At 66.4% G+C, this 226,085-nt stretch carries 211 protein-coding genes, 1 tRNA gene, 2 other RNA genes and 1 pseudogene (1 of these 215 running past the window's edge); 81 read left to right on the top strand and 134 right to left on the bottom strand.

Going from position 1 to position 226,085, the window contains the following annotated elements:
* The 4 genes from ST3T6A_RS0111220 to ffh all read right to left on the bottom strand — a co-directional run.
* Positions 1-194 carry the 5' portion of a hypothetical protein gene (locus tag ST3T6A_RS0111220; protein ID WP_019833020.1) on the bottom strand. The gene continues 121 nt to the left of window position 1, outside the view, so 194 of the gene's 315 nt are visible here — the first part of the coding sequence; its start codon is at positions 192-194; the stop codon falls past the left edge of the window.
* On the bottom strand, positions 194-673 hold the full coding sequence (rimM, locus tag ST3T6A_RS0111215; RefSeq protein WP_019833019.1) for a ribosome maturation factor RimM: 480 nt from the start codon (positions 671-673) through the stop codon (positions 194-196). Before rimM ends, ST3T6A_RS0111220 begins: the two co-directional genes overlap by 1 nt.
* 103 nt (positions 674-776) lie before the next feature.
* Positions 777-1,211, bottom strand: coding sequence for a 30S ribosomal protein S16 (gene rpsP / locus ST3T6A_RS0111210; RefSeq protein WP_019833018.1), 435 nt, complete (start codon positions 1,209-1,211; stop codon positions 777-779).
* Between the two features lie 48 nt (positions 1,212-1,259).
* Positions 1,260-2,753: a signal recognition particle protein gene (ffh, locus tag ST3T6A_RS0111205; RefSeq protein WP_019833017.1), complete on the bottom strand. Its 1,494-nt coding sequence runs from the start codon at positions 2,751-2,753 to the stop codon at positions 1,260-1,262.
* Positions 2,754-3,053: 300 nt separating this feature from the next.
* On the opposite strand from ffh, the gene ST3T6A_RS0111200 reads away from it, so the two are divergent.
* Positions 3,054-4,661, top strand: coding sequence for a putative bifunctional diguanylate cyclase/phosphodiesterase (locus ST3T6A_RS0111200; protein WP_235785781.1), 1,608 nt, complete (start codon positions 3,054-3,056; stop codon positions 4,659-4,661).
* Here ST3T6A_RS0111200 and ST3T6A_RS0111195 read toward each other — a convergent pair.
* Positions 4,636-5,205, bottom strand: a complete 570-nt coding sequence (locus tag ST3T6A_RS0111195; protein WP_051103450.1) for a DUF924 family protein — start codon at positions 5,203-5,205, stop codon at positions 4,636-4,638. The two genes, ST3T6A_RS0111200 and ST3T6A_RS0111195, sit on opposite strands and share 26 nt — an antisense overlap.
* On the opposite strand from ST3T6A_RS0111195, the gene dapF reads away from it, so the two are divergent.
* The 4 genes from dapF (at position 5,204) to ST3T6A_RS0111175 (ending at position 8,980) form a co-directional block, all read left to right on the top strand.
* A complete protein-coding gene (gene dapF / locus ST3T6A_RS0111190; protein ID WP_019833014.1) occupies positions 5,204-6,022 on the top strand; it encodes a diaminopimelate epimerase in 819 nt (272 codons plus the stop codon). The genes ST3T6A_RS0111195 and dapF overlap by 2 nt on opposite strands.
* Positions 6,019-7,290, top strand: coding sequence for a tRNA (N(6)-L-threonylcarbamoyladenosine(37)-C(2))-methylthiotransferase MtaB (gene mtaB / locus ST3T6A_RS0111185; protein WP_019833013.1), 1,272 nt, complete (start codon positions 6,019-6,021; stop codon positions 7,288-7,290). The genes dapF and mtaB overlap by 4 nt, the downstream gene beginning before the upstream one ends.
* On the top strand, positions 7,287-8,228 hold the full coding sequence (ftsY, locus tag ST3T6A_RS0111180; RefSeq protein ID WP_019833012.1) for a signal recognition particle-docking protein FtsY: 942 nt from the start codon (positions 7,287-7,289) through the stop codon (positions 8,226-8,228). Before mtaB ends, ftsY begins: the two co-directional genes overlap by 4 nt.
* 128 nt (positions 8,229-8,356) lie before the next feature.
* Positions 8,357-8,980: an inner membrane-spanning protein YciB gene (locus ST3T6A_RS0111175; RefSeq protein ID WP_019833011.1), complete on the top strand. Its 624-nt coding sequence runs from the start codon at positions 8,357-8,359 to the stop codon at positions 8,978-8,980.
* An 82-nt stretch (positions 8,981-9,062) separates the two neighbouring features.
* Here ST3T6A_RS0111175 and ST3T6A_RS0111170 read toward each other — a convergent pair whose 3' ends face one another.
* Together ST3T6A_RS0111170 and pspF are read right to left on the bottom strand one after the other, a co-directional pair.
* Positions 9,063-9,689, bottom strand: coding sequence for a superoxide dismutase (locus ST3T6A_RS0111170; RefSeq protein WP_019833010.1), 627 nt, complete (start codon positions 9,687-9,689; stop codon positions 9,063-9,065).
* 124 nt (positions 9,690-9,813) lie between these two features.
* Positions 9,814-10,842 carry a phage shock protein operon transcriptional activator gene (pspF, locus tag ST3T6A_RS0111165; protein WP_026359631.1) on the bottom strand — a complete coding sequence of 343 codons (1,029 nt, stop codon included), beginning with the start codon at positions 10,840-10,842 and terminating at the stop codon, positions 9,814-9,816.
* A 360-nt stretch (positions 10,843-11,202) separates the two neighbouring features.
* On the opposite strand from pspF, the gene pspA reads away from it, so the two are divergent.
* From pspA to ST3T6A_RS0111115, 9 genes are read left to right on the top strand one after another with little or no spacing between them, the layout of a single operon-like run.
* Positions 11,203-11,883, top strand: coding sequence for a phage shock protein PspA (gene pspA / locus ST3T6A_RS0111155; protein WP_019833007.1), 681 nt, complete (start codon positions 11,203-11,205; stop codon positions 11,881-11,883).
* Positions 11,884-11,887: 4 nt separating this feature from the next.
* The gene (gene pspB, locus ST3T6A_RS0111150) at positions 11,888-12,169 is read left to right on the top strand and encodes an envelope stress response membrane protein PspB (RefSeq protein WP_019833006.1); all 282 of its coding nucleotides are present in this window, start codon (positions 11,888-11,890) and stop codon (positions 12,167-12,169) included.
* A gap of 31 nt (positions 12,170-12,200) precedes the next feature.
* Positions 12,201-12,584 (top strand): envelope stress response membrane protein PspC, encoded by a 384-nt coding sequence (gene pspC / locus ST3T6A_RS0111145; RefSeq protein WP_019833005.1) that lies wholly within the window; start codon positions 12,201-12,203, stop codon positions 12,582-12,584.
* Positions 12,585-12,608: 24 nt separating this feature from the next.
* The gene (locus tag ST3T6A_RS0111140) at positions 12,609-12,938 is read left to right on the top strand and encodes a hypothetical protein (RefSeq protein WP_019833004.1); all 330 of its coding nucleotides are present in this window, start codon (positions 12,609-12,611) and stop codon (positions 12,936-12,938) included.
* A 20-nt stretch (positions 12,939-12,958) separates the two neighbouring features.
* A complete protein-coding gene (locus ST3T6A_RS0111135; RefSeq protein ID WP_019833003.1) occupies positions 12,959-13,216 on the top strand; it encodes a hypothetical protein in 258 nt (85 codons plus the stop codon).
* Between the two features lie 33 nt (positions 13,217-13,249).
* Positions 13,250-13,504: a hypothetical protein gene (locus ST3T6A_RS0111130; RefSeq protein ID WP_019833002.1), complete on the top strand. Its 255-nt coding sequence runs from the start codon at positions 13,250-13,252 to the stop codon at positions 13,502-13,504.
* 30 nt (positions 13,505-13,534) lie between these two features.
* A complete protein-coding gene (locus tag ST3T6A_RS0111125; protein WP_019833001.1) occupies positions 13,535-13,768 on the top strand; it encodes a hypothetical protein in 234 nt (77 codons plus the stop codon).
* A gap of 60 nt (positions 13,769-13,828) precedes the next feature.
* A complete protein-coding gene (locus ST3T6A_RS0111120) occupies positions 13,829-14,242 on the top strand; it encodes a SufE family protein (protein ID WP_019833000.1) in 414 nt (137 codons plus the stop codon).
* A complete protein-coding gene (locus ST3T6A_RS0111115; RefSeq protein WP_051103448.1) occupies positions 14,239-14,661 on the top strand; it encodes a hypothetical protein in 423 nt (140 codons plus the stop codon). The genes ST3T6A_RS0111120 and ST3T6A_RS0111115 overlap by 4 nt, the downstream gene beginning before the upstream one ends.
* Before the next feature lies 1 nt (position 14,662).
* Here the strand turns inward: ST3T6A_RS0111115 and ST3T6A_RS0111110 are convergent, their stop codons facing one another.
* From ST3T6A_RS0111110 to ST3T6A_RS19945, 12 genes are all read right to left on the bottom strand, one after another.
* Entirely contained in the window at positions 14,663-15,037 is a 375-nt protein-coding gene (locus tag ST3T6A_RS0111110) for a hypothetical protein (protein ID WP_019832998.1), read from the bottom strand.
* Positions 15,034-15,567, bottom strand: a complete 534-nt coding sequence (locus ST3T6A_RS0111105; protein ID WP_019832997.1) for a J domain-containing protein — start codon at positions 15,565-15,567, stop codon at positions 15,034-15,036. Before ST3T6A_RS0111105 ends, ST3T6A_RS0111110 begins: the two co-directional genes overlap by 4 nt.
* Before the next feature lie 52 nt (positions 15,568-15,619).
* On the bottom strand, positions 15,620-16,267 hold the full coding sequence (locus tag ST3T6A_RS0111100; protein WP_019832996.1) for a YoaK family protein: 648 nt from the start codon (positions 16,265-16,267) through the stop codon (positions 15,620-15,622).
* 30 nt (positions 16,268-16,297) lie between these two features.
* Positions 16,298-16,666, bottom strand: an RNA gene (gene rnpB / locus ST3T6A_RS20945) — RNase P RNA component class A.
* 43 nt (positions 16,667-16,709) lie between these two features.
* Positions 16,710-17,420, bottom strand: a complete 711-nt coding sequence (locus ST3T6A_RS0111095; protein WP_019832995.1) for an N-acetylmuramoyl-L-alanine amidase — start codon at positions 17,418-17,420, stop codon at positions 16,710-16,712.
* Between the two features lie 40 nt (positions 17,421-17,460).
* Positions 17,461-18,315 (bottom strand): CheR family methyltransferase, encoded by an 855-nt coding sequence (locus tag ST3T6A_RS19950; protein ID WP_157602772.1) that lies wholly within the window; start codon positions 18,313-18,315, stop codon positions 17,461-17,463.
* Entirely contained in the window at positions 18,306-19,373 is a 1,068-nt protein-coding gene (cheB, locus tag ST3T6A_RS0111085; RefSeq protein ID WP_019832993.1) for a chemotaxis-specific protein-glutamate methyltransferase CheB, read from the bottom strand. Before cheB ends, ST3T6A_RS19950 begins: the two co-directional genes overlap by 10 nt.
* A gap of 64 nt (positions 19,374-19,437) precedes the next feature.
* A complete protein-coding gene (locus ST3T6A_RS0111080; protein ID WP_026359628.1) occupies positions 19,438-19,803 on the bottom strand; it encodes a response regulator in 366 nt (121 codons plus the stop codon).
* 72 nt (positions 19,804-19,875) lie between these two features.
* Entirely contained in the window at positions 19,876-20,310 is a 435-nt protein-coding gene (locus ST3T6A_RS0111075; protein ID WP_019832991.1) for a chemotaxis protein CheW, read from the bottom strand.
* 4 nt (positions 20,311-20,314) lie between these two features.
* Complete coding sequence (locus ST3T6A_RS0111070; RefSeq protein ID WP_019832990.1) at positions 20,315-22,663, bottom strand: chemotaxis protein CheA; 2,349 nt, start codon at positions 22,661-22,663, stop codon at positions 20,315-20,317.
* Between the two features lie 57 nt (positions 22,664-22,720).
* The gene (locus ST3T6A_RS0111065; protein ID WP_019832989.1) at positions 22,721-23,368 is read right to left on the bottom strand and encodes a histidine phosphotransferase family protein; all 648 of its coding nucleotides are present in this window, start codon (positions 23,366-23,368) and stop codon (positions 22,721-22,723) included.
* 82 nt (positions 23,369-23,450) lie between these two features.
* The gene (locus tag ST3T6A_RS19945) at positions 23,451-23,855 is read right to left on the bottom strand and encodes a Mov34/MPN/PAD-1 family protein (protein WP_037538368.1); all 405 of its coding nucleotides are present in this window, start codon (positions 23,853-23,855) and stop codon (positions 23,451-23,453) included.
* 18 nt (positions 23,856-23,873) lie between these two features.
* On the opposite strand from ST3T6A_RS19945, the gene ST3T6A_RS0111055 reads away from it, so the two are divergent.
* From ST3T6A_RS0111055 to ST3T6A_RS0111040, 4 genes are all read left to right on the top strand, one after another.
* A complete protein-coding gene (locus ST3T6A_RS0111055) occupies positions 23,874-24,830 on the top strand; it encodes an RluA family pseudouridine synthase (protein ID WP_019832987.1) in 957 nt (318 codons plus the stop codon).
* 59 nt (positions 24,831-24,889) lie between these two features.
* Positions 24,890-25,798: an RNA polymerase sigma factor RpoH gene (gene rpoH / locus ST3T6A_RS0111050; protein ID WP_019832986.1), complete on the top strand. Its 909-nt coding sequence runs from the start codon at positions 24,890-24,892 to the stop codon at positions 25,796-25,798.
* A 110-nt stretch (positions 25,799-25,908) separates the two neighbouring features.
* Positions 25,909-26,616: a monofunctional biosynthetic peptidoglycan transglycosylase gene (gene mtgA / locus ST3T6A_RS0111045; RefSeq protein ID WP_019832985.1), complete on the top strand. Its 708-nt coding sequence runs from the start codon at positions 25,909-25,911 to the stop codon at positions 26,614-26,616.
* A 39-nt stretch (positions 26,617-26,655) separates the two neighbouring features.
* Positions 26,656-27,402 carry a class I SAM-dependent methyltransferase gene (locus ST3T6A_RS0111040; protein ID WP_019832984.1) on the top strand — a complete coding sequence of 249 codons (747 nt, stop codon included), beginning with the start codon at positions 26,656-26,658 and terminating at the stop codon, positions 27,400-27,402.
* Positions 27,403-27,453: 51 nt separating this feature from the next.
* On the opposite strand, the gene ST3T6A_RS0111035 is transcribed toward ST3T6A_RS0111040, so the two are convergent.
* The 3 genes from ST3T6A_RS0111035 to ffs all read right to left on the bottom strand — a co-directional run bounded on the left by ST3T6A_RS0111035 (position 27,454) and on the right by ffs (position 29,615).
* Positions 27,454-27,774 carry a YbaB/EbfC family nucleoid-associated protein gene (locus ST3T6A_RS0111035; RefSeq protein WP_019832983.1) on the bottom strand — a complete coding sequence of 107 codons (321 nt, stop codon included), beginning with the start codon at positions 27,772-27,774 and terminating at the stop codon, positions 27,454-27,456.
* On the bottom strand, positions 27,771-29,393 hold the full coding sequence (locus tag ST3T6A_RS0111030; RefSeq protein WP_019832982.1) for a DNA polymerase III subunit gamma/tau: 1,623 nt from the start codon (positions 29,391-29,393) through the stop codon (positions 27,771-27,773). The genes ST3T6A_RS0111035 and ST3T6A_RS0111030 overlap by 4 nt, the downstream gene beginning before the upstream one ends.
* A gap of 124 nt (positions 29,394-29,517) precedes the next feature.
* Positions 29,518-29,615, bottom strand: an RNA gene (gene ffs, locus ST3T6A_RS21170) — signal recognition particle sRNA small type.
* Positions 29,616-29,678: 63 nt separating this feature from the next.
* On the opposite strand from ffs, the gene ST3T6A_RS0111025 reads away from it, so the two are divergent.
* Positions 29,679-30,077: a GFA family protein gene (locus tag ST3T6A_RS0111025; protein ID WP_019832981.1), complete on the top strand. Its 399-nt coding sequence runs from the start codon at positions 29,679-29,681 to the stop codon at positions 30,075-30,077.
* Here ST3T6A_RS0111025 and ST3T6A_RS0111020 read toward each other — a convergent pair.
* The 3 genes from ST3T6A_RS0111020 to ST3T6A_RS0111010 are packed head-to-tail and all read right to left on the bottom strand — an operon-like array spanning position 30,074 to position 32,588.
* Positions 30,074-30,409: a 2Fe-2S iron-sulfur cluster-binding protein gene (locus tag ST3T6A_RS0111020; RefSeq protein ID WP_019832980.1), complete on the bottom strand. Its 336-nt coding sequence runs from the start codon at positions 30,407-30,409 to the stop codon at positions 30,074-30,076. The two genes, ST3T6A_RS0111025 and ST3T6A_RS0111020, sit on opposite strands and share 4 nt — an antisense overlap.
* The gene (locus tag ST3T6A_RS0111015; protein WP_019832979.1) at positions 30,406-31,524 is read right to left on the bottom strand and encodes a cysteine desulfurase family protein; all 1,119 of its coding nucleotides are present in this window, start codon (positions 31,522-31,524) and stop codon (positions 30,406-30,408) included. The genes ST3T6A_RS0111020 and ST3T6A_RS0111015 overlap by 4 nt, the downstream gene beginning before the upstream one ends.
* A complete protein-coding gene (locus ST3T6A_RS0111010) occupies positions 31,521-32,588 on the bottom strand; it encodes a cysteine desulfurase family protein (protein ID WP_019832978.1) in 1,068 nt (355 codons plus the stop codon). Before ST3T6A_RS0111010 ends, ST3T6A_RS0111015 begins: the two co-directional genes overlap by 4 nt.
* A 111-nt stretch (positions 32,589-32,699) precedes the next feature.
* Here ST3T6A_RS0111010 and ST3T6A_RS0111005 point away from each other — a divergent pair, with 111 nt between their 5' ends.
* The gene (locus tag ST3T6A_RS0111005) at positions 32,700-33,338 is read left to right on the top strand and encodes an alpha/beta hydrolase (protein WP_019832977.1); all 639 of its coding nucleotides are present in this window, start codon (positions 32,700-32,702) and stop codon (positions 33,336-33,338) included.
* 49 nt (positions 33,339-33,387) lie between these two features.
* Here the strand turns inward: ST3T6A_RS0111005 and ST3T6A_RS0111000 are convergent, their stop codons facing one another.
* Positions 33,388-33,576 (bottom strand): hypothetical protein, encoded by a 189-nt coding sequence (locus ST3T6A_RS0111000; RefSeq protein WP_019832976.1) that lies wholly within the window; start codon positions 33,574-33,576, stop codon positions 33,388-33,390.
* Positions 33,573-34,559 carry a pyridoxal-phosphate dependent enzyme gene (locus ST3T6A_RS0110995; protein ID WP_019832975.1) on the bottom strand — a complete coding sequence of 329 codons (987 nt, stop codon included), beginning with the start codon at positions 34,557-34,559 and terminating at the stop codon, positions 33,573-33,575. The genes ST3T6A_RS0111000 and ST3T6A_RS0110995 overlap by 4 nt, the downstream gene beginning before the upstream one ends.
* Positions 34,560-34,695: 136 nt before the next feature.
* Between ST3T6A_RS0110995 and ST3T6A_RS0110990 the strand changes: the two genes are divergently transcribed.
* On the top strand, positions 34,696-35,886 hold the full coding sequence (locus ST3T6A_RS0110990; RefSeq protein WP_019832974.1) for a type III PLP-dependent enzyme: 1,191 nt from the start codon (positions 34,696-34,698) through the stop codon (positions 35,884-35,886).
* An 84-nt stretch (positions 35,887-35,970) separates the two neighbouring features.
* The gene (locus ST3T6A_RS0110985) at positions 35,971-37,032 is read left to right on the top strand and encodes a 1,9-bis(guanidino)-5-aza-nonane synthase (protein WP_019832973.1); all 1,062 of its coding nucleotides are present in this window, start codon (positions 35,971-35,973) and stop codon (positions 37,030-37,032) included.
* Between the two features lie 73 nt (positions 37,033-37,105).
* Here the strand turns inward: ST3T6A_RS0110985 and ST3T6A_RS0110980 are convergent, their stop codons facing one another.
* The 5 genes from ST3T6A_RS0110980 to ST3T6A_RS0110960 are packed head-to-tail and all read right to left on the bottom strand — an operon-like array spanning position 37,106 to position 41,634.
* Entirely contained in the window at positions 37,106-38,299 is a 1,194-nt protein-coding gene (locus ST3T6A_RS0110980) for a class I SAM-dependent RNA methyltransferase (protein ID WP_019832972.1), read from the bottom strand.
* Between the two features lie 42 nt (positions 38,300-38,341).
* On the bottom strand, positions 38,342-39,724 hold the full coding sequence (locus ST3T6A_RS0110975; RefSeq protein WP_019832971.1) for a bifunctional ADP-dependent NAD(P)H-hydrate dehydratase/NAD(P)H-hydrate epimerase: 1,383 nt from the start codon (positions 39,722-39,724) through the stop codon (positions 38,342-38,344).
* Positions 39,721-40,110 (bottom strand): hypothetical protein, encoded by a 390-nt coding sequence (locus ST3T6A_RS0110970; RefSeq protein ID WP_019832970.1) that lies wholly within the window; start codon positions 40,108-40,110, stop codon positions 39,721-39,723. The genes ST3T6A_RS0110975 and ST3T6A_RS0110970 overlap by 4 nt, the downstream gene beginning before the upstream one ends.
* Positions 40,111-40,120: 10 nt before the next feature.
* On the bottom strand, positions 40,121-40,894 hold the full coding sequence (locus tag ST3T6A_RS0110965; RefSeq protein WP_019832969.1) for an N-formylglutamate amidohydrolase: 774 nt from the start codon (positions 40,892-40,894) through the stop codon (positions 40,121-40,123).
* Entirely contained in the window at positions 40,891-41,634 is a 744-nt protein-coding gene (locus ST3T6A_RS0110960; protein WP_162140529.1) for an enoyl-CoA hydratase/isomerase family protein, read from the bottom strand. Before ST3T6A_RS0110960 ends, ST3T6A_RS0110965 begins: the two co-directional genes overlap by 4 nt.
* Positions 41,635-41,725: 91 nt before the next feature.
* Here ST3T6A_RS0110960 and ST3T6A_RS0110955 point away from each other — a divergent pair, with 91 nt between their 5' ends.
* On the top strand, positions 41,726-43,483 hold the full coding sequence (locus tag ST3T6A_RS0110955; protein ID WP_019832967.1) for a DUF885 domain-containing protein: 1,758 nt from the start codon (positions 41,726-41,728) through the stop codon (positions 43,481-43,483).
* Here ST3T6A_RS0110955 and ST3T6A_RS0110950 read toward each other — a convergent pair.
* From ST3T6A_RS0110950 to ST3T6A_RS0110940, 3 genes are all read right to left on the bottom strand, one after another.
* The gene (locus ST3T6A_RS0110950; protein ID WP_019832966.1) at positions 43,480-44,328 is read right to left on the bottom strand and encodes a 4-(cytidine 5'-diphospho)-2-C-methyl-D-erythritol kinase; all 849 of its coding nucleotides are present in this window, start codon (positions 44,326-44,328) and stop codon (positions 43,480-43,482) included. The genes ST3T6A_RS0110955 and ST3T6A_RS0110950 overlap by 4 nt on opposite strands.
* Positions 44,325-45,986 (bottom strand): tetratricopeptide repeat protein, encoded by a 1,662-nt coding sequence (locus ST3T6A_RS22000; RefSeq protein WP_019832965.1) that lies wholly within the window; start codon positions 45,984-45,986, stop codon positions 44,325-44,327. Before ST3T6A_RS22000 ends, ST3T6A_RS0110950 begins: the two co-directional genes overlap by 4 nt.
* 83 nt (positions 45,987-46,069) lie before the next feature.
* On the bottom strand, positions 46,070-47,722 hold the full coding sequence (locus tag ST3T6A_RS0110940; RefSeq protein WP_019832964.1) for an electron transfer flavoprotein-ubiquinone oxidoreductase: 1,653 nt from the start codon (positions 47,720-47,722) through the stop codon (positions 46,070-46,072).
* A 127-nt stretch (positions 47,723-47,849) separates the two neighbouring features.
* Between ST3T6A_RS0110940 and ST3T6A_RS0110935 the strand changes: the two genes are divergently transcribed.
* The 3 genes from ST3T6A_RS0110935 to moaB are packed head-to-tail and all read left to right on the top strand — an operon-like array spanning position 47,850 to position 50,958.
* A complete protein-coding gene (locus ST3T6A_RS0110935) occupies positions 47,850-48,602 on the top strand; it encodes a uracil-DNA glycosylase family protein (protein WP_019832963.1) in 753 nt (250 codons plus the stop codon).
* Positions 48,599-50,431, top strand: a complete 1,833-nt coding sequence (locus ST3T6A_RS0110930) for a lytic transglycosylase domain-containing protein (protein WP_235785780.1) — start codon at positions 48,599-48,601, stop codon at positions 50,429-50,431. Before ST3T6A_RS0110935 ends, ST3T6A_RS0110930 begins: the two co-directional genes overlap by 4 nt.
* Complete coding sequence (moaB, locus tag ST3T6A_RS0110925) at positions 50,431-50,958, top strand: molybdenum cofactor biosynthesis protein B (protein WP_026359622.1); 528 nt, start codon at positions 50,431-50,433, stop codon at positions 50,956-50,958. Before ST3T6A_RS0110930 ends, moaB begins: the two co-directional genes overlap by 1 nt.
* Positions 50,959-51,087: 129 nt before the next feature.
* Here the strand turns inward: moaB and ST3T6A_RS19940 are convergent, their stop codons facing one another.
* Together ST3T6A_RS19940 and ST3T6A_RS0110915 are read right to left on the bottom strand one after the other, a co-directional pair.
* Positions 51,088-51,399 (bottom strand): hypothetical protein, encoded by a 312-nt coding sequence (locus ST3T6A_RS19940; RefSeq protein ID WP_019832960.1) that lies wholly within the window; start codon positions 51,397-51,399, stop codon positions 51,088-51,090.
* A gap of 71 nt (positions 51,400-51,470) precedes the next feature.
* Positions 51,471-51,809, bottom strand: a complete 339-nt coding sequence (locus ST3T6A_RS0110915) for a VOC family protein (protein ID WP_019832959.1) — start codon at positions 51,807-51,809, stop codon at positions 51,471-51,473.
* Positions 51,810-51,862: 53 nt separating this feature from the next.
* Between ST3T6A_RS0110915 and ST3T6A_RS19935 the strand changes: the two genes are divergently transcribed.
* On the top strand, positions 51,863-52,951 hold the full coding sequence (locus tag ST3T6A_RS19935; protein ID WP_019832958.1) for a PA0069 family radical SAM protein: 1,089 nt from the start codon (positions 51,863-51,865) through the stop codon (positions 52,949-52,951).
* Between the two features lie 4 nt (positions 52,952-52,955).
* On the opposite strand, the gene ST3T6A_RS0110900 is transcribed toward ST3T6A_RS19935, so the two are convergent.
* The 13 genes from ST3T6A_RS0110900 to ST3T6A_RS0110840 form a co-directional block, all read right to left on the bottom strand.
* Positions 52,956-53,294 (bottom strand): DUF962 domain-containing protein, encoded by a 339-nt coding sequence (locus tag ST3T6A_RS0110900; protein ID WP_019832957.1) that lies wholly within the window; start codon positions 53,292-53,294, stop codon positions 52,956-52,958.
* Between the two features lie 66 nt (positions 53,295-53,360).
* Positions 53,361-56,909, bottom strand: a complete 3,549-nt coding sequence (gene dnaE / locus ST3T6A_RS0110895; protein WP_019832956.1) for a DNA polymerase III subunit alpha — start codon at positions 56,907-56,909, stop codon at positions 53,361-53,363.
* Between the two features lie 53 nt (positions 56,910-56,962).
* Entirely contained in the window at positions 56,963-57,832 is an 870-nt protein-coding gene (gene phhA / locus ST3T6A_RS0110890; RefSeq protein WP_026359620.1) for a phenylalanine 4-monooxygenase, read from the bottom strand.
* Positions 57,833-57,899: 67 nt separating this feature from the next.
* Complete coding sequence (gene ligA / locus ST3T6A_RS0110885; RefSeq protein ID WP_019832954.1) at positions 57,900-60,014, bottom strand: NAD-dependent DNA ligase LigA; 2,115 nt, start codon at positions 60,012-60,014, stop codon at positions 57,900-57,902.
* 32 nt (positions 60,015-60,046) lie between these two features.
* Positions 60,047-61,078, bottom strand: a complete 1,032-nt coding sequence (queA, locus tag ST3T6A_RS0110880) for a tRNA preQ1(34) S-adenosylmethionine ribosyltransferase-isomerase QueA (RefSeq protein ID WP_019832953.1) — start codon at positions 61,076-61,078, stop codon at positions 60,047-60,049.
* Positions 61,079-61,100: 22 nt separating this feature from the next.
* Positions 61,101-61,817, bottom strand: coding sequence for a peptidylprolyl isomerase (locus tag ST3T6A_RS0110875; protein WP_019832952.1), 717 nt, complete (start codon positions 61,815-61,817; stop codon positions 61,101-61,103).
* A gap of 88 nt (positions 61,818-61,905) precedes the next feature.
* Positions 61,906-62,430 carry a pantetheine-phosphate adenylyltransferase gene (coaD, locus tag ST3T6A_RS0110870; protein ID WP_019832951.1) on the bottom strand — a complete coding sequence of 175 codons (525 nt, stop codon included), beginning with the start codon at positions 62,428-62,430 and terminating at the stop codon, positions 61,906-61,908.
* Positions 62,427-63,344, bottom strand: a complete 918-nt coding sequence (locus ST3T6A_RS0110865; RefSeq protein ID WP_019832950.1) for a polyprenyl synthetase family protein — start codon at positions 63,342-63,344, stop codon at positions 62,427-62,429. The genes coaD and ST3T6A_RS0110865 overlap by 4 nt, the downstream gene beginning before the upstream one ends.
* Positions 63,334-63,582 (bottom strand): exodeoxyribonuclease VII small subunit, encoded by a 249-nt coding sequence (locus ST3T6A_RS0110860; protein ID WP_019832949.1) that lies wholly within the window; start codon positions 63,580-63,582, stop codon positions 63,334-63,336. The genes ST3T6A_RS0110865 and ST3T6A_RS0110860 overlap by 11 nt, the downstream gene beginning before the upstream one ends.
* Before the next feature lie 31 nt (positions 63,583-63,613).
* A complete protein-coding gene (locus tag ST3T6A_RS19930) occupies positions 63,614-65,308 on the bottom strand; it encodes an AMP-binding protein (RefSeq protein WP_083937467.1) in 1,695 nt (564 codons plus the stop codon).
* A gap of 170 nt (positions 65,309-65,478) precedes the next feature.
* Positions 65,479-66,159, bottom strand: coding sequence for a DUF1013 domain-containing protein (locus ST3T6A_RS19925; protein ID WP_019832947.1), 681 nt, complete (start codon positions 66,157-66,159; stop codon positions 65,479-65,481).
* 116 nt (positions 66,160-66,275) lie between these two features.
* Positions 66,276-66,893, bottom strand: a complete 618-nt coding sequence (locus ST3T6A_RS0110845; protein ID WP_019832946.1) for a glutathione S-transferase family protein — start codon at positions 66,891-66,893, stop codon at positions 66,276-66,278.
* A gap of 96 nt (positions 66,894-66,989) precedes the next feature.
* Positions 66,990-68,015 carry an NAD(P)H-quinone oxidoreductase gene (locus tag ST3T6A_RS0110840; protein WP_235785779.1) on the bottom strand — a complete coding sequence of 342 codons (1,026 nt, stop codon included), beginning with the start codon at positions 68,013-68,015 and terminating at the stop codon, positions 66,990-66,992.
* Between the two features lie 48 nt (positions 68,016-68,063).
* On the opposite strand from ST3T6A_RS0110840, the gene ST3T6A_RS21165 reads away from it, so the two are divergent.
* Positions 68,064-68,261 carry a DUF1192 domain-containing protein gene (locus tag ST3T6A_RS21165; protein ID WP_083937528.1) on the top strand — a complete coding sequence of 66 codons (198 nt, stop codon included), beginning with the start codon at positions 68,064-68,066 and terminating at the stop codon, positions 68,259-68,261.
* A gap of 137 nt (positions 68,262-68,398) precedes the next feature.
* A complete protein-coding gene (gene clpA / locus ST3T6A_RS0110835; RefSeq protein ID WP_019832944.1) occupies positions 68,399-70,717 on the top strand; it encodes an ATP-dependent Clp protease ATP-binding subunit ClpA in 2,319 nt (772 codons plus the stop codon).
* A 61-nt stretch (positions 70,718-70,778) separates the two neighbouring features.
* Here clpA and ST3T6A_RS0110830 read toward each other — a convergent pair whose 3' ends face one another.
* The 12 genes from ST3T6A_RS0110830 to ST3T6A_RS0110775 all read right to left on the bottom strand — a co-directional run bounded on the left by ST3T6A_RS0110830 (position 70,779) and on the right by ST3T6A_RS0110775 (position 87,748).
* On the bottom strand, positions 70,779-71,906 hold the full coding sequence (locus ST3T6A_RS0110830; RefSeq protein WP_019832943.1) for an acyl-CoA dehydrogenase family protein: 1,128 nt from the start codon (positions 71,904-71,906) through the stop codon (positions 70,779-70,781).
* Between the two features lie 102 nt (positions 71,907-72,008).
* Complete coding sequence (locus ST3T6A_RS0110825; RefSeq protein WP_019832942.1) at positions 72,009-72,236, bottom strand: hypothetical protein; 228 nt, start codon at positions 72,234-72,236, stop codon at positions 72,009-72,011.
* Positions 72,237-72,289: 53 nt separating this feature from the next.
* Complete coding sequence (locus ST3T6A_RS0110820) at positions 72,290-72,613, bottom strand: hypothetical protein (protein ID WP_019832941.1); 324 nt, start codon at positions 72,611-72,613, stop codon at positions 72,290-72,292.
* Between the two features lie 90 nt (positions 72,614-72,703).
* On the bottom strand, positions 72,704-74,956 hold the full coding sequence (locus tag ST3T6A_RS0110815; RefSeq protein WP_235785778.1) for a hypothetical protein: 2,253 nt from the start codon (positions 74,954-74,956) through the stop codon (positions 72,704-72,706).
* On the bottom strand, positions 74,953-75,687 hold the full coding sequence (locus tag ST3T6A_RS0110810; RefSeq protein WP_235785777.1) for a hypothetical protein: 735 nt from the start codon (positions 75,685-75,687) through the stop codon (positions 74,953-74,955). The genes ST3T6A_RS0110815 and ST3T6A_RS0110810 overlap by 4 nt, the downstream gene beginning before the upstream one ends.
* Positions 75,688-75,775: 88 nt before the next feature.
* The gene (locus ST3T6A_RS0110805; protein WP_019832938.1) at positions 75,776-78,097 is read right to left on the bottom strand and encodes a TonB-dependent receptor domain-containing protein; all 2,322 of its coding nucleotides are present in this window, start codon (positions 78,095-78,097) and stop codon (positions 75,776-75,778) included.
* Positions 78,098-78,215: 118 nt separating this feature from the next.
* Complete coding sequence (locus tag ST3T6A_RS0110800; RefSeq protein ID WP_019832937.1) at positions 78,216-79,718, bottom strand: tryptophan halogenase family protein; 1,503 nt, start codon at positions 79,716-79,718, stop codon at positions 78,216-78,218.
* Positions 79,715-81,760 carry a hypothetical protein gene (locus tag ST3T6A_RS0110795; RefSeq protein ID WP_157602763.1) on the bottom strand — a complete coding sequence of 682 codons (2,046 nt, stop codon included), beginning with the start codon at positions 81,758-81,760 and terminating at the stop codon, positions 79,715-79,717. Before ST3T6A_RS0110795 ends, ST3T6A_RS0110800 begins: the two co-directional genes overlap by 4 nt.
* 61 nt (positions 81,761-81,821) lie before the next feature.
* Positions 81,822-84,665 carry a TonB-dependent receptor domain-containing protein gene (locus ST3T6A_RS0110790; RefSeq protein WP_235785776.1) on the bottom strand — a complete coding sequence of 948 codons (2,844 nt, stop codon included), beginning with the start codon at positions 84,663-84,665 and terminating at the stop codon, positions 81,822-81,824.
* Positions 84,666-84,796: 131 nt separating this feature from the next.
* On the bottom strand, positions 84,797-85,720 hold the full coding sequence (locus ST3T6A_RS0110785) for a FecR family protein (RefSeq protein WP_019832934.1): 924 nt from the start codon (positions 85,718-85,720) through the stop codon (positions 84,797-84,799).
* Complete coding sequence (locus ST3T6A_RS0110780; RefSeq protein ID WP_083937465.1) at positions 85,717-86,310, bottom strand: RNA polymerase sigma factor; 594 nt, start codon at positions 86,308-86,310, stop codon at positions 85,717-85,719. Before ST3T6A_RS0110780 ends, ST3T6A_RS0110785 begins: the two co-directional genes overlap by 4 nt.
* A 70-nt stretch (positions 86,311-86,380) precedes the next feature.
* Entirely contained in the window at positions 86,381-87,748 is a 1,368-nt protein-coding gene (locus ST3T6A_RS0110775) for an NAD-dependent succinate-semialdehyde dehydrogenase (protein WP_019832932.1), read from the bottom strand.
* 144 nt (positions 87,749-87,892) lie between these two features.
* Here ST3T6A_RS0110775 and ST3T6A_RS0110770 point away from each other — a divergent pair, with 144 nt between their 5' ends.
* The gene (locus ST3T6A_RS0110770) at positions 87,893-89,608 is read left to right on the top strand and encodes a hypothetical protein (protein WP_019832931.1); all 1,716 of its coding nucleotides are present in this window, start codon (positions 87,893-87,895) and stop codon (positions 89,606-89,608) included.
* A 36-nt stretch (positions 89,609-89,644) separates the two neighbouring features.
* Here the strand turns inward: ST3T6A_RS0110770 and ST3T6A_RS0110765 are convergent, their stop codons facing one another.
* From ST3T6A_RS0110765 to ST3T6A_RS19920, 9 genes are all read right to left on the bottom strand, one after another.
* On the bottom strand, positions 89,645-90,721 hold the full coding sequence (locus ST3T6A_RS0110765; RefSeq protein WP_019832930.1) for a protein-glutamate methylesterase/protein-glutamine glutaminase: 1,077 nt from the start codon (positions 90,719-90,721) through the stop codon (positions 89,645-89,647).
* Between the two features lies 1 nt (position 90,722).
* A complete protein-coding gene (locus ST3T6A_RS0110760; protein WP_026359615.1) occupies positions 90,723-91,583 on the bottom strand; it encodes a CheR family methyltransferase in 861 nt (286 codons plus the stop codon).
* A gap of 62 nt (positions 91,584-91,645) precedes the next feature.
* Positions 91,646-92,128, bottom strand: coding sequence for a chemotaxis protein CheW (locus ST3T6A_RS0110755; RefSeq protein ID WP_019832928.1), 483 nt, complete (start codon positions 92,126-92,128; stop codon positions 91,646-91,648).
* Positions 92,125-93,819, bottom strand: coding sequence for a methyl-accepting chemotaxis protein (locus ST3T6A_RS0110750; protein WP_019832927.1), 1,695 nt, complete (start codon positions 93,817-93,819; stop codon positions 92,125-92,127). The genes ST3T6A_RS0110755 and ST3T6A_RS0110750 overlap by 4 nt, the downstream gene beginning before the upstream one ends.
* A 17-nt stretch (positions 93,820-93,836) precedes the next feature.
* Entirely contained in the window at positions 93,837-94,355 is a 519-nt protein-coding gene (locus ST3T6A_RS0110745; protein WP_019832926.1) for a chemotaxis protein CheW, read from the bottom strand.
* Positions 94,356-94,359: 4 nt separating this feature from the next.
* The gene (locus ST3T6A_RS0110740; RefSeq protein ID WP_019832925.1) at positions 94,360-96,327 is read right to left on the bottom strand and encodes a chemotaxis protein CheA; all 1,968 of its coding nucleotides are present in this window, start codon (positions 96,325-96,327) and stop codon (positions 94,360-94,362) included.
* On the bottom strand, positions 96,324-96,692 hold the full coding sequence (locus tag ST3T6A_RS0110735) for a response regulator (RefSeq protein ID WP_019832924.1): 369 nt from the start codon (positions 96,690-96,692) through the stop codon (positions 96,324-96,326). The genes ST3T6A_RS0110740 and ST3T6A_RS0110735 overlap by 4 nt, the downstream gene beginning before the upstream one ends.
* Positions 96,689-97,009 (bottom strand): STAS domain-containing protein, encoded by a 321-nt coding sequence (locus tag ST3T6A_RS0110730; RefSeq protein ID WP_051103447.1) that lies wholly within the window; start codon positions 97,007-97,009, stop codon positions 96,689-96,691. The genes ST3T6A_RS0110735 and ST3T6A_RS0110730 overlap by 4 nt, the downstream gene beginning before the upstream one ends.
* A gap of 137 nt (positions 97,010-97,146) precedes the next feature.
* Positions 97,147-98,061, bottom strand: a complete 915-nt coding sequence (locus ST3T6A_RS19920; RefSeq protein WP_019832922.1) for a LysR substrate-binding domain-containing protein — start codon at positions 98,059-98,061, stop codon at positions 97,147-97,149.
* Positions 98,062-98,202: 141 nt separating this feature from the next.
* Between ST3T6A_RS19920 and ST3T6A_RS0110720 the strand changes: the two genes are divergently transcribed.
* The 3 genes from ST3T6A_RS0110720 to ST3T6A_RS19915 all read left to right on the top strand — a co-directional run bounded on the left by ST3T6A_RS0110720 (position 98,203) and on the right by ST3T6A_RS19915 (position 103,538).
* The gene (locus ST3T6A_RS0110720; protein ID WP_019832921.1) at positions 98,203-99,654 is read left to right on the top strand and encodes a catalase; all 1,452 of its coding nucleotides are present in this window, start codon (positions 98,203-98,205) and stop codon (positions 99,652-99,654) included.
* Positions 99,655-99,770: 116 nt separating this feature from the next.
* Positions 99,771-100,277, top strand: a complete 507-nt coding sequence (locus tag ST3T6A_RS21500) for an ankyrin repeat domain-containing protein (protein ID WP_019832920.1) — start codon at positions 99,771-99,773, stop codon at positions 100,275-100,277.
* Positions 100,278-100,610: 333 nt separating this feature from the next.
* On the top strand, positions 100,611-103,538 hold the full coding sequence (locus tag ST3T6A_RS19915) for a TonB-dependent receptor (RefSeq protein WP_019832919.1): 2,928 nt from the start codon (positions 100,611-100,613) through the stop codon (positions 103,536-103,538).
* A gap of 8 nt (positions 103,539-103,546) precedes the next feature.
* Here ST3T6A_RS19915 and ST3T6A_RS0110705 read toward each other — a convergent pair whose 3' ends face one another.
* Positions 103,547-104,026 (bottom strand): AsnC family transcriptional regulator, encoded by a 480-nt coding sequence (locus ST3T6A_RS0110705; RefSeq protein ID WP_019832918.1) that lies wholly within the window; start codon positions 104,024-104,026, stop codon positions 103,547-103,549.
* Between the two features lie 102 nt (positions 104,027-104,128).
* On the opposite strand from ST3T6A_RS0110705, the gene ST3T6A_RS0110700 reads away from it, so the two are divergent.
* Positions 104,129-105,085, top strand: a complete 957-nt coding sequence (locus tag ST3T6A_RS0110700; RefSeq protein WP_019832917.1) for a DMT family transporter — start codon at positions 104,129-104,131, stop codon at positions 105,083-105,085.
* A gap of 2 nt (positions 105,086-105,087) precedes the next feature.
* Here the strand turns inward: ST3T6A_RS0110700 and ST3T6A_RS0110695 are convergent, their stop codons facing one another.
* Together ST3T6A_RS0110695 and ST3T6A_RS0110690 are read right to left on the bottom strand one after the other, a co-directional pair.
* Positions 105,088-105,963 carry a DMT family transporter gene (locus ST3T6A_RS0110695; protein ID WP_235785775.1) on the bottom strand — a complete coding sequence of 292 codons (876 nt, stop codon included), beginning with the start codon at positions 105,961-105,963 and terminating at the stop codon, positions 105,088-105,090.
* Positions 105,964-106,043: 80 nt separating this feature from the next.
* Positions 106,044-107,237: an MFS transporter gene (locus ST3T6A_RS0110690; RefSeq protein ID WP_019832915.1), complete on the bottom strand. Its 1,194-nt coding sequence runs from the start codon at positions 107,235-107,237 to the stop codon at positions 106,044-106,046.
* A 129-nt stretch (positions 107,238-107,366) separates the two neighbouring features.
* Here ST3T6A_RS0110690 and ST3T6A_RS0110685 point away from each other — a divergent pair, with 129 nt between their 5' ends.
* Entirely contained in the window at positions 107,367-108,131 is a 765-nt protein-coding gene (locus tag ST3T6A_RS0110685; RefSeq protein ID WP_019832914.1) for an AraC family transcriptional regulator, read from the top strand.
* Between the two features lie 15 nt (positions 108,132-108,146).
* On the opposite strand, the gene ST3T6A_RS0110680 is transcribed toward ST3T6A_RS0110685, so the two are convergent.
* The gene (locus tag ST3T6A_RS0110680) at positions 108,147-109,061 is read right to left on the bottom strand and encodes a VOC family protein (RefSeq protein WP_019832913.1); all 915 of its coding nucleotides are present in this window, start codon (positions 109,059-109,061) and stop codon (positions 108,147-108,149) included.
* A 139-nt stretch (positions 109,062-109,200) separates the two neighbouring features.
* On the opposite strand from ST3T6A_RS0110680, the gene ST3T6A_RS0110675 reads away from it, so the two are divergent.
* From ST3T6A_RS0110675 to ST3T6A_RS0110650, 6 genes are all read left to right on the top strand, one after another.
* Positions 109,201-109,623: a group III truncated hemoglobin gene (locus ST3T6A_RS0110675; RefSeq protein ID WP_019832912.1), complete on the top strand. Its 423-nt coding sequence runs from the start codon at positions 109,201-109,203 to the stop codon at positions 109,621-109,623.
* A 102-nt stretch (positions 109,624-109,725) separates the two neighbouring features.
* A complete protein-coding gene (locus tag ST3T6A_RS21495; RefSeq protein WP_019832911.1) occupies positions 109,726-109,869 on the top strand; it encodes a hypothetical protein in 144 nt (47 codons plus the stop codon).
* A 65-nt stretch (positions 109,870-109,934) separates the two neighbouring features.
* A complete protein-coding gene (locus ST3T6A_RS0110665) occupies positions 109,935-110,606 on the top strand; it encodes an ABC transporter ATP-binding protein (protein WP_019832910.1) in 672 nt (223 codons plus the stop codon).
* Entirely contained in the window at positions 110,599-113,115 is a 2,517-nt protein-coding gene (locus ST3T6A_RS0110660) for an ABC transporter permease (protein ID WP_019832909.1), read from the top strand. Before ST3T6A_RS0110665 ends, ST3T6A_RS0110660 begins: the two co-directional genes overlap by 8 nt.
* Positions 113,115-114,167 (top strand): lipocalin-like domain-containing protein, encoded by a 1,053-nt coding sequence (locus ST3T6A_RS0110655; RefSeq protein WP_019832908.1) that lies wholly within the window; start codon positions 113,115-113,117, stop codon positions 114,165-114,167. The genes ST3T6A_RS0110660 and ST3T6A_RS0110655 overlap by 1 nt, the downstream gene beginning before the upstream one ends.
* A 230-nt stretch (positions 114,168-114,397) precedes the next feature.
* Positions 114,398-116,434, top strand: a complete 2,037-nt coding sequence (locus ST3T6A_RS0110650) for a phosphocholine-specific phospholipase C (RefSeq protein ID WP_019832906.1) — start codon at positions 114,398-114,400, stop codon at positions 116,432-116,434.
* Positions 116,435-116,441: 7 nt separating this feature from the next.
* On the opposite strand, the gene ST3T6A_RS19910 is transcribed toward ST3T6A_RS0110650, so the two are convergent.
* The 5 genes from ST3T6A_RS19910 to ST3T6A_RS0110625 form a co-directional block, all read right to left on the bottom strand.
* On the bottom strand, positions 116,442-117,869 hold the full coding sequence (locus ST3T6A_RS19910) for a POT-type proton-dependent oligopeptide transporter (RefSeq protein ID WP_162140528.1): 1,428 nt from the start codon (positions 117,867-117,869) through the stop codon (positions 116,442-116,444).
* A gap of 132 nt (positions 117,870-118,001) precedes the next feature.
* A complete protein-coding gene (locus tag ST3T6A_RS0110640) occupies positions 118,002-118,757 on the bottom strand; it encodes a DeoR/GlpR family DNA-binding transcription regulator (RefSeq protein WP_026359611.1) in 756 nt (251 codons plus the stop codon).
* Between the two features lie 135 nt (positions 118,758-118,892).
* A complete protein-coding gene (locus tag ST3T6A_RS0110635; RefSeq protein WP_019832903.1) occupies positions 118,893-121,907 on the bottom strand; it encodes a TonB-dependent receptor in 3,015 nt (1,004 codons plus the stop codon).
* 466 nt (positions 121,908-122,373) lie between these two features.
* Positions 122,374-123,018 carry a DJ-1/PfpI family protein gene (locus ST3T6A_RS0110630; protein ID WP_019832902.1) on the bottom strand — a complete coding sequence of 215 codons (645 nt, stop codon included), beginning with the start codon at positions 123,016-123,018 and terminating at the stop codon, positions 122,374-122,376.
* 79 nt (positions 123,019-123,097) lie between these two features.
* Entirely contained in the window at positions 123,098-124,702 is a 1,605-nt protein-coding gene (locus ST3T6A_RS0110625; protein ID WP_026359610.1) for a tyrosinase family protein, read from the bottom strand.
* 292 nt (positions 124,703-124,994) lie between these two features.
* On the opposite strand from ST3T6A_RS0110625, the gene ST3T6A_RS19905 reads away from it, so the two are divergent.
* The 3 genes from ST3T6A_RS19905 (at position 124,995) to ST3T6A_RS0110610 (ending at position 126,965) form a co-directional block, all read left to right on the top strand.
* Complete coding sequence (locus ST3T6A_RS19905; protein ID WP_019832900.1) at positions 124,995-125,459, top strand: hypothetical protein; 465 nt, start codon at positions 124,995-124,997, stop codon at positions 125,457-125,459.
* Positions 125,456-125,761 (top strand): hypothetical protein, encoded by a 306-nt coding sequence (locus ST3T6A_RS0110615; RefSeq protein WP_019832899.1) that lies wholly within the window; start codon positions 125,456-125,458, stop codon positions 125,759-125,761. Before ST3T6A_RS19905 ends, ST3T6A_RS0110615 begins: the two co-directional genes overlap by 4 nt.
* A 103-nt stretch (positions 125,762-125,864) precedes the next feature.
* Positions 125,865-126,965 (top strand): mechanosensitive ion channel family protein, encoded by a 1,101-nt coding sequence (locus tag ST3T6A_RS0110610; RefSeq protein ID WP_019832898.1) that lies wholly within the window; start codon positions 125,865-125,867, stop codon positions 126,963-126,965.
* Positions 126,966-126,986: 21 nt separating this feature from the next.
* On the opposite strand, the gene ST3T6A_RS0110605 is transcribed toward ST3T6A_RS0110610, so the two are convergent.
* Positions 126,987-127,823, bottom strand: a complete 837-nt coding sequence (locus tag ST3T6A_RS0110605; protein WP_019832897.1) for an oxidoreductase — start codon at positions 127,821-127,823, stop codon at positions 126,987-126,989.
* Positions 127,824-127,945: 122 nt separating this feature from the next.
* Here ST3T6A_RS0110605 and ST3T6A_RS0110600 point away from each other — a divergent pair, with 122 nt between their 5' ends.
* Complete coding sequence (locus ST3T6A_RS0110600) at positions 127,946-128,830, top strand: LysR family transcriptional regulator (RefSeq protein ID WP_019832896.1); 885 nt, start codon at positions 127,946-127,948, stop codon at positions 128,828-128,830.
* Here the strand turns inward: ST3T6A_RS0110600 and ST3T6A_RS19900 are convergent.
* The 6 genes from ST3T6A_RS19900 to ST3T6A_RS0110570 all read right to left on the bottom strand — a co-directional run bounded on the left by ST3T6A_RS19900 (position 128,820) and on the right by ST3T6A_RS0110570 (position 135,183).
* Positions 128,820-129,278: an NUDIX hydrolase gene (locus ST3T6A_RS19900; protein ID WP_019832895.1), complete on the bottom strand. Its 459-nt coding sequence runs from the start codon at positions 129,276-129,278 to the stop codon at positions 128,820-128,822. The two genes, ST3T6A_RS0110600 and ST3T6A_RS19900, sit on opposite strands and share 11 nt — an antisense overlap.
* Positions 129,279-129,331: 53 nt before the next feature.
* Complete coding sequence (locus ST3T6A_RS19895) at positions 129,332-131,044, bottom strand: GGDEF domain-containing protein (RefSeq protein ID WP_162140527.1); 1,713 nt, start codon at positions 131,042-131,044, stop codon at positions 129,332-129,334.
* Between the two features lie 294 nt (positions 131,045-131,338).
* On the bottom strand, positions 131,339-131,875 hold the full coding sequence (locus tag ST3T6A_RS0110585; protein WP_019832893.1) for an RES family NAD+ phosphorylase: 537 nt from the start codon (positions 131,873-131,875) through the stop codon (positions 131,339-131,341).
* 67 nt (positions 131,876-131,942) lie between these two features.
* Entirely contained in the window at positions 131,943-132,296 is a 354-nt protein-coding gene (locus ST3T6A_RS0110580; RefSeq protein ID WP_019832892.1) for an antitoxin Xre/MbcA/ParS toxin-binding domain-containing protein, read from the bottom strand.
* 137 nt (positions 132,297-132,433) lie between these two features.
* The gene (locus tag ST3T6A_RS0110575) at positions 132,434-132,736 is read right to left on the bottom strand and encodes a hypothetical protein (RefSeq protein ID WP_157602754.1); all 303 of its coding nucleotides are present in this window, start codon (positions 132,734-132,736) and stop codon (positions 132,434-132,436) included.
* Positions 132,737-132,960: 224 nt separating this feature from the next.
* A complete protein-coding gene (locus tag ST3T6A_RS0110570) occupies positions 132,961-135,183 on the bottom strand; it encodes a GH92 family glycosyl hydrolase (RefSeq protein ID WP_026359608.1) in 2,223 nt (740 codons plus the stop codon).
* Positions 135,184-135,354: 171 nt separating this feature from the next.
* On the opposite strand from ST3T6A_RS0110570, the gene galA reads away from it, so the two are divergent.
* Complete coding sequence (galA, locus tag ST3T6A_RS0110565; RefSeq protein ID WP_019832889.1) at positions 135,355-137,805, top strand: beta-galactosidase GalA; 2,451 nt, start codon at positions 135,355-135,357, stop codon at positions 137,803-137,805.
* A 61-nt stretch (positions 137,806-137,866) separates the two neighbouring features.
* Here galA and ST3T6A_RS0110560 read toward each other — a convergent pair whose 3' ends face one another.
* On the bottom strand, positions 137,867-138,703 hold the full coding sequence (locus ST3T6A_RS0110560) for an alpha/beta fold hydrolase (RefSeq protein WP_019832888.1): 837 nt from the start codon (positions 138,701-138,703) through the stop codon (positions 137,867-137,869).
* A gap of 64 nt (positions 138,704-138,767) precedes the next feature.
* The gene (locus tag ST3T6A_RS0110555) at positions 138,768-139,478 is read right to left on the bottom strand and encodes a dienelactone hydrolase family protein (protein WP_019832887.1); all 711 of its coding nucleotides are present in this window, start codon (positions 139,476-139,478) and stop codon (positions 138,768-138,770) included.
* A 139-nt stretch (positions 139,479-139,617) separates the two neighbouring features.
* On the opposite strand from ST3T6A_RS0110555, the gene ST3T6A_RS19890 reads away from it, so the two are divergent.
* A complete protein-coding gene (locus tag ST3T6A_RS19890; RefSeq protein WP_019832886.1) occupies positions 139,618-139,947 on the top strand; it encodes a helix-turn-helix domain-containing protein in 330 nt (109 codons plus the stop codon).
* Here ST3T6A_RS19890 and ST3T6A_RS0110545 read toward each other — a convergent pair.
* From ST3T6A_RS0110545 to hmgA, 10 genes are all read right to left on the bottom strand, one after another.
* The gene (locus ST3T6A_RS0110545; protein ID WP_235785806.1) at positions 139,931-141,349 is read right to left on the bottom strand and encodes an alginate export family protein; all 1,419 of its coding nucleotides are present in this window, start codon (positions 141,347-141,349) and stop codon (positions 139,931-139,933) included. The two genes, ST3T6A_RS19890 and ST3T6A_RS0110545, sit on opposite strands and share 17 nt — an antisense overlap.
* An 11-nt stretch (positions 141,350-141,360) precedes the next feature.
* The gene (locus ST3T6A_RS0110540) at positions 141,361-142,050 is read right to left on the bottom strand and encodes a YoaK family protein (protein WP_051103462.1); all 690 of its coding nucleotides are present in this window, start codon (positions 142,048-142,050) and stop codon (positions 141,361-141,363) included.
* Positions 142,051-142,068: 18 nt separating this feature from the next.
* On the bottom strand, positions 142,069-142,515 hold the full coding sequence (locus ST3T6A_RS0110535) for a DoxX family protein (RefSeq protein WP_019832883.1): 447 nt from the start codon (positions 142,513-142,515) through the stop codon (positions 142,069-142,071).
* Positions 142,512-143,429: a hypothetical protein gene (locus ST3T6A_RS0110530; RefSeq protein ID WP_019832882.1), complete on the bottom strand. Its 918-nt coding sequence runs from the start codon at positions 143,427-143,429 to the stop codon at positions 142,512-142,514. Before ST3T6A_RS0110530 ends, ST3T6A_RS0110535 begins: the two co-directional genes overlap by 4 nt.
* A gap of 44 nt (positions 143,430-143,473) precedes the next feature.
* Positions 143,474-145,321: an amidohydrolase gene (locus tag ST3T6A_RS0110525; RefSeq protein WP_019832881.1), complete on the bottom strand. Its 1,848-nt coding sequence runs from the start codon at positions 145,319-145,321 to the stop codon at positions 143,474-143,476.
* A 7-nt stretch (positions 145,322-145,328) separates the two neighbouring features.
* Positions 145,329-145,586, bottom strand: a complete 258-nt coding sequence (locus ST3T6A_RS0110520) for a XapX domain-containing protein (RefSeq protein WP_019832880.1) — start codon at positions 145,584-145,586, stop codon at positions 145,329-145,331.
* Between the two features lie 63 nt (positions 145,587-145,649).
* Positions 145,650-146,309: a hydrolase gene (locus ST3T6A_RS0110515; RefSeq protein ID WP_019832879.1), complete on the bottom strand. Its 660-nt coding sequence runs from the start codon at positions 146,307-146,309 to the stop codon at positions 145,650-145,652.
* A 374-nt stretch (positions 146,310-146,683) separates the two neighbouring features.
* Positions 146,684-147,121, bottom strand: a complete 438-nt coding sequence (locus tag ST3T6A_RS0110510; protein WP_019832878.1) for a MarR family winged helix-turn-helix transcriptional regulator — start codon at positions 147,119-147,121, stop codon at positions 146,684-146,686.
* A gap of 58 nt (positions 147,122-147,179) precedes the next feature.
* Positions 147,180-148,541: a fumarylacetoacetase gene (gene fahA, locus ST3T6A_RS0110505; RefSeq protein WP_019832877.1), complete on the bottom strand. Its 1,362-nt coding sequence runs from the start codon at positions 148,539-148,541 to the stop codon at positions 147,180-147,182.
* Entirely contained in the window at positions 148,538-149,836 is a 1,299-nt protein-coding gene (hmgA, locus tag ST3T6A_RS0110500) for a homogentisate 1,2-dioxygenase (protein WP_443024272.1), read from the bottom strand. Before hmgA ends, fahA begins: the two co-directional genes overlap by 4 nt.
* Positions 149,837-150,024: 188 nt before the next feature.
* On the opposite strand from hmgA, the gene ST3T6A_RS0110495 reads away from it, so the two are divergent.
* On the top strand, positions 150,025-150,789 hold the full coding sequence (locus ST3T6A_RS0110495; protein WP_019832875.1) for an alpha/beta fold hydrolase: 765 nt from the start codon (positions 150,025-150,027) through the stop codon (positions 150,787-150,789).
* 9 nt (positions 150,790-150,798) lie between these two features.
* Here ST3T6A_RS0110495 and ST3T6A_RS0110490 read toward each other — a convergent pair whose 3' ends face one another.
* The 4 genes from ST3T6A_RS0110490 to ST3T6A_RS0110475 all read right to left on the bottom strand — a co-directional run bounded on the left by ST3T6A_RS0110490 (position 150,799) and on the right by ST3T6A_RS0110475 (position 154,407).
* Positions 150,799-151,575 carry a helix-turn-helix domain-containing protein gene (locus ST3T6A_RS0110490; RefSeq protein WP_235785774.1) on the bottom strand — a complete coding sequence of 259 codons (777 nt, stop codon included), beginning with the start codon at positions 151,573-151,575 and terminating at the stop codon, positions 150,799-150,801.
* Between the two features lie 119 nt (positions 151,576-151,694).
* On the bottom strand, positions 151,695-152,093 hold the full coding sequence (locus ST3T6A_RS19885; RefSeq protein WP_235785773.1) for a DoxX family protein: 399 nt from the start codon (positions 152,091-152,093) through the stop codon (positions 151,695-151,697).
* A gap of 16 nt (positions 152,094-152,109) precedes the next feature.
* The gene (locus ST3T6A_RS0110480; protein WP_019832872.1) at positions 152,110-153,618 is read right to left on the bottom strand and encodes an aldehyde dehydrogenase family protein; all 1,509 of its coding nucleotides are present in this window, start codon (positions 153,616-153,618) and stop codon (positions 152,110-152,112) included.
* A gap of 30 nt (positions 153,619-153,648) precedes the next feature.
* Complete coding sequence (locus ST3T6A_RS0110475) at positions 153,649-154,407, bottom strand: class II aldolase/adducin family protein (RefSeq protein WP_026359603.1); 759 nt, start codon at positions 154,405-154,407, stop codon at positions 153,649-153,651.
* A 193-nt stretch (positions 154,408-154,600) separates the two neighbouring features.
* On the opposite strand from ST3T6A_RS0110475, the gene ST3T6A_RS19880 reads away from it, so the two are divergent.
* Together ST3T6A_RS19880 and ST3T6A_RS0110465 are read left to right on the top strand one after the other, a co-directional pair.
* The gene (locus ST3T6A_RS19880; protein ID WP_051103446.1) at positions 154,601-156,007 is read left to right on the top strand and encodes an MFS transporter; all 1,407 of its coding nucleotides are present in this window, start codon (positions 154,601-154,603) and stop codon (positions 156,005-156,007) included.
* Entirely contained in the window at positions 156,004-156,780 is a 777-nt protein-coding gene (locus ST3T6A_RS0110465) for an alpha/beta hydrolase family protein (RefSeq protein ID WP_026359602.1), read from the top strand. Before ST3T6A_RS19880 ends, ST3T6A_RS0110465 begins: the two co-directional genes overlap by 4 nt.
* 4 nt (positions 156,781-156,784) lie before the next feature.
* Here the strand turns inward: ST3T6A_RS0110465 and ST3T6A_RS21155 are convergent, their stop codons facing one another.
* Entirely contained in the window at positions 156,785-157,087 is a 303-nt protein-coding gene (locus ST3T6A_RS21155) for a DUF1330 domain-containing protein (RefSeq protein ID WP_026359601.1), read from the bottom strand.
* A gap of 49 nt (positions 157,088-157,136) precedes the next feature.
* Here ST3T6A_RS21155 and ST3T6A_RS0110455 point away from each other — a divergent pair, with 49 nt between their 5' ends.
* Positions 157,137-158,795 (top strand): thiamine pyrophosphate-dependent enzyme, encoded by a 1,659-nt coding sequence (locus tag ST3T6A_RS0110455; RefSeq protein WP_019832867.1) that lies wholly within the window; start codon positions 157,137-157,139, stop codon positions 158,793-158,795.
* Positions 158,796-158,832: 37 nt separating this feature from the next.
* Here the strand turns inward: ST3T6A_RS0110455 and ST3T6A_RS0110450 are convergent, their stop codons facing one another.
* The 9 genes from ST3T6A_RS0110450 to ST3T6A_RS19860 form a co-directional block, all read right to left on the bottom strand.
* Positions 158,833-159,828 carry a bile acid:sodium symporter family protein gene (locus ST3T6A_RS0110450; RefSeq protein ID WP_019832866.1) on the bottom strand — a complete coding sequence of 332 codons (996 nt, stop codon included), beginning with the start codon at positions 159,826-159,828 and terminating at the stop codon, positions 158,833-158,835.
* Positions 159,818-160,510 carry a GntR family transcriptional regulator gene (locus ST3T6A_RS19875; RefSeq protein ID WP_019832865.1) on the bottom strand — a complete coding sequence of 231 codons (693 nt, stop codon included), beginning with the start codon at positions 160,508-160,510 and terminating at the stop codon, positions 159,818-159,820. The genes ST3T6A_RS0110450 and ST3T6A_RS19875 overlap by 11 nt, the downstream gene beginning before the upstream one ends.
* A gap of 58 nt (positions 160,511-160,568) precedes the next feature.
* Positions 160,569-161,408: a fumarylacetoacetate hydrolase family protein gene (locus tag ST3T6A_RS0110440; protein ID WP_019832864.1), complete on the bottom strand. Its 840-nt coding sequence runs from the start codon at positions 161,406-161,408 to the stop codon at positions 160,569-160,571.
* A gap of 10 nt (positions 161,409-161,418) precedes the next feature.
* Entirely contained in the window at positions 161,419-162,048 is a 630-nt protein-coding gene (maiA, locus tag ST3T6A_RS0110435) for a maleylacetoacetate isomerase (RefSeq protein ID WP_019832863.1), read from the bottom strand.
* Complete coding sequence (locus ST3T6A_RS0110430) at positions 162,045-162,728, bottom strand: fumarylacetoacetate hydrolase family protein (RefSeq protein WP_019832862.1); 684 nt, start codon at positions 162,726-162,728, stop codon at positions 162,045-162,047. Before ST3T6A_RS0110430 ends, maiA begins: the two co-directional genes overlap by 4 nt.
* A gap of 5 nt (positions 162,729-162,733) precedes the next feature.
* On the bottom strand, positions 162,734-163,786 hold the full coding sequence (gene gtdA / locus ST3T6A_RS0110425; RefSeq protein WP_019832861.1) for a gentisate 1,2-dioxygenase: 1,053 nt from the start codon (positions 163,784-163,786) through the stop codon (positions 162,734-162,736).
* Positions 163,783-164,823, bottom strand: a complete 1,041-nt coding sequence (locus ST3T6A_RS19870; protein WP_019832860.1) for an alpha/beta hydrolase family protein — start codon at positions 164,821-164,823, stop codon at positions 163,783-163,785. The genes gtdA and ST3T6A_RS19870 overlap by 4 nt, the downstream gene beginning before the upstream one ends.
* Positions 164,824-164,897: 74 nt before the next feature.
* Positions 164,898-166,433, bottom strand: a complete 1,536-nt coding sequence (locus ST3T6A_RS19865; RefSeq protein WP_202804589.1) for an FAD-dependent monooxygenase — start codon at positions 166,431-166,433, stop codon at positions 164,898-164,900.
* Positions 166,430-169,318 (bottom strand): TonB-dependent receptor domain-containing protein, encoded by a 2,889-nt coding sequence (locus ST3T6A_RS19860; protein WP_019832858.1) that lies wholly within the window; start codon positions 169,316-169,318, stop codon positions 166,430-166,432. The genes ST3T6A_RS19865 and ST3T6A_RS19860 overlap by 4 nt, the downstream gene beginning before the upstream one ends.
* 71 nt (positions 169,319-169,389) lie before the next feature.
* Between ST3T6A_RS19860 and ST3T6A_RS0110405 the strand changes: the two genes are divergently transcribed.
* Positions 169,390-170,508, top strand: coding sequence for an AraC family transcriptional regulator (locus tag ST3T6A_RS0110405; RefSeq protein WP_235785772.1), 1,119 nt, complete (start codon positions 169,390-169,392; stop codon positions 170,506-170,508).
* Here ST3T6A_RS0110405 and ST3T6A_RS0110400 read toward each other — a convergent pair.
* Positions 170,500-171,105 carry a glutathione S-transferase family protein gene (locus ST3T6A_RS0110400; RefSeq protein ID WP_019832856.1) on the bottom strand — a complete coding sequence of 202 codons (606 nt, stop codon included), beginning with the start codon at positions 171,103-171,105 and terminating at the stop codon, positions 170,500-170,502. The genes ST3T6A_RS0110405 and ST3T6A_RS0110400 overlap by 9 nt on opposite strands.
* A 226-nt stretch (positions 171,106-171,331) precedes the next feature.
* Here ST3T6A_RS0110400 and ST3T6A_RS0110395 point away from each other — a divergent pair, with 226 nt between their 5' ends.
* The 10 genes from ST3T6A_RS0110395 to ST3T6A_RS0110350 all read left to right on the top strand — a co-directional run bounded on the left by ST3T6A_RS0110395 (position 171,332) and on the right by ST3T6A_RS0110350 (position 180,915).
* Positions 171,332-172,591, top strand: a complete 1,260-nt coding sequence (locus ST3T6A_RS0110395; RefSeq protein WP_019832855.1) for an acetamidase/formamidase family protein — start codon at positions 171,332-171,334, stop codon at positions 172,589-172,591.
* Positions 172,591-173,811, top strand: a complete 1,221-nt coding sequence (locus ST3T6A_RS0110390; RefSeq protein ID WP_019832854.1) for an MFS transporter — start codon at positions 172,591-172,593, stop codon at positions 173,809-173,811. Before ST3T6A_RS0110395 ends, ST3T6A_RS0110390 begins: the two co-directional genes overlap by 1 nt.
* A gap of 4 nt (positions 173,812-173,815) precedes the next feature.
* Positions 173,816-174,271, top strand: coding sequence for a GlcG/HbpS family heme-binding protein (locus ST3T6A_RS0110385; protein ID WP_019832853.1), 456 nt, complete (start codon positions 173,816-173,818; stop codon positions 174,269-174,271).
* 13 nt (positions 174,272-174,284) lie between these two features.
* Positions 174,285-175,226 (top strand): fumarylacetoacetate hydrolase family protein, encoded by a 942-nt coding sequence (locus tag ST3T6A_RS0110380; RefSeq protein WP_019832852.1) that lies wholly within the window; start codon positions 174,285-174,287, stop codon positions 175,224-175,226.
* Positions 175,227-175,288: 62 nt separating this feature from the next.
* Complete coding sequence (locus tag ST3T6A_RS19855; protein WP_162140526.1) at positions 175,289-175,879, top strand: c-type cytochrome; 591 nt, start codon at positions 175,289-175,291, stop codon at positions 175,877-175,879.
* 134 nt (positions 175,880-176,013) lie between these two features.
* Positions 176,014-177,996 (top strand): hypothetical protein, encoded by a 1,983-nt coding sequence (locus ST3T6A_RS0110370; protein ID WP_019832850.1) that lies wholly within the window; start codon positions 176,014-176,016, stop codon positions 177,994-177,996.
* A gap of 147 nt (positions 177,997-178,143) precedes the next feature.
* Positions 178,144-178,794: a DNA oxidative demethylase AlkB gene (gene alkB, locus ST3T6A_RS0110365; RefSeq protein WP_019832849.1), complete on the top strand. Its 651-nt coding sequence runs from the start codon at positions 178,144-178,146 to the stop codon at positions 178,792-178,794.
* A 125-nt stretch (positions 178,795-178,919) separates the two neighbouring features.
* Complete coding sequence (locus tag ST3T6A_RS0110360) at positions 178,920-179,474, top strand: methylated-DNA--[protein]-cysteine S-methyltransferase (protein ID WP_019832848.1); 555 nt, start codon at positions 178,920-178,922, stop codon at positions 179,472-179,474.
* A complete protein-coding gene (locus ST3T6A_RS0110355; protein ID WP_019832847.1) occupies positions 179,471-180,217 on the top strand; it encodes a 2OG-Fe(II) oxygenase in 747 nt (248 codons plus the stop codon). Before ST3T6A_RS0110360 ends, ST3T6A_RS0110355 begins: the two co-directional genes overlap by 4 nt.
* Positions 180,218-180,372: 155 nt before the next feature.
* Positions 180,373-180,915 (top strand): methylated-DNA--[protein]-cysteine S-methyltransferase, encoded by a 543-nt coding sequence (locus tag ST3T6A_RS0110350; protein ID WP_019832846.1) that lies wholly within the window; start codon positions 180,373-180,375, stop codon positions 180,913-180,915.
* A 109-nt stretch (positions 180,916-181,024) separates the two neighbouring features.
* On the opposite strand, the gene ST3T6A_RS0110345 is transcribed toward ST3T6A_RS0110350, so the two are convergent.
* A tRNA-Val gene (locus ST3T6A_RS0110345) sits at positions 181,025-181,099 on the bottom strand.
* Between the two features lie 77 nt (positions 181,100-181,176).
* Complete coding sequence (gene cpdR / locus ST3T6A_RS0110340; RefSeq protein WP_026359598.1) at positions 181,177-181,554, bottom strand: cell cycle two-component system response regulator CpdR; 378 nt, start codon at positions 181,552-181,554, stop codon at positions 181,177-181,179.
* A gap of 171 nt (positions 181,555-181,725) precedes the next feature.
* Between cpdR and ST3T6A_RS0110335 the strand changes: the two genes are divergently transcribed.
* On the top strand, positions 181,726-182,589 hold the full coding sequence (locus tag ST3T6A_RS0110335; RefSeq protein WP_019832844.1) for an N-formylglutamate amidohydrolase: 864 nt from the start codon (positions 181,726-181,728) through the stop codon (positions 182,587-182,589).
* 213 nt (positions 182,590-182,802) lie between these two features.
* Here ST3T6A_RS0110335 and ST3T6A_RS0110330 read toward each other — a convergent pair whose 3' ends face one another.
* The 3 genes from ST3T6A_RS0110330 to ST3T6A_RS0110320 all read right to left on the bottom strand — a co-directional run bounded on the left by ST3T6A_RS0110330 (position 182,803) and on the right by ST3T6A_RS0110320 (position 185,699).
* Positions 182,803-183,363, bottom strand: coding sequence for a cytochrome b (locus ST3T6A_RS0110330; protein WP_019832843.1), 561 nt, complete (start codon positions 183,361-183,363; stop codon positions 182,803-182,805).
* Positions 183,364-183,398: 35 nt separating this feature from the next.
* Entirely contained in the window at positions 183,399-184,172 is a 774-nt protein-coding gene (locus ST3T6A_RS0110325) for a SapC family protein (RefSeq protein ID WP_019832842.1), read from the bottom strand.
* A gap of 66 nt (positions 184,173-184,238) precedes the next feature.
* Positions 184,239-185,699 carry an FAD-binding oxidoreductase gene (locus ST3T6A_RS0110320; RefSeq protein ID WP_019832841.1) on the bottom strand — a complete coding sequence of 487 codons (1,461 nt, stop codon included), beginning with the start codon at positions 185,697-185,699 and terminating at the stop codon, positions 184,239-184,241.
* Positions 185,700-185,829: 130 nt separating this feature from the next.
* On the opposite strand from ST3T6A_RS0110320, the gene ST3T6A_RS0110315 reads away from it, so the two are divergent.
* The 3 genes from ST3T6A_RS0110315 to ST3T6A_RS0110305 all read left to right on the top strand — a co-directional run bounded on the left by ST3T6A_RS0110315 (position 185,830) and on the right by ST3T6A_RS0110305 (position 188,845).
* Positions 185,830-186,321 carry a hypothetical protein gene (locus ST3T6A_RS0110315; protein ID WP_019832840.1) on the top strand — a complete coding sequence of 164 codons (492 nt, stop codon included), beginning with the start codon at positions 185,830-185,832 and terminating at the stop codon, positions 186,319-186,321.
* 75 nt (positions 186,322-186,396) lie between these two features.
* Complete coding sequence (locus tag ST3T6A_RS0110310; protein ID WP_019832839.1) at positions 186,397-187,719, top strand: DEAD/DEAH box helicase; 1,323 nt, start codon at positions 186,397-186,399, stop codon at positions 187,717-187,719.
* Positions 187,720-187,834: 115 nt separating this feature from the next.
* Entirely contained in the window at positions 187,835-188,845 is a 1,011-nt protein-coding gene (locus ST3T6A_RS0110305) for a GGDEF domain-containing protein (protein WP_162140525.1), read from the top strand.
* Positions 188,846-189,167: 322 nt separating this feature from the next.
* Here ST3T6A_RS0110305 and ST3T6A_RS0110295 read toward each other — a convergent pair whose 3' ends face one another.
* From ST3T6A_RS0110295 to ST3T6A_RS0110285, 3 genes are all read right to left on the bottom strand, one after another.
* Complete coding sequence (locus ST3T6A_RS0110295; protein ID WP_019832836.1) at positions 189,168-189,998, bottom strand: 23S rRNA (adenine(2030)-N(6))-methyltransferase RlmJ; 831 nt, start codon at positions 189,996-189,998, stop codon at positions 189,168-189,170.
* A 238-nt stretch (positions 189,999-190,236) separates the two neighbouring features.
* On the bottom strand, positions 190,237-190,809 hold the full coding sequence (locus tag ST3T6A_RS0110290; RefSeq protein WP_019832835.1) for a pseudouridine synthase: 573 nt from the start codon (positions 190,807-190,809) through the stop codon (positions 190,237-190,239).
* Between the two features lie 389 nt (positions 190,810-191,198).
* A complete protein-coding gene (locus ST3T6A_RS0110285; RefSeq protein WP_157602742.1) occupies positions 191,199-192,095 on the bottom strand; it encodes a LysR family transcriptional regulator in 897 nt (298 codons plus the stop codon).
* On the opposite strand from ST3T6A_RS0110285, the gene ST3T6A_RS0110280 reads away from it, so the two are divergent.
* Positions 192,000-193,625, top strand: a complete 1,626-nt coding sequence (locus ST3T6A_RS0110280; RefSeq protein WP_235785771.1) for an aldehyde dehydrogenase family protein — start codon at positions 192,000-192,002, stop codon at positions 193,623-193,625. The genes ST3T6A_RS0110285 and ST3T6A_RS0110280 overlap by 96 nt on opposite strands.
* A 215-nt stretch (positions 193,626-193,840) precedes the next feature.
* On the opposite strand, the gene ST3T6A_RS0110275 is transcribed toward ST3T6A_RS0110280, so the two are convergent.
* Positions 193,841-194,587, bottom strand: a complete 747-nt coding sequence (locus tag ST3T6A_RS0110275) for a gamma-glutamylcyclotransferase (protein WP_019832832.1) — start codon at positions 194,585-194,587, stop codon at positions 193,841-193,843.
* Positions 194,588-194,837: 250 nt separating this feature from the next.
* Between ST3T6A_RS0110275 and ST3T6A_RS0110270 the strand changes: the two genes are divergently transcribed.
* Positions 194,838-195,755, top strand: coding sequence for a LysR family transcriptional regulator (locus ST3T6A_RS0110270; protein ID WP_019832831.1), 918 nt, complete (start codon positions 194,838-194,840; stop codon positions 195,753-195,755).
* A gap of 223 nt (positions 195,756-195,978) precedes the next feature.
* On the opposite strand, the gene ST3T6A_RS0110265 is transcribed toward ST3T6A_RS0110270, so the two are convergent.
* The gene (locus ST3T6A_RS0110265) at positions 195,979-197,520 is read right to left on the bottom strand and encodes an MFS transporter (RefSeq protein WP_019832830.1); all 1,542 of its coding nucleotides are present in this window, start codon (positions 197,518-197,520) and stop codon (positions 195,979-195,981) included.
* Between the two features lie 308 nt (positions 197,521-197,828).
* Between ST3T6A_RS0110265 and ST3T6A_RS0110260 the strand changes: the two genes are divergently transcribed.
* Complete coding sequence (locus tag ST3T6A_RS0110260; RefSeq protein ID WP_019832829.1) at positions 197,829-198,965, top strand: epoxide hydrolase family protein; 1,137 nt, start codon at positions 197,829-197,831, stop codon at positions 198,963-198,965.
* An 88-nt stretch (positions 198,966-199,053) separates the two neighbouring features.
* Here ST3T6A_RS0110260 and ST3T6A_RS0110255 read toward each other — a convergent pair whose 3' ends face one another.
* The 4 genes from ST3T6A_RS0110255 to ST3T6A_RS0110240 are packed head-to-tail and all read right to left on the bottom strand — an operon-like array spanning position 199,054 to position 205,392.
* On the bottom strand, positions 199,054-199,431 hold the full coding sequence (locus ST3T6A_RS0110255) for a DUF427 domain-containing protein (RefSeq protein ID WP_019832828.1): 378 nt from the start codon (positions 199,429-199,431) through the stop codon (positions 199,054-199,056).
* A gap of 60 nt (positions 199,432-199,491) precedes the next feature.
* Positions 199,492-200,928: an efflux transporter outer membrane subunit gene (locus tag ST3T6A_RS0110250; protein ID WP_019832827.1), complete on the bottom strand. Its 1,437-nt coding sequence runs from the start codon at positions 200,926-200,928 to the stop codon at positions 199,492-199,494.
* Between the two features lie 12 nt (positions 200,929-200,940).
* Positions 200,941-204,120, bottom strand: a complete 3,180-nt coding sequence (locus ST3T6A_RS0110245; RefSeq protein ID WP_019832826.1) for an efflux RND transporter permease subunit — start codon at positions 204,118-204,120, stop codon at positions 200,941-200,943.
* Between the two features lie 27 nt (positions 204,121-204,147).
* Positions 204,148-205,392, bottom strand: coding sequence for an efflux RND transporter periplasmic adaptor subunit (locus ST3T6A_RS0110240; protein WP_026359595.1), 1,245 nt, complete (start codon positions 205,390-205,392; stop codon positions 204,148-204,150).
* A gap of 417 nt (positions 205,393-205,809) precedes the next feature.
* Between ST3T6A_RS0110240 and ST3T6A_RS0110235 the strand changes: the two genes are divergently transcribed.
* From ST3T6A_RS0110235 to ST3T6A_RS0110220, 5 genes are all read left to right on the top strand, one after another.
* Entirely contained in the window at positions 205,810-206,448 is a 639-nt protein-coding gene (locus tag ST3T6A_RS0110235) for a glutathione binding-like protein (RefSeq protein WP_019832824.1), read from the top strand.
* A gap of 410 nt (positions 206,449-206,858) precedes the next feature.
* The gene (locus ST3T6A_RS21490; protein WP_157602736.1) at positions 206,859-207,413 is read left to right on the top strand and encodes a hypothetical protein; all 555 of its coding nucleotides are present in this window, start codon (positions 206,859-206,861) and stop codon (positions 207,411-207,413) included.
* Between the two features lie 522 nt (positions 207,414-207,935).
* Positions 207,936-209,399 carry a hypothetical protein gene (locus tag ST3T6A_RS0110230; protein WP_157602733.1) on the top strand — a complete coding sequence of 488 codons (1,464 nt, stop codon included), beginning with the start codon at positions 207,936-207,938 and terminating at the stop codon, positions 209,397-209,399.
* On the top strand, positions 209,399-210,205 hold the full coding sequence (locus ST3T6A_RS0110225; protein WP_019832822.1) for a trypsin-like serine protease: 807 nt from the start codon (positions 209,399-209,401) through the stop codon (positions 210,203-210,205). Before ST3T6A_RS0110230 ends, ST3T6A_RS0110225 begins: the two co-directional genes overlap by 1 nt.
* Complete coding sequence (locus tag ST3T6A_RS0110220) at positions 210,193-212,310, top strand: S8 family serine peptidase (protein WP_019832821.1); 2,118 nt, start codon at positions 210,193-210,195, stop codon at positions 212,308-212,310. The genes ST3T6A_RS0110225 and ST3T6A_RS0110220 overlap by 13 nt, the downstream gene beginning before the upstream one ends.
* Before the next feature lie 239 nt (positions 212,311-212,549).
* Here ST3T6A_RS0110220 and ST3T6A_RS19850 read toward each other — a convergent pair whose 3' ends face one another.
* A complete protein-coding gene (locus ST3T6A_RS19850) occupies positions 212,550-215,888 on the bottom strand; it encodes a DUF3857 domain-containing protein (protein WP_019832820.1) in 3,339 nt (1,112 codons plus the stop codon).
* Positions 215,889-215,970: 82 nt separating this feature from the next.
* Between ST3T6A_RS19850 and ST3T6A_RS20850 the strand changes: the two genes are divergently transcribed.
* Complete coding sequence (locus ST3T6A_RS20850) at positions 215,971-216,420, top strand: energy transducer TonB (RefSeq protein WP_019832819.1); 450 nt, start codon at positions 215,971-215,973, stop codon at positions 216,418-216,420.
* A gap of 601 nt (positions 216,421-217,021) precedes the next feature.
* Here ST3T6A_RS20850 and ST3T6A_RS22145 read toward each other — a convergent pair.
* Positions 217,022-217,282: a GH36 C-terminal domain-containing protein gene (locus tag ST3T6A_RS22145; protein WP_083937449.1), complete on the bottom strand. Its 261-nt coding sequence runs from the start codon at positions 217,280-217,282 to the stop codon at positions 217,022-217,024.
* A gap of 73 nt (positions 217,283-217,355) precedes the next feature.
* Here ST3T6A_RS22145 and ST3T6A_RS21990 point away from each other — a divergent pair, with 73 nt between their 5' ends.
* Together ST3T6A_RS21990 and ST3T6A_RS0110195 are read left to right on the top strand one after the other, a co-directional pair.
* A complete protein-coding gene (locus ST3T6A_RS21990) occupies positions 217,356-217,934 on the top strand; it encodes a TetR/AcrR family transcriptional regulator (protein WP_019832817.1) in 579 nt (192 codons plus the stop codon).
* 281 nt (positions 217,935-218,215) lie between these two features.
* Positions 218,216-219,790, top strand: a complete 1,575-nt coding sequence (locus ST3T6A_RS0110195; RefSeq protein ID WP_443024274.1) for an alpha/beta hydrolase — start codon at positions 218,216-218,218, stop codon at positions 219,788-219,790.
* A 142-nt stretch (positions 219,791-219,932) separates the two neighbouring features.
* On the opposite strand, the pseudogene ST3T6A_RS21985 reads toward ST3T6A_RS0110195, so the two are convergent.
* From ST3T6A_RS21985 to ST3T6A_RS0110185, 3 genes and pseudogenes are all read right to left on the bottom strand, one after another.
* Positions 219,933-220,181: pseudogene (locus ST3T6A_RS21985) on the bottom strand (LysR substrate-binding domain-containing protein); the annotation flags it as partial.
* A 38-nt stretch (positions 220,182-220,219) separates the two neighbouring features.
* Positions 220,220-220,381 carry a LysR family transcriptional regulator gene (locus ST3T6A_RS21980; protein WP_235785770.1) on the bottom strand — a complete coding sequence of 54 codons (162 nt, stop codon included), beginning with the start codon at positions 220,379-220,381 and terminating at the stop codon, positions 220,220-220,222.
* Positions 220,382-220,668: 287 nt separating this feature from the next.
* Entirely contained in the window at positions 220,669-221,244 is a 576-nt protein-coding gene (locus ST3T6A_RS0110185; protein ID WP_019832814.1) for a GNAT family N-acetyltransferase, read from the bottom strand.
* A gap of 321 nt (positions 221,245-221,565) precedes the next feature.
* Here ST3T6A_RS0110185 and ST3T6A_RS0110180 point away from each other — a divergent pair, with 321 nt between their 5' ends.
* The 3 genes from ST3T6A_RS0110180 (at position 221,566) to ST3T6A_RS0110170 (ending at position 224,182) form a co-directional block, all read left to right on the top strand.
* Entirely contained in the window at positions 221,566-222,156 is a 591-nt protein-coding gene (locus ST3T6A_RS0110180) for a DUF308 domain-containing protein (RefSeq protein ID WP_019832813.1), read from the top strand.
* A gap of 163 nt (positions 222,157-222,319) precedes the next feature.
* Complete coding sequence (locus tag ST3T6A_RS0110175) at positions 222,320-223,474, top strand: alpha/beta hydrolase (protein ID WP_235785769.1); 1,155 nt, start codon at positions 222,320-222,322, stop codon at positions 223,472-223,474.
* 114 nt (positions 223,475-223,588) lie between these two features.
* Positions 223,589-224,182: a biliverdin-producing heme oxygenase gene (locus ST3T6A_RS0110170; RefSeq protein WP_019832811.1), complete on the top strand. Its 594-nt coding sequence runs from the start codon at positions 223,589-223,591 to the stop codon at positions 224,180-224,182.
* Positions 224,183-224,232: 50 nt separating this feature from the next.
* Here the strand turns inward: ST3T6A_RS0110170 and ST3T6A_RS0110165 are convergent, their stop codons facing one another.
* Positions 224,233-224,835 (bottom strand): TetR/AcrR family transcriptional regulator, encoded by a 603-nt coding sequence (locus ST3T6A_RS0110165; RefSeq protein ID WP_026359594.1) that lies wholly within the window; start codon positions 224,833-224,835, stop codon positions 224,233-224,235.
* A 50-nt stretch (positions 224,836-224,885) separates the two neighbouring features.
* Here ST3T6A_RS0110165 and ST3T6A_RS0110160 point away from each other — a divergent pair, with 50 nt between their 5' ends.
* Positions 224,886-225,731 carry an oxidoreductase gene (locus tag ST3T6A_RS0110160; protein WP_019832809.1) on the top strand — a complete coding sequence of 282 codons (846 nt, stop codon included), beginning with the start codon at positions 224,886-224,888 and terminating at the stop codon, positions 225,729-225,731.
* Positions 225,732-226,085: the final 354 nt, after the last annotated feature.

Below are 226,085 nucleotides of genomic sequence, written 5' to 3'. Positions count from 1 at the left end.
CCCATCTCACGGCGCGACTGGAGATAGGCGAGGCTCGCCATGCCCCATAGCAGGATCGGCAGCGCGGCGGGTGCCACCAAGCGATAGAGCTTGAGCCGCGCCGGGAACCGCCGGCCGACGAGCAACACCAGCGCCGCGACGAACACCGCCTGCAACGCCAGCACCACGAAGAAGAAGGCGGCTGCGGGGTTCATCACGCCTCGACGAACTCGACATGGACGCGGATCGGCGGACCCAGCTCTTCCACGCCGGCACTCACCGGCACGAGGAAGCGGCGGCCATTCTCGCGCTCGATCTCGATCAGGTCGCCCGCGCCGAAATTCTCGACGGCGACGATGCGGCCAAGCGGTGTCCCATCGGTGGAAACGGCATCCTGCCCGAGCAGGTCGGCATGATAATATTCGCCCTCGGCGAGCGGCGGCAGCGAGGAGCGCGGCACCGTGAGCTGCGTGCCCCGCAGCGCCTCGGCGGCGTTGCGATCGCTTACTTCGGCGAAGCGGGCCACGGCACCGTTGGGGCCGGGGCGGATGGATTTGAGCGTGTAGCTGCTCGCGCCGGCACTGAGCGTCGGATAGCGCTTCAGATCGTCGGTGAAGAGCTTGAGGCGCACCTCTCCGGTGACGCCATGCGCGCCGATGATGGCGGCGAGGACGACGGGCCGATCTTCGACCAACACAAACCTCCGTTCGGGCTGATCCTGTCGGGGCCCTGTTCTCTTTCCCGCAAACGGGAAAGGAGCCCGCCGCCTCCTGTGAGAGACGGCGGGCGCCGAAGCATTACGCCTCGGTGGTTTCCTCGGCGGCCGGAGCCTCCTCAGCCGGGGTCTCGGCCGGGGCCGGAGCGGCAGCGGCCTCAGCAGCGGCCTCGGCAGCAGCGGCGGCCTTGGCGGCGCGCTCCTCGACGCGCTCCTTGGCCTTCTCGCCCGGCTCGGCCTTCTTCGGGTTGTTGCGCGCCGCGCGCTCACGGATGCCGGCGGCATCCAGGAAGCGGGCAACGCGGTCGGTCGGCTGCGCGCCCACCGAGAGCCAGTGCTTGGCGCGCTCGCCGTCGAGGATCACGCGCTTCTCGTCGTCCTTCGCGAGCATCGGGTTGTAGGTGCCGATCTTCTCGATGAAGGCGCCGTCGCGCGGCGCGGTCGAGTTGGCGACGACGATGCGGTAATACGGACGCTTCTTGGAGCCACCGCGCGAAAGACGGATCGAAACAGCCATTTTAATCTTCCTTCTATCAAATCGAAGCCACCCTTGAGGGTGACGAACTCACTTCTTCTTCAGGAAATTCTGGAAGCCGGGGGGAAGCCCCTGCGCTCCTCCAGGAAGTCCCGGAAGCCCTCCGAGGCCACCGGCCCCGCCGGCACCGGGCGGCATTCCGCCGCCGGCACCACCAAGGCCGCCCAAGCCACCCATGCCGCCGCCACCCTTTCCGAACAGCCCGGCAAGGCCCTTGAGGCCGCCCATTTTCTTGATCTTCTTCATGGCGGTCGCCATTTCCTGATGCATTTTCAGGATCTTGTTGACCTCCTGCACCGTGCGGCCCGAGCCCTTCGCGATGCGGATCTTGCGCTTGGCGTTGATCAGCTCCGGCTTGGCCCGCTCCTTGGGCGTCATCGAGCCGATGATCGCGTCCATGTGGATCAGGATCTTGTCGTCGACATTGCCCGCCGCCATGGCGTTCTTCACCTTGGCGACGCCCGGCAGCATCGAGGCGAGCGCGCCGAGGCCACCCATGCGGCGCATCTGACCAAGCTGGCTGCGCAGGTCGTTGAGGTCGAACTGACCCTTCGATATGCGCTCGGCGAGCTTCTCGGCCTCTTCCTGCTTGATCGTCTCGGCGGCGCGCTCGACGAGCGACACGACGTCGCCCATGCCGAGGATGCGGCCGGCCACACGACCCGGCTGGAAGAGTTCGAGGCCGTCGAGCTTCTCGCCCGTGCCGACGAACTTGATTGGCTTGCCCGTGACGGCGCGCATCGAGAGCGCGGCACCGCCGCGCGCATCGCCGTCCATGCGGGTCAGCACCACGCCCGTCAGCGGCACCTGCTCGGAGAAGGATTTCGCGACGTTGACCGCGTCCTGACCCGTCAGCGAGTCGACGACGAGGAGGATTTCATCCGGCGTCGAGACTTCGGCGACGGCCTTCATCTCGTCCATCAGCGCCTGATCGACGTGGAGACGGCCCGCCGTGTCGAGCATCAGCACGTCGAAGCCCTGGAGCTTCGCGGCGTTGAGCGCGCGGCGGGCGATCTCGACCGGCTGCTGGCCGGCGACGATCGGCAGCGTCGCGACCTCCGCCTGCGTGCCGAGCACGGCGAGCTGCTCCTGCGCGGCCGGACGATTGACGTCCAGCGAGGCCATCATGACCTTCTTCGCGCCCTTCTGCTTCAGGCGGCGGGCGATCTTGGCCGTGCTGGTGGTTTTGCCCGAGCCCTGGAGGCCGACCATCATGATGACCGCCGGCGGGGTCACGTCGAGCTGGAGGTCGGACGCTTCCGAGCCCAGCATCTCGACCAGCGCATCGTTGACGATCTTGACGACCTGCTGGCCGGGCGTGATCGACTTCAGCACCGACTGGCCGACGGCCTGTTCGGTCACCTTGTCGACGAACTCGCGCACCACCGGCAGCGCCACGTCGGCTTCGAGCAGCGCGATGCGGACTTCGCGCATCGCCGCGCGCACGTCGGCTTCGTTGAGCGCACCACGGCCGCGCAGCCGGTCGAAAACGCCGCCCAGCCTTTCGCTCAAACTCTCGAACATGCGCCCAAACTCCTTTGCCGGACGACTCGCGACAGCCCCAACGCACAAAGCGCCGGCGGGCGAAACTCGCCGGCCGGCGTGCACTCAGCCTTCTGACTGCGTGCTTGGAGCCATCACGTTCGCCACGGAACGATGCCGGGCCCGATAGACGAGCCGCGCCGCAAAGGCAAGTCGATGCCCGGCAAAACGCCGTCCGCCTTTACCGCTTCTATACCCTTTGGTCGCATGACGGGCTGCCGGAAAAGGAAAGTGGCCTCAATGTCGGATCAACAGGGCGAATTGCACAGCGCCGACGGGGCCATGACGCGCGCGCGCCGCGATCTGGTGGTGGGCGGCGTTCTGATTGCAGCGCTGGTAGTGCTGGCCCTGAGCGGCTGGCGCTTCATCGGGTTCGCCGAGCGGCTGCTGGGCCATGGCAGCAACGCTCAATTGGCGGCCGGCGATCGGCTGCTGCTGTCGGGCCTGCTGCTCAATCTCGCGCTGATCCTGTTCGGCTGGCGCCGCTATCGCGACCTCGCCGCCGCCACCACCCAGCACGACCTCGCGGCCGCCCGCGCCATGACGCTGGCGCGCATCGACGAGCTGACCGGCTTCCTCAACCGCCGTGCCATGGCATCGGACGGCGAAGCCCTGATCACGCAGGCACGCCGGCAGGGCAAGGCCATCGCACTGCTCATCATCGACCTCGACCATTTCAAGGCCGTGAACGAAGTCCATGGCCACCTTGCCGGCGACACGGTGCTGCGCGCCGCGACGGACATCATCCGCCGCGCGCTCCCCGCCTCCGCCGTGGCCGGACGGCTCGACGGCGACGAGTTCGCCGCCCTCCTGCCCTTCGACCCACGCCATGCGGGCGCCATCGACTCGATCGCCGACTATATCGTGAGCGCGCTCGCCCAGCCGCTGATCGCGCGCGGCGTCACGGCGCATATCGGCGCGTCGATCGGCATTGCCCGCTCCGACGAGGATTGCCAGACGGTCGAGGCGCTGCTCCGCCGCGCCAATATCGCGATGCAGGCCGCCAAGGGCTCGGGCCGCGGCCGCCATGCGTGGTTCGACACCTCGATGGAGCGCGAGCTGATCTCCCGCAACCTGATCGAGGCCGGCCTGCGCGAAGGCATCCCGATCGGCCAGTTCGTCCCCTATTACGAACCGCAGGTCGATCTGGAGACCAATGCGCTCCTCGGCTTCGAGGTGCTGGCGCGCTGGGAGCATCCGACGCGCGGCGTGATCGCGCCGGACAATTTCATTCCCGTCGCCGAGGAATGCGGCCTCATCAGCGAGCTTTCGATCGCCGTCATGCGGCGCGCTTTCGTCGAGGCGCGGGATTGGGCGCCCACCCTCTCGCTCTCGGTCAACATCTCGCCGGCACAGCTCCGCGACCCGTGGCTGGCGCAGAAGATCGTGAAGCTACTGGTCGAGACGGGCTTCCCCGCCAATCGGCTGGAGATCGAGATCACCGAAAGCTCACTGTTCCAGAACCTGCCGCTCGCCCAGTCGATCGTCGGCAGCCTGAAGAACCAGGGCATTCGCCTCGCGCTCGACGATTTCGGGACGGGCTATTCCTCGCTCGCGCACCTGCGCGCGCTGCCTTTCGACCGGATCAAGATCGATCGCAGCTTCGTCACCTCGATCAACAAGGACCCGGAGTCCGCCGCGATCGTCAACGCCATCTCGAAGCTCGGCGAGAGCCTCAACCTGCCGATCACGGCGGAGGGCATCGAGGATGGCGACATCCGCGACCGGCTGCGCGACATGGGCTGCCACAAGGGTCAGGGCTGGCATTTCGGCAAGCCGATGACCGTGACGGCCACCCGCCGGATGCTCGCCGAGCGCGGCCTGCTGCCGAGCGCGCGGGGATCGGCCGCGCCTGTCGATGAGATCAGAAGCGCGCGCCGGACTGGCTGAGGAAGCGTTCTTCTTCCGCCGTCGTCTCGCGGCCCAATGCGACGTTGCGCTGAGGGAAACGGCCGAAGCGCTCGATCTGCTCGGCGTGGCGGATCGCGTAAATCTCGTTCTCGGTGCCGGTGAACAGTTCGATCGAGCGCCGCTGCATCGCCCCGTCCTCGGCGTGCATGAAGGGCATCAGCAGGAATTGCCGGTGGCGCTCGTCGAACCGGTCGGGCCATCCCCTGGCGACCGCCTCCTTGGCCAGCTCCAGCGCCAGCGGATCGGCCTCGAAGGCGCGGGCCTCGCCCCGGAAGATGTTGCGCGAGAACTGGTCGAGCAGGATGGTCGCGGCGAGCATCGTTTCCGGCTCGTCGCGCCAGCCCTCCGCCCGCCCCTCCAGCACCGCGTCGCGGAGCGGGCCGAAGCGGCTGGCGCAGATGGCGTCGAGCCCATGATCCTCCACATACCAGAGGCGGTCAGGCGTCTCCTCGAACCAGAAGCGCAGCACATCCTGCGCTTGGGCGTGGACTTGAGGAGCCGGACTTCCTAGATCGCGCGTCATGCGGCACCGTTTCCACAAGATGCATGGCCTCGGCAACGACTTCGTCGTGTTCGACGCGCGCGAGCAGGCTCTCGCCATGACGCCGACGCGGGCGCGTGCGATCGCGGATCGGCATACCGGTGTCGGCTGCGACCAGCTGATCGTCATCGAACCCTCCGATGCCGCGACCGCCCGGATGCGGATCTTCAACAATGACGGCAGCGAAGTGGAGGCCTGCGGCAATGCGACGCGCTGCGTGGCGAGCCTGCTCGGCGGTCAGCCGACCATCGAGACGCTGGGCGGCATCCTCGTCAGCGAACTCACCGCCGGCGGCGCCAGCGTTGATATGGGCGCGCCCCGTTTCGACTGGAACGCCGTGCCGCTCGCCTATCCGATGGACACCGGCGCGCTGCCGCTGGCGTGGGACGGGCTGGAGCCGATCGCCCCGCCGATGGCGCTGAGCGTCGGCAACCCGCACGTCATCTTCTTCGTCCCCGACACCGACGCGCTCGACCTCGCTACCAGCGGCCCGGTCGTCGAGCATGACCCGGTCTTCCCCGAGCGCATCAACGTCAACGTCGCCACCATCGAGAGCCGCAGCCGCATCCGCCTGCGTGTCTGGGAGCGCGGCGCGGGCCTGACGCTCGCCTGCGGCACGGGCGCCTGCGCAACGGCGGTTGCGGCGATCAAGTCGGGCCGGGTGGACAGCGGCGTCACCGTCGCGCTGCCGGGCGGCGAGCTCGTGATCGACTGGCAGCCCGGCGGCACCTTCCGCATGACCGGCCCCGCCACCCATGTCTTCACGGGCGAACTCGATCTGGAGGCCTTCGCCCCGTGAACGGCCCGGAAATCCTGACGCTGGGCTGCCGGCTCAACGCGACCGAGAGCGAGGCCATGCGCCAGCTCGCGGCCGGTCAGGACGATCTCGTCATCATCAACAGCTGCGCGGTGACGGCCGAGGCGGTGAAGCAGGCCCGGCAGGAAATCCGCCGCGCCCGCCGCCGTCGCCCCGACGCGCGCATCCTCGTCACCGGCTGCGCGGCGCAGGTCGAGCCCGATGCCTTCGCCGCGATGCCCGAGGTGACGGCCGTGATCGGCAACCGCGAGAAGCGCGAGGCCGCGACCTTCCTCACGCCCTCGTCCACGAAGCTCCACGTCTCCGACATCATGGGCGTACGCGAGGCCGCCCCGATCGCCGACCTCGGCGAGCGCAACCGTGCGCGCGCCTTCGTCGAGGTACAGAATGGCTGCGACCATCGCTGCACCTTCTGTATCATCCCTTTCGGCCGCGGCCCGAGCCGTTCCGTCCCTGCCGGCGCGGTGGTCGATCGGATCAGGGCGCTGGTCGACGAGGGCTATAACGAAGTCGTCCTCACCGGCGTCGACACCACCAGCTATGGGCCGGACCTGCCCGGCGATCAGTCGCTGGGGATGCTGGTCGAGCGCGTTCTGAAGCTCGTGCCGGGCCTCAGGCGCCTCCGCCTCTCCTCGCTCGACTCCGTCGAGATCGACGAGCGCCTGTTCGAGCTGGTGACGCAGGAGACGCGCATCCAGCCGCATCTCCACCTCTCGCTCCAGTCGGGCGACGACCTCATCCTCAAGCGCATGAAGCGCCGCCACAGCCGCGCCCAGTCGGTCGCGATGGTCGAGCGCCTCAAGGCCGCCCGCCCCAACATAGCGATCGGCGCGGACCTCATCGCCGGCTTCCCCACCGAAACGGAAGAAATGGCCGGCAACACGCTGAAGCTGCTCGACGATTGCGACATCGTGATGGGGCACATCTTTCCCTTCTCGCCCCGCGCGGGCACACCGGCCGCCAAGATGCCGCAGCTCGACACCGCCACCATCCGCGCCCGCGCGAAGACGCTCCGCGAGGCCGCTGACGCCCGCCGCACGCGCTGGCTGGAGACGCTCATCGGCACCACGCAATCGGTGCTGGTCGAGGGCCTGAGCGGCCGCGGCCATGCCGGAAACTACGCCCCCGCCCGCCTCGCCTCCGGCGCGGCCCGGCGCGGCACGCCCACCAACGGCGTCGTCATCGGCGACGTTGTCACCCTGCACATGACCCATATCGAGGACGGAATGCTGGTCGGAGAGACCCTGTGAGCGACACCCCTAGCGCATGGCACGAGAAGCTGGTCGCCGGCTTCCGCCGCACCTCCGAACGGCTGGGCGACAATCTCCAGAGCCTCTTCACCAAGGAGAAGCTGGACCGCGAGACGCTCGACGAGATCGAGGAGGCCCTGATCGCCTCCGACCTCGGGCCAACGACGGCGGCCCGCGTCCGCGCCCGTCTCGAGGACGAACGCTACGAGAAGGGGCTCGACGAGACGGCCCTGCGCGGCATCGTCGCCGAGGAGGTCGCCAAGATCCTCCGCCCCGTTGCCAAGCCGCTGGAGATCGAGGCGTTCCCGCGCCCGCAGGTGATCCTCGTCATCGGCGTCAACGGCTCGGGCAAGACCACCACCATCGCCAAGCTCGCCCACCTGCTCCAGGAGCAGGACTATCAGGTGATGCTCGTCGCCGGCGACACGTTCCGCGCGGCCGCGATCGGCCAGCTCAAGGTGTGGGCGGAGCGCATCGGCGTGCCGATCATCACCGGCGCAGAGGGTGGCGATGCGGCCAGCCTCGTCTGGGAAGGCGTGAAGCAGGGCACCGCGATCGGCACCGACGTGCTGATCGTCGACACCGCCGGCCGCCTCCAGAACAAGGCGGGTCTGATGGACGAGCTGTCCAAGATCCGCCGCGTTCTCGGCCGCCTGAACCCTGCAGCCCCCCATGACGTCGTGCTGGTGCTCGACGCCACCACCGGCCAGAACGCGCTCAACCAGATCGAGGTGTTCGGCAAGGAAGCCGGCGTCACCGGTCTCGTCATGACCAAGCTCGACGGGACCGCCAAGGGCGGCGTCCTCGTCGCGGCGGCGGAGAAGTTCGGCCTCCCGATCCACGCCATCGGCGTGGGCGAGACGCTGGACGATTTCCGCCCCTTCGATCCCGACGAGGTCGCCAGCCTCATCGCCCGCTCCAAGGATCGGGTGGACTAAGCCACATTTCCCCGCGCGCCATCGCTGGGGACATCCATCCCGCCGAAGCGTTCATCAACCGTCAGGGCGATTTCCGCTATAGTGATGGAATGGCCCGACTGGCACGGGCGAGAGACGAGAGGATCGAGTTGACCACCACCACTGCCGCCGCCGCGAAGCCGGAAGCCGGACCGATGCTGCGCCTCGCGCTCGATCTGGGGCCGCTGGTCGTCTATTTCATCGCCTACTCGCTGACGGCGAAGAATATCTATGCGTCGACCGGCATCTTCATGGCGGCGACGGGGGCGGCGATGCTCATCTCGCTGATGCGCTTTGGCCGCATCTCCCCGATGCAATGGTTCTCGAGCGCCATGGTGCTGATCCTCGGCGGCCTCACCATCTGGCTGCACAAGGACTGGATCATCAAGATCAAGCCCACCCTCTATTATCTGATGGTGTCGGGCATCCTCTTCTTCGGCCTCTTCACCGGCAAGCCGACGCTTCGCCTCGCGCTGGGCAATGCCTATCCCGGATTGAACGAGCGCGGCTGGGTGATCCTGTCGCGGAACTGGGCGCTGTTCTTCGTCCTGATGGCCGTCGCCAACGAGATCGTCTGGCGCAATTTCAGCACCGGCGTGTGGGTGGGCTACAAGCTGTGGGGGGCGATCCCGGCCACCATGCTCTTCGCGCTCGCCAACATCCCGATGCTGATGAAGCATGGCCTCGGCGAAAGCGCCATGGCCGCCATCGCCGACTGCCCGCCCGAGGAATGAAAGAAGCCCGCGCGAACCGCCAAGGCTCGCACAGGCTCCTGTCCGGCCCTCTCCTGACGAGAGGGCCGCATCGCGGACCGGTTTACGCCGGCTGCTGATCGGCGCGGCTGACGCCCTCGCCGTCGAGGTTCTGCGACACGAAGTCCCAGTTCACGACGTTCTTCAGCACCTTCTCGGCGAAGTCCGGGCGGGCGTTGCGATAATCGATGTAATAGGCGTGCTCCCACACATCGAGGGTCAGGAGCGGCTTCATGCCGTCATAGACCACCGGCGTGTCGGCGTCGTGCAGCGACGTCACCTTAAGCGCGCCGCCGTCCAGCACCAGCCACGCCCAGCCGCTCGCGAAGTGGCCGACGGCCTCTTCCTTGAGCTTGGCGATGAGCGCGTCCTGGCCGCCGAAATCGTCGATCAGCTTGGCGAGCTTCTCCGAAGGCTTGGTCGAGCCGGCCGGCGCGAGGCACTGCCAGAAGAAGCTGTGGTTCCAGATCTGGGCCGCGTTGTTGAACAGGCCCTTGTCGCCCTTGTCCTTGGCGAGCTTGGTCACTTCGACGAGCGTCTTGCCCGCGAGGCCCTTTTCGGCCTCCCAGCCATTGACCTTCTGCACATAAGCGTTGTGATGCTTGCCGTGGTGATAATCGAAGGTCTCGGCCGACATGATCGGGTCGAGCGCAGTCTTCTCGAACGGAAGCGGGGGGAGGATGAAGGCCATCAGGCGTCTCCTTGGTTGGGAATCCAGCTTGGCTCCCCTAACGCCTCCGCCCGCCAAAAGTGCAGCGAAAACGCCTGTTGCGAAGCATTCTCATGGAACGGACGCGAAACGGACGAGTCGCCGTTCAGGCGCCGGTGCGATCCAGCAGATTGTGACGCCTCAAAGCGTGGCGAAGCTGGTCGTAGGTGAGCGCGAGCGCCGCCGCCGTGGTTCGCTGGTTGAAGCGGCAGCGCTTGAGCGCGGCCTCCAGCAATTTCTTCTCATAGGCATCGCAAGCGGCGCGGAAATCGTTGACCTCGGGCTCCTCGATCACGGCCACCGTCTGCGCGGGGCGTGGCTCCGCCGTCATGGCCGGCCGCGCCGCCTGTCCTTGCGGACGCCAGGGCGAAGCGAAGGGATCGAACTCGATCGCGTCGACCGGCCTGCCGGGCTCGTCCCAGCGATAGACGGCGCGCTCGATCACGTTGCGCAGCTCGCGGACATTGCCGGGCCAGTCATGCCCGACCAGCGTCGCCAGCGCCTTGGGGGAAAATCCCTTCCAGTCGGTCCAGCCCAGCTCGAACGCCATGCGCTGCCCGAAATAGTCGACCAGCACCGGCACATCCCCGTCGCGATGACGCAACGGCGGCAAGGTCACGACCTCGAAGGAGAGACGATCGAGCAGATCGGCGCGGAATCGCCCTGCATCGACCAGCGAGGGCAGATGCTCGTTGGTGGCCGCGACGATGCGGACGTCCACCCGCACAGGACGCGAGGAGCCGATCCGCGTGACCTCGCCATATTCCACCGCGCGCAGCAGCCTCTCCTGCGCGCCGGACGACAGCGTCGCCAGCTCGTCGAGGAAGAGCGTGCCGCCGTCCGCCTCCTCGAAGCGGCCCGCGCGGGCCTTGGTTGCACCGGTGAAGGCACCGGCTTCATGGCCGAACAGCTCCGCCTCGATCAGCGTCTCGGGCAGGGCTGCGCAATTGAGCGTCACCAGCGGGCCGGACCAGCGCGGCGACAGGTGGTGAAGGCGCTCGGCGATCAGTTCCTTGCCGGTGCCGCGCTCGCCGATCACCAACACGGGACGGTTGAGCCCGGCGGCCCGACTGGCGCGTTCGACCGCATCGAGAAAGGCGGTCGATTCGCCGATGAATTTCACGTCGCGATCCATGGCCACGAAGTTGGTGCAATTCACCAACCTTTGGCAAGCCCTGCGCGGCGTATTATTTTAGCGATACACCAGAAGCGCCCGAAAATGGAGGTTTTTGGAATTGGCACACCTCCTGCATTGATCTTCACGTCACCGCCGAGCGCGGTTCACGAGATCAGGTTGGAGAAGCATCATGGTCCACTTCGACGTTATCATGGGCAGCCGGATCGCCACCGCGCTCGTCTCTCTTTTCGCGACGGCCGCCGCCAGCATCGTCTGTCTGGCCGCCGCGGTCGGTCCGGCTGCTGCCTGACCGATCCGGCCGGGCGGGGGTCCCCTTTCCCGTCCGGCCTTACACACTTTCCACGAGGAGCGATTTCTATGGGCATCTTCTCCCGCACGAGGGACATCATCGCCGCCAACGTCACCGATCTGCTCGATCGGGCGGAGGATCCGGCGAAGATGATCCGCATGATCATCATGGAGATGGAAGAGACGCTGATCGAGGTTCGCGCCTCGGCGGCCCGCACCATCGCCGACCAGAAGGAAATGCGCCGCCACATCGCCAAGCTCGACAAGCTCCAGGAGAGCTGGACCGAGAAGGCGGAGCTGGCGCTCTCCAAGGGCCGCGAGGATCTCGCCAAGGCCGCCCTGCTCGAGAAGCAGAAGGCCGGCGACATGGCCGACCGGCTGCGCGAGGAGATCTCTGCGCTCGACGAGGCGCTTCAGGCGTCCGAAGCGGACATCACCAAGCTCCAGAACAAGCTGCGCGAGGCGCGTGCCCGCCAGAACTCGATCGTCGCCCGTCTGGAGAGCGCGCAGAACCGCGCCCGCCTGCGCGAGATGACCAACGGCCCCAAGGTCGACGAGGCGTTCAGCCGCTTCGAGACGCTGGAGCGCCGCGTGGACTTCGCGGAAGGACGCGCCGAGGCCGCCGGCATGGGCACCGCGCCCAAGTCGCTCGAGGAGGAGATCGCCGATCTCCGTTCATCCGAGAAGGTCGACGCCGAGCTGGAGGCCCTGAAGGCCCGCCTCGGCCGGACCACCAGCCAGGAGGGTTGAGGCCATGGAGGACGTCTTCCTCCCGATCGTGATCGTGGGCATGCTCTTCATCGGGCTGCCGTGGATCATCTTCCACTACGTCACCCAGTGGAAGCGGGCCCGCGGCCTCTCGATCGAGGACGAGAACCTGCTCGACGGCCTGCACGATCTGGCCCGCCGGCTCGACGAGCGGCTCGCCACCATCGAGCGGATCGTCGCTGCCGACAATCCCAACTGGCGCCCCACAGCCGGCGAGCGCGTCGAGCGCCCCTTGCGCGACAGCGACGACTGGCAGGGCCGCGCCTGAGCCGAAATCCTTGATCCGAAAGGGTAAACCCATGTCCGCCCGTCACACGAAATTCTATCTCGACAAGCGGAATGCCAAGTGGCTCGGCGTCTGCTCCGGCATCGCCGACTATACCGGGCTCGACGTCACGCTGGTGCGTGTCGGGCTGGTGATCCTCACCTTCATCGGCGGCTTCCCCTGGACGCTGCTGGCCTACTGGATCACCGCTTGGCTCGCGAGCGACAAGCCGGTCGAGTTCGAGGACATGAGCCGCGAGGACCAGCGCTTCTGGCAGGGCGTGCGCGCCAAGCCGGGCAACTCGGTCCGCGACGTTCGCAGCCGCTTCCGCGACATCGATCGCCGCCTGTCGGACCTCGAGGTCTACTACACCAGCCACAATCGCCGGCTCGCCGACGAGATCGACAGCCTGCGCTGAACGCCTCGGGGAGGAGGGGAAATCATGGCACATGACGCTTTCATGCAGTTGCTCCCTTTCATCCTGCTGGGCGGGCTGATCGTGGCCTTCGCCGGAATTGCCGGATGGGTGTTCACGACATGGCTGCGGATCAGCAACGGCTATCCGCTGGAGAGTAGCTGGGGAAAGGCGATCCATCCCCTTCGCAACACCGAGACGGACGAGCGCGTGAAGCTGCTGACGCAGGAAAACGCCCAGCTCCGCGCCGAGATCGGATCGCTCAAGGATCGGCTCGCCAATGTCGAGCGGATCGTCACCGACGGCGCCTATCGTCTTGATCGCGAGATCGACACGCTGCGCGGCCCGGCCAACTGACGGATCAAAGGACGCGAACGATGTTCTTCAGCCCCTTCATCATCCCCGTCACCGCGATCCTCGTTTTCGGTGTCGGCGGCATCCTCAAGATGTGGATCAGGTTCAAGGAGCGGCAGCTCGAACTGATGTCCACCCAGACCGCTGAGAAGGCCGCGCAATACGCCGCCAAGACCGAGAGGCTGGAGCAGCGGATGGCCGTTCTGGAGCGCATCATCACCGATCGCTCCACCAACCTTGCCGAAGAGATCGAGCGGCTGCGCGATCAGCCCCTCAACTAGACAATCCTGCACTGAAGACAGGGAGAGTAAGAGATGAACCCGTTCGAGATGGTTGTGGCGATCGTCGCCATCGGAGCGATCGCCAGCGTGCTCAGGGCCAAATATGGCGTGGTGCGCCGCTGGAAGGGCGAGGAGATGGTCGCCCGTCCTGGCCCCGATCCCGAGGCTCAGGCGCTCCGCGAGGAAATCCGCCAGCTCAAGGCGCGCGTCGCCACGCTGGAGCGGATCGCCACCGACAGTTCGAGTTCGCTCGATCGCGAGATCGAGTCCCTGCGCGACCGCCCGTAAGCGGCCCGCGCACATCCAAGGACAGTAGCGATGACCGAGACTTTCTCCATCATCACGCTTTCGATCGCGGGCCTGGGCGGCCTGGCCATGCTCACCGCGGCGGCGCTCAGCGGCTGGCGCGGCTGGCTGGACCTCCAGCGCCTCGCCCTCACCAACGACCGCGAGCTGACCACGCCGCCGCCTGCCGGCGCCCGCATCGAGCTGGCCGACCTCAAGGAGCGCATCCGCAAGCTCGAGGCCATTGCCGCCGGGATCGATCTCTGATCCCGGCACCTTTTCCCTCTTGCTCTTTTTCGAGGCGCCCGGGCCTGCTAACCGCCTCCCATGACCGCGACGCTCGATGATGTCCGCGAGGAATATGAGTTCCTCGATGCCGACGACCGCTACCGCCTCCTGATCGACCTGGGCCGCGCGCTGGAACCCATGCCCGACGCGCTCAAGACCGACGCCACGCTGGTGCGGGGCTGCTCGGCCGCGGTGTGGGTCTATCCCACCCAGCCCGAAGGCGGACGGTTGCACTTCCTCGCCGACTCGAATGCGGCGATCACCAAGGGGATCATCGCGCTGGTGCTGCTGACCGTGCAGGACAAGCCGGCCGAGGAGATCGCGGAGATGGACATCGCGGCGGCGCTGGCCCCCTTCGACCTCAAGAATCAGCTGAGTTCGAACCGGACCCAGGGCATCCCCAACATGATCGCGTTGATCCACCAGACCGCCGCGCGCTATGCCAAGGCATGATGATCGTGCGTAAGCGCCTCCTCCTGGCCCTGGGAGCGGCCCTGCTGCTGGCGGGCAGCGCATCGGCCGCGGCCGTCGTGAAGGCCAAGGCCTATCCGACCGGCGTCTTCACCGCCGCCGGCCACCCCATTGCGGCGAAGGACGTGCTCGACGCGCGCGCCATCCCGGACATGGCGGGCAAGCCTTCGCTGATGATCACGCTGACCCCGGCCGCCGCCGCCGCGATCCATGTCGCACAGGGCGCGCGGGTGCCCTGCACGCTCGACGGCAAGCCGCTGGGCGAAAGCCCGTCCGACTCGCTGGGCAGCGAGCATGTGCTCCAGCTTTCGGGCGACTTCGGGGACTATACGGCGACGGCGGCGCTCGCCCGCCGCATCTCGGGGCATGACCCCGTGCCCGACAGCGAGAGCGACGAGTAAATCAGCCCCGGATCGATAAACGGGGAAATCTCCAGCCTCGCTCCGGCTTGTCGCCTTTCTCGGGGATCGCCAGCCCCAGCCGCTCGCCGACTTCCTCGATCGGCGTTCCTTCGCGGATCAGCAGCCACTCGTCAGGCTTCGCACCATCGAGCACCACCACGGCCCGGCCGGGACAGATGCCGAGGCAGCGCGTCTCGACCACGCCATAGGGAGCCTTGCGTATCTTGCCCTTGCCAGCCGCCTTGCGGAGCAGCTTGGCAAGCGACGTCCTGCCCTTCTTGCCGAAACCACCGTCGAGCTTCTTCGAGCATTTGCCGCACACGAGGATCGCGGACGACCACGCGCTCCACACGCTGTCGCGCGGAGGCTTGCTCATGCCTTCTGCCGGCGCTCTTCGGCGACGCGCAGCACGTCCCACGCCGCCTGCGCCTTGCGGAAGCGTTCGGCGGCGGCCGCGTCGCCGGGGTTCACGTCCGGATGGTTGGCCTTGGCGAGGCGGCGCCACGCGGCCTTGATATCCTCGATATCGGCGTCGGTTTCGAGTTCGAGCACTTCCAGCGCGCGCATCTCGTCGCGGCTGCGGCGGCCGTCTCCAGCCCCGCCCCAGCTATGATGCGCGGACTGGGTGTAGCCGTTCGCCGTCCGCCGCTCGTTGCGCTCGCGCTCGGCCGCCTCCTCGGCGGAGAGGCCCTGGAAATAATCCCAGTTGCGGTTGTACTCGGCCGCGTGGTTCTCGCAGAACCACCAGCGCTCCGGGCTGTTGGGGGACTTCGGCGCGGGGCGGTCGCCCGGCTGGTCGCACCCCTCGCGGTCGCACATGCGCACCTGCGTGGCGCCGCGCTCGCTGCCATAGCCGCGCCAGCGTGGAAAGCCCCAGTCGTTCGATCGGATCTGCCGTCGTGCCATGCCATCCATGTAAGGGCAGAGCGCGGTTTTCGCGACCGCGAAGACGGAAATTTTACGCGCGCGGCCGCCGCAGGGCGAAGCCTTCGACCAGCCCTATCAGCACGAGCGCCGCAACCGGCGCGAGCAGCACCGCCCCACCGAACCGGACCCGCCCGATCCCGCCAAGCACCACGCCGCCGACCAGCGCGAGCCACAGCATGATATCGAGCAGAACCGCCCGCCCCCTGCCCGGCGTGCCGAGCGCCGTGAGTCCCGTGCCGATCCGCACCAGCGTGCCGGTCATATAGGTAAGGCCGACGCGGACGCCGCCTTCGCCCAGCAGGAAGGCGTTGGAGAGGCCCATCGCCGGCGGCAGCATCACGGCGCCCATCAGCGGCTTCGGCCCGTCCAGCAGCGTGGCCGCTACCGCCAGTATCAGCGCCTCGACCAGCAGGATCGCGGCCGCCCCCGCCCGGCCCGCATGATCGACGATCAGCGCGCCCGCTGCCGCGCCGCCGACGAACAGCGCAATGAGGCCGAAGGTGAACAGCGCCGGCCGCCACTCGTGCGTGGCGATATGAAGGCCGAGCCGCGTGGAATTGCCGCTCATGAAGGACACGAAATAGCCGCCCAGCTCAGTGAACCCGACCGCGTCGACACAACCCGCAATGATAGCGAGGAAGACGGCGGCGATTAGTCGTTCCAGCGGCAAGGTCTGCATCGTGGCCCTTGCTACGGCCTCGCAAACGAAATCGCCAGAGGGTCTGTAAGCCGGGTTCTGTCCACCGATCGAGATCGGATGGGCGACCATTCCTCTAGGGCCGGGATCGCTCCCGGCCTCCAGCAACCAACCCGGATCGCGAGGCGGAAGCGGCCCCATGTGCGATCCCTATTCGGTCTTGCTCCCGGTGGGGTTTGCCGTGCCGTTCCCATTGCTGGGACCGCGGTGCGCTCTTACCGCACCCTTTCGCCCTTACCGCGCCGAAGCGTGGCGGTATCCTTTCTGTGGCACTTTCCCTGGGGTCACCCCCGCCGGGCGTTACCCGGCACCGTGCTTTCCGTGGAGCCCGGACTTTCCTCGCCCCCGCTAACGCGAGGCCGCGGCCGCCCGACCCTCTGGCGGCGCGCTCGATAGCCCGTCGCGCGCCGTCACGAAAGCGAAATCAATGATGCTCGTTGCGAAGGGCTGCCGCCTTGTCCCCGCCGGTCAGCAGCGAGAGCAGGATGGCGCGGCATTCGCCGTCGATCACGCCGTCGAGATTCTCGGGGCGGAAGCGGCGCTGGAAGGCGCGCACCGCCGCCTCCGGCTCGACGATGTCGTAGCCGAAACGCTCCAGCGCCAGCAGGAAGCCGCTGTCGCTCCAGTGCGGATCGGTGAGGAAGGCACGCGGCCTCGGCAGGGCCAGGCGGAGCTTCGCCAGCCGCTCCCAGTCGAACAACTCGCCCGGATCCTCCTTGCGGGCTGGCGCGATGTCGGAATGGCCGACGATATTGCCCCGCGTGATCCGATACCGCGGCACGATGCCCATCATCAGTGTGACGAGCGCCGCCATCTGCTCCTCCGGGAAGGGCCGATAGCCGAACTCGTGCCCCGGATTGACCAGCTCGATGCCGATGCTCGCCGAGTTGACGTTGGAGATGCCGCGCCAATAGCTCTTGCCCGCGTGCCAGGCGCGCTTGCTCTCCTCGACGAGGCGGACGACCTGTCCGTCCTCGGAGATCATGTAATGGGCGGAAACCTTGGCTTCGGGGTCGGTCAGCCGGCGGAAGGCCGAGGCCGCGTCCCGCATTCCCGTATAATGCAGCACCACCATCGAGATGGGCAGCGTCCGCTCGTCATAATTGGGCGAAGGGCAATCGATGATACCGGCCATGGCGGGAGACCTCGCGCGCCCTCTGTCCGCCGTCAAGGCTTCACCGCGCCGCACACTCCATCGACGTCCGCGACGGCGCGTGGATGCGCTTCCGATAGAGGCCCCGGCATTCGTAATCCGAGACGAAATGGTCGGTATGGCCCATCACCGTCTCGCCCGCGCCCAGCATCAGGACGCCGTCCTCCGGCATCGCGCTGGCGATCCGGCCGAACACCAGCCCGCGCACGTCCGACGAAAAATAGAGCAGCACGTTGCGGCACAGGACGACGTCAAACAGGCCCGGCGGCGGAGGCGCCAGGAGGTTATGGTTTCGAAAGCAGACCATCCCGCGCAGCGCGTCGGAAACCTGCCATTCGCGCTCGATCTGGTCGAAACGGCGGAGCATCTGGACGACGGGCAATCCGCGCTGGATCTCGAACTGGGAATAGCGCCCCTGCCGCGCCCGGGCGATGGCCTTCGCCGAGAGATCGGTGCCGACGATGTCGATCGACCAGCCCTGCCAGCGCTCCGGCTGATCCGCGATCAGCATCGCGATCGTATAGACCTCCTGCCCCGTCGAGCAGCCCGCCGACCAGATGCGCAGCCGCCGGGTCGCCGCGCGCGCCGCGCGGATACGCTCCAGCCCCTGCTCGTCGAGCAGGCGGAAGGAGGCGATGTCACGGAAGAAAAAGGTTTCGTGGTTGAGGAGCGCATCGATCGCCCGATCGGACAGGCGCGGGTCCTCGCCCGAGACGATCCGGCTGACGAGCGCATCCATCGAGGCCGCCTGCAATTCCCCCATCAGCGGGTGCAGTGCCGCCTCGATCCGCCAGCGTCGTCCGTGGGCGAGCTGCTGCCCCGTGCGCGCCTCCAGCAAGGCGGCCAGAATGCGAACCGAACCGTCGCTTATTTCCACGGAGGCCGACGCAGGCTGCGTCCCCCCATGCGCTCGACGATGCGCGTCGCGATGCCGGTCGGCGAGGCGACTGTCGAGGCCAGTCCGGCGCTCGCCACGCTGCCGGGCATGCCCCAGATGACCGAACTGACCTGGTCCTGCGCGGCGATCTCGCCCCCGCTCTCGACGATCCGCCGGGCGCCGATCGAACCGTCCCGCCCCATGCCGCTCAGGATCACGGCGAAGGCGCGTTCCTGGAAATGCTCGGCCACGGCATCCAGCATCGGATCGACCGAAGGCAAACAGCCCGACGGCGCCGGGTCATGATTGAGCAGCACACGCGGCAGGCCCCCGATCGAGCGGAGCGTGAGATGCGCATCGCCCGGTGCGACGAGGATCTGCCCGGGAAGCAGGTTGATGCCATCCCGTGCGACGGCAGCCGGACGACCCGCGATCTCCGTCATCTGCGCGGCGAAATAGGGCATGAAGGATGCCGGCAGATGCTGGGTGATGAGGATCGGCGCATCGCATTCCGGCGGCAGTGCCGCGAACAGCTCGGAGAGCGCATGAAGCCCGCCCGTCGAGGCGCCGATGGCGAGACAGTCGATCCGTCCCGCAACCGGCGGCCGCAACGCGATCGGCACGGGCAGCGGAGCGGCGCGTGCCGGCTCCGGATGATCGTCGCGCTCTGCAAGATGTGTATCCCCGCCGATCCGGCGCAGCTTGTCGATCAGCCCTTCGCGGAAATTGCCGCCGAACGATCCCGCCGATGGCTTCTCCAGCGTATCGGCGGCACCCAGCGTCAGCGCGCGGACGCAGGCATCCGCCCCCGTCCCCGCCGACGCCGAGACGATCAGCACCCGTGCGCCGTCGCCCCGCCGGATGATCTCCGGCAATGCGGTGAAACCATCCATGCCCGGCATGGCGAGATCGAGCAGCACGACGTCCACGGTGGTGGCGTCGAGCTGCGACAGCGCCTGATCGGCCGTGCTCGCCGTCGCGACGATCTGAAATTCGGGATGGGGCGCGAGGATGGTCTGGAAAACGGAGCGGGCGACGATGGAATCGTCGACGATCATCAGCCGGATCGGCCGCGCGCTAGCCTTTCGTCCATAAGGTTGTCGCACCGCCATGCCACGGAGATCAGGCAACGCCGACGAGCTGGAACTTGCTCTCGAGCGTCTCGCGATCGAACGGCTTCATCACATATTCGTCCGCGCCCGCATCGATCGCGGCGCGGATATGGGCAATGCCGTTCTCGGTCGTGCAGAAGATCACCTTGGGGCGCCGGTCGAACGTCTCCTGGCCGAGCGCGCGCAGGAACTCGATCCCGCTCATCACCGGCATGTTCCAGTCGAGCAGCACCACGTCGGGCGAATCGGTGCGGCAGCGATCGAGCGCCTCCTGCCCGTCCCCAGCCTCGGTGACGGTGAACTCCAGGGTCTCGAGGATATGCCGGGCGACCTTCCGGATCACTTTCGAGTCGTCCACAACGAGACAGGTCTTCATCATTACTTCCTCGGACTACACCGTGTGTTTCGACCAATTTAAGTCAGTCAGGTAATTGGCTCGTTAACGCCGTCAGGCTGCCAGCGCCGACGATCCCGCCACGATCCGCGCCGGATCGAGCAGCAGCAACGCATGGTCCTGATGCTCGACGAGGCCGAGCGCCGCATGTGCCCAGCCGCGCGACAGGCCGGCATGGACCGGCTCGGGATCGGTGACGATGGCGGCGACATCCACCACCTCGTCGACCAGCAGGCCGTAGAGATGGTTGTCGATCGTCACCACGATCGCCTGGAGCACGCCCTCGCGCGGCGAGCGGCCGATCTCCAGCGCGGCATAGCTGTCGATGATCGTCAGCACCCGGCTACGCAGCGCCGCGAGGCCCGCGATGTGCGGGGCGGCCAGCGGAACCGGCGTGATCGCCTCGACCTCGACCACCGATTCCACGGTGTCGGCCGAGATGGCCACCTGCTGGTCCGCGATGCGGGCGATGAGCTTCAGCGCTTCCATGTCGTCAACTCCGCCCCTGCGCCGCCGCGAGCGCGGCGATGAGGCCATGGCGGTCATAGCGATAGATGCTACCGGGCGATGACAAGGCCTCGTCCGCCGTCGCGCGGAGGCGCACCACGCAGGCGCCCGGCGCCGGAGGGTGATCGGGCGGACGTTCGGCCGACAGGATCGTCACCGCCGGCTCCGCCTCCCCCGCCTCGCCGTCATAGGCGACGCGATAGCCCGCCTGCTCGACGATCGGCCGCAGCACGTCGCGCATCCAGGGGTCGGACTTGTCGAGCAGGCAGAGCGGTCGCTCACCCGGCCCGGTCAGCACGCCCGCCTGCCCGAACAGCCAGAAGCAATCGATCAGCTCGACCTGGATGCCGTCGACCAGCATCACGCCCGCGACAGGCCCCGGCTCGGCCGCCGGCACCATCTCGGGTGACAGGTCGTGGATGTCGATCACCTCGTTGATCGCATAGGCGATCTCGTTCTCGCCATCGCCCAGCAGCAGCACGCGGATGCGGCCATGCTCGTCGGGCACCACCTCCTCGCAGCCGAACATCGGCAGGATGCGGCCGTCGTGCGAAAGGCGAAGCCGCCCGCCCGCCCGCGCCGCGGAACCCGCCGCGACATCCTCGATCCGCTCGACCAGGCTGAGCCGGATCGCGCGCACCGCGCCGTCGACCGCGCGGAACAGCAGCGTCGGCACTGTCTCGGCGACATCCTCGGCATCGTCGTTGGAGCGCGCGGGCAGCGCCGCGTCGGGTGCGCGGACACCCGCCACATGGGCTACGCCCGCCGGATTGATGAGGAGCATCGGCCGGCCATTGTCGGGCAGCGTCGTGCCCGCATACACGCCCGTCGCCATGATCGCAGGCGCGGCGGGCTTCACGACCAGTTCCTCATGATCCTGCACGCTGTCGACCGCCAGCGCATAGCGCTCGCCGCTCGACGCGCGGACCACGACGAGGATGGCACGGAACCTCTCGGAAGGATCGAGCCCCAGCAGCTTGCCGAGATCGACCACCGGCACGCGCTCGCCCCGGATGCGGGCGACCGGCGCGCTGCCGACCGTCTCCACCTCCACCGAGCCGCCGCGCGAGCGCACGATCTCGTCGATCGCAGCGCGGGGAATAGCGAACAGCTCGGTGCCGACCGAGAAGGTCAGCGCCGGGATGATGGTCAGGGTCATCGGCACGCGCAGCGTCAGGCGGCAGCCCCGGCCGACCTGCGTATCCACCTCGACCGTGCCGCCGATCCGCTCGACATTGGCCCGGACGACATCCATGCCGACGCCGCGCCCGGAAATGGCCGTCACCTCGCGCGCGGTGGAGAGCCCGGCGGCGAACACCAGCTCCAGCCGCTCGTTGCGGGTCATGGCGGCGGCGCGCTCGCGGGTGATGATGCCGGCGGCGATGGCTTTCGCGACCAGCTTCTCGTCGTCGATGCCCCGACCGTCGTCGGCCACCTCGATCAGGATCTGGTTGCCCGACTGGCGCGCGTCGACGCGCAGCGTGCCGGACGCGGGCTTGCCGGCGGACTGGCGCGCGGCGGGCTCCTCGATGCCATGGTCGATCGCGTTGCGGACGATGTGCGTCAGCGGATCGCGGATCATCTCGATCATCTCGCGATCCAGCTCGACGTCGCCGCCGTCGATCACAAGATGGACCTGCTTGGAAAGCTCGGCCGACAGATCGCGCACCATGCGCGGCAGCGCGGAGAACAGGCCGTCGATGCGCTGCATCCGGGTGCGCGTGATCGACTCGCGCATCTCGGCGACGCAGGTGGAGAGGCGCTCGAAAGCGGCGTCCACCATCGCATCGCCGCCCTGCTCGCGCAGGCGGCGGGAGAGTTCGTTGCGGGCCAGCACCATGTCGGAAACGCCCGCCATCATCCGGTCGAGCAGTTCGACCGGCAGGCGGATGCTGCGCGCAGGCGCACGAGGGGTCCGCGCCGGATGCAGCACGGCGGGGGCGGACGGCGCCGCCTCCTCGACCATGTCGACATGGTCGAGCGCGAGGATGAGGCCCTCGTCGCCATCTTCGGGATAGGCTTCGCCGGCGGCCAGCGCCTCGACCAACTCGCCGATGCGGTCGATGATCGCAAGCACGGCGCTCACCAGCGCGCGATCCGGCGTCCGCGATCCGTCGCGGACCTCGGCCAGCGCGTTCTCCGCCGCATGGCTCAGCCGCTCCAGCCGGGGAAGATCGAGAAAGCCGCAGCTCCCCTTCACCGTGTGGACGAAGCGGAAGATCGCATCGAGCCGCGCGCGATCGGCAGGCGCCGCTTCCCACGCGACGATCTCGCCGGCCAGCGGCTCCAGCGTCTCGCGTGTTTCCGCGATGAATTCGGCCAGCAGTTCGTCCATCGGCTCCGGTCCAAGACTGTACCGTGCCGCTATCGAACGCTTCTGGTAAAAAAGCCGTTAGCCGCCCGCAGGAAGCGCCGCGCCCAACATCAGCACGCCATCCTCGGGCTCGGAGATCATGATCGAGCCGCCACGCTCGTTCGCGACATGCCACACCAGCCACGCCGCCGACGCACGCGGGGTCAGCGCCTCCTGCGAGGTGCCGCCGGTGAGCGCGGTGCGAAGCTCCGGATCGAGCACGATGCGCGGGCCTTCGGCGCGGATCACGATCTCGGTCGAGCCGCTGCCATTCTCCACGCCGATATCGAGTCGGCCGCCGCGCACCAGCGCATCGCCCGCGATCAGCGCGAGGTTGAGCAGGATCTTGATCGCGCCCTTGCCCAGCGTCGCGTCGCCGACCATCCAACCCACCTGGATACGACGGTCGCCGCCGAACAGGCCCTCGATCGCGGCGCGCACCTCGCGCGTGTCGACCGAGTCGCCGAAACCGCCCGCAGCGCCGAAGGCAAGACGGAAGAATTTGAGCTTGTTGGCGGACGCCCGCGCGCTCTCCGCCAGCAGATCGAGGCAGCGCGCCCGCATCTCGGGGTCATGCTCGTCGGCGAGCAGTTCGATGCCGTTGTTCAGCGCGCCGACCGGCGAGAGCAGGTCGTGACACAAGCGGGAACAGAGCAGGCTCGCAAATTCGATGCCGTCCGCCGCCATGTCCTGTATCCTTCCTTCCACGCCGATCCACGAAGGCGGCCCTTGTGACGACTGGAATCCCCAAGCGCAACCGCCATTCCCATCAATCGACGACGAGACGGACGGGTTCGAAGGCGCCCTGCACCGGCCCGCCCGGCACAGCCCGCCACACCAACGCCTCACCGCCTCCGAGGATCAACCAGAGCCGCCCGGCGTCGAAGGCCGTCGCCGCATCCTGCGCGGACGGCGCGGCCACGCCGCTCGGATGCGAGTGATAATGGCCGAGCAGCCGGGGCCCGCCCGCTCTTTCCGCCCGAATCGCGGTGAACAGGGCGGCGGGGTCCACCTCGAACCAGCGCGCGGGATCGACGGCGACATTGCGGGCAGGCTCGACCGCCTCGATCCGCTCGTCCGTGCCGAACAGAAGGCCGCAAATCTCGCGCATCGGGGCAAGGGCGGCTTCCGCCATAAGGCAATCGAACAAGGCTCTTGAAATCCGGATCGCCATCCCCACATCCGCTAGCGGATGTCTTCAGGTTTTTCCAACATCGAAGCCCTTGTTCCCCCGGCCTCCGACGGCTGGCGCCTGGATCGCGCGCTGGCGGCTGCCCTGCCGCAGCTTTCGCGCGAGCGGCTGAAGGTGCTCATCTCGGCCGGCTCGGTGATGGCGGAGGGCGGCGTCCTCATCCGCGATCCCGCCACCAAGATCAAGGGCGGCACCCATTACACGGTCTCGATCCCCGATCCGCGCCCCGCACATAACGAGGCGCAGGACATCCCGCTCTCCATCGCCTATGAGGACGAGCATCTGATCGTGGTCGACAAGCCGGCGGGGCTGGTGGTCCATCCGGCCTGCGGCAATCTCGACGGCACGCTGGTGAACGCGCTGCTCCACCATTGCGCGGGGCAGCTCTCGGGCATCGGCGGCGTCGCGCGGCCGGGCATCGTCCACCGCATCGACAAGGACACGTCCGGCCTGCTCGTGGTTGCAAAACACGACCGCGCGCATGAAGGGCTTGCAGTCCAGTTCGCGCGGCATACGATCGACCGGCGCTATAAGGCCATTGTCGGTGGGGTGCCGCTGCGGCTGGCGGGGACGGTGGACGCCCCGCTCGCCCGCTCGCCCCATGATCGCAAGAAAATGGCGATCGTCACGGCCCAACACGCCAAGCGGGCTGTAACCCACTGGCGGCTGGAGACGAAACTGAAGGACGCGGCGCTCGTCGAGTGCCGTCTGGAGACGGGGCGGACCCACCAGGTCCGCGTCCACATGGCCTTGATCGGCCATGCCCTGCTCGGCGATCCGGTTTATGGCCGGGGCCATTCGGGGCACTCCAGGCTGTTGAAGGAGTTGGGTTTTTCAAGGCAGGCGCTGCACGCGGCCCATCTGGGTTTCGTGCACCCCATCACAAGCCAGACTTTGGAACTGGAAAGCACAATTCCGCCCGATATGCACAATCTGTTCAGCCAGCTTCGTGTATAAGGGTTGCAAGTCAGGACTGATTTTCCGAGTCGGTCCTTAGGTTCTGGGAGACAGTAAACATGGCCAGCAACGGCAAAGTCCCCGCGACCATCCCCGCTCTCGGCGGTGAGCAGAGTCTCAACCGCTATCTGTCGGAGATTCGCCGCTTCCCCATCCTGAGCGCCGAGGAAGAGTATATGCTCGCCAAGCGCTTCCAGGAGCATGGCGACACCGAAGCCGCCGGCAAGCTCGTGACCTCGCATCTGCGCCTCGTGGCGAAGATCGCGATGGGTTATCGCGGCTACGGCCTGCCTACGTCCGAACTCATCTCCGAAGGCAATATCGGGTTGATGCAGGGCGTGAAGAAGTTCGAGCCCGAAAGGGGCTTCCGCCTCGCGACCTATGCGATGTGGTGGATCCGCGCCTCGATCCAGGAATATATCCTGCGGTCCTGGAGCCTCGTGAAGATGGGCACCACCGCCGCGCAGAAGAAGCTCTTCTTCAACCTGCGCCGGATGAAGAGCCGCCTCGACGCGTTCGAGGAAGGCGATCTCCACCCCGAGCATCTCGCCAAGATCGCCAAGGATCTCGGCGTGACCGAGGACGAGGTCAACTCCATGAACCGCCGCATGGCGCTGGGCGGCGACTCGTCGCTCAACGCGCCGATGCGCGAGGATGGCGAAGGCCAGTGGCAGGATTGGCTGGTCGACAACGACCCGCTTCAGGACGAGCGTCTCGCCGAAAGCGAGGAAGGCGAGGTCCGCCACGACATGCTCGTCGAGGCGATGGGCGATCTGAACGACCGCGAGAAGCACATCCTCGCCGAGCGCCGCCTCTCGGACGATCCCAAGACGCTGGAGGAACTCTCCCAGGTCTATGGCGTCAGCCGCGAGCGCGTCCGCCAGATCGAGGTGCGCGCGTTCGACAAGCTCCAGAAGGCGATGCTCCGGCTCGCCGGTGGCCGGGGCCTGCTGACCGCCGCCGCCTGAGCCGATCGGGCCTGACATCGAAAGGGGCGTCCGTCTCGCGACGGGCGTCCCTTTTTTCGTATCGCGATCCCGCTTGTCGAGCCTGCCCCGAGCCCGCTAACGCAAGCGCCATGCACGACACCACGTCCCGCTCCTCGCTCTCGCTCGGCCGGATCGTCCGGTGGGTCTTCAAGGCGATCCTGTGGTTCGTCGGCCTGTCGGTGCTGTGGGTGGCGATCTATCGCTTCGTGCCCCCGCCGGTCACCGTCACGATGTTGACCAACGCGCTGGATGGCCGAGGGATTACAAAGGATTGGATGCCGATCTCGAAGATCGATCCGAACATGGCGCGCGCCGCCATCGGGGCGGAGGATTCGGGTTTCTGCCGCCACCATGGCTTCGACTTCACCGCGATCCAGAAGGCGATGGAGCATAACGAGGACAGCAAGCGCATCCGCGGCGGCTCCACGATCAGCCAGCAGACCGCCAAGAACGTCTTCCTCTGGCAGGGCCGCTCCTATGTCCGCAAGGGGCTGGAAGCGTGGTTCACGGTGCTGATCGAGGCGATCTGGGGCAAGCGCCGGATCATGGAGATGTATCTCAACGTCGCCGAGACGGGCATCGGCACCTACGGCGTCAACGCGGGCTCCCAGCGTTACTTCCATCATGACGCGAGCCGCATGACGCCCGTGGAGGCCGCCCGCATCGCCGCCGTCCTGCCGCTGCCCAAGGTCCGCGGCGCAGTGGCGCCAGTGGGCTTCGTCCGCCGCTATGGCAACAGGATCGCGACGCGCATCGCCACGGTGCGTCAGGGAGGCTATGACGCCTGCGTCCATTGAGGCGCCTGAAAACCGTAAGCATATGAGGAGAATGATGCCATGACGTCACGTCCGCTCCTGCTTGCCGCCCTTCTTATTCCCCTGACGCCGGCCATGGCCGTTCCGCCGGGAATCACCGCCGCCATCACCGATCCCGGCCGCCCCGCCGCCGACAAGGATCGCGACACGGATCGCAAGCCGGCCCAGATGCTGGTCTTCGCACAGATCAAGCCCGGCCAGTCCGTGATCGATTATCTTCCGGGCAAGGGATATTTTACGCGGCTGTTCAGCGCGGCCGTCGGCCCGAAGGGCAGCGTCTATGCCGCCCAGCCCGAGGTCTATCTCGAAAAGCTCTCTGAGGCGGGCAAGCCCAAGCCACCCTCGATCGTCGGTGAGGCCGGCCGGGGCAATGTCCATGACGCGATCGCGAACAACGGCTCGCTGGGCGCGCCTGAACAGGTCGACCTCGTCTGGACCTCGCAAAATTATCACGACGTCCACATCTGGGGCGGCGCGAAGGCCACCGCCGCGCTCAACAAGGCCGCGTTCGAGGCGCTGAAGCCCGGCGGCGTCTATGTGATCGAGGACCATGCCGGCCCGGCGGGGCTCGACGATGCCGGCATGTCGAAGCTCCATCGCATCGACGAAGCGCTGGTGAAGAAGGAAGTGCTGGCGGCCGGCTTCAAGCTCGACGGAGAGTCGCCCGTGCTGCACAATCCGGCCGACCCGCACACGGCCAATGTCTTCGATCCCTCGATCCGGGGGAAGACGGACCAGTTCGTCCTGCGCTTCCGCAAACCACGCTGAGAATCGAAAGGGGCGGCCCCGCGATCAGCGAAGCCGCCCTTTCACAAGAGCTTAGAAGGGGAGCTTGAAGCCCGGCGGCAGCGGCAGGCCGGCGGTCATCTTGCTCATCTCCTGCTGGCTGATGGCATCCGCCTTGGTGCGCGCATCGTTGAAGGCGGCGGCGATCAGGTCTTCGAGCATCTGCTTCTCGGAGGGGGCGAGCAGGCTCTCGTCGATGTCGATGCCGACGATGCGGCCCTTGGCGGTCGCCTTCACCTTCACCAGACCGCCGCCGGCCACACCGTCCACCTCGACATGGTCGAGCGTGTCCTGCGCCTTGCTGAGCTGGTCCTGCACATTCTGTGCGGCCTTCATCAATTCTTCGAGGTTCATGCTACACTCCGTTGATCTTCAATGAGTTCTGCGCCCGGGAAGGCCGCCGTCACGGCCGCCACCAGCGGGCTTTCGAGAATGGCGCGACGAGCCGCCTCGGCCGCCGCAAGCTCCTGCTCGCGCAACGTCGGCGCGGCCGCCTGCTCACGCAGAGATACCTGCCAGCCGATCGGGAACACCTCGTCGAGCGCCTTGGCGATGTTGCCGTCGATCGGGCGGCGCGGATGGATGGCCAGTTCCGGCGGCGCATAAGACACGAGGCTCGCATAATCATGGAGCTGCTGCGACAGATGCGCATGGCGGGACGAAATCGCCTCGACCAGATCGGCGAAGCTCTCCGGCGCGACCGGCTTCGGCGGGGCGACAGGCGCCGCCGCCACAGGCTCCATCGATGCAGCAGGCGCGGTGGCTGGGCCGGAGATGGATGGCGCGGCATCCACCACCGGCATCGGCTCGCCCGACTGGAGGCGGCGTAGCAGCTCGCCCGGATCGGGGAGCTGGCTCGCATGGACGACGCGGAGCAGCGCCATCTCCGCGGCTTCCATGGGCATGGCGGTCGTCTCGACCTCGCTCAGCCCCTTGAGCAGGAGCTGCCACAGCCGGTGCAGCGTCGCATGGCCGAGACGGCTGGCCCACTCAGCCATTGCCTCGCGCTCCTCGATCGACTGGGCCGGATCGGGGATGCCGCCCGCCTTGGCGCGCGTGATGCCGTGGACTGCCTCCAGCAGCCCCCGGAACAGCGCCGAGGGCTCGACACCCAGCGCGTGCTGATCCGCCAGCGCCGCAAGCACGGCCGGCGCGTCGCCCGCCAGCAGCAGCGCGAACAGCCGCCGCACTGCGCCGCGATCGGACAGGCCCAGCATCTCGCGCACCTGCGCGGCCGAGACCCCGGTCACATCGGTGCCGGCATGGGCGATCGCCTGATCGAGGATCGACAGGCCGTCGCGCGCCGAACCTTCCGCCGCGCGCGCGATCAGCGCCAGCGCCTCGGGCTCGGCGGAGACGCCTTCGGCATCCACGACATGCTGGAAATGCCCGGCCAGCAACGTCGACGGGATGCGTCGCAGGTCGAAGCGCTGGCAGCGCGACAGCACCGTGATCGGCACCTTGTTCACCTCGGTCGTGGCGAACAGAAACTTAACGTGTGCAGGGGGTTCTTCGAGAGTCTTCAGAAGCGCGTTGAACGCGTTCTTCGACAGCATGTGGACTTCGTCGATGATGTAGATCTTGTAGCGCGCCGAGACGGCCGCATAGCGCACGGCCTCGATGATCTCGCGCACATCGTCGACGCCGGTATGGGATGCGGCGTCCATCTCGACCACGTCGATATGACGGCCTTCCGCGATCGCCTTGCAGGGTTCGCACTCGCCGCACGGATCGATGGTCGGCCCGCCCTGCCCGTCCGGCCCGATGCAGTTCAGCGCCTTGGCGATCAGGCGGGCGGTGGAGGTCTTGCCCACGCCGCGCACGCCGGTCATCAGAAAGGCATGGGCGAGGCGCCCGCGACGGATCGCGTTGCCGAGCGTCTGCACCATGGCATCCTGCCCGATCAGCTCCGAAAAGCGCTGCGGCCGATATTTGCGCGCGAGGACGCGATAGGGGGCGGGAGATTCGCTCATGGCCGGCAGACTACCCGGTGGGGTTCGGCAAAGTCGAGGGCGCGATGGCCTCTCTTCGTTCCAGTGTCGGGAAATGCCGGACCGCGCCCGGTGCCCGCTCTTGCAGGCCTCAGATTTTCAAGAAAACGGTGGGAGCCGGAACGACCCGATACGAAATCGTTGCGGCTGCTTCCTTCCGGACCTGACCGGGTTGGCGACGGCATCGTCCGCCCGACTCCCGCGGCGCATATGGTCGAAGCGGACCGTGCTGGCAAGTGCCTGCGCTCAGGCGTATCGTCCCGCTCCATGACGATCCGAACCGCCGCCTGCCAATGCGGCGCGCTCACCGCCCGGTGCGAGGGCGAGCCGGTGCGCGTCTCCGCCTGCCATTGCCTCGATTGCCAGCGGCGATCGGGAAGCGCCTTCGCAGTGCAGGCGCGCTTCCGCGCCGAGCAGGTCACGACCCACGGCGACGCCCACGAATGGAGCCGCACGGGCGACGACGGCACTACCGCCCACTTCCGCTTCTGCCCAACGTGTGGCTCGACCGTCTTCTACCTGATGGAGGCCGAGCCGGAGATGGTCGCGGTGGCGGTCGGGGCCTTTGGCGATCCCGATTTCCCGGCGCCCGGCCGTTCCGTTTATGAGGGCCGCCGACATCGCTGGACCGGCATCGCCGGAGAGCATGTCGAACGCTGGGACTAGCGCCCCATCATGTTGCGCGAGACGCCGGGCATCCGCACCGTCAGGGTCGGCAGGGCGTCGCTCAGCCAGATCTGGCAGGCGAGCCGCGAGGTGCGGGTCACATGCGCGGCAAGGTCGAGCAGGTCCTCCTCCATCTCCGAGGCCGGGGGCAGCGCCTCGAAATCGGCCGGATCGACGATGACATGGCAGGTGGAGCAGGCCATCTGCCCCTCACACGTCCCCTCCAGAGGCTGACCGGCCGCCTGGGCGACGTCGAGCAGGCGCTCGCCGGCCGCCGCCTGCACTTCGGCAGACACGTCGCCGCGCGGATCGAGGAAGCGGACCAGCGTCATGCCACCATCCGGCGCTGCGCTTCGGCGGCCTGGCGAATCAGGGTCATGGCGCGATCGATCTCCTCGCTCGTCGTGTATCGGCCGAAGCCCAGCCGGATGCTGGAGCGTGCCTCGGCGTCGCTGAGGCCGATCGCCTTCAGCACATGGCTCGGCCGCCCGGAACCGCTCGCACAGGCGGAGCCCGCGGAAAAGGCCACATCGCGAAGCTCGGACATCAGCCGCGCCACGTCCAGCCCCTCGCGGCGGACATTGAGGTTGCCGTGCCAGCGCCGTTCGGTCGAGCCGTTCAACACCCAACCCTCGCCCAACACGGCGCGCGCCTGCGTCCAGAGCGCCTCGATATAAGCGGCATCGGTCTCCCTCCGCTCGAAGGCGAGTTGCGCCGCGACGCCGAAGCCCGCGCAGAGCGCCGGCGCCAGCGTGCCCGAACGGACGCCGCCCTCCTGCCCGCCGCCATGCAGCAGCGGGGTCGGCTCCACGCCATCGCGCAGCCAGAGCGCGCCGATGCCCTTCGGCCCATGGATCTTGTGCGCGGAGATCGCCACCAGATCGCACGCCTCGACCGGCAATGGCACGCGGCCATAGCCCTGCACCGCGTCGCACAGCATGAAGGCTCCAACCGACCGAGCCATTGCGCCCAGCTCGGCGACCGGCTGGATCGTGCCGATCTCGTTGTTGACCAACATCGCCGCCACCAGCGCCGTCCGCCCATCGATCGCCGCCCGCGCCGCATCGAGGTCGGCGATGCCGTCCGTGCCGACGGGAAGACGGATCACCTCGGCTCCACGCCCCTCCAGCCATTCCAGCGTGTCGAGCACGGTTGCATGCTCGATGGCGGTGGTGACGATGCGAGGGCGCTCCGGCCCCGCCCGGTCGGCAATGCCCTTGATCGCCCAGTTGAGCGCCTCGGTCGCCCCGCTGGTGAAGAGCAGCCGCCCGCCGGCCCCGAACGGCGCCGCGATCCGGTCGCGCGCCAGCTCGACGGCGGCGCGGGCAGCGCGGCCCATGCGATGCGGGGAATGGGGATTGCCGAAGCCCTCCTCCAGGAGCGGCAGCATCGCGGCGCGCGCCTCGGGCGCGAGCGGCGTGGTCGCCTGATAATCGAGATAGATCATGACACGCCCCCGACGCCCGCGATCAGGCGCCATTGGTCAGCGAAGCGCCAGACATCCTCGCGCCGCGTGGTGCGGCCGAAGCTGACGCGGATGACCTCGCTCGCGGCCCTCTCGTCCAGCCCCATGGCGGCGAGCACATGGCTCGGGCGCAGGCTGCCCGAGGAGCAGGCGCTCCCCGCCGACACCGCGAAGCCCGCCATATCGAAGCGGATGAGCTGCGCCGCCGCCGCCATGCCCGGCATCCGATAGGAACCGATCGTCGCCAGCCGCTCGGCCCCCCGCGCGATCACCTCGCCGCCGGCCTCCGCGATGACGCTGTCGCAATGCGCGCGCAACTCGACGACGCGCTCCATCCAGCCGGGGCCTTCTTCCAGCGCCGCGACCATGCCGGCGACGGCGGGCCAGTTCTCGGTGCCGCCGCGATAGCCCTGCTCCTGTCCGCCCGTCGGCGAAAGCGTCGCGAGATCGCGGACCAGCAGCGCGCCGACGCCCACCGGCCCACCAAACTTGTGCGCGGAGAAGGCGATGAAGTCCGCGTCCGGCAGCGTCATCTTGCCCACCGCCTGCGTCGCGTCGCAGAGCCACAGCCCGCCCGCCGCGCGCACCGCTTCGCCGACCGTCGCGGCCGGCTGGATCACCCCGGTCTCGCTGTTGACGAGCTGGACGGCGACGAGCGGCCGCTCCCCCGCCTGCTCGAAGGCCAGCGCCAGCGTGACGTCCGTGACCTGTCCGTTCTGATCGACCATTAGCGGCACCGCGCCCTCGCCCCGGCGGCGCACCGCATCATGCTCGACGGTCGAGACGATCCGCCGGCCGGCCCTGGCGCCGGCCATTGCCATCGCGATCCCCTCGCTCGCCCCGCTCGTGAAGAGGATGGTGCCGCGCCAGCCGGTCTGCTCCGCGATCCTGCGGCGCGCCTCCTCCAGGCCTGCGCGGGCGGCACGCCCCTCGCCATGCGGGGAGGAAGGATTCGCCCAACCGTCATAGGCCTCCAGCATCGCAGCGCGCGCCGCCGGTCTCAGCGGCGTCGTCGCGGCATGGTCAAGATAGATGCGAGCGGCCATCGTGTCCGTTCTAGCTCCAAGATTGCACGAAAGGGTCGCCCTTCTATATAGGACGGCGTTCACGCGGCCATAGCCGGCCGATCCCATTCGCTCGTCCGCAGCAGGTGCCAGTTGCCCGAAGTCATCTTTCCCGGCCCCGAGGGGCGCCTTGAAGGCCGTTTCAGCCCCGGTCCGCGCCCGCGCGCGCCCGTCGCGCTGATCCTCCATCCGCACCCGCAGGCCGGCGGCACGATGAACAACCGCATCGTGCAGGCTCTCTACCAGACGTTTGTGCGCCGCGGCTTTGCGACGCTGCGCTTCAACTTCCGCGGCGTCGGCAAGTCGCAGGGCGTGTTCGACAACGGCATCGGCGAGCTTTCCGATGCGGCCTCCGCGCTCGACTGGGTGCAGTCGATCCACCCGGAAGCGACGCAGACCTGGATCGCGGGCTTCTCCTTCGGCGCGTGGATCGGGATGCAGCTCCTGATGCGCCGCCCAGAGGTGCGCGGCTTCATCTCGATCGCGCCGCCGGCGAACCTGTACGACTTCAGCTTCCTCGCGCCCTGCCCCTCGTCGGGCATCATCATCCAGGGCGATGCGGACGAGGTGGCGACGCCGCCCGCGACGCAGAAGCTGGTCGACAAGCTGCGCACGCAGAAGCACATCACCATCCACCACGACACCATCCCGCACGCGAACCACTTCTTCGCGGACGAGATGACCGAGCTGATGCAGTCGGTGGACGGCTATCTGGACATGCGGCTGAAGTAAGGCGCGGCCCACGTCACCCCGAACCGGGTTCGGGGTGACGCAGGATCATTCAGGCGCTCGTCGGCCACACCCAGATGAGCACGTTGAGGATCAGCACCACGCTGACCCCGATCATCAGCAGGCCGCGCTGACGATCCTTCTTCTTCACGATCAGCATCACGCCCGCGATGGCGAGCGCGAACGCCGCCAGCATCGCGAGGCTGAGCGCGAAGCTGAAGAAGCCTCCGCCGAGGATCACGCCGCCAGCTCCCGGAAGCGCGCCGGATCGACATTCCCGCCCGACACCAGCAGCACCGCGCCCTTGAGCGGCACCTTCCCCGCCAGCGCCGCCGCCAGCGCCACCGCACCCCCGGGCTCCGCCACGATCTTCAGCCGCTCGAAGGCGAAGCGCATCGCCGTCGCCACCTCGGCTTCACTCACTGCCACGCCGACGGCACCGCGCCCCTTGAGGATACCGAACGTCAGCGGCGCCACCCGCAGCGTCTGGAGCGCGTCGCAGGCGGTCGCGGGCGGGTTTGCACCAACCGGCACGATCTCGCCCCGGCGCAGCGACTCGCCCATGTCGTCCCAGCCTTCGGGCTCGACCACCATGATCTCCGCATCCGGCGCGCCGAGCGAGATGCCCGACGACAGCCCCCCGCCCCCGCAGCACACCGCAATCCGCTCCACTTCGCGGCCGGTGGCGGCGCGATATTGCTCGACGATCTCCAGCCCCGCCGTGCCCTGCCCCTCGACGATCCACGGATCATCGAAGCTCGGCACCAGCACCGCGCCGCGCTCTTCCGCCAGCTTGGCGGCGATCTGCTCACGGCTTTCGGTCAGCCGATCGTAGAAGACGATCTCCGCCCCGCTCGCGCGCGTGCCCGCGACCTTTGCGGCAGGCGCATCAGCCGGCATCACGATCACCGCCGGCATCCCAAGACGCTGCGCCGCCCAGGCGACGCCTTGCGCATGGTTGCCCGACGAGAACGCCACCACGCCGGCCGCACGCCCCGCCTCCGGAATGGACGAAAGACGCCACCAGGCGCCACGCAGCTTGAAGCTCCCCGTCCGCTGGAGGCATTCGGCCTTGATGAAGACCGTTTCGCCCAGAATTTCGGTTTCGATCAGGGGCGTTTTGACCCCAATTCCAGCCAAAGCGGCCGCCGCTGAACGGATGCCTGACAGCGATGGCGCACGCATCGCCGCATCTTCCTGTGATTCGATCGGGAAAATCACCATTCTCCAAAGGCTTGAGTAGGGCTTTACAGGGGGGTCAGGGATACGTATATCGCGCCCCTCGCTGCCCCATGGGACTTCCAACCGCAAGGCAGCTTTTCGTCAACGTATGCCGTTAGGCACTTGGAGGTCCCTTGAATTGCACAAGCACCATAGCGCGCTGGGGGTAGCTTCGTCCCTCCGTCCGGTTCAGCCGGTCACGCTCGTTCGTCCGCACGCCGCGCAGCGTGCCGCCCGCTTCTTCTCGGAGAAGTTTCCGGGTCGGTCGCTCTATGCGGTGAAGGCGAACCCCTCGCCCGATCTCCTTCTCAATCTCTGGGAAGGCGGAGTCACGCATTACGACGTGGCCTCGATCGCCGAGGTCCGGCTCGTGCACAGCACGCTGCCGGAAGCGACGCTTTGCTTCATGCACCCGGTGAAGGCTGAGGAAGCCATCGCCGAGGCGTATTTCACGCATGGCGTGCGCACCTTCTCGCTCGATAGCCAGGAAGAGCTGGACAAGATCGTCCGCGCCACCAAGGGCGCGACCGACCTGACGCTCTGCGTGCGTCTGCGCGTCTCTTCGGATCACTCGAAGCTCAGCCTCGCGTCGAAGTTCGGTGTGGATCTGGCCGATGCCGCCCCGCTGCTGATGGCGACCCGCCAGGTCGCCGACGCGCTCGGCATCTGCTTCCACGTCGGTTCGCAGGCGATGAGCCCGGCGGCTTATGCCGAGGCGCTGACCCGCGTTCGCGCGGCGATCGTGTCGGCGGCTGTCACCGTGGACGTCATCGACGTCGGCGGCGGCTTCCCGTCGGTCTACCCGGGCATGGAGCCGGTGGCGCTGGAGCAGTATTTCCGCGTCATCCACGAGGGCTTCGAGAGCCTGCCCGTGTCCTACTCGGCCGAGCTGTGGTGCGAGCCGGGCCGTGCGCTGTCGGCGGAATATGCCTCGGTGCTGGTCCGCGTGGAGCGTCGCCGTGGCGACGAGCTGTACATCAACGACGGCGCCTATGGCGCGCTGTTCGACGCGGCGCACATCGGCTGGCGTTTCCCGGTCACGCTCCTGCGCGAGCCGGAGAGCCATGCCAAGACGATGGGCTTCAGCTTCTACGGCCCGACCTGCGACGACATGGATCGCATGGCCGGCCCGTTCGAGCTGCCCGCCGACGTGCAGCCGGGCGACTATATCGAGATCGGCATGCTCGGCGCCTATGGCTCGGCCATGCGTACTGCGTTCAACGGCTTCACCAACGGTGAGACGGTGATCGTGGAAGACGAGCCGATGGCCAGCCTCTACATCGAGCTTGCCGAACCGGCGAAGCTGGCCGGGCGCGTCATCAAGCTGTAAGGGCTTCGGCCAACAACAATCCCCTACCCCGGCGCAGGCTTCGGCCTGCGTCGGGCCGACTCTATGCATTCGCGGAGTGCCCCTATGAACACCGAAAGCCCGATCAACGACACCCGCAAGGCGGAGCTGCTCTCCACCGTTGTCGAGCATGTCGACATCACCAGCTTCGACGCGCGCCCGATCGTCGACGCGATGAAGAAGATGAGCTTCACCTCGCGCGATCTCGGCCGTGCTGCTGACATCTACAACCAGATGCTCGCCGACAAGGATTGCTCGGTGGTGCTGGTGATCGCGGGCTCGACCTCGGCCGGCGGCTGCATGGACCTCTATGCCGAGCTGATCCGCAACAACATGGTCGACGCGGTGGTCGCCACCGGCGCCTCGATCGTCGACATGGATTTCTTCGAAGGCCTCGGCCACAAGCATTATCAGGCCAAGGAAATCCCCGACGACGACACGCTGCGCTCGCTCTACATCGACCGTATCTACGATACGTACATCGACGAAGTGGCGCTGCAGAACGTCGACCACACCATCTTCGAGATCGCCGAGAGCCTGCCGGTCAAGGCGTACAGCTCGCGCGCCTTCATCCGCGAGATGGGCCGTTACCTGACCCAGCACGGCAAGAAGGACAACAGCCTCGTCAAGCTCGCCTTCGAGCATGACGTGCCGATCTTCTGCCCGGCCTTCACCGACTCGTCGGCCGGCTTCGGCCTCGTGAAGCATCAGGTCGACGCGATGAAGGCGGGCAAGCCCTACCTCACCATCGACTCGATCGCGGACTTCCGCGAGCTGACCGACATCAAGATCAAGGCGGGCACCACCGGCCTGCTGATGATCGGCGGCGGCGTGCCGAAGAACTTCGTGCAGGACACCGTGGTGTGCGCCGAGATCCTCGGCCATGACGATGTCGAGGTCCACAAGTACGCCGTGCAGATCACCGTCGCCGACGTGCGCGACGGCGCCTGCTCGTCCTCGACGCTGCAGGAAGCGGCTTCGTGGGGCAAGGTTTCGACCGCGCTCGAGCAGATGGTCTATGCCGAGGCGACCTCGGTGATGCCGCTGCTGGCCTCCGACGCCTACCACCGCGGTCACTGGCGCAACCGCGAGAAGCGCGCGTTCGCCAAGATGTTCGCCGACGACTGATCGGTGGGCCCCTTCGCGGGGTGAAGAAAAGGGCGCCGGCCTCGCGGTCGGCGCCCTTTTTCGTGTCCAAGCCTCAGCGAGTGAAGGCGGACGCCAGCTCCACGTGCGTCGTCCAGCGGAATTGGCCGACCGGACGGACCCACTCCAGCCGCCAGCCGCCGTCCACCAACATCCTCGCGTCGCGCGCGAAGGTGGCGGGGTTGCAGGAGACATAGGCGATGCGCTTCGTCTCCGCCTTCGCCAGTTCCGCCGCCTGCTCCTTGGCCCCCGCGCGCGGGGGATCAAGCACCACAGCATCGAAGCGCGATAGCTCGGCGGCGGTATAGGGCCTGCGGAAGAGGTCGCGATGATCGGCGACCACCTGCCGTCCGGCCCGCGCGGCGCCCGCCTTGAGCGAGAGGATCGCGTCGCGCGCTCCCTCCGCCGCCAGCACCCGCGCAGAGGTGGAGAGCGGCAGCGCGAACGTGCCGAGTCCCGCGAAGAGATCGGCGATGATCTTCGCGTCGCCCACGCCCTCGCGCACGCCGCCAAGCAGCGCCGCCTCGCCGTCCGCCGTCGCCTGGAGGAAGCCCCCCGCCGGCAATCCCACCGCAACGCCACCCAGCGTCACCGTCACCGGCCGCGGCTCCCAGCGTGCCTCGGCGCCATAGCCGCTGTCGATCGAGACGCGGGCGAGGCGGTGGGCCTGCGCGAAGTCGTTGATTGCCTCGATCGCGGCGAGCCCTTCCGCCTCGAAGCCGGAGAGCAGCAGGTCGATCCCCTGATCGGTCAGCGCCAGTTCGACGCCCGCCGTCCGCTTGTCGGCAAGGAACTTCGCGAGCAGACCGCGCAGAGGCTGGATCACCGCGAACAGTTCCGGCGCGAGAATCCAGCACTCGCTCAGATCGACGACCTTGCGGCTCTGCCCCTCGTTGAAGCCGAGCAGAATCTTCTTCCCGAACCGCTCCGCCCGGAGCGACGCCCGGCGTCGGGTGCGCGGCGCGGAGAGATGCGGCGCTCCGATCTCCGCCTTCAACCCCTGCGTCGCCAGTGCGCCGGCCACGCGCTCGATCAGATAGGTCTTGTAGGCCGTGTCATCGACATGCTGGAGCGTGCAGCCGCCGCAGGTCGGGAAATGGCGGCAGGGCGGCGTCTGGTGGTGCGGGCCGGGCGCGATCGAGCCGTCGGCCGATACGCGATCACCGGGGGCCGCGAAGGGGATGGTACGGCCATCGGCGGTCATGCCGTCACCGCGCGCGGCGAGGCGGAGGATGAGATCGTCAGTCATAAGGCGCGCGCGCTTTCCCGCATTTCGCCTCTCCCGGCAAGCTCAGAGGCAGTCCGCCACCACGTTCGGCAGATGCGCGACGAGGTCATCCGCGATCAGCACCGGCCCCGCACGCCGCGCCGCCTCGCTGTGCAGCCACACCGCGCCCTGCGCCGCCTCGAAGGGATCGGCCATCTGCGCGAGCAGCGTGCCGAGGATGCCGGCCAGCACATCCCCCGTCCCCGCGCTCGCCAGCCAGGCCGGCGCAGGCGCTCCGATCGCCGCCCGTCCATCGAGATGCGCGACGACGGTGCAGGCGCCCTTGAGCAGCACCACGGCACCGGACCGCCGCGCACCCTCGCGTGCCTTGTCGAGCGCCGAGCCGGACACATCGCCGTACAACCGCTGAAATTCCCCGGCATGGGGTGTGAGCACCGCCGGGACTCCCACCCGTTCTGCCCCCTGCCGAGCGAGCAGTGTCAGGGCATCGGCGTCCAGCACCAGCGGCTTGCCAGTATCGAGCGCGAGACGCAGCCGTCGCTCGGCCTCGGCATCGCTGCCCAGCCCCGGCCCAACGATGATCGCGCCGATCCGCTCGTCTCGCAACGCCGCGTCGTCCCATGCGCGGCGGACCAAAGCGTGCGGCGGTGCTTCGCCGGGATTGCCGAGCAACTCGACATAACCAGCCCCCGCCCGCTGCGCCGCCATCGCGGAGAGCAGCGTCGCCCCCGGCATCGCGCCCGCCACGACCAGCACCTTGCCGCGGCTATATTTGTGGCTCTCGAACCCCGGACCCGGCAGGCGCGGCCGGGCGATCTCGCGCGGGATATCCGCGGCGGGAAGGAGATCGAGGCCGATGTCGGCCACCGCCACCGAGCCACATAACGCCGCCGCCGGCATCAGCCGATGCGCCCGCTTGAGCGCCCCCAACGCGACCGTGAGATGCGCGGGCGGCAGGCCGGTCAGCACCGCGCCGTCATCCGTGCTCACTCCACTCAGCAAGTCGACCGCAACGCGATGGCGCGCCGCTTCCATCAGCCGGCGCGCGGGCGAAGCGATCTCATCAGCGAGCGCTCGCGTCAGCCCCGTGCCGAAGAGAGCATCGATGAAGATCGCAGCCGGAGCTGCATCGGAGAGAGGCTCCACCGCGCCGCCCCACGCCGCGCGGGCCTCCCGAGCCGCGTCCGTCTTTGGAGGAGCGCTCGCCCCCACGCGCACCTTCACGCCGCGCTCGCGCAGGCGCGTCGCGATCACATAGCCGTCGCCGCCATTATTGCCCGGCCCGCAAGCGACCAGCGTTTCCAATGGCCCGAAGCGATCCCAGGCGATATCCGCCACCGCGCGGCCCGCGCGCCGCATCAACTCGGACACGGAGACGCCGCGCGCCATCGCCGCCTCTTCCGCGGCACGGGTTTCGGCGGCGGTCAGGATCGGGCGGCCGGTCATCGCTCCGGCAGCGCCTGCCCCTTCACGGTCGCGGGAAGGCGATACCGGTCCTCGCCGATCGCCACCTCGATCATGCCCGGCCCGGCCACCGAGACGCTGGCTTGCTCCGACCCATCGGCCGCGACCACGCCGCGCCCGTCGGTCGTCACCAGCAGGCGGCGGAAACCACCATCCGGATGATGGAGGACCAGCACCAGCCCCTCTTCGGTCGTGCTGCGCTCCACCGAGCAGCCGTTCGCGAAGGCCTTGGCGCCATGGATGGCGCAGGGAATGCCCGCTGGCGCGGTCGTGGCAGCCGGTTGCCCGGTCGAGCCGGTGCCGGGCGCCTTGTCGCACGCCGCAAGCGGGGTCAGGAACAGCAGGGCAAGGAGAAGAGGACGGGCCATGGCGCCCTCCTTACGCAAGGCGTCGGGCCGCGTCATGTCCGCTCGTCGCCATGGCTTCCCACGTCGCGCGGATCACCGGCGCGAGCCGCTCCGCCCAGAGCGCCACGCCCTCCGCATCGCCGATCAGATCCTGCCGGACCTCGATGCCGAGATAGGGAAGGCCCGCCGCCTCGCCGTGACGGTTCATCGTCGCGTTGAGGATACGGCCCGAATAGGGCTCGTTGTCGCCGGTCACGATGTCCGCCGCCTTGAGCAGCGGGATGGCGATACGCGCCGCGCGTTCGTCCTCGTTGTAGAGGATGCCGATCTGCCACGGGCGCGCCTGATCCGGATGCGACTCGAGCCGAGGCGTGAAGCTGTGCAGCGAGATCAGCAAAGCCGGCTCGGCCCGCGCGATCCGCGCCGCCACCGCGTCATGATAGGGGCGGAAGAAGCGCGTCAGCCGCGCCTCGCGCGCCGCCTCGTCCAGCGCGTTGCCGGGGATGGCGATGCCGTCGCTGGCGATGGGGAAAAGGCCGGGCGCCCCCTCCTCGCGGTTGAAATCGCACACCAGGCGCGACACGCCGCCGAGGATCGCATCGCAGCCAAGCGCCTCGCACAACGCCTCAGCCAGCGGCGCCACGCCGATATCGACCGCGACATGGCGGGTAAGCACGTCCGCCGCGATGCTGAGATCCACATCCTCGGGCACATGCGAGGAAGCATGGTCGGCAATGATGACCATGCCGCCCATCGCCTGTTCCGCGCCGATCGCCTGCCAGGCTTCCCCGGTCTCTGCCGTCATCCGGCGAAATCGGGCTTGCGGCCGGCCTTGAACGCCTTGAAGCCCTCGACGAAGTCCGGCGAGGCGAAGGCGTCGTCGAAGCGCTTGTCAACGCCCCAGCGGCCCGCCAGCGTCGCCTTGAGCGCGCACAGGCTGTAGGGCGCGTTGCTCGCGATGCGGCCGATCATGCTCTCGCCGATCCGATCCGACGCATCGATCATCTCGACCAGCCCGATGCGATGGGCCTCGGCGGCGTCGATCGTCTCGGCGCCGTAAACGAGACGCGCCGCCTGCCCCGGCCCGACCAGCTCGGCGAGCCGCGCCAGATCCGGCTGCGGATAGGAGATGCCGAACCGTGCCGGCGTGATCGCGAAGCTCGCCCTCGGCCCAGCGATCCGCATGTCGCACGCATTGGCCAGCGACACGCCCGCGCCGAAGCACCCACCCTCGATCACCGCCACCGTCGGCTTGCCGACCGCCCGGATGCGGGACAGCGCGCTCGCCATCGCGCCGCGGAAGACGTGTCGCTTGCGCACATCCTCCATCAGCATCGGAAATTCCGACAGGTCCGCACCCGCGCAGAAACTCTCCGGGTCAGACGAGGTGATGACCACCAGTCTGGCATCGGACGCCGCGGCTTCGCCGACGACGCGTTCCAGCACACTCCAGCCCGCGATCGGGATCGCGTTCCGCTTCTCGCCCCGTTCGATCACGACTCGTGCGACGGGGCCGTCCGTTTCGAGCCTGAACATGGGCACCATATTGTCGCGGGCCTCGCCGAATGTCACGAGGGCAATGCGTGACAGTAATCGGAGTATCGGTACGGTGGCAGGACAGACGCGGCGCGAAGCGATGGCCATGCTGGCGGCGGGCGTGGCTTTTGTCGGCCCGGCGCGGGCGTTCGCGGCGGACGTGGAGACCCATTGCCCTACGCCGCCGGCCGGCCTCGACACGGTGACGGCCCCCATCCTGTCGCTGCTGCCCGAGGCGGCGGTGACCGCGGGCCTGCTGGAAGCATCCGCCGGAGGGCCGGCAGCGCGGCGCTGTGACGACTGGTCGCCGGACGGGCGCGCCGCTCTCAGGCTGGCGGTCGCGGGCGCGCGGGCGATGATCCCGGCCGGGGGCTGCGACGCGCAGACCGCGACCGTGCGCGCCCAGCTCGACGCCACCATGACGAGCGCGGATGTCTCCTATGGCCGCAACGATCCGCTGGCCGCGATCCACCAGCCTTACCTCGCCACCGCTTTTTCCGGCCCGCACGTCTCGACACCGACCTCCATGCGGCTGATGCAGGATGTCACGACGCCTGCCGCCATCGATGCATGGCAGGCACGGCTGGACGTCTATGGGACCGCGCTGCTGGGTGTCGCGGAGGCGATGCGGGCGGACGAGTCGACCGGATGCGTGCCTCCCGCCGCCGTCAGCCGCGCCGCACTGCCGCAGATGGACGCCTTCCTTCTGGTGCCGGCCGAGCGGCATCCGCTGGTGGTCGCGCTGGGCCAGCGGATCGCGGACGCCGATCAGCGAGCGGCGGCCACCCGGCAGGCGGCGCTGACCATCGAGAAGCATGTCCAGCCCGCCATGGCCATGCTCCGCGACACCACGGCCGCGCTGACCCGCCGCGGGCGCCCCGAGATCGGCCTGTGGGCGCAGAAGGACGGCGAGGCGCTCCACGCCGCCAACGTCGCCCGCGCCGGGGACACGGCGATGAGCCTCGCCGATTCGCAGGCGTTCGGCCGGGACGAGGTGGCGCGGATCGCCGGGCTGCTCGATCGGCGGCTGACGCTGCGAGGGCTCCACAAGGGCAGCCTCGCGGATCGGGTCGCCGCTGCCTTCGCCGCCCACCCCGAGTTCATCGAGAGCGACGACGAGGGCGGCCGCACCTCGCTGCTCCAGGCCGCGCAGGCCCGGATCGACGCGGCACGCGCCGTCCTGCCGCATCTGGTGCCGGCGAGCGACACGCCACCGCTGGATATTCGCCCCCTGCCCGAAGCGGGGCTGCGGACCGTCGGCGGCTCCTTCTACATGCCCGCCGCGATCGACGGCAGCCGCGCGGCCGCGCTGTGGCTGGACACGCGCTCCGTCCACGCGCTGCCCATGCCGGGGGTGCCGCCGCTCGCCTATCATCTGGGATTGCCGGGCCTCCACCTTCAGGCAAGCCGCGCGACGAAGGAGCGCCCCCTGCTCGCCCGGATGGGCGCATGGTCCGCGATCAGCGCCGGCTGGGCCTGCTATGCCGAGCGCCTCGCCGCCGAGCAGGGCCTGTTCGCCCGCGACCCGTGGGGCGACATCGCCCGCCTCTCCGACGAACTGCTGCGCGCCGCGCGGCTGGTGACGGACATCGGCGTCCACGCCCAGCGCTGGACGCGCGAGCAGGCCGAGGCGGAGATGACGCAGATGACCGGCGCTCCGCAGGGTGGTGCGATCGACCGCATCATGGCGCTGCCCGGCGAGGCGGTGAGCCCGACGCTCGGCCTCCACCGGCTGCTTGCGCTGCGCGACCATGCGCGGACGGCAACCGGCCGCCGTTTCGATGTGCACAGCTTCCACGCGACCGTGCTGGACGCAGGGCCGCGCCCTTTCGCGATGGTGGAGGCCGCGCTCGCCTAGCGGAGCGTCGTCGCCAGACGCCACCAGTCGCGATGAGCCGCCGCGATCGCGGCATCGGCGGCATCGCGCGCGGCGATGCCCTCATACAACGCGAAGCAGGTCGCGCCCGAGCCCGACATGCGCGCCAGAACCACGCCCGGCATGGCGGCCAGCGCCTCGACCACATCGGCGATCACAGGCTGCATCGCACGCGCGGGTGGCTCCAGGTCGTTTCGCCCCGAGAGGGCCGCCGTCAACGGGTCGCCCGACGCCAGCTCGCCCCGGTCGATACCGTCCCAGCGCTGGAACACCGGCCCCGTCGGCACCGGCACGCGCGGATTGACCAACAGCACAGGCACCCCTGCCAGCGCGCCCTCGTCGAGGAAATCGAGCGCATCGCCCCGCCCCTCGCCCCGGCAGGCGCGCGAGGCGATACAGGCGGGCACGTCCGCGCCCAGCGCCGCGCCGATGTCGTGCAGCACCGCGTCCGCCACCTCGACGCCCCACAGCCGCGCCAGCAGCCGCAGCGCCGCCGCCGCGTCCGCCGAGCCGCCGCCGATGCCGGAGGCCACCGGGAGCCGCTTGTCGAGACGGATCGCCGCGCCCGTCGTCACGCCCGCCGCCTGCCGCAATGCCTCGGCCGCACGCAACACGAGATTGTCCGGCCCCGCCGACAGCCCTTCCCCGAACGGCCCCCCGATGGCGAGCGACAGCGTGTCGGCGGGCTCGGCGGTCAGCCGGTCCCCGCCCGCGCAGAAGGCGAAGAGCGTCTCCAGCTCATGATAGCCGTCCGGTCGGCGGCGGCGGACATGGAGCGCGAGGTTGATCTTGGCATAGGCCGTCTCGGCCGAAGGACGCTGGTTCACGGCTTGGGCGTCAGTCCGAAATCGATCTTGGCCTTGAGACGGGTGGCCTGCTCCCCATCGGCCGCGACCAGCGCCGCCCGCCACGCATAGCGCGCGGCCAGCCGCCGGTTGGCCTTCCAATAGGCATCGCCCAGATGCTCGTTGATGTCGCTTTCCGCCGGCGCGCCCTGAGCGGCGCGTTCCAGCAGCGGGATCGCCCGCTCCAGGTCGCCGCGCAGATACCAGGACCAGCCGAGCGAATCCGAGATGGAGGGATCATCCGGCGCCAGCGCGCTCGCCCGTGCGATCAGCGCGGAGGCTCCATCCAGATTCTCGCCATGCTCGATCTCGGAATAGCCGACGAAGTTCAGCACCGCCGGCTGACGCGGCGCCAGAGCGAGGGCGCGCGACGCCGAAGCCTTGGAGGCCGGCCAGTCGCCCGCTTCAAGCTGCGCATTCGCCTGCTGAAGCAGCAGCGGCCACGCCACCTCGGGCGGCGCCTTGTCCCCGCCGGCCAGCGCCAGCGCGCGGCCATAAGCGGCGGCGGCATCGGCCGGGCGATGATTGCCCGCATAGAGATCGGCCAGCCGCGACCAGTCGCCGCTGCCGGCCTCCGGCGCGGTGGTGGCCGACTGGGCTTCCGCCAGCGCCTGATCGGTACGGCCCGCGCGAACGAGCAGGGTCAGCCGCGCATCGCGGATCGTGCTGGTGAAGGGATCGTCGGGCACGGTATGGCCCAGCGCGTCGAGCGCCGCATCCTGCGCCCCGCCGGCCGAAAGGATGCTCGCCGTCACCAGCCACGCCGCGCTGTCGTCCGGCGCGAGCAGCGTCGCGACCCGCGCAAAGTGGAGCGCCAGCGGCGCCGCCTGCTGCTTGTTGATGTCCGCCGCCACGCGCACGAACAGCTCGGCGATGGCCGTCGCCGGCGTATCCACGGCGCCGCGCAGCTTGTGATGCGCGGTGAGTGTCGCCCGTGCCCGCGCGATGGCCGGCCAGTCGCCGGTCAGCATCGCAAGGGCCGCGTCCCGCTCATGCCGCTGATCGAGCGCCGCCGCGGCCGCGATCCTCAGCCGCGCCGAACGCCCGCCATCGGGAAGCTGGAGCGCGCCCAACGCCGCGACACCCGCCGTCTCCTTGCCGACCGCGATCAGCAATAGCCCGCGCTGCTCGGCCGCATAGGTTTCGGCGAGGCCGGTCGCGCCGCCGGCATCGAGCAGGGCCACCGGATCGCCCTGCTTCGCGCCGAACGCGATCCAGGCGCGCAGCACCGGCGACAGGAAGGAAAAGAGCTTCTCGCGGTCGACACGATCCGTCAGCGCCTTCGCCTGCTTCCAGTCCCGCTTGGCAACCGACTCGGAGAGCAGCAGCAGCGTGCCGTCCGGCGGCAACGATCCACTCGCATCGAGCTGGTGCGCCATGCGCAGGCCTAGCGTCATGTCGCCCGCCGCTACCGACTGGCGGAAGGCGCGGAGCGCGAGGCTGGTGTTGCCCGGATTCCCGTCCGCCGCCGCCGCGAAACCGGCCGCCGCCACGTCGAGCTGGCCGAGATCGTCCGCCACGCGGGCATGGACATAGTCCGCGATCGCGCTGCGGGTATGGCGCGGCGTGTCGGCCGAAGCGGCGGGCGCGATCGCCAGCGCGGCGATCGCAGCCAGAAGGACGGGGCGGGTAAAGCTCATCGGTGACATACTCGACACGAGTGGTTCAGGCCCCTCTTTCCTCACTCTTTCCCGATCCCGCCGGCCGAGGCAAGCGAAGCCTGTCACATGTTCGGATAGTTCGGGCCTCCGCCGCCCTCCGGCACCACCCAGTTGATGTTCTGGGTGGGGTCCTTGATGTCGCAGGTCTTGCAGTGGACGCAGTTCTGCGCGTTGATCTGGAGGCGCGGCGCATTCTCCTCGCGGCCCACGATCTCGTAGACCCCGGCCGGACAGTAACGCTGCTCTGGCGCCTCGTAGAGCTTCAGGTTCACCTCGATCGGCACCGACGCATCCTTGAGCGTCAGGTGGACCGGCTGGTCCTCCTCATGATTGACGCCCGAGAGGAAGACCGAGGAGAGCCGGTCGAAGCTGATGACATTGTCCGGCTTCGGGTAGACGATCTTCTTCTGCTGGTTGGCCTGCCAGAGCGTCTCATTGTCGGCATGCTTGTGCTTCATCGTGAAGGGCAGGCCGATCCTGAGATGCCGCATCCACATGTCGACGCCGGCGACGAGCGTGCCCATCGTGCCGCCGAACTTCGAGACGGCGGGCTCGGCATTGCGGACCAGCTTCAGCTCATCGGCGATCCAGCTCTGGTTGAGCGTCTCCGGGTAGGCGGAAAGCTCGTCCTGCTTCCGATCGGCGACGATCGCGTCATAGGCGGCCTCGGCGGCGAGCATGCCGCTCTTCATCGCGGTGTGGCTGCCCTTGATGCGCGGCACGTTCACGAAACCGGCCGAGCAACCGATCAGCGCGCCGCCCGGGAAGATCAGGCGCGGCACCGACTGCCAGCCGCCCTCGTTGATCGCGCGCGCGCCGTAGGAGACGCGGCGGCCGCCTTCGAGCATCGCGCGGACCTCCGGGTGCTGCTTCCAGCGCTGGAATTCCTCGAAGGGCGAGAGCCACGGGTTCTTGTAATCCAGCGCGACGACGAAGCCGATCGCGACCTGGTTGTTCGCCTGATGATAGATGAAGCCGCCGCCCCATGCATCATCGAGCGGCCAGCCCTGCGTGTGGATCACGCGACCCGGCACATGCTTGGCGGGATCGATGTCCCACAATTCCTTGAGGCCGATGCCGTAGACCTGCGGATCGCAATCGCGCTCCAGCTCGAACAGGCGCTTCAACTCCTTGGTCAGGTGCCCGCGCGCGCCCTCGGCGAAGAAGGTGTAGCGGCCGTGCAGCTCCATGCCCGGCTGATAATCGGGCTTGTGCGTGCCGTCCTTCGCGATGCCGAGGTCACCGGTGGCGACGCCCTTCACCGCGCCGTCCTCGTCGAACAGGATCTCGGCCGCCGCGAAGCCGGGGAATATCTCCACGCCCAGCGCCTCGGCCTGCCCCGCCAGCCAGCGGCAGAGATTGCCGAGGCTGACCGTGTAGGTGCCCTTGTTGTTCATGAAGCTCGGCATCATGAAGTGGGGCATCTCCCACTTGCCGCCCTTGCTCAGCACCCAGTGATGGTTCTCGACCACCGGCACGGTAAGCGGGCTGTCCAGCTCCTTCCAGTTGGGGATCAGCTCGTTGAGCGCGATCGGATCGACCACCGCGCCCGACAGGATGTGCGCGCCGACCTCGGAGCCCTTCTCCAGCACGCAGACGGAAAGCTCGCGCCCTTCCGCCTCGGCGCGCTGCTTCAGCCGGATCGCGGCGGCCAGACCCGCGGGGCCCGCGCCTACGATGACGACATCATAGGCCATCGATTCGCGTTCCGACATCACCACTCCTCCCCGTTCGCCCGCCATTCCCCTCGGGAATGACGTATCGGCGCAATCCGATACCATTTTGACCAGATTGCGCGTGCCCCGAGATTGACGGCCGCGTCAACCTCGGTCCATGGGCTAAATGATGCTCGACGGGGGGGATCATCGGTTTCGCGACGTGATCGCGAGCGCGCTCGGCTGGTGGGCGGACGCGGGCGTGGACAACCTCGCCGACGACGCAACGCGCGACTGGCTGGCCCCGCCGCCGCCGCGCCTGGAGATGGCGGCGACCGCTCCCATCGCGCCGGCTTCCGCACCGGCCGCCGCGCCGGAACCCGCTGGCCTGCCGGACACGATCGAAGCTCTCCAAACCCTGCTCGCGACCGGCAGCTACATGCCGAACGCCGCCCCGCCGGGCCGACGCGTCGGCCCCTCCGGCGCGGCCGGCGCGGAGCTGATGATCGTCGCCGACATGCCCGATCCGGGCGATGGCGAGGCCGGCCATCTCTTCGGCGCGGAGACCGGCCGGCTGTTCGATGCGATGCTCGCCGCCATGGGGCGCGACCGCGCGCGGATTTATACCGCACCACTCTCCCCCGCGCGCATCGCCGGCCGAATCGACGAGAAGCAGGGCGAAGCGCTGGCCCGCCTGATGCGCCGCCATATCGCGCTCGCGAAGCCCAAGGCGCTGATCCTGTTCGGCGACGAGGCTGCCCGCTGGCTGATCGGCCCGGATGCGCTCTCCAGCCGGGGCGGCCTGCGCATGGTCCAGCATGACGAGGGCAGCGTGCCCGCCATCGCCACCTTCCATCCCCGCCATCTGCGCCGGATGCCTGCCCTCAAGGGGGCAGCCTGGGCAGACATGCGGCTGTTGCTCGGAGTGCTCGCCCAGTGACATTGCGGCCCTTCCTCGGATTGGCCTTCGCGCTGGCCTCGTCGACCGCGTTGGTGGCCCAGACCTCGACGCCGACGGCGGCCGCCGGCACGCCGCCTACCCTGCTCGCCCCGCCGCCGCCCAATGTCGCAAGTGTTGCCGCCAATTCCGGGAGCGTGCTCACCCCGCAGCAACGCCAGACCTATGCAGCCGTCTTCGATGCGCTCCGCAACGGCCGCTGGTCGGATGCGCAGGCCGGGCTCGCGGCGGCCGGCGACGGCGTGCTGACGCCCGTGGCGCGGGCCGAACTCTTCCTCGCCAAGAACAGCCCCCGTGTCGAGCGGGGCGATCTGGTCACGCTCCTCAACGCCGCGCCGGACCTGCCGCAGGCGCCGCAACTCGCTCTCCTTGCCCGGAAACGCGGCCCCGGCGATCTGCCGACGCTGCCGTCCCCGCGCGATCTCGACTGGGTCAACGGCGCCCCCCGCCGCATCGCCGCCAAGCCGACGGCCGGCGATCTCGCCGCCGCCGTCTTCTCGGTGCAGGCCCGCCCCCTGCTCAAGGCCGACAAGCCCGCCGACGCCGAGACGCTGCTCAACACCACCCTACCCCAGCTCACCCCCGAAGCCGCCACCGAATGGCAGCAGCGCGTGGCCTGGAGCTATTATCTGAACGGCGACGACAAGGACGCCACCCGCCTGGCCACGCTCGCCGCACGCGGGGCTGGCGACTGGGCGGTGCAGGCGAGCTGGGTGCAAGGCCTCGCCGCGTGGCGGACCAACGACTGCAAGTCCGCCGAGGATGCTTTCACCCGCGTCGGCGCCAACGCCAGCGACGAGGAGATGCGCGCCGCCGGCCTGTTCTGGACCGCGCGCGCCGAAATGGCGTGCGGCCGTTTCGACCGGGTGCAGGCGAAGCTGCGCGCCGCCGCCCGCAGCCCCGAGACCTTCTACGGCCTGATCGCCGCCCGCCTGCTCGGCATGGCGGTGCCCACCTCGGCCGCCGCGCCCAAGCTGACACCGTCCGAATGGACCCAGCTTTCCGCCCATCCCAACGTCCGCCGCGCAGCCGCCTTGGCCGAGATCGGCGAATATGGCCTCGCCGACGAAATGCTGCGCTGGCAGGCGCGGATCGGCGAGGATCGCGACCATAAGCCGCTGCTCCACCTCGCCGCCCGGCTCGACCTCCCCGCGACGCAGATCTGGCTCGCGCACAACCTCCCCGCCGGCGAGCGGGTCGAGGCGAGCGCGCGCTATCCCGCGCCCAACTGGGTGCCCCAGGGCGGTTGGCAGGTCGACAAGGCGCTGGTCTTCGCCCACACCCTCCAGGAATCCCGCTTCCGTACCGATGCCGTCAGCCCTGCCGGCGCGCGCGGGCTAATGCAGGTGCTCCCCACCACCGCCGACCTGGTCGACCGCAAGCGTGGCGGCGTGGTGGCGGATCATGGCGCGCTCGCCTCGCCGCAGGTCAACATGGCCTATGGGCAAGCCTATCTGGAGCAGCTCCGCGATGCGGCGGGCACCGGCGGGCTGCTACCCAAGGTGATCGCCGCCTATAATGCCGGCCCCAACGCCGTCGCCCGCTGGAACATCGCCACCCGCGCCGACAGCGATCCGCTGCTCTATATCGAGAGCATCCCCTATGCCGAGACGCGCGGCTATGTGACGACGGTGCTCCGCAACTACTGGATGTATCAGCGCCAGTCCGGCGAGAAGGCCGCCAGCCTCAAGGCGCTGGCGCAGGGTGCATGGCCGCGCTTCCCCGGCGCGCAGACCGGCCCTCGCGCGGGCTTCACCACGAGCGCGCCGGCCGCACTTCCGCGCGTGCCCGCACCCGCGCGCGCCAACTGATGCCGATCGACGCCTCCATCCCCTTCCGGCCCGTCCGCATCGCCGTCCTCACCGTCTCCGACACGCGCAGCGCGGCGGACGACCGCTCCGGCGACACGCTGGTCCAGCGGATCGAGGCGGCCGGCCACATCCTCGCCGATCGCGCCATCGAGAAGGATGATGCCGAGCGGATCGGCGAGCGCCTGCTCGGCTGGATCGCCGATCCGAACGTGGACTGCGTCATCTCCACGGGCGGCACGGGCGTCACCGGCCGCGACGTGACCCCGGAAGCCTTCGCCCGCGTGTGGGACAAGGAGATCCCCGGCTTCGGCGAACTCTTCCGCTGGCTCAGCTACGCCAAGATCGGCACCTCGACGATCCAGTCCCGCGCCTGCGCCGGCGTGGCGGGCGGCACCTATCTCTTCGCGCTCCCCGGCTCGACCGGCGCCGTGAAGGACGGCTGGGACGACATCCTCGCCAGCCAGCTCGACATCCGCCACAAGCCCTGCAATTTCGTCGAACTCATGCCGCGCCTTCGCGAGCGCTAGGGCGGATCGGCATTCGCCGGAACGGGTTTCCGCCGCCGCCATCGCAAGCAGGCCGGGATGGAAGCTCAGACTGAAAGCCGGCCCACCTTAGGACCGCCCGATCCTCCGCCCTTCGGCCCCTTCTCAGCTTCAATGCCGATGATGGCCACGTTGCGGCGGGGGCGTGAAATTGCCGTGCATGGGATGGAAATGGCCCGGCCCACCGGAACCGGCATCATGTCGGAAATGCCCGCTGCGGTCGGCCACGAAGCGCCCATTCTGGTGCCGGCGATAGTAGAAAACGCCGCCGTCGCCCCAATAGCCATCGTGGATCGGCCCGTAATAATCATCGTAGAAGCCATCATAGGCGATCGGGCCGGAGCCGTAGGGGCCGCCATAATAATCGCCCGCGCAGGCCGCCAGCGGCAAGGCCGTCAGAAGCGCGATCCATGCCCTTTTCATGGCATTCCCTCTCGTTCTGTTCACGTCACGACATACAGAACAGACAGCCGGGGAGATTGTTGCGCGGCGCCTCAGTGATCCGCCTCCACCACCGCCAGCTCGTTGCCCGACGGATCGGTGAAGTGGAAACGCCGCCCACCCGGAAAGGCGAAGATCGGCCGCACGATTGTGCCGCCTGCCGCCGCCACCTTGGCCGGCCACGCATCGAGCCCCTCGACCTCGATCACCACCAGCGGCGCGCGCGTCGCCTCGGACGCGTCGCCCTGGAGGCCCATGTCCACATCGCCCGTCGTCGTCGCGGCATAGGTCGGCCCGAAGCCGGTCATCCGCCAGCCGAACGCCGCCTCGTAAAAGCCCTTCGACGCCGCCGCATCGGCCACCGGCAGCTCCACATAGTTGATGCGCGCCATTGCCACCCTCCAATGTTCTTTTTTTGTTCTCATCGATGCGCTACCATTTGTCAATGGCGATTCGCTTCCCGGAGCAGCGCGCCGGGCGAGGCGCGACGGTCAACGACCGGCCCCAGCGCTTCGGCCTGCCTGCGCGTGAGGCGGACGGGGACTGGCTCGACGCGCGGACTACGCTGGACGGCGATCCGCCGCCGCTGCGCACCACCGTCACGATCGAGAAACCGCGCACCATTCTCGCGCGCAACCGCTCGCCGGATGTGCCCTTCGATCGCTCGATCAATCCGTATCGGGGCTGCGAGCACGGCTGCATCTACTGCTTCGCCCGGCCGACCCATGCCTTCCACGACCTGTCGCCCGGCCTCGATTTCGAGACCAGGCTGTTCGCCAAGCCCGATGCCGCCGACCTGCTCCGCCGCGAGCTGGCCGCACCGCGTTACGAATGCCGGCCGATCGCGTTCGGCACCAACACCGATCCCTATCAACCGATCGAGGGCCGCTACCGCATCACCCGAGCCTGCCTGGAGGTGCTGGCGGAGACGCGCCACCCGCTGACGATCACCACCAAGTCGGATCGGGTTCTCTCCGATATCGAGCTTCTGGCCAGGATGGCACGCGACGGGCTTGTGGCGGTGGCGATCTCGGTCACCTCGCTTGATCCCAGGACCGCGCGCACTCTGGAGCCCCGCGCCCCGCATCCTGAGCGGCGGCTGACCGCCGTGCGCAAGCTCGCCGACGCCGGCATCCCCGCCCATGTCTCCATCGCGCCCGTGGTACCGCAGATCACCGACCATGAGATCGAGCATCTGATCGAGCGCGCCGCCGAGGCCGGCGCCGGCAGCGTGTCCTTCATCCCCGTCCGCCTGCCGCATGAGGTAGCGCCGCTGTTCCGCGCCTGGCTGGAGGCGCATCATCCGGATCGTGCCGCCAAGGTGATGGCCACGATCCAGTCGATCCGCGGCGGCCGGGACAATGATCCGAACTTCGGCAGCCGGATGCGCGGGCAAGGGCCTTGGGCGGAGCTGATCCGCACGCGCGTCGCCATCGCCTGCCGCAAGCACGGGCTCGGGCGGGACCGTATCCAGCTTCGCACCGATCTGTTCCGGCCGCCCGTGCTGCCGGGAACGCAGATGTCGCTGTTCTGAGAGCTCAGGCTTGCGCGCGGGGGACGCCGGCGCGATCCAGCTCCGGGCCGAGGCGGCCGCTGATCCAATAGCCGTACATCACGAAATCCGCCGCCAGCGACCATAGAGGATAAGTGAAGGTCGCCGGCCGGTTATGCTCCACCGCGAAATGGCCGACCCAGGCGAAGAAATATCCCGCCACCGGCATCGCCACGAGCAGCCATGGATGGCCGGTCCACAGCGCCGCGATCAACAGCAGCAGGACGAGGCTCGTCCCCGCATAATGCAACGCCCGCGTGCCCGCGCGCGCATGCTCGCGCAGATAATAGGGCCAGAACTCCGCGAAGCTCCTGATCCGTGCCATGGCGGCAGACTATACCCGCCGAAGCCGTCAGGCGAGCCCCTTCGCCCCCGCCTTTAGCCTAACCGCTCAGCCCGCCAGCGCGAGCTTCGGCGCCTCGATCGGCACGAGCTGCACCGCGGCGATGCCGGGCAGCTTCTCGACCTGCTGGGCCAGCTCGGCGTCGAACATGAAGTCCCGCCCAGCGACGAGATGGGCATGGCCGCCGCCCGGCAGGCCGGCGAAGATATGCAGTTCGCCCCGCCCGCCGCGCGCGTTCGCCAGCAAGGCCGCCAGCGCCGCCGGCCCGCTCGCATCGGCCAGCGTCACGTCCAGCCGCAGCCGCGCCGCCGTCGTCATGCCCTCGAACGGGCGGACGTTACGGATGGTGACGCGTGGCGTCTCCTCGCCCGGCTTGCGGTCCAGCTCGACCGAGAGCAGGCCGCAGCCATTCTCCTTGCCGATCTCCTCGATCTTGGCGGAGATATCGTCGTCGAAGCAGCTCGCGATGAACTGGCCGGACGAATCCGAGCAGGTCGCCATCATGTAGCGCCGTCCCCGCGCGGAGGTGCGCCAACGGGCATCCTCGATCAGCGCCGCCATCGAATAGGTCGGCGCCGCGGGGCGGCGGCCGCGATCGTCGGGCGCCTGCTGCGCCGGGGCGGGCAGCTCGCACCATTCGGCGAAGGTCCGCGCGCCATGGGCCTGCGCGAGATGGCGATAGCGATCGGTCGGGTGCGCCGAGAAATAGAAGCCGAAGCAATCCTTCTCGGCCGCCATCGTCTCGGCCATCGACCAGGCCTTGCCCTCGGGCAGGCGGATCGGGGGCACGTCGGCGGGGCCGCCGAACAGGCCGCCCTGTCCGCTGGTGCGCGCCTCGGCGGCGAGATTGGCGTGCGCAAGGATCGTCTCCGCCGCCGCGACCAACGTGGCGCGCTCATGGCCGAGCGGCTCGAAGGCCCCACCGGCGGCCAGGCTCTCGATCTGCCGGCGGTTGAGGAGCTTGGGGTCGATACGGTCGGCGAAATCCTCCAGCGTCCTGAAGGGGCCGCCGCGCACGCGCTCGGCGCACAGCTCCTCCATCGCCCGCTCGCCGACACCCTTCAAAGCGCCCAGCGCGTAGCGGACAGCGAGCGTGCCGCCCTCGCCCTGCTCGACGGTGAACTCGGCCTCCGAATGGTTGATCGAAGGCGGCAGGCAGGGCACCTCCATGCGCCGCATGTCATCGACGAAAATCGAGAGCTTGTCGGTCTGCGCCATGTCGAAGCACATCGAGGCGGCGAAGAACTCCGGCTTGTGATGCGCCTTCATCCACGCCGTCTGATAGGCGACGAGCGCGTAGGCCGCCGCGTGGCTCTTGTTGAAACCATAGCCCGCGAACTTGTCGATCAAGTCGAACAATACATTGGCCTTGTCGGCGGGGATCTGGTTGTGCTCGGCGCAGCCCTTCACGAAGATCGCGCGCTGCTGGTCCATCTCCGCCTTGATCTTCTTGCCCATCGCGCGACGCAGAAGATCGGCGCCGCCGAGCGAATAGCCCGCGAGGATCTGCGCGGCCTGCATCACCTGCTCCTGATAGACGAAGATCCCGTAGGTCTCCTTCAGGATGGGCTCGAGCAGGGCGTGCGGATATTCCACCTCCTCGCGCCCGTTCTTGCGCGCGCCGAAGGTCGGGATGTTGTCCATCGGGCCGGGCCGGTAGAGCGACACGAGCGCGATGATGTCCTCGAACGTCGTCGGCCGCACCGCCGAGAGCGTGCGCCGCATGCCCTCGGATTCGAGCTGGAACACGCCCACCGTGTTGCCGGACATCAGCAGCTCGAACACCGCCGGGTCGTCCCACGCGATCTTGGAGAGATCGACCTCGATGCCGCGCTTGGCGAGCATCTGCACGGCCTTCTGGAGCACAGACAGCGTCTTCAGGCCGAGGAAGTCGAACTTCACGAGGCCCGCATCCTCGACATGCTTCATGTCGAACTGAGTGACGGGCATGTCCGAGCGCGGATCGCGATAGAGCGGCACAAGCTGGTCGAGCGGACGGTCGCCGATCACCACGCCGGCGGCGTGTGTGGAGGAGTGACGCGGGAAGCCCTCGAGCTGGCGGGCGAGGTCGAGCAGCCGCTTCACCTCGGGCTCGCGATCATATTCGGCGACCAGCTCGGAAACGCCATTGAGAGCGCGATCGAGCGTCCAGGGATCGGTCGGATGGTTAGGAACCAGCTTGGCGAGCCGATCGACCTGCCCGTAGCTCATCTGGAGCACGCGGCCGGTGTCCTTCAGCACGGCGCGCGCCTTGAGCTTACCGAAGGTGATGATCTGGGCGACCTGATCGCGGCCATATTTCTGCTGGACGTAGCGGATCACCTCGCCACGCCGGGTTTCGCAGAAGTCGATGTCGAAGTCGGGCATCGACACGCGTTCCGGGTTCAGGAAGCGCTCGAACAGCAACCCCAGACGCAGCGGATCGAGATCCGTGATGGTGAGCGCCCACGCCACCACCGAGCCCGCGCCCGAGCCACGGCCCGGCCCGACCGGGATGTCGTGATCCTTCGCCCACTTGATGAAATCGGCGACGATCAGGAAGTAGCCGGGGAAACCCATCCCGACGATGATGTCGACTTCGAAGGCAAGCCGCTCGAAATACTCGGGATATTTGGCCTCGACCTCCTCGTCGGAGGCATGGGCGAGGCTCTCGTCGGCGAAGCGCAGCCGGGCGAGCAGGCCCTTGTAGCTGTCGTCGCGGAGCATCTTCGCCTCGCCCTCGCGGTCTCCGGCGAGGCTGGGCAGAATGGGTTTGCGCTTCGGCGCGGCGAAGGCGGTGCGCTGGGCGACGACCAGCGTGTTGGCAATGGCCTCGGGCAGATCCTCGAACAGGCGCACCATTTCGTCGGCAGGCTTCAGCCACGCGTCGGGGGAGGAGCGGCGGCGCTCCTCGCTGTCGACATAGGCCGAGTCCGCGATGCAGAGCATGGCGTCGTGCGCCTGATGGAAGGAGGCGTCCGCGAAGCAGGCCGGGTTGGTCGCCACCAGCGGAAGATCGCGGGCATAAGCCAGGTCGATCAGCGCGTTCTCGGCGGCTTCCTCCGTCGCGTCTCCGCGCCGCGCCAGCTCGATATAGAGGCGATCCCCGAACAGCGCCTGAAGCCGGTCGGCATAGAGCGCGGCGTGCTTCGCCTGCCCGCCCGCCAGCAGCCGCGCCAGCGCGCCTTCGCCCGCACCGGTGAGCGCGATCAGCCCGTCCGTCCGTCCTTCGAGCGCGAAGAAAGGCACATGCGCATCCTCCTCCACCGGGCGACCGAGATGCGCCGCCGACACCAGCGCGCAGAGATTGTCATAGCCCGTCGCGTCCTGCGCATAGAGCGGCAACCAGTCGATCACCGGCGGCTTGCCGGGCTCCGCGCCGCCGCAATCCGCCGGCCGCGCCACCGCGAGCAGCGTGCCGACGATCGGCTGCACGCCCTCGCCCTTCGCCGCCACCGAATAGGCCATTGCCGCATAGAGCCCGTTGCGGTCGGCGATGCCGGCGGCCGGGAAACCCAGCTTGCGGGCCTGCTTGGCGAGCGCCTTGGGATCGATCGCGCCTTCGAGCATGGTGAAGGCGGTGAAAATGCGGAGAGGTACGAACGGCGTAGAAGACATCGCCCGACTATGCGTCCGCCAAGCGATTCTGGAAAGCGGAACGAGGCCTTCGATCAGGCCGCGCCGGCGCGCTCCATCGCATAGGCCTGTGTGCCGTGCGTGATGATCTCGTCCTCGGGCAGCAGATCGGCCGGGCCGAGATCGGGCAAGTCCGCCAGCCGCGCATAGAGCGGCGCGAAATCCGTCTCCAGCGTCTGGCGCAGCAGATCCTGGAAGCTGTCGATGACGAAATAGACCTGCTGATAATCGTCGATGCGGTAATTGGTCCGCATCACGCGCTCCAGATTGAAGCGGATGCGGTTGGGGCTCGGGTCGTCGAGCGCAAACTCGCTCTCGCCATGGCTGGAGACGATGCCCGAGCCGAACAGCTTGAGATCGCCGCCCTCGCGCACCAGCCCGAACTCCACCGTGTACCAGTAGAGCCGCGCCAGCTTGTTCAGCGATCCGAAGCCGAGCGAGCGCAGCCCGCCCTGCCCATAGGCCTGCATATAATCGGCGAACACCGGGTCCGCGAGCATCGGCACATGGCCGAACACGTCATGGAAGACGTCCGGCTCCTGAAGATAGTCGAGCTGATCGCGGCGGCGGATGAAATTACCCGCCACGAAGCGGCGATTGGCGAGATGATCGAAGAACACGTCGTCCGGCACCAACCCCGGCACCGCCACGACCTGCCAGCCGGTCGCCTTCATCAGCCGCTCGGACAGTTCCTCGAAGTCCGGGATACCGGGCTTGGAGAGCTTGAGCACGTCCAGCCCGCGCAGGAAGGCATCCGCCGCGCGGCCGGGAAGCTGCTTCGACTGGCGCGCGAAGAGGATATCCCACGTCTCATGGTCCTCGGCGGTGTAGGCCGCCCAGTCCTGCGGGATCGTCCAGTCCGCCGCCGCGCCCTCGGGCGGGCAATCCAATACATGCTCAGCCATATGCAGAAGGTAACATTGGATACGGATTTTGCGAGTCTTCTGATCGGATATCCGTCGAGCGGAATGCTCAGCCCGCCGCCGCCACGATCGCCGCCCACTCCTCCTCGGTCGCGACCTTGATGCCGAGGTCCTGCGCCTTCTTAAGCTTGGAGCCCGCGTCTGCGCCGACCACCACCAGGTCGGTCGCCTTCGAGACCGATCCGGCCGCCTTGGCGCCCAGCCGCTCGGCCTGCGCCTTGGCCTCGTCGCGCGACATGGTGAGGAGCTTGCCGGTGAACACCACCGTCTTGCCCGACACCTCGGACTGGAGCGTCTCGTGGACGACATCCTCGATGGCAAGCTCGTTCGCGAGATCGCTGACGACATCGCGGTTGTGCGGCTCGGCGAAGAAATCGAGCAGCGCCTCGGCCACCTCCGGCCCGATGTCGCGCGTGCCGATGGCGTTGACCAACTCCTTCAGGCGGCGGATCTCGAACTTGCGGTCCGTCTCGCCGATCGCCTGAACGAAATTGCTACGCGTATCCAGTGCCTTGTCGATCATCTCCATGAAGGCATCGTAGCTCGCATAGCGCCGCGCCAGCTCGCGGGCCGTCACCTCGCCGATGTGACGGATGCCGAGCGCGAAGAGGAAACGGTCGAGCGGGATGCGGCGCTTGTCCTCGATCGCCTCCAGCAGATTGTCGACCGAAACATCGGCGAGTCGCTCACGCGCGACCAGTTCGTCGCGGCGGTCCCTGAGCCGGAAGATGTCGGCCGGCGAGGCGATCAGCCCGTCCTTGAAGAACTCCTCCACGCGCACGAGGCCGAGGCCGCGAATGTCGAAGGCATGGCGCGAGGCGAAATGGATCAGCCGCTCCACGCGCTGCGCCGGGCAGATGAGGCCACCGGTGCAACGCCAGATCACCTCGCCCTCCTCGCGCTCCGCCGCCGAACCGCATTCGGGGCAGACATGCGGGAAGTCGAAGGCCGGGCGCTCCTCGTCGCGGGTCAGCACCTCGACGATCTGCGGGATCACGTCGCCGGCACGCTGGAGGACGACGCGGTCGCCGGGCCGCGCGCCGAGACGCTCGATCTCGTCGGCATTGTGGAGCGTCGCGTTGGTGACGACCACGCCGCCCACCGTCACCGGCTCCAGCCGGGCGACCGGCGTCAGCGCGCCGGTGCGGCCTACCTGGATGTCGATCGCCTTGAGCAGCGTCTGCGCGCGCTCGGCCGGGAATTTGTGCGCGATCGCCCAGCGCGGCGCGCGGGCCACCTGCCCCAGCCGCTGCTGCCAGTCGAAGCGATCGACCTTGTAGACCACGCCATCAATATCGAACGGTAAATCAGCGCGTTGTGCCTCGATGCTGCGATAGTGATCGAGCATCTGCTTCGCGCTCGTGCAGCGGACCAGTGCATCCGAGACAGGCAGGCCGAAGCCGCGGATCGCCTCCATCACTTCCAGTTGCGTCGTACCGGGCAGCGCCGAGGCCTCGCCCCAGCCATGGGCAAGGAAGCGTAGCGGACGGCCGCGCGTCACCTCCGGGTCTTTCTGGCGGAGCGAGCCGGCGGCGGCGTTGCGCGGATTGGCGAAGACACGCTCGCCCGCGAGCTTCTCGTTCAGGGCGGCGAAATCGGCCTTGGACATATAGACCTCGCCGCGCACCTCGAACACATCGGGGGCCTCGCCGTGGAGCATCTCGGGTATCTCGCCGATGGTGCGGACATTGGCCGTCACATCCTCGCCGATGCTGCCGTCGCCACGCGTCGCCGCCTGCACCAGCCGCCCCTTCTCGTAGCGCAGCGAGCAGGACAGGCCGTCGATCTTCGGTTCGGCGGTCATGGCCACCTCGACATCGTCGGGCAGCGCCAGAAAGCGGCGGACGCGTGCGACGAACTCCTCGACGTCCTCGTCCGCGAAGGCATTGTCGAGGCTCAGCATCGGTCGCGCGTGGGCGACCTTGGCGAGATGGCCGGTGGGCGCCGAACCCACTTGCCTCGACGGCGAGTCGGCACGGATCAGATGCGGATATTGCGCCTCCAGCGCGTTGTTCTCTCGCATCAGGGCGTCGTACTCGGCGTCCGAAATCTCGGGCGCGTCCTGGTCGTGGTAGAGGCGATTGTGCCGCGCGATCTCGGCGGCGAGAAAGGCAAGGCGCTCGGCGGCGGTGGTTTCGGCGGCGAAGAGATCAGGCGCTGTCATGGCCTGAGCGCTACGTCAGCGCCGCCCAGCCTTCAAGCACCCGGAAGCAGCAGGCTCCCATCGCCATAGCTGTAGAAGCGGTATCCCGCCGCGATGGCATGGGCATAGGCCGCCTGCATCGTCTCCAGCCCCATCAGCGCGGAGACCAGCATGAACAGCGTCGACTTGGGCAGATGGAAGTTCGTCACCAGCCCATCGATCGCACGGAAGCGATAGCCCGGCGTGATGAAGATCGAGGTATCGCCCTCGAACGGGCGGATGATTCCATCCTCGCCCGCCGCGCTTTCGAGCAGGCGCAGACTGGTGGTGCCGACCGCGATCAGGCGGCCGCCTCCGGCGCGCACCGCGTTGAGGCGATCCGCCGTGGCGGCGTCGATGCGCCCCCATTCGGCGTGCATCTTGTGGTCGACCGTGTCGTCCGCCTTCACCGGCAGGAAGGTGCCCGCGCCGACATGGAGCGTCAGCGTCTCGTGCGCGATGCCGGCCGTGCCCAGCCGCGCGATCAGCTCGGGCGTGAAGTGCAGCGCGGCGGTCGGCGCGGCGACGGCGCCGGGCTCACTGGCGAACATGGTCTGGTAATCGTCCGCGTCGCGCGCGTCGGTGGGGCGTTTGGCGGCGATGTAGGGCGGCAGCGGCATCCGCCCTGCCCGTTCCAGCAGAAGCTCGACCGGCTCCTCGCCCTCGAAGCTCAGGAGCCAGCTACCGTCCTCACCGCGATCGCTCGCCGTTGCGAACACGTCCGCCCCGAAGGCGATCCGGTCGCCGTCCTTCAGCCGCTTGGCATTGCGAACGAAGGCCCGCCACGTCCGCACGCCCTCGCGCTTGTGGAGGGTCGCACCGATCCGCGCCTCGCCGCGCAGACCTTCGAGCTGCGCCGGGATCACCCGCGTGTCGTTGAAGACGAGGCAATCGCCGGGCCGCAGTTCGTCGGCGAGGTCCGCCATGACGCGGTCGGCCATCTCGCTTCCGCGCACGACCAGCATCCGCGCGGAGTCACGGGGAGATGCCGGCCGGAGCGCGATGGACTCCGGCGGCAGATCGAAATCGAACAGCTCTACGCGCATGATCTTCCGCCGATGCGGACCCTCAGCCCTGCGGCGTCGAGCCGGCCGGCGGCGGCGTCATCGGGCCGGACGGCAACGTCGCGGGCGCCTGCACCGCAGGCGCGGCCGGGAGCGCCGGCGGCGGCATGCTGGCGGCCGGATCGTCGCCCATCACGGCGCGGACGATCTTGGTCGGGTTCGCCGGCGGCTCGCCGCGCTGGATGGCGTCCACATAGGGCATGCCCGCCACCACGCGGCCGAACACCGTGTAATGCTTGTCGAGCCGCAGATTCGGCATGAACATGATGTAGAACTGGCTGTTCGCGCTGTTCTCGTCGGACGAGCGCGCGGCGGCAACGGCGCCACGGACGTGGGGCAGATCGTTAAACTCGGCCGGCACGTCCGGCATCGTCGAGCCGCCTTCGCCCGTGCCCTTGGGATCGCCGCCCTGCGCCATGAATCCGTCGATCACGCGATGGAAGTTCAGGCCGTTGTAGAAGCCCTGCTTGGTCAGCGTCTTGATCCGCTCCACCATCTTGGGCGCGCGATCCGGGCGAAGCTGGATCACCACGCGGCCGCCATCCGAGAGATCGAGATCCCAGGTGTTCTCGGGCGTCAGTGCCGGCGGCAGGAACGGCTTCAGATTGTTGGCCGCCAGAATGTCGGACGTCTTGATGACCGGCTTCTTCGGCTTCTTCGCGTCGACAGGCGCGTGGAGCGCGAGCGCGGCGGTCAGGACGAGGGCGAACGCAAGTCTCATAGGTTGGCCGGGCTCCGAAATGCGGCGGGTAATGGTCATGATCTTCGATGCACTAGCTGAAGCGGCGGCGCTTTCCTATCGCTGAACGTCAGGAAGCGAGCGGAACACTCCCCTTGACGCCAATCCGCGCCACCCGCTCCATCACCTGTTCGGCGACGGCGCCGGGCACGAACGCGCGGATATCGCCGCCATAGAGCGCGATTTCCTTCACCAGCCGCGAGGCGATCGGCTGAAGCGCGACGTCGGCCATCAGGAACACCGTCTCGATCCCGCGATCGAGCTGCTGGTTCATGCCGGCCATCTGATACTCATATTCGAAGTCCGCGACGGCGCGCAGACCGCGCACGATCACGGATGCGCCCTGCTGGCGCGCGAAGTGGATGAGCAGGCTGTCGAACGCCACCACGTCGATCGCGGCATGGCCGAGGCCGGCGGTTTCCCGGCGGACCATCTCCAGCCGCTCGTCGAGCGAGAACATCGGCGATTTGGACGGGTTGGTCGTCACCCCGATCACGAGCCGGTCGACCAGCGTCGTGGCGCGCCGGATGATATCCATATGGCCAAGAGTGACCGGATCGAACGTGCCCGGATAGATGCCGACCCGCTGGCTCAATGATCGCGCTCCACGACATAGCGCGCGATGGCGCGCAGCAGATCCGCCTCGGCACCGAAGGCCGAGAGATGAGCGATCGCCTGATCGACCAACATCGAAGCCTGCTGCCGCGCGCGCTCCACGCCGAGCAGCGACACGAAGGTCGCCTTGCCGGCCTCCGCATCCTTGCCCGTCGCCTTGCCGACCACGGCCGCATCGCCCTCAACGTCGAGCAGGTCGTCCGCGATCTGGAAGGCAAGGCCGATGTCGCGGGCATAGGCGCGCAGGCCCCGGCGCCCTTCCGGCGGCACATGGCCGAGGATGGCGCCCGCTTCGAGGCAGAAGGCGATCAGCGCGCCGGTCTTCAGCTGCTGAAGCCGCGTAGTGGTCGGCAGGTCGAAGCGGTTTTCTTCCGCTTCGAGGTCCATCATCTGGCCGCCGGCCATGCCCGACGGGCCGCTCGCCCGCGCCAGCTCCAGCGCCAGCTCGGCGCGGATGAAGGGATCGGGATGCGTCTCAGGATCGGCCACCACCTCGAAGGCCAACGCCTGGAGCGCATCGCCCGCGAGCACGGCCACGGCCTCGCTGAACGCCTTGTGGACCGTCGGCTTGCCACGGCGCATGTCGTCATCGTCCATGCACGGCATGTCGTCGTGGATCAGGCTGTAGACGTGGATGCATTCGATCGCCAGGCCGGCGCGCAGCGCGCTCCCGCGAGAGACGTTGAACAGGTTGGATGCCGCATAGACGAGCAGCGGACGCAGCCGCTTGCCGCCGCCGATCGCGGCATGGCGCATCGCCTCATAGAGCACGTCGCGCGGATCGCCGGGCAGCGCGAGCACCTGATCGAACAGGGCATCGATGTCCGCCGCGACGGACTGCATGGTGTCGGGAAGCGAGGGAGAGGCGAGCTTGGTCACGGGATCACTCGGCATCGAAGGGACGGGAAGCGGCCGGCGTGCCATCGGCGCCGATCTGGATCTGTTCGATACGGGCCTGGGCGGCCTTCAGCCGCGCCTCGCATTGCGCACGCAACCTGTCGCCTTCCCCATAAAGCTCGATCGACTTCTCAAGCGGCACGTCGCCGCTTTCGAGCTGCTGAACAATCGTCTCCAGTCGCTTGAGCGCGTCCTCGAAGCTCAATTCCGCGATGCGGTCGCCATCTTCTGCCATGGGCCGCTTGTGGCGACGGGTATCGGGCGGGTCAAGCCGATCCCGTCGGCAAAGCATTCTCCCGCCGGATCACCGCCCGCCGATCGAGCCTGCCCCGGCGATCGCGCGGCAATATGTCGCGGATTTCGACGTCGATCAGTTGCTCGTGCTTGCCCACGCGAGCGTTGAGCCAGCCCCTGAGTTCGTCCGGCGTCGCCGACGCGCCTTCGGCCAGCGTGACGAACGCCTTGGGCAGCTCGCCCGCATAATGATCGGGCATGCCCGCAACGAGCGCCTGCTCCACCGCCGGATGCCGGCACAGGATCGCCTCGATCTGGCTGGGATAGACCCTGAAACCGGTCACCGAGATCGTATCCGCGACATGATCGACGAAATGGATGCGACCCGCCGCATCGATCGAGCCGATATCACCGGTTCTCAGCCAGCGCCGCCCCTCCTGCTCGACGAACGGCGTCCCGCCGCGCCGATAGCTCAGCATGAGCTGCGGCCCCCGAATGATGATCTCTCCGGGCTCGCCGGGTGACGGAGCCCGCTCCGGATCGTCGCGATGGGCGAGCGCCACCTGAGTCGCCGGCAGCGCCCGGTCGATCGGGCTGGGCCGGCCGCGCGCGTCCACCGGATTGCAGCTGACGATCCCCGCCTCGGTCAGCCCATATGTCTCGACCACCTGCGCGTCGGAGAAATGCTCGAACCGCTCGCGCAGCGCCTGCGGCAATGGCGCGCCGACCACGATGCAGAGATCGAGCGACGCCAGATCCATCCGGGTCAGCCCCGGATGGCCAAGCAGCGCGCGCAGCATCGCCGGCGTGGCAGGCAGGCAGTTCGCCCGCGTGCGCCGGATGGCGGCGATCGTCTCGGTCGGGCGAAAGAAGGACAGCATCACCATCTGGCCGCCCTTCACGACGATTCGATTGAGCACGCAGCCTTGCCCGAAGATCGTCGACAACGGCAGCGCGCAGATCATCCGCTCGTCTGATTCCGGCCGCTGCGTGCCGCGCCATGGGCAGAGAAGGCCCATCTGCCGCGCGTTCGCCGATAGCGCCTGATGCGTGAACTCCGCCCCTCGCGCCGCGCCCTCCCCGGACGAATATTGGATCAGCGCCACGTCGCGCATGGGATCGACCCCGATCCTCGGCACCGAACCGCTATTGGCGACCAGCTCGTCGAAGGAGGAAACGCGGCCGTCCGAAGGCGGCATCGGCAGCAGCCCCCGGCCGAAAAACCGCTGGAAAAAGGCTTTGCCGCTGGTCAGGCAGCCGGACAGCGACCCCACCACCAGCCATTCCAGCGCGCTATCCGCCAGCAGGCCCATCGCCTTGGGCAGGAAGCCCGTCGCCGCCAGCGTGAAGACGACGCGCACGCCGGAATCCCCGATCTGACGGCGCAGCTCTTCCATGGAGCTTCCCGACGAGAGATTCACCACCACCGCGCCGAGCCTCAGCGCGCCATGATAGGCCGCCACATAATAAGGCACATTGGGAAGATAGAGGCCGACACGATCCCCCGGCCTGATGCCGAGTTCGGCAAGCCCGGTCGCCACCCGGCCGGCGAGCGCCGCCATTTCGCGATAGGTGAAGACGCGCCCGAAGAAATCGATCAGCGGCGCGTCGGGTGCCGCGGCGGTTGCCCGCTCCAGCATGTCGGGCAAGGAGAGGGGGCGAAGGTCAACGAACCCATCCGCCGAATGACAGACCGAACCGCCCAGACGATCCCCCGCAGTCATCATGCGGTGAACATAACCGAGCGATCGAAACGGCGGAAGCAATTCCGGGCAAAAAAGTATCGGACCCGAAAAGAAAAGCTATTCGGAAATCAATATATTAAATCAGCCTCGACCCGCTGGCTACCGGACGGAAGCGGGCGACATCTCGCGATATCACCCGCTTCCTGATTTCGTCAGCGCTTGAAGGGATCGACCACGCCTTCCGGCAGGCTGTAGGTCGGCCGCGCGGGCGCGCCTTCGCCGTCCTCGGCTTCGCCCGACACGCGGTGGGCCGCGTCACGCTGGGCGCGCAACTCCTCGATCAGCGCGGCACGGTCGCCCGAGAGGCGATCGTCGACCGGCGCCTCGAGACCGGCGGCCTTGGCGGCCTTCGAGATCGCCGCGTCCAGCTCGCGCTGCGAGCAGAGGCCCAGCGTCACCGGATCCTTCGGCGTGATGTTGGCGATGTTCCAGTGGGTCCGGTCGCGGATTGCCGCGATGGTGGTGCGAGTGGTGCCGATCAGCTTGCCGATCGCGCCGTCCGACACTTCCGGATGATTGCGGATGATCCAGGCGATGCCGTCCGGCTTGTCCTGACGCTTGGACACCGGCGTGTAGCGCGGGCCCTTGGTGCGGCGCGCCTGCTCCGGGCCCTTGGCCATCTGGAGCTTGTAGTTGGGGTTGGCCTGGCCCTTCTCGATCTCGTCCATGCTCAGTTCGTGCGCACGGACGGGATCGCGGCCGGCCAGCTTGATGCCGGCGGTGTCGTCCGCGATCGCCTGGACTTCGAGGATGTGGAGGCCGCAAAATTCGGCGATCTGCTGAAAGCTGAGCGCGGTATTGTCGACCAGCCAGGACGCGGTCGCATGGGGCATGAGCGGCTGGGACACGGTTGCTCTCCGATGGATAAAGAAAGGGCCGCCCCACACGGGAGCGGCCTCTGCGTTTCGGGAATGTACCGTGGAGCGCGGCCTAGGGCAAGGCGCTGTTATCACCCATCGATCAGGACATGACCGGGCAGCGCCGCCACCCGATCGAGCCAGCGTTCCACCGCCGGATAAGACCGCCGATCGAACCCGCCGCCCTCCATCACATGGGTGTAGGCATAAAGCGCCACGTCGGCGAGCGTGAAGCGGCCGCCGACGAAGAAGTCGCGCGTCCGCAGATGCTCGTCCATCACGGCCAGCGCGGCGTTCCCGGCGGCGACCTTGGCGGGGATCAGCGCCTTCTGCGCCTCGCTCAGCCGATCCTCGCCGACGAACGCCATCCAGAAGCGCAGCGTCGCGATGTTGGGCTCGTGGTTATACTGCTCGAAGAACATCCAGCGCAGCATGTCGGCGCGATCGAAGCGATCCTCCGGGATCAAGGGCGATCCGTCCGCCAGATAGAAGCAGGCGGCGCTGCTCTCCGGCAGGAAGCGGTCGTCGATCTGGAGCACGGGGATGCGGCCATTGGCGTTCACGTTCGCGAGGAACTCGGGCGTCCGGGTCTCGCCCTTCAGCGTGTCATAGTCGCGGCGTTCGAGCGGAAGCCCCAGATGCGCCGCCACCAGACGGACCTTGTAGCAATTGCCCGAGTCCGAATCCTCGTGAAGAACCAGCTTTTCCATGTTCGCCCCTCCCTGATGGTCGCCCGCTCCCTAGGGCAGCCGCGCGCCCGGAGACACGCGGTTTTGCGACTCCGATCGATCAGCCCTCCTTATGGATCAGGCGATCTCCAGCACGATCTTGCCGACATGATCGCCGCCCTCCATCCTGGCATGGGCCTTGGCGGCCCCCGCCAGCGGGAAGACCGAGTCGATCACCGGCTTCAGCCGCCCCTCGGCGACATGCGGCCAGACGTTGCGGCGCAGCTCGTCCGCCACCAGCGCCTTGAAGATCGTATCCCGCGCGCGGAGCGTCGAGCCGGTGATCGACAGCCGGCGGGTCATCACCTGCACGAGGTTGACCTCCGCCTTCACGCCGCCCTGCACCGCGATCGTCACATGCCGCCCATCCTCCGCGAGACAGGCGAGGTTGCGCGCCACATAGTCGCCGCCGACCATGTCGAGCACCGCCTGCACGCCCTTGCCGCCGGTGATGCGCTTCACCTCCTCGACGAAGTCCTGCGTCTTGTAGTTGATCGCATGATCCGCCCCGAGCTCGACCGCCCGCGCGCATTTCTCGGCCGAGCCGCAGGTGACGATGACGGTCAGGTCGAACAGCTTGCCGAGCAGGATCGCGGTCGTGCCGATGCCGCTCGTCCCGCCATGGACGAGCACCGTATCGCCTTCGATCGCATAAGCGCGCTCGAACAGGTTGGACCACACCGTGAAGACCGTCTCGGGCAAGGCCGCCGCCTCAACCATCGAGATCGCGGGCGGCACCGGCAGGCACTGCCCGGCCGGCGCGACGCAATATTCGGCATAGCCCCCGCCCGCGACCAGCGCGCACACCGGCTGCGCGCGCATCGACGGGTCCACCCCCTCGCCCGTCGCGACGACGATCCCGGCGACTTCCAACCCGAAGATCGAAGGCGCGCCCGGCGGCGGCGGATAATGGCCCTTGCGCTGGAGCACGTCCGGCCGGTTCACGCCGGCGGCCTTCACGCGGATCAGCACCTCGCCCGGCCCCGGCTGCGGCACCGGCCGTTCGACAGGGACGAGAACCTCCGGTCCGCCCGCCGTCTCGGGGTCGATCGCGATCATCCGTTCCGGCAGCTCGGCCACACCCGTCCCCTTTTGGTCAAACATGCGAGGGGGTTTATTGACAGCGGCCCGTTTCGGGTCAACGTTCAGGGGATGGATACGGAAGATTTCCTGCCCAAGCGCATGGACGACCCCATCGTCGCGCTCGGCCGTCAGGACCTCGATCCAATGTCGGTCGGGGAGCTTGAGGCGCGGGTCGCCGCGCTGGAAGCCGAGATCGCACGCATCAAAGAAAAAATCCAAACAGCGGTTAACCACCGCGCAAGCGCGGACGCTCTATTTAAACGATGAGGACCCTCCGCCCCTCTCCCGGCCGAACTTTCCGGCCCTGCGGCGGGACGGTGATCCTTGATGAAACGGGCAACCGCCCCGACATTGTCGAGACGGCCCCCGCTCATCGGCCGGGTGCGCCCAGGAGTTGATCGACAATGCCCTCTTTCGCTCGCGAACTTGAAACCACCCTCCACAACGCGCTGGCCGCGGCGAGCACCCGGCGGCACGAATATGCGACGCTGGAGCATCTTCTCCTCGCGCTCGTCGGCGACGAACATGCGGCGCAGGTGATGACCGGCTGCGGCGTGGAGCTCACCGAACTGCGCGATGCCGTCACGCATTATCTCGACAGCGAGCTCGATGCCCTGAAGACCGATCAGGAAACCGATCCCTCGCCGACCTCGGGCTTCCAGCGCGTGATCCAGCGCGCCATCCTCCATGTGCAGTCCTCGGGCCGCGAAGAGGTGACGGGCGCCAACGTCCTCGTCGCGCTGTTCAGCGAGCGTGAAAGCTATGCGGTCTATTTCCTGCAGCAGCAGGACATGACGAGGCTCGATGCGGTGAGCTTCATCAGCCACGGCATCGGCAAGGGCGGTCAGGCGACGGAGGCACGCGAGGTGAAGGGCTCCGAGGAAGACAAAACCCAGAAGGCCGAGCCCAAGCAGAAGGGCGACAGCGCTCTGAAGCAGTTCACCGTCAACCTCAACGAGAAGGCGAAGGAGGGTAAGGTCGATCCGTTGATCGGCCGTGGCCCCGAGGTGGACCGCACCATCCAGATCCTCTGCCGCCGCTCGAAGAACAACCCACTCTATGTGGGCGATCCGGGCGTGGGCAAGACCGCCATCGCGGAAGGCCTCGCCCGCAAGATCATCGAGGGGCAGGTGCCCGACGTGCTGCTCGAAGCGGTGATCTACTCGCTCGACATGGGCGCGCTGCTCGCCGGCACCCGCTATCGCGGCGATTTCGAGGAGCGTCTGAAGCAGGTCGTGGCCGAGCTGGAGAAGCTGCCCCACGCCGTGCTGTTCATCGACGAGATCCACACCGTGATCGGCGCGGGCGCCACCTCGGGCGGCGCGATGGATGCGTCGAACCTTCTCAAGCCGGCGCTCTCGGGCGGCGCGATCCGCTGCATCGGATCGACCACCTACAAGGAGTTCCGCAACCATTTCGAGAAGGACCGGGCGCTGCTCCGGCGCTTCCAGAAGATCGACGTGAACGAGCCCTCGGTCGAGGACACGATCAAGATCGTCACCGGCCTGCGGCCCTCGTTCGAGGCGCACCACCACCTGCGCTACACGGCCGATGCCATCAAGTCGGCGGTGGAGCTGTCGGCGCGCTACATCAACGACCGCAAACTCCCCGACAAGGCGATCGACGTGATCGACGAGGCGGGCGCGATGCAGATGCTGCTGCCGGAAAGCCGCCGCAAGAAGGTGATCGGCACGCGCGAGGTCGAGGCGGTGATCGCGACGATGGCGCGCATCCCTCCGAAGTCCGTCAGCGCCGACGACAAGAAGGTGCTGGAGACGCTGGAGACCGATCTCAAGCGCGTCGTCTTCGGGCAGGACAAGGCCATCGAGACGCTGGCGTCCGCGATCAAGCTGTCCCGCGCGGGCCTGCGCGAGCCCAACAAGCCGATCGGCAACTATCTCTTCTCCGGCCCGACGGGCGTCGGCAAGACGGAGGTGGCGCGCCAGCTCGCCGAGATCATGGGCATCCCGCTCCAGCGGTTCGATATGTCCGAATATATGGAACGCCACAGCGTCTCGCGGCTGATCGGCGCGCCTCCGGGCTATGTCGGCTACGATCAGGGCGGCCTGCTCACCGACGCGGTGGACCAGCAGCCCCACTCGGTGCTGCTGCTCGACGAGATCGAGAAGGCGCATCCCGATCTGTTCAACATCCTCCTCCAGGTGATGGACAACGGGAAGTTGACCGACCACCACGGCAAGACGGTCGATTTCCGCAACACCATCCTCATCATGACCACCAACGCCGGCGCGTCCGACATGGCGCGTGAGTCGCTGGGCTTCGGCAACCTCACCCGCGAGGGCGAGGACGAGGAGGCCGTGAAGAAGATGTTCACGCCGGAATTCCGCAACCGCCTCGATGCGATCGTGCCCTTCGGCTATCTGCCGACCGAGGTGGTCGCCCGCGTCGTCGAGAAGTTCGTGCTCCAGCTCGAACTCCAGCTCGCCGACCGCGACGTCCACATCGTGCTGGAAGAGGATGCGCGCGACTGGCTGACCGCCAAGGGCTATGACAAGCTCTATGGCGCCCGCCCGATGGGCCGCCTGATCCAGGAGAAGATCAAGCAGCCGCTCGCCGAGGAGCTGCTGTTCGGCAAGCTCGTCCATGGCGGCGAGGTCCGCGTGAAGCTGAAGGACGACGCGCTCGCCTTCGAGATCACCGCGGCCGCGCCCAAGGCCGGCAAGGGTGGCGGCAAGGCCAAGAAGCCGAGGGTGAAAGCCTGACGCTTTCGCTTAAAGCCTCGAACGATCGGAGCGGCCGGGCAGCGATGCCCGGCCGTTTCCGTCAGAGCGCCCGCGCGATCACCATGCGCTGGATATCCGATGTGCCCTCGTAGATCTGGCAGACCCGGACATCTCGATAGATCTTGGCAAGGCCGAACTCCTCCAGATAGCCGTAGCCGCCCAGCGTCTGGATCGCGCCCGACACGACCGCCTCGGCCATCTCGGAGGCGACCAGCTTGGCCATCGACGCTTCCTTGAGACAAGGCAGCCCGCCGTCCTTGAGGCTCGCCGCGTGGAGCACGAGTTGCCGCGCGGCCTCCAGCTTCGCCGCGAGGTCCGCCAGGCGAAAACCGACCGCCTGATGCGCGATGATCGCCTGCCCCATCGACTTGCGATCCTTGGCATAGGCAACCGCGATATCGAGCGCCGCCTGCGCCATGCCGATCGACTGCGCCGCAATGCCGATGCGACCAGCTTCCAGATTGGAAAGCGCGATCGAATAGCCGCGCCCTTCCGCGCCCAGCAGCAGCTCGTCGGGCACGAAGCAGTCCTCGAAGCGCAGCGCGCAGGTGTCGGACGCGCCCTGCCCGAGCTTATGCTCCACCTTGTCGACGACGTAGCCGGGCGTGTCGGTGGGCACGAGGAAGGCTGAGATGCCCTTCTTGCCCGCCTCCGGATCGGTGACGGCGATCACCATCGTCACGCCCGCGATGCGGCCCGAGGTGATGAACTGCTTGGAGCCGTTGAGCCTCCAGCCCCCCTCGACCTTCGTGGCGCGTGTACGGATAGCGGAAGCGTCGGAGCCGGCATCCGTCTCCGTCAGCGCGAAGGCGCCGATCATGCGGCCGGAGATGAGGTCGGGCAGGAAGCGCGCCTTCTGGGCCTCGCTCCCGTCCTTGAGCAGGCCGGACACCATGATCGAGTTCTGGATCGAGACGATGGTGGAGAGCGCCCCGTCGGCGGCCGCGATCTCCATCAGCGCGAGCGCGTAGGAGACATAATCCGCCTCCGCGCCGCCGAACCCGGCGGGCGCCGTCATGCCGAGCAGGCCCATGCCGCCCAGCTCCTCAAACAGCCCGGCGGGATAGCCGCCCGCCGCCTCATAGGCCTGACTGTTCGGGCGAATGCGCTCCTGCGCGAAGTCACGCACGGAATCGCGGATCGCCGTCTGCATCTCTCCCAGGATCATCGTCTCTCCAATGGATCGTTGGAGGCTGCCTGCCACGCGCCATCCGCGCGATCAATGACGACATCGCTGGTCAGGCCGACGTAAAGGCAGCCACGTCACCCGCTAGTTCGAGACGTTGTCGATCAACCCGTCCAGATCATGGCGCGCCTTGCGGCCATAGCCGGCGGCCGCGGCAGCAGGCGCGGGCTCGCTGCACAGCGCCTTCGCCCGATCGTCGAACGGATGATCCCAGCCGCAGCGCTTCTCCGGGCTCAGCCCGACATAATAGAGATGGAACAGGGCCGCGCCGAGTAGCGCTCCCACCACCAGCAGGACGAAACTACGAAGCAAGGCCTTCCCCTTTTCCCGGCACCGCCGCCTTCATAGCAACGGCTGACCGGGGCTCAATGGCCCTGATTGTTCACCGCGGTCGCAAGATCGGTCTGGGTGGGAACGCAACGGAGCTGGGCGCTGCTGCCGTTGGCGACGATGTCCATCGCGGCGGCGTTGGTGTTCAGCGCCTCCTCGCATTGCTTCAGGTCGGGGAAGACCTGCGGGTCGGACAGCAGCCCGCGCAGCGTGTAGGTCTGGGCCGGAGGCGGCGCGGCCGGTGCCCCCGGCTTCGCACCGGGTGCCGACGCGGGCGCGTGCGCCGTGATCGCATGGCTGCGCTCCGCCTTATGGCAGCCGGCAAGCCACGCCAGCGCCAGAATGGCCGCGACTCTCATAGACCCTGTCTCTCCCGAGGAGCGTGCTGGAACCGCCTGCCTCAGGGGTCAATGCCTCCAAGGAGGTATGCGCCGTCCTGCCCCGCCGCCTCAACTGTCGTAATAATAAGGGGATTTCGTCGCCCAGATCGACTTCGGATAGCGCGCATGGAGCAACTGGAAGGCGCGCTTGCCCAGATGATCGTGATTGCCGCCCCAGCGCGCGATGCGGATCAGGCGATAGAGCGTCTCGGGCGAGCGAGGGTCTTTCGGATGGAGGCGCGCATAGTCCAGCATTTCGCCCCAGAGCGAGGTGGCGTCCGGGGGAATACGGTCCGGCTTGTCGTCGCCCGCGAGGAAGAAGCCTCGTTCCACGCGCGCCCTGGCGAAGAGATCGCCCGCGAAAACCGGCATATGAAAGGCGAAGATGCCCCGCCCGCATTTGCCGAAGCAGGCCATGTCAGCACCGTCCGGCGCCTCATCGTCATTCCCGCTCCAATATTCGTCCGGCGTGTAAGCCCTGGTCGGCGGGAAAGCCCTGACCACCGTCGCATGGCCGCGCGGCAGCAGCATCCAGTCCACCCAATAGCCGCTGAACCCGGGCTCCTTCCCCTCGGGCCGCGCATAGCCGGCGAGATCGCTGCGCAGGCTCGGGATCTTCGCCATCACGAAGAATTCGGCGAAGCGCCGGTCCGGCCCCGGCTTGAGGCGCTGAATGGCCCGCCAGTCGTCGCGCACCTGCGGCAATAGCTCGGCGAGCAGCGTCGCCGTCGCGCCGATCGCGGCATCGTCCTGAAGCTGCACGGCGCGCGCATAGTTAGTGAGCGCGATATCCAGCCTCAGCTCGCGCGGCAAGGTCACGGCCTGAGCGAGCGTCATGCGCTCCTTGAGCGGCAGGCGATCGATCACCGCACGCGCATCGCCGCCGAGCCCCACATAGGAAGCGCCCTGCTTGCCGATCAGCCCGTCGCCCGCCGGGAAATTGCCCGGTACGCAGCCGCCGTCGGTGGCCGTGCAATAAGGCTGGCGGAGCGCATGACGCGCGAAATCGTCGAGACCGGTCGAAAGCTGGGTCCGGATCGCGGAGAAGATGTTGCGGTCCGACGGGGTGAGATCGCCCCGCGCGAGGATGGCATCGGTGCGCATCCGCGTCTCGGCCAGCGGAGTCTTCAGCAGCGTCAGCCGGGTGAGATGATATTGGGCCGTCAGCCACGCCGGATCGCCCGGCGCAACAGCGGCCGCATCCTGCGCCAGCGCGGGCGCAGCCGCGTCGTCGGGCATGGCGAGGCTCAGCGCGGCCGCCAGCCATGCGACACGATGTGTCGCGGACCATTGCTGCTGCGCATGGGCGAGCCCCGCCTTCCGATCCCTCGTTTGCAGCGTGCGAATCCAGTCGCCCGCCTCCGGCTTGGCGGTCGAGACGTCGCTGAGGCTCAGATAATCCTTGAACTTCACCGCGATGTCCGGTGCGGCCTCGTGCTGGTTGAGATCATGGTCGAGACGGGCGAGCAGCTCGCGCGGATGCTCTCGATAGAGCAGGAGCTGCTGCATCGTCGGGATCTGATCCTGCCCGTAGCTGCCCTTGGGCGCGGCGCCGAGCTGCCGGATCGCGGCGTGGGCATGCGCAAAGCCCGGCGCATCGAGATGATCCATCGCGCTCCGCAGCGCCACGCGCGCTTGCAGATACAGCGCCTTGGGCTGCCACGGCGAACGGCGATCCTTCCCGATCGCGGCGAACCCCTGCTCGGCATCCGCATAGCGCCCGTCATAGAGCGCGAGTGCGGCCTCCTGATAGGCGCGATCGGCGCGCAGCCAGTCCGGTGCGCCGGCGGGCAGCGCAGGCAGCGCGACGCCCGGCTTGCTGCACGACTGGAACACGGCGTCCTGCCCCGCGAGCCATGCCCGCACGCCCGGCGAGGAAGCGCCGTAGCGGCCGACGCGATCCTTCAGCGTCGCCATCGCGGTGACGAAGGCGTCGCTGAAACAGGTGGGGATGGCGGTATAGTGCGGCCCCTCCCGCTCGGTGGAGATATAGTAGATGTCTGTGGAGGCGCCGGGGACCTGCTTGCGGGCATCGATCCACTGATAGGTCGGATCGGCGCTGGAATCTCCGCAACACGGCTTGGCCAGCGCCGCGCCCGCTTCCTTGCCGACGGAAAGCCCGTTCAGCAACCGCCAGTCCAGATAGAGGATCGGCGAGGGAGCGGTAGCCTTGAGAATACCCAGATGCCCATCCGACAGCGCTGAGAGATCGACCGCGTTCAGCGCATAGGATGTCACATAGTCCGGCACCGGCGGCGGCCCGCCCGAGCCGATCGCCAGCATGGCCAGCGTCGCCGCGACAGCCTTGCGCATCCCCTTCATCGCCATCCCCCTATCTGGCGCCGCACGGTATCGAAGTCGGCTCTGGTCCAGCTCCGTGGATCGAAGACATATACTCGTCGCCCGGCCGGCGCGCGCGCGATTGGCGTATCGGTGGAGAGTGCCAGAGCGGTGCGGCAGCGAGGGTTGCGGAAATCCCCTCCCTTCTCCAGCCGTTCCCGGATCAGCGGGTCGGTGCGGCCCATGCGGAAGAGCATCGGCACGATCTCGTCGACCGGCGCCGCGTCGAGCCAGCGTTCGTCATCGCACCAGGATGCGAGCGCGGTCATCGACAGCAGCGTTCCCCTGGGCAATCCTTCGCGGACATCGGCCAGCACATCGAGGAGGATCTGCCGCTCGGACGCCCGCACCTCGAAATCGATCTGGACCCGCTTCGCCGGGATGCGCGTCGCATAATGCAGCACGGCGCCGGCCACGCGACGGCGCAGCGTCGGCGTCCAGCGGACAGGTTGTTCGGGCGCGATCTGGATATGGACGAGCGCGATCTCGGGCGGCGTCGCGACCCGAAGCGGATAGCGCCGCCCGCGCGCGATGAAGCTGTCCCCCACGATCTCGATGAAGTCGCTCTGGACGGCGACGCCCACATCCTCGGGCAGGAAACGCAGGTCCTCCGGCCGTTCCCAGGCCCAGAGGATGATCGGCGAGGCCGGCGGATGTGCCTTGGGGCCACAGCCCGCCAGCAACGCAAACAACAGGACCGGCCAGCGACGCATGAGCCCGATCTCATCGGGCCTCATGCGCGTTGTCAACGCCGGCAGGTGGGTCGGGCGGCCGTCATCCGGGCCGCCCGACCCGTTCCGATCAGTGGAACTTGGCGCTCACCGAGACGCCGATGATCCGGGGATCGTTGTAGACGCCCGCCATATAGTTATCGATCACGCCCTTGAGGTTCTTCTCATTGGTGATGTTGCGAGCGAACACCGCCACCTCATAGGACTTCAGGTCGTAACCGATCTTCAGGCCGCCTTCGAAGCTGCCCTTCGAGGTGAACTCCTTGGTCTTGTACGGCACGAAGCTCGTATAGCCCTGGATGTTCCAGTCGGTGGAGATGAAGGCCTTGCCCGGACCGATCGGCAGATCGTAGCGCGCCGTCAGGTCGAGGTTGTACTTCGGCGCGTTCGGCAGCGGGTTGCCGTCGATCTGCGCGAAGACGGTCGGCGTGCCGAAGACCGGCTTCGTGATGGTCGGGTTCTGGACCGTGCAGACCACGTTGTATACGCCCGCGATGGCGAGACCGCAGACCTGCGCATAGACGTTCTTGTCGTCGATCTCGGTGTGCAGCAGGCTGAGGCCCGCCGACAGCGTCAGGTTCGGGATCGGCTTCACCTCGGCTTCGGCTTCCATGCCATAGGCCTTGGCCTTGTTGGCGTTGAACAGCACGCCGTTGCCGTTGGAATCGTTGCCGTTGAGCTGGATATTGTCGACGACATAGGTGAAGCCCGTGAGGTTCAGGCGCACCTGGTTGTCGAAGAAGCTGCTCTTGATGCCGCCTTCGTAGGAGGTGTTGGTTTCCGAGTTCGCCGTGGTGAAGTCGGAGTTGAACACCGCCGAACGACCCTGAATGGTCGGGCCACGGAAGCCGCGCGCGATGCGGCCGTAGAGGCTGACGTTCGGGGTCAGCTCATAAAGCGCGCTGACATCCCAGCTCGGCTTCGTGTCCGACAGACGGACATAGCGGCGGCCGGTGTAGGTGACGGCACCCGCCGCGGTGTCGGCGGTCTTGAGCAGGCGGGTGGACTTGGTGTCCTTTGTCTCGCGCACGCCGCCGGTGATCGTCAGGCGATCGGTGAGCTTGTAGCTCGCCTGGCCGAAGATGCCCCACGAGGTGTTGATGTCGTGCAGCAGCACCCAGTTGTTCGGGTTGCGCGCGGCGACGCCCGGATTGAGGAAGAAGGCGCGCTGATCGAACTCGGTATCGTCGCGGGAATCGAAGTAGATTCCGCCGACCTGCCACTTGAAGCGATCGGTGCCGTCGCTGGCGAGGCGGACTTCCTGGGTGAACTGGCCGAGCGAGCGCAGGCGACCCTGCGATTCACCGAAGAAGGCCGGCCCCGGGAAGTTGATCGCCGCACCGCCGTCGGTGTCGCCGCGGCTGTAGCCATGGCTGGTCTCATAGGCGCTGATCGAGGTCAGCTTCACGCCGCCGAAATCATAGCCCACGTTGAGCGAGCCGCCATAGGTCCAGTAATGCTGCGGGTTGTTGTCGCCCTCGTCGAGCGCGACCTGGCTGCGGTCGAAGTTCGAGGGGACCACGTTGGTGCCCTTGGTGATCGAACCGCGATAGAAGATCGTCGACGTGCCCGAATAGTCGCGCGCATGGCCCGAGGCGAGGATCGATAGCTGCTCGGTCGGCGTCAGCAGGAACTGGAGGCGGACGTCCTTCTCGTCGAAGCCGCCGAGAGCGTCCTTGCGCGGCGCGCGCGTGCCGTCATCGGAGACGCCGGTGAAGGTGTTGTCCACCCAGTTGTCGCGATGCTGGTAGAGCGCCGAGACGCGATAGGCGAGCTTGTCCGCGATGATCGGGCCGCCGACGCCGGCATCGATGTTGACCGTGTTGTAGCTGCCATAAGAGGCCGTGCCGCGCGCCTCGAAATCCTGAGTCGGCTTCGCGGTATCGAACTTGATGATGCCGGCCGTGGTGTTGCGGCCGAACAGCGAGCCCTGCGGGCCGCGCAGCACTTCGACCTGCTGGATGTCGAACGCCGGGTTCGACTTCAGGACGACATGCTCAAGCACGACGTCGTCCTGGATGATCGACACCGGCTGCGAGGCGCCGAGGTAGAAGTCGATATTGCCAAGGCCGCGGATGTAGAAGCGCGGGAAGATGCGGCCGGTCGTCGACTCGACGTACAGGCTCGGCACCTTGCCCGAGAGCGAGAGCAACGTGTCGTCGCCGCCCGACTGGAAATCGCGCAGGCCCACGCCGTTGATGACGCCGACCGAGATCGGAACCTTCTGGAGATTTTCGGCGCGGCGCTCGGCGGTGACGACGATGTCGCCCAGCTCGTTGCCGGCCGCCGGAGCGGTGGCGGCAGCGTCCTGCGCGGAGGCGGACGTAGCGGCGATCATGGCGCACGAGGCGACGGCGGCCAGCGCGGCCGAGCGGATGAAGATTTTGGACAAATGAGTTCCCCTAGAAGGCGCCACCCCGCTTTCTGAGCGGGTGCAGCACGGGGAGCCTCATGCCGGGATTTTGTGACGGCGGTGTTTCAATCCAGAGGGTTAAGCCAAACGCGCCAGATCAAACGGCAGCGCGATCGGGTGTAATACGCTGCAATGCAGGAATGGCTGCGGCGGTCGTCCGGATCGCCGCCCGCACCGATTGGAGATGCGCGATCGTGTCCTCGATCGAATGACCTTCGATGGCGGGGTTATAGTCGGCCGGCCGGATGCCCTGCCCGTCCATCACCGCGAACCAGCTCGCGTCGCGGAACAGCTCGTCGGTCGACAGCACCAGTCGCGCGGAGGCGCGGAAATGCTCGATCTTACGGGCGAGCGTCTCGGGGATCTCCATCGCCTGGCAGGCCTGCCACAGCGGCTCGGTGCGCCCCTGCGTCATCGCATAGTGCAGGATCAGGAAATCGCGGACGTCGTCCATCTCCTGTGCGTAGATGCGATTGAACTGGTCGGCGGCGAGCGGCGATCCGTCGCGGCGCGGGAAGAGCGCGAGCAGCTTGGCGATGCCGCTCTGGATCAGGTGGATGCTGGTCGACTCCAGCGGTTCAAGGAAGCCGCTCGACAGGCCAATGGCGACGACGTTGCGATCCCAGCTCTTCCGCCTCCGGCCGGGCAGGAAGCGGATCAGGCGCGGATCGGCGATGGGCGGGCTGTCCATGCCCGCGATCAGCGAGGCTCGCGCGGCGTCATCGTCCTGATAGCGGCTGGAGAAGACATAGCCGTTGCCGGTGCGATGCTGGAGCGGGATGCGCCAGCGCCAACCCGCCTCCGCCGCCGTGGCGCGCGTATAGGGCGTGACGCGCTCTTCCGGAGCACTCGGCGCCGCCCAGGCACGATCGCAGGGCAGCCAGTGCGACCAGTCCTCATAGCCCACGCCCAGCGTCTGCTCGATCAGCAGCCCGCGCATTCCCGAGCAATCGATGAAGAGATCGCCTTCCAGCACGTCGCCGCGATCGGTGGTGAGCGAGCGGACGAAGCCGGTTTCGGGATGCTGGTCGATCGTCGAGACCTTGCCCTCGAAGCGCCGCACCCCGCCCGCCTCGGCGAGCTTTCGCAGATAGCGCGCATAGAGCGAGGCATCGAAATGGAAAGCATAGCCGAGCGTCGAGAGCAGCGAGCGCCGATCCGCCGACGGCTGCGCGAAACGCCCCTGAAGCGCGAGTTGCGCGTTCAGCGAATAGTCCTCGGTCGGCGCATCGAAACCCGCCAGCCGCGCGCGGATCAGGCGGTGGAGGAACATCACCCCGTCGCCCGGCGGGCCGAAGGTGCCGAACGGATGGAGATAGCGGCTCCCCTCCCCGTTCCAGCCGACGAACTCGATGCCGAGCTTGTAGGTGGCGCCCGTCTCGGCCATGAACTGGCGCTCGTCGAGGCCGACGATCTGGTTGAACCAGTGGATCGTCGGGATGGTCGCCTCGCCGACGCCGATCGTGCCGATCTCCTCGGACTCGACAAGCCGGATCGCGGTGCCCGTGCCATGGAGCCCTCTGGCGAGCGCCGCGGCCGTCATCCAGCCGGCCGTGCCTCCGCCGAGGATGACGATCTGCCGGATACGGTTGTCGCTCATGGATGTGTCCTAGCCGTCGCGGAGGCCGAGGGGCAATGCCCCGCGCCCGCCGGCCGCTTGAGCGCGAGGAAGACGGTGCTCCAGAGCTGTGCCGCGTTGGACTCGTCTACGTCCTTGGCGCCCGCGCCGAAGGCCACCACGCGATAGGCGCCGTCCTTATAGGCCCAGGACCAGAGCTCGGACCGCTGCACGCTCCGCGTCGCGTCGATGCCGTCCCAGAGGCAGGCCTGCGCATCGGCGAGCTTCAGGCGGAGATCGGCCGGCAGATCCTTCCGTTCAAGCTGACGCGCCAATCCCGCCGCCGCCAGCGCCTGCTGCCACGACCAGATCACCGTGCCATGATAGGCGTTCGGCCCGAAACGCGCCTGAAGCGCCGCAGAGGCGAAGGCCGGGTTGGCGACCAGCATCCCCGCCCCCGTGCGCAGGCCCGCCGGGAAGGGGCGGCTGATGAGCTGCGCGCTCTGCCCGAGGTCGGCCTCCGTCGGATGGCCGAAGAGGAGGTCGAAGCCCATGTCGCTGTTCTCGATCGGCACCGGCTTGCCGTCCCGATCGAGCGCGATGGCGTGGAAGCGCACCGGCTCGCCCTTCAGCGCCGCCAGTGCAGGTGCCGCCGGCACGCCCGCCTGCCCCGCATAGGCGCGGACATCCTCGGCCGCCTTGTCGGCCGGGACTTCCATCGCGAACAGGCCGGGCGCCTTCTCGCGCCAGGTGGCGATCATCGCTGGCAGGCGCTCGAACGCCGCCCGATCCTCACCCGACAGATAAGGCGTCAGCAGCCCCGCCCGATAGAGTGCGTCGGCGGCCTCCAGCGCGACCGGAACGAAGACGGCGTTGACGTCATAGGGATAATGCCCGCCGCCGAGCCCATCGTTGCTGTCGCGCCACTCGCCGACCTGCATTCCGGGTTCGAGGCCGATCAGCTTGCCCACCACCGGATCGCGCGCGAAGGGCTGCGCCTCCGCCATCACGAAACGCAGGTTACGCATCAGCTCTGCGCCCGCGCCGTTTTCCGCGAGGAAGGCCCTCGCCCGCCCCCGCCCGCGCGCATCGTCGAGCAGCCATGCCCGCGCCACGGGCGCCAGCATGAAATGGCTGTCGATCATCTTGTAGTTGAAGGTCGGCGCTGCGGAGGAGGTGCCGTCCTCCTTGCGATGGTCGAGGATGGCGAACTCCCCGATATCCTCCTCATGCGCGACCTTGCCCTCGGGCGAGAGCCGCTCCAGCACCGAGCGCAGGCCAGACTCCACCGCCACCGGCTGAAGCACCGGCATCAGTAGCCTGACCGACATCAGCGTGTCGCGGCCGAAATAGGTGTCGAAGCGCCACGATCCGGCGAGGAACTTCTCGCGATAGCTCAGATATTCGAGCGCTGCGCGCGCCTTGGGATCGGCATTGACAGCCGGCGTCAGCAGATCCTTGCCTGTGAGCGGCGTGAGCGGCGTCTCGCCCGTCACCGCCGTGATCGAGAGCGTGATCCGCCCGGCCTTGTCCGCCACGAAGGCGCCCCCTCGCATCGCGCCATGGACCTCCAGCCGATAGCCCGGCGCGCCATCCAGCCGATCGCGCGACCAGACGAGGCCCGTGCGATCCGCCACCGGCGGCGTCAGCACCTCGCCGGGCGCAGTGCCGAGCGCCTGATAGTCGCGCAGCACACGGATGCTCGACAGCACCGCCTGCCTGGCCTCCAGACGCGGCGTGGCGATCGTCGCGGTGAAGCGCACGCCGTGAAGCGCGCGGCCCTTGGCATCCTTGATCGTGATCGGCTGCGCGGGCGCGGGCATGGTCCACTCGGCCGGATGGTCGATCCCGTCGAACCACAGCCCGACGCCGCTATTCCCCGCCGGGAAAGCCACGATCAGGCGCGGATCGCTCCCCGAGCGCAGCACGACATGCGCGGAGACCCGCCCGCTCCGCTCGAAGCTGTTGAGGTTGAGCCCCTCCTTCTGCACGAAATCGCCACGGGGCGTCGGTGCCGCCGCCACGGTGGCGAGCGCAAGGAGCCCCGCCGCGGCCCGGATGCGGCGATGGACGGCTGAAAGCATCGGCATGACCCAAAAAAGAGGGGCGGCCGGGTCCAGCCAGCCGCCCCAGAGGAGGGAAGTGTTAGAGCTTCACGGTCGCGCTCACCAGCGCGTTCCGTCCGACGATGCTGCGGCCGTAGAAGAAGCCGTTGACGATCGTCTGGGTCTGCCCCTGTCGCGGATTGCCTTCGGTGAAACCCTTGACGTTGGTCAGGTTGTCGACGCTCGCCGAAATCGTGATCTTCTGGTTCACGTTGAAGCTCGCGCCCACCGTGAACACGCCATAGCTCGGCAGCGCCACGCCATTGCCCGAGTCCGCGAATATCTTGCCGATATATTTGTACCGGCCATAGATCTCGCCGAGCCCGCCCGGCAGGATGAAGGTGGGCGTGACGGTCAGCAGCTTCTTGGGCGTGCGTTCCGGCGTGTTGCCGTTGTACTGCGGCTGGGCGACGCCGTCGAAGCGCAGGTTGTGCAGCTTCGGATCCTGATAGACGCCGCTCACGTCGAGGCTGAAGAAGCGGACCGGCTTCCAGGTCGCGTCCACCTGCACGCCCACCGTCTTGTTGTTGGCCAGCGCGTTGGCCTGCACGGCGGGGTTGTCGGGATTGATGAACTGATAGGACTGGTCGTTGAAGATCGTGCGGAAGCCGATCACCGACGCCGCCAGACCATGGCCGCGATAGCGCACGCCGCCTTCGTACAGCGTCAGGTCGGACGGCTTGTGCGTGCCGCCCGTGTCGCCACCGAAGGTCTGGAAGCCACGCGCATAGCGGGCATAGAGGGCGATATTGTCCGTCAGCTCATAGTTGGCGCCGACCGTCGCCGCCCAGTCGTGATAGGACTTGGCGACATGGGTGTAGGTGCCGTCGAAGGTGCTGCCGACATCCGCGATGATGCCCGGCGTACCGGCCGGCACCGGCTGGTTCACCGCCGCCGTATTGCCGATATCCACGCCGACATGCTCATGCTCGTAGCGCGCACCGAAGTCGATGTGCAGCTTCGAGCCGATCTTGAGTTCGTCGTTGAAGTAGGCCGAGATCGAGTTGATCTCGTCCTTCACGACACCCTGGCCCCAGTTGCCGTAGCTGATCATGCCGTTGTTGGTCAGCTGGCCCACGACATTGCCCGTGCCGTCGAGCGCCACGATGTCGTAGATGTGGGAATTGTCCTTGACGTCGTTGATCAGCGTCGAGACGCCAGACTGATCGTTATAGTGGCGCACGTTGTAGAACATGCCGCCGACGGTCAGCGAGTTGTCGATCACGCCGGAGGAATAGTTCCAGCGCGTGCCGAAATCGGTGCCGAAATCCTTGGTCGTGACGAGCTGGTGGTTGAGCACGGTCTGCTGGAGCAGGCCGTTGCCGTTCAGCGCGTTGAGCGTCGCGGTGTCGGACGCCGGGATCACCGTGCCGCCGCCCATCACGTCACGCAGGCCGAACTGCGTCGCCGTCGGGAAGGCCGCCTGCCCCTGCGCCAGGAAGCTGGCGATCGGGGATGCCGTCGGATCGAGGTAGGTCGCCGCCGAGGCGAGGCCCGCCGTGCCCGCGCCACTGCCGGGGAAGATGCCGTTGAAGTCGAACTTCGCGTCCAGATAGCGGGCGCGCAGGAAGACGCTCAGATCCTTGGTGACGGGCTTGTCGACGTCGATCCGGTATTGGGTCGAGGTCGTGTGGATGCCCTGCGACAGGCTGAAGTTGCGGATGCAGTTGCCGGTCGCGCAGCTATCCGGCACCTTGATGTCGTTGAAGGCGTTGCCGACGATGTTGCCATACTGGGTGCCGAGCCCCGGAATGCCGCTGATCTTGCCGTTCGCGGAGACCGCGAAGGGCTGGTCGGCATAATAGGGATCATGCTCGTCGCCGCGCTTGATCGTCAAACGGACATAGCCGCCGTCGTCGAAGCGTTTCTCCAGCATGCTCTTGATATGATAGGTGTTGTAGCTGAACGGCGAGTGCCGCACGCCCTTCGTGCTGTCGGCATAGCCGCCGACGTTGAAGGCGAGGCTGTCGGTGATCGGCGTCGAGAAATAGCCGTCCGCGCGATAGTCGCCATAGGTCGTGCCGGTGAAGCGGACCTGCGCCTCGGTCTTGTCGAAGTTCGGGCGCTGCGAGATGAAGTTGATCGTCGCGCCCGCGCCGTTGGGCGCGAGAATGCCCGAGGTGCCGCCCTCGACCGCCTCGACGCGATCGATGGTGATATCCTGCTGGAAATATTCGTCGGCGCCGCCGCCGCCGTAGAGGATCGGCATGCCGTCCTCTTCGAGCGTGATGAAGGTCTGCGCGCCGCCGCGCAGGCCGCGGACGGAGTAGTTGTTCGAGACGGGGCCGGCCGTGCCCTCGACGAAGATGCCGGGCACAAGTTCGAGGATATCCGCCGTGGAGCGCGGGGCCTTGCGCTGGATGTCCGCCGTGCTGGCCAGCGTGACGTTGGACGAGGAGTTGAAGAGCGTGCGCTTGCCGGACGTGTTGCCGGTGACGACGATCTCCTGCATCTGCTCGGACGCCGCCTGCTGGTCGGCGGGGGCGGCGGCAGCCTGCGGCGCAGCAGCCGGAGCGCTCGCGACGGGGGCCGACTGCGGCTCGTAGTTGATGTTGGTGAACGCGGCGCGCGGCGCGGCATTGCCGCCTCCGGCCTTGGGATCGGCGATCACCGCGGTGCGGCCGTCGAACGAGACGAGGCGCAGGCGCGCGGGCGCGATCAGGCGGCGGAGGCCATCCTCCACCGTGTAATTGCCCTTCAGGCTGGCGACATGCCGGCCGGCCGTCGCTTCGCTGGGTGCGAGGACCTGGATACCCGCCTGCTGGGCGAAGCTGACGATGCCCTGGGCGGCGGACTGGGCCGGCACGTCGAACGGGCGGACGCTGCTCTGCGCGGCAGCGGGCGCGGCGACCACCGCGGCACTGGCGACGGCAAGCGCCGTCATGGAAATGTCGGCAGCGGAAACATGCGCAAGGAGGCGCATCAAACATTCTCCCCGTAGTATCGCGGCGATCTTGCGTCGCTCTTGGTCAGATGCGCGGGGCGAGGCTTTCCGTCGCCACGCTCAAAAATTTTTCAGGGGACAATGCGAACCCTGTCCCCATCCTTCACCACCCGGCCGCCAACCATCACGGCCGCGGCCTGCGTGAACCCATCGAGGTCGTCGGTGTGGAACCATCCGACGACGTGACGGTTCCCCAGCGCCGGATCGATTTCCAGCGTCCGCACATGATAGCGGTTGAACTCGTCCGCCGCCTGCGCGAGGGTCATGTTGTCGAGGACGATCCGCCCTTCCCGCCACGCCAGCCGCTGGTCGGAGAGATTGGGGGCGAGGCCGCTCACCATCACATCCCCCGCCTCGCGCACGATCGCGCGCTGACCGACCGTGACGAGCGTCGGCTCGGCGTGGGAGGACGTGGACCAGACCTTCACCGTCCCTTCGGTCACCATCACCTCGGAAGCGCCGTCGCGGCGGCGCACGTCGAAGGCGGTGCCCACCGCCTGCACGCGCACGGGACCGGCCGAGACGGTGAAAGGCCGCGCCTTGTTGTGGGCGACCTCGAACCACGCCTCGCCGCGCGCCAGCTCGATGTCGCGGCGTTCAGGCGTGAAGGCGACACGGATATGGCTGGTGCTGTTCACCACCGCGAAAGAGCCGTCGTCGAGCGGCAGACGGCGGATTTCCCCGACGGCGGTGCTGATCGGCGTCCCCCGCAGCCAGTGCCGGAGGCCGAAGCCGCCCGCCATGGCGGCCGCGATCCCCGCCACGCCGAAGCGCAGCAGACGGCGGCGACCCTGGTTCTCGACCGTCTCGGGCTCATCCTCGATGGCGCCGAGCGCGCGGCCGCGATCGAGCAGGCTGAGCGCCGCCTGCGCGCGCAGCAGCGCGCCGCGATGGCGGCTGTCCTCGGCAAGCCACGCCGACAGCGCCACGCTCTCGACATCGTCGAGGCCCCGGTCGATCCGGGACGCCCATTGGCAGGCGCGATCGTCGATCATCCGCGCCTCCCCTTGAAATCCTTGCCCTTCGATCCGCGCCTTCCGGGACGCCCCCGCATCTCGGCACGCTCCTCCTCGCCCATGGCATCGAGGATGCGCCGCAGGCCGCGCGTCACCTCGTTCTCCACGATCGTCTCGGTGACGCCGAGCCGCGTCGCGATCTCGCGCTGGGAGACGCCTTCGATCTTGCGAAGCTGGAAAATCTGGCGGCAACGGTCGGGCAGCGCCGCGATCAGCGCCTCCACCCGCGCCAGCGCGCGTCGTCCCGCCACGATCCGCTCGGGCGAGGCGTCGTCCTCGGCCAGCGCCTCGTCGAACTCTGAGAGGCCGCTTGCCGCCTCGATGCTCACCACCCGCGTGCGACGGATCTGCTGGAGCACGACGTTACGCGCCGTCTGGAAGAAGTAGCTGCGCGGATCGGCGATATGGGCGACGGAGTCGAGCGCGCTGATCCGGCAATAGGTTTCCTGGATCACGTCGTCCGCATCGATGGTCGGGAAAGCGGAACGCAGCCACGAGCGCAACCGTGCCTCCAGAGGCAGGATGTGACGGCTGACCCATCCAATCAGGTGCGGCGAAGCAGGTTCCATTCTGGCGCCTAGATGCCCGAGCGGCGACTTTCCGTCAGCCCCGCACGACGAAACGAGAGCGCTCCCATCCTCACGCCCGCCGCAGCACGGTCTTGAGGTTCATGAACTCGTGCAGCCCGTATGGCCCAAGCTCGCGGCCATGGCCCGACGCCTTGATGCCGCCGAAGGGCGTCTCTGGCGTGGAGGCCAGCATCTGGTTGATCGCCGTCATGCCCGCCTCGATCTCGCGCACGAAGCGCTCCTGTTCGGCGGCGTCGCGCGTCCAGACCGAGGAGCCGAGGCCGTAGGGAATGGCATTGGCGAGGCGGATCGCCTCGTCGATATCCGCCGCCCGGAACAGCATGGCGATGGGGCCGAAAATCTCCTCCGCCATCAGCGGCCCGTCGGGCGCGACATCGACGAGGATGCCCGCCGACATATAGGCCCCCTTGCCCGGCAGCGCCTCGCCGCCGAACAGCAGCCGCGCGCCCGAGGCCCTGGCCTCCTCAAGCTGGGCGAGCACGGTATCGCGCTGCTCGATGCTGGAGAGCGGCCCCATGTCGGTGGCCTCGTCCATCGGATCGCCGGCCTTCACCGCGCGCATCGCGGCCGAGAATTTGTCGAGGAAGGCGTCGTAGATATCCGCATGGACGATCATGCGCTTGGCGCAGATGCAGGACTGACCGGTATTCTGGACACGCGCCTTCACCGCCTGACCGACCGCCTCGTCGAGATCGGCCGACGGCATCACGATGAACGGGTCCGAGCCGCCCAGTTCGAGCACCACCTTCTTGAGCGCCGCGCCCGCCTGTTCGGCGACGGCCCGACCCGCGCCCTCGCTGCCCGTCAGCGTGACGGCGACGACGCGCTCGTCCGCGATGATCCCGGCGATGGCGGAGGACTTGACCGCAAGGTTCTGGAACACCCCCTCCGGCGCACCGGCGGCGATCACCATCTCCTCCATCAGCCGGGCGACGCCCTGCACGATGCTCGCATGTTTCAACAGCCCGACATTGCCGGCGAGGATGGTCGGCGCGAGGAAGCGGACAGCCTGCCACAGCGGGAAATTCCACGGCATGATCGCCAGCACCGGCCCCTGCGGCAGATAGCGCACCTCGGCCGATCCGCCGCCTGCCATCGGGATGGTCCTGGGCTCCAGCATCGCCGGCCCCTGCTGCGCATAGTAGCGGAAGGCCGTCGCGCACTTGTCCACCTCGGCCAGCGCGGAGGCGTAGGTCTTGCCCATCTCGGCGGTGATCGTACGGGCCAGCCGGTCCCGGTTCGCGTCATATTGCCCGGCAATGCGTTCGAGCAGCGCGGCCCGCTCCGTCACGTCCGTCGCCCGCCAGTGGCGGAAGGCGGCAGCCGCCTTGTCCAGCCGCGCATCCAGCTCGGCGCCGGTCAGCTCTGCATAGGTGGCGATTTCCTCGCCGGTCGCGGGATTTACGCTACGAAACATGACGGCTCCTCTTTCGGGGCAACGGGATGCGGCGGTTCCGGTTCCGGCGCGCCGGACCGTTGCCCACGCCATCCCCTCTATAAGAGACTATGGTCCGGTCGCCACGCCTGGCCTCAGTTCCCGGGGGAGGCTGGATTGCATTCGATGAATCCCAACGCCGAGACGAGCGAAACGGTGCTCGGCGATGTACGGACGGCGCTCGCCACGGTGGCGAGCGGACTCGACGGACGCTTCGTTCAGGCCGGCGCCGCGCTGGCCAGCGCCTATGACATCGTCGAGCGGCTGCTCTCCTCGCTGGAGGGCGTCACAAACGCGCTGGACCGCGAGGCCGCAGAGGCCGCGATCGGCAACATGCGCGCCGCCGCCGACAGCCTCGCCCGCCTGCCCCATATCCAGGGGGAGCGCCGGGGTGCGCTGAAGAGCATCGGCGACGCAACCAAGGCGCTGCGCGATCATGTCGCGCAGATCCAGCGGACGCTGAGCTTCCTGCGCATCTGCGGGCTCAACATCATGGTCGCGGCCGCCGGCGCCGAGGAGTTTTCGGGCTTCGCGGAGACGATGTTCGCCCAGCTCGATCTGGGTTCGGGCCAGCTCGCCGGCTTCGAGCGGGAGGCCGCCCGGCTGCTCGCGGAAGTGACCAACATGGCCGAAGCCGAGAAGCGCCTCGCGACGGAATGCAACCACATCATCCCCGAGGTGCCGCTCAAGCTCGCCAATGATGCCGTGGCTCTGCAACGCTATCAGGGCGACGCCGCCGCTCTGGCGGGCCGCATCGCGGACGTTGCGCGCGTGATCCGCACGAAGCTCGCGACCGCGCTCGGCGCGATCCAGATCGGCGACATCACCCGTCAGCGGCTAGAGCATATCGCGGACGGTGTCGGCACCCTGACGGCTTTCCTCGACGAGCATCGCCCGAAAGCCCCCGATGCCGCGGAGGCCGTCGAGAATCGCATCGTCGCGCTGCTGACCGCCCAGATCGAGGACGCCACGGCCGACTTCCTGCGCGAGGCCCATAGCCTCAACCGGAATCTGCGCGGCATCGCGCCGGACGCCGACCGCCTGCTCGCACTCAAGAGCGATACGGCCCCGGAGGCCGACGGCCAGTCCTTCCTGCGCCGGCTGGAGCAGGACATCGCCAACATCCAGACCGTCACCTCGCAGCTCCGCCATGCCGAGGAGCAGACCGACCGGCTCGGCAGCGCCACCTCGGCGATCGCGGAGAGCCTGGCCCAGCGGCTCAACATCGTCCGGCACGTCCAGTCCGACGTCGAGCAGATGGCGTGGAACACGGGCCTGCGGTGTCGCCGCATGGGCGAGGACGGGCTGGCGCTCGCGGCCATCGCCACCGAGATCCGGCAATTCTCCACCAATCTCGGCATCGTCTCCGGCCAGATTTCGCAGACGTTCGAGCGGCTGAGCACGGCCGCGGGCGCGATCCGCGGCCGGGAGGAACAGGGCGACAAGATCGACGCGGGCCGCACGCTAGCGGAATCGCTTTCCAGCATCCGTGCGGGCAGCGAGCGGATGCAGCACAGCCTCGACAGTCTCGACGGCGAGGCTTCGGCCATGGTCGCGATGCTGCGGGAAACGGCCGACAATGTGAATTGCGAGGCGGAGATCGGCCGCACACTCGGCGTGGCCGCCGCGCAGCTCGCGACGCTCGCGGAACGGGACGCCGAGCTTCCCGAAGAGGCCGCCGCCCTGCTCGATACGCTGTTCGACGATATCGCCAGCACTTACACCATGGCGCGCGAGCGCGAGGTGCATCGGCTCGTCACCGGCAGGGGCGAAGAGAACGACGCCTCCATTGCCGAGGACATCGCGAGCGACGAGGATCTGTTCGAGGACGCCCTGTTTTAGGGACCGGCCGCGGGGGAGCGGACCTCCCCCGCCCCGTCAGCGCGTCGTGACGCGGAGCAATTCGCGCGCGATATCGCCGAGCGGCACGATCCGCTCGGCCGCGCCGCGCGCGATCGCCTCCTTGGGCATGCCGAAGACGATCGACGTTTCCTCGTCCTGCGCGAAAGTCCGGGCGCCGGCCTGCTTCATCTCCAGCAGGCCGCGAGCGCCGTCGTCGCCCATTCCGGTCATGATGACGCCGACCGCATTCGATCCCGCCGAACGCGCGGCGGAACGGAACAGCACGTCGATCGACGGCCGGTGACGCGCCACCAGCGGCCCGTCGCGCACCGCGACATGATAGCGCGCACCGCGCCGCTCCAGCATCATATGCCGCCCGCCCGGCGCAATCAGGACATGGCCGCGCAGCACGGGATCGCCGTCCGCCGCCTCCTTGATGCTGAGATCGCAGAGCCCGTCCAGCCGGCGGGCGAAGGCGGCGGTGAAGCTCTCGGGCATATGCTGCACGATCACGATGCCGGGCGCGTTGGCGGGCAGCGCCTCCAGCACCTCGCGCAGCGCCTCCGTGCCGCCAGTGGATGCGCCGAGGCAGACGACCATCTCGGTGGTGCGGCTCATCGGCCGGTTATCCGGCGGCGGCAGCACGGCGTCGGCGGTGAGCTTGCGGGCGACGCGCTCGACCGTAGGCGTCCGCGGCCTTCCGCGCACGCGCGCGACAGCCGCGGCCTTCACGGTGTCGCGGATCTGGAGATGCTGTTCGGCCAGATGATCGGCGACCCCGAGGCGGGGCTTCAGGATGACGTCGACCGCCCCCGCCTCCATCGCCTGCAACAGCGTCTCCGAGCCATCCTCGACCAGCGAGGAGCACATCACCACCGGCACCGGGCACTGGTGCATCAGTTTGCGCAGGAAGGTGATGCCGTCCATTCGCGGCATCTCGACGTCGAGCGTGATGACGTCGGGTAATTCCTGCTGGATGTAGCGCGCCGCCGCGAAGGGATCAGCGGCAGCCGCGATCACCTCCAGCGCGGGGTCTTCCTCCAGGATCGTCTTCAACGTCTGCCGGACGCTGGCGGAATCATCGATGATGAGAACGCGGATCTTGGCGGCCATGTCAGCGCCGCCGGAACACGGTGTTGGCGACCTGCTCCAGCGGCAGGTCGAAGCCCGTGATCGTCTCCGAATGGCCGAGGAACAGATGGCCCTCCGGCGCCAGACAGTCGAGGAGGCGCGAGACGACCTGCCGCTGCGTCGGCTTGTCGAAATAGATCAGCACGTTGCGGCAGAAGATCAGGTCCATCGGCGCGCCGACCGGATAATGGCCGTCCATCAGGTTCAACGGCGCGAAGCCGATGGTGCCGCGCAGTTCGGGCACGATGCGCACCTCCCGCCGGGCGGGATTCCGGGGCGAGAGGACATATTTACGGCGCAGCCGTTCGGGCACGGGCTCGACCATGTCGGCCGGATAGACGCCCCGGTGGGCCGCGTGCAGCACCTCGGTATCGAGATCGGTCGCGAGGATCGTGAAATCACCCGCGCCGGCCGCGCGGACGCGATCGTCGAGGATCATCGCCAGCGTATAGGCCTCCGGCCCGGTCGAGCAGGCGGCGCTCCATGCGCGGATCGTGCGGACGCCCCGCTCCGCCAGGTCTGGCAGGACGGTGTCGCCCAGATATTGGAAATGCGCGGGCTCGCGGAAGAAATCCGTCTTGTTGGTGGTGACGGCATTGATGAGGTGCAGCCCCTCGGCCGCCAGATTGTCGGCCTCGAACAGACGCTCGCAATAAGCGTCGATGCTGGGCTGGCCCGTCGCGTGGACGCGCCTGCGCAGGCGGCCTTCGAGCATGGTGATCTTGCTGTCGGGCATCTTGATGCCGGACGTATCGCGAATGTAGCGCGCAAGCCGATCGAAGTTGCGGCGGCTGAGATGATCGGCGCCGGTCGGCGCGCTGTGGACGGCTGCGTGCAAGGCCATGCTCCGGAGGATATCCGCGCCGACGCCCATGGTCGGCGCGGATGACGAAAGGGGACGGGCGATCAGGCGGCGGCCGGCAGCTTCAGGAAGGCCGCGTCGGCGGACGAGAAGATCCGCGCCGCGTCGATGAGGACGACGAAGCCCTCACTCCGCCGCGCCACGCCGCCGATATAGTCGGACGGCCAGGAAACGCCGATGTCTGGCGCCGCCTCGATCGCATCCGCGCGGAAGGCGCTGACATCCAGCACCCGGTCGACCACCAGCCCCAGCACCAGCGTCCGGTCCGTCAGCGGCACGTCCACCACGAGGATGCGCGTCGCGGGCGTCGGCTCGGCGCGCGGCAGGCCGAGCCGGAGGCGGAAGTCGATCGTCGGCACGCCCTCGCCGCGCACATCCGTCAGGCCGAGCAGATAGTCCGGCCCGTTGGGGATGCGGAACGTCTCGCGATAATCGAGGATTTCGCGGACGAACGCGACAGGAACCGCGAAAGTTTCCGCCCCCAGACCGAAGGTGACGACCTGGATCTCCTCCGCCTCGCCGCTCACGCCGCGCGGCTCCCGAAATCGGCATCCTCCGCATCGGGGCCGCCCTGCGAGAGATCGAGCGCGAAGCCCTGCACGCGGGCCTTCTGGTCCGCGACCGAGTTGGGCCGGGCCATGGCAGGCGCGGCTGCCTTGCGGACGGGAGCCGGCATCGGACGACGCGTTGCCACAGGAGCAGGTCGCGGCGCGGCGCGCTCACCGGCCCGCCCATCGACGCGGAAGTAGGCGATGCTCGTTTCCAGCTCCTCGGCCTGCGCCGCCAGTTCCTCCGACGTCGTAGAAATCTGCTCGGAGGCGCCGGCATTCTGCTGCGTCACCTTGTCGAGCTGCTGGATGGCGAGGTTGATCTGCTCGACGCCAATATCCTGCTCGCGGCAGGCCGCGCTGATCTCGGACACCAGTTCGGCGGTGCGGCGGATATCCGGCACGAGGCGTGACAGCATCTCGCCGGCTTCCGCGGCGGCCTTCACGGTCTCGGTCGAGACCGAGCCGATCTCCGCCGCCGCCGTCTGGCTGCGCTCGGCGAGCTTGCGCACTTCCGACGCCACCACCGCGAAGCCCTTGCCATGCTCGCCGGCACGCGCAGCCTCGACCGCGGCGTTCAGCGCGAGAAGGTCGGTCTGGCGGGCGATCTCCTGCACGATGCCGATGCGGTCGGCGATCGTGCGCATTGCGCCCACCGCGCGGTCCACCGCGACGCCGCTCGCTTCCGCGTCCTTGGACGACTGGCGGGCGATTTTCTCGGTCTGGGCCGCATTGTCGGCGTTCTGCTTGATGTTGGCGGCCATCTCTTCCATCGAGGCCGACGCCTGCTCGGCGGATGCCGCCTGCTCGGTCGCGCCCTGCGAGAGCTGTTCCGAGCTGGACGACAGCTCCTGGCTGCCCGACGACACGTTCTGCGCCGCCACCGTCGCATCGCCGACGACGCCGCGCAGGCGCTCGATCATGTCGTTGACGAGGCCCAGCAGGTCGCCGATCTCGTCGCGGTGGCGGATTTCCACGGTGCGGGTGAGATCGCCCTCCGCGACCTGCCGCATCGCGTGGCCGGCCGTCGCGAGCCCACGGGAAATGAACATCGCGATATAGGCTCCGGAAGCCAGCATCGCGATGAAGGCGACGATGCCGAGCGCGATGATGCTGGTGTGCGCGGACTGGAAGAGCAGCTCGGTCGAGTCATCCGCCTCGGCCATCTTGCGCGACTGCACGGCGGCGACTTCCTCGGCTGCCTTGCCGACATCCTCGGCCTTGGCACGCCCTTCTCCGATCGTGAGTGCCGTGGCGGTCGCCTTGTCGGACGCAGCCGCCAGTCGGACACGATCGTTGATCGGCTTGAACTCGCTCCACTGCTGGTCGAGCTTCTCCCACGACGCCTTGTCCTCGGCGGCGGCCGTATCCTTGCCCTGGCGGATCATGTCGTCGACCCGGCCGCGCCAGTTCGCGATCCCGCTCTCCATCGTGCGCGACAGCTCCGGGTCGCTCGACATCACGAGATTCTTCTCGGCGCGGACGACGCGGCCCACGCCATCCTCGATGCTGCGCGCGAGATCGAGCTGCTTGGCGGGACCGTTGACGAGGTGGCCGATGGCGTCGTTCAGCAGCGTCAGGCGCGACACGCCGAGCAGGATCGCCGCCGCCATGAGGATGAGAAGCAGGGCGAAGGTCAGCCCCAGCTTGAGCTTGATCGTGGCTCGCATGATTACCTCTCGGAAGTTCAGTGCACCAGGGACACGGCACCGGCGGCGGGATCGCCGTCGCCGCCGCAAAGCGACCGGAAGATGGAAGGCAGGTCCGGCAGGACGATCACGCGATCGCTCCGGCGGACCAGCGCCCGGACGAAGTCGCGACGCCAGCGCATGCCCACGGCGGGCGGCTCCTCGCTGGTCGCCTGATCGAGGGATGTGACCTCATGGACCTTGTCGGTGCGCACGCCGATCTGGATCGCCTCGTCGTCCTGTTCGATCTCGATCACGATGATGCGGCTGTCGACGGTCGCCTCCGCGCGCGGCATCCCGAAGGCGAGGCGCAGGTCCGCGATCGGGATGATCCGTCCGCGAAAATTGACCACGCTGCCGACCAGCGGCGACGCGCCCGGCACCGCCGTTTCCGGCAGGAGATCGAGGATTTCGCGGACGAGCACCGCCTCGATCGCGAAGGTCTCCCGATCGAGATCGAAGGTCAGCACCGCGAGCTGGCCGCTCGCATCCCAGAGGATGGGGGTCGGTTCATGCATGGGCTTATCCGGCGGCGCGAAGCCGCTCCTCCTGCTGCTGGCCGATGGCGACTAGCTGGGCCACGTCGAGGATCAGCGCGACGCCGCCGTCGCCGAGGATCGTGCCGCCCGCAAAGGTGCCGACGTCCCGATGCAGCGGCGACATCGACTTGATGACCGTCTGATGGTTGCCGATGATCTGGTCGACCACGAGGCCGACGCGTTCGGCCCCGGTCGCGATCACGACGATCTTCTGATAGGGGTCCGGCCGGGTGCCGGTGGCGAACATCTCGCGCAGGCGCAGGAAGGGCACCAGCCGGTCGCGCAGCGTGATGAAGCTGCGGCCGCGCGAGCGCAGATCCTCCTCCAGCGACAGTTCGAGGCATTCCTCCACCGCCGCCAGCGGGATGACGTAGCGCTCAGCCCCGACGCGGACCAGCAGCCCCTCGATGATCGCCAGCGTCAGCGGGATGCGCAGCACCACGCTCGATCCCTCGCCAGGCGCGCTGCTGACGTCGATCGACCCGCGCAGGCTCTCGATGGTGCGCTTGACCACGTCCATGCCGACGCCCCGGCCGGACAGGTTCGTCACCTGCGCGGCGGTCGAGAAGCCGGGGTGGAAAATCATCTGGAGCAGGTCCTGATCCGCGATCGGCTGGCCCGGCTGGATCAGTCCCTGCGCCTCGGCCTTGGCACGCACCCGCTCGCGATCGATGCCGCGCCCGTCGTCACGCACGGTGATGACCACCTCGCCGCCCGCCTGATGCGCGGAGAGGCGGATGACGCCTGCCGCCGCCTTGCCCACCGCGAGGCGGTGCTCGGGAAGCTCCAGCCCATGGTCGCAGGCGTTGCGGATCAGATGGACGAGCGGATCGGCGAGCCGCTCGATCACCGTCTTGTCGACCTCGGTGCCCTCGCCCTCGGTGACGAGATCGATCGTCTTGCCTGTCTCGCGCGCCAGATCGTGGACGAGGCGGCGGAAGCGCCCGAACAAGGTCGCGACCGGCACCATGCGCAGCACCATCATCGTGTCGCGCAGCTCGCTGGAGAGACGCTCGATCTCCTCCGATACCGAGCGCAGCGCGACAACGTCGACTCCGCCGTTGGCAAGCTGGGAAAGACGGCTCTGCGCGATCACCAGCTCGCCCACCCGGTCCATCAGCTCGTCGAGCCGCTCGGCCGGCACGCGGACATGCTCGCTGGAACGGGCGGTGGGGCGGCCCTGCTGAGCCGCGACATCGGCAGAGGTGTCGGCCTCGGGAAGCTCCGACAGCGGGGTGGCCGTCTCTTCCGGCGCCTCGGCCGCCGGCACGAGCGGCTCGATCGCCAGCTCCATATCGTCCATCACGAAGATGAAGACATCCTCGATCTCGCTCTTCGGAGCCCGGGTACGGAGTTCCACCTCCCAGCCGACATGGCAGTGGGTCGGCACCAGATCGGCGAGCGGCGGGATCGCATCGGTGCGCGCGACGACACGCGCCTCGCCCAGCTCGCGCAGCTCGTCGAGCAGCATCAGCGGATTGGTGCCGTTCGCCATCGCATCCGGCGGAAGTCGGAAGACGATGCGCCAGCCGCCGGCTGCGTCCCCGGCGGCCTCGGAATGGGCGTCCATCCCCGCCGCGCCCTCGATCGCCGCCCGAAGCCGCGCGAGGATCGCCTCTCCTGCCGCCTCCAGCCCCGTGCCATCGCCTTCGATCAGCGCGCGCATATGATCCTTGGCGAAGAGGATGACCGCGACCAGTTCCTCGGTCGCCGGCACCAGCCCCTTGCGGACGCGATCGAACGCGCTTTCACAATGGTGCGTGAAGGTGGCGAGCGCGTCGAAACCGAACATCGCGCCCGAACCCTTGAGCGTGTGCAGGCCCCGGAACACCTCGTCGACCAACTCGCGATCGTCGAGCCGATGACCGAGATCGAGAAGCCCCTGCTCGATCTGGTCGAGCAGATCGGCCGCCTCGACGCGGAAGGCGGCGACCGGGTCCTGCCCGCTCATCGCCCGAGGACTTTGCGGGCGATCTTGACGAGCTGCTCGGCGACAAACGGCTTCACCAGCCAGCCGGTGGCGCCGGCGGCCTTGGCCTGCTGCTTCATTGCATCGTCGGATTCGGTGGTGAGGAAGATGATCGGCACGCCGCTCATGCTAGGCGCCTTGCGCAGCTCGCGGATCATCGTGAGGCCGTCCATCACCGGCATGTTGAGATCGGTGACGATCATGTCGAAGGGGGTTGCGAGCGCCTTTTCCAGGCCCTCGCTGCCGTCGCCGGCCTCGGTTACGGCGTAGCCCGCGCCGGTCAGCGCGATGCGGATCGCCATGCGCAGGCTGGGGGAATCGTCAACGGTGAGGATCGAGGCCGTCATGCCTGCAGTTCTCCGTGAAACCAGAAATCGATGGCGTCGAGGCTCGTGTCGAAACCCGCCCGCGCGAGGAGAGCCGCGACCGGGCCGTCGGCCGGATGCAGCAACCGAACGCCGCGACCGGCTCCGGCGAACTGCTTGCGGGTCGCCTCGACGATCTGGATGAAGCTCAAGTCAAGCTCGCCAAGATCCGACAGATCGAGCACGACATCGCCTCGCCCCTGTCCGAAGACCGACAAGAGGCTGGCATGAAATTCGGCAACAGATCGAACCGTGACCGAGCGCCCCGCTTGCACGACATGATCGTCCATCACGTCCATCCATTATCCCCGCGGCGATCCCCACTCCGTCCGGAGGGCCACCTGCAAGTGTTATAGGATGAAAGAAGCAATCGCCGTGGTCATGGTGCTATTTTATTTCATTATTTATGAGCACCATATCTTCTCGATCGGCGAGTTCAGGGGGCGATCGGGGACACTCCGGGGAGGATGGAGCCAGCACTGTCCCTGATATTCATCGCGAGCGCCTCGAAATATGCCCTTCGCGGGTCGCTCGCGCGCCACGCCAGCGCGATCGTTCTGGAAAACCGCTCTCCGCGCAGTTCCACATAGCGGAGATTCTCCACCTCCCGCGCCGCGAGGGCCGGCACGATCGTACACCCCTCGCCGGCCGCGACCATATATTTGAGCGTCTCCAGGCTGGTGCCCTGCCGGTTGCTGGCGCTCGGGGTGGCGCACATGTCGAGCGCCTGATGCCGCAGGCAATGCCCCGTTTCGAGAAGCAGGCGCTCGTCGCCGGGCAGCGTCGTCCAGACGTCCTCCGGGCTGGCTGCGAAGGCGCGGGTCTCGGGGCAAGCCAGCAGGAAAGGCTCGTTGAAGAGCGGGCTCGTGACGACGCCGCTCTCGTCGAACGGGGGCGAGATCAGGATGCCGTCAAGCTCGCCTGCCAGCAGATCGGCCAGAAGCTGCTCGGTCATGCCCTCGCCGAGCATGAAGCGCAGACCGGGATAGGCGGTGCGCAAGGAGCCCAGCAGCCTCGGAAACAGATAGGGGCCCAGCGTCGAGATGGCGGACAGGCGCAATTCGACACCGAAGGGCTGATCCGGCGAAGGCACCGCCGCGCGCAGTTGCCGGGCCTCCGCCAGCACGCGACCGGCGTGCTTGACGAACGCCCGCCCCGCCTCGGTGACGATCACCTTGCGGGACGTCCGCTCGAAAATCCGTACGCCGAGCCACTGCTCGACCTTCTGGACCTGCGCGGACAGCGAGGGCTGCGACACGGCGCATTGCCTCGCCGCTTTCACGAAGCTCTGCTCGGTGGCCACAGCCACCACATATTCCAGATCCCTGAACGAAATGCCGGCGAGATTCATGTGGCTATCCCAGCAATAGGGTAATCCTATGCGTTCCATAGAAACATTGTGTTTAACCTATGAATAGCATCCCTCAATAAGGTTGGCGAGGAGACGGCCTCCCCGGCCAGGGCTCCGCAGAAGGCTTCCACGGAGAATTCGATGAGCGCCGACTATCGCATGACCCACGCAACGGGCGCCCCCGTTGCCGACAATCTGAACACGATGACCGCAGGCCCTCGCGGCCCGGCGCTGCTTCAGGATGTGTGGCTGATCGAGAAGCTCGCCCATTTCGACCGCGAGGTGATCCCGGAGCGGCGGATGCACGCCAAGGGCTGGGGCGCTTATGGCACCTTCACGGTCACCCACGACATCACCCGCTACACCAAGGCGAAGATCTTCTCGGAAGTCGGCAAGAAGACCGATCTGTTCATGCGCTTCTCGTCGGTCGCCGGCGAGCGCGGCGCGGCCGACGCCGAGCGCGACATCCGCGGCACGGCGATCAAATTCTACACCGAAGAAGGCAATTGGGACATCGTCGGCAACAACACGCCGGTGTTCTTCTTCCGCGATCCGATGCGCTTCCCGGACCTCAACCACGCCGTGAAGCGCGATCCGCGCACCGGCCTGCGCTCGGCCGACAACAACTGGGATTTCTGGTCGCTGCTCCCCGAGGCGCTGCACCAGGTGACGATCGTGATGTCGGATCGCGGCATCCCCAAGAGCTTCCGGCACATGCACCTGTTCGGCAGCCACACCTTCGCGATGATCAACGCCGCCAATGAGCGCGTGTGGGTGAAGTTCCACTTCCGCACCCGGCAGGGCATCGAGAACCTCTCCGATGCAGACGCCGCGCAGGTCGTGGCCGGCGATCGCGAGAGCCATGGCCGCGACCTGTTCGAGAGCATCGAGAAGGGCGACTTCCCGCAATGGACCCTCTTCATCCAGGTGATGACCGAGGAACAGGCCCGCACCCACAAGCACAACCCGTTCGACCTCACCAAGGTATGGCCGAAGGCGGACTATCCGCTGATCGAGGTCGGCGTGATGGAGTTGAACCGCAATCAGGACAACTACTTCGCCGAGGTCGAGCAGGCCGCCTTCTCGCCTGCCAACATCGTGCCGGGCATCGGCTTCTCGCCCGACAAGATGCTCCAGGCCCGCCTCTTCTCCTATGGCGATGCCCAGCGCTACCGCCTCGGCGTCAACTTCAACCATATCCCCGTCAATGCGCCGCGTTCGCCCGTGACGAGCTATCATCGCGACGGCCGGATGCGCACCGACGGCAATGCGGGCGGCAAGCCGAGCTACTGGCCCAATTCCAAGGGCGCATGGATCGATCATGATCCCTCGCTGGCCGAGCCGCCGCTTCCGCTCGATGGCGATGCCGCCCACTGGGATCACCGTGTCGATGAGGATCATTTCGAGCAGCCCGGCATCCTGTTCAGGAAGATGACTCCGGCGCAGCAGCAGACCCTCTTCGAGAACACGGCCCGCGCCCTCGGCGACGCGCGCGACGAGGTAAAGCAGCGCCACATCGACAACTGCGCAAAGGCCGATCCGGCCTATGGCGCCGGCGTCGCGGCCGCCGTGGCGCGGCTGGCCGGCCGATAAGGCCAGCATGCACCGCCCGCCTTCCCGTACACCGATCGGGAGGCGGGCGGCACATGGATGGAGTCCCTACCCCCTTCAATCGCGCCACCCACGACTGCCATTCGAGGATGCATGACATGACCGACATCGAGACGCAGATGCCCTCCCCCGAGCGCCTTCAGGAGCTTCTGTTCGCTGCGGCCCGCATGGGTCGCGACGATATCATTCCCGATCTGCTGCGGGCCGGTGCCGACATCGAGGGGCGTGATGCACGCGGCTATACGGCGCTGATCCTTGCGAGCTACAAGGGTCAGGAAAGCACGACCGGGCTGCTCCTCTCGCTCGGCGCGCATGTGGACGCGGGCGATAGCGAGCGGGGCAATACGGCGCTGATGGGCATTTCCTTCAAGGGGTATCCCGCCATCGCGCGCGTGCTTCTGGCCGGGGGCGCGGACGTCAACGCCCGCAATGCCGTGGGCCAGACCGCACTCATGACGGCAGTGCTGTTCAACCAGGCCGAGATCATCGACCTGCTCGTCGAAGCCGGCGCCGATCCCGCCGTGGCAGATTTGAACGGCAATACCGTCGTCACGCTGGCGCGGATGCAGGGGCACCACCATCTGGCAGCCCGCTTCGGCGCCTGAAGGGCGGAGGCATGAACTCGAATGCGCTCCAGCCAACAAATCGCCATCACGCCACCGATGCCGTCGAAAGACTGATCGGATATCGATCGCCGGGCGAAACAAATATATCTCGATACAGGCCATTTTCCCTTCATCGATCCCAAACAGTTCCAGACATCCGAAACATTCGTTTCGAACTGATACGCATGGCTTCAGGATCGGGGAGCGGCTGTCGCTTCCTCGATTGATTCCGGAACAAACCTCCATCAAGTTTGATTGTCCCCCTGCGTCACCGTCAGACGCCAATGCCGGAAGGGCATCCTCACGCCCTCCAGGCTGACAGGGAGGACAGGGATGCGTTCTTCAGCCGCTCGCGCGCGCACGCCGCTTCGTCTTGCGCTGCTCGCTTCCGCTATCTGCTATGCGGCGCCCTCGCTCGCGCAGACCGTCACCGGGTCGATCCGTGGCGCGGTCGCGCATGGCGCAGGCGCGCAGATCACCGCCGTGGACACCGGCAACGGTTCCTCGCGCCACGCCACCGCCGATGGACGCGGCGCCTATACGCTATCGGGCCTGCGTCCCGGCACCTACGACATCAGCTTCACCGCCGGCGGGCGGAGCGTGAAGCAGCGCGTCATCATCGGCGTCGGCGAGAATTCGACGCTGGACGTAGACCTCGCACCCGCGCCTGAGACCGCGACCGGCGGCACGCCGACCCAGCAGATCGTGGTGACAGGCCGGCGGCTGGTGGAGACGCGCACCTCCGAACTGGGCACGAACATCACCACCCAGCAGATCGAGAACCTGCCGCAGGCGAGCCGCAACTTCCTCAATTTCGCGCAGCTCGCGCCCGGCGTGCGCGTCAGCACCAATCCGACCCGCAAGACCTTCTCCGGCTCCGGCGTCAGCGAGGACCCGAACGGCGAGAGCCTCGGCGGGCCGCAGGTCAACGTCTTCATCGACGGCGTCAGCCTCAAGTCGGACATCAATCAGGGCGGCATCGTCGGCGGAGACAGTTCCAAGGGGAACCCCTTCCCGCAGGCGGCGGTGCAGGAATTCCGCGTCATCACCTCCAACTACAAGGCGGAATATGAGGATGCCGGCACGACCGTGATCTCGGCGGTCACCAAATCCGGCGGAAACGAGTTCCATGGCGAGGCCTTCGGCTTCTTCCAGCTCAACGCGCTCCGATCGAAGGATTATTTCCAGAAGCAGAATGCGAAGAACGGCATCGCCGACACCAGCGATTTCAGCCAGAAGCAATATGGCGTCTCGCTGGGCGGGCCGATCGTGAAGGATAAGCTGCATTTCTTCGTCGCCTATGAAGCGAACGAGCAGAGCAATGTGGAAAGCGTGGTGCTGGGCCGCCGCACCGAGCCCGGCGTGCTCGATCGCTTCGGTCAATATGAGGGCACGTTCGACACGCCCTTCCGCGAGGATCTGGGCTTCGCCAAGCTGACGCTGGAGGCGACCGAGGCCGATACGATCGATCTCTCGGGCTCGATCCGCAAGGAGAAGGACCTGCAAGGCTTCGGCGCGCAGACGGCGCGGACGGCCGCGTCCGATGTGAAGAACGACGTCTATACCGGCCGCATCCGCTGGGCACACAACAAGGGCGATTTCCTGAACGAAGCCTCGCTCGATTATCTCTATTTCAAGTTCGCGCCGACGCCCGACAATCCCGATGCGGTGCAGCAGGCCTTCGACCAGACCATCACCATCGGCGGCGCCTCGACCAGCCAGCGCGTGGTTCAGAAGGGCTTCACGCTGCGCGATAACATGACCTTCTCGAACGTCGATTTCCTCGGCGGCAATCATGTCATCAAGGTCGGCGGCAAGGTGGCGTTCGTCGACTACACGGTGAACAACGATCTCAATGCCAACCCGATCTTCAAATACCGGATCGATCCCGCGCTGAACGAGGACTTCACCCAGCCCTACGAGGCCAATTACGGTATCGGCGATCCGACCATTCACGCCAAGGACACCCAGATCGGCATCTTCGCGCAGGACGACTGGAAGGCCACCGACCATGTGACCTTCAACATCGGCCTGCGCTGGGATTATGAGACCAACGCCAAGAACAACGACTATGTCACCCCGCCGGACGCCGCGACGGCGCTCCGCAACCTGGAAACGGCGCTCAACGCACAGGGCGTCACCAGCTTCAAGGCAGCCGACTACATCTCCAACGGCCATAATCGAAAGCCGTTCTGGAAGGCGTTCCAGCCCCGCATCGGCGTCTCCTTCGACGTCTTCGGCGATCAGCGGACCGTCTTCTTCGCAGGCTGGGGCCGCTATTACGACCGCGCGCTGTTCCGCAACGCCGCCGAGGAGGCGCTCTTCCGCCAGTTCTCCTCACGCACCTTCGAGTTTTCCAAGGACGGCGGCATCCGCGACGGCAAGCAGACCATCCTGTGGAACGACAGCTATCTGAGCAAGCAGGGGCTGGACGGGCTGATCGCCCAAAGCTCCGCGCCTCCGGGAGAGCTGCGCATCATCCGCAACGACATCAAGCCGCCGCGCACCGATCAGTTCAGCCTCGGCGTCAGGCAGAAGATCGGCCGGATCAACACCTCGATCGCCTACAACCACGTCGCCGCGATGAACCAGATCGCCTATTATCCGGTCAACCGGATGCCGGCACCCAACGCGACCGGCGGCTACGACGCGATCCCTGTCCCCGGCTTCGGCGACGTCATCGCGCTCACGCAGGCGCGCGCCAGCAAATATGACGGCATGTACGTCACCGTCGACAAGCCCTTCACCAAAAGCTCGCCCTGGTCGCTCAACATCGCCTACACCCTCTCCTTCTCGAAGGAGCGGGGCTATGCCTTCAACTTCGACCATCCGGACGTCGCCGACCAGCCTTATCTCCCCAATGCGGGCGACGAGCGGCATCGCGTGGTGGTCTCCGGGCTCGCGCAATTGCCGTGGGACTTCCAGATCTCGACGCTGATGGTGTTCGCCTCGGGCCAGCCTTATCAGGTGACCGACCAGCGGCTCGGCTCCGGCGCGTTCCAGACGGTTTCCAACGTCGGCCACACCAAGCCTTTCCGGCAGGTCGACATCCGCCTGACCAAGGACATCCGCCTGTTCGGCCACGACAGGGCCGATTTCCAGCTCATCGCGGAGGTGTTCAACATCTTCGACCGGGCCAATTTCCAGAATTACGACGGCTTCCTGCCCACGCCACCGCTCACCAACGCCAATTTCGGGACGCCCAACACACTCTCCGGCCCGCCGCGGACCTTCCAGTTCGGCGCGCGCTTCAGCTTCTGAGGAGCCGGTCAGGCTATGACGATCTCGGCGCCCGTCTTGATGCGATCGAGAGCGATCAGGCTGCGGAAGCTCGCAACCGCGTCGTTATGGGTGAACAGGCGGCGGGTCGTCGCTTCATAGGCCACCATGTCGGGCGACACGATCACCAGGACGAAGCTGATCCCGCCGGTCACATAATAGCATTGCTGAACCTCCGGAGCGTCGAGGAACACCGCCCTGGCCTTGTCCACGGTCGGCAGGCGCTCGTCGGTCAGTTGCACCTCGACGATCGCGGTGATCGTCATCCGGAGCGCCGCCGTGTCGACGATGGCGACGTTCCGCTCGATGATCCCGGCATCCTCCATGGCCGCGATGCGCCGCTGCACGGCGGCGGCGGACAGGTTCACGCGCTCGGCGATGGCGCGTTGCGGCGTCTTGTTGTCGCGCTGGAGGATTCGGAGGATCGCGCGGTCGAAACCATCGAGGGTGCGCGTCTTGGAAAGGTTCATCCGGGGCATGGATCGGGTTTTTGTTGCATTCGGGCGCCCGATCAAGAGCGCAAGTCTCGCGATGAAGGTGATATTCCCCGCGGCGAGCAGCAAGGATCGACCGTGGACATAGCCATCGCCAACCCGTCCGCCACGCACCGGACCCATCGGGGCATCGCCTGCGGCGTGGGAGCCGGGGCGCTCTGGGGGCTCGTGTTCCTCGCGCCGGAGCTGGTGCGCGACTTCACCCCACTCCAGCTCGCGATCGGCCGCTATCTGGCCTATGGAGTGCTGTCCGCCGCGCTGATCGCGCCCCGCTGGCGCACGCTTCTCGCCGGCCTCACGCGGCGCGAATGGCTGTCGCTGGCCTGGCTCGCGCTGGCCGGCAACACGCTCTACTACGTCCTGCTTTCTATGGCGGTGCAGACAGGCGGCATCGCGATGACGTCACTCGTCATCGGCTTCCTTCCGGTTGCCGTCACGATCATCGGCAGCCGGGATCGGGATGCCGTGGCGCTGCCGGCGCTGGCTCCATCGCTGCTGCTGTGCGCGGCCGGAGCGGTCTGCATCGGCTGGCAGGCCATCGCCATGCCTGCAACCAGATCGACCGGCACGCAGATCACCGGCCTCGTCTGCGCGATCGGTGCGCTGATCTCCTGGACGGCCTTTGCGGTCGGCAACAGCCGCTGCCTCGCCCGGCTCGACCATGTGTCCGTGCATGACTGGAACCTGCTGATCGGCCTCGTCACGGGCGCGCAGGCGGTGATGCTGGTGCCGGTCACCCTCCTCATCGAACCCATCCGCCACGGGGCGGCCGCCTGGCTGAACTTCGCCGGCGTGTCGATCGGCGTGGCCATCCTCGCCTCGATCGTCGGCAACGCCCTATGGAACCGAATGAGCCGGCTCCTGCCCCTGACGATGGTGGGCCAGATGATCCTGTTCGAGACGCTGTTCGCGCTGGTCTACGGCTTCCTGTGGGAGCATCGCCTGCCGCGGCCGCTGGAGATCGGCGCGTTCGGGCTGGTGGTGGCGAGCGTCCTGTCCTGCATCGCGGCGCATCGCCGGCACGCTCGGGCATAGGCCTACCAGAGCGACGTCATCACGATCCCGCCGATGACCGCGAGGCCCGCCAGCATCTGCTTGAGGTGCAAGGTCTCGCGGAACAGCCGATGCCCAGCGAACGCCGCGATCGGCGCTTCGATCACGCCCAGCGCCCGCACCGGCGCCGCCGGGGACAGCGCCAGCGCGACGAACCAGCCCGACGATGCGCAAGCACCACACAGCCCCGCGCCGAGCGAGCTTCGCCAGTCTCGAAGCACGGCCCGCAGGGCCGCCGGATCGCGCACGAGGAGAATGAGAGTCAGGACGGCCGCCTGCATGGCCTGAACGACGCACACGCTGACGATGGCCGCGAACACCGGATGCCCCGGCTCCATCGCGAGGGCGGAATGCCGGAAGGCGTTGAGCGAGAAACCGAAGAACAGGCCGGACAGCAGCCCGAAAACAGCTCCGGAGAAGGCGTGCGGCGTCCGCGTCAGCTTCGGCGGCCATGTCAGGATGGCGAGGCCGATGCTGGTGATGACGACGCCCAGCCAGGCCACGCCGCTCAGGCGGTCATGATAGACGACGAGCCCTACCATCGCCGCCAGCGGCAGGGAGCTTTGCTGCAGCGCCGTCCCTACCGCGAACCCCGAACGATGCATGGCGACGAGCAGGGCGGCCGTCGCCAGCACCTGCGACGCGGCGCCCGCCGTCGCGGACAGCCAGAAAGCACCTCCGAACACCGGCCGGGCATCCGGCACGACCATGAACGCCACGGCGGCGAACAGCAGCGAGAAAGGGAGCCCGAACAGGAACCGCACCAGCGTCGCGCCCCACGGGCCGGCCGACGTCATCACGCTGCGCTGGAGTGCATTACGTCCCACCTGGAAAATCGAGGCCGCGATCGTGGCGGGCATCCACAGCAATGAAAACAAGGGACATTCTCGCAATCAGATCCGCCGCCCTGCGTGGGCCGGCATGTCTTCAGGAATGGGCGTCAACCGATGGACGACCGGCGCCTTTCCGCCTCGACATCGGGAAGGAAAGCCGTGAGGAGGCCGATCGCCGGCAGGAAGGCGCAGAGCTGATAGACCGTCTCGATGCTGGTCCGGTCGGCGATCCAGCCGAGCGCCGCCGCGCCCAGCCCGCCCATGCCGAAGGAGAAGCCGAAGAAGAGGCCGGAGATCATTCCCACCTTCCCCGGCACCAGCTCCTGCGCGAACACCACGATGGCAGGGAAAGCGGACGCCAGGATCAGTCCGATCACCACCGTGAGCGGCCCCGTCCAGAACAGGCCGACATGCGGCAGCAGCAGCGTGAAGGGAAGCGCGCCGAGGATCGAGCACCAGATGACATATTTGCGCCCGAAGCGATCCCCGAGCGGGCCGCCCAGCACCGTCCCGACCGCGACCGCCGCGAGGAAGACGAACAGATGCAGCTGGGCATTCTCCACCGACAGGCCGAAGCGGTGGATGAGGTAGAAAGTGAAATAGCTCGTCAGGCTGGCGAGATAGACATATTTCGAGAAGATCAGCGCCAGCAGGATGAGGATGCCGCGCCGGGCCCGCGCCTCCGGCAGTGCGCCCGCGGCCATCGCGTGGCCGCTGACCTTGAGCCGCGTCAGCCCATGGTGACGATACCAGTTCGCGACGTTCCAGAGCACCGCGCCCGACAACAGCGCCAGCAGCGCGAAGAAAGCGAGGCTCGACTGCCCCCAGCGCATAACGACCAGCGCCGCCGCCAGCGGCCCCAGCGCCTGCCCGGCATTGCCGCCGACCTGGAAGAGCGCCTGGGCCAGGCCGTGCCGCCCGCCCGCTGCCATCCGCGCGACGCGCGAGGATTCCGGATGGAACACCGAGGAACCGACCCCGAGCAGCGAAGCCCCGACCAGCACCAGCCAGTAAGTGTGCGCGCACGACAGCACCGCCAGCCCCGCGAGCGAAAAGAGCGTGCCGCCCGGCAGGGCCATGGGCGTCGGGCGCCTGTCCGCATAGAGCCCGACCATGGGCTGAAGGATCGATGCCGTGATCTGATAGGCGAGCGTCACCAGCCCGATCTGCCCGAAACTCAGGCCCAGCCCGGCCTTGAGGTCGGGATAGATGGCCGGAAGCAGCGACTGCATCATGTCGTTGAGCAGATGGCAGAAGCTGATCGCCACGATCACGCCGAAGACGGTGCCGTTCGTCATCATGCCGGCTCTCGCCGTTGCCGTAGTCATGCGGCACCTTTCCGTTGCTGCCTTGTGCCGCAGCCCGATAGCCCCTTTCGGCTCGGCCTGCTTCGCCATATGGGTCAATCAATTTTGCGAATGGGACAGTTCATGGAACCGCGTCGTTCCCAGGATCATGAGGATGTGCCGAGGCCCGTCGTCGGCATCGGCAATGCCTTCCCCGCCTCCTTCGAACTCGCCGAGCACCGCCATCGGCGGGGTCAGTTCCTCTATGCGGCCTCCGGCGTGATCGCCGTCGGCACGCCGGAAGGAAGCTGGGTCGCGCCGCCCGAACGAGCGGTGTGGATACCGCCGGGAACACCGCATTCCGTGCGCATGGTCGGTGCGGTGCAGACCCGGAGCGTGCTGATCGAGCCCGCCGCCTATGGGGCCTTTCCGGGCTCCTGCCGGGTTGTCGGCGTCTCCGCCCTGCTGCGCCAGTTGCTCGTCGCCGCGGCCGAGATTCCGACCGAATATGACGAGCAGGGCCGCGACGGGCTGGTGATGCGGCTTCTCATCGCCGAAATCCGGTCCGCGCCTCGGATTCCGATCGCCGTCCCCTTCCCGCGCCATGTCGCGCTCGCCGCGCTCTGCCACGCCTTTCTCGAACGCCCGAACGCCACCGCCGCCATCGATCAATGGGCTTTCGCCCTCGCCATCAACCGGCGCAGCTTCACGCGGCTGTTCCGGCGCGAGACAGGCATGAGCTTCGCCGAATGGCGGCAGCAGGCCTGTGTATCCGTTGCCCTGCCCAGGCTAGCCGCAGGGGAGTCGATCACCTCGATCGCGCTCGATCTCGGCTATGATGGCCCGGCGAATTTCTCGACGATGTTCAAGCGCATGCTGGGCGTTCCACCGAGCCGTTACCGGCCCTAGCGGAACGGCATGCCATCAGTGGGTGGGGCTATCCGCGGTGAAGGCCGAGCAACAAGGCTTGGTCACGGGCTGGAACTCCATCAGTTCCACGCGCGTGCCGTCGGGATCGTAGAGATTGGCCTGCCATTTGCCGTCGCGGCCCATTTGCGGCCCGTCATGGCGAGGGCTCAGCCGATCCCCGGCGATCAGCGTCGTCACTGCCGCCTCCATGTTGGGAACGCCCAACGAGAAATGGTTGAGCACGCCCAGTTCACGTCCGTCGATCTTGGAAAGCGGCGTGGTGCTGCCGTCGCCGACCATCATATATTCCAGCCAGTCGTGCCCGTCCGGCACCTGCTGGGACACCCAGTCCGTGGTGCCTTCCTTCATCGACCCGTACCAATAGGGACGGAAACCCAGAAGGTCGCGGTAGAAGCGGTCCTCCACGGCGCGGCTGTGCACCAGGAAGCCCATGTGGATCATCCGTCCGCTGATCGCCCCCACGGCCGGGCTGCTGTCCGCGTTGGGGGATTGGACGAACTGGACCTCGTTGCCCTCCGGGTCCCGCGCCGAGAACCACAGGCTGCCATCGGCTCCCTTCTTCACGGGAGAAACCTCCTGCACGCGATGCGCCGCCAGATAGGTGCGCAGCTTCGCCGCATCGCTGGTCGAGAAGGCGATGTGAGCAAGCCGGCTGATGCCCTGCCCGGCGGGAAGCGGCAGCACCTCGACGAACTGCTGCGCGCTGAAGCGATAGCGGACGCCGCGCGGGTCCTCCGGGTCAGGCAGCTTCTCCGCGCCCAGCTTGTCCTTGTAGAACTGCTCCGTCGCGGCGGCATCGGCGGAATAGACCGCGATATGCGAGATGCCGGTGATGGCCGGCCGCTCCGCCGCCTGCACCGTGCCGGCCATCATCGTGGCGCCCAGAACCGCCCACACCGCTCGCTTCATTCCTGTCCTCCCGCGCCCCGTTTCCCGGCGCGACAGACCTCTCCCCCGACAGGCTTTCCCACGTCAAGGACGGGATGGTCGTAGATCGCAGCATCCCCTTGCGTGGAAGGGCGCATTCCATGCATCCCTCACGGCCATCATGTCGAAGCACGATATCCTCGAAACCGCCCTGCCGCCGCTGCTGGATGCCTTCTACGCCCGCGTGCGCGAGGACGATCTGATCGGGCCGGTCTTCAACGAAGCGGTCCATGACTGGCCCGAGCATCTCGCGCGGATCGCCGACTTCTGGTCGTCGGTGATGCTCTCCACGGGTCGTTACAAGGGCAATCCGGTCGCGAAGCACATGCTCCATGCGAAGCGCCTCACGCCCGCGATGTTCGAACGCTGGCTCCGGATTTGGGCATCGACCACCAGCGAGATGCTGCCGGAAGCACTCGCCGAGGCGCTGCAAGCCAGGGCGGCGCGGATCGCGGAGAGCCTGCAACTGGCGATGCTGCACGCCTCCCCTCTCCAGAAGGCGATGATGGAGCGCGCAGCCGCCGAACGCGGATCGGAGGGCTGAGGCGACCGGCACGTCCCCACGCCGGTCTCCACCAAAGTTCGCGGACGATGGAAACCTCCTCGATTTTCAGGGGTTGATCGGCGCATGGAAGGGAGGGGACGGATGGAAACGCGCAATCTGTTTGACGATTTTCCGCCCCGCCGGAACCCGTCGATGCTGAGGGATGCCGGCATCTACCTGATCGGGCTGGTGGGGCTGGGCGTGATCTTCACCCTCGGGATGATGGCGGCGCTGCTGGGCTCCTGACCGGCATGGCCCATTGCTGACGCCGGCACGGCGGAGCGAAACGAGCGGACCTCCGTTACGGTGGGATGGACACGATCGCCGTCGAAGGCCTGGCAAAATCCGTCGGTTCCGGCCGGCGACTATTCTCAGATCTCCAGATGGGCGTCGCCGCGGGCGAAATCCTCGCGATCGTGGGAGAATCCGGGATCGGCAAATCCACGCTGCTCAACATCCTCGCCGGATTGGACGAGGCCGACGCAGGCGACGTGCGGATCGAAGGGATCGCCCTTTCCCCGCTCGAAGAAGAGGCGCGGACGAAGCTCCGGCGGGAACGCATCGGGTTCGTCTTTCAGGCCTTCCACATCCTCCCCTATCTCACGCTGGAGCAGAATGTCGCGCTTCCCCTCGCGTTGATCTCGGCAGATGCCGCGGCGGCACGGTCTCGCGCGCAGGCCATGCTCGCGCATGTCGAGCTGGACAAGCGGGGTGCCGACTATGCCCGCGATCTCTCCGGCGGCGAGCTTCAGCGCGTGGCGATCGCCCGTGCGCTGGTCCACCGCCCCGCCATCATCCTGGCCGACGAACCGACCGGCAATCTCGATCCGGGGACGGCAGGCCGCATCCTCGATCTCTTCGTCAGCATCGTTCGCGCCGAGCACGCGGCCGCCGTGATCGTAACGCATTCGGCCGCGACCGCGAGCATGGCCGACCGCGTGCTGGCGCTCACCCCGAACGGCCTTCATCCCGTCCATGGTTGAAGCGGGGCTCTGGCGTTCCCGTCTGGCGCTGATGTGGCTGATCGCCGGCGAATGGCGCTGGCATCCGGCCCGCTTCATCGCGACCGGCATCGCCATAGCGGTCGGGGTCGCGCTCGGCTTCGCCGTCCACCTCGTCAACGGATCGGCGCTGGCGTCCTTCGACCAAGCCGTCTCCGGCGTCAGCGGAGCCGCCGATCTCCAGGTCCGCGCACGCACGCCGCTGGGCTTCGACGAGCGGCTCTATCCATCCGTCGCGACTGCCCCCGGCGTGGCCGACGCAAGTCCGGTCGTCAGCCTGCCCGCCGAGGCGCGCGCCGGGCGGTTCACGCTGCTCGGGCTCGATGCGATCCGGGCGGGCTCGGTGACACCGGGTCTCGTCGGCTCTCCCGCGACCGGACCGGACACGCGCGGAGACCTGCTTTTCGCGCCCGACGCCCTGTTCCTGTCCCGCGCCGCGCTCAGGGCGACCGGCGCACGGATCGGCGAGCGGATCACGATCACCGCGAACGGCCGCAGCGCCGGCTTCACCGTGGCCGGCAGTCTGCCCGGCGCGGCCGAGGGACAGCCGATCGGCGTCATCGACATCGCCGCCGCGCAATGGCGCTTCGGTCGATTGGGCAAGCTCGATCGCCTAGACCTGAAGCTCGCCGGCCGTCCCGCCGCCGAGGCATCGCTGGGTCCCCTGCTTCCCGCCGATGCCATCCTTGCTACCGGGCAGACCGAAGCGAGGCAGGGCGACACCCTCAGCCGCGCCTACCGCGTCAATCTCGATATGCTGGCGCTCGTTGCCCTGCTGACGGGCGGGTTCCTTGTCTTCTCCGCCCAGTCGCTGTCGGTGGCGCGACGCCTGCGTGCCTTCGCGCTGGTGCGAACCCTCGGCCTCCCGCGCAGCGGCATCGTCGCCGCCGTCACGATGGAGGGGCTCGTGATCGGGATCCTGGGCGCCGGGACGGGGCTGCTCCTCGGCTATGGCATGGCCGCATTCGCGCTCACCTATTTCGGCGGCGATCTCGGCGGCGGCTATTTCGAGGGAGGAGCGGCCTCCATCGCCTTTCAGCCGGGCGCGGCGGTCGCCTTTTTCCTGCTGGGACTCGCGGCGGCTCTCCTCGGGAGCGCCCTTCCCGCCCGTATAGCCGGCCGCGCGGCACCGGCCGCCGCCTTGAAGAATGCCGGCGACATGATCGATCCTCGCGCGCCGGTGGCGTGGCGACCGGCGCTGCTGTTGCTGCTCGTCGGCGCCGCTTGCGCGCAATCTCCAGCGATCGACGGACTTCCGATCCTCGGATTCGTCAGCATGGCATTGCTGCTCGCGGGCGGCGTGGCCGGCGTGCCGTGGCTCGCCCACTGGTTGCTGGCCCCGTGGCGGATGCGCCACCTTTCCTCGCCGCCCCGCCTGCTCGCGGTGCGGCATGTCCAAGGGGCGCCCGGACAGGCCGCCATCGCGCTGTGCGGCATCGTGGCGTCGACCGCGCTGATGATTGCCATGGCGATGATGGTGACGAGCTTCCGCGTCGCCGTCGACGATTGGCTGGGTCAGGTGCTCTCCGCCGATCTTTATGTCCGCGATGAGAATGGCGATGGCTTCAATCCGGCGCTCCAGCACCGGATGGCCGGCGTGCCCGGCATCGCCCATATCGCGTTCAGCCGTCAGATTCCGCTGACCGTCACATCGGATCGGCCGCCGATCCAGCTCATCGCGCGCCCGGTCGGCGGCGAGGCGGGCGGCCCTCCGCTGGTTCTGCTGAGCCAGATGCCGCCGACGGGAAAGGCCGTCTCCATCTGGGTCTCGGAACCCGCCGGGCGCCTTTACGGCTGGAAGACCGGCGACATGGTGCAACTCCCCGTGGGCCGCAGCCATCGACAGTTCGAGGTCGCCGGCGTGTGGCGCGACTATGCCCGCCAGCAGGGCGCCATCGTGATCCGCGATACGGATTATGACCGGCTCACCGGCGATACCGGGCGCGACGAGGCCTCGATCCTGCTCCGGCCCGGCACCGACGCTGCAACGTTGCGGCGGAAGCTCGCGCCCCTGCTGCCTCCCGGCGCCTCCATGGCCGAACCTCGGACATTACGGGCCTATGCGCTGCAACTCTTCGACCGAAGTTTCGCCATCACCTATGTTCTGGAGGCGGTGGCGATTTTGGTGGGTCTCGCGGGCGTCGCCGCGACGATGTCGGCCCAGACCATCGCCCGCACCAAGGAGTTCGGAATGTTGCGGCATCTCGGCCTCACCAAGAAGCAGATCGTCCTGATGCTGGGAACGGAAGGCGCCTTGCTGGGCCTGATCGGCGGTTTCGCCGGGGTGGCCTTGGGGGCGTTGCTCGGGCAGGTCCTGATCCGCGTCATCAATCCCCAGTCCTTCCACTGGACGATGGCCACCCGATGGCCGATCGGCACCATAGCGGGCGTGATGGCCGCGCTGATCGTGGCGGCGGCGCTCACCGCGATGATCGCGGGACGACGGGCCACCGCGCCCGATGCCGTGGCCGCGGTCCGGGAGGACTGGTGATGCGGCGCCTGATCGCGATGATGGCGGGCATGGCGCTGGCAGCCGCACCGCCCTACCCCGTCGTCCGGCCGAGCATCACGCTGCGTTTTCCGGCCGATCACGGCGCGCATCCGGCCTTCCGCACCGAATGGTGGTATGTGACGGGCTGGCTGAAGGGAGAGGATGGCCGCGACCTCGGCTTCCAGATCACCTTCTTCCGCGTCAATCCGGGGGCGGACGCTGCGAACCCCAGCCGCTTTTCACCGCGACAGATCCTGTTCGCCCATGCCGCCCTGTCGGACAGCGCCGTCGGCCATATCCTCCACGGCGAGCGGGCGGCGCGGGCAGGCTTCGGGCTTGCCGACGCCGCGACCGGTGATGCCGACGTGCGCCTGTCCGGCTGGACTTTCCGCCGCACGCCGGACGGGCGGTTCATGAGCCGGATCACGGCGCGGGATTTCGCCCTCGACCTCGATTTCCGGCCTCGCCAGCCTCCCTTGCCGGAGGGTGAGAATGGTTACAGCCGGAAAGGGCCCGGACCCGAGCAGGCCAGCTATTATTACTCGCTTCCGCATCTCGCCGTGCAGGGCCGCATCCGGCGGGGCGGCCGCACGGAAGCGGTGACTGGAGAGGCCTGGCTCGATCGCGAATGGTCGTCGGATTATCTCGCGCCTGATGCGGTGGGTTGGGACTGGACAGGGCTCAATCTCGACGATGGCTCGGCCCTGATGGCCTTTCGCATCCGTCGAAAGGGCGGCGGCTCCCTATGGGCCGGCGGCTCCTATCGCTGGCCGGACGGGCATGTCACGCGACTGGAGCCCGCCGACATCGACTTCACGCCCGTCCGGACATGGCGCTCCGCGTGGACCGGCGCGACCTATCCGATCGCGCAGCAGTTGAGCGTGAAGCTGCCGGGCGGCATCCGGCGCCTCCTGCTCCGGCCCCTGTTCGCCGATCAGGAGGTCGACGCCAGAAGGGCCGGTCAGCCGGTCTACTGGGAAGGCGCGGTGCGCACCTCCGGCGGACGCGGCTATCTCGAACTCACCGGCTATGCCGCCGATCTGAAGATGTAGCGGGGCCTGCACCCGCTCCGCCGACTGTTCCAGCCGGAAATATCATCACGAAAGCCACATTCGTGAACAGGAATCGGTCACCGACGCCGTAATCTCATAACCATTGTCACACCACATCAACATGTCGCATGTAGTCAGCCGACACCAGCCGGGCGGGCACTCCCTCCGGGAACCGAAATATCGATACCTGCATCGCACTCGCACAAGATTTGACGAGAAAGAGGATCTCCATGGATCGTCGCACTTTCCTGTTGGGCGCATCGGGCGCCGCGGCGGCCACGCAGGTCGCGGCCGCCAAAGGTCGAAGCGCCGCTCGGGGAGGCATCGAGGACATCGAGCATGTCGTGATCCTGATGCAGGAGAACCGCTCCTTCGATCATTATTTCGGGATGCTTCGCGGCGTCCGCGGTTTTGCCGATCCGCGCCCCGCCATCCTGCCGGGCGGCCATCCGGTCTGGGCGCAGCGCAAGGCCGACCGCGACGGCGGCGAGATCGCCTGGCCCTTCCGGCTCGATACCCATGCAACCGCCGCCGGCTGCTTCGGCGGGCTGGATCATAGCTGGAAGGACAGCCAGATCCGCTGGCAGAACTGGGATGTCTGGGCCGACCAGAAGGGCCCGCAGACCATGGGCTACATGACCCGTGAAGACCTGCCCTTTTATTATGCCCTCGCCGATGCCTTCACCATCTGCGACGCCTATCATTGCTCGTTGCAGGGGCCGACGGGGCCGAACCGCCTCTATCATTTCTCGGGCACGAGCGGGCTGAGCCTCGGCCTCGACGGCGAATACGCCGTCACCAACGGCGGCTGCGACGACAATCCCGGCGCGGACATGGCCAAGGACGATCCGCGCTTCCCCGGCCTGCCGTGGAAGAGCTTTGCCGGACGGCTCGAAGAGGCCGGCGTCTCGTGGCGCATCTATCAGGAATATGCCAATTTCTCGGATAATCCTCTCGGTTCCTTCGTAGAGTTCCGCAATCTCGACCGGGCCTCGTCGCGCTATCGCCGGGGCCGCGCGTGGGTGGAAGGCTCGACGCCCGAGAATGCCGAGACATCCCGTGCCCACCATCTGATCGAAGCCTTCGCCGCCGATGTCGCGGCAGACCGGTTGCCGGCGATATCGTGGATCGTGCCGCAGATGCAGATGAGCGAGCATCCCGATGCGCCGCCCGCCTACGGCCAGATGCTCACCGGCGCGCTGATCGCGGCGCTGGCGGCCAATCCCAAGGTCTGGGCCAAGACCGTCTTCATCCTCAACTATGACGAGAATGACGGCTATTTCGACCATATGGTGCCGCCGATGGCGGCAACGCAGCCGCATTTCGGGGCCAGCACCGTCAGCCTGCGCGGCGAGGAATATAAGGGCGTGCCGGTCGGGCTAGGCCCGCGGGTGCCGATGCTGATCGTCTCACCCTGGACGCGTGGCGGCTGGATCAACTCGCAGCTCTTCGATCACACCTCGGTGCTGCGCTTCCTCGAACGGCGCTTCGGCATCGCCGAGCCCAATATCTCGCCCTGGCGCCGGTCCGTCTGCGGCGATCTCGTCACCGCGTTCGACTTCGACGTCTCCCATGACGAACGGCACGACATGAGCTGGTTCACGAACCTGCCCTCCGTCCGCCACTATCTCGACGAGAGCGACGCGATCTGCCGCACCGCTCCCAAGCCGACGATCGGCGGCAGCCACGGCGTCCCGAGCGCGGAAACCGGCACCCGCCCCGCCCGCGCGCTTCCCTATGATCTCGACGTGCTGCCGAACTGGACGCCCGAAGGGATGGCGCTGCGCTTCGTGAACCGCAGTCCGGTCGGCGTGGTGTTCGCGGTGCAGGACCAGATCAGCTTCCCAGGATGGCGCCACTATACGGTGGGCGCGCAGGCCTCGCTGGATGCCGTCTGGGCGATAGCGGAGGGCGAGCCCCATGCCTTGGTCGTCACCGGGCCGAACGGCTTTTATCGCGAGTATCGTGGTGACGCTCACAAGCCTCGCATCGAGAGCGGAATGCATTGGGCGCAAGGCGATTCCGCGATCCTGCTGACGCTCGCCCACAAGAGCGGCGGCGCGATCCCGGTGACCGTCCACTGTCGCCACACGGGGGCGAAGCAGGAGCTTCTCGTCACGGCGGACGGCGGGCAGCGTCTCTCCGTGCCGCTGAGCGCGGCCCATCGCTGGTACGATCTCGGCATCACCGGTCCGGGCCTCAGCCAACGCCTGTGCGGGCATCTGGAGAATGGCGCGCCGGATATTTCGGAGCCGGTGCCGGCCTGACCGCCGCTCAGGAGGAAAAGGCCGGAGGGAGCGCCGCCGTCCGCCGAAACAGCGAGGACAGCGAAACGCCGGCCCGCATCACGACGACGCCCGCGGCTGCGATCGCTGCGTGCAGCAGGAAGAAGCGCGCCGGCCCGAGCCGCTCGTAAAGCGTTCCCGCCGCCGCCACCCAGAGGCCGGCGAAGAAGCCGTGCAGATAGAAGATGCCCACCAGCAGGCCAACCTGCCGGCGCCGCGCCTCCGATGTGATGAGCGCCAGCCCGGCAGGCCAGACCAGCACGATCGCGAGATCGACCAGCAGCAGGAAGCCCAGCAACCAGATGAGCGGAAGGCGCTCGCCATGTCCCAGCATCGCGCCGGCTGCGAGGAGGAGAAAGCCGAGCATACAGGCCGCGCATCCGATCTGGATGCGCATGGCAGGGCCGATGACGGTGCCCCGCTCCTCCCACCATCGGAACGCCGCTTCGGCCACCCAGATCAGCAGGATGCTCATCAGGCCGTCCGCCGAGACGATCCATGATGCCGGCATGGTCAGCCCGCCGAGCTGCAAGGCGACATGACGCTCGGCCCAGATGAGGACGAGATTGAAGGACTGCTCGTAGGCGGCGAAGGCGAGATAGACGGCGCCGATGGCCGCGATCAGCCGGAACCAATCGGTGTGGGCGCGCGCATCTTCTTCGCGCTCGGCGCTATCCTCGCGCGCCGACGGCATCGCAGAGGCCGGCGTGGGATTTCCGCCATAGAGCAGCAATCCGAAGCCGATGCCTGCGGCGGCAACGCCGAAGCCCAGGTTCCAGCCGAGCCAATTCGCCACGGCGCCACAGGCGAGCGGCCCGAGGAATACGCCGGCGTTGAGGAAAGCGAGATAGAGCGCGAAGCCCCGGCGGCGCTCCCTCTCGTCGCGGAAGATTTCTCCCACCTGCGCGGCGAGATTGCCCTTCACGCACCCGGCTCCCATCGCGAAGAGCATCAGCCCCGGCAGCAGGAAGGCCCGCGTCATGAGGAGCAGAGGGCCTGCCATCATCAGGATGGCGCCGATCCTGACGGCCCGTCGCCGCCCGACCAGCCAATCCCCGAACACCCCGCCCAACGGGACCGACAGATAGAGAAGCGCATTCTGGAAACCGTATATCTGCGATGCCAGCGCCACGCTGGAGAGCGGCCCGTACAAATGCTCGAGAGCACGCTTCAGGCCTTCGAGCGCGATCACGCCGCGATCCCCCGTCGCCAGCACATGATCGACCAGGAAGAGCGCGATCAGCGATTTCACCCCGGAAACGCTGAACCGTTCGAGGGCCTCCACCCATGCCAGTCGATAGGCCGCCTGCCGCTCCGCGAATGCGCCCTTTCCGGGCGTCGCATCCCCATCCCACACCACGGACCCACCACCTCGATCGCCCTGCACCAGCCGCGAGGCCGCACTCCGACGGAGCACCGCCCCAGCCGACCGGCCTTTGGAGCAATCCCGAGACACAAAGGTGACAGGCCATGCAGGCGCAAGCGAGCCGCCGCATCCTACGCGTCGACCGGCCGTACCGCTCCCCTTTTTTCCGGCGGAAGGCGGACGTCAGGCGATCACCACCTCCGCGTGGGCGAATGCGCGGCTGTAATCGTCGTCCAACGGCTTGTCGGTCACGAGGATGCCGACCGCGTCGAGCGGTGCGGTATGAATCAGGCCGTAGCGGCCGAATTTCGAGGCATCCGCGCCCAACAGCACCCGCTCCGACGTCGCATAGGCGATGCGGCTCATCGCCGCCTCACCCGGATGGAAATCCATCAGCCCCCGATCCACATGGATCGCACCCACCGACAGGATGGACAGATGCGGCGTGAAGCCGCCGACATATTGCTGCGCCGTATGATCGGAAAAGGCGCGATAGTCATAATCCATCTGGCCCGCCGCTAGGAACAGGCAGTTGTCGTTGATGCCCCCGAGATCGGCGGCGACCTGCAAGGAATTGGTGATGATCGTCAGCGACTTGCAGTCGACCAGCTGCTTGGCGATGAAGCAGGAGGTCGTGCCGGAATCGATGAAGACGATCATGCCGTCGGACACGAACGGCGCCGCCGCGCGGGCGATGCGCATCTTCGCCTCGGCATTCTCCTCCATCCGCTGGATCAGCGGCCCTTCGAAAATCTGCGCGGCGAGGCGCGCGCCGCCATGCTCGCGGATGATGACGCCCTGTTCCTCCAGGATGCGCAGCTCCCGACGGATGGTTTCATCCGAAACCGCCAGCTCGGCCGCGAGGCCGGTCACCGACTGCACCATGCCGCCGCGCAGGCGCGCCACGATCTCGCGCTGCCGTTCCGTCCGCTTCTGAATGGCTTCCTCCCTGTGCCCCGACGAGCGCGAAACTGCCGTTGCCGCCTGTCGCGGTCAATCCGTCGCCGGCCCGTCTTCTGGATTGCGTGTCGAACGGGAAGGAGCAGGAAAGCCGCCCCTTCCCGACATGTCGGATCAGAAGCCCAGGCGGAACTGCACCCGGACGTAGCGCGGCGTCTGATACGTCACCGGCGTGCGATAGAAGGGGTTGGGCGAGTCGTCGCTGTTCTGGCCGAACTCGTTGTACGCCGTCACCGACTTCAGGTTGAACAGGTTGAACGCATCGATCCTGAGCGAGCCGTAGAGACCCTTCGGCATCGGCAGGTTGACGATCATGTTGGCGTCGAATTGATACAGCCAGTCGCCCTGGAACGCCGTACCGCGGGGCACGAGCTGGCCGTTACAATAATAGCTGTAGCCGTGATAGCTGTTCGCCACCGGATCGACGCTCGCCGGCACCGTGCCGATGCAGCTATAATGCTCGGGCGACTGGACGAGCAGGTTCGCGCCGAACTCCACGAGCTTCGTCGGCTTGTAGCTGCCATAGAGCTTGAAGGTGTGGCGGCGATCGTTGGGCAGATAGCCATAGGCGCCGTTCAGGAAGCCCGGAGAGTCGAAGTCCGCCGTCCGGTTGATCGAAAGCTGGCCGTTCTCGGACCGGACGCCGCCTTCGTAATTCCCCTTGTCCATCGCCCAGGTATAAGAGCCGGCCAGACTCCAGACGCCGTCGAACTTGCGGTCGAAGGTCAGCGTGACCGCGTTGTAATTGCGCTTGGGTGTCGGATAGCCGAGATCCTTGGCGCTCAGCGTCACGACCTTCCTGGTGCCGTCGGGCAACTGGATCTGGACGGTCGTGTCGCGGCCCGGATTGCCGATCACCCAGCTCGAACCTCCCGGATAGGCCGCGCTGCACTGCGCGTCGCTGAACCCCGCGCGGACGCAATAGGCGCGCTCGCCGGCGTCGGTGGAGAAGTCCTCGATCGCGTTGTTCAGCGTGCGGTGCGTGAAATAGGCGCCGATGTGGATGCGATCGCCGAACTGCCGCTCGCCGCCGATGATGAACTCGTCGGCCGACTGCGGCTTCAGGTTGCTCGCAATCGCCCCCGAATAATCGACCGGCGAGCCGTCCGCCGCCACGTCGCAGTTCGCGACCTTCGTATCCGGGCACGGGCGCAGGCCCGGCGCCAGGATCGGCGCGCCCGCCACCGGCGTGTTGTTCGTGCCCGTCAGGCCATTGAACAGATTGTAGCGCGTGTAGGTGACAAGCCCGCCCGCGACGTTGAGGTTGAGGTCGCCCGCCGCCGGCAGATAATAGCGGCCGAAATAGGCATAGGCCTTGGTCTTGCCGTCTCCGAACACATCGAAGGATGCGCCGAGGCGCGGCGCCCACTGGTTGCCCGAGGCGTAATAGGACTTCCCGTCGATGCCCTGATTGCTGAACCGATCGTCGCGGATACCCAGCTCCAGCTTCACGCGATCATGGAACAGAGACCAGTTGTCCTCGATATAATAGGCCTCGTTACGGACGGTGGTGTTGCCGTTATTCTCGTAAACGCGGGTCGTGTAATAATCGGTTCCGATCGGAATGCCGAGCCGGGCCGCCGAATCCGCGTTGGCGGTGAATATCTTGTAGAAGCCATTGCCCATCGTCTGGTGGATCTGGTCCGACCGGTCCGTCTCGTGGTCGAGGCCGATGCGCAGATGGTGGCCGCCCAGCAGCTGGAAGTTGAAATCGACATCGGCGCGATAGAAATCCCGCTTGTCGTTCGTATAGCCGTAGGCGTCCGTCACCTTGTTCAGGCCCAGATCGATGCCGGACGGATCGGTCCGGTAATCGAGCACGCGCTCATTGGTGATGTCGAGCGGAAGCGTGCCGTCCCTGAGCTTGTTGATGCCATAGGCGCCGGACACCGTGATCCACGGCGCGAAGGTGCCGGTATAGCGCGCGACGAGGTTCTGGCCGCCGGACCGCGCATCGGTGCCGCCGGTCTGCGCGCCTACATGCTTGGTATCGCGATCATAATCGAAGCTGCGCGTGTGCGTGGTGTTGCTGCTGTCGAAATAGGTGAATTCCAGATGCTGGCCGTCGGTCACATAGCCGTCGACCTTCACGCCCCAGAACGGATTGGTGTTGGTGACGCGCGTCGCGTTGTTCTGCTTCTGGTCGGGCGTGAAGGAGTGGAAGTCGCGGGCGTCGTACAGGCCGTAGATGAACAGCCGATCCTTGATGATCGGCCCGCTGGCCTGCATCACCAGCTCGCGCTTGCTGGCGGTCGCGTCCTCGTAATTGACGTCATGGGTCGCCGGAGAGACGGAGCGCAGGCCGCTCGGATCCCAGGTGCCGGAGACGCTGGCGTGGAACTGGTTGCTGCCCGACTTGGTCACGGCATTGATGACGCCACCCGTCGCCCGCCCGAACTCCGCCGGGAAGCCGCCCGTCTTGACCTCGATCGTCTTGTAGAAATCATACGGCACTTCCACGGGCGCGAGGCCCATGCGGAAATTGGTGATGTTGAGGCCGTTCACGAAATAGGCGTTTTCGGTGAAGGCCGAGCCGCTGATCGTGATCTGATCGTCAAAGGCGCTGTTCGGCCCCGAAGAGCCTCGCGTCACGCCCGGCGACAGCATCGCCACATCCTGCAACGAGCGCCCCACGGGCACACGCTTGTCCAGCTCGGCGATGTCGATCACCGCGCCCGTGGTCGTATCGTTGAAGTCGGCGGTGCGAACGCGCCTGCCATTCACGACGATCTCGTTGTTGTTGCCCTTGGGCATGGCCGCATCGGCTCTCACGAGCCGGAACGTGTTGGCGCCGCCATTGGAGCGGGTCAGCGGAACGCCCTGCTCCTGATAAGGCGCATAGCCGTCGGCCGTCACCGAGAAATCATAGGCGCCGGGCGTGACCTGCGAGAAACTATAGGCGCCCACGTCGTTGGTTCGAGCGGTCAGGGCAACGCCGCGATCGGACGACCGGATCGACACCGTCGCACCGGCGATCGGCGTGCCGTCGCCCGATGTGACACGGCCTGAAGCGACGATGTTCGTATAGTCCTGAGCATGGGCCGCAGGCGCGACGAACACGCTCATCGGGATGGCCACACCCAACAGGAATCCAGCGCGCAGAAGCGCGGTACGCGAATAGGATTTCACGATTATTTCCCCACGGATTTACGGATCGAATCCGAACGATGCCAGAATGTCCCGCCGGCTCTCCCCGGCTCGTGGTGGAGCTATCGAGATTCTGTGGAATCTTTGTGACATTTTCGGCAATTTCCATCACCATTCAAACAGAATGGTGTGAAAGTTCGTCGCCGAGCGCCAGACGCAGCGCCCCTGGAAGCTCACACCGCAGGCTGGCACCCGGACATTCAGGACCAATTCTTGAAATGATATATCGTTTTATAATGAATGCACGACTTGCACATGAGCGACGCCTTTCCGCTCAAGCACACATCATCGTGTGGGATTTATGTTGAATTAGCGCAAATCGAGGTCACAGCAAGGAGCCCGATCTCGCTTGGCAAATCGCATGAGGATAAGGTGCCGCGAACTATCCCCTGCCTAGGCAGGTCGATCCGCAAGATCCACCCGACACCGCCCCGAGCAACTCGGCAAGTCAGGCAGCCAAGGTTTCCCCTTGAACAGCCGGCATCGGCGACTGGATCACGTTCGGAATCTCGCTGGAGACCGGCGGCACCGGATAATATTGCGCATTCTGCTGCACCGATTGCGCCAGGGGCGTTCCGCCGAGCAGCTCGATCAGCCGCAGGCTCTCGTCCAGCCCGGACGACACGCCGCCGCCAGTCAAGCGATTGCGATCGAGGACATAGCGCGGATGGCCATCGGCGATGCTGATCGCCGGGAATTTCTCCAGCAGATAGGGAATGAACGCCCAATGGGTCGTCGCGGCATAGCCGTCGAGAAGCCTCGCCTGCGCGAGCAGGAGCGCCCCTTCGCAGACCGAGCAGACATATTGGCTGACGGCCGCCTGGGCGACGAGAAACTGGATATAGCTCTGGTCCGCGCCATACATCAGCGCCGACAACGCAGCCGGCTCGCCGCCCGGCACCCATAGGGCATCGCACGACGTCACCGACGTGAGCCCTTGCATCGCGTTGATCTCGAAACCGTTGGCGAAGCGCACGGGGCCGGGCTTCCGGGTCACCAGTTCGACACCGAACTTCGCCCAGTTGAACAGCTCCGACGGCCCGCACACGTCCAGCAGGTCCACACCGTCATAAACGGGGATGACGATCCTCATCTTCGCGCTCCATGCTCGCGGACGCCGTCACGCGCCATGGGGATCGCAGGGGAGCCCCGCGATCCCCAACCGCCACCCCTCAGCGAATTTCGACGTTGAAGGCAGGTTGCGGCGCCGCCTCGGCCTCTGCCTCCGTCAGCGCCCTCTCCTCGCCCGCAGCGACGAGCCGGTGACGCAACACGGCATCGCGGGTCTTGATCTCGATATGGACGGGAGGCTCCGAGCCGGGGCCCGCCACCGGCAGGACGAAATTGGCCGACACCCGCAGATGCGTCTGACAGTTGGCGCAACCGGCCACATGCCAGCGGCTCAACACCGGCTCATGACCGAGCGAACGACGCTCTCCATCGATCTCGGCATACGCGGAGATGATGAAGGAGCCCGGAATCTTGCTGCGATCGAGGCCAGAGACATGGACCGTGCGGGCATTCTCGGCAGGCTGCGCGGCCGCATCGCCGAAGAAAGCCGTGCGCTCGGCGAACTGATCGAGCGAACCGGGGCCATAAGCGTAGCCCAGTTGCGTCTCGATATTGATCGCGTCCGCGGCCGTGAAGGACGATCCGTCCGCCTTGGTGAAGGGGTCCAGCCCGGTCTGCATCGTGATCGTCTGGTTCGGGTCGGAGTCCGCCGGCGGCTGGTTGTTGGACCCGGCGCCGAGCACATAATGCGCCCCCGGATCGCTGGCATCGATCGTGAAGCTGTCCGTCGCGCCGTTGCGCTTCTGCCATGTCCAGAACGCATAATCGATGAAGCAGTGGTGGAAGTAGAAGATCGGGTCGAGCCCGGCCGTGTCATTCTCCCCCATGTCGCCATTGGCGCCCGGAATGAGCGAGGCCGAGCCCTGCCCCGGCACGTCGAAACCACCGACCGCGAGATGCATATAGTTGTGCGGCGTCTCCAGCGGCATCACGAGCTGATGCGGATTCGCATTGTTCCAGGCCGCCGCCGATGTCGTGTTCGAGAACAGAGTGTAGGTCGGCGCATCGAGGCAGGCGACGAACTTGGCGTAGATTTCACCGCGCTGCTTGCCATCGATCATGAAGCTCGTGTTGAGCCATTCGATGATGTTCTTGTTCAGAATGCCGACATTGACCCCGTAATCGGGATATTTGGCGTTGTGCGCGGCGGTGGCCACCCGGTCTTCCGGGGTGCCGACGAGGCCGGAGAGCGGATAGCGCACCGTCTCATAGCCCTTGTGCTTGCTGTAGAGCGCGTTGTCCCCCTGCACCTGATCGACGATCCCGACCGGCAGCACGAAGGATCGCAGCGGGTTCGCGATCCGCTTGCCGTCCAGCTCGAAGAACTCCTCGGTGAGCGCCCAGGGAACGCCCTTGATGCGCGACTCCTCGCTGCACTCGTCCCAGAAGGGCAGCATCACGTCCCCGCAGCCCTCGATGCTCTGCAATGCCTTTTCGAGCTGATACAGATAGACGCGATGCCAGGCCGGGAAGAGCACGGTGCCGTGCTGGCAATAGCCGCCCCACCACGCCGGGTCCGTCTCTCCGGGGCCCCGGAAAGGCTCGCCATGGAAGCCGCCGAGCGTGAAGAAGGAGCGCAGATTGCTCGGGTCCAGCTCCTTGATGCCCTTCCAGGCCCGCATCAGCTTTTCGAGCGGCGCCTTGTTGCCCTGCTCATAATCATCCTGCAGATCCGTGATCGAACGGCGGATTCCCGGCATACTCATGACAAAGCCTCCCCTCATGATCCATCAATCGGCAGAAATCATGACATGGCGCAGCGGGTCATTCATCCACTTCGGCAGCAATTTCCATCATTTCAACGAATTGATGGCTGACTCACCCGCGACTCCGCATCAATTTCGTAAAAATAACATCGGAATAACTTTTCCACACCCTCCACACATCCGATTTTTGCGTTCAAACTGGATGCAAATCTGCAATTTTTATAAAACTTCATTAACGATATACCGAGCATGACTCGGAACGACTCCCTTCATGGCTGGGGCGGAGAGTGGGATGCTCACGGGCAAATGGACCTACCGCATCTTCAGGAATGAGCCGGGGTTGATCAGCGGGGATGCCTCCGCCGCGCTGGCCCTCATCAATGGCGAGGGCGTCTTCGATCTGGAGATGGAAGGGAGCATCTTGCGCGGCGGGCTGGGCATGGGCCTCGACCATGCGCTCGCGCTCCGCGGCACAGTGACGCCAGGCCATGAAGACGCGCCGCTCCGTTTCTCGATGATCGGAGAAGGCATGCCCGGCACGCCGACGGAGGGCTGGCGCTACGACTATCGGGGAGAGGCAGGCCATCTTTGGCCGAATGCCGTCGATCAGAGGCCCTCGCTGGTCGGCACGGTCATACGGGTCCATGCGCACGGCCCGGATGCGCCGGCAGGAGCTACGGCGTCGTTCATCGCGGTGCGCCAGCCACCGCCGCCGCCTCGCGCCCATCGCAGCTTCGCCCTGATGGCCGACCTGTGAAACAGCGGCGCCTCTGCCGCCATCGCATCCGCCGCAGGCGGCATCGGCTGCATAACAGGCGCCTGCCCGCCATCCTCTTTGCCCTGCCGGCCCTGCTGCTGCTTTCGGTGCCCGCTCAGGCGATGGGCTCCCGCTCGCTTCTGATCCCCGTGTGCAATGGAGACGGTTCGCATATCTTCATCCGGCTCGACCTCGACGGGAAACAGCCCCCGCAACCGGACAACGACCATGGTCCGGGCCTCTGCCTCCATGCGACCTGCCCCGGCGAGTCCCGCCTCAAACGGAAAACCGCTGCGGATTGATCGCGTTTCGACGCAGCATCCCCTCCGCAGACCGGCCGGGGACGGAACCCCTCGTGCGCCCTCCCGTTCGCGATCGCAGCACGAGTAGCGGGAGCAAAGCGTCATGCGCGATCCGACAGGCTGGCCCACGCTGGCCGGCAATGATGCGGTGATCTGGAGCCGCTATGTGATCGTGGCGCTGATCGCGATCGGATTGGCCGGGGCGTTCCATGCCGGGCTCGGCGCCATATTGAGGCGAGCCGCCGCGCGGACCAGCACGCCCACGGACGACATCCTGCTCCGCCGCCTGCGCGGGCCGACGCGCTGGCTCTTCGCGGGGATCGCGCTGGTGCTGGCGCAGCCGGCGATGCAGCTTGGCCCCGGTGGGCGAGACTGGTGGAATTTCGTCGCGGCGCTGGCCACGCCCGCATTGGCCGGCTGGCTGGCGATCGCCCTGCTGGCGGCGGGCAACGAGATCGTCCGGGTCAGGGTGGATATCAGCGTCGCCGACAATCTGCGCGCGCGCCGCCGGCGGACGCGGGCCGACATCCTCTACCGCATCGCGCTGTTCGTCGTGCTGATGATCACGATCTGCCTGATGCTGATGTCGATCCCCGCCGTCAGGACCGTGGGCGTGACGCTTGCGGCCTCCGCGGGCATCGGCGCGCTTGCGGTGGGCGCCGCGGCCCAGCCGGCCCTCAAGAACATCATCGGCGGTATCCAGATGGCCTTCACCGAGCCGATCCATATCGACGACGTCGTGATCGTCGCGGGCGAATGGGGGCGGATCGAGGAGATCAACCTCACCTATGTCGTCGTCCGCATCTGGGACGATCGGCGGCTGATCGTCCCCATCGCCAAGTTCATGGAGGAGAATTTCGAGAATTGGACACGGCGCACCTCCGCACTGCTCGGCACCGCTTTCCTTCATGTCGACCGGACAGCCGACGTGCCCCGCCTGCGCCGCAAGCTGATCGAGATCGTGTCGGCCGATCCGCTCTGGGACAAGCGGGTCTGCGGCCTTCAGGTGACGGACAGCCAGCCCGATCATCTGGAGTTGCGCTGCCTCATGAGCGCGCAGGATGCCGGACGCGCCTTCGATCTGCGCTGCAATGTCCGCGAGGCGATGACCGCCTTCATCGCCGCCGAAATGCCCGAAGCGCTCCCTCGCCACCGGGAGCAGCTACGGATCGAAAGACAGCCGGGCGCCGGGGTCGGGCGCTGAACTCCGCCCCGGCGACAATACTCAGCGACCGGAAGCGAAGTCGGTCGAGATCGACACCGGGCGCCACTCGGCCAGGATGGCCCGGTCGGCTTCGTGCTTCTGCTCGATCGCGGCCACGGTATCGCTGCCGAGCGGCAGGCGGACGGGCGGGTTCGGCGCCTCCACGAAGGAGACGAGCACCTCGGCGAGCTTGGCGGGATCGCCCGGCTGATTATGGCTCAGCCCGGCGGCCACGGTACGCACCTTGCCGGCGGTTCCATCATAATCGGAAATCCGCGTCGGGCTGACCGACAGCGAGGAGGCATCGAGGAAATCGGTGCGGAAATAACCCGGCTCGACGACCGTCACATGGATGCCGAGCGGCGCCAGTTCGTGATGCAGCGCCTCCGATAAGCCCTCGACCGCGAACTTGGTCGAACTGTAGACGCCGAAACCCGCACCGGCACGGTAGCCGCCGATCGACGAGATGTTGAGGATGCGGCCCGACCGCGCCTTGCGCATGTGCGGCAGGACGGCGCGCGTGACGTTCAGCAGGCCGAAGACGTTGGTGCGATAGAGCGCCTCCACCTCGGCGGCGCTCGCTTCCTCCACTGCGCCCATCAGCCCGAAACCGGCGTTGTTGAGCAGCACGTCGATCCGGCCGAAGCGAGCGATCGCAGCCTCTGCGGCGGCGGCGGCCTGCTTCTCGTCCGTCACGTCGAGCGCGACGGCCAGCAGGTTTGGATGCGCGCCGAACCGGTCGATGACCGCCTGCGGATTGCGCGCGGTGGCGACGACGGCGTCGCCCTTGGACAGCACGCGCTCGACGATGAGCGCGCCGAAACCGCGCGATGCGCCGGTGATGAACCATGTCTTCATGGAAATGCTCCTTCGCCTTGGGAGGCCGACAGCGACGCCGACCTCGTGGGAGATATCTGCCTCTTTTCGATTGGCTCGATTAGCGGGATAATATTCCGATCAATCCTGAGTGAGAATCATCAATGCGTGCAACCGACCTGTCCGAGCTTGCCGCTTTCGATGCCGTCGCACGCCATCGCAGCTTCCGTCGCGCGAGCGAGGAACGTGGCGTCACCGCGTCGGCGATCAGCCATGCCGTCCGTAATCTCGAAGATCGGGTCGGCATCCGGCTGCTCAACCGAACGACACGCAGCGTATCGCTCACCGATGCGGGCGCCATGCTGCTCGCCCGGCTCTCGCCCGCGTTCGGCGAAATCGGTTCGGCGCTCGACGCGCTGAACCAGTATCGCGAGACACCGTTCGGCAAGGTGCGGATCAATGCACCGAATTCGATCGCCCCCTTCGTGTTCGGGCCGATCATGGGACGACTGCTCGGCAGCAATCCCCATCTCGAACTGGAGATCGTCGCGACCGATCGGCTCGTCGACATCGTGGAGGAAGGCTTCGACGCCGGCGTCCGGCTGGGAGAAAGCCTGCGCGACGGGATGACGGCCGTGAAGATCAGGCCACGCCTGCGCCTCGCCGTCGTAGGCTCCCCCGCCTATTTCGAACGACACCCGATGCCGCGGACACCCGTGGACCTGAAGGACCACGCCTGCATTCGGAACATCTATCCCAACGGCACGGCCTATGCCTGGGAGTTCAACCGTGCCGGCCAGGTCATCACGTTCGAGCCCACGGGCCCGCTCACGCTGGACGATCATGAGCTGATGATCGAAGCGGCGAAGTCCGGCGTTGCGCTCGCCTATGTCTGGGCGGACCGGGCCGAGCCGCTGATCGCCAACGGGCAGCTCGTCGAATGCCTCGCATCCTGGTGCGCGCCCGAGGACTGGCTCTATCTCTATTATCCCACCCGCAGGCATATCTCGGCCGGTTTGCGGGCGGTGATCGATGCTCTCAGGATCTGATCGCCAGCCTGCGGACCGCCTCGGCCAGATCCGGCGGATAGACGGGAACCGGGCTCGCCTCGATCTCGTCCGCCGTCCACCAGCGCAATTCGCGCAGCACGGCGCGCTCCGCCTCGTCGACGCCGCCAAGACTGACCGGCCCACCCGGAAAATGGGCGAGGTAGAAGGCGTCGACATTGTCGACCACCTCATGCCTGAACTCGAACACGCCCGAAGCATGATGCACCGGCCCCGAGAGCGGCAGCGACAGGCCAACTTCCTCGTGCAGCTCCCGCCGGGCCGCTTCCAGCGATTCCTCGCCGGGCTCAACCTCGCCTCCCGGTGTCGCCCAGAAGATATAGGGGCCGCTCATCCGCTCGATCACGAAGCGCAGCAGCAGCACCCGCCCGCCGTCATCGAGCAGAATTATGCGCGCGGATCGCCGCAGCCGGTTGGGTGTGTCCGTCATGGAGCCAGCGGATCGCAGAAAAGCGCAACCTCGTCGAGCGGTCGGCCCTGCGTCTATGCACCGCCCCGAAGCGGATGCCCTGCCCCGAGCGCGGTGTGGGCAGAGCGCTCGTCGCCCTCGTCATTATGGGCGGAGCTGAAGCTGACGCGATTGCGGCCGGATCGCTTGGCAGCATAGAGCGCCTTGTCCGCGAGCCGATAAAGCGCCCGGAAGTCGGGGTATCCGGTCGTCTGGGCCACGCCGATGCTGGCAGTCACTCCCCCGCCCGGCCCGAGCCCGTACCGGCAGGCCGCGATATCCTCGCGGACGCTTTCGGCGAAGCGTTGCAGCGCGGCCGTCTCAAGCCCTTCGATGATGATGACGAACTCTTCCCCGCCCAATCGGGCCACGTGGCACCGCGCCTGTTCCCAGCGCACGATCTGCGATGCGATCCTCGTCAGGACGAGATCGCCGGCGTCATGGCCATATTGGTCGTTGATGAGCTTGAAGCGATCGACGTCGATCAGCAGCAGCGCGACCGGCATGTCGGGATCGTCGCCCTGGCGCGACTTCGCCTCCAGCACTTCGATGACACCACGACGGTTCAGCAGCCCGGTGAGAGGATCACGACGCGCCAGCTCTTGCGCCTGCGCCTCGGCGATGCGGGCGGCGTCACGATCGATGCGCAGCTTCGCATATTTGTGCGAGGCGGTGATCGAGAGCCAGAGCGTTTGCCAGGCCGCGGCGAACAGGATCAGGATCTGCGCCCCGCCTCCCCAGAAGATCGTGTTCGGGTTCGTCATCTGGAGCGCAGCCAGCATCAGCATCGGGAGCGACCAGGCGCCGACGAGATTACGCGCATCCGTGCTCTTCCGCAGCGAAGCGAGAGCGAGGCAGATCGCGACAAGCCCCAGATCGACCAGGATCAATGCACCCAGCACATTTCCCAGCTCGACGATCGGACCGGACCGCATGACCGCCAGGGGCAGACCGAAGATCCCCACCGCGATGCCGGACAGGAGCGCCGCCCTGCGCAGGCCGGCGGGCAGCGTCGTCCGGTCGATCGCGGTCACAGCGCTCGCCGTGGCGAGCGTGATCGCGAGGCAGGACAAGGCGGTGCAGCTCTGCGCGGAAAGCGCTCCCGCCATTCCAGGGAACAGGAAAAGGTGGAGTTGCGACCAGATCGCTCCCCACAGGACCATGCAGCCAGCCCACGCCGCCTGCCACGCAGGAAAGGCCCGCCGGACGGCGACGGCCAGCCCGGCATTGTAGAGCGCACAGACCAGCAGAAGGGTCAGCGCCGTCGAGACCGTCCCGGCGAGCGCGATCGCCTCATAGCTCGCCTCGCCATGATCCATCAGGCGCATACGCAGCAGCTTGGTGCTGGCGAGCCGGTCGAAGCGCAGGGTCACGGCCGTGACGGGCACGTCGCGCATCGGGGCATCGAACGCGATCTGGCCCCCTGCCCGCCAATGCGATCCGAAATCGCCGCCGCGCACCTCGGACTGCGCCACGAAGCCATCGGCATAGCGGAACGCCACGGACAGGCGATCGAACCGCGAATTGTGGACCACAAGCATCAGGTCATTGCCGTCGACCGGCAATCCGCGAAGACTCGTGCGCAACCAGAGCGAACCATCCTGATAGCCGTGCGGCTCGCCACGGCAGGCAAGCGGCGCCGGGGCCTCCTGAGCGGTCGCCACCCGTTCGCTCACCGCGTGACAGAGGGTCGGCCCCAGCACGACTTCGCTCGCCGAGGCTTCCGACGGCCAAAGGCCAGCCAGCAAGGCGCAAGTCAGGAGCAGCATCGCCGCTCTACCAAGGCCACGGAATCTTCCCATCTCCCTCCCGCCGATGCCCCACAAAACCTTCGATTGCATTACCGGCCGGCCGGGTTGCGCCGAGGCGTTCTATCGAAGGGGCCCCCTCTTCCAGCATCCGGCCGGAACCGCCTCATACTGGCGATCATGGGCCACATCCTCCATGAACGCTGTGCCGCGAAAGCACAATCCGTACGGGATGGGCACGCCCTCGATTGCAGAGCCCCCGCATGAAGGTCCGTTACCGCGCGTCTCGGATTTTCAGCGCGGGCCGGCCCCCGCCCCGAGCGGGATAAGGTCGCCCATCGGATCGAGCACGGTGACGGCCGCCCGCTCCCCTGTGCCGGCCGCATCATGCCAGCTCCACAGCACGAGACAGACACCACCGCGATGCTGGACCGAGGGCACCAGCGCGCCCGCCGCCCCCTCCGCCATCATCCGCTCGACGAGGAGCCAGCTCGGCGGAATGTCGCCGGCACGCATCCGGGCGGTCCAGTCGCAACGGACGGCATCCGCGACCTCCGCATCGCGCGGGCGGCCGGCACCGTCGGTCAGGTCCGCGATGGCATCCGAGCGGATGTCATAGGGGACGAGCGTGCCCGGCTTGGGCAGCCCGCGATGATATTCGGCGATGGCGACATCGTGGCTCGCACCGAGATAGAGCGCAGGCGCGCCCTTGGCGTTCCACCGACCGCCGTAGAGGCGCGCGCCCTCCCCCGACAGCGGATCGCGTTGCCACGGCACGCGGATCATGCGCCAGAAACGGCCGGCGATCGGATGAAGGTCGGGTGCGGTCATGTGGCCAGCGTGCCGGGCACGGAGACCGGGTGATAGCAGAGCGCGTCCGGGAGCCGGGCTCGCGGACTCAACTATAGACGCCTTCGGCCATGCGCTCGAGATCCTCGATCACCGCATCGGCCTCGCCGGCTTCGACCAGCTCCTCGGCGGTGCGGTTGCCGAAGCCGGGGATGGGCTGGTGGCGGAACCAGATGATCGCCCGCCCCTCGTCGCCGGAAAGCTCGGCGGCGCGCGTGATGATCCGCGCGATCTGGCCGAGCTTGGCCTGCACGCTGGGCGAACCGGGGCGGTCCGCCAGCGTGTTGCGGTTGACGTGAGCGATGCGCGAGAGTTGCGTCATCGGCACGCGCAGCCGCTCGGCCATCAGCCGGGGCGCGATCATGTCGCCATCGCGGATCGTATCGAGGAAAGAGGCAAGCATCAGGCACTCCTTGCCTGTATTATGCCTATTCGCGTCCGGGATCGCAAGCTGACCGTCCGTGCCTCGCCAGGATCGACGACGGGGCACGCCCGAGAAGCAGGGGTGCGCGGTATCGCACGCCCCTGCCCTCCCATGCTTTATCGATCGACCAGAGCCGTCACGCGATGACCGAAGCCGTGACGGGGCGCCTGCGAACGCTGGACGCCATGAAACATGCCGGCACCGAGGCTGGGCAGGATCAGCTCCACAGCCAGAACGTCCTCGATCGTCCGGACGTCGACGAACAGGTGCAGCTGTCCGTCAAAGGCGAAGCTCACCTTGACGTCCGGCGGGCAGGCATCGGTCACCATCTTCATGAGGCGTGTCAGCTCGTCGGACACCAGACGGGCACGAGGTGCACTCGGAAGCCGGTCCACGCCAACGGGTTCTGCCTGTGTCATTCTCACTCCTTCGTTTGACGACGCGCGACGCCGTTAGTGCAGAATGCGCGCCCTGCCAAACGGCTCCCGCTCGTGATGCGTTCGGGCTCCGCCATGGCTGTCGGGGCACGATCGCCGAACGTTCCACCCACCCGCGTAGCCTTGGCCTCTTACAATTTCGCGCGACAACAGCATGACGATCCTTCCGGACAGGATATCATGACGCCGATGACGTGTGCGCCCTCCTACTGATCGGGCTTACCCCGCCATTGCGACGCCCATCCAGACGGCTTCGGCCCCATCACGAAGCGTAGTTTCCCGCCCGCGACGATCTGCTCATAGGTGACGAAGGGCTTGTCGAGCGGCCGCCCATTGAGCGTCGCGGACTGGATATAGACGTTCGCCGGCCCATTGCCCGGAGCCTCGACCGAGAAGCTCTTTCCGCCGGGCAGGTTCAGCGTGGCGCGGGCGTAAAGCGGGCTGCCGATCATATAAGCCTTGGAGACCGGATTGACCGGATAGAAGCCCAGCGCCGCGAAGATGTACCAGGCGGACATCTGCCCGCAATCCTCGTTGCCGAGCATGCCAGCCGGCGTGTTGCTGTAGGCTGTCTCCGCGATGTGGCGGACCGTCGCCTGCGCCTTCCACGGCTCGCCGCCGAAATCGTAGAGATAGCTGTAGTGGTGGCTCGGCTCGTTATCGTGGTGGTTGTGGCCGCCGGCGAAATGGGCGTCGAGCCTGGCGTTGAACGCCGCGTCCCCGCCCAGCAGGGCGATCGTGCCGGGAATGTCGTGCAGCGCCGCGAAGAGATAGGCCCACTGGTCGCCCTCGGTCCAGCCTTCGGCCGGCGAGGCCCAGCTTCCGTCCAGATTACGCGCCTGCATGAAGCCGGTCGCCGGGTTGAACAGCACGCGATATCGGAGCGAGCGATCGAGGAAGCGGCGATAGCCCGCCTGATCACCCACCTCCCTCGCGACCTGCGCCACGGCGAAATCGTCATAGGCCTCTTCCAGCGTGCTCGACGCGGACTCGGAAACCTTGTCGGCCGGCACATAGCCGATCTTGCTCGACCATGTGAGGCCGGCCCGCGCCTCGTATGGCACACCCGGCTCGCGATCGAGCCAGCGGCGGGTGGTGTCGCCCTCGGGCGGGACGGTCGCGTCCTTCAGCACCGCCTCATAGGCGAGCTTGCGGTCGAAGCCCTTGAAGCCCTTCACCATCGCCTCGGCCACCAGCGAGTCCGCATGCGTGCCGATCATGATGTTGGTGTAGGAAGGGTTCGGCCATTTCGGCATGTAACCGCCTTCGCGATAATCCTGGAGCAGCGCGCCCACCATGCCGTCGATCCGCTCCGGCGCGATCAGGGTGAGCAGGCTGTTCTCGGCGCGGAACGTGTCCCAGATCGAAAAGGCGGTGTAGCTCGTCCCCTGATGCACCTTGTCGTCGAAGGCGCTGTGGTAGCGCCCCTGCTCCGACATCAGCTTCGGATAGAGCAGCGCGTGATAGAGGCCGGTGTAGAGGATATGCTTTTGGTCGTCGGTTGCGCCCTCGACCGTGATTGTGCCGAGCTTGCCGTTCCAGACCTGTTTCAGCGCCTCTTTCGTGCCGTCGAAGTCCCAGCGCGGCATTTCGGCGTCGAAATTGGCCCGCGCCTGATCGAGGCTGATGAACGAGGTGCCGACCTGCGCCTCGACCACCGTGTCGCTTCCGTCGAAGCGCGCGAAGGCGCCGACATTGTCGCCCTCGACCTCCGTGCCAGCAGCTCCCAGCGGCCCCTGATAGACGCCTCCGCCCGAAGGCTTGCGGCGGAAACGGACGACGAAATAACCCTTGAAATCCGGGAGCTTCACATTGCTCAGATGGGCATCCATCCGATCCGGATTGTAGCCGAGGATTTCACCCCGCTCCGCATCATATTTCGCCCAGCCGCGCGTGCCCGCCCGCGTCGCCTCGACCAGCACCGACTGCGGCACGCCGGCCGGGAAAGTGAAGCGCAGATAGCTCGCATGGTCGGTCGAGGTCATCTCGGCGCGTAGCTTGCGGCCCGCCTCGTCCGCCATGGTGACGGCATAGTAATAGGGCGTCGCCGTCTCGTCAGCATGGCTGAAGCGCAGGCGGCGATATTCGGGGCTCGGCTGGAGCCCGCCCATCTCGGGCATCAGCGTCACATAGCCATAGTCGCCCATCCACACCGCCGGCTGATGCGTGCCGATGAAGCCGGTGATCCACTGGTCCTCATAGGCGTAGGAGGTGACGCTGATCCGGTTCTGGCGGGTCTGCGCGGTCCAGTTGGTCATGCCGAAGGGCGTGGTGACGAGCGGCATCGTGCCGGCATAATCCGGCCCGATCACGGTTCCGCCGGTGCCGATCAGAGGATTCACCCAATCAACCGGCTGGGAGGAAGCCGCCAAGGCCGGTGCGATCGGCAGCATCGCAACACCCAGAACCGCCCGCCACAAACGACGCATTCCCGATCCCCTCTCACGCTTAAGGGCCACCGGCGGAACAAGATTGCCGGCAGAAATAAATCATATTAATAGGCCTGAACGGCCGTCAGAGCCATCCTAAAGAGAGAGGCGATCCGAATGAAGCGGCGGGATGTCCTACGAGCAGTCGGCGCCACGGGGATCGGTCTGGCGATGCCGGCATGTGCGCTGGCGGGCACTGCGCCCGCCGATGCGCCGGGTCCGCGCGAGCGCGTGCGTCTCGCCGATGGCTGGCGCTTCCATCTCGGCCATGCCGCCGATCTGGAGCGCGACTTCGGTTTCGGCCGCTTCCAGCGGACCTTCGCCAAGGTGCAGGAGGACGCCCCGCCCGCCACCTTGCCGGGCTTTGACGACAGCGACTGGGCCGCCGTCCGCGTGCCGCACGACTGGGCTGTGGCCCTGCCCTTCGCGCATCCGGAAGGCCCGCTGCCCGCGCCCGCCGACCGCAACATCAAGGATCGCGTCGCCGCGCATGGCTTCAAGGCGATCGGGCGCGAATATCCGGAGAACAGCGTCGGCTGGTATCGCCGCGCCCTCCCCATCGGCCCGGCCGATCGCGACCGCCGCATCTGGCTGGAGTTCGACGGCGTCTTCCGCGACTGCCTCGTCTTCGTGAACGGCTGCATCGTGGGCGAGAATGCCAGCGGATACGCGCCCTTCCGCGTCGATCTCACCGATTTCCTCGATTATGACGGCGGCGCCAACATGCTCACCGTCCGCGTCGACGCCTCTCTCGGCGAGGGGTGGTTCTACGAGGGCGCCGGCATCTATCGCCATGTCGATCTGGTGAAGACCGCCGCGACCCATGTCCCGCAATGGGGAACGGTGGTGCGGGCCGAGCCCGACGGCGGCGGCGCGGCTGTCCACGTCGCGACCGACATCGCGCATCATGGCACGTCCCCTGCCCGCATCCGGCTGAAGCGCACGATCCTAACGCCCGACGGCATGGAGGCCGCGCGCCTGCCCGACGACCTGCTCGCGCTCGATCCCGCCACGACGGTGACGCGCACGGCCGACCTCCGGCTGGCGAGCGCGCAGCTCTGGTCGATCGAGGCGCCGCGCCTCTACCGCCTCGTCACCGAGCTGTGGGATGATAGCCGGCTGCTCGACCGCACCGAGACCCGCTTCGGCATCCGCTCGATCCGCTTCGACGCCGACAAGGGCTTCTTCCTCAACGGCGAGCCCGTGAAGCTGCTCGGCACCTGCAACCATCAGGATCACGCCGGCGTCGGCACGGCCATCCCGGACCGGCTCAATGCGTGGCGCGTGGAGCAGCTTCAGGCGATGGGCTCGAACGCCTGGCGCAGCTCGCACAATCCGCCGTCGGAGGCGCTGCTCGATATCTGCGATGCCAGCGGCATGCTGATGATCGTCGAGCTTCGCCGCAACACCACCGACCCCGAAGCGCTCGACGAGCTTGACCGCATCGTGCGCAGGGATCGCAACCATCCGAGCGTAATCCTCTGGTCGGCGGGCAACGAGGAGCCCCAGCAGGGCACGGATCGCGGCAAGCGCATCACTGCCGAGATCAAGCGCCGGATCGCCGCTCTCGATCCCACGCGCCCTCTCACACAGGCCTTCTACTTCGAGGACAAGGGCTATCATACCGGCGCGTGGGACGTGGTGAACGTCGCCGGGCTCAACTACCGCACCGATCAGGCGGAGGCTTTCCACCGGCAGTTCCCGCACCTTCCGATCATCGGCACCGAAACCGCCAGTACCGTCGCCACGCGCGGCGTCTACGAGAACGACGCCGCGAAGCATCTCGTGCGCGCCTACGACACCGAATATCCCTTCTGGGCCTCCACGGCCGAGCAATGGTGGCCGATCGCCGCCGAGAGCCCCTGGTTCGCGGGCGGCTTCGTGTGGACGGGGTTCAACTATCGCGGCGAGCCGACCCCCTATCCTGAATGGCCGAGCGTTTCGAGCCAGTTCGGCATCCTCGACCTCTGCGGCTTCCCCAAGGACAACTACTGGTATTACCGCGCCTGGTGGCGTCCCCGCGAACCGATGGTGCACCTGCTGCCCCACTGGAATTGGGAAGGGCGCGAGGGCCAGCCGATCGAGGTCTGGGCCCATGGCAATTGCGAAGAGGTGGAGCTGATCGTCAACGGCTGCAGCCAGGGCCGCAAGCCGATGCCCCGCAACCGTCATCTGGCATGGTCCGTCCCCTATGCTCCCGGCCGGATCGAGGCGCGCGGCTATTCCGGCGGCCGGATGGCGGCACACGACGTCCGGGAGACGAGCGGCCCCTCCGCCGCGCTGCGACTGATCCCGAACCGGTCTCGGCTCGATGCCGATGGCAGGGATGTCGCGATGATCCGGGTCGAGGTTGTCGATCAGGCCGGCCGGGTCGTGCCGCGTGCGGATGCGCTGATCCACTTCGGGCTGGAAGGCCCTGCGCGGCTGATCGGGGTCGGCAACGGCAATCCGAACAGCCATGAAGCCGATCAGGCACCCCGGCGCCAAGCCTTCAACGGCTTGGCACAGGCCATCGTGCAGACGGAGGAAGCACCCGGCCCGATCCGCCTGACGGCCACCGCCGAGGGCCTGCGGGGCGCCACGACCGCGCTGATCGCCCTACCGGCGAGGGGGAAAGCCTGACCCAGGCCGGCACGCCCCAATCGCCGGGCACAGGAGGCGCCCGGCGATCGAAGACATCCGCTCAGCCCCGGATGAAGGCCAGCAGGTCGGCGTTGATGACGTCGGCATGCGTGGTGCACATGCCGTGCGGGAAGCCCTCGTAGGATTTGAGCGTGCCGTTCTTCAGCAGCTTCACAGAGAGCGGCGCCGAGTCAGGATAGGGCACGATCTGATCATCGGTGCCGTGCATCACCAGCACCGGCACCTCGATCGCCTTCAGATCGTCGGTGAAATCGGTCTCGGAGAAGGCCTTGATGCAGTCATAATGCGCCTTGGTGCCGCCCATCATGCCCTGCCGCCACCAGTTCCGGATGACGCCCTCGCTCACGGCCGCCCCCTCGCGGTTGAAGCCGTAGAAGGGCCCGCTCGGCACATCGAGGAAGAATTGCGCGCGGTTGGCGACTTGCGCCGCACGGAAGCCGTCGAACACCTCGATCGGCAGGCCGCCCGGATTGGCTTCGGTCTTGAGCATGAGCGGCGGCACGGCGCCGATGAGCACCGCCTTGGCGACGCGGCCCGGCTCGGCGCGCGCGACATAGCGGGCCACCTCACCACCGCCGGTGGAGTGGCCGATATGAACGGCGTTCCGAAGATCCAGCGTCGCGGCCAGCTGGATGACGTCTGCCGCGTAGGTATCCATCTCGTTGCCGGTGTCGGTCTGGCTGGAGCGGCCGTGGCCTCGCCGGTCATGCGCGATCACACGATAGCCTTCCGCGAGGAAGAACATCATCTGCGCGTCCCAATCGTCCGCGCTCAGAGGCCAGCCATGATGGAAAACGAGCGGCTGGGCATCCTTGGGGCCCCAGTCCTTGTAGAAGATCGTCGTGCCGTCCCTGGTGGTGAACGTGCCGTCGGCCATGGTGCCTTCTCCTCATCGATGGTGAACTTCAGCAGCGATATTCGTGCAGGCTGCCCTACGCGGATCAACTTTCCCGATGAAGGCCGAGATGCTCGGCCAGGAAGGAAACCGTCCGCCCGTTGGCAAGCGCCGCGGCCTCTGCGTTGTAGTGGAGCCCGGTGTGGCGCGCGAAGGCATGGTTTTGCCCCGGATAGCTGTAGACCGTCGCGCTCGGCACGTCCGCGAGCGCTGCCTTGATCTGTGCCTGGGCGTCCTTTCCGATGAACTCGTCCTCCTCGGCAAGGTGCATCAACAGCGGCGCGGTGATCGCCGGTGCCTCGCCGAGATATCGCTCGGTGTCTGCGCCGTGATAGGCGACGGCGGCGTCAACCCCATGACGGGCCGCGATCAGGAAGGTCATCAGCCCGCCGAGGCAGAAGCCCATCACAGCCACCTTGCCGCTGGCCCCTTCCAACCGTCTCGCGGCCGCGATGGTGGCGACGATATCCCGCACGCCGATATCGCGATCATAGGCCTTGTAGAGCGCCAGTCCCTGTTTCCACTCCTCGTCCGACCAGCTGTTGAGATCGACGTCGCGCGCCTGCCGCCAGAACAGATCCGGCGCAATCGCGATGAACCCTTTCGCCGCCAATTCCCGGCAGGTCTGCCGGATATCCTCGTTGACGCCGAATATCTCCTGGAGGACGACCACCGCCGGCGCGGGGAGGCTGGCAGGTCTTGCGACATAGGCGGCGAATTCTCCGCCTTCCGTTGATATGTCCATCTTCTGGTCCATACTGTCCTCCGATCATTGTTGAGAAACAGCTTAGAGATGCAGGCCGTCGCCCGGTCGCGAGCAGCGCTTCTACAGCGGCTTCGAACCGCGGACCAAGCATGGCGACGACGCCATCCTCAAGGCCCAGCAATGGCTGTCCATGCAGCGCAATCGCGCGGTCTCCGTCGCGGACATTGCCTGCCATGCGGGACTGGAGCCGCGCACGCTCCTGCGACGTTTCGTCAGGGCCACCGGCATGAAGCCGACCGAGTATCAGCAACGCCTCCGCATCAGCCGGGCACGCGAGATGCTCGAATTCTCGCGACAGTCCGTCGACGTCATCGCCACGAGCGTCGGATATCATGACGTGCGGGGGTTCCGGCGCGTATTCCACGCCATCGTGGGCCTGACGCCATCCGAATATCGGCGCCGCTTCTCCGCGCCGCCGCAGGCAGCGGTTACGCCCCACGCCCTCACCACGAGCATTTGAGTTCCACTCCAAGATAATTGCTGTTGCTGGCACCGGCGCTGCGCAGGGTGCTTCCGACATCATAATGTACGGCTTCGATGGCGGCAGCGATGTTGGCGTTCGCTTTCCAGTCGGCGCGGAACTGACCATAGGCGCCCGTCCAGTGGCGGCCTGTGCCGCTGGTGCGTGGCACGGGCACATTGGGCTGGGTGTAGACCGCATCCTGCGTCGTCACACGCCATTGCGCAGCGACCGCGCCCAGCAGCGTGAGGCGGGAGCTGGGGCTCACGGTGACCGAAGGCTTCACATGCAGGACGTTGGCGTAGCCGGTATAGCCCGCGAGATTAAGATAGATGCCATTGGGGAAAAGCGGGTTGAAGGTGCCGAGCGTGCCGTCTTCACGGTGGCGGTCGCCGGAGGCGGCGTCGATCTGAATTCCGAGCCGGGGCTTCAATGGGGTTGCGAAGAAGCTGTAGCCGGCCTTGCTGCCCATGCCCCAGGCATGCACTCGTTGCGGACCGACGTGGCCGGTCTGCGCCATGGCTTCGGTGTCCCAGTCGAGCCGGCCGGTCTTGCCGGCAAAGCGAACGTCCCACACGTCGCGCCGTTCATGGCCTGTGGCCACGAGAAAGCTCGCACGATCGTTGGTAAAACGGGACCAGTATGCGGAAAGCTCATTATTGCCCAGCACATGCCGCTCGACGCGGACGCCATAGAAGCGGTTGCCGCCCGAACTCGTATCGTCGAAGGGGTGGTCGTCACGATTGACGACCGGCTGGGTGTAATAGCCGATCAGACGCCACGGGCCGATCTCGTAATCCGCCCAGGCGGCATCGAAGGACTGCCGGACATTGGGCCCGTCACGCACCGAGACGAAGCGCTGTATGTCGAAGGCAAACTGCTGGCGGCCGAGACGGAGCTTGAGCGTGCCGGACCCGACAGGCTCGGTAAGGGCGACGAAGCCCTGCTCCAGATCCAGCCGGTCGCTGTCCACCGGCGCCTTGATCCTCTTGCCGGGCGCGAAATCGCTCTGGAACTGGACGAAGACCTGCACCGGCCCGGAACGAAGATCGGCATGGGCTTCGAGCCGGCTGATCACATAGCTGTCCGCGCGGCCCGGAATGGTATGGAAGCCGGGCGCATCGTTGGTCTCGAACCGCTCCCGCACGCTTCCGCCGAACGAGAGAAAGGTCTTCGGGTCCGCAGCCGACAGAGGGATGTATTTGAGGCCATCGAACGGCTGCGTGCGAAGCGCCGGGTCCGCGAGCACCGACCAGTCCTCCTGCCAGCGGTTCATCATGATTGCCGGCCGTGCGGGGGGCGCCTCAACCGGCGAGGCCGGCGGCTCGCCGTCCTCCGCCATGGCGGGTGCGGAAAGACCGGCGAGCCCGGCGGCCGAAAGCAGCCAGGGGAGCGCGCGCACCGTCAAGCCTTTCAGCCTTGCGCCGGCAGGTCGTTGGCCAGCGCCACCGTGGCGACGAATGTGATGAGCCCGGCCAGCGCCAGCGGCAGCGCAAGCCCCGTGTGCAGCACCAGCAGGGCGCCAGCCAGCGCCCCCAGCAGGATGGCCAATACCGCGCCGAAGCGACGCCCGAGATTGGGATTGCCGCCACCACTCGCGACCGTGGAATCGGCGGCGAGCCCCGTGATGGTGAGCGTCAGAACGGTGGTGGTGAGGTCCGCCACCTTAAGCTGGCGAACCGTCGCGTTGCGGAAGCCCATGGCCGCGGCCGTAAGCGCGATCATCGCCATCACCACGATTTCGGCCGGGGAGCGACCGCTCGCCAGCGCGCAGGCGGCGGCGAGGCCGAACAGGATCGCCTCTATGGTGCCCGCCCAGAGCAGCCACCGCCTTCGCCCAAGGGGCGCCTGCACCTTGCATATGCGGCCACCGGCGCCGGCTCCGCCCATGAAGAAGAGCAGCGCCACGACATAGAGCGGCCAGGAGAAGCCGGGCGTTCCGGCCAGCGCGAAGCCCAGGAAAACGATGTTGCCGGTCATGTTGGCGGTGAACACCTTGCCCAGGCCCAGCACGCTCGCCGCATCGACTAGTCCGGTCGTGGCCGAAAGCACCAGCAGGAGGAAGACGATCGCCTTGGCATGGGGGCCTTGTCCGGATGTCATGTCTTCTCCCTTGCGCATTCAGCCTGCGCGCTTCCTGCGTTGGTCATGCTCCGCGAGGATGGCGGCGAGCACGAAACCGCCGACAAGGCCGAGATGCTCGAAGAAGGCGTTGGTCGCCGCGAACCGTTCCTGCCCCTGCATCGTCCAGAAGGCATTGGCGGTAAACGCGGCCATCGCCGTGAACACGCCGAGCATCCCGGCTCCCAGCCATACGAAACGGCCCGTGAGGATGAGCAGCGGCCCGATCAGTTCGATGGCGATGGTGAGCGCCGCCCAAAGCGCGGGCGGGTGCATGCCGAAGTGCGCCTGCTCGGCGATCGCGGCGGGCAAGTCCGAGAGCTTGACGATCCCGCCCAGAAGGTAGGCGCCGACCAGCGCCAGCCGAGCGAAGAAGCCCGTCCAGCGCCAGTCGAGGATGGCGTCGACGAAGCGCGGGTCCCGCTCTCCGACACGTTCCGGGTTCATTTCGCCGTCGCCTGGTGCACCTCGGCGATATAGCCGCCGGGGAAGCGCAGGATCGCGGCCTTGCGATCGCCCGCGTCATAGGCCGGCACCAGCGCCTCGACGCCAGCGGCCCTGGCCTTGTCCAGCGTCGCCGCAAGGTCGGCCACCTCATAGCCGGTCATGTCGCGGCCATAGGGCCAGGGAAGCTGGCCGTCGGAGACGAGCACGGTGAGCTTGCCATAACCCGATGTGATCCGGACCCGGCGGATGCTCTTGCCGGGCTGGCCGACCTCCACGCCCGGCGCCGCCTTGTCGTCCGAGACGATCCGCCCGTGCGAGAAGGCGACCCAGTGGCGGATGAAGGCATCGGCGGCGTCCGCCGTCAGATAGACGCGGTTCTCCGGCACCGTCGTCAGCGGCGTATAGTTGGGCTTGGTGGTGTGCCAGTAGAGCTGCATGTTCACGCCGCCCGGCCATTGCACGACGACGTCGCGGCCGATCGGATCGGGGAAGGTGGTGATAAGCCGCGTCGCGCCATTCTTCACAGCCGAGGCGACCGCGGCATCCATGTCGGTGACGAGATAGCCGGTCCGCTCCGCGCCGAACGGATAAGGGATCGGCGTCTTGAAGCCGAACACCGAAACCGTGCCCACCGGCGTCAATGCAAGCTGGGACATGGTCTGGCTCGTCGTCGGCGTCACCTGGAAGACGCCCTGCTTGCTCGTGGTGCCGCCGAAGGTGGCGACAAAGCTCGCCACGAACTTGTCGAAGTCGGCCGCGTCCACATAGACGTGGGTCGTGTCGTACTGCGGGCCGACCGAATAGTCGCCGGCAGCGGGAACGGCCTGCGCCGCCTTGGCGAAGGCAGGCGCCGCGACGGGGCCTGCGGCAAGGCCGATCAGGCCGGCGGCGATCAAGGCTTTGATGGTGGCCATATGGTTTTTCCTTGGTCGAATGGGATCGGAAAGGATTGGATGTGTCAGACGGCCCAGCAGCCGCAACCAAGCGCCCCCCAGAAGCTCTGCACGTCGCTGGCCGGGACATTGGCGCCGAGCGCGGCGGCATGGTCATGGCCATGGACCGAGCAGCCGGAATGACAGCCGCAGGCCGACGCCAGCTTCGCGCGGGCGACCGGGGCCTGATGATAGCCGCCGAAGGTCGCCACCGGGGACCAGTCCGGCATCGGCCTGGGAAGCCGCGGCGCGAGCGGCGCATAGTCGCCGTCGCCGTGCACCACCTTGCCACCGAGCAGGGTCAGCACCGAGCGGATGTGGACGATCTCGTCCTCGGGCACGCCGAAATAATCGTCCGAGAGGAGCACGAGGTCGGCGAGCTGGCCGGCCTTGATCTGCCCCTTCTTGCCCTGCTCGTTCGAGAACCAGGTGTTGGCCTCGGTCCACAGGCGGAGCGCCGTCTCTCGGTCCAGCCGGTTGGCTTGCGGATAGAGGCGCAAGCCGCCCACCGTCTTCGACGTCACCAGCCAGGAAAGCGAAACCCACGGATTGTAGCTCGCCACGCGGGTGGCGTCGGTGCCGCCGCCGACGGGAAGGCCGGCCGCCATCATCTTCCTGATCGGCGGGGTCGCCTCGGCCGCCTTGGAGCCGTATCGCTCGACGAAATACTCGCCCTGATAGGCCATGCGATGCTGAACCGCGATGCCGCCGCCGAGCGCTGCGATCCGGTCGATGTTGCGCTCGGAGATCGTCTCGGCATGGTCGAAGAACCAGTGCAGGCCGTCGAAGGGCACGTCCCTGTTCACCTTCTCGAACACGTCGAGCGCGCGGCCGATCGTCTCGTCATAGGTGGCGTGCATCCGCCACGGCCAGCGGTTCTCGGCGAGCAGGCGGACGACCGGTTCGAGGTCGGTCTCCATGCTGGCCGGCATGTCGGGCCGGGCGACCCGGAAATCCTCGAAGTCGGCGGCCGAATAGACCAGCATCTCGCCCGCGCCATTGTGGCGATAGAGATTGTCGCCGTCCCCCGGCTTCACCGTCTTCGCCCAGCCCGCGAAGTCGGACAGCTCCTCCTTCGGCTTCTGGGTGAAGAGGTTGTAGGCGATGCGCACCGTCATCTCGCCAGCCTGATGGAGCTGCTCGATGATCTGATAATCGTCCGGATAATTCTGGAATCCGCCGCCGGCATCGACCACGCTGGTGACACCGAGGCCGTTCAGCTCGCGCATGAAGTGGCGGGTTGAGTTGGCCTGATAGTCGGGTGGGAGCTTCGGCCCCTTGGCGAGCGTCGCATAGAGGATGGTGGCGTTGGGCTGGGCGAGCAGCAGCCCGGTCGGGTTGCCGGCGGCGTCACGCACGATCTCGCCGCCGGGCGGGTTGGGCGTGTCCTTCGTGTAGCCCACCACCCGGAGCGCGGCCGCGTTGAGCAGCGCACGGTCATAGAGGTGGAGGATGAAGACGGGCGTGTCCGGCGCAGCCGCATTGAGTTCGTCGATGGTCGGCAGGCGCCTCTCGGCGAACTGATGCTCGGTGAAGCCGCCCACCACGCGCACCCATTGCGGTGCCGGCGTGTTCTGGACCTGCCTCCTCAGCATCGCCATCGCCTCGGCGAGGCTCGGCACGCCATCCCAGCGCAGCTCCATATTATAGTTGAGCCCGCCCCGGATGATGTGGGTGTGGCTGTCGATCAGGCCGGGGATCAGGCGGCGCCCGCCCGCATCGATCACGGTCGCGTCCGGCCCCGCCGCGGCGCGGACCTCCGCCTCCTCGCCCACCGCGAGGATCAGGCCATCGCGGACGGCGACCGCCTCCGCCACCGGCTTCTCCCGGTCCAGGGTCGTTATTTTGGCGTTGCTGATGATGAGATCGGTCATGGCTGCCTCACGCATCTTCCTGTTTCGGGGATTTCGGTGCGGCCTGGGGGCCGAGGATGCTCGGAGCGCATTCGTTCTTCACGAAGGACAGCACCGGCTGCCCGGTGACGATGCGCTTCGCGACGGGGATGATCTGTTCGCCGATCAGCATGCCGAGCAGGCCGATCAGCGCGATCGTCGGTGGCGCCGGGGATTTCACGCCGAGCAGATTGTAGATGGCGCCGACGAGCAGGCCGACGGCAAGCGAGATGAGATAGGGCTTCATGGAGCGGCATCCCCTCCACCTGATGAAAAGGGGAGCGGCGACCACCGCTCCCCGGGGAGCGGATCAGTGACCGCCTTCGGACCCGCCAAACATCGCCTTGGCGTAAGTGATGCCGATACCGTAGGCGCCGGCATAATCCCGCGCGATGCCGGTCGTCATTCCATAGCTTTCGGTGCGCGCCCAGTCGCGCTGGAGTTCCAGCAGATACTGAACGGACGTCATCGGACGGACGCCAGCCTGAATCATGCGCTCCATGGCGCGTTCATGCGCCTCGTCCGTCACGTCGCCGCAGGCATCCGCGATCACATAGACCTCGAAGCCCTGATCGAGCGCCGAGAGCGTCGGCCCCACGATACAGACCCCGGTCCACAGGCCGGCAAAGACGAGACGGTCCTTGCCAATCCGATTGACCTCCTCGATCACGCCGGCATCTTCCCAGGTATTCATGCTGGTGCGCTCCAGCATCGCCTGGCCCGGAAACGCATCGGTGATCTCGCTGTACATCGGGCCGGAGAAAGTCTTGGTTGCGACCGTCGTCAGGATGGCCGGGACATTGAAACCCTTGGCGGCGCGCGAAATCAGCGCGGCATTGTTGCGCAGCACCGTCGTGTCGATTGACTTCGTCGCGAACGTCATCTGCGACTGAAAATCGATCAGGACGAGCGCGTGATCGTTCGGCGTCAACAGCGTCTTGCCAGGCACGGGAGTGGCTTTGATCGACATGAAACGACTCCTTTCCCAAGGTAATTTTCGGCAATGAAAATCGGCGCGAAAAAGGCGCGAGAAGACAGTGCGTCAACGTCGGGGAAAAATTGAAAAGACCTGCGTCTCTGCTTCAACATCCGGAAGCATTTTCAGTCTGCCGCCATCTAAATTCGCGTGCTGGCTTCAACAAGAACGAAAGCAGCACAATCGGACGGTTCACTATGACAGCGCGCCAATGGATACTATCGCAACAACCCGCGCGCCAGCATTGAATATCATGCTCTCAGACACTTGTAAGATATTTTCGCATTTCTGATCGTCATGCGCGCGACTGACCCGTGCGTGCGCCATTCCGGCTTCGATCCTGGCGCCTTCGCTGGCATCGGTTCCGCTCAACCGTCGGTGCGACGCCTCAGCCCGTCCCGCAGTCGCGACAGGAGCGCGAACAACGTGTCCCGCTCATCCTCCTCAAAATCGGATAGCTGTTCCTCCCAGAGGTCCGCGAGCCGGGGCTGTATCGCAACGATGACTCGCTGCCCCTCATCGGTCAGCATGATTTCCACGACCCGCCTGTCGGCACCCCCGCGCCTACGGACGATCAGATTCCTGTTTTCGAGCTGATCGACCAGCCTGGTCGAGGCGCCGGTGGTGAGGCCCAGTTCGCGGTTGATGTCCCCGATGCAGGAGATCGTGCCGATATTGATGAGTTTCAGCGTGAGCCACTGCGAAAGGGCCAGGCCCAGATCATCGAACTCGTGCTCGACGCGATCGACCATGGCCAGAAAGGTCGTTCGAAGAAGGAGACAGATGCCATCGGGCGGCTGGTTCATATTGTCTCGCTCCTTGCTCCGCTCCGGGATCGGATCAACGCGATCCCGGACGGCAACCCTATAGGGAGGACGGAGAGCCGGCATGATCCATCGGCGAGTTTGCCCTGCTCACGGCTTCCCACAAGCCCACCTTGGCAGCACTCACCTCGGCGCGACAGGGCCCGAATCCGATCGGGACGAAACCATCCGCCCGCGCCTTCCCCCCGATCGAGATTTCATCGCCATCCTGCAGGAAGGACCGCTCCTCCCCGGTCGGCAGCCTGATGGGCGCCCCTCCGGCGAGCGTCATCTCCATCAGGCTGCCGAGCCCTGTCGGGCTTGCGGCCGATAGCGTTCCGGTCCCGAGCAGGTCCCCGGCGTTCAGGTTGCAGCCGTTCACCGTATGGTGCGCGATCATCTGGGCGGCGGTCCAGTACATGGTTCGCGCATCGCTCAGGCTCAGCCTGTGTGGCGCAAGCCCCCGATTGCGCATCTCCGGAGAGCGCATGCCGACCTCCAGCTCGATCGCGAAGGCGCCGTTCGCCTGGTCGGCATCATCCCACAAATAGGGAAGAGGATGGGGATCGCCGTCCGGTCGCTGTGCCTGCGGCGTGCGAAATGGCGCGAGAGCTTCCATCGTGACGATCCAGGGCGAGATCGTCGTATGGAAATTCTTGGACAGGAAAGGCCCCAGCGGCTGATATTCCCAGGCCTGAAAATCCCGGGCGGACCAGTCGTTCAGAAGGCTCAGCCCTGCCATATGCCGGGGCGCATCCCCGATCGCGACGGGTTCGCCAAGGCGATTGCCGGAACCGATCCAGAGCCCCAGCTCGAGTTCGAAGTCGAGCCGGGTCGACGGGCCGAACAAGGGACGCTCGCTGTCCGGCAGGCGCCGCTGCCCGACGGGCCGGACAACCCGATCCCCCGAGACGCGGATGGACGACGCGCGACCGTGATAGCCGATCGGAATCCATTTATAGTTGGGCAAGAGCGGCGTGTCGGGGCGCAGGAGCTTTCCGATATTGGTGGCATGATGGATGCCGACATAGAAATCCGTGTAGTCGCCGATCCGCGCGGGCACATGCAGCGAGCAGCGGCGGGCCTCGTGGAGATGCGGACGAAGCGAGGCTTCATGCCGTCGATCGGACAGGAGCATCGAGAGCCGCTGGCGGAGCGACCGGCGCTCCGCGGGCGCATATTCGAGCAGCTCGTTCAGCGTCCGGCCGGACAACGCGCGCGCCAAGGTCGCGGGCAGAAGGTGCGAAATCGCCCGCAGATCCAGGATATGGTCGCCGATGGCTGTGCCGATCCGGGGCTCCTCGTCGTCAGGAGAGAAGATTCCGAGCGGCAGGTTCTGGATCGGAAAATCCTCGTGGCCGTCGGCGCTCTCAACCCAGCTGCGGCGCTGCGGGTCATGCGTTTCATCGATCATCGCGCTCATCCTGCGATCCGCGCCTTGGAGAAGCCCGTCCAGACGGCATCATAATCGAGCTGGGCATTGGCGAGCGCGTGGGAGGTCGGGCGATAGGGCCAACAGCTTTCGACCATGAAGGCCATGGTGGCGGTGATCTTGTGCGGTTCAAGGTCCGCGTCGGTCGCGCCCTGCCAGCTGGCCAGGTCCGGCCCGTGGCCCGCCATCAGGTTGTGCAGGCTGATGCCGCCCGGAGCAAAGCCGCCCGCCTTGGCGTCATAGGCCCCGTGGATCAGGCCCATGGCCTCCGACATCACGTTGCGATGGAACCAGGGCGGACGAAACGTATCCTCGGCCACCATCCAGCGCGGCGGGAAGATGACGAAGTCGGCATTCGCCCGCCCCGGAACGTCGGAGGGTGACGTCAGCACGGTGAAGATCGACGGGTCCGGATGATCGAAGCTGACGGTGCCGATCGTGTTGAAGCGCGCGAGATCGTAACGGAACGGCGCCAGATTCCCGTGCCAGGCAACGACGTCGAGCGGCGAATGATCAAGCGTCGCGCTCCAGAGCGATCCCAGATATTTCTGGACCACCTCGGTTGCCACGTCGCGATCCTCGAACCAGGCGACGGGCGTTTCGAAATCACGGGCGTTGGCGAGACCGTTGGACCCGATCGGGCCGAGTTCGGGCAAGCGGAACAGAGCGCCATAATTCTCGGCGAGATAGCCCCTCGCCTCCCCGTCGGGGAGCAGCACCCGAAAGCGGACGCCGCGCGGGATGAGAGCGATCTGCCCCGGCGCGAGATCGATGCGCCCGAGTTCGGTGAGCAGGGTCAGCCGCCCCGTCTCGGGGATGATGAGCAGCTCTCCGTCCGCGTCCACGAACACACGATCCGTCATGTCGCGATTGGCCGCGTAGACGTGGAAGGCGACGCCTTCGAGCTGCTCGGGCGCGCCATTGCCGAGCATGGTCGCGATCCCATCGACGAAGTCGGTCGGGTCGACGGGGAGCGCGCGCGGGTCCCAGCGCAGGCGGTTCGGCGCGAGCGGTGCCGAAGGCGACGCGGCCCTGAAGAGCGGCGCGCCGGCATAAGGCTCGAAAGGACGATGGTCTGCGCTCGGGCGCAGTCGATAGAGCCAGCTGCGCCGGTTCTCGCCGCGCGGCGCGGTGAAGGCCGTGCCGGACAACTGCTCGGCATAGAGGCCGAATGGCGGCCGTTGCGGCGAATTGCGCCCGATCGGCAACGCGCCTGGGATCGCTTCGGTCGACACGTTGTTCCCGAAGCCCGGAACATAAGTGGCGTTCGCCATTGCGCTCATCATTCCTCTTCCCTTGGCAACCGCATGCAGCGGCCGTCTCCAGCTTCCGGGTCTCTCTACAAGCTCGCGCGCGATTGGCCTGATGAGCGGCTCCGGCGACTTATCATGAAGTCCGACAATCCACCGGGGGCGGATTGCATGCAGGCCCGTCACCCGCTCTAGCTCGCAGCCGAAACCGGACAGGAGAGCATATGGCGCGCTGCAGGACTTACGGACACGGCCCCCGCCGCATCATCGCGATCCATGGCTGGTTCAACGACAGTGCAGCCTTCGACGGAATGCTGGCGGGCTTCGATCCCGATCGTTTCTGCATCGCCCTGCCCGACATGCGCGGCTACGGCTCGCGGCGAGCTTCGGAGGGGCCGTTCGACATCTCGACAATGGCCGAGGACGTGCTGGCCGTCGCCGACACGTTCAGCTGGCAGAGCTTCACGGTGATGGGCCACTCGATGGGCGGCAAGGTCGCCCTCCGGGTTGCGCTCATGGCCGGGCAGCGGGTCGAACGGATCATCGGGATCACGCCGGTCTGGGCTGGCAAGGCACCTTTCGATCCGGCGACCCTCGACTTCTTCCGCGCGGCCGCGCACGACGTCGCGGTCCGGCAGGCCATTCTCGACATGACCACGGGCCAGCGCCTCCCGGCCGCCTGGCTGCGGAGGGCTGCCGAACGCTCGGTTGCGGTCAGCAACCGCGAGGCCTTCGCCGACACCTTCGAATCCTGGGCGGGCGACGAATTCGCGACGGCCGCCCAGGCGGTCGAGCAGCCGGTCCTGGTGGTTGCCGGCGCGCAGGACCGGGGCGTTCCCGAAGAGCTGGTCCGTTCGACCTGGCTTGCCTCGCTGCGCAATGCCCATCTCGTGGTCATGCCCGAGGCCGGTCATTATCCGATGGACGAATGCCCGCTCATATTGGCGAGCCATTTGATCGCCTTCATCGATCCGGCGCTCGCCCGCTGATCGCCCCTTTCATCCGAGGCTGTGGGTCTGGCGGCGATATTCGCTGGGCGAGACCGCCATATGCTGCGCGAAGAAACGGGTGAAATTGCTGTGGGCGCCAAAGCCAAGCTCATCCGCAACTTCCACAAGGGAGCGCTCGGTCGCGCTCAACCAGTGCATCGCCGCCCGCATGCGGATATGATCCACATAATGTCGGGGCGACACGCCTACGCAGTTACGAAACTGCTCGAAAAAGCGTGACCGGGAGAGGCCGACCACCCGGGCGATCTCCTCAATCCGCGGATTTTCGAGCGCGTGGTCGTGGATATAGGCGATGGCCTTGCGGATCCGGAAATCGATCGGCCGCCCGCTCGCGGTGACGGTTGCCGTCTCGGGCACGATATAGGCTGCCACCACGGCATCGATCAGCTCGATCAGGGGCAACTCCCTGTCCTCACCATTGTCGAGCAGACCTCGCGAGATGGCGCCAGCGAGGCGCTCGGCCGCGCGCTGGACACAGGGCTTCATGCTTTCCACGACATGGGGAAAAACAAGGCCGGCACGAAGGCCCCTTCGCTCCAGCACCCGGTCGATCCACTCCGCTTCGATGACCAGGGAGAGGATCGTCGTCGGCTTGCCGTCGTTGGCGAGCTTGAGATGCGGCACCCAGGGATTGAAGAGGATGACGGTCGAGGCATCGAGAAGCAGGTCGCAACTGCCCGACCGGAAGACAGTATCTGCTCCGCCCAGCATGAAGAGCATGTTGAATTGCTGGTGCGCATGCTCGACCAGCGCGCGATCCGTCACGTTGACCGTCGCGCGTCCATAATCGCCCGTGACGATCCAGATCGGCGCTTCCTGATGCATCGCGGAAATCCCTTCACCCTGCGTCCTGTCGATCATCTCCGCCCGATCACGAACCGGGCTCAGGCGGCGGCCGTACGGGGACGGCTAATTAGAGCATCCATCGAGAAACGGCCGCCCCCAACGACGAAGACGTGGAAAAGCCCTCCGAGGATGGCGATATTCTTCATGAAGTTGGTCAGCGCATCGCGATCGGCGAAGTCATTATGGAAGGCCAGCGCGGTTGCGAGGGTGAACATCGCGATGATGGCCGCCATCCAACGCGTCCTGTAGCCGAGCAGCAGCAAGGTCCCCGCACCGAGTTCACAGGCGAGCGAGATCGCGAAGCCGAACGTGGGAAAGGGCAGGCTGTGGCCGATCATGGCGATCACCGCCGCAGGGTGGCCGAGTTTGCGAAAGCCGCTCCAGAGGAAAAGGGCAGCGATCAGGGCCCGTCCAACCGGAAGGGCTGCTTCGTTCATTTCGCGCATGGGTGCCTCACGATACATGGATGAGAAGGGTCTTGGTCTGGAGGCACTGCTCGACGGCGTCCGGTCCAAGGTCGCGCCCGAAGCCCGAGCCCTTGTAGCCGCCCTCGGGCAGGCCCGGATAAGGAAAGCCGCCGGCATTGACGGTGACCTTGCCGCACTGGAGAGCGTCCGAAATGCGGTGGACGCGATCGATGTCCCGCGTCCACAAGCTGGCCGCCAGGCCGAAATCGGTGCCGTTCGCGGCCGCGACGAGTTCGTCTTCGTCCGAGAAGCGATAAATGCCGAGCACCGGACCGAATATCTCCTCCTGCGTCACCGGCGCATCGTGGGGAGCGCCCGTGACGAGGGTGGGCGCGACATAGAAGCCCGACGTGTCCGAATAATCCGCCGCCGCATCCACGCTGAGGCCGCCTGCCCGCGCCGCGTCGAGATGGGAGCGGACCCGTTCGCGCTGCCGCGCGCTGACCAGCGGCCCCATGAAGACGCCCTCGCTCATGCCCGCGCCCACCGGGATCGAGCGAATATGGGCCTGCAGTCGCTCGACCACCTGATCGTAGATCGCATCCTCGACATAGAGCCTCGAGCCGGCGACGCAGACCTGGCCTGAATTGAGGAAGATCGCGTTCGCGGCGCCGATGATCGCGCGATCGAGATCGGCATCGGCGAACAGCATGGTCGGCGATTTGCCGCCAAGCTCAAGGGTCAGCTTCTTTAGAGACCCGCCGGCCTCCCGGGCAATGGCCCGGCCGGTCGCGGTCGAGCCCGTGAAGGAGATCTTGTCAACGCCGGGATGACGGACAAGCGCATCGCCCGCCTCGCTGCCGAGACCCGGGACGACATTGACCACTCCGGCCGGGAACCCCGCCTCCTGAACCAGCTCCGCCAGAGCCAGCGCCGAGAGCGAGGCTTCCTCCGAGGGCTTGAGGACGACCGTGCAGCCTGCCGCGAGAGCGGGCGCGAGCTTCCAGGCGGCCATCATCAACGGCACGTTCCATGGCACGATCGCCGCGACGACCCCGACCGGCTCGCGCCGGGTCATGCCCCGGAACCGGCCCATCCCCGGCGGCGCCGACACCTCGACCGTGCGACCGGCCAGCTTGGACGGCCATCCCGCATAATAGCGGAAGACATCGACCGTCCCGCCGACATCGATGCCGCGCGCCAGCCAGAGGGGCATGCCGTTGTCGATGCAATCGAGCAGAGCGAGATCGTCCGCGCGCGCCTCGATCAGCGCGGCAAGGCGGTGAAGCACGGCCTCGCGGGCCAGCGGGCCCGCGTCGCGCCATTCCGGCGCGACGAGCGCGGCCCTGGCGGCCGTCACCGCCATGTCGATCTCTTCGACGCCGCCCTTCCCGATCGCACCGATCTCCCGACCGCTCGACGGCTCCACGACGGGAAGGCTTCCCCTGCTCGCGACCCATTCCCCACCGATGAAATGGGCGGGAGCGCGGTCGAGCCAGCGCCGCACGGACGCCGGAATATGCGTGAGGTCATTCTCCAACATGATCGAGGTCATCCTGCTCTCCCAGATTCCCGGTGCTCTCGTTCAGTCCGCATATCCGGGGGCGACCTCGTCCATGAGGCGGCGCCAGGCTGGCCAGTCGGCTTTGCCGCGACCACGGTCGTGCAGCTCGAGCTGGCGGACCGTGCTCGCGCAGATATCGTCGGGCACCTCGATGATGTTGTCGGTCGCGGCCTCGAGCATGAGCTGGGTCTCGCACGCCGTCATCAGATCGCGGGTCCGTTCAAAGGCTTCGCGCACGCTTGCTCCCACGATCACGATGCCGTGATTGCGCAGGAACAGCGCATGATTCTCGCCGAGTGCCGCGGCGAGCCGCTCGCGCTCCTCGGCTTTCTCCGTCACTCCCTCGAAAGGGTGATGACCGATCCGCTTGTAGAAGCGGATGGCCGCCTGCGAGATCATCCGCAGACCCGCGCCATGAGCCGACATGGCGATGCCGGGCTGCGTATGCATGTGGACCACGCACTCGACGTCCGGACGAGCCCTCAAGACACCACTGTGGAGGATGAAGCCCGGCCGATTCACGCCGGCCCGCTCATCGAGATCCGCATCCATGTCGACCCGCACGAGATTGGAGGCCTTCACTTCGCGATAGAGCAGCGCGTGGGGCTTGATCAGGAAATGCCGCGGCATCCCCGGAACGCGCAGGCTCAGATGGTTGTAGATGCCATCCGTGGTCGGGAAGAAACGGTCCACCATCCGATAGGCCGCCGCAAGATCCTGCCGCGCGGCCCATTCATCCGGATCACATCCCGATGGCGATTGTGCGTGCTCATTCTGCATGCAATTTGAGTGACAGCAGCGTGAGACAGGGTCAACTCGACCGGAAAGCCCGCCAGCGATATTCGGACGATTTGATAAGGCCTCCCAAACCCGCTGGCCGCATATCTTCGATCAACGCACTCTGGCCCTCCCATTCTGCATGCAGAAATTGCACCGCGTGCCTCGCGGTCGATGGGGTCGGTGGAAACGAGAGATGGAGAGGATTTTGCTGCAAGGGCATCACCCGCAGGCGCTGGCCGCCGCCGAGATCGACGTTGCGGCGACGATCGACGCCGCGTCCATCAGCCCTCTTCAGTGGCGCGTCTTCACCCTGACGCTGATCGCCTCGATCTTCGATGGTTTCGACACCATGGTGATGTCGTTCCTGGCGCCCGCGATCACGAAAGAATGGGGCGTCTCCCATGCATCCTTCGGGCTCGTCTTCAGCGCCACGCTGCTCGGGGCCGCGATCGGTGCCGCGAGCCTCGGGCTGCTGGCCGATCGGGTCGGCCGCAAGAATCTCGTGATGGCGGCCATATTGTGGTTCGGCGCGCTCACCATCTCCTGCGCATTCGCGACGGGCATAACCTCGCTGGTGCTGCTGCGCTTCCTGGCCGGATTGGGGCTCGGCGGCGCGTTCCCCAACATGCTGGCGATCGCCGCCGAATATGCGCCGGCACGCCGCCGCTCGACGATCGTCTCGATTATAACCTGGGGAACGCCGCTCGGCGCGGTGCTCGGAGGCCTGCTCGCACCCACCATGCTCGCCGTCGCCGATTGGCGTGCGATGCTCCTGGTGGCCGGCATCGCGCCCGTGCTGCTTGTCCCCTTGCTCGCGATCGGCATGCCGGAATCCATCCGCTTCCTGGCGCTGAAGCACGGCGCGGACCTGAGGCTGCGGACGATCCTGCTGCGTATTGCGCCCGCGCTTCCCGCCACGTCGGCCACGCGCTTCGTCCTGCCCGAGCGGAATGTCGCGCGGGCCACGATCGGAGCCTTGTTCCGCGATGGCCTCGCGGCAGGAACGATCCTGCTTTCGGCCGCGATGTTCACGAGCCTGCTTCTATCCTTCATGCTCGTGAACTGGACGCCGACGCTGCTTGAGCGGGCCGGCATCCCCATGAGCGATGCTATTCTGGGCACCATCATCCTCAATCTGTCCGGGATCGTGGGAAGCCTCGCGATCGCGAGGGTGGTCGACGGCCGCATGCGCGGCTCGGCGGTCCTTGCCCTGTCCTATCTCTGCGCGGTCGCCTCGATCCTTTGCGCGGGAGCGGCGACCATGATCGATGGCGTGCCCCTCGTCCTCCTGATGGCCAGCCTCGCGGCCAGCGGCTTTTTCCTGATCGGTTCGCAGATCACGCTGTCCGCCTATATCACGGCCTTCTTCCCGACAGCGCTGCGCGGCACAGGCATCGGCTTCAACAATGCCGTCGCGCGCTGCGGATCGCTCCTCGGGCCTGCATTGGGCGGCATCCTGCTCAGCGCGAAAATCGATCCTGCCCATATCCTGTTCGCAGGCGTCATCCCCGGAATGCTGAGCGCCATCGCCCTCGCCTTCCTCGCCACGCAGCAAGCCCCGGCACCCGCGCATCTCATCAAGAACAGAGGCATCGCATGAACCTGACACCTCGCGACGGAGGCCCCGTGATCCTGACAGGCACCGCGGAAACCGTCCCCCTTCCCGACGGCGGCACGTTCGACACGATGCTCTACAGGGCGGACGGGAACGCCCCGTCGCCGACGATCGTCGCCTGCCCCGGCGGCATGGGCACCGGCATGTTCGAGATCATCGAATGGGCGGCTTCGCGGCTGAGATCCGCGGGCTTCCATGTGCTCAGCATGAATTATCGCGGAGCTTTGCCGACCCATGATGCCGACGACATCTCGCTCGCCTATGACTGGCTTGCCGGGCAGCCGTTCGTGGACCCGGATCGCATCGGCCTGTTCGGCGTCTCTCGCGGCGGCAATGCTGCGCTTCGCGCCGCAGCGGCCGACCATCGCTTCAGGGCGATCGCGACCTTCGGGACCGTGTCGGACTTCCTCCAGCAGGCCTATGGAACGGCGGCGTTCGCCCCGGCGCGCCACAAGCTGATCACCGGCTGGCTGGGCGATCCCGTTACCCGGCGCGCATTTTACGAACATATCCAGGCCATCGACCATGTGGCGGGCATCGTCCAGCCGCTGCTGCTGCTCCACGGGGAGCACGACATGCATGCACCCGTCGAGCAGTCGATCATGGTGCGCGACAAGGTCGAGGCGGCGGGCAACCGCGATGTGACGCTCGAACTCTTCCCGGTGCTTGGCCACTTCGGAGAGGTCGTCCCCAGCGGCTTCGCCTATGATCATCTGGCGAGCCGCTTCATTCCCTTCTTCCGGGAGAAACTCGGCTGAGCGGTCAACCGCTGTCCTCGCCCTCGACGATCACCAGCTCGTTGATCCCCGCACCGGCCAGACGGAAAGCCGCCGCCTCCTGATAGGCCTGCGAATGATAGAACTCCATGGCCGCATCGAACGAAGGATATTGGACGAGCACGAAGCGTTCAAACTCCCTCGATCCTTCGAGGATCTCAAAGCGCCCACCCCGCGAAAGTATCCTTGACCCATATTGCTGCGATGCAGGGCCAGCCTTTCTTACGTATTCAAAATATTTCTCCGGATCAATTATTCTCGATCTGGCAATCCAATATGCTGGTTTCATCATTTTTACTCCGGTTTGCTTGATTCATTATTAGATAATGAGGATGCCAGTGTCACGAGAATTTGCAGCAAGAAACACGGCGGAACTGACGGTCGAGACGCTCGTCGCGCATGGGATCGATCTGCTGTTTGGCGTTCCCGGCATCCACAATGATGCGTTGTTCGATGCGCTCTACGTCGCGCGCGGCCGCATCCGGACGATCCACGCACGGCATGAGCAGACGACGGGCTACATGGCGCTCGGCGCGGCGCTCGCGACGGGCCGGCCTCAGGCTTTCGCGGCCGTGCCGGGGCCGGGCATCCTCAACGCGTCGGCCGCCCTTCTCACCGCTTATGGGATGCAGGCGCCGGTTCTGGCGCTGGCAGGGCAAATCCCCTCGAACGCGATGGAACGGGGACATGGCCATCTTCACGAAATCCGCGACCAACTGGGCCTCCTGCGCCATCTGACCAAGGACGCGCAGCGGATCGGCGGACCCGCGGATGCCGGCGCCAGGCTCGCCTCCGCGCTCCAGTTGGCCCGGTCGGGCCGTCCCGGCCCCGTCGCTCTCGAATGCGCCATCGACGTCTGGCCAACCCGCGGCCCGGGCAAGGCCGCGGCGCCCCTCCCGCTTCTCCAGCCCGAGGTCGACAGCGACGCGATCGAGCAGGCGGCGCGCCTGCTGGGGACCGCGAAACGCCCGCTCATCATGGTCGGCGGCGGCGCGCAGGATGCGAGCCAGTCGCTTATCCGGGTCGCCGAGATGCTGCAGGCTCCGGTCGGCTGTTATCGGCGGGGCCATGGCGTGCTCCCGGGCACACATCCGCTTTCGGTCAATCTCCCGCTGGCGCACAGGCTCTGGCGGGATGCGGACGTGGTGCTCGCGGTCGGAACCCGGCTTCATACCCAGCAAAGCGTCTGGGGGGTAGATGAGGAACTGAAGATCATCCGGATCGACATCGATCCGGAAGAGCCCGGGCGGTTCCGCAATCCGGACTGCTCGATCGTCGCGGACGCTCAGGCTGCCCTGGACGCTCTCGCCAACGCCCTTCCCCGTCACCTTTCTCCGCGTCCTCACCGCGATCTGGCGGCCGAACGCGGATGGATGGCCGAAGAGCTTGGCCGTCTCGCGCCGCAAATGGCGTATCTCGCCGCGATCCGCCGGGCTTTACCGCCAGAGGGCATTCTCGTCGACGAAGTCACCCAGATGGGCTTCGCCGCGCGCCTCGGCTATCAGGCCGCCCTGCCCCGCACCTTCATCTCGGGCGGCCAGCAGGACAATCTCGGCTATGGCTTCGGCACCGCGCTCGGAGCCAAGGTCGCGGTCGGCGACCGGCCGGTGGTGGCGATCGCCGGCGATGGCGGCTTCGGCTATCAGGCGTTCGAGCTCGCCACCGCGGCCAAGCATGGGATCGCGCTCGTCACGGTCCTGTTTGACGATGGCGCCTTCGGCAATGTCCGGCGCATCCAAGATCAGGCCTATGGCGGCCGCCGCATCGCCGACAGCCTGCACAATCCGGACTTCGTGGCCTATGCGCGGAGTTTCGGCGTCCGCGCGGTCCGGGCGACCACACCGGCGGCACTCGAGCGGACCTTGCGCGAAGCGATCGCCGCCAACGAGCCTGCCCTCGTCCATGTGCCGGTCGATGAGATGCCGAGCCCCTGGCCGCTCATCATGCTGCCGCGCGTCAGAGGCAAGGCCGGCCCCGGCGAGCGCGTCTGGCCTTAAAGACAAGCCGCCGGGCTCATTGAGAGTCCGGCGTCGTTCAGGCCATGCCGATCGCCTCGACGCCTTGTCCTTCCCGCTCGGCCTTCTCGGCGTAGCGGCGCGCCAGCATGGAACAGACAATGAGCTGAGCCTGATGATACATCATCAGCGGCAGCACGATCATGCCCAGTGCGGGGTTCTGGCCGAACAGCACCCGCGCGATCGGCGCGCCGTTCGCCAGGCTTTTCTTGGACCCGCAGAACACGGCCGTGACCTCGTCGGCACGGCTGAAACCGAGCAGGCGGCTGACGAAAGTGGTCAGGCTGATCACGCTCCCGAGCAGCACCAGCACGAGGAGCGCGATGACGAGGAGCGTCGTCGGCGCATAATGCGACCAGAGGCCCGCCGCCGTGGATTCACAGAAGGCGGAATAGACGATGAGCAGGATGACGAAGCGATCGGCCTTCGACGCCCAGCTCTTGCGCCTCGCCACGAAGCCGCCGACGAGCGGGCGCATGATCTGCCCCGCCGCAAAGGGCAGGAGCAGCGTCTTCATCACGTCCCAGATGGCGGGCAGAAGCGGCAGGTGCCCCGTCGCGGTCTTGGCGACCAGACTGACGAGGAACGGCGTGAGAACCATGCCGAGCAGCCCGGAGAGCGTCGCATCGAAGATCGCCGCCGACACGTTCCCGCGGCCGATCGCGGTCATCGCGACGGAAGAGGAGATGGTCGACGACAGGGCGCAGAGATAGAAGATGCCAAGCCGTATCTCGGGCGCGAGGACCCCGGAAAGCCCGAAGAACAGCATGGCGCCGATCGCCGGAAACAGCAGGAAGGTGCTGCCATGAACCACGAGGTGGAGGCGCCAGCTCGCAGCGCCGGCCCTCATCGCGGCCGGCGAGAGAGCCGCGCCATGGAGGAAGAAGACGAACGCGATGCCGATCGTCGTCACGAGGCCGAGATGCAGCGGGCCGTCCTGGGTCCCGAGCCACGGCATCGCGACGGCTAGCGCGACCGCGCCCAGCATGGCGAGGACGAAGCCGTCAATCTTCATGGCATGCCCCCTTGGCAGCGGAAGTCGAAACTGGCCGGAGGGCCGCGAGAACATGATCGGCCACCCCCGCCTGATGTTCGGTCATCCGGCGCCCCGCGGCATCCGCGTCGCGCCGCTCGATGGCTTCGATGATCTCATCATGGTCATGCGCAAATTCGAGGTTCACGTCGCGCATCGTGAGCGCGAAGTGCCGGGCGCGATGCAGGTGAACGATCAGCCCGGCATGGATTTCCGCCAGCGTCTCGTTGCCGCTCTGGACGACCACCGCCCGATGGAACTGCTCGTTCGAAAGATAGTAGCGCGCCGGATCGTGGCTCACATAGGCGGACTTCAGCGCATCATGGATCACGCGCAGGTCGCGGATCTGCTCGGCCGTGCCCGACCGGCAGAGGATACGCGCGGCCTCCGCCTCGACCATGGCGATGACCGTGAATTGCTCGCGCAGCCGCTTGGGATCGAGCGCGGTGACCCTCGCGCCACGGCGCGGCAGCAGTTCGACGAGATTTTCCGTCGCGAGAACCTTGAGCGCCTCGCGCAAGGGCGTGCGCGAGAGGCCCAGCATGTCGCAAAGCTGCTTCTCCTGCACGCGGGAACGCGGCGGCAATTCACCGCGCACGATCAGGTCACGCACATGATCGACCGCCTTGCGCGTCAGCGATGGCGAGGTGGCTGTGGATTCCATGGCAACTGGCATCGGTGCCCGAAACGCCGGCGGCTTGGCAACCTCCCGCCCGACAGGTTCATGCAGGCTCATGGGCGATCTCATGGCGCAGCGTGCCGATCTGCGAGATCTCGACCTCCAGGACATCGCCGGCCTTGAGCCAGCTCGGCGGCACGCGGCGCGCGCCGACACCTGCGGGCGTGCCGCTCGCGATGATGTCGCCCGCCTCCAGCCGCGTGAAGCGCGAGGCATATTCGATGAGCCGCGCGGGGCCGAAGGTGAAGTTGTCCGTATTGTTGTGCTGGCGGACCTCGCCGTTCACGCGGGTTTCGAGCGTGAGCGGAAACCGCACCTGATCGGCGGGAACGAACCAGGGCCCGATCGATCCGCTCGCGTCGAAATTCTTGCCCACGGGCAGGGACACCTGCTGATAGTCGCGGATCGTCCCGTCGTTGAAGATGGTATAGCCGGCGATATGATCGAGCGCGTCCGCCAGGGCGATGTGCCGTCCGGGCTTGCCGACCACGATCGCCAACTCTCCCTCATAATCGAGATGATCCGATACCCTGGGCTTCAGGATCGGCGCGCCGTGCGGGACGAGGCTCGAAGGCAGGCGGATGAAGAATTGCGGGTCACCGCCGACATCCCGGTTCATCTCGGCCGCATGATCGCTGTAATTCGCGCCGACCGCGAGGATCTTGCCCGCGTCCGGCAGAGGGCTGTCCAGTTCCACTTGATCGGAGCGGCACAGAGGCTCGGACTTCGCGGCACGGTCCCGCGCCGCACCGATCAATCCGCCGCCGATCGCCTCGCGAAGGGTTGCCCCCAGACCTGCCCCGGACAGGTCGATGACGGCTCCGTCGTCCCGCAGGACGCCCCAACGGGCCAGGCCGGCGAAACGGAAACTGATGAACTTCATGGAGTGGCTCCTATTCGGCATCCGGCTGCGCGCCGGCGTCCGCGGCCATGAAGGCCGGATGGGTTGCGCAGTGCGCCGCGATTGCCGCGATGCGCGGCCAGTCGCCTTCCGCTCCGAAGCGGCGGGCATTGGCCAGTTGGGGAATGAGGACCGCATCGGCGAGCGTCGGCGCCGGCCCGAAGCAATAAGGTCCGTCGGAACGGCGCAGGATCTGCTCGCAGGCATCGAGCCCGTCGCGTATGATGTCGGCGGCCCAGCGGTGGACCGCCGCCTCGTCATGGCCCATCTCTCTCAAACGGGCGAGCACGCGCAGATTCTGGATCGGGTGGATGTCGCAGGCGATCAGTTGCGCGATCGCCCGGACATGCGCGCGCGGCACCGGGTCGGCCGGAAGCAACGGAGGCTCCGGGTGGATTTCATCCAGATATTCCGCGATCGCGAGCGACTGGGTGAGCGCCGTGCCGTCGTCCAGCTCGAGCACCGGAAGCAGGCCCTGCGGATTGAGCGCGAGAAAGGCCGGCCGGCGCTGATCGCCATGCCGCAAATGATGTGCGCGCTGGTCGAACGCCACGCCTTTCAGGCCCAGCACGATGCGGACACGCCAGCTCGCGGTGGACCGGAAATAGCCGTGAAGGATCACGCCGCCGGGCCGATCGTGACGGTAAGCGCCGTGAGGCCCTCGATTTCGACCCGCACGACGTCACCGGTCACCACGGCTCCCACGCCGGCCGGCGTGCCCGTGAAGATCAGGTCTCCCGGTTCCAGCGTCCAGAGGGTCGAAAGCGTCGAGATGATTTCGGGCACAGACCAGATCAGGTCCGCCAGATCGGCATCCTGCTTCACCTCCTCGTTCACCAGCAGGCGGATCGTGCCGCGCGCGGGATGACCGATGGCACTGACGGGGTGAAGAAGGCCCAGCGGAGCGGACGCCTCGACATTCTTGCCGCTATCCCACGGGCGCCCCGTGTCGCGCGCCGCGAGCTGGAGATCCCGCCGCGTCAGATCGTTGCCGGTGGCATAACCCCAGACATGGCCGAGCGCATCGTCGACCGGGATATTGCGGCCGCCGGTGCCGATCGCCACGACCAGTTCGGCCTCGTAATGGAAGTTGGCGGTCGCCGGGGGATAGGGGATGATCGAGCCGTTCGGGACGACGGCCTCGGCCCATTTGGTGAAGAAGAAGGGCGGCTCGCGATCCGGGTCGCGCCCCATCTCACGGGCATGCGCGGCATAATTGCGCCCGACGCAGAAGATGCGGCGAACGGGGAATTGGCGGCCATCGCTGGTCGGGGCGAAAACCGCGGGGGCGGGTTCGATCATAGGGCTCACAAGCGTTCTTCCCGATAGAGTTCGAGGCGTTCCTGCGCGGCCCGGTCGGAGTAGCTGAACAGCACCAGGTCGGTTTCGGCCTTGAGCGACAGCGTCGCCCAGGAAGGCAGGACGAACAGGTCGCGTGGCAGGAGGATGATCTCGCGGTCGTCGATCCGGGCCGTGCCACGCCCCTCCACCACGACATAGACGGCGCCGTCGCTTCCGCGGCGCGGACGGGTGGCCGTGCCGGCGGGAACCAGCTGGACCTGCGCGGCGATGGTCGGCAGCACGGAACCGCCATCGGCCGGATTGATGAATTCGAGCGCATGCGCGAGATGAGGGTCCGGCATCCCCGCGGCCATGTCGGCCAGGCTTCGCCGCCAATCGGCATAAGGATAATGGAACAGGGGCCGATCGGCCGGACGGCGATCCGCCACGCTGCCCCTGAGCGGCCGGAGGTTGCGGCCGTAACGGCTCAGGCTGTCATCGTCCTCGACAAGGCGGGCCTGGACCGGCTTGTCGGTCTTTTCGGCGAAGCTCGCCGCAAAATGCCTGACGGTCGGGATGTCGAGACCGTCGAGCCAGATCATCGGCTGGGCGGTCTCGTTGCCATGATCGTGCCACTGCCAGGACGGCGTGAGCACGAGATCGAAGGGGCGCATCACCGCGCGCTCGCCGTCGACCGTGGTATAGGCCCCCTCGCCTTCCATGACGAACCGGAGCGCGCTCTGGGTATGCCGATGCGCCGGAGCCACCTCGCCGGGGAGGATCATCTGGAGCCCGGCATAGAGGCTTGCCGTGATCGCGGATTCTCCCGGCAGGCCGGGATTTTCGAGGATGAGGACACGCCGTTCGGCCTGTTCGGCGCTGATGAGGTCTCCTGCCCGCATCAGGTGACGTCGCGCGTCGCCGAAACGCCAGTGGTGGGCGATCGCCGGGCTGTTCGGGGTGGGCGAAACCAGTGCGGCCAGCACCTCCCAGAGAGGCGTCAGGCTGTCGGGGCGCATGGCCGCATAGAGTTGGTCCAGCTGCTCGCGCTGGTCGTTGGGGAGCAGAATGCTGATCATGATCCGTGTCTCTCCTCAGCCCAGCGGCAGACCGCGCCCGCCACGGCTGCAAGCGCGTCGGGCTGGCCGGCATAACTGTGGCTGGCGCCCGGAATGACGGCGTATTGCCGGTCCTTCGACCGGGCTGCCGCAAAGGTTTCGCGCAGATGCGCCTGGGGCACGGCGTCGTCGGCGCCGTTCTCGACCACGAAGAGCGGGCAATCGATCGCGCCGACCGACCGGACCGCATCGACCCGGCTGTCATCGAGGGACCATTGCGAAAGCCAGGCTTCGGGGGTCGAGACGCGAGCGATGCCCGAAGGCGCTTCGTTGATGGCGCGTGGCGAGCCCAGCCAGCAGCGGCCCGGAGCGCGGCCGTTGGGATCGATCATGGTATCGAGGAAATGCGGGTCAGCCATCGTGCGGGGGATGATGAAGGGGTCGAGGCGCCCCTCCCCGATCCGCCGGCGGGCAAAGGCGGTGATCCGCCGTATCCGGGCCCGCTGCGCCGCGCGATAGCGGGTGAGAAACGCCGTATCGAAGGGCGCCGCCGGTGCCCGGCGATCATAAAGGTCAAGCATGGGATCGCGACCATCCGGATCGCCCTCGGACATCACCGAAGGATCGATCGCGTCGGCGAGCATGCGTGCCCGCGAGGCGTGCGCACCGAGGAAGACGAGGCCATCCGCAGGTTCGAGCCCCGCCTCGGCCAGCACAAGCCTGGCGCCATCCGGTGTGTCGGCGATGGTCGGCCGGGTCGCCTGCTCCTGATAGAAGGCCGACAGCGTCCCGCTGCCGCTCCACCCGAGCAGGAATATCGAGCGGTAGCCCAGTGTTTCCCGTGCGAAGCGGGTCCATGCCCCGATGTCGAGCAGGGCTCGCTCGAAGACCGCCAGCGCTTCGTTGCGCGCGAAGCGCGTCGAGACGGCGAGCACGTCGATACCCTGCGAGCTGATCGCGTCTTCGAGCGGCAAGAGATGCCACGCGCCGGCCGGCCGCACGAACAGATAGAGCGAGCAGGACGGCCGCTCGCCCGCCTGGAGGAGCAAGCCGCTCAACGGAATCCGCTCCCCGTCGGGAGCGCTCATATTCGCCCCCGAGGCCGTCTCCACCCACCGCATATGCCGTGCGGTCACGCCACCACCCGGATCGGTTCGATCCAGCGACGCAGCCAGTCTTCGATGACATCCATGCGCCCGGCGTCGGCAGCGACCGCGATATAGCCGTCGGGACGGACAAGCAGGAGGCACTCTCCGACAAGGCCGTAATTCTCGGCCAGCTCGCCCGTGTCCCGGTAAGATCCGGGGCCGCGGTCGACCTCGACCAGCCGCACGCCCGCACAATCGGCGGCCTCACGCCCCCCGATCGCAAGCAGCGTAAAATCGGGATGGCGGAAGAGATCGAATAGGCGTGTCGAGGCGCCGTCCGGATCGATGATCGCCGCATCGGGCGCACGGTCACCGGCCCGCACCTTGCCCGGTTCCATGCGATCCTCATGGGTCAGCGGCGATGCCCGATAGCTGAGGTCCAGCTGCAGCGTATCGCGACCGCGCCGCATGTCGGCCTTGTCGGTCATGGCACTGAGCAGGCCCTTGCTCATCCGCAGGACGCCGGCGCCGATGTCGCGGCGCTCGGTTTCATAGGTGTCGAGCAATTCCTCGCCGGCACCGACCAGCACGGCTGCCAGCTTCCATCCCAGATTGAAGCTGTCCTGCACGCTCGTGTTGAGCCCCTGCCCGCCGGTTGGCGGATGGGCATGGGCCGCATCGCCCGCGATGAAGGCACGCCCCCTCCGATAGGCATCCGCCAGACGGAAATTCACCCGATAGATCGAACTCCAGCTCGGCTCACCGGCGACGAGCCTGGCATCGCCTGTGCGCGCCAGGATCATCGCCTGGATCGCATCCCGGCTCTGGTCGGGCTCCTCGTCGGTGGTGAGTTCGGCCGAGAGCTGGAAGCTGTCGGTCTTCACCAGCGGACAGAGCGCGAACTGGCCGCCCGGCGCCTTGGGCCAGCGATGCCAGGCATCGTGCGAAAGATTGGCGACGGGCAGATCGGCGACCAGCATCCGGAAGGTCCCGGTCTCGCCCGGATAGCCGATGCCGAGCTGCTTGCGCACCGAACTGCGCGCGCCATCCGTGCCGACGAGCCAGTCGCAGACGATGGTCCGTTCCTCGCCATCGATCCGGACATGCGCATGGACGCGACCATCCGCCTCGATCAGGCCGATGCATTCGACGCCGAACTCGACATGGCCGCCCAGTTCCGCAAGGCGCGCTCGCATCAGGGCTTCCGTGCGCCATTGCGGGATCATCAGCGAGACGGAATAGGGTTCGCCCGCTCTGGGTTCCGGCTCGCTATGAACATATTGCGTGCCCCCGTCCTCCATGCCGTGATTGGCGATGGGCGGATACGGGGCCGAGCCAGCCAGGAAGGCGTCGATCATCCCCAGTTGCTCGAAGATCTCGATCGTCCGGGGCTGAAGTCCCTTGCCGCGGGACCCCGCAAACGGCTCCAGCCCCTTTTCGATCAGGCGAAACGACACGCCCCTACGGGCCAGGTCGATCGCCAGTGTCAGCCCCGCGGAGCCGGCACCGACGATCAGGACCTGGACCGCTCCATCCTCAGGGGATGGAGCGGACGAAGCCGAAGACGCGTGAATGCTCAAAACTTGAACCTCACGCCACCGCGGAACTGGCGGCCGATGACATCGTAGAGATAGCCATTGGTGCCGGTGCTCAGGAAGCCTGTCGCGCCAAAGATCGGAGCGACCGGCGGGTCCCGGTCGAACAGGTTCTGGACGGCAAAGTAGATTTCCGCCCCCTTGCCGAGGTGCGGCATCTTAAAGCCGAGCGACAGATCCGTGTAGAACACGGCAGGCACATGGTTCTTGTCGATATCGACGCCCTCGACCCAGGCGACGTTGATCTTGCCCGCGCTGATGAAGCGCTCGGTCACCGAGGCGGTGAAATGATCGGAGTCATAGGTCGCCGAGGCCAGCCAGCGCCAGCTCGGCACGGCCTGGGAGTTCTGGTCGAAATTGGCGTTCTGCCCGGCATATTCGGTTTTCACGCCGCCGACCGTGACGGTCCGGTGTGCGACATAGGTGCCGACCATGCGCAGGTTGAGCGTGCCGCTCCACTGGCTCACGATGTCGGAGACGTTGCGGGTGTAGCTGGTCTCGAAATCGACGCCGCGGGTGGCTTCGCCGCCGATATTGAGCGGCAGGAGCTTGATCAGGGTGATCTGGTTGGCCGCGTTGCGCGTGATGAAGGAACATTGCAGCGGATCGCCGCCCTGGCAGAGATTGATCACGGCCTGCGCCGTGTTCGAATAGATCGCCTTGTCGATCTTGATGTTGAAATAGTCGACGGAGGCCGCGAAACCCGGCAGCCAGTTCGGACGATAGACGACGCCGACCGACGTCGTATCGGCCTTCTCGGGCACGAGGTTCGGATTTCCGGCGGCGAACTGCTGGACGCTGTAGCTCTTGTTCAGGACGGGATCGCTGATCGTCTGGTTGAGGTTGTTGCCCGCCTGGAAGAGTTCCGCGAGGTTGGGCGCGCGGATGTCTCTCGACCGCGTACCACGGAAGCGAAGTTGGTTGTCGACATCCCATGTCAGGCCGAGCTTCCAGCTGACGACGCTGCCCGACAGGCTGTAGTCGGTGTAGCGCACGGCCCCGTTGAAATCGAATTCGTGGAAGAAGCGCTTGTCCTTCAGCAGCGGCACCACGGTTTCGAAGAAGCCTTCCTTCACATTGTAATGCCCCTGCGACGGACGGAAATTGCCGAGGAAGAAGGCGTTGGTCTGGTCGAGCGCGGTTGTCGTGGCGTCATAGGACTCGCGCCGCCACTCGCCACCGAGGGCAACCGACACCGGCCCCGCCCAGGTGGAGAAGGGCTCGCCGCGCAGCGACGCGGAGGCGACATCCTGCTTGATCGTGATGTTCTGGTAGGACTGGCCGTAGATATAGGCGAGCGCCTGCGGCGTGCTCTTGTTCGTGCCGAAGACATTGTAGGGCACGCAGCCATTGCCGGGATTGGTCAGCGTCGACCGGCACACGATCTGGCCGTTGGCCGGATTGACGACCGCATCGACCGCATTGTTGAAGTTGGCCGTGACCGGATTGTTGCTGTAGTCGCCGTTCAGGAAGTCGGTCTTGCCGTGCTGGCCGTAGACATCCCAGCTCCAGCCATTGCCGAACTTCCCTTCCAGGCCACCGACATAGCGGAACTGCTCGCGATCGTTGCGTCCGACCGAGGGGCCCCAATCGAGGAACATCTTGCCGAGACTGAAGCTGGTGAGCCCGTTGGCCGCCATCGTCGCCCTGATCGCCGGGTCGAGATAGGCATTGTCGTTGCGGATGGTGATATTGCCGTCGCGCTCATAGACGCGGGCATAGATCTTGCTCTTGACGTTCGCGTAGCCGAACTCGCCATAAGCGGTGATGTTGTCGGTGAGATCGTAGCTTCCGCGCGCATAGATGGTCCCGCCCCTGACCGGGGATGCGAGACGGATGATCTGGCTGACGTCCTGCGCGTCGCCGCCAAAGGACAGCACGCCCGAGGTGAAGCCCGGATTATAGGGCATCGGCTTCCCGTTGCCGTCGAACTGGGTGTTGGCGAGCGGACCGGGCGAGGTGATGAGACCGCCGTTCGTCGCCACGCCGAGGCCGACGCCGGGCTCCAGCAACCGGACCGGCTGCCCGTTTCCGGGCGCATAGGCGGGATTGTTGACGACCTTGTAGCTCTTGAACCAGTCGCGCGAGGTCACGGGGTCGGCGGAGCCGTCGTCATGATATTCGCCGCTGACGAGGAAATGCCCGCGGCCGTCGGCGAACTTGGTGCCGACGCTCAGCTCGGCCTTGAAGCTCCGGGCGTCTCCTTCGTCCGAGATGCCGGACTGGATGTTCCCCATGATGCCGGTGAACTTGGTGTTGAGGACATAGTTGACGACACCCGCGACGGCATCCGAGCCCCAGGCCGCGGAAGCGCCGCCCGTCACGACGTCGACACGCTCGACCAGGGCCTGCGGCAGCAGGCCGACGTCGATATTCCCGGTCAGCGTCGACGGCGCAACGCGGTGCCCGTCGAGGAGCACGAGCGTACGGTTCGCACCCAGCGCGCGAAGATTGTAGAGGTTCGCGCCGACGGTCGCGGACGCGCCGGTGGTCGCGACACGCGGCGTCGTCGAGCCGACGAGCGCAGGGAGCTGATTGACATAGTCGGCGAGCGACGCGGGCGCAGCCGCCTGGATCTGCGCGGTTCCGATCACGGTCGTGGGCGTGGGCGCCGTATAGCCCAGACGCGCGACGCGCGTGCCGGTGACGACGATCTCGGCCAGTCCGGCTCCGCCGCCCTGCTGCGCCGGAGCGGCGTTCCGCGGCGTCGGGTCGCTCGGCTGGGCGGCCGATGCCACTTCATTGGCCGGGGCGGTCGCCGCGGCCTGATCCTGGGCGAAGGCCGGCGTTGCGCCACAGGCGATGATCAGCGCCAGTGCCGAAGTGCGGCAACATTCGATCCGGTGATTGCGAACTTGCATGCGGAACATGAACAGCCCTCTCCCTCTTTTTTCGGCCTCTTCACGTCGCCAGCAGGCAGACGCTTCGGGCTCAGCCCTTTATGGAAGGGGGCGCGAACTTCCTTATAACGTCAGGCTCCGGCCGCTTATCAAAGCGTCCGAAAATCGTGAGGCCAGCCCGATGGAACGCGCCGGAAGCAGGTTTTCCGGCGTCTCCTCCGCCTCTCATCTGCATGCAAAGCGACGGGGAGCCCGGAACCATCGCAGGGGAAGGGCCTGCGGAGAACATTGAATCGATCGCAAGGCAGGCTAGGGTCGAATTCAGGGCGAGGCCACGTCGCCAGGCGGAGAGGAGCATCTCTATGGCGAACGATCATACCCCGATCTGGATCGTTTCCGGGGATTTCGGCCGTGCGACGGTGAACATCACCGGCAGGGCCCTCGTCGAACATGCGCATCAGCAGTTCAACATGATCTTCATGCTCGGCGGCGGCGACACGATGTTCCGTTCAGGGTCGGACGACCTCCCGCTCGACGAGGGGTCTGTGCTTCTGTTCAATCCCTGGGTTCCGCATCTGAAACTCGCCAACGAGGCCGGCCCGACGATGATCCTGTCGCTGATCATCGAAACCGGCTGGATCGATCGTGCGATCGAGGCGCAGGGCCTGCGCCCCGGCCTGATCTTCCCGCGACCGCGCGAGCAGATGACGGAGAATGTCCGCGTTCAGGCTGAACGCCTTGCCGCCGCCATCTCACGGGATCTCGTGGAAAGCGTCGCCGACCGCGAGGCGCTGCTGCTCGACCTGATCGACGCCGTGATCCGCGCCTATATCGCCCCTGAGGTCGAGCGGACGGGAGTCACGAGCCGCCGACCCATCGATTTTCGCATCCGCAAGGCCCTCAACTATATCCACGAGCATGCGTTCGAAAATCCACGGATCGATGAAATCGCGGCGATGGTAGGCCTCTCCCGGTCCCGCTTCTTCGAGCAGTTCCGGCGCTGTGTCGGCGCCTCGCCGCAGCACTATATCGATCATATCCGGATGAAGGCCGCGACCCGCTATCTCAGCACAAGCGATGAGCCCCTGGTCGAGCTTGCCGATCGGCTCGGCTTCGGCGCGCACAGCAATTTCACCCGCTTCTTCGCCCAGCACATGGCCGTTTCACCGAGCGAATTCCGGCGCCAGACGCATCTGGTCGACCAAGACCCGTCAGGCTGACAGGAGCGCTGCTCCCGGACGTGCCCAAACCTCCCCGAACCACCGCGAGAGATGGGGAAGCGACGCCCGCTTCACCGGAAGCGTCGTCCAGCGCCTCACCGCCACCCCGATCGGAATGTCCGCCAGCGTAAAGGCGTGGCCGGCGACATAGGGAGACGTCCCGAGCGCCGCATCGACGATACCGAAGAGTTCGTCGGCTTCCGCCTCGGCGGCGGCGAGCCGCTCCGCAGGGGCCGGCGTGCTCGCCTTGACGGTTAGACGCACGAGATCGCGCACGGCTTGGGCCAGATGGGCCGCCTGCCAGTCGAGCCATTGATCGACCTTCGCCGCCTGCCGCGCATCCGCCGGATAGAGTCCGGCCGCCTGCTCGCGGCGCGCCAGATAGCGCAGAATCGCATGGGATTCCCAAAGGATGAACCCCTCGTCATCGAGGGTCGGTATGCGTCCGTTCGGATTGAGGCTTCGATAGGCCGGCTCGTCCAGCCCGCCATGCGGACCGCCAACCGGGATCAGCTCATGCTCAAGGCCAAGCTCGCCGCAGGCCCACACAACCTTGGCCACGTTCGGCGCCGCGCGATGTCCCCAGATCTTCAGCATGCAACATCCTCTCCGGCGCGGAAGCGCCCGAGGCCGAACCTAGAGGAGACCCCCGCCCCGTCTGATGCCGGTCAGTCCTGCCGTTTATCGCCTCGTCCGAATGTTCTGCCGCGACCGAAATCCGGATGATTTGATAACAGCGCGAGGGGGAGTTTCGGCCAATACAGATGGCAACCGACCAATAAGCGGCGCGGCATCCAAGCCACGCGCAGGAGAGAGGATGAGAATGACGCAACCGGCCCACATCTGCTGCCCAGCGCATGATCCCTGTCCGCATCATCTGAACGCGGCCCAAGCATCCGCGAACCGCGACCGGGCGGGCGCGATCGATGGCGTCGATCGCGAGATGATCGACGCCTGCCTCGACCAGCGCGGGATCAGCCGGCGTGCCATCCTCGCGGCGAGCGCGGGGGCCGCGATGTTCGTGCGCGGCGGCGCCTCGCCTGCCCTTGCCCACGCGGCGGGCCGGACCATGGCCGCGCTTCCCGCCGGGCGCCTCCATGAGCTCCCCTCGACGCCGCAGACGGTGAAGATCGGCGCGATGGACCCCGCGACGCCTGTGGTCCTCGAGATCGAAAGCGGCGACATCGTCCATTACCCGAATACCTGGGTGAACTGGGCGAACGAAGCGAAGTTCGGCATGGCGTTCGCCGAACGGGAGAGCATTCGTAAGCGCTATCCCGCGGGCCCCTATTCGCTCGTGGGGCCCGTCGCGGTGAAGGGCGCCGAGCCCGGTGACGTCATCGAATGCAGGATGGTCCGCCTGAAGCCGATCGCGTGGGGATGGAACTCCACGCCCAGAGGCATGGGCGCGCTTCCGGATGCGTTCGATCAGCCCTATCTCCATTATCTCAGGATGGACGCCGAGCGCCGCTATGCGGATTTCGCCGAAGGCGTGCGGATTCCGCTCTCCCCGATCCAGGCGGTCATGGCCGTGCAGCCCGCCGGCGACAAGCCGGTGAGCGGCATCCTCAGCGGCCGCTATGGCGGCAATATCTCGCTCCGGGATCTGACAGAAGGCACCTCGCTGTTCCTCGGCGTCGAAGTCGCGGGTGGACGGTTGTGGACCGGCGACAGCCATGCCGCGCAGGGCGACGGCGTCGTCGACCAGACCGCCATCGAAACCGCGATGGAGGATCTGCGCATCCAATATATCCTGCACAAGAAGGTGCCGATCGCGACCCCGGTCGCCGAGACGCATGATTCATGGATCGTGCTGGCTTACGGCGATACGGTCGATCAGGCGCTTGCGGCGTCCATCCGCCAGATGATCGGCTGGCTTTCGGGAGCGACCGGCCTCACCGGGCAGGACGTCTATGCGCTGGCCAGCATCGCCGGCAGCTTCCGGATCACGCAATACGCCAACCAGACGGGCAGCGTGTATACAAGCTCCCCGCGCAAGGCGGTCCATGGCGTGCTGCCCAAGGCGATTTTCGACGCCGCTCGGCTCGCGCAGATTTCGCGGTCGCTCCGTCCGGGCGCCTGATGATGACCTCCTATGAGCCCATCGACGCCGCGCGCGCGGCGCTTGCGCGCCGCGTCGTCTTCGGATGCGCCATCGTGGCGTTTCTCGACGGCTTCGACACCCAGGCGATCGGGCCGGCGATCCCCGCGATCGCCAGCCAGCTCGGCCTCAAGCCCGACGCGATGGGGTCCGTCCTCGGAGCATCGCAGATAGGCTTCCTCATCGGCGCCTTCCTCTTCGGGGCATTGGGTGACCGGCTCGGCCGCAAGAAGATGCTTCTGCTGACAACGGCCCTCTTCGCCCTCGGCACTCTCGCCACGGCGCTTTCGGGCTCGCTTCCGGCCCTGCTGCTCAGCCGGGTCGTAACCGGGCTGGGACTCGGTGGGGCCAGCCCGAATTTCGTGAGCCTGGTCGGGGAGTTCACGCCGGAGGAACGTCGCGCACGCGCGGTGACGATGCTGTGGGCCGCCGTTCCGCTGGGCGGCATGGTCGGCGCCTTCGCCACGGGGCAACTGCTGCCGGTCCACGGCTGGCATGCGATCTTCCTGATCGGCGCCGCGGCGCCATTGCCGGTGCTGGCGGCCGTCGCCCTCCTCTTCCCGGAATCGCGCGAAGTGGCGCAGGAGCGCGCGGCACCGGTGACGGCCCTCTTCGCGAAGGACATCCGGACGACGACGCTGCTGCTCTGGGTCACATCCTTCATGACCTGGTCGACCGTCGTCGTCACCGCCCTCTGGATGCCCGCGCTCCTTCAACGGGCGGGCTGGGCGGCGCCCCATGCGGCATCGATGCTCGCCCTCAACAATGGTGGCGGCATCATCGGGACGCTCGCGGTCGGATTGATGATCGGGCGCGGAGACGCCAAGCGCGCACTGATGGCGACGCTGGCCGCCGCCGGCTGCCTGATCGCGCTCATGGGCGCCTTTACGGCGATCCCCTTCGCCTTCGCGGTGCTCGCGATCACCGCAGGCTGCGCCACCTCGGCGGCGGGCGGCACGCTCCTCGCGGTCTCCGCCGGCACCTATGTCCCGTCAGCGCGCTCGACTGGCATCGGCTGGGCGCTCGGCGTCGGCCGAACCGGCACGGTCCTCGGCCCGCTGGCCGTCGGGGTCATGCTCGGCCTCGGCGCATCGGTCGCCCTGACCTTCGCCACGATCGCGATGCTGGCCCTGCTCGGCGTGCTGGCCGCAATCGGGCTTGCCCGTTCGGCCCGCCCAACCCCCTTTCCCCATGGAGTGTAATGTCATGGAATCCGATTCCACCTGCATCGTTCAATATCTGGTCAGCTGCCAGATGGCGCGGAAGCTCATCGACGCGGGCATCGCCGAGGCGGACCGGAGGGGCGTCGCCCTGTCGTTCGCGGTGGTGGATACGGCCGGCCATCTCGTCGCCTCGGCGCGAATGGACGGTGCCCCCTTCGTGACGGTCGAGGTCGCCCGCGGAAAGGCTTTCGCCTGCGCCGCGACCGGCGGCCAGCCCGGCGACAATCTCGATCAGCGCTACCGGGAGAATCCGATGGTCTGGGGCAATGCCAGCGCGCTCGGCTACGGCGCTCCGATGCTGCCAGCGATCGGCTCCCTGCCGATCAGGATCGATGGCCGCGTGATCGGCGCGATCGGGGCGAGCGGGGCACCCTCCGCAGTCGACGTGGCGGTCATCACCGCGGCGCTCGACGCTGTCGTCAGCTCCACCGGCAACTGAGGGAAGGCGAACCATGCGTCTCCTGGCGTTCCGCGACACGACCACCGACCGCTCTCTCGGTGTGTCGGCCGACGGCATCAGCTTTCATCCGGTTGCGGCCCTCGCGCCCGACCTTCCCGCGGATATCGAGACCCTGCTCGGACTGGACGGCGTCCTCGACAGGCTGGCCGGGCTGCTCGCCGCGGCGGGCCCCGGCCGCAGCCTGGCGGATGTCACCCTCCTGCCCTTCCTCGACCGCTCGAACGCCTTCTGGGCGCTCGCGCTCAACTTCAAAACCCATATCGCCGAGACAGGCCTTACGACCTCGCTCGATTACCCCCATCTCTTTCTCCGGACGGCGGCATCCTATGTCGGCAGCGGCGAGCCCATCCTCGCGCCACCGGAATCGGTTGCCCGCGCCTTCGACTATGAGGGGGAGCTGGGCGTGGTGATCGGCAAGCCCGGCCGCCACATCCCGGTCGACCGGGCGCTGGAGCATGTCGCCGGCTACACGATCGTCAACGAAGGCTCGGTCCGCGAATATCAGATGCACAACCGGCAATTCGGGCTGGGCAAGAATTTTGAGGGCTCGGGCAGCTATGGGCCATGGATGGTGACGGCCGACGAGTTCGGCGATCCGACGAAGCACAGCATCGAGACCCGCCTCAACGGCATCGTCCGGCAGCGTTCCGGCCTGGACGATCTTCTGGTCGGCGTCGCTGAGACGGTCGCCTATCTCTCCCAGGGCTATCGCCTCCGGCCCGGTGACATGATCGCGATGGGAACGCCGGGCGCGCTGCCGCCGGCGCAGGACGATATCGAGGGGCGCGACCTTTCGCGTCAGTACGGCCCCTTCCCCACCCCCGGCCTCGTCCATATGCGGCCGAACGATCTGGTCGAGGTCGAGATTTCCGGGCTGGGCATCCTTTCGAACCCCGTCGTCTCCGATCAGCCGCCCACCTACAGGGCCGGATGATGCGGAACGCGCTGCTCCTGTTCGTGGCTTCCGTGGGTCTCGCAGCCTGCTCGCCCCGGGATATGGCGGACGAACGCCAGCTCGGCGGAGACCCGCGGCTGGGCTCGCAGGTCGCCGAAGCGAAGTGCGCCGCCTGCCATGGGGGCCCGGGCATCGACGCTGCACCCGGGGTCCCCTCCCTGAACGAGCAATATCCCGAATATCTGAGGAAGCAGCTCGCCGCCTTCGCGGCGCCGGCCGGCGCCCCCAACCATCGCGTGAGCGCGGTCATGGAGCCGATCGCCCGCGCCTTGCCGGACACCGATCGGGACAATGTGGCTGCGTGGTATGCCCAGCTCTGGCGCAAGCCATCCAGGCCGCGAAATCCGGCCGAAGCGGCCTTGGGCAAGCAGATATTCCTTCACGGCCGCCCCGAGGACGATCTGCCGGCTTGCGCAGCCTGTCACAGGCCGGACGGAACCGGCATTCGGCCGGACTTTCCCAATCTCGCCGCCCAGGACCCGGCCTATATCGAACATGAACTCAGGAACTGGGAGCCTCTTCGCGGACATCGGGGCAAGCTGATGTCGATCGTCGCTCCGCGCGTGAAGCCCGAATTGACGGGGCCGCTGGCGGACTATCTGGCCACGCTGGCAAGCAAGCCCGTCAAATGATCACCCGACAGGGGTGACATGACCCGCCCCACCCGAGGGTTCGTCCGTTATCGACGGATTGCAGATATATTTGCGTCCGCCGCCGGGAGAGCTAGCAAGCGGTCTGCGCAACGGCAGATGGGCGGGAACCGAGAGTGAATATCAGAACCTTTGCCAGGACGATCGGACAGATCGCGCTCGCAGCGCTTGCCACCGGCCTGCTCGGTGCCGCCGCGTCGGCCCGGAACGACGAGACCAGCTTCGGAAATCGGGTGATCAGCCTCGATTGGCAGAATGACGGGCATCTGTCCGGAATGCGTGCGGTCGACCATGCCAACAACCGGGTCATCGCGTTCACTGCGCCGTTCGCGCTTCATCTTGCGGACGGCACGCTGCTCACCCCGGCAGAGCTTGTCATGCAGGGCCAACCAAAAGCCAACGCGATCGCGCCGGCTCCGGAAGCATCGCGCCTCGCCGAGCGCAAGAAGCGCGCACAGCTCGAAACCGTCTTTGTCGACAAGGCCGGCCGCTTCCGCGTCGAATGGCGGCTGATCCAGGTTGCCGACGCCTCCTATCTGCGCGCCGAAGTCACCGTGACCGCTTTGAAGCAGGATGAGGCGATCCCGCGGATCGACCTGTTCGAGGGCGAGGCGCCGGGCGCCGAGGTCTTCGGGCGCGTCGATGGATCGCCGGTGGTGATCGGCCCCGATTATCTCCAGTTCGAAAACCCTCTCTCGAAGGCGAGCACGGGCGTGGACCATCCGACGATCCGCCTGTGGATCGATCGCGCGCTCCCGCTGGAGAAGGGCAAGTCCATAACCTACAGCGCCGCTGTCGGAACCACGGCGCCGGGCCAGTTGCGGCGCGATTTCCAGACCTATGTGGAAGATCAGCGGGCGCACCCCTACCGCCCCTATCTCCACTACAACAGCTGGTACGACATCGGATATTTCACGCCCTACACGGCCGACGAGGCGGTCGGGCGGATCAACATCTTCTGCCGGGAGCTTTCCGAAAAGCGAGGAACCCGGCTGGACTCGTTCCTGTTCGACGACGGGTGGGACGACCGGAGCGGCAGCTGGAAATTCTCCAAGGACTTCCCGGACGGGTTCGTCCCACTTCGCGACGCCGCCGCGAAATGTGGCGCGGCACCGGGAATCTGGCTTTCCCCCTGGGGCGGCTACGGCCGTCCGAAGGCGGAGCGCATCGCGGCCGGCGGCAAGGAATATGAGACGATCGACGGCGGCTTCGCGCTGTCAGGCCCGAAATATTATCAGCGCTTCCATGATGTCGCCCTCGATCTTCTCACCAGACAGGGCATCAACCAGTTCAAGTTCGACGGCACCGGCAACGCCAGCCGGGTCATCCCCGGTAGCCGGTTCAACAGCGATTTCGACGCCGCGCTGGCGCTGATCCACGATCTGCGCGCCACGAAGCCGGACCTGTTCATCAACCTCACCACGGGCACTTATCCGTCCCCCGCATGGCTCCGTTATGCGGATACGATCTGGCGGGACGGCGAGGATCATGATTTCGCCGGTGTCGGTAACCCGCGCGAGCGCTGGATCACCTATCGCGACAAGCAGGTCTATGAGAACGACGTCGTGGCGGGGCCGCTCTTCCCGCTCAATTCGCTGATGCTGCACGGCATCATCTACGCGCAACATGCCGTCGGATTGAACAGCGATCCTCAGGGCGATTTCGCCAACGAAGTCCATTCCTATTTTGGGAGCGGCACCGAACTTCAGGAACTCTATATCACGCCTTCGCTCCTGACTCCGCAGAACTGGGACATGCTCGCGGAGGCCGCGAAATGGTCGCGCGCCAACAGCAACACCCTGAAGGACACCCATTGGATCGGCGGAAATCCAGGTCATCTCGACGTCTACGGCTGGGCTGCCTGGAGCCCGCAAAAGTCGATCATCACCCTGCGCAACCCGGATGCCAGGCCCCAATCCTTCCTGCTTGATCTCGCCCGCACGCTGGAACTGCCGCAAGGTGCGCCGAACCTCTATGCGATCAAGGTCATGTGGTCGGGCGGGGCCAATCCGCCCGCCACGCTTGCCGCCGATCACGCGACCACGATCGCGCTCGCGCCGTTCGAGGTGCTGACGCTCGAACTGTCTCCCCGCCCGTAGGGGGCAGCAAGGATCGAGTACCGCCCGGATCCGGGGCGTCGGCGGATCTGTTTCGATTGCAGAGCAAGAACCGGAGTTCGCACACAGCCTGCCGAACCTATCTCCGTTCAGGTCGTCGAGAGGCTGAGCAGGAGGACTCGATCTCAGATGCGTGATCTCTTCGAGGGGCATCCGATCGTCGAACCGGCGATCGAAACGATGTCGGAAGGCGCCTTCATCCTGCGGGGGTTTGCCAAGCCGCAGGACGGAGAGTTGCTCCAAGCGCTTGACGACGTCCTTACGGCTTCGCCCTTCCGCCACATGGTGACGCCCGGCGGCTATGCGATGTCGGTTGCCATGACCAATTGCGGCGCGGCCGGATGGATCACGGACCGGACGGGCTATCGCTACGATGGAACCGATCCGCAGACGGGATTGCCCTGGCCCGCCATGCCCCACTGCTTCGAGGCGCTGGCGAGCGCCGCGGCGGCCGCGGCCGGCTATCCAGCGTTCCGGCCGGATGCGTGCCTCATCAATCGCTACGTCCCCGGTGCGCGCCTGTCGCTTCATCAGGATCGCAACGAGCGCGATTTCGCGCATCCGATCGTCTCGGTTTCCCTTGGTCTGCCGGCGACATTCCTGTTCGGCGGCCCGAAGCGAAGCGATACGCCGAGCAGGTTTGCGCTCAGGCACGGCGACGTCGTCGTCTGGGGAGGCCCATCCCGCCTGCGCTTCCATGGGATCGCGGAGCTGAAGGACGGCGAGCATGAAACGCTGGGGCGCCAACGCATCAATCTCACCTTTCGAAGAGCGCTGTGATGGCATCTCTCGGGCACCGAAGCCGATCTGCTGTCGGGCTTCCGGATTCAAGAGCAAGGACCGGAGTTCGGATGATCCGACCAAGGCGTACTCCCGACATGACGAAACAGAGAGGAGTAACAGCGATGAACGTCATGTCTTCCAGCGTCGTGCCGACCACGGGGGCAGCCACGCCCGCAGCCGAGCAGATCTCCTATTCGATCGCGACATCCGCGCTGGGCGAATTGCTGGTCGCGAGGAGCGCCACCGGCGTGTGCTCGATCCAGTTCGGGCGGGATCGCCAGAAGCTCGAAGCGGAACTGGCCGCCGAATTCCCTGACGCCCGGCTGATCACGGATGATGATGCGGTGAGGGACGATCTTGCCAACATCCTCGACTTCATCGAGCGGCCGGCAAAGAAGCTCCATCTTGCGCTCGATCTGCGCGGGACGGTGTTCCAGCGCAGGGTTTGGGAGATGTTGCTCACCATCCCGACCGGCACGACCCTTACCTATAGCGAGCTTGCCGATCGTCTCGGGATGCCAGGCTCGGCCCGCGCCGTGGCGAGCGCTTGTGCCGCGAACCGGCTCGCGGTGGCGGTTCCGTGCCATCGTGTCGTGCGGAGCGACGGCGAGCTCGCCGGCTATCGCTGGGGAATCGAGCGCAAGCGTTCGCTCGTCGGCAAGGAGGCCGCGGCATGAGCGGTCGGACCTTTCCGTATCCGGCCTCCGCGGCGGTGTCCGCGGAGGCTCGGGTCGAAGCCTATGACTGGCGGACGATCACGGAAGAGCTGGATGGCTTCGGCTGCGCGACCCTGCCCAACCTACTCTCGGTCGACGAGTGCCGCGCGATTGCAGCGCTCTATCCGGACGAAAGCCACTTTCGCAGCCGGGTCGTCATGGGGCGACACGGTTTCGGCCAGGGCGAGTATCGCTATTTCCGCTATCCGCTGCCTGATCTGGTGGGCAAATTGCGGACGGCGATCTATCCGCATCTGGCCGACCTCGCCAATCGCTGGAACGGGCAGATGGGGATCGATCAACGCTATCCGGCCGATCATGCCTCTTATCTGGCACGCTGCCACGAGGCTGGGCAGACACGCCCGACGCCGCTGCTGCTGCAATATGGGCCGGGCGACTATAACTGCCTGCATCAGGATCTCTATGGCGAGCTTGTCTTCCCGATTCAGGTCGCGATCCTGCTATCGGAACCGGGGGATGATTTCACGGGCGGCGAGTTCGTGCTCACCGAACAGCGCCCCCGGATGCAGAGCCGGGTCGAGGTGGTCCCTCTCCGACAGGGTGATGCCGTCGCCTTCGCGGTCCACAACCGGCCGGTTCGGGGAACTCGAGGCACCTACCGCGTCAACATGCGCCACGGCGTAAGCCGCTTGCGCACTGGCCGGCGCCATGCCGTCGGGATCATCTTCCACGACGCTCCCTGAGCATGCTCAGGTCGAAGCCCCGGTTTGCAAGAGATCATTGGGTGGGAAGATGCGTCCGACACCGGCTCTCTACCAATGCGATTGGAAGCAAGGATCGGAGTGCCCCCAATCTCTCGCCAAGCCATGAAGACGAGCGAGACTTCGGGAGTACGACGATGCAAGAGACGATCTGCTTCGCATGGGGGGCCAGTTCCCTCGGCGATTTCCTGATCGCGACGACCAGCCTCGGGATCGTCGCGCTCGAATTTGGAGAGGATCGGATCGCCATGGAAACGGCGCTGCGCGCACGCTTCCCGGAGGCGATCATCAGCGAGCGCCCGGATGTGCTCGAGCCGATCCGCATGAAGGTCACCCGCGCCATCGAGGAGCCCGGATACGAACCCGACGTGCCGCTCGACCTGCGAGGCACGCCCTACGAGGTCAAGGTCTGGCGAATGCTGCGCGAGATTCCCGCAGGCGAGACGACAAATTACGGCGCATTGGCCGCGCGGCTCGGCACCCGGGACGCGCGCGACGTCACGACGGCGATCGCCAGCAACACGATCGCCGTCCTCGTGCCCTGTCACCGCGTGATCAAGAAAGACGGCACGATTTCCGGATATCGCTGGGGTTTCCAGCGCAAGCGCACCCTTCTTGCGCGCGAACGGGGCCTGCACAAAGGTAGCGGCTCAAGCCGCCCCGGCGCCCGCGAGGGATGACAAAACCAGGGGGCATCTGCCCTAGAGTGGGAAACAATCCGCCTGAGCGCCCGATCTGCACGGGGCGTAAAAAAGCCCCGGAAAACTGAGCGTTTTCCGGGGCTTGTCATGGTGGGCGTGGCAAGGATTGAACTTGCGACCCCTGCGATGTCAACACAGTGCTCTACCACTGAGCTACACGCCCGCCGTGGGATGGGCCTCTAGCCAGCATGATGGAGGATGACAAGCGCCTTGTTACGATTTTTTGGGGATAACTCCGCTTCAGGGCTCCCCGGCCATCGTACCGACGCCGAACAGCCGATCCACCTCCAGCACCAGATCGCGCAGGTGGAAGGGCTTGGAGAGCACCTTGGCATTGGGGTGCGAGATGCCGCCCTTCAGCGCCACCGCCGCGAAGCCGGTGATGAACATCACCCGCATGTCCGGCGCCATCCGTGCCGCGCGCTGGGCGAGTTCGATGCCGTCCATCTCGGGCATGACGATATCGGTCAGCAGCAGATCGAAGCGTTCCGCCTCCAGCAGCGGCAGCGCCGCCGTGCCGCAATCGACCGCAGTGACGGAATAGCCGACCCTCTCCAGCGCGCGCGCCAGATACTCGCGCATTGAGCGGTCGTCCTCGGCGAGCAATATCCTGATCATCGTCTCTCACACACCCCGGATGACCCTTCGCGGCACAACCACGGAAAGGGCGTATCGGCTCCTAACGCATCGGGCAGATAACGCGGCGGGTTCGCCTTCGCTTCCACCCCTCACCTATTGGCGAGTGCGCAGACCATTGCTCACCGCACAGCGACTGCCTAGCAGAATAGCATGGCCATGAAGCCTTCGGAACTGATCGCCTATGCCAGGTTGGGACAGGTGGGCGCACGCAGCCCGCTGGTGATCGCCGTCCCGCACGCCGGGCGGCATTATCCGCCCGCGATGCTGGAAGCCGCCCGCCTGCCGCGGAGCGCTCTGGAGACGATCGAGGATCGCTATGCCGATCTGCTCGTCACCGACGCCGTGCAGGCCGGCGCCGTCGCGATCGTGGCGCAGGCCGCCCGCGCCTATGTCGATCTCAATCGCGACGAGCAGGAAATCGATCCGGTGCTGCTGACGACGCGCCCTTCGCCCGGCATGCTGATCGCCTCACCCAAGGTCGCAGGCGGGCTGGGCGTGGTGCCGAGCCGCATCGCGGCCGGCGGAGCCGTCTGGAAGCAGCCGTTCAGCGAGGCGGAGCTGGAGGCCCGGATGGCGGGCGTCCACCGCCCCTATCACGCGGCGATTGCCGCCGCGATGGACGAGGCCATGGCAGTGCATGGCATCGCGATCCTGCTCGACTGCCACTCAATGCCGTCATTGGCCGGCCGGGGGCCCTCGCCCCGTGTGGTGGTGGGAGACCGGCATGGCCGCTCGGCCGCCACGCGCTTCGTCGCGGCGGTGATGAACACGGTACGCGACGCGGGGCTGACGGTGGCGCGCAACCATCCCTATGCCGGAGGCCATACGCTCGACCGCCATGGCCAGCCGCGCAGGGGACGTCACGCGATCCAGATCGAGGTCGACCGCTCGCTCTATCTCGACCCGCTGGAGTTGGAGCCCGGCCCCGGCCTCACCGAAGCCCGACGGCTGGTAACGGCGATCGCCGCCGCACTGGAGGACGAGGCGCGCGGGCTCGCGCTTGCGGCCGAGTAGATCGATCACCATTAAAAAAACCGCCCCGCGCAGATGCGCGAGGCGGCCAAGGTTCAGGGAGGAACGCGCCCGGAGGCGCGTCATGCGCGGTCACGAAGGGGGGCGCGACCACGCATCACAAAAATAGAGCGCGGGGGATCGATTTCAAGCGCAAAGATGCAAAAAAGCCACGACTCGACTAAAAAACTATCGAGGGGCGATTAAAGGCTTGCTTTAGCGCGGTCCTGCGCCCGGCAGCATCCGGTCCAGCGTGCGGTCGCGATCCAGGAAGCGGTGCTTCAGCGCCGCCGCGACGTGCAGCACCAGCAGCGCGAGCATCAGATAGGCGACCGTCTCATGCCGATCATGCCAGACATGGCTGATCGCCTTCTCCTGCGGCACGGGGAAATAAGGCAACCCGAAAAGCCCGAAGAATGTAAGCGGATGACGCTTGGGAGAGGCCGACGTGAAGATCCATCCCGACAAGGGGATGAAGATCAGGAAGGCGTAGAAAATCCAGTGGACCGCGTGGGCGAGCCCCTTCTCCCAGGGCTTCACGCTGGCGGGCAACGGCGGGGGCCGATGGCCGAGTCGCCAACCCAGCCGCACGAGGCTGAGCAGCAACACCAGCATCCCGATCGACTTGTGGATGGGCACGATGCCATCCGGCAGATCGTCCATGAGCAGACCGATGCCGAGGTTGGTGATGAGGAGAACCGCAATCGTCCAGTGCAACGCGATAGCCACCCGCGTGTAGCGCGTCAGGCCGGCACCCGAGAACACGGTCCCCATCATCACCACCTCAATATTGGTCGTTCCCGCCTGGCGGATCAGATCAGGGGCATGTCCGGCACGGGCAGCTTGCCCTGCTGCACCTGACGGCCGAACACGTCGGCCATGCGCTGAAGCGAGAAGAGATGCGCGTAGATCAGCGCCATCAGGCCGCTCTGGATCCACTTGCGAGCCACGTCGCCACGCAGATTCTTGACCGCCTCTTCCGAGACGATCTGGAAGCCGCGATACACATAAGGCTGCGGCGCGTCGGCCGGCTGGGCGGTGAACTCGCCGTCGATCAGCAGCTTCTGCTCGACGACGTCCTTGAAGAAGGAACCGGTCAGCAGGCTGCTCTGCTCGACCTGCTCGCAGAAGGCCAGGATCGCCTTGGTGCGCTCGGTCGGGTTGCCGTCCTCGAACAGCAGATCGCCCTCATCATAGGCGCCCACCACATCCGACGTCGGATCGACGCAGAGCGACAGCTCGTCCGTATCCGGGCGCAGGCGCGCCAGCATGAAGGGGTAGCGGCGGATATAGGCCGGGACATAGACGTCGGCCGGGAACAGGCCGTTCTCGTCGACGAAGGTGTTGATGCCCTCGTTCAGGCCCATCAGCGCCAGCGGCACGGGATTGTCGCCGACCGAGAAGACGATCGGGAAATGACGGCTGGCGGAGATGAACTCCTCGACCAGCAGCGGCACGGCATGGACGTTCTTGAGGAACGGCGCGCCGGCGACCGGGCGGATGCGCCAATCAGCATGGACCTGGCTCGAGATCGGCGTCAGATCGTTGTAGAACAGCGGCAGGCCCTGATTGGGTGCGCTCGCCATAAACTTGCTCTCCTGAAAACCACTGGACGGGAGAGGCCCCCCGCCCCCCTTTGAAGACAGAGTCGTCTATGGCCCGGAAGCGGCTTCTGCAAGCGGGAGCAGCGCTCCGGGGTTCATGATTCCGGCCGGATCGAGCGCATGCTTCACCGCCATCATCGCCGCCAGCCGCGCCGGATCGATCAGATGGAGGAAATCGGCGCACTTGAAACGGCCGATGCCATGTTCCGCAGAGAGCGATCCACCCGCCTCCGTGACGAGGCCGTGGACGAAGCGCGACACCTCGGCGGCGGTGGCCTTGAACCAGGCCTTGTCGTCCCCGCCCGAGGGCGCACGGACGTTGAAATGGACGTTGCCGTCGCCGAGATGGCCGAAGGCGATCGGCCGCGCGCCGGGGAAGCGCTCGACCACCGCCGCGCTGGCCCGTGCCATGAAGGCAGGCATGTCGGCGACGGTGACGGAGATGTCGTGCTTGGCGGCCATGCCGTCGCGCGCCTCGGCCTCGGACATGCTCTCGCGCAGCTTCCAGAAGGCGTCGGCCTGCGCCTCGCTGACCGCAAGCGCGGCGTCGCCGATGAGACCAGCCTCCAGCGCCTCGGCGAGCGCCCCCTCCAACCGCTCGCCCAGCGGGGCATCTCCGGCAGGCGCCACCGCCTCGACCAGCACGTTCCACGGCCACGCCTCGACAAGCGGCGCGCGGGTGTCGGGAATGTGGCGCAGCACCAGCGCCAGACCCTCGGCCGGGACCAGCTCGAAACTCTCGACCGCCTCGCCCAGCCGATCCTCCAGCCGGCGCAGCAGGGTGAGCGCCTGTTCGGGATCGCGGAAACCCACCCAGGCGACCGCGCGCTCCCCGATCGCAGGCACCAGCTTCAGCGTCGCGGCCGTCACGAGCCCGAGCGTCCCCTCCCCGCCGATCAGCAGTTGCTTCAGATCGTAGCCGCGATTGTCCTTGCGCAGCGGCGCGAGGCCCCGGAGCATCGATCCGTCCGGCAGCACCGCCTCCAGCCCCAACACCAGCGACCGCATCGGCCCGAAGCGCAGCACCTGCGTGCCGCCCGCATTGGTGGAGATGAGCCCGCCCACGGTCGCATTGCCCTTGGACGCCAGTGACAACGGGAAGCGGCGTCCTTGCGCCTCCACCGCCGCATGGAGATCGGCCAGCACCACGCCGGCCTCCGCCGTCACCGCATTGTCCGCCGCCGAGACCGAGCGGATCGCGCGCATCCGCCGCATCGAGACGAGCAACGCCCGCCCCTCCCCTATGCCGGCAGGCGTGGCGCCGGCGACCATCGAGCTGTTGCCGCCCTGCGGCACGATCGCCACGCCTTCGGCCGCCGCCGACGCGACGATGAACGCCGCCTCCTCCGCGTTAGCCGGCGAGACGAGCGCCGCCGCCGATCCCGTCAGCCGCCGCCGCCAGTCGGTGAGCCAGGGCGCGAGATCGGCCGGATCGGTGGTGAAGCCCGCCGGCCCCAGCCGCTCGGACAGACGCGCCAGCAACCCCGGAGAAGGCATCGGATAGGTCATGCCCCCTCTCCTAGAGCGATTGCGCGGATGCGGAAACGTCCGATTGTCCGGTCACAACTGGCTGCATATTAATTCATCGCATGTTCAACCCGGCATGGTCAGCGTAAGCAGCCATCATGCTTTTTCCACCATGGGGCCCTCACTGGTGATAGCGCTCGCGCTCATTGCCATCCTGTTCGGCGGCACCGGCACGTCCGGCGGCCAGGGCGTCGCCACCGCGACGGTCGAGCAGTTGACCGTCACCCAGTCGGTCATCATCCGCGTGCCCGCGCGCCGGTCCCACCGTGCCAATCGGCGCGCCCATGTCGATCCGCCCGCAATGCCGGTCTTCCGCGATCGCAAGGGGCCGCGCTGCATCGACGCGGGCGCCATCGCCGGCGCCGCCATCGCCGCGCCGGACAGCGTGGATTTCATCCTCCGCGGCGGCCAGCGCGTCCGCGCCCGGCTGGAGGACGAATGCCCCGCGCTCGATTATTATTCGGGCTTCTATGTGAAGCCCGCGGGCGACGGGAAGATCTGCGCCAACCGCGATTCCATCCGCACCCGTTCGGGCGGCGATTGCCAGGTGGATCGCTTCCGGCTGCTGATACCGGTCCCCCAGCATTCGCCTCCATCCCCTTGACAAGGCGAGCCTGGCACGACAGGGCAACGTGCGATTCCACCTGCCTGTCGCAAGTGGTCATTCCCGGAACCGTGCATGAGCTTCGCCGACCTCGGCCTCTCTGATGAATTGCTCCGCGCCATCGCGGACGCCGGCTATACCGAGCCGACCCCGGTGCAGGCCGCCGCCATCACGCCTGTGCTGATGAATCGCGACCTGATCGCGATCGCGCAGACCGGCACCGGCAAGACGGCGAGCTTCGTGCTGCCGATGATCGACATCCTCGCCCATGGCCGCAGCCGCGCGCGGATGCCGCGCTCTCTGATCCTGGAGCCGACGCGCGAACTCGCCGCGCAGGTCGCCGAGAATTTCGAGAAGTACGGCAAGTATCACAAGCTCTCGATGGCGCTGCTGATCGGCGGCGTGAACATGGGCGATCAGGTGGCGGCGCTGGAGAAGGGCGTCGACGTCTTGATCGCGACGCCGGGCCGCCTGATGGACCTGTTCCAGCGCGGCAAGATCCTGCTGACCGGATGCTCGCTGCTCGTCATCGACGAGGCGGACCGGATGCTCGACATGGGCTTCATCCCCGACATCGAGGAAATCTGCACCAAGCTGCCCGCCGCGCGGCAGACGCTGCTCTTCTCCGCGACGATGCCGCCGCCGATCAAGAAGCTGGCGGACAAGTTCCTGTCGAACCCGAAGCAGATCGAGGTCGCCCGCACGGGCTCGACCAATGCGTCGATCGAGCAGGCGCTCGTCACCACCACCTCGCGCGGCAAGCGCGAGACGCTGCGTGGCCTGCTCGGCGCCGACGACGTCAACACCGCGATCATCTTCGCCAACCGCAAGACGACGGTGCGCGATCTCAACCAGTCGCTCCAGCGCCACGGCTTCAAGTCGGGCGAGATCCATGGCGACATGGACCAGTCGTCGCGCCTGAAGGAGCTGGATCGCTTCAAGGCCGGCGACATCAACATCCTCGTCGCCTCCGACGTCGCGGCGCGCGGGCTCGACATCAAGGGTGTCAGCCACGTCTTCAACTTCGACGCACCCTGGCACCCGGACGATTATGTCCACCGCATCGGCCGCACCGGCCGCGCGGGCGCGACGGGCAAGGCCTTCACCCTCATCACCGATGAGGATGCCGAGAACATCGCCAACATCGAGAAGCTCACCGGCCAGAAAATCCCCCGCATCGAAGGCCTCAAGGCCGAGCGCGAGGCGCCGGCCGCCGCCGAGGAGCGCCGCCCCGCCAGCCGTCGCGGCGGTGGCGAACGGTCGCGCCCGGAGCGCGATCGGCGCGATTCCGTGGCCCAGCGTGCGCCTGCCCCGGCGGCGGAGCCCATCGCGAACGATGCCGATGCCGCGTGGAACGGCCCGGTTCCGGCCTTCCTCAACCAGCGGATTGCAGACTAAACGAAGCAAATCTTTCGCGCTTTCTTTACGCTTCTCCGCTACCAAAGTGGAAGGTGAGAGATTCGGCCGACAGTGAGGCCGCAATCCTTCGCTTCGGGGGATGGACTGCGGTATCGTGACCGACACGAGGGGCACATTCGATCGTATTCGAGCGCTGCTCGAGGAAAGCGCGATTGCGCCGACGCCATCGAATTACGAATTTCTTTATAGATATGTCAGCGGCGCCGACCCTCAACTGGTCGAGGCGGTGGACGCCGTGCGCCGCACCAAGGGCCAGCTCAGCGACCGCATCCTCGCCAACATCCGCCGCGAACTCTACGGCACCGGCCGCGCCGGCGTCGGCCGCGTGCTGGAGGATACCGAGGCGCAGCTCGCCCGGATGAACGATTATATCGAGCGCTCCGACGCCGATGCCCGCAACTATGCCTCGCGGCTGGACGTCAGCCGCTCCGATCTCGACGCCGCCGCGACGCTAGAGCGCCAGCGCGCGATGCTGGCCGAGATGATCGAGGCGACCAACCAGATGCTCGCGACGACCGAACAGCTCCAGACGGAACTGGCGGCTTCCTCGCGCGAGATCGACGCGCTGAAGGCCGATCTGGAGATCGCCCGCGTCGATGCGCGGTCCGACGCGCTGACCGGCCTCTCCAACCGCAAGGCCTGCTGCGACTATCTCGACGCGCAGATCGAGCGCGCGATGAACGAGGGCCGGCCGATGAGCCTGATCTTCCTCGACATCGATCATTTCAAGAAGTTCAACGACAATTACGGCCACCGCATGGGCGACGAGGTGCTGCGTCTGGTGGCGCAGAGCCTGGAGCGCTTCTTCCACGGCCGCGGCTTCGTGTCGCGCTGGGGCGGCGAGGAGTTCGTGATCGTCATGCCCGGCCACGCGGCCGAGGAAGCCACCCAGTTCGCCGAGCGCTTCCGCCAGCATATCGGCACGCGCACCGTCCGCGCGCGCCAGTCAGGCCGCGAGATCGGGCGGGTGACGCTGTCCCTCGGCGTCGCCGGGCTGGACCGGGAAGACAGCGCGCAGAACCTGATCGACCGGGCGGATCAGGCACTCTACGACGCGAAGGCCGATGGCCGCGACCGGGTGGTCTGCTGGAAGGCTGCGGCGTAGAATTTCCGTCCGCGGAGTTGACGAAGTTGACACGAGCAGCGCTGTTTTAGCTGCGCGCTCGTCATGGCTGGATCGGCACTGAGAAAGATCGGCCGTGTGAAGCGGCAGCGTTACCGTGTCAGACGAAATCCTACATTGGAAGGATGATGGGTTTCGACCAGAGCCGGACGTTCATATCAGCTTCGGTGAACGTCCGGTCCTGACGGAAGCTGCCGGTCGGCATTGCGCTCCAAGTCAGCCGTGCAGCGAGGCCGCCGATCACCTGAAAGCAGACCAGCGTTACCAATGGGCCTGGATGACTGGATCCGGGACCAGGCTCTTTTCAATCGTCCAACCAATCCGCCGTGATCTCGCCCCTATGCCCTTCCGGCGCCAGTGCGGCGCGGAGGGCTTCCAGCAGAGGCCGCAGCGCCTGTATGAAGGCATAGGGCGGATTGACGATAAAAAGGCCCGCGCCATTATAGATGCCGGGCCGATCGGCATCATACAACCAATGCTCCACCGACAAGAATTTCGGGATGCCGAGCGTGCGCAGCTTGTCCTTCCACCGCTGATGCGTCGCGCGGTCTTTCAGCGGATACCAGATGACCGTCACGCCATGCGCCCATTTGCGGTGCGCCGCGGCGAGGGTGGCTGTGATGCGGGCGCGTTCGTCTGTCTGCTCGTACGGCGGATCGATCACCACCACGCCGCGCGCCGTTCGGGTCGGGAGCATCGCCAGCCAAAGCTCGTAGGCATCGCGCTCATGCACGGCAGCAGGCGTACCGCGCATCGCGCCGCGCAGGGCATGGGCGTCCTCGGGATGCTTTTCATTGAGGATCAGCAAGTCCTGCGGGCGCAGGAGCTGCGCCAGGAACTGCGGCGAGCCGGGGTAGAGGCGCGGCTCTGCCCCGACATTCACCGCCTGTACGGCGGCGCGATAGTCGTCCAGCAAGGGGTTCGGGTCGGCAAAGACGCGCAGCACGCCTTGTGCGGCTTCGCCGGTGCGTTGGGCCTGCTCGCCGCCAAGGTCGTAGAGCCCGCAGCCGGCATGGGTGTCGATCAGGGTCAACGCGCCCTGTTTTTGCTGCAAGGCCCGGACAAGGGCGATCAGCAGGCTATGCTTCACGACATCGGCGCTGTTGCCGGCATGGAAGGAATGGCGATAATTCATTGAAATCCAAAACCCTGCCGATTTGCCTTTATACGAGCTACCGGGCGAGGAAGCCGATCGCGAGACGATTGAAGCAACCAATCCGGCGCTCATATGCGCCCAGCGGAAGACGTCAAAGCCCCTCTGAGCCAAGCCTCCAATCAGCTTTCGCGGTCGGCGGCAACCGGCAGGAGAGTCAGCTGCGATCCGCAATCCCGCCGGCCGTTTCACATGCACCCGCCAAACGGCGTCATCAGTCCTACGTGCCGCTGGTACCCTCGCCCAGGCTAGAGAGCTCCTCGAACTGGCCCGGCGCGATCCCGGCGACAGACCAGTCGCCGATCGACCAGCGGACCAGCCTCAGGGTGGGCAACCCGACCGCCGCCGTCATGCGGCGCACTTGCCGGTTGCGCCCTTCGCGGATGGTGATTTTCAGCCAGCTGTCGGGGATGAACCTGCGCTGGCGTATCGGCGGATCGCGTAGCCACAGGTCCGGCGCGTCGATACGAGCAACATCGGCAGGCAGGGTCATGCCATCCTTGAGCCGGACGCCCTGCCGCAAGCGTTCCAGTTCCAGCGCCTGCGGATCGCCTTCGACCTGCACAAGGTAGGTCTTGGGCAGCTTGAAGCGCGGATCGGAAATTCGCGCCTGCAGCCGCCCATCATCGCATAGCAGCAACAGGCCCTCGCTGTCCCGATCGAGCCTCCCGGCGGGATAGACGCCCTTCACCTCGATGAAGTCCGACAATGTCGACCGAACCGTTGGCGATCCGCGGTCCGTGAATTGCGATAGGACCCCGAAGGGTTTGTTGAACAGGAGCAGCCGGGCCATCCTGCGCTCCATATCGTTCGGCTGCGGCTTTGTCTTCTGGCGCATGCCGCCGCCGGATCGGCTGCGCCCGCCAGACCCACCCGGAAGCTGTCGGTCGGCTTTCCTGTTTTCTCAGCGAGGATCGGCCGTTCCGCTATTGGCCCGATCTTGGTCCATCGAAGATTGCATGCGTGGGAGGCCCAGCTGACTGCCTCCACCGAAAGCCGCCATTCGAGTGGCGGGTCTGGCACGGCGGGAATGTCCCCTCACCGGCCACCTGCGCAAGCTGATCCAAACACGAACATACAGCGGCTTCTCGGATCTCACGCCTCGCCGTTGCACGGCCCCAATGCGGGGGCATTAACCAAAACCCGGCCGTTCGTTCCGTCCGTACGTTGAAGCAAGGTGATCTATCCCCGAGCTGCCGACTCCTGTGTGCCTTCCCGAATGAGATCGATGAGCGCACGCAACCGCGCCGGAATATGCTTCCGACTGGCGAAATAGAGACAAAGTCCTGGATAGGCCGGCGTCCAGTCATCGAGCACCTTCAGCAGCCGCCCATCGCGCAGATGCCCGGCGACCGAAGATTCGGACACGAAGGCAAGGCCCGCCCCGGCAAGAGCGGCGTCGACCATCAGGCCGCTTTCGTCCAGCGTCAGGATGCCGGGCACGTCGATGCTCGTGCCCTCCCCATGCAACTCGAACTCCCAGCGATATAGTCTGCCGCTCGCCATGCGCGCGCGGATGCAGCGGTGGCGCGCCAGATCGGCCGGCACGACAGGCGGTGGGCGGTCCGCGAAATAAGCAGGCGAGCCGACCACGATCGAACGGATCACGGGGATAATCGGGATCGCGATCATATCCGGCGGCACCGCTTCGGCGATCCGGATGCCGGCATCGAAGCCCTGGCCGATGACATCGATCAACGCACCCTCTGTCACGATCTCCAGCTCGACACCGGGATAACGCCGGCCATATTCGAGAAAGAGCGGTACCAGCAGCATGCGGGCCGCGCCGAGCGAGGTGTTGAGCCGGAGCGTGCCTGTCGGCGCACCGCCATATTCGCTCGCCGCCTCCACGGCGGCATCGATGCTAGCCAGCGCAGGCATCACCTGCGCGAGGAACTGCTCGCCAGCGGCGGTCAGCGCTACGCTGCGCGTCGTGCGGTTGAAGAGTCGGACGCCGATCCGCCCCTCCAGCCCGGCAATGGCGTGGCTGACGGCCGAACTGGTCAAGCCGAGCTCCCGCGCAGCCGAGCGGAAACCGCCGGTGCGGGCGACCGCCGCGGCCGCCTCGAGCTCTATCATGCTCGCCCTGGACATTGCGTAATCCATCTCATCAGACTGTGCAGGATTGGCACGCTTATCAGATCAGGCATGGCGCCGCATATCGCCGTCTCACATCATCGACGGAGCAGATTCATGCGCGAGATCGACACCATCTCCATCGACGGAGCCTTCGTGACGCCCCATGGACGGGAACGGGCGCCCCTTTTCAACCCTTCGACGGAAGAGCAGATCGGGACCGTCCGCCTTGGCGACGAGCAGGATGTGACCGCGGCGGTCGCCGCAGCCAAACGCGCCTTCCCGGCCTTTTCGCGCACCACCAAGGCCGAGCGCATCATGATGCTGGAACGCCTTTCCGCTGCCGTCTCCGCCCGCGCGGACGATCTCGCCGCCGCAATGGCGGAGGAATATGGCGCGCCTTCCTATTTCACCGGCTTCTCGGTGCAGCACGCGGCCTCGGTCTTCCTCGATATGGCGCGCACGCTCGAACATTACGCGTTCCGCCGGACGATCGGCCGCGCCGAGATCGAGATGAAGCCGGCCGGCATCGCTGCGGCGATCACCCCGTGGAACAGCAATATCGGTTTCATCGCTTCGAAGCTGGCGACGGCGATCGCGGCGGGCACGACGATCGTCATCAAGCCCTCCGAGATGAGCGCGATCCAGACACAGGTGATGGCCGAGTGCTTGCATGCGGCCGGGCTGCCCAGGGGGGTCTTCCATATCGTCAACGGCACCGGCGCGGTGGCCGGCGCGGCGCTGAGCGCGCATCCCGATATCGCCAAGATCAGCTTTACCGGCTCAACCGCGACCGGCCGCGCGATCCTCGCCGCCGCGGCACAGCGCATGGCTCGTGTGACGCTGGAACTGGGCGGCAAGAGCCCCTCCATCATCCTCAACGATGCCGATCTCGATACCGCCATCCCGCAAGCCCTGATGATCGGCTTCGCCAACAGTGGCCAGGCCTGCATCGCCGGCACGCGCATCCTCGTCCCGGAGGAGCGGCTGGCGGATATCGCTGAGCGCATCAGGGTCGCGGTCGCCGCGATCAAAGTCGGCGCGCCGACGGATCCAGAGGCGAGGATCGGCCCGATGGTGAGCCAAAAGCAATGGGATCGCGTCCAGTCCTATATCCGCCTCGGCCAGGAGGAAGGCGCGACGCTGCTGATCGGCGGCGAAGGGCGTCCGGAAGGCCTCGACCGAGGCTGGTTCGTGCGCCCGACCGTGTTCGCCGGCGTGCACAACCGGATGCGGATCGCGCGCGAGGAGATATTTGGACCCGTCCTGTGTTTGATCCCCTATCGGGATGAAACGGAGGCCGTCACGATTGCCAACGACACCGATTACGGTCTCGCAAGCTATGTCTTCGGTGCGGATGTCAAGCGCGCGCAGCAGGTCGCCGAACAACTGGAAACAGGCCGGGTCGCAATCAACGGCGCGCCGCATGAGCCGCTCGCGCCGTTCGGCGGCTTCAAGCAATCGGGCATCGGGCGGGAATTCGGTATCTTCGGGCTCGAATCCTTCCTTGAGCCTCGCGCCGTCCTGGTCTGATAGCGGCAGAGGCCCCCTGAACGGAAGACCGGTCCCGGGCGCGGCCAATTGCGCCTGGAACGATTGATAAGGGGCGTCAACCGATGGCAGCTTTTGGCAATCGCGAACGCGCGGCTGAACGACCGGGATTAGGCGCATTACTGCCAGTTTCCAAGCGGTTCGTACCAGCCTGTATTGGATGCTCCACGCCAATATCGTGATATACGTGTCCCGGTTCATGAGCGAATGTCAAGGTCTGGACGATCAAGCAAGGCCGCCTCGACATCGGCAGCAATGGCCTCAATCCGGGTATCGAGGATGCCGTGGGCCTGGAGCGCCTGCCTCGTGCGAAACAAGTAATCGGCCGAACTCCCGAGGGAGCCACGACCTGTAGCCAACCGCTCCACAATCTCCTCGCGTGGGAGATTTCCCGCATAATGATCGCTGTCCATGTCGATCGTGAAGGCGATCCCCTGACCAAATCCGTGGCCGGTTTCGTCACATAGCTCGACCCACTGCGGGTTGTAGGCGCCTGTGATCATCTCCCGCCGCCATAACAGGGAAAGTTCGCGCTCCACCGCATCCGCGGCGATCCGCAGCGCAATCCCATCGCAAGAGCCGCCAACTTCGAGCCCCAGCAGGAGGCCCGGTCTTTCAGGGGAGCCACGCCCTACCATTGCCGATAGACAAAAGGATCTGCTCCAGCCGGCAATGCGGGCCTTCCGCGCCTCGACAATGTCGATCGCCGGGTTCCAGATGAGTGAACCATAGGCGAACACCCAGATGTCTCCCGAAGGCCGAGCCGCCAACATCGACTGTAACGATGCGGTGCGCTCTTCCTCGCTCGTCAATCGCTGCAAGGGCCCGTCACGCGCGATCAGAGCGGCGAGACCTTCTTCTTCCAGGATGCGTCTTGAAAGCAGAAATTGCTCTCCCAGCGGCGAGGCGCCCTCTGCCTGATCCTCTTTAGGTTTCACCGTCATCTGGCTCCGGTCCCGAAATGCCCGCGACGACAGCGGGTCGCCATCATCGTCAGCAGGATGGGTTTTCGGGAAATGGAGATAAACTGGTGGGCCAGGGACAGTCCGTCTCCTGCAGGGAAACAGTTGGGAGGCCATGCCGACTTCCCGGATCAGCGTTCCTGCTGTTAGATGACAATCCTGATCTGGCGACTTGCGCCTGACCGCTGGCAGAGATTGTGTATCGCCACGTTATGTCGCCATGGGAGATACAATGATCGAGCGATCCATCCCCGGCATCCAGGACATCGAGGTTTTCATAGCGGTCGCGGAAAGCGCCAGTTTCACGCGTGCGGCCGAACGGCTCGGAACGAGCAAATCCAACACCGGGAAGGCCGTCCAGCGACTGGAAGCCAAGCTCGGCACCCGATTGTTCCAGCGGACGACCCGGGCCGTTCGACTGACGGAAGACGGCGAAACCTATCTGCAAGCGGCACGGATGGCGATCGAGGGGTTAACCGACGCGGAGAATGCGCTGGCAGCGCGACGCTCGGAACCGGATGGGCGGGTCCGTCTCGATGTCCCCGCCGGTCTTGGCCGCCTCTTCCTGCCGGCCCTGGAGGAACTGCTGCGGAGCTATCCCAAGGTCAGCCTCGAACTCTCGCTATCCGATCGTCATTCGGATGCCGTCGGAGAAGGCTGGGACCTGGTCGTTCGCATCGGGCAGCTTCCCGAGCAGGGGGACATGACCGTCCGCAAGCTCTGTGATCTCCGTCTTGGTCTCTACGCGTCCCCTGCCTATCTGGAACGGCGGGGAACGCCGAAGGAAGTCCGCGACCTCGAGGCCCATGATGGCGTGGCGTTTCGTCAGGCGGCCGGGACGATCCGCTCCTGGACGCTGAACGACAATGGCCGACGGCTGGATTTCCTGCCGCCCACGAGCAGCGCGGTCATGACCGACGGGCAGGCCCTGATCGACGCTGTGATCGCCGGCTTCGGCATCGCCCAGATCTTCGATCGTGCCGCCCAGCCCCATCTTTGCGCCGGCCGCCTCGTCCGCGTCATGCCCGAAGCCGATATTGACGGCCCGCCTGTCCACGCGCTTGTCCCGCTCGGTCGCGGTATGCCGCGCAAGACGCGCGTCGTACTCGATGCCCTTGCGGATCTCCTGCGCAAACCCATCCCGGCCTGACAGGCTCACCGCCACCACAAACAGATACGCAGGTCACGCAGAGCCTTTCGCCCGACAGCACGAGCCACGACCGGCCATGTCGACGGCCGACAGGGTGGCCCCACCGGCGCGCCGGCAAGAACAAGCAGGATCGCCATAGTGGAGGCGGCTCTAGCTCGTCCGAGAGCGTGGAGGCTGCCGGCCCGCATGATATGCGGGCCGGGAAGCGAAGCGGAAATTGCCATTACGCGACCTTTTCGGGCGCCTTCACTCCGGCAACGGCCTGGTTCCTGCCGAGGAAGAAAAAGACGGCCGCGGCAGACAGGACCGTCACGACGGCGAGGATGTGGGTCAGGCTCTGGAAGGCTTCGATATAGCTCTGCGCGAGCATGGGCCGGATGGCTTCAGGGGCCACTTTCGCGGCCTCCGCCAGATCGCCCGTCGCCACACGCTGCGCCAGTTCGCGCTGGTGCGGAAGCGTCGCCATACCAACCTCGCGCGCGGTGCGATGGAGACTTCCCGCCGACAGGGCAGCGAGCACGGCGCTGACCACCGCCAGCGCGACGCCCTCGCCTGCCACGCGCGTGGTGCTGAAGATGCCAGTGGCCATACCGGCCCGCTCCTTGGGCACGACGCTGACGGAAAGACCGTCCATGAGACCCCACGGCAGCCCGGCCCCGAAACCGATCACGAGCATCGGCAGCACGGCGGAAGTCCCCGCGTCGACGCCCAGCGTGCCAAGCCACAACAGGCCGCCAGCCGATACCAGCAACCCCACCGCTGACACGGCCCCCGCCGAAAACCAGCGCGTCAGCGTGACGGCGACGGTCGGCACCACCAGCATCGGCGCGGAGAGCGCCATCATCAGCAAGCCGGCCTCGATCTCGCTCCGGCCTTCGATACCGATGAAGCGGAGCGGAAGGAGGATGAGCAGGACGACATAGCAATAGCAGGTGGCGATCGGCAGCACCTGCACGCCGATGAAACGGTGATAGCGGAACAGGGTCAGATCCAGCATCGGCCGCGCGACGTGGGTCTCTACCCAGGCGAACACGGCGAGCAGAGCGGCCGAGCCAACCAGCAGCGCGATCACGAGCGGGCTGCCCCATCCGCTCTCCGGCGCCTGAATCACGCCGAAGGTGAAGAGCGACAGCATGCCGGTGAAGCTGAGCACGCCCGGCCAGTCGAGACCGGATGCATCCGGATCGCGCGTTTCACGCATCCGCGGCACGCCGAACAGCAGCGCGATGCTGCCGATCACCGTCGTCGTCAGAAAGATCGATCGCCAGCCGAACGTCTCGATGAGAAAGCCGGAGACGATCGGGCCGAAGGCGAGACCGATGCCGAAAGTCGTGCCCAGCATGCTGAAAGCGCGTGCCTGCGCCTTGCCGTGGAATTCCTGCGCGAGGGAGGCTGCTCCACCCGAGAGAGCCGCCGCAGCGCCCACGCCCTGAGCCGCGCGCAACAGGTCGATGACCAGTACGGAGGGTGCGAAGCTCAGAGCCAGCGAGAAGATGACGAACAGGCCGACGCCAATGGTGAAGAGCCTCTTGCGGCCATATTCGTCCGCCAGCGCGCCGGCCGCCATCAACAGGCTGCCGAACGACAGCATGAAGGCATTGGTGATCCAGGTGAGCGCCGTCGGGCTGGCCCCGAGGTCCCGGCCAATCGCGGGCGTCGCGACGGCGCCGCCTGAGAAGCTGAGCGGCAGGATCAGCGCCGCGAGGCAGACGGCGCCGAGAACGGCGAGGCTGCCGGTGCCCTCCGGGGCACGGGAAGAGGTCATAGGTCACCCGATTATAGAGACAGGAACGACCGCAGACCTAATCCTTGTCCCCTGAGCTGATAAACGCGCAGCATTGCGACGATCTGTATCGTTATCCGCAACAATAGCGTCCTCGCTGGCAAGGCGGCATTGCATCTCTACAGGAGACAGAGCGTCGCAGATTGATGGATTTATACCCATCGGCGCTCCATCCATCTTTGCGGGGAAGCCATCGGACAAGCGGGCATCCCATTCCCCACAACCGGCCACTCCCCCTCCATGCCGGCGGAGCTCGGTTCGATGGCTTCACCCACCATCGCGAGGGCATCATGACCATCACACCATTCCGGATCGACATACCCCAAACCGAGCTCGACGAATTGAAGCGTCGCCTCGCCGCCACCCGCTTCCCGGAAAAGGAAACGGTCGACGACAGCTCGCAGGGCGCGCAGCTCGAATCTGTCCGAAAACTCGTTGAATATTGGCGCGACCATTATGACTGGCGCCGTCTGGAAGCCCGGCTGAACGCGCTTCCCCAGTTCAAGACCGAGATCGACGGTCTCGGCATCCACTTCCTCCACATCCGCTCGCCGCATGAGAATGCGCTGCCGCTGGTGATGACCCACGGCTGGCCGGGCTCGATCGTGGAGTTTCTGGAAGTCATCGATCCGCTGACCAACCCGACGGCCCACGGCGGCAAGGCGGAGGATGCGTTCCATCTCGTTCTGCCGTCGATCCCCGGCTACGGCTTCAGCGACAAGCCTTCCGCCAAGGGCTGGGAGCGCGGCCGCATCGCCCGCGCCTGGGACGTGCTGATGAAGCGACTTGGCTATGCCGAATATGTCGCGCAAGGCGGTGACTGGGGCAGCGTGATCGTCACCGAGATGGGCGTCCAGAAGCTGGAAGGCCTGAAGGCTATCCACACCAACCTGCCCTTCGTTGTGCCCGAGGTCTTCCCGGAAAATCCGACCCCGGAAGAGCAGATCGCGATCGACCAGTGCCTGCGGTTCGCGAACGATGGCTCTTATTACCACCACCTTCAGGTCACGCGGCCGCAGACCATCGGCTATGCGCTGGCGGATTCGCCCGTCGGCCAGGCGGCGTGGATTTACGAGAAGCTGGGTGCCTGGAGCGACAGCAATGGCGTGGCCGAAAATGTGTTCCGCTACGACCAGATGCTCGACGACATCATGTTCTACTGGCTCACCAACAGCGGCGCTTCCTCGGCCCGCATGTATGCCGAGCATCCCACCATGTCGTTCGCGGCCCGCAGGATCGAGATCCCGGTAGCGGTGAGCGTCTTCCCGGGCGAGATATACACCCCGCCGCGCGAATGGTGCGAACGCACCTACGCCGACATGATCTACTGGAACCGTCCTGCGAAAGGCGGCCACTTCGCGGCGTTTGAGCAGCCGTCGATCTTCGTCGGCGAAGTCCGCAACGCCTTCGCGAGCTTGCGAAACTAACACCCGCTTCACCTGAGGTCATACGGAAAGGACCGGGATGGCATGGCGCCTTCCCGGTCCTTTTACGTTGTCGGGGTGGCTGGCGACGCTAGCGAGCGCTGCTCTCCACCTCCCCCAGTTCGATGGTCACCCTGTTCGGGCAGAAGGCGATATAGTCCCGAATATCGGCCATGGCCGGATACGGCGCTTCGTAGCTCCAGGCCGCATCGTCATGGCTTTTGCCCAGTGGCCGAATACGGAAATAGCTGGTCTCGCCCTTGTAGGGACAATGGCTATGCCGGCTGGAGCGCCCCAGCAACGTCATCGCCACGGACTTACGCGGGAAATAGACTTGGGGCGGTAGCGCCGCCTCGCGCAGCAGCAGCGCCCAGTGACTCTCTGCCAGCACGATGTTGCCGATGATCGCGGTCGCGAGCTTCGGATAGCGCCGGAGTTCGATCGGGTGCGCGGCGCTGGGATAGATCATTCTTGCATCCATATTCGCTTAGGGCCGGCAGTACCGAAGGCGCCGGCCCATATCTCCCAGCTAGCGGGCGTCAGCCACGCGGGTTTCGTTTTTGTCCGATCGCCAGCCGCCGCCCAGCGCCTTGAACAGATCAACCTGAGCGGAGGCGACACGACCATCCGCCAGCGCCAGATCGGCGGCGGCGCTGGCGGCCGTCCGCTCGGCGTCAATCACGGTCAGATAATCAACCGTCCCTTCCTTCTGCCGGTTGCGAACGACACGGGCGGCGGCGTCCGCCTGCTCTACCTCCGCCCGCACGATGGCCCGCTTGTCGAGCGCCTTGGCGTAGGCGGTGAGCGCCGTCTCCGTCTCCTCCAGCGCCTTCAGAACGGTACCGTCGAAGCTCGCCAGCGAGGCCTTGGTGTCGGCCCTGGCGCCCGCGATCTTCGCCCGTGCTGCGACGATGTTCGGGAAGTTCCAGCTGATCAGCGGCCCGGTGAGGAAGCTGAGCGCACCCCCGCCAAAGAGATGACCGAAGCCGGAACCGGTCTGCCCGATCGAGCCACCGAGCGAGATGCGGGGATAGAGCTCGGCCGTGGCCACGCCGATCCGCGCCGTCGCGGCCGCGAGCCGGCGCTCGGCCGCGCGCACATCCGGCCGGCGCGCGAGCAGCGCCGCGCCATCGCCGACGGGAAGGGGCTGATCGATCGTCGGCGGGGTCGCCCGCTCGCCGGCGGCGGCCGGCAACTCCGCCGGCGCGCGACCGGTCAATGTCGCCAGCCGATAGAGCGCCGCCTGTCGTGCCGCTTCGATATCCGGCACATGCGCCGCTTCCTGCTGACGCAGCGCCTCGATCCGCAGCACGTCGACACGGGCGGCGCGCCCGGCCTCGAAGCGGCGGGTCGTCACCTTCAGCGACTGGTCCAGCAGATCGACGTTCCGCCGCGCGGCCGCCAGTTGCTCGGCCGCCGTCGCCGCATCGACATAGGCCCGGATCGTGTCCGCGACGACGCTCACCCGAACGGCATCGGCATCCGCCGCCACGGCATCGGCATCGCGATGCGCGGACTGGATTGATCGGGTGACGCGGCCGAACAGATCCAGCTCATAGCTCATGGTGAGGCCGCCACTGACCTGCCAGCCTTCACGTTCCTGTCCGGGAACGGCCAGCATCTCGGGCACGCGCTGATAATTGCCACCCGCCTGGATTGTGGTTGTGGGCAGCCGATCGGAACGGGCGAGGCGGAGCGAGGCCCGCGCCTTCTCCAGATGGGCGATCGCCACGCGCAGATCGGTATTGGCGGCCAGCGCATCGGCGACGAGGCTGTCGAGGACGGGGTCTTGATAGAGCCGCCACCACTCGCCGGCCTCGACCACCGCCGGTGTCACCGAGGGGCTCGCCGTGGCGCCCAGCAGCGGCCCACCGGCCGCCTTCGGGATTTCCGGCGGCCGATAGCTTGGCCCGACCGCACAGCCCGCCAGCAGGAGCCCCGCGAGCAACGAAAGTTTCGTCTTCATGGGAGGAGTTCCTTATTCCGCCGGCACGATCGCGCCGGTCGCTCCACCGCGACGCCCGGCCCATTTCAGGCCCAGCGTGCGGCAGACGACGTAGAAGGTCGGGGTGAAGAGCAGGCCGAAGCCGGTGACGCCGAGCATACCGAAACACACCGCCGTGCCGAGGGCCGTGCGGAGCTCCGCGCCAGCACCATGGGCCAGCGCCAGCGGCACCGCGCCCAGGATGAAGGCGAAGCTGGTCATCAGGATCGGGCGCAGACGCATCTGCGCGGCCTTCACCGCCGCCTCGACGGGGCTCAGTCCCTCATGCTCGGCCTGACGGGCGAACTCGACCACGAGGATCGCATTCTTCGCTGCCAGCGCGATCAGCACGATCAGGCCGATCTGGGTGAGGACGTTGTTGTCGTAGCCGCGCAGGTTCACGCCCGTCATCGCCGCCAGCAGGCACATGGGCAGGATGAGGACGATCGAGAGCGGCAGCGACAGGCTCTCGAACTGTGCCGCCAGCACGAGGAAGACGAACACGATCGCCAGCACGAAGACGATGCCGGCAGTGTTGCCCACCGTGGTCTGCTGATAGGCGATGCTCGTCCACTCGCTGCCATAGCCCTGCGGCAGCGCCTTGGCGGCGAGCGCCTCGACCGCCTTCAGCGAATGGCCCGAGGAATAGCCCGGCGCCGTCTCGCCATCGATCTCGACCGCGGGGAAGAGATTGTAGCGGGTGACGCGATAGGGCTCGGACTCGTCCTTGAAGGTGGCGAGGCTGCCGATCGGCACCATGCCGCCCTGATTGGAACGTGCCCGCAGATTGGCGACATCAGACAGCGTGCGGCGATAGGGCGCATCCGCCTGCGCGGTCACATGATAGGTGCGGCCGAGCAGATTGAAGTCGTTGATGAAGGTCGAGCCCATATAGGTCTGGAGCGCATCGAACACGCGGCCCGGCGGCACGCCCAGCATGTCAGCCTTGGTGCGGTCGATATCGGCGTACACGCTCGGCGACGAGGTGTCGTAGAAGGTGAACACCGACGACAGGCCCTTGGTCGCATTGGCCTTGGCGATGAAGTCCTGCGCGACCTTGCCCATATCCTGATAGCCGTGGCCGCCACGATCCTGGAGCATGATACGGTAGCCGGTCGCGGCATTGCCGCCGATGCCCTGGATCACGGGCGGCGGCACCACGAGGATGCGGGCGTCGTTGATGTCGGCCAGCGCCTTGCGGGTGTCGGCCATGATCGCCTCCATCGTGCGATGATGCGCATCCCGCTCGTCGAAGGACTTGAGCGGGAAGAAGGCCACGCCCGAATTGGGCGCCAGCGTAGAGGACAGACCGTCCATGCCGACGAACATCTCGGAATGCGCCACGCCCTCGATCTTGAGCGTCCGCTTGGCGACTTCCTTCACGATGGCATCGGTGCGCTGGAGCGATGCGCCCGGCGGGAGCTGCACGAGGGCCGCGAAATAGCCCTGATCCTGCAACGGCACGAAGCCGACAGGAGTGTACCAGAAGACGCCGATGGTGAGCGCGATCAGCCCCGCATAGATCGACATCATCCGCTTCGGCATCAGCACCAGCCGATGGGTGAGCGCGGCATAGCGCTCGCTCATCCGCTCGAAGCCGGTGTTGAACCACACCGCCGCGCGCTGGAGGGCGCCGCGAATGCCCGTCGCCTCCTCGTCATGATGCGAGGCCTTGAGCATCAGCGCCGCCATCGCCGGCGAAAGCGTGAGCGACAGGATCAGCGAGAAGATGGTGGCCGTCGCGATGGTGACGGCGAACTGCTTGTAGAACTCGCCCGACAGGCCGGTGATGAACAATGTCGGCACGAACACGGCGCACAGCACCAGCACGATGGCGACGAGCGCGGTGCCCACCTCGTCCATCGACTTGCGCGCCGCCTGAAGCGCGGACATGCCGCTCTCCAGATTGCGCTCGACATTCTCGACCACGACGATCGCGTCGTCGACGACGATGCCGATGGCGAGCACGATGCCGAACAGCGACAGGTTGTTGATCGAATAGCCCAGCGCCAGCAGCACCGCGCAGGTGCCGAGCACGGAGACGGGGATGGCGATCACCGGGATGATCGCCGCCCGCCATTTCTGGAGGAACACCAGAATGACGAGGATCACGAGCACCGTCGCTTCGAGCAGCGTCTGGAAACCGGCGTTGATCGAATCCACCACGAAGCGGGTGGGATCATAGGCGATCGAATAGTTGATGCCGGCCGGGAAGCCCTTCGAAAGCTCCTTCATCCTGGCATAGACGGCCGCGCGCGCCTTCACCGCGTCCGAACCCGGACGGGCGAGGATGTTGAGGATCGCGGTCGGCTTGCCGTTCAGATAGGTGTAGGCGCTGTAATTGTCGCTGCCGAGCTCGACCCGCGCGACATCCTTCACCTTCACCTGCCGTCCCTCGGCATCGGTGCGGATCACGATGTCGGCGAACTGCTCCGGCGTCGTCAGCCGGCCCAGCGTGCGCAGGTTGACCTGGAACGCCTCGTTCGGCCCGGTCGGCGCCTGCCCGAGCTTGCCGGCCGCCACCTGCACATTCTGCGATCGCAGGGCGTCGACGATCTCGGAAGCCGTCAGGTCCAGCGCGGCGGCGCGATTGGGATCGATCCAGACGCGGATGGAATAATCCTGCCCACCGCCCATCAGATCGACATTGCCGATGCCGTCGATGCGGCTCAGCGGATCGACCACCTGCGTGCGCGCATAATTCTGGATGTAGGCGAGATCGCGCGAGCCGTCGTCCGAGTTGATGTTCACAGCCATCAGGATAGCCGGCGAAATCTTCTTGGTCTCGATGCCGAGGCGCTGCACCACGTCGGGCAGGCGCGGCAGCGCGGTGGAGACGCGGTTCTGCACCAGCACCTGCGCCTTGTCCGGATCGGTGCCGACCTTGAAGGTGACGGTGATGGTGAGCTTGCCGTCACCCGTCGACTGCGACGACTGATAGAGCATGTCGTCGACGCCGTTGATCGCCTGCTCGATGGGCGCGGCGACCGTCTCGGCGACGGTCTGGGCGTTGGCGCCCGGATAGGTGGCTGTGACCGTAACGGTCGGCGGCACGATGTTGGGATATTGCGAGACCGGCAACGCCACATAGGCGATGGCACCGACGATCGCGACCACCAGCGCGAGCACGCAGGCGAAGATCGGCCGGTCGATGAAGAAGCGTGAGATGCGCATGGCGCCCTCCTTGCGAAAATGCGGGCGTCAGCGGGACGCGAAGGTGGCGTCCGCCGCGACGGGTGCGCTGGGCGGGGTGACGGGATCGGGCTTCGCCACGATCGTGCCGGGCTGTGGCTGGACCTTGCTGCCCGGTGCCGCGGCGATGTTGCCGCCGATCACCACCCGGTCGCCCGGCGCGAGGCCGGAGGCGATGATGCGCAAGCCGTCGACGACCGGCCCCAGCACCACCTTCCGGAGCGCCACGGTGCCATCCTTGTCGACAACCAGCACGGCCTTGTCGGCCTGATCGGCCTGGATCGCGGTATCGGGCACCAGCAGCGCCCTGGCGGTGCCGCCGCTCGCCAGCCGCATGTTGCCGAACAGGCCGGGCGTCAGCACCAGCTTGGGGTTGGCGATTGTCGCTCGCGCCCGGATCGTTCCTGAACGCGGATCGACGCCGTTATCGGTGAAGTCGAGCTTGCCCTTCCAGTCGTAGCCGGTCTCGCCCTGCAGGCGGATCTGGACCTGATCGGCGCCCGCCGCCTGTGCCCGCCTGGCCTTGAGATACAAGGCCTCGGACGCGTCGAACGAGAAGTAGATCGGGTCGAGCGCATTGATGGTGGTGAGCAGCGTCGCCGCCGCGCCCTCTCCGCCGACGACCAGATTGCCCGCATCCACGCGGCGATCCGAGATGCGGCCGCTGATCGGCGCGCGAACCTGCGTGAACTCGACATCCAGCGCGCGTGTTCGGGCACGAGCCCGCGCCGCTGAAAGCGCTGCCGTCGCGGTTCGCACCTTCGCACCCAGAGCATCGATCTCGCCGGCCGAGACCGCGTCGTCGCCCTTGAGTCTCGAAGCCCGCTCATAATCCGAGCGAGCCAGCGCCAGCGCGCTCTCGGCGGTCGCGACGCCAGCCTGCGCTTCCGCCAGAGCGGCCCCATAAGGGCGCGGATCGACGGTGAAGAGCAGGTCTCCCTGTTTCACCATCTGGCCATCCCGGAAATGAACCGCGGTGATCGCCCCCGATACGCGCGGACGCACCTCGACTGCCTTGCTCGCCGCGAAGCGCCCTACATAATCGTCCCACTGGTCGACCTCGCGCTCCAGTGGGGTGGAAACCTGTACTACGGATGGTGGTGGTGCCGCCGCCTCAGGGCCATGATGGGCGAGTCTCACGCCTACGCCAGCCATCGCCAGAAGAGGGAGGGCAAAGAGAGCCGTGCGGCTCCACCGGCGCGTATGCCCTGCGTCATGCGCCGCATCCTCGGCAATTCGGGTTACCTGGTTCATGGTCTTGTCCAATCCGAATGCAGACGCGGCGGCCTGGTGGGCCGCGTCTGATGAGATCACTCAATTTTCCGGACGAACGGTGGGCCGGCATACATCGCCGGCATCCCAGCCGCTCGTGATGACCGTTCGAGAGGATGCCGGCGCCTCGGTTACCCCCGACGCGACAGGCCAACCTGCGACTTGCGGCCTTCGCGCAGGACAATGGTGGGCGTGATGTGCGAGATAAATCTGCCTGATTGCGATACACTGTCGCCTGTATTGAGACAGTGCCGCTATCGCGGGCGCTCAGCCGATTTCAGGCAGCAATTTCATTGTCTCTGTTATTGATACAGATCGTATCGATTACGGCAGTTTATCGCGATTAATTCCCGAAATAATTTCGTCCCTGTCGACCACCCTCGTTCAAGGACGATTGCCATGAAACTCTTCATTGCCGACCAGACCTGCTCGCAGGCTGTCCAGATCATCGCCAATGAGCTCGGCCTTCAGCCCGAACTCGTCCACTTCGATGTCTTCGGAAAGTCGACGTCGAACGGCGAGGATTTCGCCGCGATCAATCCGCTTCTCTACGTTCCCGCCCTGACGCTCGACGCCGATGGGAAGGACATCCTCACCGAGACGATCATCGTCGCCTCCTATCTCGCCGACCAGCACCCCGAGACCGGCCTGACCCCCAAGGCGGGCACGCTCGAGCGCGCCAAGTTCGACCAGTTGCTCACCTTCATCGCGACCGAGATCGCGCAGAAGCACATTCCCCTGATGCGCAAGCTCATGACCGAGGAAGGCCAACTCTGGACCCGCAACAAGCTCGTGAGCGCCTACAAGGTCCTTGATGACCGCCTGGCTACCCAGGAGTTCGTCGCCGGTGACGCCTTCACGGTCGCCGATGCCTATGTCTGGGCGACGATGTGGCACAAGCGCAGTGGCACCGAGATCGAGCATCTCGGGAACCTGATGGCCTGGAAGGCGCGCATGGATGCCCGCCCGTCCGTCGTGAAAGCCCTCAAGGACGAGGCCGACGTCGTGAACCAGCACAAGGCGCAACTGGCCGCCTGATCCCCGTGACCGGGGAGGCAAAGGGCTGTTCTCCCCGGTCGCATGAACGCTTAGACCGAATATCGGTCTGCATGAACGAACAGCGGCTTTCGGGATCGGTGCTCGCATCCCAAGCGTCCGGAATTAGGCGCTAAGCCGTCCGACAGCTCGCACCAATCTGGATGTTGTTGATTGAGCGGACGGCCAACCGACTGCTTGCGACCAATCGCAGACATTCCGCCGGTCTAACGGCGATCCTGAAAGCCGACCGACCGCTTCCCCCGGGCCCTCCGGGTCACCGGTTCGCGTGGAGTGTCCGGACTTTGTGGGGAGCTTTCTGGCCGCTCTTGTCCTGCCGCAATGACTTTCGGCCATTTAGACTAACATGGTAATGCCGATCCGCTGCACGGCAGAGCGTAGGATTTCATCCGATGGACATCCGAGCATTCCGCGCCGAACTTAGAAAAGCGTTTTGTGCGGAAGGGTTTGAGGAGCTGCGACTATGGAAGGGTACGGCCAAGGTCTGGGCGCCGCGCTCCAGTGAAGTCATTGCTTATTTCGCTCCTCACGCGCAGCGCCGACCATGGGGGTTCAAGCTGTTTGGCGTTATTGGGATAGAAATACCTGCGCTTAGAGATTGGCTGAACGAGCACAAACCGGGACAGCAAAGCGGCATCTTTCGCTCAGGCTTTGTCGGGTATTATACTGCGAATGAAGACGTTTTTCGTGATTTCAGCGTTGTTCACGGGTTGCCGGTTCCCAGCGATCTTTGGGTTGGGCTAATCAAGGATCGGCTCAATCTCATTCCGCAAACCCTCGGCCATCTAACAGCAACATATCGGACGAACCGGGACGCACTTGGCTGGTTGGCGCACCCCAGTAACAAAGCGGCATGGGACTTTCTTATTCAGTGGATGCACGAGCCCGACCCTAGCCTCAGCGTACCATATCGCCTGCCAACGGGGCAGATCGCTTATGACCGCTAACGGGTAGCCCTCGCGCTGCGTCGAACGGCAATCATGAGGGCGCCGAGCTGTCGGACCGCTCGCGAGCCAAACCCGGGCGTTCAAAGGCCCAAACAAATTCCTCGCAAGCGGAATGACAAGTATTCATTGCGATGTGGTGCTTGTGAAGGTGATCCCGACGGTGGCGCACACCTCCTCGAGCTTTCCGTGTCTGCTGTGTGTCGAAAATTAGGAAGATGCTTGGGTAGCATCAAAAGCCGGCAGCGTGGCGCATTAGATTCTAAGGCGTTGTAGAGCGCGGAAAAATGAAAAGCTATTTACAGCAAAGAACTCCCTTTAGGTTGAATACACCATCGCGGGTTCAATTCTGATTGCTCAAGTGGAGTTCCTGTGCAAGCATCGATTCGGATCTAGAGTTTAGTGGTGTCGCGTTCCTTTTGGACGGCTCGGGGAAAGGCCGAAGAGGGGGATCGATACATGAAACGGGCCATGGGATTCCTGTGCCTAGCCACGCTACCTGGCTTGTCGGCATGCTCGGAGCCGATGGCGAAGAGTTACGCCGCAGGTCATTTCCCAGCAGCGCAGCACAAGCCGCTCTATGGAGAATACAGTCTTCCGCGGAGCGTTCTCAACGTTGTCGTGAGCGATGCGGACAGTGGTTCGGGCTCCGGTGGCGGAGCAGCTTCCGGCACCACTCCCACATCCATTTCAAACACGGTGACGGTCACCAACCAAGCAGCCGGGGCCGAGGCGGCTGCCGCGGCCAAGCCGGCAAACGACGACACTGCAAAGCTGCCGAAGTCGAAGCCCGACTGGTGCACCGCCTTGCGCGCCTCTTATGCCGCTGATGTCCTGACGACGCTGCAGTACGTCCAGACGAAAAACGGTTTTGACGCCAAGCTGAATGCCTGGATCACAAACGGCTTAGCCAAATCCGATCAGGCTGCAGCGTTGAAGGACATCGAAAGTTTCGCTGCCGCGTTCAAGACATACATCGAGACTGCTGATCGCGGCCGTTCGAACGCATCATTGATCGACACTCAATGCCCCCTGAAGCTTAAGGTGCAGATTCAGGAGGCGACGGAAGCCGACCATATGTCGACCTTCCGCCTCTACGGCTCCGTCAACGCGTTCTCAAACGATCATGTCACGACGGAATTCGACGGCGGGATGATCAAGACGGTATCAATCACCGCCGACAGTCAGGCAGCGGAGGTGATCGAGGCGATCGCGAAGACTGTAGCAATGTTCTTCGTGCCGGGGCCACCCGTCGGTGCGGTCGGAAGGGTCGGTGCGGCGTCCGCAACGGATCTGGATGTTACGATCGCGAAGATGAGAAAGCAGGGAATCACCCACAATCTGCTCGTGGAGTTACAGGATGAATATCCTGCGATCGCCGAGCCGCTGCCGGCCATCGATATCAGCCTTCCGGTCTCGAAGACCTTCGAACTTAGCGATCTCGAGAGCAAGAAAGTGACCATTCGCGCGGACATCAAGGTGCAACTCAGTGGTGACTGCAGCGCCGTACCCAATTCGGCGACGACTAACGCGATGTATGCCGATGAAGGAGGAGTCAGTGGCGTGGTAACCTCCATGGAGCGCGTCTGCACCATCGTCGCCATAGACCCAAACCACGCGGATGTTCCGCTCGCGAGATCGACGTTTCCCGTACTCGACAGTCGCTACGCCTACAATCTTCCCATCGATCGAACGACTTTCATCAAGCGCGCGACTTCCTATAGCTTCGCCAACGGCAGGCTTACGAAGGCGGACGTCGACTATCCGAGTACGGGATTGGCGGTCGTATCTCTCCCGCTCCAAGTGGTGAACGCGGTCGTTGGCTCAATAACAGACGCCTTCAAGAGCAAGCAGGGGGAGATCGAAGCCCAGACGAAGCGGATTGAAGCCGAGACCGCGAACTACAAGGCCGCTGCCGATCTCAAGGCCGCCAAGGATGCGGCTAATCAGCCAACGAGCTCGACCACGGCACCTACGGTCAATCAGTAATGGCTAGCAGGCTGATCCGACACAGGGTGGCCTTGGTCAGCCTGCTATTTTTCGGCGAAGTTATGCTCTCCAGTGCTGACATGGAGCCACCAGCCTTCACGATGAGCCGGCCGCCCAGCGCGGCCGGCGTAACTATCGTGGGTGGCACGGCCTCGAATCTGCTGAGCTTCGCTGCCGCGCTTCGCTACAGGGGCAACGGTCAAGATTGCTCGGCCAATGCGATTGGACCCCGCACGATCCTGATCGCCGCTCATTGCGTCCGGCCCCGTGCGCACGGCCGCATTGACTTCCCGGATACCAGTCACACTTGGGCAACCTGCACACTGTCCGACAAGTTCGACGGCGAGCATAACGACGTCGCACTCTGCTTGACCGATGACTCGATCCCGTTGCCGCGACACGCGTGGTACGAGACGATCAATCGGGATCCTTCGATCCCGCCCACTGGCGGCACCCTTCTACTGCAGGGTATCGGCTGTCGGCGGAGCGGCGGTGGCGGCAAGAGCGGCATCCTGGCCGAGGGGCCCGCCAGGATCTCGGTGGCGATGGACTCTCAAGGGCAGATTCACACCGTCGGCGATCCCGGCAAGGGCGGTGTCGCGGTCTGCTCCGGCGACAGCGGTGGGGGTGCTTATCTCCGAGGCCTGGGTGAAAGCCGCACTATGGTCGGGGTAAACGCCGCCGGCGATAGGACCGAGAACTCGGTGATCACGGCTTTGGCGTCACCGGCCCTCGACCCATTCTTCGCGGCTTGGACCAGTCCGATCTGCGTGCGGGGCAAGGAAATGTCCACATGTCATGGCTGAAGGGGCGGGCTCGCCTTTTTCTCGGCATGACCGCCGTGAGCGGATCGGCATTCGCCAATCCCGCTGCCATCGACATCAAATTCGCGGACAATCCTCCCTCCGCAGTCGTTCGCGTAGTAGCGGAGGTCGGCCATCCATCGACCGTCACGCTGACCGCCGCCACCAACCTGAAGGATCTGATCTCATCTCGGTGCGGTGGGGTCGATCCCACATACTTGGCAATCCTGACCGCGCAAAATCCGGCATTGAAGAAGCTGACGTCCGATATCGTGCCTCCGGGCACCATCCTGACGCTTCCTGCTTGCATTCGGACACAGATTCCGGCGGCGCACGTTCTCAAGCAAGGTGAGACGGTCGGCTCCATCTTCGCCCGGAACGGATTTCCGATCGATCTTCACGGGTTGGAGAAGAGCGAAACCCTGATTGCCGCGGCGAGCCTGCTTGATCGCGCGCGTGAATTCCTCGCGTCCGGCTTCACCCCCCGCACGGACCGGGGCTTCCGCGCGACGCAGAATGCCCAGACGTTCGTCCAGGCCAATCCCTTTGCGAGTTATCGCGACATCAAGCCAGGTTCCGAAATTGTCGTGCCGGCGGCACCCGGCTCTGCGACGATCGCGCTCGCGAAGGGGATCACGGTCGAGGAAGCAACCAGCAAGATCCAAGCCGCTACAGTTCCGACCGGGAACAGCGCGAAGGTGACCGCCACGGGTGCCAAGATCGCGTCCCTAATCTCGGACGTATCGCTTCCGCTGGGATCCTGCTCGCCGACCGGGAATGGGTGGCCTTTCTCGCCAGAGGTTCTGCGCGCGGCGCTCGCGGAGAATCTGCAGGCCCGACCTACCAATGCGACAGTAGAGCCGGCCCGGGTGCTGGTGCTCGATACAGGCATCGCAAACGTGGCCGGATGGGCCAACGCGCTTCCGCCCACTGCTATCGCGCAGATGCGGGGATTCGACCTGCGATCAGGCGCCAACCGTTACGTCGGAGTGAACCTCGCAACCTCCTCGAACTTCGCGGATCCGCCCTCAGATCTGCCCAACAGGCAGCATGGCGCAGAAGTCGCTGCAATGATTCTGGGCGGCAGTCAGCTCACGCCCATAGAAAAGACGGCGTTACCCATACGATTGTCTTTCGCGAGTGTGGCGGCGACGGATCGGGACAACATCCCGTTTCTAAGCGAGGCGGCGATAAGCCGGGCGTTCCGTCAAGCGACGAACAATCGCATCTTCATCATCAATGCGAGTCTTGAGGCCGTAGACGATGTGGACCAGTTTCAGACGGCGCTTAGCGAAACCGACGAGACTGTGTTGTTCGTCACCGCCGCCGGGAATGATGGAAGTCCTTTCACGAGCACCAGTGCCACATGGCCAGGCAGTTTCGGTGGGGATCCCAGCAACGCTCCAAGGAGCGTCGTCGTGACCGTCGGTGCGCACGACATCACTGGCGCAATCACGCCCTTCAGCCGCCGCGGATACAACAAGGTCGACATATTGGCGCCGGGGTGCACCATCGGCACCTACACGTCCGACGACGCTTATCCCGCGCCGAACCTAAAGCCGATCAAGCGCGACGGCACGTCGTTCGCCGCTCCACTCGTCACGATGGTCGCCGCACTCCTCCAGAGTGAAGGTCTTTCTCCTCCCGACATTAAAAAGCGCCTGATCTTCTCGGCCGATTTCGATCCGACGTTGTCCGAAGACGTCTATTCGTCGGGGCGGCTCAACATCGCCAAGGCACTTTCGGTCTGGCGCGACTACATCGCCATCAACGACCACGGGACGACACGAACCTTGCGTGGCCAGATCCAGAACCGTGGCACCGTATTATCGATCTGCGGCACCGGTTATCGGATCGACGACCTCGGTAAGTTCACGGCTTCATCGGTCGCCGGGCCCCCGGACGGCCGGCAACAAGTGCACGTCTGGCTGCGTTCAACTAACGATAAGGTTCCGCTCGCCTTCACCCAGCGTCAATGTCTCAAGTCCGATGCGAACACCGCGGGCAGCCTGACGTTCATCAATTCAACCGACGGAAGGCCGTTAACGCTAGCGCTGAGCGACGTGCTGGACCTCGTGCCGCGCGAACTCGACCCTAGCGTCGATTGAATCGGGAGGCCACCTCAATGACAGCTTTCGCCCCATGCGATCCAAAAGCTGCTTGGCAGGAATGTCCCCGTTTTCGCCGTTCCCTATCAGGTTGAACAATCAGCCTACGCTGAAGCGGGCCGACAGGAATGGGAAACAGCGTAAAGGCTCAGGAATGACCGGGATGGGCACTTAGCGAAGGGCAGGTTTCTCGATCGACGGCCGTTTGGTCAAGTACGCGCTCTACGCATCCGACCCCGCTAGTCCGGTTTCGATAGGATGTCGAAACCGATCCGTTGATATTCATCGCCGACATCGGGATCGAGTTTCAACGCTGCCGCTCGATCCGCCGCTGCTTTGGCCATATCGCCACGATGCGTTTCGGCAAGCGTCCGGCCGTACAGGGCCGACGCCATATCGGGTCTGCGAGCAAGCACCGCGTCATAGGCTGCCACCGCGCTCGGATCGCCACGGCGTAGCAGGACAAGGGCTCGATCCGAGAGATAGCTCGGATCGGCCGGATCGTCCTTCAAGGCAGCCTCGCAATCGACGAGCGCGCTATCGAGCAACACACCCGCCGCAGCCTTTTCGAAGCACATCTTGGCCTCCGCAAAGCCATTCGTCGCCTTCGCATGTGACGCACGCATATCCGTATCAGCGGCTGTCACCTGGCCGAGGCGGGCGTAATCGATCCCGCGACGCAGCAACGCATCGGGACTTCCGGGCGATGCGGCCAGCAGAGTCGTTAATGTTGCGATCGCTCCGATATAATCCTGCCGATCGTCCTGCAGCTCGGCCTTCGCGAGCAGAGACATGGCCGCCCCGGGATCATCGCGCCACCGTGCTTCCACGGCGCTGTTGGTGTCCTGCGGAGCCCCCTTCGTGTTGGCGCTGCTATTCTGCGTCCCGGCGGCGGCCATGCTCTGCAGTTTCAAGGCCGCGTCGATATCTGCCGCACGCGCGGCGAAATCCCGCCACGGACGCGCGCGCTCGCGGTTGATATAGGCATAGGCACTGGGCGCGATCGCGATGGCACGATCAAAGGCTTTCATCGCCTCGACCTGCTGACCCGACCGGGCATAGATCATCCCGGCCGTCACCTGCGCATAGTCACTTGTCGGAAGCGCCTTGCTCAACATCGAAGCCTCGTTTGCGGCAAGGTCGCGATGGCCCTGCTGGCGATACAGGCTGGCACGCAGGAGATAGAGATCGAGGGCCTGCGGGTTCTGCCGGATCACTTCGCCGGCATCGGCCAAGGCCTGGTCCGCATTGTCGAAATAGCGGGACAGACTGGCGCGGTGCCGGAGCGCAAAACCATCCTGCGGCCAGAGAGCGATCGCCTTGCTCAAGGCATCGAGGGCGGCAGGCCACTGCCTGGCGTGCTCGGCCAGAATAGCGCGACCATGGAAAACGGCGACGTTCTTCGGGTCGATCGCGGCGGCGGCATCGAGATCCGCCGTGGCGGGTGCGGTCTCGCCCTTCCACGCATGTGCGACGCCCCGCCCCGCAAGCGCGTGCGCGTTTTTGGGATCGAGCGTCAGTGCACTCGTGAAGTCCGCAACGGCCTCATCGAACCGGCCGGTATCCAGCATCGTGTCCGCGCGCTTGATATAGGACGAAGCATCAGTCGGCTTATCGAGCATGGCCGCATCGATCTCGCCAGGCATGGCACCATAATCGTCCGGCTTTTTGATATAGACAGTTTTTTGCGCCAATGCGCGCAGGATCTTTTGGTGGCTGGCGGCCTCCGCGGCCGGAAATTCCCGTTCGAGAGCTTTCTCGGTTTCCACCCCAGTAAAGCGGTTCCCTTCGATCGTAACGTGGCGGTGATATGCAACGCCCGCTACGGTAGCATCGACATCCTCTCCATGATCGAGGGTGAAATTCCTATTTTTCGGCAGGATGATGACTTCTTCGTTGCGGCTGAAAGAAGGATAGCCGACCGCGAACGGTGCATCCTGACCCGAACCCGGATCGCGCGTGAAATCAGCCTTGTAGCCTACATCCAGGCCGTCAGTCTCATACCAGCCGCTCGTCCAGTCCATGTGCGCGCTACCGTCCATGACAAGCCGCTCCTCCCGCCTGACGGGATCGAACGAAGCGCTGACGGACGCTATGTCGACGAAATCATATTGGCCGCGCCAATAGGTGCGCAGCCCGCTGTCGCGGACCTCGGGCGTCATGTTGGAGAAGGAGAGGTTCGCCGCTACCGCCGCATCGCCATGCCATGTCGCCTCGACATGGAACGGAGCGGGAAGCGTCAGGCCGGCCGAAGCATCGATGCGGATGCTGGTCGTTGTCAGCGGCTCGTCCGGAGCGGGCGGCATAAGAGCAATCAGCGATGCGCCGGAAACGAGCGGCAATCCCCAGCTGAAGGCGGGCGTGCGGATTAAATCCAGCCCGGCGTCGCCGGTACGCGTTCCATCCAGCCAATAGACCTTGCCGGCGATGGTCGCGCGGACCAGCACATGATTGAACAGCGCGATCAGGGGGAGACGCCCATTCAGGCCATCGCCCGCGCCGATAGACGTGATGACCGGATCCGCCTCGATTCCCAGGCCGTGCAAGACGGCCAGCAACAGCGCCGTCTTGCCTTTGCAGTCGCCGAACCGGCGCGACCATGTCGTCTCCGCGTCGGCCGGCATCAGGCCGCCGTCGTTCATACCGAGAAAGACGTAGCGGACCCGATTCTGAACCAGTGCCAGCGCGGCCTCCGCCCGCACCTTCGGATCATTCGAAGACGCGGCGATGCGCGCGATCTCGGCCTGCACCGTCCCTTGCGGCGGCAGCACCGCAGCCTTTGCGTAGAGCGGCGCCATGAACTGCGCGAGATCGGCCCATGACGCGAAGTCGCTCATCTCCCAGATCCGATTGATCGAAAAGCGTGGGGGCGCGTCCTTCGGAGCCTGCAGCGGCTGTAAATCGGCCAGCGACAGCTCGACGCTCGACAGGCCGCCCGCGCGGACGGGCTTCAACGGCGGCAGGCCGGGTGCGACACGCAGCCTGAGATGCACCGACGACGGCCACTGGATCCGCATGTGCGCAACCGTTACGGGCGCCCCATTCCATCCGCCGCCGACTTCCTCGATATGTCCGTTCAACGCCGGATCGCTGCGGCTGACCGTCGCCGCGAAATCGACGATGTCGCCGATCTGAAGCCCCTCCGGCTGAATGGTCGCGGTCAGGACGCCATCCAGCATCGCATTTTCGAGATTGGATTCACGCCGGACCACCGTGAAGCTCTGGCCACTCGCCAGCACGTCGATCACCTTGTCGCCGCGCCGGATCTGCAACTTGTGGACGGTCACGACGTCCGTATCGGGGTTCCACGACAGCGCGACGTTGCCCGCTGCAAGGCCTTGGGCATTTTGCAGCAACAGGACCGTCTCCGAATAACGCGATTGACGGCTGGGCTGCAGATCGACTTGCTGATCCTGCAGCAGCACCGTGGCCGCCGCAGTCCCTGGCTTTACGGGCGCCGGCGGCAAGGGAACGGGCTTCACCCAAGATGGCGGCGGCGCCATGACCAGCTTGTCAGCCGCCTCCGCACGCATCGCCAACAGGCTCACCGCTGCGAACAGAAGAAACCCGGTCTTCATCGATCCCCCGAAATTCCCCTTCTCAGGTTAGCCGTATTCATCCAGACTTCAATGCGATGTCGGCGAAGAGCGATGCTGGGCGATGGGGAACAAAATTCTCGTTGGGATGATCGGAGGGGCTCTGCTGGCCTCGGCGGCGCAAGCTGGCTCGGGGCCCCGGCCGGTTAACAATCCGGGCGACTGGATCACGTCGTCGGACTATCCGACCTCCGCGCTTCAAACCTATGTCGCAGGCACGACCGGCTTTCGTCTCGACATTGGCAGTGACGGTAATGTCGCAGGGTGCACGATCACGCTCTCGAGCGGGACCAGCGCCCTGGATGATGCGACCTGCGCGCTTCTGCGTGTCAGGGCGCGTTTCACGCCGGCGACGGATGCCAGAGGTCACGCCATCGCCTCGGCCTATTCGAGTAAAGTCGTCTGGCAGATACCCGATGGCGCCGGCCAATTGGCGACCAGACGCTTTCTGACTTGCCTTGCGAACGACAGAGAAACCATCCAGGTGGAGACGCCGTTTGGCTGCAATCAATAGGGCCTAGTATTAAATATACTATCTGCAGACCTGACTGAATCACAACCACTTCCCTGATGATTATCTAATATTCGTAGAGATGTTCACTAACAATCAAGACACCAGAGGCCCAATTCCGACCTTCGAGAGTCCCAAGAGAAGACCATCCTCGCTTGAATCTCATCGCCCCACAATCCGCTAATGTCGCTCGGTCTCATATAGCTCGGTTAATGAGCGGCCGCTTTTGGCTCCACGGCACGCGTATCTGAGTGACCGCATTGGCGCGGCAACCGTCGGGCTGGTTTCACCAATGCGGCCCGGCGGCTATCCTCGAGTCGCGTGCCAGAAGCGGTCCGGCCCCAGAGCCCCCCTTCCAGCCGTTCAGCACCGCAGACGCGGGCGCCAGCAACTGCCATACAGCTTGCGTGAAGAGTTTCGGGCGCCAGCAGGCGCCCGAAACTCTTCACGTTACCGGCCCGACAGACTTCCGACATCGAAGACGGAATCTTGTCTTTCGACGGCCGGAGTGACCCGTTGTCGCCATATTCTAACGGGAACCGTTCCGCGCGCAGCCGTGCTTGCGAAACGGCAGCCGCCACCGAGATAAAAAGCTGTCAGCAGATCAGTCGACAACTTCGAATATACGCCCCTGCACCTGAAAGTCGCCTTTCATTGCTAGGTCGACCCCATATGCCATCCAATAGGCCCCGCTCTGCACTCTGTCCGTGGTCAATGGTGCGGCATAGATCGAACGCACGCGGTAGCGCTTCATCGGATCCAGGCCTCGCAACTGGATCGCCGGTAGCCGGAGCTTCTGGCAAACCAGGGGCGGTTCACTGCCCCTCCGTCGACCAGGCCGAGGCGCTCGTGGGACGATCGGCATTCACACCCACGCGCCTTGAAACATCCATCGATTGAGCTTATCAGCACCTACTAGAAGGTAGTTAGGAAGGCTAGTGAACGAGACCGCCAACAAGCTGATCATCGAAGCCCGTCAGCTGATCGCCAACGTCGGATATAACGGGTTCAGCTATGCTGATCTCGCCGAGCGGCTGGGAATCCGGAAGCCGAGCATCCATCATCATTTCCCCTCCAAGGTGGATCTGGTGGTCGCCGTTGTGGAACAGCAGCGTGCGTTTTTCCGGGCACAAATCGAGACGCTGGAAAACGGAACCCCCGATGCCATTGGGCAATTGCTCGCTTACGTCGATCATTGGAAGCGCTGCATCGATGACCAGTCCGCCTCGTTCTGCCTCGCCGGCGTTCTAGCTGTGGAACTGCCGGGCCTCCCGCCGGCGGTGGGCGTTGCGGTGCAGGGGCATTTCGATGATCTCGGCAAATGGCTCGAGCGCATTATGACGCTGGGGATCGAGCAGGGTACGATCCAGCTCGAGCTTGAACCAAAAACCTCATCGCAATTCTTTCAGACGGCGGTTTATGGCGCAATGGTGATGGCCCGCGCATATGGCGATTCCAGTAAGTTCACTTTCATCATCGATGCCTTCCTGACCCGGATGCGAACGGATACTCGCTAAACCTTCCCCCCGATCGCCCATCGCGCTGCTCGAATTCGTCTCTTCATTCCCGAACGGCGGTGGCCAGGAACCGATTGGCCGGCGGTTTTCTGCGCCGATCGATCTTTGCTCCATCAGACCTTACAATATTTGCGAGCGGTCGGTGCGGTGGTCGCCCGGTTGTTTGCGCTCCACTTCACTTCCTGTCTCCGTTCGCCCGTAATGCTGCACTCTCTCGTTTGGTTACGGAAGGCGCAGGCGAGCACCGGCCAAGAACCCCTCGAAACGGACTAGCCATGACCATGCGCCTATTCTTCGTCCCCATATTTACCTTGGGTCTCGTCGGCGCGGCAGCGCCCGAAACACGGGTGACCGTTTCGCTGCCGCCCGATCTCGCGGGCGATGCCGGAGGGCGCCTGCTGCTCTTCGCCGAACCGGCGACCCCCGGAAATGCCAATGCGGACGAAGTGGATACCGATGCCACCGACAGGAACGGGGTATCGGTGGCGGGACGGGACGTCGCAGGGTTCGGGTCTGGACGGGCGGTCACGATCGATACGCAGGATACCGCGTTTCCAAAGGGCTTCGCGACATTGGCACCGGGGGATTACCGCGTGCAGGCCGTGCTCGATCGCAATGGCGATTATAACTATGGCGGACGAGGTCCGGGAGACCTTGTTTCAAAGGTCGCGACCATCCATTTCCCGCTCACGTCCGTGCCCTCGATCCCACTCGATCATGCGGCCCCTCCCGAGACCGACCAGTTCGACACCACGGGCATCCCGCCGGCGGCGGCCCAGCAGATCGCGGCGTCCCGCGCCCACCTGCACGAGGAGCGGATCGTGTCGAGCGCGCTGACGCGCTTCCGTGGCACCAGCCAATCGGTGGCAGCATGGATCCTGACGCCGCCCGGTTACGATCCGAAGTCGCGGACGACTTACCCCACCGTCTATACGGCTAACGGGTTCGGCACGAACCACAAGCTGGACGGGCAACTGCTGTCGCAAACCTGGCATATGATGGAGACGGGCGTCATCCCGCCGATGATCTGGGTGGCCCTCGACTTCAGCTCGCCGACCGGAACGACCGAGTTTGCCGACAGCCTCAATAACGGCCCGTGGGGGCAGGCGCTGGTGACCGAGGTCATCCCCGCGCTCGAAGCGAAATACCGGATGGACGCGAAGCCGTCCGGACGCTTCCTGACCGGGCATAGTTCGGGTGGCTGGTTCGCCTTGTGGGCGATCGTGCGCTATCCGGCGATGTTCGGGGGAAGCTGGCCGACCTCGCCGGATCCGGTGGACTTCCGGAACTTTCTTGGCGTCGATCTCTACGCACCCGGCGCCAATATGTACCACGATGCGAACGGTGCACCGCGCCCTCTTGAGCGCGACCACGACAAGATACTGACGATGGTGGAGACCTCTGCAAAGGTCGAGACGGTGCTTGGCCACGATGGTGGGCAGCTCCGGTCCTTCGAATGGGTATTCTCGCCGCGGCGTGCCGATGGCACGCCCGCCTTCATGTTCGATCGCGAGAGCGGCGCGGTGGACCCGACGGTCGCGAATTACTGGCGCGACAATTATGATATCGGCCACCGGATCGAGACCGATTGGCCGCGGCTGAAGCGTGATCTCGATGGCAAGGTGCACCTGACGGTCGGCACCGCCGACTCCTATTATCTCGATGGCGCGGCGCATGAACTCGAAGCCGTGTTTCGTAAGGTAGGCGGTCGAGCCGACTTCACTTTCGTGCCGAACGCCACCCACGGTGTTGCCGACCTCTATTCACGAGGAGGGGATCGTCGCGCCTTGTGGAAGGACATAACGAATGCGATGTATGCGGTAGCACGCCCTCAAAAGGCGAAGACACACAAATAGATGCCTCAGCCGCGCGGTCCTGGCGATCTTTCGCATATCGATCGCTGGGAACGGGGTTGGGGGCGGACTCGTCGCCATGAACCGGCTCGGGAGCGTCCGCCGAGACATAAGCCCCGTAAGCCAGCCGTGCCAGCCGTCGCTGCACGATGTCAGGTGCATCGAATGGAACGATCCGGAAGGCGATGTCAGCCTCGCGCTGGGCGAGGTTGAACAGGCGCGTGCCCGTCAGGATCTCCACATCGACATGCGGGTGCGCCTTCGCATAGTCGGCTATGATCGGTGACAGGACATAAGCACCGAACCAGTCGGCGGATGATATTCTCAAGGTGCCCCGGAGCTCCCGCTCCCCGCCGGCGAGCCGCCGCTCGATTGCCAGCGCGCTTTCTTCCATCTGCTCTGCCAGCGACAGGACGGCAGAACCCTTCTCGGTCAATACGAGACCATCCGTCGTTCTCTGGAACAGAGTCTGGCCGGTGGCCTGCTCAGATGGCGCCCGATCGTTGGGTGACTGAGATGCAGCGCGCGGGCAGCGCTCCCCAATGTGCCCGATCTCGCAACCGTGAGGAAGATTCTGACGTCGCTCCACTCCATGGCAGCATCTCACAACATTGCACGGCAAGCACACATATTCGCCTCTTACCGAACAAATCCAAACGCCCGAACTCTCCTCATGCTGACTGGGATTGCGGTGGCTTGGGCCGCCCGTTCCCTCCGAACCGATGTGATAGAGGCAGTATGAAGATCGGACTGATCACAGGTTGCTCGTCCGGCCTGCACATCGACCCGCCAATGGTGCTCGTTGGCGAAATCGAGGCCACGGGCGTCGCGATGACAGTCGTTGGTGCAACGGTTGACACGGTTCTCAACCGATCCCCAGTTCAGGGTTCCTGTGGGTTAGCGATCAGGCTTTTATCCATGAGTTCCAGCCGAAGGGCCGATCCGTTCGGCAGCGCCATGTCGAACGGCCGCACCGGGCGATATCCAAAGGCGGCGTAGAATGGCACCGCAGGGACTGTCGATGTCAGTTCCGCCTTGCTGAAGCCGGCTTCCCGCGCGGCCGCCTCGCTGAGCCAGAGCAGAAGTGCGCCCACGCCTCGGCGCGTATAGGCGGGGTCGATATAGAAGGCGCGTATGCGCGCCGCATCATGGCCGGGATCCAGGAGCGCGGCCGCCGGTTCGTCCGGTCCATGGGCACCGGCGATGGTTTGCCGGTAGCTCCACCCACCCGCACCCGCGACTGCGCCGTCGATCTCGGCAATGAAATAAGTGCGGTCACGAATGAGTTGCCAGTCCACGCCATAGGCATGGTGGACCGCCTCCTCGATCACCGCATCCTCGTAGCTTCCGATATGCAGCGCGCGGATGGACCGGGCGGCCAGCGCATTGATGACAGGCACGTCGGCCGGTTCGGCCAGCCTCCAGATTGTTCCCATCGACACTTCAAAGCCTTCCATGGGGCAGCGCCCTCAAAATAAGCCAATATGCGCGCGAGCGCTCTCCAACGCCAAGGGTCGGCTGCCTCGCGATATGCCTTCCCGGTGGATGTGCGATCCGCCACAAACTACCTTCTAAAAGGTAGCTTGTGGCGTTCAAGCCCCGTAGTTCTGGGACCGCGGAGAGGGCCGACCGAGTCGCAAGACGACGGTCACCCGATCGGCTCGATTATATGGACGCCCAGCTCACGCGCTTTTTTTGAGCCTCACCCCCTCGACAATCGCTTGACGCCCACAAATCTACCTTCTAGTAGGACGAATAACTCATCGGGAAATTGCGCCATGATCAGCAACACGATCGACAACCGCCTTGCCGAGGCTACCGCCAAGTGGCTCAAGGGTTATTATTTCACACGCTTCGCGTTCTCGGCCATCTGGGTCGCTGTCGCCTTCACGGTCGCGAAAAACGCGGCACCGCTGGCCGCCGTGATGCTGATCGCCTATCCTGTCTGGGACGCGCTCGCCAATTTCGTTGATGCGCAGCGCAGCGGCGGCATCGCCCACAACAAGTCGCAGCTGCTCAACTTCATCGTCAGCATCATCACGGCCATCGCCGTCGGCGTTGCGCTGGACGACAGCATGAACAGCGTGCTCTTCGTCTTCGGCGTCTGGGCCGGTTTCGCCGGCATCTTTCAGCTCGCCACCGCTGTCGGCCGCTGGAAATCCTATGGCGCACAGTGGGCGATGGCCCTGAGCGGCGCGCAATCCGCGCTGGCAGGCATCTTCATGGTCAAAATGGCTCATGGTCCTGCACCGGTCGGCATCGCCAACGTCGCTCCCTATGCCGCCTTCGGCGCCTTCTACTTCCTCGTCTCCGCCATCTGGCTCACTGTCAGCGAAGCCAGGAAAGTGACACCGCGCGCGGCGCACTGACGCCACCGCCACCCCATCCGCCATTGGGCGGCGCTTCCGACCCATCCCCCCCGGCTCGGAGCCTCTGCCGCCGCCCATCTGCGCTGCCGCCTACGTCCCCCAAGGCGGCAGCGCACCCCTTCTTCACGCCACGAAACAAGCAGGACAGCCTCGGGATCGGAGCATGATCGATGAGCGTGCGCGAATTCGATGCCAAGGCAGGTCGCTCCAGCTCAAAGTCGCCCTCGCTTCCAACGCAACGACTCTGTCGGCTCCTCCACGCCGATATGACCTGACGCTGCAGGAAGCCGAAATAACGTCGATGCCGGAACGGAGATCGAAGCCGATGAACGCCTCCAAAGCCGGCGTGATGCTGCAGCAGCGGATTGTGCCGTTCCCCAAGTCGATCAGTCCGGAGGCGCGGGCAGCGCTCGAACGTCTCGTGCGGAACGATGGGATGCCGCTCAATGCTTTGTACCAAATGCCGGCGCCGGAAGCTTATGACGCGTGGATGAGCATCAAGATCACTGCGGATGTCCAATATGCAGCGGCGGTGAAGAGGCTCGCCGACACCCTGCGCTCCAGTGTCGAAACGGTCGAAGTCGACGGAGCGACCATCCATATCGCGACACCCGATACGCCGTTCCGGTCCGACTGCGCCTATATCGATCTGCACGGCGGAGCGCTGGTGTTCGGCGGCGGAGATGCGTGCCGCGTCGGAGCCCAGATGCAAGCCGACCAACATGGCGTGCGATGCTACGGCGTCGACTATCGGATGCCGCCGGAGCATCCCTATCCCGCAGCGCTGGACGACTGCCTCACAGCTTACCGCCATGTGCTGGATCGTCATTCGCCCGGGAACATCGTGATGGGCGGCAGGTCCGCAGGCGGCAACCTTGCGGTAGCGATGGCTCTGCGGGCGAGGGATGAGGGGCTGCCGTTGCCGGCGGGCCTGGTTCTGTTGTCACCGCAGGTCGATCTGACCGAATCCGGTGACAGCTTCGAGATCAACCGGATGGTGGACGCCGTGCTGCCGGGCTCGCTGATGAAAAGCAATCTCCTGTATGCGAGCGGAGCGGACCTGGAACATCCTTATCTATCGCCGCTCTTCGGCAATCTCGATGGACTGCCCGCCACGTTCCTGCAGACAGGCACGCGGGATCTCTTTCTTTCCAACACGGTCCGCATGCACCGCCAGTTGCGCCGGGCCAAGGTCCCGACGGAGCTGCACGTCTTTGAGGCGATGCCGCATGGCGGCTTCATGGGTGGCACGCCCGAAGACCGTGAGCTGGCAGAAGAGGTCTCTCGCTTCGTCCGCGACCGATGGGCCGAACGGTAGGGAGTTCAACGCGTCCTTCGGGCGCAGCGATGGCTCAGGTCGAGGCCGATAATATCGCCGTTTCCTCCACGTGATGGCGCGTGCGCGCGCCAATCTCGCCGCAGCGGGAGCAATATGAGCATGACGCAAGCGCATTCGAGCCGCGCGAAACGACTCAAGGCAGCAACCCATGTCGTGCATGACCGTCTCGACAGGACGGTGATGGAAGCGGCCTCCTTCCGCGATCTGGAAGGCTATGGGCGCTTCGTGCAGATGCAATGGGCTTTCCATCGCGAAATAGCGGTTCTCTACGGCGACGCCCGGTTACAGAATCTGCTGCCGGGCCTGCCGGGCCGGCAGCGGTTGGCGCTGATCGAAGCCGACTTGGCCGATCTGGGTCGCGACCGACCGGACAATGGGGGAGCGCGCAACTTTGCCGTCAACAAGGCGGTGTCGGTGCCCGAGGCGCTCGGATGGCTCTATGTGGCCGAAGGGTCGAACATGGGGGCCGCTCTGCTCCGTAAGGACGCGGCCAAGCTCGGCTTGTCCGACACGTTCGGGGCCCGGCATCTCGCCCCTGCTGCCGAAGGCCCGGCGGCGCATTGGCGAACCTTCACATCGGCCCTGGACGCGGTGCAGCTCGACGAAGCGCAAGAGCAGCGTGTCGTCGCAGGCGCGTCCGCGGCGTTCGCTTATGTCAGCCGGTTGGCCGAGGTGCATCTTGGTTGAAACCTCCGGTCGCGACCAGCAGAGACACGGATGCCCTGGCATCGGCGCAGTTACGGTTCAGCGAAGGCCAGCAACAGGGTGCTCGCGACGTCCCGCGCGTTCAGGGCGAGAGCCTTGTCCGACAGTTCTCCCGCGGTCCAAAATGATAGCACGCCGCGGAATCCGAAGGCGAGCTGCGCCGGAAGGGTGGACAGCGCCTGATCCCGTCGGAACGCGAGCAAACCCTCGCCAGCTCCCAGCGCCACCGCCCAAAGGGCCGACGAATGTGCCCGCACCTGCCCCGAAGACGGAGCCGCTGCTCCGATCCACCCCATCACCGTGCGGTTCACGTCGGGCTGTTCGAGCATCACCTCGACGGCGATTGCGGTGGCAAGCAGCACGCGCTCGGCGGCGCCCGGCAACGTCGGCGCTTCGGCGAAGCGCTTGGCCATCGTATCGATCCGTCGTCCCGACAGCGCGCGCATGATCGCCGCTTTGCTACCGAACTGATTGAACGGCGTCGCAAAACTGACACCGGCCTGGGCTGCCAGATCGCGCATCGAGAAATCGGCCTTGCCCTCGCGGAGCAGCGTTTCTGCGGCATCAAGGACGGTCTGACGCAACGGTTCCCCCCGGACGGGGATTCCTGGCGATCGGTTCTTGATGGTGGCCATAGCAATATCTATATCATGATATAATTAATCTACCAGACCGGAGATATGCCATGGCGTCGACCGTCTCGAAAACCTTTCTCATCACCGGTGTCAGCTCGGGGCTCGGGCGGGCCTTTGCCCTGGGCGCGCTGGAGGCCGGGCATCGCGTGATCGGCTCCGTGCGGCGCGACGAAGATGCGGCCGCGTTCGTGGCGCAGGCGCCCGATCGCGCCTTTCCGCTCAAGCTCGATGTCACGGATTACGATGCCATCCCGGCAGCTGTGCGTGATGCCGAAGAGCGAGCAGGGTCGATCGATGTGCTCGTGAACAACGCCGGCTATGGTCATGAAGGCGTAGTCGAGGAATCCTCGATGGACGATCTGCAGCGCCAGTTCGCCGCCAATGTCTTCGGCCCGGTCGCGATGGTGAAGGCGGTGTTGCCGGGCATGCGGCAGCGCCGTCGCGGCCATATCATCAACGTGACGTCGATGGGTGGCTTCATCACCATGCCGGGCATCGCTTTCTATTGCGGCAGCAAGTTCGCCCTCGAAGGCATATCCGAGGCGCTCGGCAAGGAAGTGGCGGGTTTCGGCATCCACGTGACCGGGCTCGCACCGGGCCAGTTCCGCACGGATTGGGCCGGGCGGTCGATGGATCGCACCGCCCGCAGTGTCGCTGATTATGATACGGTGATGGACCCGATCCGCGCCGCACGGCAGGCCAAGAGCGGTCATCAGCCGGGCGATCCGGCGAAAGCCGCTCAGGCGTTGCTGATGCTCGTCGAGGCACCGAACCCGCCCGCGCGGCTTTTTCTGGGCGATGATGCACTGGGGCTGGTCGGACACAAGCTCGACGACATGAAAACCGAGATCGCCACCTGGGAGGCGTTATCGCGCTCGACCAGCTTCGCTGCCTGATCCGCGAATCCGGAAGACGTGCATAAAGCCCGCATCGGGACGCAACCGTTCGGCGACCGCCACCGAAAACGGATGGTGGTCGCCCAACCCACTCGAGGCTGATGCCGTCGCAGCATTGAGCATCCATTGGCAGCGTCGGCTACAGCTATCCCTCCTCGCTGGTCATGAGGCTCCCCCCGGAAACACCCCCTTTGTCAAATCGACGTCCTGCGCTTTTGAGAGGACTGCTGGGATCGCCTGAGCCTCATTGGTGCAATTAAAAAGCGCCTCAGGATGAGCTGAGGCGCTTTGTGATATTCCGGCAAATCAAGATGGTTGCGGGGACAGGATTTTGACCGCTGTAGAACTCGATTT

It is taken from the genome of Sphingomonas sp. PR090111-T3T-6A (assembly GCF_000383095.1).
In the GTDB taxonomy this organism is placed as follows: domain Bacteria; phylum Pseudomonadota; class Alphaproteobacteria; order Sphingomonadales; family Sphingomonadaceae; genus Solisphingomonas.
This window is presented reverse-complemented; position numbering and strand designations above follow the sequence as displayed.

Coding starts and splice junctions, on each gene's coding strand:
- ST3T6A_RS21500 (WP_019832920.1), top strand. CDS start 99,771: ATGACCGACATCGAGACGCAGATGCCCTCCCCCGAGCGCCTTCAGGAG.
- ST3T6A_RS0110325 (WP_019832842.1), bottom strand. CDS start 184,172: ATGGCGAGCGCACCCAATCAGGGCCTGCCGCTGTTCTACAACGATCTG.
- ST3T6A_RS0110665 (WP_019832910.1), top strand. CDS start 109,935: ATGGACACGATCGCCGTCGAAGGCCTGGCAAAATCCGTCGGTTCCGGC.
- ST3T6A_RS19900 (WP_019832895.1), bottom strand. CDS start 129,278: ATGACGGACACACCCAACCGGCTGCGGCGATCCGCGCGCATAATTCTG.
- ST3T6A_RS0110775 (WP_019832932.1), bottom strand. CDS start 87,748: ATGTTTCGTAGCGTAAATCCCGCGACCGGCGAGGAAATCGCCACCTAT.
- ST3T6A_RS0111140 (WP_019833004.1), top strand. CDS start 12,609: ATGGCACATGACGCTTTCATGCAGTTGCTCCCTTTCATCCTGCTGGGC.
- ST3T6A_RS0111115 (WP_051103448.1), top strand. CDS start 14,239: ATGATGATCGTGCGTAAGCGCCTCCTCCTGGCCCTGGGAGCGGCCCTG.
- ffh (WP_019833017.1), bottom strand. CDS start 2,753: ATGTTCGAGAGTTTGAGCGAAAGGCTGGGCGGCGTTTTCGACCGGCTG.
- ST3T6A_RS0110780 (WP_083937465.1), bottom strand. CDS start 86,310: ATGGAACCTGCTTCGCCGCACCTGATTGGATGGGTCAGCCGTCACATC.
- ST3T6A_RS0110985 (WP_019832973.1), top strand. CDS start 35,971: ATGAACACCGAAAGCCCGATCAACGACACCCGCAAGGCGGAGCTGCTC.
- ST3T6A_RS0110800 (WP_019832937.1), bottom strand. CDS start 79,718: ATGAGCGACAACCGTATCCGGCAGATCGTCATCCTCGGCGGAGGCACG.
- ST3T6A_RS19920 (WP_019832922.1), bottom strand. CDS start 98,061: ATGAATCTCGCCGGCATTTCGTTCAGGGATCTGGAATATGTGGTGGCT.
- ST3T6A_RS0110380 (WP_019832852.1), top strand. CDS start 174,285: ATGCGTCTCCTGGCGTTCCGCGACACGACCACCGACCGCTCTCTCGGT.
- ST3T6A_RS0111075 (WP_019832991.1), bottom strand. CDS start 20,310: ATGGAAGCGCTGAAGCTCATCGCCCGCATCGCGGACCAGCAGGTGGCC.
- ST3T6A_RS0110940 (WP_019832964.1), bottom strand. CDS start 47,722: ATGTCGGAACGCGAATCGATGGCCTATGATGTCGTCATCGTAGGCGCG.
- ST3T6A_RS0110285 (WP_157602742.1), bottom strand. CDS start 192,095: ATGATAGAGCTCGAGGCGGCCGCGGCGGTCGCCCGCACCGGCGGTTTC.
- ST3T6A_RS0110705 (WP_019832918.1), bottom strand. CDS start 104,026: ATGAACCTTTCCAAGACGCGCACCCTCGATGGTTTCGACCGCGCGATC.
- ST3T6A_RS0110765 (WP_019832930.1), bottom strand. CDS start 90,721: ATGGCCGCCAAGATCCGCGTTCTCATCATCGATGATTCCGCCAGCGTC.
- rpoH (WP_019832986.1), top strand. CDS start 24,890: ATGGCCAGCAACGGCAAAGTCCCCGCGACCATCCCCGCTCTCGGCGGT.
- ST3T6A_RS0111105 (WP_019832997.1), bottom strand. CDS start 15,567: ATGGCACGACGGCAGATCCGATCGAACGACTGGGGCTTTCCACGCTGG.
- ST3T6A_RS0110330 (WP_019832843.1), bottom strand. CDS start 183,363: ATGATGGGGACCGTGTTCTCGGGTGCCGGCCTGACGCGCTACACGCGG.
- ST3T6A_RS0110450 (WP_019832866.1), bottom strand. CDS start 159,828: ATGAAGATTGACGGCTTCGTCCTCGCCATGCTGGGCGCGGTCGCGCTA.
- ST3T6A_RS0110865 (WP_019832950.1), bottom strand. CDS start 63,344: ATGCCGAGTGATCCCGTGACCAAGCTCGCCTCTCCCTCGCTTCCCGAC.
- ST3T6A_RS0111095 (WP_019832995.1), bottom strand. CDS start 17,420: ATGGCCGGTATCATCGATTGCCCTTCGCCCAATTATGACGAGCGGACG.
- ST3T6A_RS0110650 (WP_019832906.1), top strand. CDS start 114,398: ATGGATCGTCGCACTTTCCTGTTGGGCGCATCGGGCGCCGCGGCGGCC.
- ST3T6A_RS19935 (WP_019832958.1), top strand. CDS start 51,863: ATGGCGATTCGCTTCCCGGAGCAGCGCGCCGGGCGAGGCGCGACGGTC.
- ST3T6A_RS0110520 (WP_019832880.1), bottom strand. CDS start 145,586: ATGAAGCCCTATCTCATCTCGCTTGCCGTCGGCCTGCTCGTCGGCGCC.
- ligA (WP_019832954.1), bottom strand. CDS start 60,014: ATGACAGCGCCTGATCTCTTCGCCGCCGAAACCACCGCCGCCGAGCGC.
- ST3T6A_RS0110915 (WP_019832959.1), bottom strand. CDS start 51,809: ATGGCGCGCATCAACTATGTGGAGCTGCCGGTGGCCGATGCGGCGGCG.
- ST3T6A_RS0110350 (WP_019832846.1), top strand. CDS start 180,373: ATGCAAGAGACGATCTGCTTCGCATGGGGGGCCAGTTCCCTCGGCGAT.
- ST3T6A_RS0111195 (WP_051103450.1), bottom strand. CDS start 5,205: ATGACGCGCGATCTAGGAAGTCCGGCTCCTCAAGTCCACGCCCAAGCG.
- ST3T6A_RS0110995 (WP_019832975.1), bottom strand. CDS start 34,559: ATGGTGATTTTCCCGATCGAATCACAGGAAGATGCGGCGATGCGTGCG.
- ST3T6A_RS0111070 (WP_019832990.1), bottom strand. CDS start 22,663: ATGGACGAACTGCTGGCCGAATTCATCGCGGAAACACGCGAGACGCTG.
- pspF (WP_026359631.1), bottom strand. CDS start 10,842: ATGGATCGCGACGTGAAATTCATCGGCGAATCGACCGCCTTTCTCGAT.
- gtdA (WP_019832861.1), bottom strand. CDS start 163,786: ATGATCAGCATTCTGCTCCCCAACGACCAGCGCGAGCAGCTGGACCAA.
- moaB (WP_026359622.1), top strand. CDS start 50,431: ATGCCGATCGACGCCTCCATCCCCTTCCGGCCCGTCCGCATCGCCGTC.
- ST3T6A_RS0110560 (WP_019832888.1), bottom strand. CDS start 138,703: ATGGCCGACGGCACGTTCACCACCAGGGACGGCACGACGATCTTCTAC.
- ST3T6A_RS0110845 (WP_019832946.1), bottom strand. CDS start 66,893: ATGGAAAAGCTGGTTCTTCACGAGGATTCGGACTCGGGCAATTGCTAC.
- fahA (WP_019832877.1), bottom strand. CDS start 148,541: ATGAGCGCGATGATCGATGAAACGCATGACCCGCAGCGCCGCAGCTGG.
- ST3T6A_RS19915 (WP_019832919.1), top strand. CDS start 100,611: ATGCGTTCTTCAGCCGCTCGCGCGCGCACGCCGCTTCGTCTTGCGCTG.
- ST3T6A_RS19940 (WP_019832960.1), bottom strand. CDS start 51,399: ATGAAAAGGGCATGGATCGCGCTTCTGACGGCCTTGCCGCTGGCGGCC.
- ST3T6A_RS19885 (WP_235785773.1), bottom strand. CDS start 152,093: ATGAACGAAGCAGCCCTTCCGGTTGGACGGGCCCTGATCGCTGCCCTT.
- ST3T6A_RS0110480 (WP_019832872.1), bottom strand. CDS start 153,618: ATGACCTCGATCATGTTGGAGAATGACCTCACGCATATTCCGGCGTCC.
- ST3T6A_RS0110510 (WP_019832878.1), bottom strand. CDS start 147,121: ATGAACCAGCCGCCCGATGGCATCTGTCTCCTTCTTCGAACGACCTTT.
- dapF (WP_019833014.1), top strand. CDS start 5,204: ATGCGGCACCGTTTCCACAAGATGCATGGCCTCGGCAACGACTTCGTC.
- ST3T6A_RS0110690 (WP_019832915.1), bottom strand. CDS start 107,237: ATGATGACGAACGGCACCGTCTTCGGCGTGATCGTGGCGATCAGCTTC.
- ST3T6A_RS0110580 (WP_019832892.1), bottom strand. CDS start 132,296: ATGCTTGCCTCTTTCCTCGATACGATCCGCGATGGCGACATGATCGCG.
- ST3T6A_RS0111200 (WP_235785781.1), top strand. CDS start 3,054: ATGACGCGCGCGCGCCGCGATCTGGTGGTGGGCGGCGTTCTGATTGCA.
- rpsP (WP_019833018.1), bottom strand. CDS start 1,211: ATGGCTGTTTCGATCCGTCTTTCGCGCGGTGGCTCCAAGAAGCGTCCG.
- ST3T6A_RS0110240 (WP_026359595.1), bottom strand. CDS start 205,392: ATGAACCAGGTAACCCGAATTGCCGAGGATGCGGCGCATGACGCAGGG.
- ST3T6A_RS0110675 (WP_019832912.1), top strand. CDS start 109,201: ATGTCGAAGCACGATATCCTCGAAACCGCCCTGCCGCCGCTGCTGGAT.
- ST3T6A_RS0110320 (WP_019832841.1), bottom strand. CDS start 185,699: ATGACCTATCCGATGCCTTCTCCGGGGTTGCTGGCGCGTCTGTCCGAG.
- ST3T6A_RS0111065 (WP_019832989.1), bottom strand. CDS start 23,368: ATGGCGGCGGACGGCATCGAATTTGCGAGCCTGCTCTGTTCCCGCTTG.
- ST3T6A_RS0110745 (WP_019832926.1), bottom strand. CDS start 94,355: ATGCATGAACCGACCCCCATCCTCTGGGATGCGAGCGGCCAGCTCGCG.
- ST3T6A_RS0110275 (WP_019832832.1), bottom strand. CDS start 194,587: ATGACGGTGAAACCTAAAGAGGATCAGGCAGAGGGCGCCTCGCCGCTG.
- ST3T6A_RS0111025 (WP_019832981.1), top strand. CDS start 29,679: ATGACGATCCGAACCGCCGCCTGCCAATGCGGCGCGCTCACCGCCCGG.
- ST3T6A_RS0110770 (WP_019832931.1), top strand. CDS start 87,893: ATGAATCCCAACGCCGAGACGAGCGAAACGGTGCTCGGCGATGTACGG.
- ST3T6A_RS0110475 (WP_026359603.1), bottom strand. CDS start 154,407: ATGCAGAATGAGCACGCACAATCGCCATCGGGATGTGATCCGGATGAA.
- ST3T6A_RS0110680 (WP_019832913.1), bottom strand. CDS start 109,061: ATGAAGCGAGCGGTGTGGGCGGTTCTGGGCGCCACGATGATGGCCGGC.
- ST3T6A_RS0110260 (WP_019832829.1), top strand. CDS start 197,829: ATGACCATCACACCATTCCGGATCGACATACCCCAAACCGAGCTCGAC.
- ST3T6A_RS0110970 (WP_019832970.1), bottom strand. CDS start 40,110: ATGGCCCGTCCTCTTCTCCTTGCCCTGCTGTTCCTGACCCCGCTTGCG.
- ST3T6A_RS0110785 (WP_019832934.1), bottom strand. CDS start 85,720: ATGATCGACGATCGCGCCTGCCAATGGGCGTCCCGGATCGACCGGGGC.
- ST3T6A_RS0110465 (WP_026359602.1), top strand. CDS start 156,004: ATGAACCTGACACCTCGCGACGGAGGCCCCGTGATCCTGACAGGCACC.
- ST3T6A_RS0110400 (WP_019832856.1), bottom strand. CDS start 171,105: ATGCTGAAGATCTGGGGACATCGCGCGGCGCCGAACGTGGCCAAGGTT.
- ST3T6A_RS19875 (WP_019832865.1), bottom strand. CDS start 160,510: ATGGAATCCACAGCCACCTCGCCATCGCTGACGCGCAAGGCGGTCGAT.
- ST3T6A_RS19890 (WP_019832886.1), top strand. CDS start 139,618: ATGCAGCGCAATCGCGCGGTCTCCGTCGCGGACATTGCCTGCCATGCG.
- ST3T6A_RS0110295 (WP_019832836.1), bottom strand. CDS start 189,998: ATGAATTATCGCCATTCCTTCCATGCCGGCAACAGCGCCGATGTCGTG.
- ST3T6A_RS0110965 (WP_019832969.1), bottom strand. CDS start 40,894: ATGACGGCAGAGACCGGGGAAGCCTGGCAGGCGATCGGCGCGGAACAG.
- hmgA (WP_443024272.1), bottom strand. CDS start 149,836: ATGATGAGCGCAATGGCGAACGCCACTTATGTTCCGGGCTTCGGGAAC.
- ST3T6A_RS0110430 (WP_019832862.1), bottom strand. CDS start 162,728: ATGATCGAACCCGCCCCCGCGGTTTTCGCCCCGACCAGCGATGGCCGC.
- ST3T6A_RS0110540 (WP_051103462.1), bottom strand. CDS start 142,050: ATGACATCCGGACAAGGCCCCCATGCCAAGGCGATCGTCTTCCTCCTG.
- ST3T6A_RS0110575 (WP_157602754.1), bottom strand. CDS start 132,736: ATGACACAGGCAGAACCCGTTGGCGTGGACCGGCTTCCGAGTGCACCT.
- ST3T6A_RS19855 (WP_162140526.1), top strand. CDS start 175,289: ATGGCGGACGAACGCCAGCTCGGCGGAGACCCGCGGCTGGGCTCGCAG.
- ST3T6A_RS0110570 (WP_026359608.1), bottom strand. CDS start 135,183: ATGCGTCGTTTGTGGCGGGCGGTTCTGGGTGTTGCGATGCTGCCGATC.
- ST3T6A_RS0111100 (WP_019832996.1), bottom strand. CDS start 16,267: ATGCAGACCTTGCCGCTGGAACGACTAATCGCCGCCGTCTTCCTCGCT.
- ST3T6A_RS19905 (WP_019832900.1), top strand. CDS start 124,995: ATGCTCACGGGCAAATGGACCTACCGCATCTTCAGGAATGAGCCGGGG.
- ST3T6A_RS0111040 (WP_019832984.1), top strand. CDS start 26,656: ATGACGTCACGTCCGCTCCTGCTTGCCGCCCTTCTTATTCCCCTGACG.
- ST3T6A_RS0110270 (WP_019832831.1), top strand. CDS start 194,838: ATGATCGAGCGATCCATCCCCGGCATCCAGGACATCGAGGTTTTCATA.
- ST3T6A_RS0110660 (WP_019832909.1), top strand. CDS start 110,599: ATGGTTGAAGCGGGGCTCTGGCGTTCCCGTCTGGCGCTGATGTGGCTG.
- ST3T6A_RS0110900 (WP_019832957.1), bottom strand. CDS start 53,294: ATGGCACGGATCAGGAGCTTCGCGGAGTTCTGGCCCTATTATCTGCGC.
- ST3T6A_RS0110840 (WP_235785779.1), bottom strand. CDS start 68,015: ATGTTTGACCAAAAGGGGACGGGTGTGGCCGAGCTGCCGGAACGGATG.
- ST3T6A_RS0110255 (WP_019832828.1), bottom strand. CDS start 199,431: ATGATCTATCCCAGCGCCGCGCACCCGATCGAACTCCGGCGCTATCCG.
- ST3T6A_RS0110165 (WP_026359594.1), bottom strand. CDS start 224,835: ATGGCCACCATCAAGAACCGATCGCCAGGAATCCCCGTCCGGGGGGAA.
- ST3T6A_RS0110790 (WP_235785776.1), bottom strand. CDS start 84,665: ATGACGGCGCTTGCCGTCGCCAGTGCCGCGGTGGTCGCCGCGCCCGCT.
- ST3T6A_RS0110730 (WP_051103447.1), bottom strand. CDS start 97,009: ATGGACGTGATGGACGATCATGTCGTGCAAGCGGGGCGCTCGGTCACG.
- ST3T6A_RS0110160 (WP_019832809.1), top strand. CDS start 224,886: ATGGCGTCGACCGTCTCGAAAACCTTTCTCATCACCGGTGTCAGCTCG.
- ST3T6A_RS20850 (WP_019832819.1), top strand. CDS start 215,971: ATGGGGAACAAAATTCTCGTTGGGATGATCGGAGGGGCTCTGCTGGCC.
- ST3T6A_RS0110225 (WP_019832822.1), top strand. CDS start 209,399: ATGGCTAGCAGGCTGATCCGACACAGGGTGGCCTTGGTCAGCCTGCTA.
- ST3T6A_RS0110310 (WP_019832839.1), top strand. CDS start 186,397: ATGAGCTTCGCCGACCTCGGCCTCTCTGATGAATTGCTCCGCGCCATC.
- ST3T6A_RS19925 (WP_019832947.1), bottom strand. CDS start 66,159: ATGCCCCATGCGACCGCGTCCTGGCTGGTCGACAATACCGCGCTCAGC.
- ST3T6A_RS0111120 (WP_019833000.1), top strand. CDS start 13,829: ATGACCGCGACGCTCGATGATGTCCGCGAGGAATATGAGTTCCTCGAT.
- ST3T6A_RS0110980 (WP_019832972.1), bottom strand. CDS start 38,299: ATGACTGACGATCTCATCCTCCGCCTCGCCGCGCGCGGTGACGGCATG.
- ST3T6A_RS0110405 (WP_235785772.1), top strand. CDS start 169,390: ATGGAAGGGGGCGCGAACTTCCTTATAACGTCAGGCTCCGGCCGCTTA.
- ST3T6A_RS19880 (WP_051103446.1), top strand. CDS start 154,601: ATGGAGAGGATTTTGCTGCAAGGGCATCACCCGCAGGCGCTGGCCGCC.
- mtgA (WP_019832985.1), top strand. CDS start 25,909: ATGCACGACACCACGTCCCGCTCCTCGCTCTCGCTCGGCCGGATCGTC.
- ST3T6A_RS0110975 (WP_019832971.1), bottom strand. CDS start 39,724: ATGACCGGCCGCCCGATCCTGACCGCCGCCGAAACCCGTGCCGCGGAA.
- ST3T6A_RS0110175 (WP_235785769.1), top strand. CDS start 222,320: ATGATCGATGAGCGTGCGCGAATTCGATGCCAAGGCAGGTCGCTCCAG.
- ST3T6A_RS0110195 (WP_443024274.1), top strand. CDS start 218,216: ATGCGCCTATTCTTCGTCCCCATATTTACCTTGGGTCTCGTCGGCGCG.
- pspC (WP_019833005.1), top strand. CDS start 12,201: ATGTCCGCCCGTCACACGAAATTCTATCTCGACAAGCGGAATGCCAAG.
- ST3T6A_RS0110335 (WP_019832844.1), top strand. CDS start 181,726: ATGGCCATGAAGCCTTCGGAACTGATCGCCTATGCCAGGTTGGGACAG.
- ST3T6A_RS0110555 (WP_019832887.1), bottom strand. CDS start 139,478: ATGGACCAGAAGATGGACATATCAACGGAAGGCGGAGAATTCGCCGCC.
- ST3T6A_RS19945 (WP_037538368.1), bottom strand. CDS start 23,855: ATGGCGATCCGGATTTCAAGAGCCTTGTTCGATTGCCTTATGGCGGAA.
- ST3T6A_RS0110720 (WP_019832921.1), top strand. CDS start 98,203: ATGAGCGCCGACTATCGCATGACCCACGCAACGGGCGCCCCCGTTGCC.
- ST3T6A_RS0110935 (WP_019832963.1), top strand. CDS start 47,850: ATGATGCTCGACGGGGGGGATCATCGGTTTCGCGACGTGATCGCGAGC.
- ST3T6A_RS0110235 (WP_019832824.1), top strand. CDS start 205,810: ATGAAACTCTTCATTGCCGACCAGACCTGCTCGCAGGCTGTCCAGATC.
- ST3T6A_RS19850 (WP_019832820.1), bottom strand. CDS start 215,888: ATGAAGACCGGGTTTCTTCTGTTCGCAGCGGTGAGCCTGTTGGCGATG.
- phhA (WP_026359620.1), bottom strand. CDS start 57,832: ATGGCTGAGCATGTATTGGATTGCCCGCCCGAGGGCGCGGCGGCGGAC.
- galA (WP_019832889.1), top strand. CDS start 135,355: ATGCCGGCATGTGCGCTGGCGGGCACTGCGCCCGCCGATGCGCCGGGT.
- ST3T6A_RS0110245 (WP_019832826.1), bottom strand. CDS start 204,120: ATGCGCATCTCACGCTTCTTCATCGACCGGCCGATCTTCGCCTGCGTG.
- ST3T6A_RS0110600 (WP_019832896.1), top strand. CDS start 127,946: ATGCGTGCAACCGACCTGTCCGAGCTTGCCGCTTTCGATGCCGTCGCA.
- ST3T6A_RS0110585 (WP_019832893.1), bottom strand. CDS start 131,875: ATGACCGCACCCGACCTTCATCCGATCGCCGGCCGTTTCTGGCGCATG.
- ST3T6A_RS0110390 (WP_019832854.1), top strand. CDS start 172,591: ATGATGACCTCCTATGAGCCCATCGACGCCGCGCGCGCGGCGCTTGCG.
- ST3T6A_RS0110220 (WP_019832821.1), top strand. CDS start 210,193: ATGTCATGGCTGAAGGGGCGGGCTCGCCTTTTTCTCGGCATGACCGCC.
- ST3T6A_RS0110960 (WP_162140529.1), bottom strand. CDS start 41,634: ATGGTGCCCATGTTCAGGCTCGAAACGGACGGCCCCGTCGCACGAGTC.
- queA (WP_019832953.1), bottom strand. CDS start 61,078: ATGCGCGTAGAGCTGTTCGATTTCGATCTGCCGCCGGAGTCCATCGCG.
- ST3T6A_RS0110655 (WP_019832908.1), top strand. CDS start 113,115: ATGCGGCGCCTGATCGCGATGATGGCGGGCATGGCGCTGGCAGCCGCA.
- ST3T6A_RS21495 (WP_019832911.1), top strand. CDS start 109,726: ATGGAAACGCGCAATCTGTTTGACGATTTTCCGCCCCGCCGGAACCCG.
- ST3T6A_RS0110625 (WP_026359610.1), bottom strand. CDS start 124,702: ATGAGTATGCCGGGAATCCGCCGTTCGATCACGGATCTGCAGGATGAT.
- ST3T6A_RS0110535 (WP_019832883.1), bottom strand. CDS start 142,515: ATGAACCCGGAACGTGTCGGAGAGCGGGACCCGCGCTTCGTCGACGCC.
- ST3T6A_RS21165 (WP_083937528.1), top strand. CDS start 68,064: ATGGATACGGAAGATTTCCTGCCCAAGCGCATGGACGACCCCATCGTC.
- ST3T6A_RS0110495 (WP_019832875.1), top strand. CDS start 150,025: ATGGCGCGCTGCAGGACTTACGGACACGGCCCCCGCCGCATCATCGCG.
- pspB (WP_019833006.1), top strand. CDS start 11,888: ATGGAGGACGTCTTCCTCCCGATCGTGATCGTGGGCATGCTCTTCATC.
- ST3T6A_RS0110695 (WP_235785775.1), bottom strand. CDS start 105,963: ATGCCCGCCACGATCGCGGCCTCGATTTTCCAGGTGGGACGTAATGCA.
- ST3T6A_RS0110250 (WP_019832827.1), bottom strand. CDS start 200,928: ATGAAGACGAAACTTTCGTTGCTCGCGGGGCTCCTGCTGGCGGGCTGT.
- ST3T6A_RS0110385 (WP_019832853.1), top strand. CDS start 173,816: ATGGAATCCGATTCCACCTGCATCGTTCAATATCTGGTCAGCTGCCAG.
- cpdR (WP_026359598.1), bottom strand. CDS start 181,554: ATGATCAGGATATTGCTCGCCGAGGACGACCGCTCAATGCGCGAGTAT.
- ST3T6A_RS21980 (WP_235785770.1), bottom strand. CDS start 220,381: ATGGAGTGGAGCGACGTCAGAATCTTCCTCACGGTTGCGAGATCGGGC.
- ST3T6A_RS0110290 (WP_019832835.1), bottom strand. CDS start 190,809: ATGGCCCGGCTGCTCCTGTTCAACAAACCCTTCGGGGTCCTATCGCAA.
- ST3T6A_RS0110525 (WP_019832881.1), bottom strand. CDS start 145,321: ATGACCGATCTCATCATCAGCAACGCCAAAATAACGACCCTGGACCGG.
- clpA (WP_019832944.1), top strand. CDS start 68,399: ATGCCCTCTTTCGCTCGCGAACTTGAAACCACCCTCCACAACGCGCTG.
- ST3T6A_RS0110605 (WP_019832897.1), bottom strand. CDS start 127,823: ATGAAGACATGGTTCATCACCGGCGCATCGCGCGGTTTCGGCGCGCTC.
- ST3T6A_RS0110820 (WP_019832941.1), bottom strand. CDS start 72,613: ATGAGAGTCGCGGCCATTCTGGCGCTGGCGTGGCTTGCCGGCTGCCAT.
- ST3T6A_RS0111015 (WP_019832979.1), bottom strand. CDS start 31,524: ATGATCTATCTCGATTATCAGGCGACCACGCCGCTCGCGCCCGAGGCG.
- ST3T6A_RS0110815 (WP_235785778.1), bottom strand. CDS start 74,956: ATGAAGGGGATGCGCAAGGCTGTCGCGGCGACGCTGGCCATGCTGGCG.
- ST3T6A_RS22000 (WP_019832965.1), bottom strand. CDS start 45,986: ATGAGCTTTACCCGCCCCGTCCTTCTGGCTGCGATCGCCGCGCTGGCG.
- ST3T6A_RS0111125 (WP_019833001.1), top strand. CDS start 13,535: ATGACCGAGACTTTCTCCATCATCACGCTTTCGATCGCGGGCCTGGGC.
- ST3T6A_RS0111010 (WP_019832978.1), bottom strand. CDS start 32,588: ATGGCCGCTCGCATCTATCTTGACCATGCCGCGACGACGCCGCTGAGA.
- ST3T6A_RS19860 (WP_019832858.1), bottom strand. CDS start 169,318: ATGTTCCGCATGCAAGTTCGCAATCACCGGATCGAATGTTGCCGCACT.
- cheB (WP_019832993.1), bottom strand. CDS start 19,373: ATGATCGTCGACGATTCCATCGTCGCCCGCTCCGTTTTCCAGACCATC.
- alkB (WP_019832849.1), top strand. CDS start 178,144: ATGCGTGATCTCTTCGAGGGGCATCCGATCGTCGAACCGGCGATCGAA.
- ST3T6A_RS0110830 (WP_019832943.1), bottom strand. CDS start 71,906: ATGATCCTGGGAGAGATGCAGACGGCGATCCGCGATTCCGTGCGTGAC.
- ST3T6A_RS0110875 (WP_019832952.1), bottom strand. CDS start 61,817: ATGAGACTTGCGTTCGCCCTCGTCCTGACCGCCGCGCTCGCGCTCCAC.
- ST3T6A_RS0110735 (WP_019832924.1), bottom strand. CDS start 96,692: ATGACGGCCTCGATCCTCACCGTTGACGATTCCCCCAGCCTGCGCATG.
- ST3T6A_RS0111110 (WP_019832998.1), bottom strand. CDS start 15,037: ATGAGCAAGCCTCCGCGCGACAGCGTGTGGAGCGCGTGGTCGTCCGCG.
- ST3T6A_RS0111135 (WP_019833003.1), top strand. CDS start 12,959: ATGTTCTTCAGCCCCTTCATCATCCCCGTCACCGCGATCCTCGTTTTC.
- ST3T6A_RS0110265 (WP_019832830.1), bottom strand. CDS start 197,520: ATGACCTCTTCCCGTGCCCCGGAGGGCACCGGCAGCCTCGCCGTTCTC.
- ST3T6A_RS0110515 (WP_019832879.1), bottom strand. CDS start 146,309: ATGTCGATCAAAGCCACTCCCGTGCCTGGCAAGACGCTGTTGACGCCG.
- ST3T6A_RS0110860 (WP_019832949.1), bottom strand. CDS start 63,582: ATGGCAGAAGATGGCGACCGCATCGCGGAATTGAGCTTCGAGGACGCG.
- ST3T6A_RS0110610 (WP_019832898.1), top strand. CDS start 125,865: ATGCGCGATCCGACAGGCTGGCCCACGCTGGCCGGCAATGATGCGGTG.
- ST3T6A_RS0110395 (WP_019832855.1), top strand. CDS start 171,332: ATGACGCAACCGGCCCACATCTGCTGCCCAGCGCATGATCCCTGTCCG.
- ST3T6A_RS0111130 (WP_019833002.1), top strand. CDS start 13,250: ATGAACCCGTTCGAGATGGTTGTGGCGATCGTCGCCATCGGAGCGATC.
- ST3T6A_RS0110810 (WP_235785777.1), bottom strand. CDS start 75,687: ATGCGTCGCTGGCCGGTCCTGTTGTTTGCGTTGCTGGCGGGCTGTGGC.
- ST3T6A_RS0110315 (WP_019832840.1), top strand. CDS start 185,830: ATGGGGCCCTCACTGGTGATAGCGCTCGCGCTCATTGCCATCCTGTTC.
- ST3T6A_RS19930 (WP_083937467.1), bottom strand. CDS start 65,308: ATGATGACTGCGGGGGATCGTCTGGGCGGTTCGGTCTGTCATTCGGCG.
- ST3T6A_RS0110760 (WP_026359615.1), bottom strand. CDS start 91,583: ATGGCCTTGCACGCAGCCGTCCACAGCGCGCCGACCGGCGCCGATCAT.
- ST3T6A_RS0110355 (WP_019832847.1), top strand. CDS start 179,471: ATGAGCGGTCGGACCTTTCCGTATCCGGCCTCCGCGGCGGTGTCCGCG.
- ST3T6A_RS0111030 (WP_019832982.1), bottom strand. CDS start 29,393: ATGAGCGAATCTCCCGCCCCCTATCGCGTCCTCGCGCGCAAATATCGG.
- ST3T6A_RS21155 (WP_026359601.1), bottom strand. CDS start 157,087: ATGAAACCAGCATATTGGATTGCCAGATCGAGAATAATTGATCCGGAG.
- dnaE (WP_019832956.1), bottom strand. CDS start 56,909: ATGTCTTCTACGCCGTTCGTACCTCTCCGCATTTTCACCGCCTTCACC.
- ST3T6A_RS0111020 (WP_019832980.1), bottom strand. CDS start 30,409: ATGACGCTGGTCCGCTTCCTCGATCCGCGCGGCGACGTGTCTGCCGAA.
- ST3T6A_RS0111035 (WP_019832983.1), bottom strand. CDS start 27,774: ATGAACCTCGAAGAATTGATGAAGGCCGCACAGAATGTGCAGGACCAG.
- ST3T6A_RS0110740 (WP_019832925.1), bottom strand. CDS start 96,327: ATGAGCGGGCAGGACCCGGTCGCCGCCTTCCGCGTCGAGGCGGCCGAT.
- ST3T6A_RS0110955 (WP_019832967.1), top strand. CDS start 41,726: ATGGCCATGCTGGCGGCGGGCGTGGCTTTTGTCGGCCCGGCGCGGGCG.
- ST3T6A_RS0111170 (WP_019833010.1), bottom strand. CDS start 9,689: ATGGCCTTCATCCTCCCCCCGCTTCCGTTCGAGAAGACTGCGCTCGAC.
- ST3T6A_RS0111055 (WP_019832987.1), top strand. CDS start 23,874: ATGTCTTCAGGTTTTTCCAACATCGAAGCCCTTGTTCCCCCGGCCTCC.
- ST3T6A_RS0110795 (WP_157602763.1), bottom strand. CDS start 81,760: ATGCTTTCAGCCGTCCATCGCCGCATCCGGGCCGCGGCGGGGCTCCTT.
- ST3T6A_RS22145 (WP_083937449.1), bottom strand. CDS start 217,282: ATGCCGATCGTCCCACGAGCGCCTCGGCCTGGTCGACGGAGGGGCAGT.
- pspA (WP_019833007.1), top strand. CDS start 11,203: ATGGGCATCTTCTCCCGCACGAGGGACATCATCGCCGCCAACGTCACC.
- ST3T6A_RS0110360 (WP_019832848.1), top strand. CDS start 178,920: ATGAACGTCATGTCTTCCAGCGTCGTGCCGACCACGGGGGCAGCCACG.
- ST3T6A_RS0110180 (WP_019832813.1), top strand. CDS start 221,566: ATGATCAGCAACACGATCGACAACCGCCTTGCCGAGGCTACCGCCAAG.
- ST3T6A_RS0110170 (WP_019832811.1), top strand. CDS start 223,589: ATGAGCATGACGCAAGCGCATTCGAGCCGCGCGAAACGACTCAAGGCA.
- ST3T6A_RS0110630 (WP_019832902.1), bottom strand. CDS start 123,018: ATGAGGATCGTCATCCCCGTTTATGACGGTGTGGACCTGCTGGACGTG.
- ST3T6A_RS0110440 (WP_019832864.1), bottom strand. CDS start 161,408: ATGAAGTTCATCAGTTTCCGTTTCGCCGGCCTGGCCCGTTGGGGCGTC.
- ST3T6A_RS0110185 (WP_019832814.1), bottom strand. CDS start 221,244: ATGGAAGGCTTTGAAGTGTCGATGGGAACAATCTGGAGGCTGGCCGAA.
- ST3T6A_RS0110685 (WP_019832914.1), top strand. CDS start 107,367: ATGGAACCGCGTCGTTCCCAGGATCATGAGGATGTGCCGAGGCCCGTC.
- ST3T6A_RS0110530 (WP_019832882.1), bottom strand. CDS start 143,429: ATGGCCACCATCAAAGCCTTGATCGCCGCCGGCCTGATCGGCCTTGCC.
- ST3T6A_RS0110230 (WP_157602733.1), top strand. CDS start 207,936: ATGGCGAAGAGTTACGCCGCAGGTCATTTCCCAGCAGCGCAGCACAAG.
- ST3T6A_RS0110750 (WP_019832927.1), bottom strand. CDS start 93,819: ATGCGAGCCACGATCAAGCTCAAGCTGGGGCTGACCTTCGCCCTGCTT.
- ST3T6A_RS0111080 (WP_026359628.1), bottom strand. CDS start 19,803: ATGAAGACCTGTCTCGTTGTGGACGACTCGAAAGTGATCCGGAAGGTC.
- ST3T6A_RS21490 (WP_157602736.1), top strand. CDS start 206,859: ATGGACATCCGAGCATTCCGCGCCGAACTTAGAAAAGCGTTTTGTGCG.